The organism is Bacillus sp. FSL W8-0116, assembly GCF_038003825.1.
In the GTDB taxonomy this organism is placed as follows: Bacteria; Bacillota; Bacilli; order Bacillales; family DSM-4216; genus Bacillus_O; species Bacillus_O smithii.
This window is the reverse complement of sequence record NZ_JBBOPY010000001.1, coordinates 1,610,344-1,841,029: the sequence shown is the minus strand read 5'-3', so window position 1 is coordinate 1,841,029 and position 230,686 is coordinate 1,610,344. Positions and strand designations below refer to the sequence as shown.

201 protein-coding genes, 4 tRNA genes, 15 pseudogenes and 1 riboswitch (1 of these 221 cut by a window edge) are annotated in these 230,686 nt (G+C 41.2%); of the genes and pseudogenes, 166 read left to right on the top strand and 54 right to left on the bottom strand.

Annotated features, from left to right (window positions below):
• The 3 genes from N1I86_RS08690 to N1I86_RS08680 form a co-directional block, all read left to right on the top strand.
• Window positions 1-508: the 3' portion of a ParA family protein gene (locus N1I86_RS08690; protein WP_003353431.1), read on the top strand. Its footprint begins 254 nt before the window's first position; only the last 508 of its 762 coding nucleotides appear in the window; its start codon lies beyond the left edge, outside the window; it ends in the stop codon at window positions 506-508.
• Entirely contained in the window at window positions 501-1,358 is an 858-nt protein-coding gene (locus tag N1I86_RS08685) for a ParB/RepB/Spo0J family partition protein (RefSeq protein WP_341095952.1), read from the top strand. The genes N1I86_RS08690 and N1I86_RS08685 overlap by 8 nt, the downstream gene beginning before the upstream one ends.
• Before the next feature lie 148 nt (window positions 1,359-1,506).
• Entirely contained in the window at window positions 1,507-2,214 is a 708-nt protein-coding gene (locus tag N1I86_RS08680; RefSeq protein WP_048624332.1) for a DUF554 domain-containing protein, read from the top strand.
• 45 nt (window positions 2,215-2,259) lie between these two features.
• Here the strand turns inward: N1I86_RS08680 and yyaC are convergent, their stop codons facing one another.
• Window positions 2,260-2,874 (bottom strand): spore protease YyaC, encoded by a 615-nt coding sequence (gene yyaC, locus N1I86_RS08675; protein WP_270583195.1) that lies wholly within the window; start codon window positions 2,872-2,874, stop codon window positions 2,260-2,262.
• Between the two features lie 180 nt (window positions 2,875-3,054).
• On the opposite strand from yyaC, the gene N1I86_RS08670 reads away from it, so the two are divergent.
• A complete protein-coding gene (locus tag N1I86_RS08670; RefSeq protein ID WP_341095949.1) occupies window positions 3,055-3,954 on the top strand; it encodes a mechanosensitive ion channel family protein in 900 nt (299 codons plus the stop codon).
• Between the two features lie 14 nt (window positions 3,955-3,968).
• Window positions 3,969-4,172 carry a DUF951 domain-containing protein gene (locus N1I86_RS08665; RefSeq protein WP_003353436.1) on the top strand — a complete coding sequence of 68 codons (204 nt, stop codon included), beginning with the start codon at window positions 3,969-3,971 and terminating at the stop codon, window positions 4,170-4,172.
• Window positions 4,173-4,255: 83 nt separating this feature from the next.
• Here the strand turns inward: N1I86_RS08665 and N1I86_RS08660 are convergent, their stop codons facing one another.
• The gene (locus N1I86_RS08660) at window positions 4,256-4,567 is read right to left on the bottom strand and encodes a hypothetical protein (protein WP_040341065.1); all 312 of its coding nucleotides are present in this window, start codon (window positions 4,565-4,567) and stop codon (window positions 4,256-4,258) included.
• Window positions 4,568-4,655: 88 nt separating this feature from the next.
• Here N1I86_RS08660 and ychF point away from each other — a divergent pair, with 88 nt between their 5' ends.
• The 21 genes from ychF (at window position 4,656) to rlmH (ending at window position 23,314) form a co-directional block, all read left to right on the top strand.
• A complete protein-coding gene (gene ychF / locus N1I86_RS08655; RefSeq protein WP_048624328.1) occupies window positions 4,656-5,756 on the top strand; it encodes a redox-regulated ATPase YchF in 1,101 nt (366 codons plus the stop codon).
• Window positions 5,757-6,104: 348 nt separating this feature from the next.
• Entirely contained in the window at window positions 6,105-6,392 is a 288-nt protein-coding gene (gene rpsF / locus N1I86_RS08650) for a 30S ribosomal protein S6 (RefSeq protein WP_003353439.1), read from the top strand.
• Between the two features lie 72 nt (window positions 6,393-6,464).
• Window positions 6,465-6,971, top strand: a complete 507-nt coding sequence (gene ssb / locus N1I86_RS08645; RefSeq protein WP_270583192.1) for a single-stranded DNA-binding protein — start codon at window positions 6,465-6,467, stop codon at window positions 6,969-6,971.
• Between the two features lie 27 nt (window positions 6,972-6,998).
• Window positions 6,999-7,235, top strand: a complete 237-nt coding sequence (rpsR, locus tag N1I86_RS08640; protein WP_003353442.1) for a 30S ribosomal protein S18 — start codon at window positions 6,999-7,001, stop codon at window positions 7,233-7,235.
• Between the two features lie 223 nt (window positions 7,236-7,458).
• Entirely contained in the window at window positions 7,459-8,397 is a 939-nt protein-coding gene (locus N1I86_RS08635) for a YybS family protein (protein ID WP_341095946.1), read from the top strand.
• Between the two features lie 16 nt (window positions 8,398-8,413).
• Complete coding sequence (locus tag N1I86_RS08630; protein ID WP_341095943.1) at window positions 8,414-10,387, top strand: DHH family phosphoesterase; 1,974 nt, start codon at window positions 8,414-8,416, stop codon at window positions 10,385-10,387.
• Complete coding sequence (gene rplI, locus N1I86_RS08625; RefSeq protein WP_003353445.1) at window positions 10,384-10,833, top strand: 50S ribosomal protein L9; 450 nt, start codon at window positions 10,384-10,386, stop codon at window positions 10,831-10,833. The genes N1I86_RS08630 and rplI overlap by 4 nt, the downstream gene beginning before the upstream one ends.
• Before the next feature lie 210 nt (window positions 10,834-11,043).
• Window positions 11,044-12,408, top strand: coding sequence for a replicative DNA helicase (gene dnaB, locus N1I86_RS08620; protein ID WP_003353446.1), 1,365 nt, complete (start codon window positions 11,044-11,046; stop codon window positions 12,406-12,408).
• Between the two features lie 433 nt (window positions 12,409-12,841).
• The gene (locus N1I86_RS08615; RefSeq protein WP_003353447.1) at window positions 12,842-14,134 is read left to right on the top strand and encodes an adenylosuccinate synthase; all 1,293 of its coding nucleotides are present in this window, start codon (window positions 12,842-12,844) and stop codon (window positions 14,132-14,134) included.
• A gap of 427 nt (window positions 14,135-14,561) precedes the next feature.
• Window positions 14,562-14,637 (top strand) — tRNA-Lys (locus N1I86_RS08610).
• A gap of 4 nt (window positions 14,638-14,641) precedes the next feature.
• A tRNA-Glu gene (locus tag N1I86_RS08605) sits at window positions 14,642-14,713 on the top strand.
• Window positions 14,714-14,764: 51 nt separating this feature from the next.
• Window positions 14,765-14,840: transfer RNA gene (locus N1I86_RS08600), tRNA-Asp, on the top strand.
• Window positions 14,841-14,942: 102 nt separating this feature from the next.
• Window positions 14,943-15,015 (top strand) — tRNA-Phe (locus tag N1I86_RS08595).
• Between the two features lie 240 nt (window positions 15,016-15,255).
• On the top strand, window positions 15,256-15,966 hold the full coding sequence (gene yycF / locus N1I86_RS08590; protein WP_003353449.1) for a response regulator YycF: 711 nt from the start codon (window positions 15,256-15,258) through the stop codon (window positions 15,964-15,966).
• Window positions 15,967-15,972: 6 nt separating this feature from the next.
• Window positions 15,973-17,796, top strand: a complete 1,824-nt coding sequence (gene walK / locus N1I86_RS08585; protein ID WP_341095941.1) for a cell wall metabolism sensor histidine kinase WalK — start codon at window positions 15,973-15,975, stop codon at window positions 17,794-17,796.
• Complete coding sequence (locus N1I86_RS08580) at window positions 17,793-19,124, top strand: YycH family regulatory protein (RefSeq protein ID WP_341095938.1); 1,332 nt, start codon at window positions 17,793-17,795, stop codon at window positions 19,122-19,124. The genes walK and N1I86_RS08580 overlap by 4 nt, the downstream gene beginning before the upstream one ends.
• Window positions 19,111-19,893: a two-component system regulatory protein YycI gene (locus N1I86_RS08575; RefSeq protein ID WP_341095937.1), complete on the top strand. Its 783-nt coding sequence runs from the start codon at window positions 19,111-19,113 to the stop codon at window positions 19,891-19,893. Before N1I86_RS08580 ends, N1I86_RS08575 begins: the two co-directional genes overlap by 14 nt.
• Window positions 19,894-19,909: 16 nt before the next feature.
• On the top strand, window positions 19,910-20,704 hold the full coding sequence (locus tag N1I86_RS08570) for an MBL fold metallo-hydrolase (protein WP_341095935.1): 795 nt from the start codon (window positions 19,910-19,912) through the stop codon (window positions 20,702-20,704).
• 436 nt (window positions 20,705-21,140) lie between these two features.
• Window positions 21,141-22,346: a S1C family serine protease gene (locus N1I86_RS08565; protein WP_341095933.1), complete on the top strand. Its 1,206-nt coding sequence runs from the start codon at window positions 21,141-21,143 to the stop codon at window positions 22,344-22,346.
• Between the two features lie 246 nt (window positions 22,347-22,592).
• Window positions 22,593-22,751, top strand: a complete 159-nt coding sequence (locus N1I86_RS08560; protein ID WP_003353458.1) for a CxxH/CxxC protein — start codon at window positions 22,593-22,595, stop codon at window positions 22,749-22,751.
• Window positions 22,752-22,834: 83 nt separating this feature from the next.
• On the top strand, window positions 22,835-23,314 hold the full coding sequence (gene rlmH / locus N1I86_RS08555) for a 23S rRNA (pseudouridine(1915)-N(3))-methyltransferase RlmH (protein WP_341095930.1): 480 nt from the start codon (window positions 22,835-22,837) through the stop codon (window positions 23,312-23,314).
• A 364-nt stretch (window positions 23,315-23,678) separates the two neighbouring features.
• Here the strand turns inward: rlmH and ahpF are convergent, their stop codons facing one another.
• The 3 genes from ahpF to N1I86_RS08540 form a co-directional block, all read right to left on the bottom strand.
• Window positions 23,679-25,208, bottom strand: a complete 1,530-nt coding sequence (gene ahpF, locus N1I86_RS08550) for an alkyl hydroperoxide reductase subunit F (RefSeq protein WP_003353461.1) — start codon at window positions 25,206-25,208, stop codon at window positions 23,679-23,681.
• Window positions 25,209-25,224: 16 nt separating this feature from the next.
• Window positions 25,225-25,788 carry an alkyl hydroperoxide reductase subunit C gene (gene ahpC / locus N1I86_RS08545; protein WP_003353463.1) on the bottom strand — a complete coding sequence of 188 codons (564 nt, stop codon included), beginning with the start codon at window positions 25,786-25,788 and terminating at the stop codon, window positions 25,225-25,227.
• Window positions 25,789-26,182: 394 nt separating this feature from the next.
• Window positions 26,183-27,349: an IS256 family transposase gene (locus N1I86_RS08540; RefSeq protein ID WP_341095220.1), complete on the bottom strand. Its 1,167-nt coding sequence runs from the start codon at window positions 27,347-27,349 to the stop codon at window positions 26,183-26,185.
• A 74-nt stretch (window positions 27,350-27,423) separates the two neighbouring features.
• On the opposite strand from N1I86_RS08540, the gene N1I86_RS08535 reads away from it, so the two are divergent.
• Both N1I86_RS08535 and N1I86_RS08530 read left to right on the top strand, forming a co-directional pair.
• Complete coding sequence (locus N1I86_RS08535; protein WP_341095925.1) at window positions 27,424-27,882, top strand: SDR family NAD(P)-dependent oxidoreductase; 459 nt, start codon at window positions 27,424-27,426, stop codon at window positions 27,880-27,882.
• A gap of 58 nt (window positions 27,883-27,940) precedes the next feature.
• The gene (locus N1I86_RS08530) at window positions 27,941-28,174 is read left to right on the top strand and encodes an ArsR/SmtB family transcription factor (protein ID WP_445662278.1); all 234 of its coding nucleotides are present in this window, start codon (window positions 27,941-27,943) and stop codon (window positions 28,172-28,174) included.
• Window positions 28,175-28,722: 548 nt separating this feature from the next.
• On the opposite strand, the pseudogene N1I86_RS08525 reads toward N1I86_RS08530, so the two are convergent.
• A pseudogene (locus N1I86_RS08525) lies at window positions 28,723-28,950 on the bottom strand (transposase); the annotation flags it as partial.
• Between the two features lie 487 nt (window positions 28,951-29,437).
• Here N1I86_RS08525 and N1I86_RS08520 point away from each other — a divergent pair.
• Window positions 29,438-31,087 carry a lactate permease LctP family transporter gene (locus N1I86_RS08520; RefSeq protein WP_341095924.1) on the top strand — a complete coding sequence of 550 codons (1,650 nt, stop codon included), beginning with the start codon at window positions 29,438-29,440 and terminating at the stop codon, window positions 31,085-31,087.
• 1,116 nt (window positions 31,088-32,203) lie between these two features.
• Here the strand turns inward: N1I86_RS08520 and N1I86_RS08515 are convergent.
• Window positions 32,204-33,370 carry an IS256 family transposase gene (locus N1I86_RS08515; RefSeq protein ID WP_341094467.1) on the bottom strand — a complete coding sequence of 389 codons (1,167 nt, stop codon included), beginning with the start codon at window positions 33,368-33,370 and terminating at the stop codon, window positions 32,204-32,206.
• A gap of 800 nt (window positions 33,371-34,170) precedes the next feature.
• On the opposite strand from N1I86_RS08515, the gene N1I86_RS08510 reads away from it, so the two are divergent.
• On the top strand, window positions 34,171-34,770 hold the full coding sequence (locus N1I86_RS08510) for a deoxynucleoside kinase (RefSeq protein WP_341095922.1): 600 nt from the start codon (window positions 34,171-34,173) through the stop codon (window positions 34,768-34,770).
• 280 nt (window positions 34,771-35,050) lie between these two features.
• On the opposite strand, the pseudogene N1I86_RS16735 reads toward N1I86_RS08510, so the two are convergent.
• Both N1I86_RS16735 and N1I86_RS16730 read right to left on the bottom strand, forming a co-directional pair.
• Window positions 35,051-35,862, bottom strand: a pseudogene (locus N1I86_RS16735) (transposase).
• Between the two features lie 65 nt (window positions 35,863-35,927).
• A complete protein-coding gene (locus tag N1I86_RS16730; RefSeq protein WP_445662261.1) occupies window positions 35,928-36,089 on the bottom strand; it encodes a transposase in 162 nt (53 codons plus the stop codon).
• 105 nt (window positions 36,090-36,194) lie between these two features.
• On the opposite strand from N1I86_RS16730, the pseudogene N1I86_RS08500 reads away from it, so the two are divergent.
• From N1I86_RS08500 to N1I86_RS08450, 11 genes and pseudogenes are all read left to right on the top strand, one after another.
• Window positions 36,195-36,425, top strand: a pseudogene (locus tag N1I86_RS08500) (DUF2975 domain-containing protein); the annotation flags it as partial.
• Window positions 36,426-36,435: 10 nt separating this feature from the next.
• Window positions 36,436-36,633, top strand: a complete 198-nt coding sequence (locus N1I86_RS08495; RefSeq protein WP_341095920.1) for a helix-turn-helix domain-containing protein — start codon at window positions 36,436-36,438, stop codon at window positions 36,631-36,633.
• Window positions 36,587-37,018, top strand: a pseudogene (locus N1I86_RS08490) (DUF817 family protein); the annotation flags it as partial. The gene N1I86_RS08495 and the pseudogene N1I86_RS08490, both read left to right, overlap by 47 nt.
• A gap of 607 nt (window positions 37,019-37,625) precedes the next feature.
• Window positions 37,626-38,159: a VanZ family protein gene (locus N1I86_RS08485; protein WP_341095917.1), complete on the top strand. Its 534-nt coding sequence runs from the start codon at window positions 37,626-37,628 to the stop codon at window positions 38,157-38,159.
• Between the two features lie 10 nt (window positions 38,160-38,169).
• The gene (locus N1I86_RS08480) at window positions 38,170-38,274 is read left to right on the top strand and encodes a hypothetical protein (RefSeq protein WP_081473034.1); all 105 of its coding nucleotides are present in this window, start codon (window positions 38,170-38,172) and stop codon (window positions 38,272-38,274) included.
• A gap of 552 nt (window positions 38,275-38,826) precedes the next feature.
• Window positions 38,827-39,219: a hypothetical protein gene (locus N1I86_RS08475; protein WP_003353476.1), complete on the top strand. Its 393-nt coding sequence runs from the start codon at window positions 38,827-38,829 to the stop codon at window positions 39,217-39,219.
• Window positions 39,220-39,292: 73 nt separating this feature from the next.
• Window positions 39,293-40,309 (top strand): hypothetical protein, encoded by a 1,017-nt coding sequence (locus N1I86_RS08470; protein WP_341095914.1) that lies wholly within the window; start codon window positions 39,293-39,295, stop codon window positions 40,307-40,309.
• The gene (locus tag N1I86_RS08465; protein WP_341097297.1) at window positions 40,302-41,393 is read left to right on the top strand and encodes a hypothetical protein; all 1,092 of its coding nucleotides are present in this window, start codon (window positions 40,302-40,304) and stop codon (window positions 41,391-41,393) included. The genes N1I86_RS08470 and N1I86_RS08465 overlap by 8 nt, the downstream gene beginning before the upstream one ends.
• A gap of 2 nt (window positions 41,394-41,395) precedes the next feature.
• Window positions 41,396-42,121 carry an ABC transporter ATP-binding protein gene (locus tag N1I86_RS08460; protein ID WP_003353479.1) on the top strand — a complete coding sequence of 242 codons (726 nt, stop codon included), beginning with the start codon at window positions 41,396-41,398 and terminating at the stop codon, window positions 42,119-42,121.
• A gap of 97 nt (window positions 42,122-42,218) precedes the next feature.
• Window positions 42,219-42,479, top strand: a complete 261-nt coding sequence (locus N1I86_RS08455; protein WP_003353480.1) for a hypothetical protein — start codon at window positions 42,219-42,221, stop codon at window positions 42,477-42,479.
• 356 nt (window positions 42,480-42,835) lie between these two features.
• Window positions 42,836-43,599, top strand: a pseudogene (locus N1I86_RS08450) (class I SAM-dependent methyltransferase).
• On the opposite strand, the pseudogene N1I86_RS08445 reads toward N1I86_RS08450, so the two are convergent.
• Window positions 43,590-44,009, bottom strand: a pseudogene (locus N1I86_RS08445) (transposase); the annotation flags it as partial. The pseudogenes N1I86_RS08450 and N1I86_RS08445 sit on opposite strands and share 10 nt — an antisense overlap.
• A gap of 195 nt (window positions 44,010-44,204) precedes the next feature.
• Here N1I86_RS08445 and N1I86_RS08440 point away from each other — a divergent pair.
• From N1I86_RS08440 to N1I86_RS08395, 10 genes are all read left to right on the top strand, one after another.
• Window positions 44,205-44,798 (top strand): helix-turn-helix domain-containing protein, encoded by a 594-nt coding sequence (locus N1I86_RS08440; protein WP_017550648.1) that lies wholly within the window; start codon window positions 44,205-44,207, stop codon window positions 44,796-44,798.
• 18 nt (window positions 44,799-44,816) lie between these two features.
• Window positions 44,817-46,334 (top strand): class I SAM-dependent DNA methyltransferase, encoded by a 1,518-nt coding sequence (locus N1I86_RS08435; RefSeq protein ID WP_445662277.1) that lies wholly within the window; start codon window positions 44,817-44,819, stop codon window positions 46,332-46,334.
• 96 nt (window positions 46,335-46,430) lie between these two features.
• Window positions 46,431-47,476 (top strand): IS630-like element ISBs2 family transposase gene (locus N1I86_RS08430; RefSeq protein ID WP_076611651.1). Its coding sequence is split into 2 segments (ribosomal slippage): window positions 46,431-46,934 and window positions 46,937-47,476, totalling 1,044 coding nucleotides; the frame shifts between segments, so codons are not numbered across the junction.
• Entirely contained in the window at window positions 47,477-48,754 is a 1,278-nt protein-coding gene (locus N1I86_RS08425) for a restriction endonuclease subunit S (RefSeq protein ID WP_341097295.1), read from the top strand. It abuts the gene before it with no gap.
• Between the two features lie 36 nt (window positions 48,755-48,790).
• Window positions 48,791-52,039 carry a type I restriction endonuclease subunit R gene (locus tag N1I86_RS08420; RefSeq protein ID WP_341095908.1) on the top strand — a complete coding sequence of 1,083 codons (3,249 nt, stop codon included), beginning with the start codon at window positions 48,791-48,793 and terminating at the stop codon, window positions 52,037-52,039.
• A gap of 227 nt (window positions 52,040-52,266) precedes the next feature.
• Complete coding sequence (locus N1I86_RS08415; RefSeq protein ID WP_328219980.1) at window positions 52,267-52,650, top strand: TIR domain-containing protein; 384 nt, start codon at window positions 52,267-52,269, stop codon at window positions 52,648-52,650.
• 20 nt (window positions 52,651-52,670) lie between these two features.
• Window positions 52,671-53,639 (top strand): caspase family protein, encoded by a 969-nt coding sequence (locus N1I86_RS08410; protein ID WP_340404657.1) that lies wholly within the window; start codon window positions 52,671-52,673, stop codon window positions 53,637-53,639.
• Window positions 53,640-53,685: 46 nt separating this feature from the next.
• Entirely contained in the window at window positions 53,686-54,285 is a 600-nt protein-coding gene (locus N1I86_RS08405; RefSeq protein ID WP_341095906.1) for a DUF6338 family protein, read from the top strand.
• 16 nt (window positions 54,286-54,301) lie between these two features.
• Complete coding sequence (locus tag N1I86_RS08400; protein WP_328219983.1) at window positions 54,302-54,436, top strand: hypothetical protein; 135 nt, start codon at window positions 54,302-54,304, stop codon at window positions 54,434-54,436.
• Between the two features lie 452 nt (window positions 54,437-54,888).
• Complete coding sequence (locus N1I86_RS08395; RefSeq protein WP_341095902.1) at window positions 54,889-55,995, top strand: hypothetical protein; 1,107 nt, start codon at window positions 54,889-54,891, stop codon at window positions 55,993-55,995.
• 162 nt (window positions 55,996-56,157) lie between these two features.
• Here the strand turns inward: N1I86_RS08395 and N1I86_RS08390 are convergent, their stop codons facing one another.
• Window positions 56,158-56,430: a hypothetical protein gene (locus tag N1I86_RS08390; protein WP_341095900.1), complete on the bottom strand. Its 273-nt coding sequence runs from the start codon at window positions 56,428-56,430 to the stop codon at window positions 56,158-56,160.
• Window positions 56,431-56,671: 241 nt separating this feature from the next.
• Between N1I86_RS08390 and N1I86_RS08385 the strand changes: the two genes are divergently transcribed.
• A protein-coding gene (locus tag N1I86_RS08385) for an IS630-like element ISBs2 family transposase (RefSeq protein WP_076611651.1) occupies window positions 56,672-57,717 on the top strand; the annotation gives its coding sequence in 2 pieces (ribosomal slippage) (window positions 56,672-57,175 and window positions 57,178-57,717; 1,044 coding nt in all).
• Between the two features lie 196 nt (window positions 57,718-57,913).
• On the opposite strand, the gene N1I86_RS08380 is transcribed toward N1I86_RS08385, so the two are convergent.
• Window positions 57,914-59,083 (bottom strand): IS256 family transposase, encoded by a 1,170-nt coding sequence (locus N1I86_RS08380; protein WP_341095899.1) that lies wholly within the window; start codon window positions 59,081-59,083, stop codon window positions 57,914-57,916.
• A gap of 386 nt (window positions 59,084-59,469) precedes the next feature.
• On the opposite strand from N1I86_RS08380, the gene N1I86_RS08375 reads away from it, so the two are divergent.
• From N1I86_RS08375 to N1I86_RS08320, 12 genes are all read left to right on the top strand, one after another.
• Window positions 59,470-60,951, top strand: a complete 1,482-nt coding sequence (locus N1I86_RS08375) for an ArnT family glycosyltransferase (RefSeq protein WP_341095897.1) — start codon at window positions 59,470-59,472, stop codon at window positions 60,949-60,951.
• A 584-nt stretch (window positions 60,952-61,535) separates the two neighbouring features.
• Complete coding sequence (locus tag N1I86_RS08370; protein WP_270584767.1) at window positions 61,536-62,819, top strand: IS110 family transposase; 1,284 nt, start codon at window positions 61,536-61,538, stop codon at window positions 62,817-62,819.
• Between the two features lie 415 nt (window positions 62,820-63,234).
• Window positions 63,235-64,788 (top strand): sodium:solute symporter family protein, encoded by a 1,554-nt coding sequence (locus tag N1I86_RS08365; protein WP_003354875.1) that lies wholly within the window; start codon window positions 63,235-63,237, stop codon window positions 64,786-64,788.
• A complete protein-coding gene (locus N1I86_RS08360; protein WP_003354876.1) occupies window positions 64,766-64,993 on the top strand; it encodes a hypothetical protein in 228 nt (75 codons plus the stop codon). The genes N1I86_RS08365 and N1I86_RS08360 overlap by 23 nt, the downstream gene beginning before the upstream one ends.
• Before the next feature lie 192 nt (window positions 64,994-65,185).
• Window positions 65,186-65,488: an urease subunit gamma gene (locus N1I86_RS08355; RefSeq protein WP_341095891.1), complete on the top strand. Its 303-nt coding sequence runs from the start codon at window positions 65,186-65,188 to the stop codon at window positions 65,486-65,488.
• Between the two features lie 16 nt (window positions 65,489-65,504).
• Entirely contained in the window at window positions 65,505-65,828 is a 324-nt protein-coding gene (locus N1I86_RS08350; RefSeq protein ID WP_003354879.1) for an urease subunit beta, read from the top strand.
• Complete coding sequence (gene ureC / locus N1I86_RS08345; protein WP_341095889.1) at window positions 65,825-67,534, top strand: urease subunit alpha; 1,710 nt, start codon at window positions 65,825-65,827, stop codon at window positions 67,532-67,534. The genes N1I86_RS08350 and ureC overlap by 4 nt, the downstream gene beginning before the upstream one ends.
• 12 nt (window positions 67,535-67,546) lie before the next feature.
• The gene (gene ureE, locus N1I86_RS08340; RefSeq protein WP_003354882.1) at window positions 67,547-67,993 is read left to right on the top strand and encodes an urease accessory protein UreE; all 447 of its coding nucleotides are present in this window, start codon (window positions 67,547-67,549) and stop codon (window positions 67,991-67,993) included.
• Window positions 67,986-68,669: an urease accessory protein UreF gene (locus N1I86_RS08335; protein WP_341095887.1), complete on the top strand. Its 684-nt coding sequence runs from the start codon at window positions 67,986-67,988 to the stop codon at window positions 68,667-68,669. Before ureE ends, N1I86_RS08335 begins: the two co-directional genes overlap by 8 nt.
• A 26-nt stretch (window positions 68,670-68,695) precedes the next feature.
• Window positions 68,696-69,310 carry an urease accessory protein UreG gene (ureG, locus tag N1I86_RS08330; protein WP_341095885.1) on the top strand — a complete coding sequence of 205 codons (615 nt, stop codon included), beginning with the start codon at window positions 68,696-68,698 and terminating at the stop codon, window positions 69,308-69,310.
• Window positions 69,307-70,122 carry an urease accessory protein UreD gene (locus tag N1I86_RS08325; RefSeq protein WP_341095883.1) on the top strand — a complete coding sequence of 272 codons (816 nt, stop codon included), beginning with the start codon at window positions 69,307-69,309 and terminating at the stop codon, window positions 70,120-70,122. Before ureG ends, N1I86_RS08325 begins: the two co-directional genes overlap by 4 nt.
• Window positions 70,123-70,160: 38 nt before the next feature.
• A complete protein-coding gene (locus tag N1I86_RS08320; protein ID WP_048624304.1) occupies window positions 70,161-70,847 on the top strand; it encodes an urease accessory protein UreH domain-containing protein in 687 nt (228 codons plus the stop codon).
• Window positions 70,848-71,111: 264 nt separating this feature from the next.
• Here N1I86_RS08320 and gntK read toward each other — a convergent pair whose 3' ends face one another.
• The gene (gene gntK / locus N1I86_RS08315) at window positions 71,112-72,653 is read right to left on the bottom strand and encodes a gluconokinase (RefSeq protein WP_187118564.1); all 1,542 of its coding nucleotides are present in this window, start codon (window positions 72,651-72,653) and stop codon (window positions 71,112-71,114) included.
• A 317-nt stretch (window positions 72,654-72,970) separates the two neighbouring features.
• Window positions 72,971-73,084 (bottom strand): annotated as a pseudogene (locus N1I86_RS08310) (GntT/GntP/DsdX family permease); the annotation flags it as partial.
• A 93-nt stretch (window positions 73,085-73,177) separates the two neighbouring features.
• On the opposite strand from N1I86_RS08310, the gene N1I86_RS08305 reads away from it, so the two are divergent.
• Window positions 73,178-74,551 (top strand): IS1380-like element ISGsp2 family transposase, encoded by a 1,374-nt coding sequence (locus tag N1I86_RS08305; protein ID WP_044899598.1) that lies wholly within the window; start codon window positions 73,178-73,180, stop codon window positions 74,549-74,551.
• A 203-nt stretch (window positions 74,552-74,754) separates the two neighbouring features.
• Here the strand turns inward: N1I86_RS08305 and N1I86_RS08300 are convergent.
• Window positions 74,755-75,978: pseudogene (locus N1I86_RS08300) on the bottom strand (GntT/GntP/DsdX family permease); the annotation flags it as partial.
• A gap of 318 nt (window positions 75,979-76,296) precedes the next feature.
• Window positions 76,297-76,437, bottom strand: coding sequence for a ribbon-helix-helix protein, CopG family (locus N1I86_RS08295; protein WP_003352379.1), 141 nt, complete (start codon window positions 76,435-76,437; stop codon window positions 76,297-76,299).
• Between the two features lie 87 nt (window positions 76,438-76,524).
• On the opposite strand from N1I86_RS08295, the gene N1I86_RS08290 reads away from it, so the two are divergent.
• Window positions 76,525-77,637, top strand: coding sequence for an RNA-guided endonuclease TnpB family protein (locus N1I86_RS08290; RefSeq protein WP_003353982.1), 1,113 nt, complete (start codon window positions 76,525-76,527; stop codon window positions 77,635-77,637).
• Between the two features lie 429 nt (window positions 77,638-78,066).
• Here the strand turns inward: N1I86_RS08290 and N1I86_RS08285 are convergent, their stop codons facing one another.
• Window positions 78,067-79,689 carry an MDR family MFS transporter gene (locus N1I86_RS08285; protein ID WP_327797386.1) on the bottom strand — a complete coding sequence of 541 codons (1,623 nt, stop codon included), beginning with the start codon at window positions 79,687-79,689 and terminating at the stop codon, window positions 78,067-78,069.
• 90 nt (window positions 79,690-79,779) lie between these two features.
• Window positions 79,780-80,238, bottom strand: coding sequence for a MarR family winged helix-turn-helix transcriptional regulator (locus N1I86_RS08280; protein ID WP_003354890.1), 459 nt, complete (start codon window positions 80,236-80,238; stop codon window positions 79,780-79,782).
• Between the two features lie 397 nt (window positions 80,239-80,635).
• Here N1I86_RS08280 and N1I86_RS08275 point away from each other — a divergent pair, with 397 nt between their 5' ends.
• Window positions 80,636-81,271 (top strand): TetR/AcrR family transcriptional regulator, encoded by a 636-nt coding sequence (locus N1I86_RS08275; protein ID WP_327797384.1) that lies wholly within the window; start codon window positions 80,636-80,638, stop codon window positions 81,269-81,271.
• A gap of 35 nt (window positions 81,272-81,306) precedes the next feature.
• Window positions 81,307-81,762: pseudogene (locus tag N1I86_RS08270) on the top strand (ABC transporter ATP-binding protein); the annotation flags it as partial.
• 376 nt (window positions 81,763-82,138) lie between these two features.
• Here the strand turns inward: N1I86_RS08270 and N1I86_RS08265 are convergent.
• The 4 genes and pseudogenes from N1I86_RS08265 to pepT all read right to left on the bottom strand — a co-directional run bounded on the left by N1I86_RS08265 (window position 82,139) and on the right by pepT (window position 87,282).
• Window positions 82,139-83,329 (bottom strand): annotated as a pseudogene (locus tag N1I86_RS08265) (oxalate decarboxylase family bicupin).
• Between the two features lie 143 nt (window positions 83,330-83,472).
• On the bottom strand, window positions 83,473-84,369 hold the full coding sequence (locus N1I86_RS08260; RefSeq protein WP_341095881.1) for a DMT family transporter: 897 nt from the start codon (window positions 84,367-84,369) through the stop codon (window positions 83,473-83,475).
• 271 nt (window positions 84,370-84,640) lie between these two features.
• Window positions 84,641-85,762: a 5-methyltetrahydropteroyltriglutamate--homocysteine S-methyltransferase gene (locus tag N1I86_RS08255; protein ID WP_003354896.1), complete on the bottom strand. Its 1,122-nt coding sequence runs from the start codon at window positions 85,760-85,762 to the stop codon at window positions 84,641-84,643.
• 281 nt (window positions 85,763-86,043) lie between these two features.
• Window positions 86,044-87,282: a peptidase T gene (gene pepT / locus N1I86_RS08250; protein ID WP_003354897.1), complete on the bottom strand. Its 1,239-nt coding sequence runs from the start codon at window positions 87,280-87,282 to the stop codon at window positions 86,044-86,046.
• A gap of 1,013 nt (window positions 87,283-88,295) precedes the next feature.
• Between pepT and N1I86_RS08245 the strand changes: the two genes are divergently transcribed.
• On the top strand, window positions 88,296-88,871 hold the full coding sequence (locus N1I86_RS08245) for a polysaccharide deacetylase family protein (RefSeq protein WP_341095880.1): 576 nt from the start codon (window positions 88,296-88,298) through the stop codon (window positions 88,869-88,871).
• Window positions 88,872-89,440: 569 nt separating this feature from the next.
• Here the strand turns inward: N1I86_RS08245 and N1I86_RS08240 are convergent.
• The 4 genes from N1I86_RS08240 to N1I86_RS08225 form a co-directional block, all read right to left on the bottom strand.
• Window positions 89,441-90,244 (bottom strand): glycosyltransferase family 8 protein, encoded by an 804-nt coding sequence (locus tag N1I86_RS08240; RefSeq protein WP_003354899.1) that lies wholly within the window; start codon window positions 90,242-90,244, stop codon window positions 89,441-89,443.
• Window positions 90,245-90,633: 389 nt separating this feature from the next.
• Window positions 90,634-92,913: a 5-methyltetrahydropteroyltriglutamate--homocysteine S-methyltransferase gene (gene metE / locus N1I86_RS08235; protein WP_003354900.1), complete on the bottom strand. Its 2,280-nt coding sequence runs from the start codon at window positions 92,911-92,913 to the stop codon at window positions 90,634-90,636.
• Window positions 92,914-93,054: 141 nt separating this feature from the next.
• A riboswitch (cobalamin riboswitch) is annotated at window positions 93,055-93,250 on the bottom strand.
• A gap of 261 nt (window positions 93,251-93,511) precedes the next feature.
• The gene (locus N1I86_RS08230) at window positions 93,512-94,132 is read right to left on the bottom strand and encodes a CBO0543 family protein (RefSeq protein WP_341095878.1); all 621 of its coding nucleotides are present in this window, start codon (window positions 94,130-94,132) and stop codon (window positions 93,512-93,514) included.
• Between the two features lie 390 nt (window positions 94,133-94,522).
• Window positions 94,523-96,214, bottom strand: a complete 1,692-nt coding sequence (locus N1I86_RS08225) for a glycosyl hydrolase family 28-related protein (RefSeq protein WP_341095875.1) — start codon at window positions 96,212-96,214, stop codon at window positions 94,523-94,525.
• A 521-nt stretch (window positions 96,215-96,735) separates the two neighbouring features.
• On the opposite strand from N1I86_RS08225, the gene N1I86_RS08220 reads away from it, so the two are divergent.
• Both N1I86_RS08220 and N1I86_RS08215 read left to right on the top strand, forming a co-directional pair.
• Entirely contained in the window at window positions 96,736-97,614 is an 879-nt protein-coding gene (locus N1I86_RS08220; protein ID WP_004439648.1) for an IS982-like element ISGsp1 family transposase, read from the top strand.
• A 44-nt stretch (window positions 97,615-97,658) separates the two neighbouring features.
• Window positions 97,659-98,687, top strand: a complete 1,029-nt coding sequence (locus tag N1I86_RS08215; RefSeq protein ID WP_445662260.1) for a DUF3048 domain-containing protein — start codon at window positions 97,659-97,661, stop codon at window positions 98,685-98,687.
• A gap of 74 nt (window positions 98,688-98,761) precedes the next feature.
• On the opposite strand, the gene N1I86_RS08210 is transcribed toward N1I86_RS08215, so the two are convergent.
• The 5 genes from N1I86_RS08210 to N1I86_RS08185 all read right to left on the bottom strand — a co-directional run bounded on the left by N1I86_RS08210 (window position 98,762) and on the right by N1I86_RS08185 (window position 106,282).
• On the bottom strand, window positions 98,762-100,054 hold the full coding sequence (locus N1I86_RS08210) for a CitMHS family transporter (protein ID WP_003354904.1): 1,293 nt from the start codon (window positions 100,052-100,054) through the stop codon (window positions 98,762-98,764).
• Between the two features lie 175 nt (window positions 100,055-100,229).
• A complete protein-coding gene (locus tag N1I86_RS08205; protein ID WP_341095870.1) occupies window positions 100,230-100,916 on the bottom strand; it encodes a response regulator in 687 nt (228 codons plus the stop codon).
• Window positions 100,882-102,522, bottom strand: a complete 1,641-nt coding sequence (locus tag N1I86_RS08200) for a sensor histidine kinase (RefSeq protein ID WP_341095868.1) — start codon at window positions 102,520-102,522, stop codon at window positions 100,882-100,884. The genes N1I86_RS08205 and N1I86_RS08200 overlap by 35 nt, the downstream gene beginning before the upstream one ends.
• A gap of 375 nt (window positions 102,523-102,897) precedes the next feature.
• Complete coding sequence (locus N1I86_RS08195; RefSeq protein ID WP_445662259.1) at window positions 102,898-104,196, bottom strand: glycosyl hydrolase family 18 protein; 1,299 nt, start codon at window positions 104,194-104,196, stop codon at window positions 102,898-102,900.
• A gap of 1,333 nt (window positions 104,197-105,529) precedes the next feature.
• The gene (locus tag N1I86_RS08185) at window positions 105,530-106,282 is read right to left on the bottom strand and encodes a class I SAM-dependent methyltransferase (protein ID WP_341095866.1); all 753 of its coding nucleotides are present in this window, start codon (window positions 106,280-106,282) and stop codon (window positions 105,530-105,532) included.
• 362 nt (window positions 106,283-106,644) lie between these two features.
• Between N1I86_RS08185 and N1I86_RS08180 the strand changes: the two genes are divergently transcribed.
• Window positions 106,645-108,597, top strand: coding sequence for an LTA synthase family protein (locus N1I86_RS08180; protein ID WP_341097289.1), 1,953 nt, complete (start codon window positions 106,645-106,647; stop codon window positions 108,595-108,597).
• Between the two features lie 936 nt (window positions 108,598-109,533).
• Here N1I86_RS08180 and N1I86_RS08175 read toward each other — a convergent pair.
• Together N1I86_RS08175 and N1I86_RS08170 are read right to left on the bottom strand one after the other, a co-directional pair.
• Entirely contained in the window at window positions 109,534-111,054 is a 1,521-nt protein-coding gene (locus N1I86_RS08175; protein ID WP_341095864.1) for an acetyl-CoA hydrolase/transferase family protein, read from the bottom strand.
• Window positions 111,055-111,276: 222 nt separating this feature from the next.
• Entirely contained in the window at window positions 111,277-111,927 is a 651-nt protein-coding gene (locus tag N1I86_RS08170) for a LytTR family DNA-binding domain-containing protein (RefSeq protein WP_003354921.1), read from the bottom strand.
• Window positions 111,928-112,306: 379 nt separating this feature from the next.
• Between N1I86_RS08170 and ybaK the strand changes: the two genes are divergently transcribed.
• Entirely contained in the window at window positions 112,307-112,789 is a 483-nt protein-coding gene (ybaK, locus tag N1I86_RS08165) for a Cys-tRNA(Pro) deacylase (protein ID WP_003354922.1), read from the top strand.
• Between the two features lie 151 nt (window positions 112,790-112,940).
• On the opposite strand, the gene N1I86_RS08160 is transcribed toward ybaK, so the two are convergent.
• Window positions 112,941-114,272 carry an IS4 family transposase gene (locus N1I86_RS08160; protein ID WP_003354357.1) on the bottom strand — a complete coding sequence of 444 codons (1,332 nt, stop codon included), beginning with the start codon at window positions 114,270-114,272 and terminating at the stop codon, window positions 112,941-112,943.
• Between the two features lie 113 nt (window positions 114,273-114,385).
• Complete coding sequence (locus N1I86_RS08155) at window positions 114,386-115,228, bottom strand: alpha/beta fold hydrolase (protein ID WP_048624286.1); 843 nt, start codon at window positions 115,226-115,228, stop codon at window positions 114,386-114,388.
• A gap of 883 nt (window positions 115,229-116,111) precedes the next feature.
• Here N1I86_RS08155 and sda point away from each other — a divergent pair.
• Window positions 116,112-116,330, top strand: coding sequence for a sporulation histidine kinase inhibitor Sda (gene sda / locus N1I86_RS08150; RefSeq protein WP_003354355.1), 219 nt, complete (start codon window positions 116,112-116,114; stop codon window positions 116,328-116,330).
• A 136-nt stretch (window positions 116,331-116,466) separates the two neighbouring features.
• Here the strand turns inward: sda and N1I86_RS08145 are convergent, their stop codons facing one another.
• The gene (locus N1I86_RS08145) at window positions 116,467-117,828 is read right to left on the bottom strand and encodes an IS1182 family transposase (protein WP_341095862.1); all 1,362 of its coding nucleotides are present in this window, start codon (window positions 117,826-117,828) and stop codon (window positions 116,467-116,469) included.
• Window positions 117,829-118,075: 247 nt separating this feature from the next.
• Between N1I86_RS08145 and N1I86_RS08140 the strand changes: the two genes are divergently transcribed.
• The 4 genes and pseudogenes from N1I86_RS08140 (at window position 118,076) to N1I86_RS08125 (ending at window position 122,162) form a co-directional block, all read left to right on the top strand.
• On the top strand, window positions 118,076-118,930 hold the full coding sequence (locus tag N1I86_RS08140; RefSeq protein ID WP_003354352.1) for a Cof-type HAD-IIB family hydrolase: 855 nt from the start codon (window positions 118,076-118,078) through the stop codon (window positions 118,928-118,930).
• 282 nt (window positions 118,931-119,212) lie between these two features.
• Complete coding sequence (gene ilvA / locus N1I86_RS08135) at window positions 119,213-120,475, top strand: threonine ammonia-lyase IlvA (protein ID WP_003354351.1); 1,263 nt, start codon at window positions 119,213-119,215, stop codon at window positions 120,473-120,475.
• Window positions 120,476-120,629: 154 nt separating this feature from the next.
• Window positions 120,630-121,029: pseudogene (gene tnpA, locus N1I86_RS08130) on the top strand (IS200/IS605 family transposase).
• An 11-nt stretch (window positions 121,030-121,040) separates the two neighbouring features.
• Window positions 121,041-122,162, top strand: coding sequence for a transposase (locus N1I86_RS08125; protein WP_341095857.1), 1,122 nt, complete (start codon window positions 121,041-121,043; stop codon window positions 122,160-122,162).
• A gap of 420 nt (window positions 122,163-122,582) precedes the next feature.
• Here N1I86_RS08125 and N1I86_RS08120 read toward each other — a convergent pair whose 3' ends face one another.
• The 3 genes from N1I86_RS08120 to N1I86_RS08110 form a co-directional block, all read right to left on the bottom strand.
• Window positions 122,583-123,722 carry an IS110 family transposase gene (locus N1I86_RS08120; RefSeq protein ID WP_341097190.1) on the bottom strand — a complete coding sequence of 380 codons (1,140 nt, stop codon included), beginning with the start codon at window positions 123,720-123,722 and terminating at the stop codon, window positions 122,583-122,585.
• A gap of 390 nt (window positions 123,723-124,112) precedes the next feature.
• Window positions 124,113-124,793 carry a bacillithiol biosynthesis deacetylase BshB2 gene (bshB2, locus tag N1I86_RS08115; protein WP_040341533.1) on the bottom strand — a complete coding sequence of 227 codons (681 nt, stop codon included), beginning with the start codon at window positions 124,791-124,793 and terminating at the stop codon, window positions 124,113-124,115.
• Between the two features lie 30 nt (window positions 124,794-124,823).
• The gene (locus N1I86_RS08110) at window positions 124,824-125,171 is read right to left on the bottom strand and encodes a YojF family protein (RefSeq protein WP_003354347.1); all 348 of its coding nucleotides are present in this window, start codon (window positions 125,169-125,171) and stop codon (window positions 124,824-124,826) included.
• 550 nt (window positions 125,172-125,721) lie between these two features.
• Here N1I86_RS08110 and mobA point away from each other — a divergent pair.
• The 5 genes from mobA (at window position 125,722) to N1I86_RS08085 (ending at window position 129,111) form a co-directional block, all read left to right on the top strand.
• A complete protein-coding gene (gene mobA / locus N1I86_RS08105) occupies window positions 125,722-126,339 on the top strand; it encodes a molybdenum cofactor guanylyltransferase (protein WP_003354346.1) in 618 nt (205 codons plus the stop codon).
• On the top strand, window positions 126,332-126,784 hold the full coding sequence (locus tag N1I86_RS08100; RefSeq protein WP_003354345.1) for a molybdenum cofactor biosynthesis protein MoaE: 453 nt from the start codon (window positions 126,332-126,334) through the stop codon (window positions 126,782-126,784). Before mobA ends, N1I86_RS08100 begins: the two co-directional genes overlap by 8 nt.
• 71 nt (window positions 126,785-126,855) lie before the next feature.
• Window positions 126,856-127,089, top strand: coding sequence for a molybdopterin converting factor subunit 1 (moaD, locus tag N1I86_RS08095; RefSeq protein ID WP_003354344.1), 234 nt, complete (start codon window positions 126,856-126,858; stop codon window positions 127,087-127,089).
• A 43-nt stretch (window positions 127,090-127,132) separates the two neighbouring features.
• A complete protein-coding gene (locus N1I86_RS08090; RefSeq protein WP_003354343.1) occupies window positions 127,133-128,149 on the top strand; it encodes a ThiF family adenylyltransferase in 1,017 nt (338 codons plus the stop codon).
• 278 nt (window positions 128,150-128,427) lie between these two features.
• On the top strand, window positions 128,428-129,111 hold the full coding sequence (locus tag N1I86_RS08085; RefSeq protein ID WP_003354340.1) for a uracil-DNA glycosylase: 684 nt from the start codon (window positions 128,428-128,430) through the stop codon (window positions 129,109-129,111).
• A 150-nt stretch (window positions 129,112-129,261) separates the two neighbouring features.
• Here N1I86_RS08085 and speE (N1I86_RS08080) read toward each other — a convergent pair whose 3' ends face one another.
• On the bottom strand, window positions 129,262-130,122 hold the full coding sequence (speE, locus tag N1I86_RS08080; protein ID WP_327804606.1) for a polyamine aminopropyltransferase: 861 nt from the start codon (window positions 130,120-130,122) through the stop codon (window positions 129,262-129,264).
• A gap of 327 nt (window positions 130,123-130,449) precedes the next feature.
• On the opposite strand from speE (N1I86_RS08080), the gene N1I86_RS08075 reads away from it, so the two are divergent.
• Together N1I86_RS08075 and N1I86_RS08070 are read left to right on the top strand one after the other, a co-directional pair.
• Complete coding sequence (locus tag N1I86_RS08075) at window positions 130,450-130,719, top strand: YwdI family protein (protein ID WP_003354338.1); 270 nt, start codon at window positions 130,450-130,452, stop codon at window positions 130,717-130,719.
• 105 nt (window positions 130,720-130,824) lie between these two features.
• The gene (locus tag N1I86_RS08070) at window positions 130,825-131,196 is read left to right on the top strand and encodes a DUF423 domain-containing protein (RefSeq protein WP_003354337.1); all 372 of its coding nucleotides are present in this window, start codon (window positions 130,825-130,827) and stop codon (window positions 131,194-131,196) included.
• Between the two features lie 194 nt (window positions 131,197-131,390).
• On the opposite strand, the gene gerQ is transcribed toward N1I86_RS08070, so the two are convergent.
• Window positions 131,391-131,876 carry a spore coat protein GerQ gene (gene gerQ / locus N1I86_RS08065; protein ID WP_003354336.1) on the bottom strand — a complete coding sequence of 162 codons (486 nt, stop codon included), beginning with the start codon at window positions 131,874-131,876 and terminating at the stop codon, window positions 131,391-131,393.
• 550 nt (window positions 131,877-132,426) lie between these two features.
• Window positions 132,427-133,182, bottom strand: coding sequence for a hydrogen peroxide-dependent heme synthase (gene hemQ / locus N1I86_RS08060; protein ID WP_341095853.1), 756 nt, complete (start codon window positions 133,180-133,182; stop codon window positions 132,427-132,429).
• A 219-nt stretch (window positions 133,183-133,401) separates the two neighbouring features.
• Here hemQ and N1I86_RS08055 point away from each other — a divergent pair.
• From N1I86_RS08055 to N1I86_RS08040, 4 genes and pseudogenes are all read left to right on the top strand, one after another.
• Window positions 133,402-134,052 (top strand): annotated as a pseudogene (locus N1I86_RS08055) (IS607 family transposase).
• A gap of 102 nt (window positions 134,053-134,154) precedes the next feature.
• A protein-coding gene (locus N1I86_RS08050; RefSeq protein ID WP_076611651.1) for an IS630-like element ISBs2 family transposase occupies window positions 134,155-135,200 on the top strand; the annotation gives its coding sequence in 2 pieces (ribosomal slippage) (window positions 134,155-134,658 and window positions 134,661-135,200; 1,044 coding nt in all).
• Window positions 135,201-136,337: an RNA-guided endonuclease InsQ/TnpB family protein gene (locus tag N1I86_RS08045; RefSeq protein ID WP_341097281.1), complete on the top strand. Its 1,137-nt coding sequence runs from the start codon at window positions 135,201-135,203 to the stop codon at window positions 136,335-136,337.
• A gap of 322 nt (window positions 136,338-136,659) precedes the next feature.
• Complete coding sequence (locus N1I86_RS08040; protein WP_003353407.1) at window positions 136,660-137,505, top strand: lipoate--protein ligase family protein; 846 nt, start codon at window positions 136,660-136,662, stop codon at window positions 137,503-137,505.
• Between the two features lie 58 nt (window positions 137,506-137,563).
• Here N1I86_RS08040 and N1I86_RS08035 read toward each other — a convergent pair whose 3' ends face one another.
• Window positions 137,564-138,259 (bottom strand): RsfA family transcriptional regulator, encoded by a 696-nt coding sequence (locus N1I86_RS08035; RefSeq protein WP_003353406.1) that lies wholly within the window; start codon window positions 138,257-138,259, stop codon window positions 137,564-137,566.
• A 496-nt stretch (window positions 138,260-138,755) separates the two neighbouring features.
• Here N1I86_RS08035 and N1I86_RS08030 point away from each other — a divergent pair, with 496 nt between their 5' ends.
• From N1I86_RS08030 to N1I86_RS07990, 9 genes are all read left to right on the top strand, one after another.
• Entirely contained in the window at window positions 138,756-139,730 is a 975-nt protein-coding gene (locus N1I86_RS08030; protein ID WP_341095850.1) for a LacI family DNA-binding transcriptional regulator, read from the top strand.
• Window positions 139,730-140,614 carry a ribokinase gene (rbsK, locus tag N1I86_RS08025; RefSeq protein WP_341095847.1) on the top strand — a complete coding sequence of 295 codons (885 nt, stop codon included), beginning with the start codon at window positions 139,730-139,732 and terminating at the stop codon, window positions 140,612-140,614. The genes N1I86_RS08030 and rbsK overlap by 1 nt, the downstream gene beginning before the upstream one ends.
• Window positions 140,611-141,018, top strand: coding sequence for a D-ribose pyranase (rbsD, locus tag N1I86_RS08020; protein WP_048624270.1), 408 nt, complete (start codon window positions 140,611-140,613; stop codon window positions 141,016-141,018). Before rbsK ends, rbsD begins: the two co-directional genes overlap by 4 nt.
• Window positions 141,019-141,023: 5 nt before the next feature.
• Entirely contained in the window at window positions 141,024-142,526 is a 1,503-nt protein-coding gene (locus N1I86_RS08015; RefSeq protein ID WP_341095844.1) for a sugar ABC transporter ATP-binding protein, read from the top strand.
• Window positions 142,507-143,457, top strand: a complete 951-nt coding sequence (locus N1I86_RS08010) for an ABC transporter permease (RefSeq protein WP_341095842.1) — start codon at window positions 142,507-142,509, stop codon at window positions 143,455-143,457. Before N1I86_RS08015 ends, N1I86_RS08010 begins: the two co-directional genes overlap by 20 nt.
• A gap of 66 nt (window positions 143,458-143,523) precedes the next feature.
• On the top strand, window positions 143,524-144,459 hold the full coding sequence (gene rbsB / locus N1I86_RS08005) for a ribose ABC transporter substrate-binding protein RbsB (RefSeq protein ID WP_048624267.1): 936 nt from the start codon (window positions 143,524-143,526) through the stop codon (window positions 144,457-144,459).
• Between the two features lie 342 nt (window positions 144,460-144,801).
• On the top strand, window positions 144,802-145,023 hold the full coding sequence (locus N1I86_RS08000; protein ID WP_003353397.1) for a DUF1450 domain-containing protein: 222 nt from the start codon (window positions 144,802-144,804) through the stop codon (window positions 145,021-145,023).
• Between the two features lie 487 nt (window positions 145,024-145,510).
• On the top strand, window positions 145,511-146,809 hold the full coding sequence (locus N1I86_RS07995; RefSeq protein WP_040341056.1) for an HD domain-containing protein: 1,299 nt from the start codon (window positions 145,511-145,513) through the stop codon (window positions 146,807-146,809).
• A gap of 38 nt (window positions 146,810-146,847) precedes the next feature.
• A complete protein-coding gene (locus tag N1I86_RS07990) occupies window positions 146,848-147,357 on the top strand; it encodes a YwgA family protein (protein WP_327804612.1) in 510 nt (169 codons plus the stop codon).
• A 17-nt stretch (window positions 147,358-147,374) separates the two neighbouring features.
• Here the strand turns inward: N1I86_RS07990 and N1I86_RS07985 are convergent, their stop codons facing one another.
• On the bottom strand, window positions 147,375-147,563 hold the full coding sequence (locus N1I86_RS07985) for a 2-hydroxymuconate tautomerase (protein WP_003353394.1): 189 nt from the start codon (window positions 147,561-147,563) through the stop codon (window positions 147,375-147,377).
• 233 nt (window positions 147,564-147,796) lie between these two features.
• Between N1I86_RS07985 and N1I86_RS07980 the strand changes: the two genes are divergently transcribed.
• The 3 genes from N1I86_RS07980 to N1I86_RS07970 all read left to right on the top strand — a co-directional run bounded on the left by N1I86_RS07980 (window position 147,797) and on the right by N1I86_RS07970 (window position 149,443).
• The gene (locus N1I86_RS07980) at window positions 147,797-148,450 is read left to right on the top strand and encodes a site-2 protease family protein (protein WP_003353393.1); all 654 of its coding nucleotides are present in this window, start codon (window positions 147,797-147,799) and stop codon (window positions 148,448-148,450) included.
• A gap of 108 nt (window positions 148,451-148,558) precedes the next feature.
• Entirely contained in the window at window positions 148,559-148,771 is a 213-nt protein-coding gene (locus N1I86_RS07975) for a hypothetical protein (protein WP_341095838.1), read from the top strand.
• A gap of 171 nt (window positions 148,772-148,942) precedes the next feature.
• Complete coding sequence (locus N1I86_RS07970) at window positions 148,943-149,443, top strand: YwhD family protein (RefSeq protein ID WP_003353390.1); 501 nt, start codon at window positions 148,943-148,945, stop codon at window positions 149,441-149,443.
• A 151-nt stretch (window positions 149,444-149,594) separates the two neighbouring features.
• Here the strand turns inward: N1I86_RS07970 and N1I86_RS07965 are convergent, their stop codons facing one another.
• Window positions 149,595-151,652: a transglycosylase domain-containing protein gene (locus N1I86_RS07965; RefSeq protein ID WP_003353389.1), complete on the bottom strand. Its 2,058-nt coding sequence runs from the start codon at window positions 151,650-151,652 to the stop codon at window positions 149,595-149,597.
• Window positions 151,653-151,983: 331 nt separating this feature from the next.
• On the opposite strand from N1I86_RS07965, the gene speE (N1I86_RS07960) reads away from it, so the two are divergent.
• The 4 genes from speE (N1I86_RS07960) (at window position 151,984) to argS (ending at window position 156,240) form a co-directional block, all read left to right on the top strand.
• Window positions 151,984-152,814 (top strand): spermidine synthase, encoded by an 831-nt coding sequence (speE, locus tag N1I86_RS07960; protein WP_003353388.1) that lies wholly within the window; start codon window positions 151,984-151,986, stop codon window positions 152,812-152,814.
• 26 nt (window positions 152,815-152,840) lie between these two features.
• Entirely contained in the window at window positions 152,841-153,710 is an 870-nt protein-coding gene (gene speB / locus N1I86_RS07955; RefSeq protein ID WP_003353387.1) for an agmatinase, read from the top strand.
• Window positions 153,711-154,042: 332 nt separating this feature from the next.
• Complete coding sequence (locus N1I86_RS07950) at window positions 154,043-154,573, top strand: DUF1934 domain-containing protein (RefSeq protein ID WP_003353386.1); 531 nt, start codon at window positions 154,043-154,045, stop codon at window positions 154,571-154,573.
• The gene (argS, locus tag N1I86_RS07945; RefSeq protein ID WP_003353385.1) at window positions 154,570-156,240 is read left to right on the top strand and encodes an arginine--tRNA ligase; all 1,671 of its coding nucleotides are present in this window, start codon (window positions 154,570-154,572) and stop codon (window positions 156,238-156,240) included. Before N1I86_RS07950 ends, argS begins: the two co-directional genes overlap by 4 nt.
• Before the next feature lie 296 nt (window positions 156,241-156,536).
• On the opposite strand, the gene N1I86_RS07940 is transcribed toward argS, so the two are convergent.
• On the bottom strand, window positions 156,537-157,868 hold the full coding sequence (locus N1I86_RS07940) for an IS4 family transposase (protein ID WP_003354357.1): 1,332 nt from the start codon (window positions 157,866-157,868) through the stop codon (window positions 156,537-156,539).
• Window positions 157,869-158,010: 142 nt separating this feature from the next.
• Entirely contained in the window at window positions 158,011-159,213 is a 1,203-nt protein-coding gene (gene cls / locus N1I86_RS07935; RefSeq protein ID WP_341095835.1) for a cardiolipin synthase, read from the bottom strand.
• A gap of 317 nt (window positions 159,214-159,530) precedes the next feature.
• On the opposite strand from cls, the gene N1I86_RS07930 reads away from it, so the two are divergent.
• The 8 genes and pseudogenes from N1I86_RS07930 to N1I86_RS07895 form a co-directional block, all read left to right on the top strand.
• The gene (locus tag N1I86_RS07930; RefSeq protein WP_341095833.1) at window positions 159,531-161,657 is read left to right on the top strand and encodes a (Fe-S)-binding protein; all 2,127 of its coding nucleotides are present in this window, start codon (window positions 159,531-159,533) and stop codon (window positions 161,655-161,657) included.
• A gap of 185 nt (window positions 161,658-161,842) precedes the next feature.
• Window positions 161,843-163,030 carry an acetyl-CoA C-acetyltransferase gene (locus N1I86_RS07925; protein WP_327804611.1) on the top strand — a complete coding sequence of 396 codons (1,188 nt, stop codon included), beginning with the start codon at window positions 161,843-161,845 and terminating at the stop codon, window positions 163,028-163,030.
• Between the two features lie 284 nt (window positions 163,031-163,314).
• Window positions 163,315-164,166 carry a 3-hydroxybutyryl-CoA dehydrogenase gene (locus tag N1I86_RS07920; RefSeq protein WP_003353380.1) on the top strand — a complete coding sequence of 284 codons (852 nt, stop codon included), beginning with the start codon at window positions 163,315-163,317 and terminating at the stop codon, window positions 164,164-164,166.
• A gap of 91 nt (window positions 164,167-164,257) precedes the next feature.
• Complete coding sequence (locus tag N1I86_RS07915) at window positions 164,258-165,388, top strand: acyl-CoA dehydrogenase (protein ID WP_341095830.1); 1,131 nt, start codon at window positions 164,258-164,260, stop codon at window positions 165,386-165,388.
• 15 nt (window positions 165,389-165,403) lie between these two features.
• Complete coding sequence (locus N1I86_RS07910) at window positions 165,404-166,546, top strand: acyl-CoA dehydrogenase (protein ID WP_341095828.1); 1,143 nt, start codon at window positions 165,404-165,406, stop codon at window positions 166,544-166,546.
• 224 nt (window positions 166,547-166,770) lie between these two features.
• Window positions 166,771-166,916 (top strand): annotated as a pseudogene (locus N1I86_RS07905) (TetR/AcrR family transcriptional regulator); the annotation flags it as partial.
• 150 nt (window positions 166,917-167,066) lie between these two features.
• Window positions 167,067-167,466 (top strand): annotated as a pseudogene (gene tnpA, locus N1I86_RS07900) (IS200/IS605 family transposase).
• A gap of 11 nt (window positions 167,467-167,477) precedes the next feature.
• Window positions 167,478-168,245: pseudogene (locus N1I86_RS07895) on the top strand (RNA-guided endonuclease TnpB family protein); the annotation flags it as partial.
• Between the two features lie 16 nt (window positions 168,246-168,261).
• On the opposite strand, the gene N1I86_RS07890 reads toward N1I86_RS07895, so the two are convergent.
• Window positions 168,262-169,307, bottom strand: a protein-coding gene (locus N1I86_RS07890) for an IS630-like element ISBs2 family transposase (RefSeq protein WP_076611651.1) whose coding sequence is annotated in 2 segments (ribosomal slippage) — window positions 168,262-168,801 and window positions 168,804-169,307 — 1,044 coding nt in all. Because the reading frame shifts where the segments join, the coding sequence is not laid out codon by codon here.
• On the opposite strand from N1I86_RS07890, the gene N1I86_RS07885 reads away from it, so the two are divergent.
• From N1I86_RS07885 to N1I86_RS07640, 50 genes are all read left to right on the top strand, one after another.
• Entirely contained in the window at window positions 169,303-169,743 is a 441-nt protein-coding gene (locus N1I86_RS07885) for an RNA-guided endonuclease InsQ/TnpB family protein (RefSeq protein ID WP_341097277.1), read from the top strand. The two genes, N1I86_RS07890 and N1I86_RS07885, sit on opposite strands and share 5 nt — an antisense overlap.
• A gap of 545 nt (window positions 169,744-170,288) precedes the next feature.
• Entirely contained in the window at window positions 170,289-170,495 is a 207-nt protein-coding gene (locus N1I86_RS07880) for a hypothetical protein (protein WP_040341037.1), read from the top strand.
• A 218-nt stretch (window positions 170,496-170,713) separates the two neighbouring features.
• Window positions 170,714-171,262 (top strand): DNA-directed RNA polymerase subunit delta, encoded by a 549-nt coding sequence (rpoE, locus tag N1I86_RS07875; protein WP_003353372.1) that lies wholly within the window; start codon window positions 170,714-170,716, stop codon window positions 171,260-171,262.
• A gap of 202 nt (window positions 171,263-171,464) precedes the next feature.
• Complete coding sequence (locus N1I86_RS07870) at window positions 171,465-173,066, top strand: CTP synthase (protein WP_003353371.1); 1,602 nt, start codon at window positions 171,465-171,467, stop codon at window positions 173,064-173,066.
• A gap of 570 nt (window positions 173,067-173,636) precedes the next feature.
• Window positions 173,637-173,996, top strand: a complete 360-nt coding sequence (locus tag N1I86_RS07865; protein WP_341095825.1) for a response regulator — start codon at window positions 173,637-173,639, stop codon at window positions 173,994-173,996.
• A gap of 172 nt (window positions 173,997-174,168) precedes the next feature.
• Window positions 174,169-175,035: a class II fructose-bisphosphate aldolase gene (locus N1I86_RS07860; protein ID WP_003353369.1), complete on the top strand. Its 867-nt coding sequence runs from the start codon at window positions 174,169-174,171 to the stop codon at window positions 175,033-175,035.
• Between the two features lie 94 nt (window positions 175,036-175,129).
• On the top strand, window positions 175,130-175,777 hold the full coding sequence (fsa, locus tag N1I86_RS07855) for a fructose-6-phosphate aldolase (RefSeq protein ID WP_048624251.1): 648 nt from the start codon (window positions 175,130-175,132) through the stop codon (window positions 175,775-175,777).
• Between the two features lie 448 nt (window positions 175,778-176,225).
• Entirely contained in the window at window positions 176,226-177,512 is a 1,287-nt protein-coding gene (locus tag N1I86_RS07850) for a UDP-N-acetylglucosamine 1-carboxyvinyltransferase (RefSeq protein ID WP_003353367.1), read from the top strand.
• 90 nt (window positions 177,513-177,602) lie between these two features.
• Window positions 177,603-178,568, top strand: coding sequence for a class II fructose-bisphosphatase (gene glpX / locus N1I86_RS07845; RefSeq protein ID WP_003353366.1), 966 nt, complete (start codon window positions 177,603-177,605; stop codon window positions 178,566-178,568).
• A gap of 239 nt (window positions 178,569-178,807) precedes the next feature.
• Entirely contained in the window at window positions 178,808-180,094 is a 1,287-nt protein-coding gene (gene rho, locus N1I86_RS07840) for a transcription termination factor Rho (protein WP_003353365.1), read from the top strand.
• 201 nt (window positions 180,095-180,295) lie between these two features.
• Complete coding sequence (gene rpmE, locus N1I86_RS07835; protein ID WP_003353364.1) at window positions 180,296-180,496, top strand: 50S ribosomal protein L31; 201 nt, start codon at window positions 180,296-180,298, stop codon at window positions 180,494-180,496.
• A gap of 424 nt (window positions 180,497-180,920) precedes the next feature.
• Window positions 180,921-181,544 carry a thymidine kinase gene (locus tag N1I86_RS07830; RefSeq protein WP_003353363.1) on the top strand — a complete coding sequence of 208 codons (624 nt, stop codon included), beginning with the start codon at window positions 180,921-180,923 and terminating at the stop codon, window positions 181,542-181,544.
• Window positions 181,545-181,597: 53 nt separating this feature from the next.
• Window positions 181,598-182,032 (top strand): hypothetical protein, encoded by a 435-nt coding sequence (locus N1I86_RS07825; protein ID WP_003353362.1) that lies wholly within the window; start codon window positions 181,598-181,600, stop codon window positions 182,030-182,032.
• Between the two features lie 186 nt (window positions 182,033-182,218).
• Window positions 182,219-183,289 carry a peptide chain release factor 1 gene (prfA, locus tag N1I86_RS07820; RefSeq protein ID WP_003353360.1) on the top strand — a complete coding sequence of 357 codons (1,071 nt, stop codon included), beginning with the start codon at window positions 182,219-182,221 and terminating at the stop codon, window positions 183,287-183,289.
• Between the two features lie 2 nt (window positions 183,290-183,291).
• Window positions 183,292-184,164, top strand: coding sequence for a peptide chain release factor N(5)-glutamine methyltransferase (prmC, locus tag N1I86_RS07815; protein ID WP_341095822.1), 873 nt, complete (start codon window positions 183,292-183,294; stop codon window positions 184,162-184,164).
• A 315-nt stretch (window positions 184,165-184,479) separates the two neighbouring features.
• On the top strand, window positions 184,480-185,421 hold the full coding sequence (spoIIR, locus tag N1I86_RS07810) for a stage II sporulation protein R (RefSeq protein WP_270583762.1): 942 nt from the start codon (window positions 184,480-184,482) through the stop codon (window positions 185,419-185,421).
• 284 nt (window positions 185,422-185,705) lie between these two features.
• Entirely contained in the window at window positions 185,706-186,605 is a 900-nt protein-coding gene (locus N1I86_RS07805; RefSeq protein ID WP_341095820.1) for an ABC transporter ATP-binding protein, read from the top strand.
• Window positions 186,598-187,875: an ABC transporter permease gene (locus tag N1I86_RS07800; RefSeq protein WP_341095816.1), complete on the top strand. Its 1,278-nt coding sequence runs from the start codon at window positions 186,598-186,600 to the stop codon at window positions 187,873-187,875. Before N1I86_RS07805 ends, N1I86_RS07800 begins: the two co-directional genes overlap by 8 nt.
• Before the next feature lie 390 nt (window positions 187,876-188,265).
• A complete protein-coding gene (locus tag N1I86_RS07795; protein WP_003353354.1) occupies window positions 188,266-189,306 on the top strand; it encodes an L-threonylcarbamoyladenylate synthase in 1,041 nt (346 codons plus the stop codon).
• Between the two features lie 225 nt (window positions 189,307-189,531).
• Window positions 189,532-190,083, top strand: coding sequence for a manganese efflux pump MntP (locus N1I86_RS07790; RefSeq protein WP_003353352.1), 552 nt, complete (start codon window positions 189,532-189,534; stop codon window positions 190,081-190,083).
• Between the two features lie 194 nt (window positions 190,084-190,277).
• Window positions 190,278-190,703 (top strand): low molecular weight protein arginine phosphatase, encoded by a 426-nt coding sequence (locus N1I86_RS07785; protein WP_003353351.1) that lies wholly within the window; start codon window positions 190,278-190,280, stop codon window positions 190,701-190,703.
• An 18-nt stretch (window positions 190,704-190,721) separates the two neighbouring features.
• Window positions 190,722-192,020, top strand: a complete 1,299-nt coding sequence (locus N1I86_RS07780; RefSeq protein ID WP_341095811.1) for a methyl-accepting chemotaxis protein — start codon at window positions 190,722-190,724, stop codon at window positions 192,018-192,020.
• A 282-nt stretch (window positions 192,021-192,302) separates the two neighbouring features.
• The gene (rpiB, locus tag N1I86_RS07775) at window positions 192,303-192,776 is read left to right on the top strand and encodes a ribose 5-phosphate isomerase B (protein ID WP_003353348.1); all 474 of its coding nucleotides are present in this window, start codon (window positions 192,303-192,305) and stop codon (window positions 192,774-192,776) included.
• Between the two features lie 29 nt (window positions 192,777-192,805).
• Window positions 192,806-193,408, top strand: a complete 603-nt coding sequence (locus N1I86_RS07770) for a TIGR01440 family protein (RefSeq protein ID WP_040341048.1) — start codon at window positions 192,806-192,808, stop codon at window positions 193,406-193,408.
• A gap of 461 nt (window positions 193,409-193,869) precedes the next feature.
• A complete protein-coding gene (gene glyA / locus N1I86_RS07765; protein WP_003353345.1) occupies window positions 193,870-195,120 on the top strand; it encodes a serine hydroxymethyltransferase in 1,251 nt (416 codons plus the stop codon).
• A 415-nt stretch (window positions 195,121-195,535) separates the two neighbouring features.
• Entirely contained in the window at window positions 195,536-196,165 is a 630-nt protein-coding gene (gene upp, locus N1I86_RS07760; protein WP_003353343.1) for a uracil phosphoribosyltransferase, read from the top strand.
• Window positions 196,166-196,183: 18 nt separating this feature from the next.
• The gene (gene wecB / locus N1I86_RS07755; RefSeq protein WP_003353342.1) at window positions 196,184-197,326 is read left to right on the top strand and encodes a non-hydrolyzing UDP-N-acetylglucosamine 2-epimerase; all 1,143 of its coding nucleotides are present in this window, start codon (window positions 196,184-196,186) and stop codon (window positions 197,324-197,326) included.
• A 347-nt stretch (window positions 197,327-197,673) separates the two neighbouring features.
• Window positions 197,674-197,895 carry an AtpZ/AtpI family protein gene (locus N1I86_RS07750; RefSeq protein ID WP_048624236.1) on the top strand — a complete coding sequence of 74 codons (222 nt, stop codon included), beginning with the start codon at window positions 197,674-197,676 and terminating at the stop codon, window positions 197,893-197,895.
• A gap of 347 nt (window positions 197,896-198,242) precedes the next feature.
• A complete protein-coding gene (gene atpB / locus N1I86_RS07745; RefSeq protein WP_341095806.1) occupies window positions 198,243-198,953 on the top strand; it encodes a F0F1 ATP synthase subunit A in 711 nt (236 codons plus the stop codon).
• Between the two features lie 67 nt (window positions 198,954-199,020).
• Window positions 199,021-199,239, top strand: a complete 219-nt coding sequence (atpE, locus tag N1I86_RS07740) for a F0F1 ATP synthase subunit C (protein ID WP_003353338.1) — start codon at window positions 199,021-199,023, stop codon at window positions 199,237-199,239.
• A gap of 125 nt (window positions 199,240-199,364) precedes the next feature.
• Window positions 199,365-199,880: a F0F1 ATP synthase subunit B gene (locus N1I86_RS07735; RefSeq protein ID WP_048624235.1), complete on the top strand. Its 516-nt coding sequence runs from the start codon at window positions 199,365-199,367 to the stop codon at window positions 199,878-199,880.
• Window positions 199,877-200,410, top strand: a complete 534-nt coding sequence (locus N1I86_RS07730) for a F0F1 ATP synthase subunit delta (protein WP_003353336.1) — start codon at window positions 199,877-199,879, stop codon at window positions 200,408-200,410. The genes N1I86_RS07735 and N1I86_RS07730 overlap by 4 nt, the downstream gene beginning before the upstream one ends.
• A 156-nt stretch (window positions 200,411-200,566) precedes the next feature.
• Window positions 200,567-202,075 carry a F0F1 ATP synthase subunit alpha gene (gene atpA, locus N1I86_RS07725; protein ID WP_003353335.1) on the top strand — a complete coding sequence of 503 codons (1,509 nt, stop codon included), beginning with the start codon at window positions 200,567-200,569 and terminating at the stop codon, window positions 202,073-202,075.
• A gap of 39 nt (window positions 202,076-202,114) precedes the next feature.
• On the top strand, window positions 202,115-202,972 hold the full coding sequence (gene atpG, locus N1I86_RS07720) for an ATP synthase F1 subunit gamma (protein WP_003353334.1): 858 nt from the start codon (window positions 202,115-202,117) through the stop codon (window positions 202,970-202,972).
• An 84-nt stretch (window positions 202,973-203,056) separates the two neighbouring features.
• Window positions 203,057-204,478: a F0F1 ATP synthase subunit beta gene (gene atpD / locus N1I86_RS07715; protein WP_003353333.1), complete on the top strand. Its 1,422-nt coding sequence runs from the start codon at window positions 203,057-203,059 to the stop codon at window positions 204,476-204,478.
• Window positions 204,479-204,502: 24 nt separating this feature from the next.
• A complete protein-coding gene (locus N1I86_RS07710; protein WP_003353332.1) occupies window positions 204,503-204,898 on the top strand; it encodes a F0F1 ATP synthase subunit epsilon in 396 nt (131 codons plus the stop codon).
• Between the two features lie 507 nt (window positions 204,899-205,405).
• A complete protein-coding gene (locus N1I86_RS07705; RefSeq protein ID WP_003353330.1) occupies window positions 205,406-205,642 on the top strand; it encodes a DUF1146 family protein in 237 nt (78 codons plus the stop codon).
• Window positions 205,643-205,938: 296 nt separating this feature from the next.
• Window positions 205,939-206,664, top strand: a complete 726-nt coding sequence (locus tag N1I86_RS07700) for a YwmB family TATA-box binding protein (protein WP_003353329.1) — start codon at window positions 205,939-205,941, stop codon at window positions 206,662-206,664.
• A gap of 32 nt (window positions 206,665-206,696) precedes the next feature.
• Window positions 206,697-208,007: a UDP-N-acetylglucosamine 1-carboxyvinyltransferase gene (murA, locus tag N1I86_RS07695; RefSeq protein ID WP_003353328.1), complete on the top strand. Its 1,311-nt coding sequence runs from the start codon at window positions 206,697-206,699 to the stop codon at window positions 208,005-208,007.
• Window positions 208,008-208,237: 230 nt separating this feature from the next.
• Complete coding sequence (gene spoIID, locus N1I86_RS07690) at window positions 208,238-209,290, top strand: stage II sporulation protein D (protein WP_445662276.1); 1,053 nt, start codon at window positions 208,238-208,240, stop codon at window positions 209,288-209,290.
• Window positions 209,291-209,528: 238 nt separating this feature from the next.
• The gene (locus tag N1I86_RS07685) at window positions 209,529-210,710 is read left to right on the top strand and encodes an IS701 family transposase (protein WP_340397586.1); all 1,182 of its coding nucleotides are present in this window, start codon (window positions 209,529-209,531) and stop codon (window positions 210,708-210,710) included.
• A 208-nt stretch (window positions 210,711-210,918) separates the two neighbouring features.
• A complete protein-coding gene (locus tag N1I86_RS07680; RefSeq protein ID WP_003353324.1) occupies window positions 210,919-211,590 on the top strand; it encodes a M23 family metallopeptidase in 672 nt (223 codons plus the stop codon).
• Window positions 211,591-212,676: 1,086 nt separating this feature from the next.
• The gene (spoIIID, locus tag N1I86_RS07675; protein WP_003353321.1) at window positions 212,677-212,946 is read left to right on the top strand and encodes a sporulation transcriptional regulator SpoIIID; all 270 of its coding nucleotides are present in this window, start codon (window positions 212,677-212,679) and stop codon (window positions 212,944-212,946) included.
• Window positions 212,947-213,118: 172 nt separating this feature from the next.
• Window positions 213,119-214,120, top strand: a complete 1,002-nt coding sequence (locus N1I86_RS07670) for a rod shape-determining protein (protein ID WP_003353320.1) — start codon at window positions 213,119-213,121, stop codon at window positions 214,118-214,120.
• Window positions 214,121-214,254: 134 nt separating this feature from the next.
• Entirely contained in the window at window positions 214,255-215,076 is an 822-nt protein-coding gene (locus N1I86_RS07665; protein ID WP_003353319.1) for a flagellar hook-basal body protein, read from the top strand.
• Window positions 215,077-215,099: 23 nt separating this feature from the next.
• Window positions 215,100-215,924: a flagellar hook-basal body protein gene (locus N1I86_RS07660; protein ID WP_003353318.1), complete on the top strand. Its 825-nt coding sequence runs from the start codon at window positions 215,100-215,102 to the stop codon at window positions 215,922-215,924.
• A gap of 10 nt (window positions 215,925-215,934) precedes the next feature.
• Window positions 215,935-216,153 carry a DNA-directed RNA polymerase subunit beta gene (locus N1I86_RS07655; RefSeq protein ID WP_003353317.1) on the top strand — a complete coding sequence of 73 codons (219 nt, stop codon included), beginning with the start codon at window positions 215,935-215,937 and terminating at the stop codon, window positions 216,151-216,153.
• 5 nt (window positions 216,154-216,158) lie between these two features.
• Window positions 216,159-216,599, top strand: coding sequence for a 3-hydroxyacyl-ACP dehydratase FabZ (gene fabZ, locus N1I86_RS07650; protein WP_003353316.1), 441 nt, complete (start codon window positions 216,159-216,161; stop codon window positions 216,597-216,599).
• Between the two features lie 352 nt (window positions 216,600-216,951).
• A complete protein-coding gene (locus N1I86_RS07645; protein ID WP_003353315.1) occupies window positions 216,952-217,245 on the top strand; it encodes a hypothetical protein in 294 nt (97 codons plus the stop codon).
• A gap of 294 nt (window positions 217,246-217,539) precedes the next feature.
• Window positions 217,540-217,941, top strand: coding sequence for a hypothetical protein (locus tag N1I86_RS07640; protein ID WP_341095797.1), 402 nt, complete (start codon window positions 217,540-217,542; stop codon window positions 217,939-217,941).
• A 186-nt stretch (window positions 217,942-218,127) separates the two neighbouring features.
• On the opposite strand, the gene N1I86_RS07635 is transcribed toward N1I86_RS07640, so the two are convergent.
• Window positions 218,128-218,562, bottom strand: coding sequence for a YwpF family protein (locus tag N1I86_RS07635; protein ID WP_270583848.1), 435 nt, complete (start codon window positions 218,560-218,562; stop codon window positions 218,128-218,130).
• 272 nt (window positions 218,563-218,834) lie between these two features.
• Between N1I86_RS07635 and N1I86_RS07630 the strand changes: the two genes are divergently transcribed.
• Together N1I86_RS07630 and N1I86_RS07625 are read left to right on the top strand one after the other, a co-directional pair.
• Complete coding sequence (locus tag N1I86_RS07630) at window positions 218,835-219,191, top strand: single-stranded DNA-binding protein (RefSeq protein WP_341095795.1); 357 nt, start codon at window positions 218,835-218,837, stop codon at window positions 219,189-219,191.
• Window positions 219,188-219,412 (top strand): hypothetical protein, encoded by a 225-nt coding sequence (locus N1I86_RS07625; RefSeq protein ID WP_341095793.1) that lies wholly within the window; start codon window positions 219,188-219,190, stop codon window positions 219,410-219,412. Before N1I86_RS07630 ends, N1I86_RS07625 begins: the two co-directional genes overlap by 4 nt.
• Window positions 219,413-219,617: 205 nt before the next feature.
• Here the strand turns inward: N1I86_RS07625 and N1I86_RS07620 are convergent, their stop codons facing one another.
• The 3 genes from N1I86_RS07620 to N1I86_RS07610 form a co-directional block, all read right to left on the bottom strand.
• The gene (locus N1I86_RS07620) at window positions 219,618-222,428 is read right to left on the bottom strand and encodes a DEAD/DEAH box helicase (protein ID WP_341095792.1); all 2,811 of its coding nucleotides are present in this window, start codon (window positions 222,426-222,428) and stop codon (window positions 219,618-219,620) included.
• The gene (locus N1I86_RS07615) at window positions 222,421-224,037 is read right to left on the bottom strand and encodes a hypothetical protein (protein ID WP_341095790.1); all 1,617 of its coding nucleotides are present in this window, start codon (window positions 224,035-224,037) and stop codon (window positions 222,421-222,423) included. The genes N1I86_RS07620 and N1I86_RS07615 overlap by 8 nt, the downstream gene beginning before the upstream one ends.
• A 93-nt stretch (window positions 224,038-224,130) precedes the next feature.
• Window positions 224,131-225,711 carry an alkaline phosphatase gene (locus tag N1I86_RS07610; protein ID WP_341095788.1) on the bottom strand — a complete coding sequence of 527 codons (1,581 nt, stop codon included), beginning with the start codon at window positions 225,709-225,711 and terminating at the stop codon, window positions 224,131-224,133.
• Between the two features lie 180 nt (window positions 225,712-225,891).
• On the opposite strand from N1I86_RS07610, the gene N1I86_RS07605 reads away from it, so the two are divergent.
• Window positions 225,892-227,319 (top strand): N-acetylmuramoyl-L-alanine amidase, encoded by a 1,428-nt coding sequence (locus N1I86_RS07605; RefSeq protein ID WP_341095786.1) that lies wholly within the window; start codon window positions 225,892-225,894, stop codon window positions 227,317-227,319.
• A 93-nt stretch (window positions 227,320-227,412) separates the two neighbouring features.
• Here the strand turns inward: N1I86_RS07605 and N1I86_RS07600 are convergent, their stop codons facing one another.
• On the bottom strand, window positions 227,413-229,107 hold the full coding sequence (locus N1I86_RS07600) for a DUF4855 domain-containing protein (protein WP_341095784.1): 1,695 nt from the start codon (window positions 229,105-229,107) through the stop codon (window positions 227,413-227,415).
• A 356-nt stretch (window positions 229,108-229,463) separates the two neighbouring features.
• Window positions 229,464-230,645 (bottom strand): IS701 family transposase, encoded by a 1,182-nt coding sequence (locus N1I86_RS07595; RefSeq protein ID WP_003353085.1) that lies wholly within the window; start codon window positions 230,643-230,645, stop codon window positions 229,464-229,466.
• Window positions 230,646-230,686 lie beyond the last annotated feature (41 nt).

Sequence of the window (230,686 nt, the reverse complement as noted above, 5' to 3'; positions counted from 1 at the left end):
TCCGGCAACGATCAATCTTGCAGGTGCTGAGATTGAACTCGTCCCCACTATTTCCCGGGAAGTGCGATTGAAAAGCGCATTGGATAAAATCAAGCATGAATATGATTTCATTATTATAGATTGTCCCCCTTCATTAGGTTTGTTAACGATTAATGCATTGGCAGCAGCTGATTCCGTAATTATTCCCGTTCAATGCGAATATTATGCTCTCGAGGGGCTGAGCCAACTTTTAAATACCGTTCGTCTTGTCCAAAAACATTTAAACCATGATCTTACTATTGACGGCGTTCTTCTTACCATGCTGGATGCTCGGACGAATCTGGGTATTCAAGTCATTGAAGAAGTCAAAAAATATTTTCAGGATAAAGTCTATCGAACGATCATTCCCCGCAATGTCCGGCTGAGTGAAGCGCCTAGCCATGGAAAGCCTATTATACTTTATGATCCCAAATCAAGGGGAGCAGATGTTTATTTAGATTTTGCCAAGGAGGTGGCCATGAATGGCTAAGGGACTCGGGAAAGGAATAGACGCCCTATTTAAAAATTTGGAACCGGCCAATGAAGAAGTCATCAAAGAAGTAAAATTAAAAGAACTGCGCCCTAATCCTTATCAGCCACGGAAAATTTTCCATAAAGAAAAAATTAAAGAATTAGAGCAATCCATAGCAGAACATGGAGTGCTGCAGCCGTTGATTGTCAGAAAGAGTATAAAGGGATATGAGATTGTTGCAGGGGAAAGACGTTTTCGAGCGGCAAAAGAAGCGGGATTGGAAAAAGTCCCGGTGATTGTACGAGAAATGAAAGATGAGCAAATGATGGAACTGGCTGTTCTTGAAAACCTGCAGCGGGAGGATTTAACACCTATTGAAGAAGCAGCCGCCTATCAAATGCTAATGGATAAACTTGGTTTAACTCAGGAAGAATTAGCGAATAGATTAGGAAAAAGCCGTCCACATATAGCCAATCATCTTCGTCTTCTTTCTCTACCACCTGAAATTCAAGCTTATATTTCGGACGGGAAAATCTCCATGGGACATGGGAGAGCGTTGCTGGGGTTAAAGAAAAAAGAAAAGCTGCCTTATTTAGTCGGAAAAGTGATGAAAGAACATCTCAATGTCCGCCAGCTTGAAAAATTAATTCAGCAATTAAACGAAAATGTTTCACGTGAAACAAAAAAGAAAAAAGAAGAAAAAGATGTCTTTCTGAAAGAGCAAGAAAGCATTTTACGAGATCGACTGGGAACCAATGTGGTGATTCGCCAAGGAAAAAATAAAGAAAAGGGAAAAATCGAGATTGAATTTTTTTCAAAAGAGGATTTAAATCGAATCCTTCAGCTGCTCGATCAGCAAGAAAGATAAAGAAAACCATCCAACGATGGTTTATTTTTGGGGCTTTGTTTTAAATCGAGATTTCCTGCGAATTCTTATCGATATCATCGAAAACGCAAGATAATGACAATGCCGCTTCAAGATTGTAACAACTTCGGAAGTATTGGAGGAAATTGGAATGGTGCTTTTGGGCTCGTTGGTTAACGGATTGAGCATTTTAGCCGGCTCGATTATAGGGAAATTTTTACACAATATACCGGAAGGCATTAAAAATGCGGTAATGCATGCGATCGGATTGGCTGTATTAGTGCTTGGTCTGCAAATGGGATTGAAGAGCGAAAATTTTTTGGCCGTTGTGATCAGTTTAGTTGCCGGTGTTGTCATCGGAGAATGGATGGCGTTGGAAGACAAATTAAATCAATTAGGCATATGGATCGAAAGAAAAATAGGCAATCATTCAAACCGTAGTGGGAGCATTTCTGAAGGATTTGTGACCGCTACGCTCATTTTTGTTATTGGCGCCATGGGCATTGTGGGTGCTTTAGACAGCGGTATAAGGGGAAATCATCAAGTGCTGTTTACGAAGTCCATTCTGGATGGATTTACGGCGCTTATTTTAAGCTCCACTCTCGGAATGGGAGTTTTATTTTCGGCTATACCTGTTTTTCTATATGAAGGTTTGATCGCTTTGTTTGCCACACAAATTAACCATTTCGTCCCAAAAGAAATGATAGATTCCTTTATTACCGAAATGACATCGGTTGGAGGAATTATGATCTTCGCGATTGGCTTAAACGTTCTTGGGTTAACGAAAATCAAAGTGGCCAATTTTTTGCCAAGCCTTGTGGTGACGGTCATTCTTGTCATTTTTTACTATTTTGTTTGATAACTGCTAATGATATGATCATAGTAAAGTGGGCAGCCAGTATTTTTATGGGAGCTGTTGCCTTTCTTTCAGTTCCAATGGATAAAAAGATTTTTTGACGGGATAAAGGTAGGACGCCTCTAAAATGCCTCGCGATATGATTTTGGCCATTTTCATCACTAAATTTAGACGGGTATTTTGAAGAACAAAAAACTCCATGAATCCGCTGACGTTCACGATGCCAGTTAAATGGGCATCGCCTACAGGGGGCAGATCTTTTTGAACACCCGCTCCAGGTTTGACGGGCCCTAGATTGATTTGGATACATCCAATGCTTTTTAAGCGGCCCAGGCATGCGTCGATTCCAATAATAAACGGATTGTCAAAAGTGCTGTGTACTTTATGTAATTTTTCCTGTAAATTTACCGCATGAACCGGATCGTCCAACGTTCCCAAAACATGAAAAGAAGAAAGCTGTTTTTCTTCCAGCAATGTCCCAACTAAAGGCCCTAATGAATCGCCAGTAGACCGATCGGTTCCGATACATATGAATACGATCGGCCGATTTTGTTTAGGCAGAAGTGAGACAAGCTGTTTTGAAATGATTTGGACGGCGTTTTCATCTTCATAGTGAATTTTTACAGGCTCTATTTTCTTGTCCAGCCAATTTTTTATATTCATTTATACCGCTCCCTTCCGGATGTATTATAGTATACGGATAAACCAATTTTTCTATACGTGGGAATGCACAATCTTGCCAAAATATCTATCTGCAATATCCATTGTTGGATAAAAAAGGAATATTCGTTTCAAAAATAGATCAATGTTTTCGTTAAATGATAACCAAAAGGGGGGACCGACTTGAAAACTTGGGATAGATTGATTGAGCGGTTATGGGAAAGATTGACCAATGAAGATTTATGGCTGTCCATTGGTGAAGGAGCGCTGAAAATCATCGTAACGATATTGCTGGCAGCTATTGTGATTCGAATCGGAAAAGTGATGATCCGTAATATCTTTAAATTGCGTGCGAAATCTCTTTTAAACTTTTCGGAAAGAAGGGAAAACACCTTATTAAGGCTGCTGGAAAATGTTCTTACCTATGTGGTGTATTTTATCGCTTTTGTTAATATACTGTCGATTATGACATTTGATATAAAAGGTTTGATCGCGGGTGCTGGAGTAGTTGGTCTGGCTGTTGGTTTTGGAGCGCAAAGTTTAGTTAAAGATGTCATTACGGGATTTTTTATTATTTTCGAGGATCAATTTTCAGTAGGCGACTATATTCGCATTGGCAAATATGAAGGATATGTGGAAGAAATCGGGCTGCGGACGACAAAAATCAAAAGCTGGACAGGCGAGCTTCATATTTTGCCTAATGGCAGTATAACAGAAGTGACGAACTTTTCTTTGCACAACAGTTTAGCGATTGTCGACGTTACCGTTGCTTATGAAGAAAATATTGAGGAAGTGGAGCAAACGATTGAAGAGCTCTTAAAGACCCTTCCTGATAAATACGAAGAGTTAGTTGCTCCACCACAGCTGCTTGGCATCCAAAACATGGGGGCAACGGAAGTAGTATTGAGAATTGTTGCCGAAACAACGCCCATGAATCATATGTATATTGCCCGGATGATAAGAAAAGAAGTAAAATTGTGTCTAGATGAAAAAGGCATCGAAATCCCATTTCCGCATCTTGTCATGTATTCTCGTGAAGAAAAAGAAAGCATGATTGGAAAAAAAGACACGGAAAGGAGTTAGGAGGGTGATCGTGTATGGACACCAAAACTTTTCAGCTGCATGATATTGTAGAAATGAAAAAGCAGCATCCATGTGGAACGAACCGTTGGCAAATCATCCGAATGGGGATGGACATCCGTATAAAATGCCAGGGCTGCGGACATAGTGTGTTGATTCCAAGAAAAGAGTTTGTGAAAAAAATGAAAAGGGTATTGGAATCGGCTGATCAGGAAAACTAGACGAAAATGAGGCCATTTTCAGAGGGGCTGTCCCCTCTATTAAAATTGGCCTCTTATTTGTCCATTGAGAAAATGGAGAAATCTTACAATCTTTGATGAGAACCACTCAGGTCTTTTTCTTTGTCAAAAAAGTTTTCCTTTGCCACACAGCTGTTTTGTAATGTTTCCACGATATGACAATGGTTTGTCATTTGAGATGCTTCTTGAATCACAAAAAAGCCTATCTCTTGATGACAAAGACGTTCACTCTTTTTCATTGGAAGTATTCGGAACAGGATTAAAAGAGATGCCAAGACGCGGTTCTTGTCATTTTTCTTTCTTATCTCTATAATTGGAAAAGGTTTTATTGTAGACTGACAATTTTTTATTCTTTTTTCAAGAGGAAAGAGGCTCATTTATAAATATCTTTTTCTTTGTTGCAGCCGTTTTTAGAAAGCAGAACAATTATGGATGAAAGTTATATAAATAGAGGAGTGACTATTTATGGCTTTAACAGCCGGAATTGTCGGCTTGCCGAACGTTGGAAAATCTACCTTATTTAATGCGATTACAAAGGCGGGAGCTGAATCAGCGAACTATCCATTTTGTACGATTGATCCCAATGTAGGAATGGTGGAAGTTCCGGATCAACGTCTTAATCGATTGGCAGAGATCGTTCATCCCAAAAAAATCGTTCCGACCACTTTTGAATTCACAGATATTGCCGGAATTGTAAAAGGTGCCAGCAAAGGGGAAGGATTAGGAAATAAATTTCTTTCCCATATTCGCCAAGTGGATGCGATTTGTCATGTCGTAAGATGTTTTGCCGATGAAAATATTACCCATGTTGCTGGAAAAGTAGATCCGATTGCCGATATAGAAACGATCAATTTAGAATTAATTTTGGCGGACTTGGAAACAGTTGAAAAGCGAATTGGAAAAGTGGAAAAGATCGCGAAGCAAAAAGATAAAGCAGCTATGGCTGAATTTGAAGTGTTGAGCAAATTAAAAGAAGCCTTTGAAGCGGAAAAACCGGCTCGTACGGTAGAATTCACCGAAGAACAAGAAAAACTTGTGAAAGGTTTCCAATTGTTGACGATGAAACCGGTTCTTTATGTCGCCAATGTAGGAGAAGACGATGCAGCGGACGCCTCCAACAACCAATATGTACAGCAAGTACGTGAATTTGCAGAAAAAGACAATGCTGAAGTCATCGTGGTATGTGCAAAGATTGAGGAAGAGATCGCCGAATTGGAGGATGAAGAAAAAGCGATGTTCCTTCAAGAACTAGGCATCGAAGAATCAGGGCTTGATCAATTGATTCGCGCTGCTTATCATTTGCTCGGTTTGGCGACGTATTTTACGGCGGGTGAGCCGGAAGTGCGCGCTTGGACGTTTAAAAAAGGAATGAAAGCACCGGAATGCGCCGGTATTATCCATTCGGATTTTGAACGAGGATTTATCCGGGCGGAAGTAGTTTCTTATGAAGACTTAATCGAAGCAGGTTCTATGGTTGGGGCCCGCGAAGCCGGCAAAGTGCGACTGGAAGGAAAAGATTATGTCGTGCAGGATGGAGATGTCATTCATTTCCGTTTCAACGTATAATGAAGTTGATGGGAAAATCCGCTGTGTTTTTAGCGGATTTTTTCTTTTCAGTGTATATTAAGGAAACAAATTATTTTGTAACAGTTGAAAATACAAGATTCAGTTGAAAAGCGATCTTTTTTTCAGATTTTAAAAAATAATCAGGAACATTCGTTCTGTTTATGGTATAATAAACAAGACAATGATAGATACACATTACCATCGTTTTTTTATACTGCACAACATTTATGGGAAATTGCTTTTTCGTTAAAACTATGGTATACTATCAACTTGTGAGTAATGAAAGATTATTACTCCTTGCTCTTTTTACTAAAAGAGCCGTATAGACCATGAGGAGGTGAAAGAATGATGAGAAAGTACGAATTAATGTACATTATCCGCCCAAATGTTGATGATGAAACGAAAAAATCAATCGTAGAACGTTTTGACAACATTTTGTCTTCCAACGGAGCGGAAATCATCGATTCGAAAGAGTGGGGAAAACGTCGTTTAGCTTACGAAATTAACGACTTCCGCGAAGGAATTTACCACATTGTTCATGTAAATTCTAATCCGGAAGCTGTTCAAGAATTCGATCGCTTAGCTAAAATCAGCGACGATATCATTCGCCACATCGTTGTTAGAGAAGAAGAATAATCGGATGAATTTTTGTAATCTCGATCATATATGTTTCACGTGAAACACGTGTAAAAAAGGAGGTTGATTCTGATGATGAACCGTGTCGTTTTAGTCGGTCGGTTAACAAGGGATCCTGAGCTTCGGTATACACCGAATGGAGTGGCAGTTGCAACTTTTACTCTTGCTGTCAATCGTAATTATACGAATCAACAGGGTGAAAGAGAAGCGGATTTTATTAATTGTGTCGTATGGCGACGACCTGCTGAAAATGTGGCAAACTATTTGAAAAAAGGTAGCTTAGCTGGTGTGGATGGCCGTTTGCAAACACGAAACTATGAAGCGCAAGACGGAAGACGTGTATACGTGACGGAAGTGTTAGCCGAAAGCGTTCAATTTTTGGAACCACGCGGCGCTTCTTCTAATACAGCCGACCGCAGCGGTGAATTGGGAGTATATGGTGGCCAAAAACCTCAGGATTTTCCTTTTAGCCCTAATCAGAATCAACGTAGAAACGATGATTATACACGTGTGGATGAAGATCCGTTTGCCAATGACGGACAACAAATTGATATTTCTGATGATGATCTCCCATTTTAAAGAAATTTGGACAAAGGAGGGAATGACATGGCTGGACGCAGAGGCGGACGTAGACGTCGGAAAGTGTGCTATTTCACAGCAAATGGAATTACGCACATCGACTATAAAGATGTAGATCTTTTGAAAAAGTTCATTTCTGAACGTGGAAAAATCCTTCCACGTCGTGTAACGGGAACGAGTGCTAAATATCAACGGCAATTAACTCGTGCCATCAAACGGGCACGTCAAATGGCACTTCTGCCATATGTAGCGGAAGATAAATAAGGTTTTCTTAGTAAGCAGCAGGGAATGGAATCCTTGCTGCTTTTGCTTATTTGTAAAATAAGCGCCATCTGTTTAATAGGATGAAATCTGTGTTTCTTCTGCACATTCCATAAAACAGAGCGATTTCAACAGTCTGCCAAGAATATTGAATCATCGTGATATGAAAGCTAAAATGGTAAGTGATGAACTTAAGCAACTTACCATGACATAGAGAGGTGTTTTTGTGAAAAATACGCAAATATTAAAAGGAGTGATGATGCTCGCTCTCTATGCAGTCCTGTTACTCATCACTCTTTACATACCGGTACTTTGGATTGCATCAAGCTTTTTTCTTATATTGCCATTTTTCATATACAGCGCAAAATACCCTGCCAAAAACTCAGTCATGCTCATCATTGCAGCCATTATCATATCTATGATAACGGGAAATATTGTCGCTGTTTCGATTGGGTTTGCCTATGGAACAACAGGTGCGGCGATGGGTTATTTTCTTTATCGAAAAAAAGGGAAGTTCTCTGTTTATATGGCGGGAAGTTTGGTCTTTTTGGCCAATACGATCATTCAATACGTGGTCGCTGTTCTTTTCTTCCATTTTAATTTTATTGATGATTCCATGAAAATGTTGAGAGAATCGTTTGAGCGATCCGTTCATATGATGGATCAACTGGGAGAGCCCGTTCCTGACAAAGCAATGGAGCAATTCGAATTTGGCATGGACTATTTCCGTGCTCTTGTGCCAAGTATATTTGTCGTTTCTTCGTTTGTCATGGTTTTCCTGTTTACAGTCATCCATTTTCCGATTTTGAAAAGATTAGGGGTTGAGGTTCCCTCTTGGAAGCCTATCCGTGAATGGCAAATGCCGAAAAGCGTATTATGGTATTATATCATCGTTTTAATCGCAGCCATTATCTTTGTTCCTGAAAATGGGAGTATGTGGTATATGATTTATATAAATTTGTTATTTATGCTGCAAATCTGTCTCACCATTCAAGGGATTTCGTTTCTTTACTTTTTCGGGAACTTAAAAAATTGGCCGAAAGCGGTCCCAACAGCGCTGACAGTTCTTTCTTTTCTCTTTTTTCCGGTGCTTTATCTTGTTCGGATATTAGGTATAATGGATTTAGGTTTTGATTTAAAACAGCGCCTCCAACAAAAACCATGACTTAGGAGCTGAAGTTATGCTTTCTTATTATAACAGGCGGAACATAAGGTATCCGTTGATCGGATTAATCATTATGTCCATTGCTTTGTTATCTGTGCTAGCGCTATTTTACTGGTGGTTAAGCCTCGTTGGGTTTATCATTATAGCTGCTTTATTTTTTCAAATTTTCCGTTCAGAGCAATTGATTTCCCACGAAATTGAAGAGTATATCTCAACGCTTTCTTATCGTGTCAAACGAGTGGGAGAAGAAGCCTTGACGGAAATGCCGATTGGGATCTTGCTTTTTAACGAGGATCTCTACATTGAATGGACAAATCCTTTTTTTGCTTCTTATTTTAAGGAAGAAACGTTAATAGGACGGTCACTTTATGAAGTAGCGGAAGAACTCGTACCGATGATCAAACAGGAATCAAGGGAAGAGATTGTGACTTTACATGACAGGCAGTTTCGGGTGGTGTTTAAGCCGGAAGAACGGCTTATGTATCTGTTTGATGAAACGGACCATCAAGAAATGGTCAGGAAATTTAAAGACGCTAAAACGGTGATTGCAATTATATATTTGGATAATTATGATGATCTTACACAAGGAATGGATGATCAAACTCGAAGCAGCCTAAATAGTATGGTGACTTCTCTATTAAATAAGTGGGCAAAAGAGTTTGGAATTTTTCTGAAGAGAACTTCTACAGAAAGATTTGTTGCCGTTTTCAATGAGGGGATTTTAAAGAAACTTGAAAAAGAAAAATTTTCTGTATTAGATGAAGTACGGGAATTGACTTCTAAGCATAATGTTCCGCTAACTTTGAGTTTTGGAATTGGAACGGGCGCAATGTCTCTGCCGGAACTGGGGACGTTGGCACAATCCAGTTTGGACTTAGCCCTTGGGCGTGGAGGCGACCAAGTTGCCATTAAAGAATCGAGCGGAAAAGTCAAGTTTTACGGTGGAAAAACCAATCCAATGGAAAAAAGGACTAGAGTTCGCGCGCGAGTGATTTCTCACGCGTTAAAGGAATTGATGATTGCCAGCGATAAAGTAATGGTGATGGGCCATAAATTTCCGGATATGGACGCAATCGGCGCGGCAATTGGGATAAGCAAAATGGCTCGTATGAATCAGAAGGAAGGCTATATCGTATTAAATTTTTCTCAAATAGATAAGGGTGTGAAACGGCTGCTGGCGGAAGTGAAGAAAGACCCTGACCTCTATTCGCGCTTTATTACTCCGGATGAGGCGTTGGAAATGGTCACAGAAAAAACGTTGCTGGTAGTAGTGGATACTCATAAGCCTTCGCTCGTGATTGATGAGAAATTATTGAGTAAAATAGAGAAGATAGTGGTAGTCGATCATCATCGCCGAGGGGAGGATTTCGTCCAAAATCCGATGCTCGTCTATATGGAACCATACTCCTCCTCTACTTCAGAGTTGGTAACGGAATTACTAGAGTACCAGCCAAAAGAAGAAAAAATCTCCATGCTGGAGGCGACGGCTCTGCTTGCCGGAATTACGGTGGACACCAAAAGCTTCTCATTGAGAACCGGATCACGGACATTTGATGCAGCTTCCTACTTGAGGGCACAAGGAGCTGATACCGCTCTAGTTCAAAAATTTTTAAAAGAAAATATTGATACGTATATTCAGCGTTCGAAACTAATTGAAACTGTATCCATCCAGCCAAATGGAATTGCGGTTGCCGTGGGAAGCGAAGAAGAGGAATACGATCCCGTTTTGATCGCGCAGGCAGCCGACACGTTGCTTATGATGGACGGCGTGAGAGCCTCCTTTGTCATTGCCAAGCGGAAAGATAACAAAGTGGGAGTCAGCGCCCGTTCTCTTGGTGACGTCAATGTACAGCTAATTATGGAGGAATTGGAAGGCGGAGGACATTTGACCAACGCCGCAACACAACTGGAGGATACGACCATCGAGGAAGTCGAAGTTCGACTTTGGAAAGCTATTCAAAAATATGTAGAAGGGGGAATGGAATCATGAAAGTAATATTCCTTCAAGATGTAAAAGGCAAAGGAAAAAAAGGAGAAATTAAAAATGTGGCAGATGGATACGCCCACAATTTCTTATTCAAAAAGAATTTGGCGATCGAAGCGACGCCAGCCAATTTAAAAGCTTTGGAAGCACAAAAGAAAAAAGAAGCGGAATTGGCAAAGCAAGAACTGGAAAATGCTAAAAAATTAAAAGAAGTTCTTGAAAACACGACGGTGGAATTAAAAGCAAAAGCTGGAGAAGGCGGGCGATTGTTCGGCTCTGTCACAAGCAAACAAATCGCGGAAGAATTAAACAAAACCCATAAAATTAAACTGGATAAACGGAAAATTGAATTGGACGATGCCATTCGTTCATTGGGATATACGAACGTTCCGGTTAAGCTTCATCCTGACGTTACGGCCGTGTTAAAAGTTCATGTTTCAGAAGACAACTAATTTTACCAAACCGTTCGGCTTGTTTTCATGATAAAATAGTTAAAAAGAAAAGGGCTGATTCAGAGGGTTAAGATCCCTTTGACAATATATAGATAAACTATATCCATCATCCTTGTCTATATATTGTGAATTTGGAGGGCGAACTCTGTGAGTCGGCCTTCTTTTCATGAGGGACTCTGAATACCTTCTAACCATTTGGGAGTGGTTATGATGAGTGATCTATTGATGGATAGAATTCCCCCGCAAAATATAGAAGCGGAACAAGCCGTTTTAGGGGCTATTTTTTTAGAACCTTCTGCTTTGATCACCGCGTCGGAGATTTTAAGTCCTACTGATTTTTACCGAAGCGCCAACCAAAAAATTTTTAGTGTGATGCTGAAATTAAGTGATGAAGGAAAAGCGGTGGATGTGATTACCGTTACAGAAGAATTGGCTGCTTCCAACAATTTGGAGGATGTCGGCGGGGTAGCGTATTTGACTGAACTTGCCGGAAGCGTACCGACAGCCGCCAATATTGAATATTACGCTAAAATTGTTGAAGAAAAATCGTTGTTGAGAAGGTTAATTCGAACAGCGACAGAGATTGCCCAAGAAGGCTACACACGAGAAGACGATGTTGACGATCTGTTAAACGATGCGGAAAAAAGAATTATGGAAGTTGCCCAGAGAAAAAATACTTCTGGGTTTCACAATATAAAAGACGTACTCGTCCGGACGTATGACAATATTGAGATGCTTCATAATCGCAAAGGCGATGTAACCGGAATTCCGACTGGATTCGCTGAATTGGATCGGATGACCGCGGGATTCCAGCGCAGCGATTTAATTATTGTCGCCGCCCGTCCATCTGTCGGGAAAACGGCTTTTGCACTCAATATTGCCCAAAACGTCGCTACAAAGACCGATGAAAATGTAGCCATTTTCAGTTTGGAAATGGGGGCTGAGCAGCTCGTCATGCGGATGTTGTGTGCGGAAGGGAATATCAATGCCCAAAACTTGCGGACAGGGACATTGACGGAAGAAGATTGGCGAAAATTAACGATGGCAATGGGAAGCTTGTCCAATGCCGGCATTTTTATAGACGATACACCGGGCATTCGCATCAACGAAATTAGGGCCAAGTGCCGCCGTTTAAAACAAGAACATGGGCTTGGCATGATCGTCATTGATTATTTGCAGCTGATTCAAGGCAGCGGACGCTCTGGAGAAAACCGCCAGCAGGAAGTGTCGGAAATCTCCCGCTCGTTAAAAGCGTTGGCAAGAGAATTGGAAGTCCCTGTCATTGCTTTATCTCAGCTGTCTCGTGGAGTGGAACAGCGCCAGGATAAACGGCCGATGATGTCGGATATCCGTGAATCGGGAGCTATAGAGCAAGATGCCGATATTGTAGCTTTTTTGTATCGGGATGATTATTATGATAAAGAATCTGAGAATAAGAACATTATTGAAATCATCATTGCAAAGCAAAGAAACGGTCCTGTCGGCACTGTTCAACTGGCTTTTATAAAAGAATACAATAAATTTGTCAATTTGGAACGGCGGTATGATGAAGCTTCCATTCCGCCGGGAGCATAAGAGAGGCATATCTTCTGAAAAAATGCCTCTCTTTTTTTATGCAGTTAAATACTCTAATATTGAGATTTATTTTGGGTTTTAGAAAAAAAGTATTATTTGTGAATCATTAGGTATTGAAGGAATAAAACGAAATTAGCCAAATGGGGCCTTTTCGCTTGCTCTCTATTGTCATCACGGAATTTTTCTGCTCGTGAAAATGATTTTTACGAACGAAAACAATTTATATAAAAATAAATGTTCGGATTTTGAATTGACTAACAAGAGAAGATATTGGTAAAATAAAAAAGGTGCCAAAACTAAAAGTTCATCTTCCAAGTGATGGTGGTATCTTGAACATGGAAGTTGTTCAGACCGGGATCTCAAACATGACTTTTGAGTTTTCTGCCGGTTTAAACAATAGAAACGATAAAAGGACCTTGCGGAGGTGCGGAGAATGTCATCAGTAGTTGTGGTTGGAACCCAGTGGGGGGACGAAGGAAAAGGAAAAATAACGGACTTTTTGTCCGAGCATGCTGAAGTGGTTGCTCGCTACCAAGGAGGCAATAATGCCGGCCATACAGTCCGTGTGAATGGAGTGACATATAAACTTCATTTAATTCCCTCAGGGATTTTTTATAAAGAAAAAATATGCGTGATTGGAAACGGTGTGGTGATTGATCCAAAAGCGCTTGTTGAAGAGCTCAATTACTTGCGAGACCACGGTGTATCCACAGAAAACTTGCGTATTAGCGACCGGGCTCATGTGATCCTTCCTTATCATTTGAAGCTGGATGAAGTAGAAGAAGAGCGCAAAGGAGCCAACAAAATCGGTACGACGAAAAAAGGAATTGGTCCTGCTTACATGGATAAGGCGGCGCGAGTCGGCATTCGCATTGCGGATTTGCTGGATAGAGAAATATTTGAAGAAAAGCTTGCCCACAATTTGAAAGAAAAAAATCGTCTATTGGAACGTTTTTATGAAACAGAAGGCTTTAAATTGGAAGACATTTTAGATGAGTATTACGAATACGGACAGCAGATCAAAAAGTATGTGTGTGATACGTCCGTAGTATTAAACGATGCGATTGATGAAGGACGCCGTGTGCTTTTTGAAGGGGCTCAAGGAGTCATGCTCGATATCGACCAAGGTACATATCCGTTTGTGACATCTTCTAACCCGGTTGCTGGCGGTGTGACTATTGGATCTGGCGTAGGTCCGACTAAAATCAATCATGTTGTCGGTGTGTGCAAAGCCTATACATCCCGTGTTGGAGACGGTCCTTTTCCAACAGAACTGCATGATGAAATAGGCGACCATATTCGTGAAGTTGGCCGCGAGTATGGAACCACAACCGGCCGTCCGCGTCGTGTCGGCTGGTTTGATAGCGTAGTGGTACGTCATGCTCGCCGTGTCAGCGGCATAACGGATTTATCACTGAATTCGATCGATGTGCTGACAGGGTTAAAGACGGTAAAAATTTGCACTGCTTATCGGTATAAAGACCAAATATTGAGCCATTATCCTGCCAATTTGCGCGTGCTGTCAGAATGCGAACCGGTTTATGAAGAATTGCCAGGATGGACAGAAGATATTACCGGTTGTAAAACGTTGGATGAACTTCCGGAAAATGCTCGTCATTATGTGGAACGCATTTCGCAGTTGACCGGTATTCCTCTTTCCCTCTTTTCGGTCGGTCCAGATCGTTCGCAAACAAATGTGGTGCGCAGCGTCTGGTCGCAAAATTAAACAAAAATAGGCTGACTTCTAAAAGATTGGACTCCTCCGAAGTTTACGATATATGGAGATGATCAAAGCAGATTATCGAGTATATTGTGAAGGAGGAGTTCAAACTTTAGATGAGGTCAGCTTTTTTTTACATCCCATTCTTTTTTTCGACAAATCTTTTAAAAAGGTGTTGTCTAAATATCAAATGTTGTGTTATTATTAACAACGTCGCCGCTAATCATATCTTGAAAGATCATGCTCCCGGTGCGATTTCAGATACACAGTACAAACACCTATTGAAATTAGTCATTCGAGAGCGGGCGGCAAAAGGATGTTGGCAGCTTGAGCTGTTCATTGATGAAAAGACAGGACAAGCGGTTCTAGCCGTAATGATTAGGTTTCTTTGTCCAAACTTCTTTATACATAAGAAGCATTCACATTTAATAAAGAGCCATTAGCTCAGTCGGTAGAGCATCTGACTTTTAATCAGAGGGTCGGAGGTTCGAATCCTCCATGGCTCACCATTTCGGCCCGTTGGTCAAGTGGTTAAGACACCGCCCTTTCACGGCGGTAACACGGGTTCGAATCCCGTACGGGTCACTTGCCAGAAGAAAAGCTTCTTGCTGCCAACTTCCTTTCATGATGAATATTGGTCCCGTAGTGTAGCGGTTATCACGCCTGCCTGTCACGCAGGAGATCGCGGGTTCGATTCCCGTCGGGACCGCCATTTTCAAAAATTGAACTTTTGCTTTGTTTCGTCAAAATTTGGCGCGGCAATCGTTGAATGAATGCATGGACGAATGAATAAGCAGATCAAATTTTTTATTGCGGCTTGGTAGCTCAGTCGGTAGAGCAAAGGACTGAAAATCCTTGTGTCGGCGGTTCGATTCCGTCCCAAGCCACTCAAAGAAGCATTGCGATGACATATTGCTCTCGCAGTGCTTCTTTTTTCATATACCGCCGATGTCCATTTGACAACATTCAAATTCAGAAATGACGAATAGTGTTGATTTTTCCATCAACAGGTCGGATGAAAAGGTATCAAGAAAGTGTTAAAGTAATAAAAGACCTGTTCTATTTTACATTGAAATGATTTGATAATATATAAATTGTAGGATTCTCAATAAAAGAGGAGAGTAAGTATGCAAAAGAAAATTCTTGTTGTAGACGATGAAAAACCGATTGCAGATATATTGGAGTTTAATTTAAAAAAAGAAGGTTATGAAGTACATTGTGCTTATGATGGGGAAACAGCCATGCAAATGGTGGAGGATATCCAACCAGATATGATATTGCTTGATATTATGCTTCCGGGAAGAGACGGCATAGAAGTTTGCCGGGAAGTGCGGAAAAAATACGAAATGCCGATAATCATGTTGACGGCAAAGGATTCTGAGATTGACAAAGTTCTCGGTTTGGAATTGGGAGCCGACGACTATGTGACAAAACCATTCAGTACACGGGAATTATTAGCTCGTGTAAAAGCAAATCTGCGTCGCCATCAAAATGTGTCGACACAATCAAATGAAGAAGAGAATAACAGTGAGATTACGATTGGACCATTAGTCATTCATCCTGATGCATATGTTGTTTCAAAACGTGGAGAAACCATTGAATTGACGCATCGCGAGTTTGAACTGCTCCATTATTTGGCAAAACATATCGGCCAAGTTATGACCCGAGAGCATTTGCTTCAAACAGTTTGGGGATACGATTATTACGGGGATGTTCGGACAGTAGACGTCACCATCCGACGCTTGCGTGAAAAAATTGAAGATAATCCAAGCCACCCGACATGGATTGTCACACGTCGTGGAGTAGGTTATTATTTGCGTACTCCGGATCAGGAGTAGAATTCGATGAAAAAAGTTGGTTTTTTTCGCTCAATCCGGGTCAAATTTGTTGTGATCTATGTCCTCTTGATTTTGTTTGCCACGCAGGTGATCGGCGTTTATTTTGCCCGTGAACTGGAAACAAAACTTGTCACCAATTTTAAAAACTCATTGAAGGAACGAGTCGACTTACTAGAGTATAATTTGCGCGAAGAAATGCTCAAAGACCGGAATGAAAATTCGGCGATATTAGAAAAAGACATTCGCAAAATTTTGGGGGATTTTGCAGCTTCTGACGTGTCAGAAGTGCGAGTGATTGATAACCACAATCGGATTATCGGGACTTCTGATCCTAACAACCAAGGAATTGTCGGACAAAGAACAACAGAGCTGGCGGTCAAGAGAACGCTTGCTGTCGGTTCGGAAGAAGACAAGATATATTTGGATCAGCAGACCCACAACCGCATTTGGGTGTATACTTCCCCCATTGTCTCCAATAAAGAGGTAATCGGGGCCGTCTATCTGGTTGCCAAAATTGAAAATGTCTTTAAACAAATGAATGAAATTAAACAAATCTTTATATCAGGAACCATCATCGCTTTATTGATAACTGCTTTTCTCGGTATTTTGATTGCCAATACGATTACAAAACCGATTACTGAAATGAGGCGGCAGGCCCTTGCAATGGGAAAAGGGAATTTTTCGAGAAAAGTAAAAGTATATGGCAATGATGAAATCGGTCAGCTGGCGATAACGTTTAATAATATGACAAAACGTTTGCAAGAAGCCCAAGCTTCCACTGAAAGCGAGAGAAGAAAATTATCTTCCGTATTATCTTATATGACAGACGGTGTCATTGCGACCGACAGAAGAGGGCGCGTTATTTTAATCAACAAGCCGGCTACTGAAATGTTGAATGTTTCACGTGAAACAATAATGTCCGAATCGATTGTCACTCTGCTTCATTTAGAGGGCCAATATGAATTCGAGGACTTACTGAATATGAAAGATTCCATTAATCTCGATTTCAGCACGAAAGATCGTCCTTATATTTTAAGAGCCAATTTTTCGATTTTACAAAAAGAAACCGGGTTTTTAAACGGACTGATTGTCGTTCTGCATGATATTACAGAACAAGAAGAAATCGAAATGGAACGTAAAGAGTTTGTCGCCAATGTGTCTCATGAATTGAGAACTCCATTAACCACCATGCGAAGCTATTTAGAAGCGCTGGCAGATGGAGCGTGGAAAGATCCGGAAATTGCACCGCGTTTTTTAGAAGTCGCGCAAAATGAAACAGAACGAATGATTCGGCTTGTTAATGATCTTCTTCAGCTTTCAAAAATGGACAATACCGATTTTAAACTGGAAAAAGAAGAACTAGATTTTGTGAAGTTTTTCCATAGAATTATTGATCGTTTTGAAATGACGAAAGAGCAGCATGTCGTTTTTGAAAGAAAACTTCCAAACTATCCGTTATATGTCGAGTTTGATCCGGACAAATTGACTCAAGTGCTGGACAACATTATTTCCAACGCCTTGAAATATTCTCCGGAAGGCGGTCAAATTACTTTCAAGGCGGAAGAAAAGAATCATTATATTGAGGTCAGCATTAAAGACCAAGGAATGGGTATACCGAAAAAGAACTTGGATAAGATTTTTGAGCGTTTTTACCGGGTGGATAAAGCACGTTCTCGTAAAATGGGAGGAACAGGACTGGGACTGGCAATCGCTAAACAGTTGATCACTGCTCATGGCGGAAAAATTTGGGCGACCAGTGTGGAAGGAAAAGGTACGACTATTTATTTGACGTTGCCATATGAACCATCAGAAGAGGAAGATTGGTCATGAAGAAGTATGAAAACATCAAATCCGTCATTTTAGCAGTGTTGGTGGTTGCCAGCGCGATTTTAACGTGGAACATATGGACGTATCAGCCGGATTATGAGACGATTAACAATCACTATTTATATGAAGTGGAGATCAGCGAAAATCGCGATGCTTCCAGTTTAATTAAACCTGTCAAGATCATCTTCCATAAAGAGGGTGCACATTACGGCACTGTGAATGAGCGAGATATCGATACCATGATGAAGGAATTGATGAAGTGGAAATTTTATGATTTCCGCAATGTATCTCGCTATTTCAACCAGAAGGAACTGCAAAGGCTGGTCAATGGAAACGGCCGAGTGGATATTGAATATTCGGCACAAGTTCCGCTCAAAATGTATCAAAATGTACTGCACTTTGAAGATAAGAAATTGCCCAACGGCACTTTTGATCATATTATTTTGAACGATATGAACACGGCTGGAAGTGAGGCAACGGTCTATTTCGTATCTGTTCATAACAAAGCTGTTTATAAAACCACAATCGCTTCCAGTCAACTGAAAGAATGGAAAAAAATTTATCTAACCAAAGTCAATGACAAGAAGGAATACAGCGCCTATAAGTTTAAAACCGGCACCGTTTACTTGCCGAAAGAAAAAACAACGATGATTCGTTATAAATATATTCCCGATTTTATAGAAACCGAAAAATTTAAAGATGCCCTCTTTAGCGATCCCCATTTTGTGAAAAAGAATGTCAATTCCGAAGGGGAAGAATATACGGATGGTTCGAGTTTGATGAGGGTCAATTACACCAATAATATGATGTTTTATGTCAACCCTGCCCAGGAAGCGGAACTGGGCCATATATCCGATCTGAATGATTTAATAGGGAAAAGCATTCAATTTGTGAATGAACATGGCGGCTGGACAGATAAATATCGCTATTTTGACAGCGACTTGAAGGAGTCAAAGATTGTGTATCGGCTTTTCGTGAATGGGTATCCCGTTTTTAATGAAAATGGAATGGCGGAAATTCAGCAATATTGGGGAAAAGAGAAAATTTATAAATATGAGCGCCCTTACTTTACTCTTAATATTTCACTGCCATCGGAAACTGTGGAAATCACGTTGCCGTCTGCTCAGGAGGCGTTGGATTTTCTTTCCAAACAGCCGGATTTTAATCCGGATTTACTGGAGGATATGGAAATTGGCTACCAATTAATCCATAGTCCAAAAACCCCTAAAATATTGATCTTGGAGCCGGCTTGGTACTATAAGTACGGCGAGTCATGGTTCCCGCTCACGAATAAAAATTCGGGAGGAGGGAATCAAAGTGGATTGGAGTAAAACGAAAACCATTTTTATTTTTGTTTTTTTCATACTCGATATTTTTTTGCTGACGGTTTTTTTGAACAAACATTCGGCCAGCCAATTTGATATTATCGAAGAATCGTCTATTCAAGACAAACTAAAAAACGATGATATTAAATACGATAAGCTGCCGGGCGAGGTGGGGAAACCCCCTCTGATTACTGCCAAAGCCAAAACATTTACCAAAAAAGAAGTAGCCGGATTGAATAAACAAAAAGCAGCGTTGACGAGCGATCAAACGATGATCGTTTCCCATTTGGATAAATCGATTCCTTTAGATAAAGATTGGAAGGAAAATCTAAAGAAGTTTGTAAAAGAAGAAGTGTTGTATGGAGATCATTATGAATATTGGGGTTACGACAAGGATCAAAACCAAATCATTTTTTCTCAAGTATTCAAAGGAAATAAGCTTTTTAAAAACGGCAGCGGGCAGATATTGTTTGAAGTAAATGACAACAATGAAATTGATTCTTATGAACAGACCATGCTGGAAGAAATCGAAGAAAATAATAAAGAAAGCGTCCTTCCGGCAACGCAAGCAGTCAATAATTTATATAAAAATGGAATGCTGAAGCCGAACAGTACGATTAAAAAAGCCGAACTCGGCTATTATACGTTGGTTCAGCTAACGGAGTCTCAAGTTCTTTCCCCTACTTGGCATTTTGCCATCGAACATAGAGGAAAAGTGAACCATCTATTTGTCAACGCTTTTGATGGCTCTATTCAGCAAACAGATAAAGAATGAATTGGGAGAGGATACCATGGCCATTCAATTTAGTGTACTTGCCAGCGGAAGCACTGGAAATGCCATTTACGTAGAAACAGATAAGCATTCGTTTTTAGTCGATGCAGGTTTAAGCGGAAAGCAAATGGAAGGATTATTTTCGAAAATAGGCCGCAATATTCGCGATTTGACCGGTATTTTGGTCACGCATGAACACAGCGACCATATTAAAGGCTTGGGAGTGCTGGCCCGCAAATACCAGCTTCCGATTTATGCGAATGAAAAAACATGGAGAGCGTTGGAAGGGCTGGTCGGAGAAATCCCTACTGACCAAAAATTTGTGTTTGAAATGGAATCGGTTCAGACATTCGGAGACTGCGACATTGAGTCTTTTGGGGTATCCCACGACGCAGCGGAGCCGATGTTTTATATTTTCCATCATGAAGGAAAAAAACTAGCTTTAATTACCGATACCGGATATGTAAGCGACCGCATGAAAGGAACGATCCGGAATGCCGATGTGTTTGTTTTTGAAAGCAATCATGATGTGGAAATGCTGCGGATGGGGAAATATCCTTGGAACATTAAACGGAGAATTTTGAGCGATGTGGGACACGTATCCAACGAAGACGCCGCTTTGGCTATGAGTGAAGTCATCGGCGATCGGACAAAACAAATCTATCTTGCTCACCTCAGTCAAGACAATAACATGAAAGAACTGGCAAGAATGAGCGTTTCTCAAACACTGGAACAGCGCGGGATCGTTGTTGGAGAGCAAGTGAGGCTGATGGATACCGATCCTAAAATCCCGACGACTTTGACGGCAGTATAAAGCAACACTTTTCATAGCGCCAGATGTATTAGATTCTTTTTCACTTCCTTGTTTTGTACATTTTTCTTTATAACCGATGATAGGGTTCTGTCGGCAAAGAACTTTTTCATTGAAACGGTGCTTCGAGAAGCAAGCTTATTGCCTAGTGTGAACGGCTTCTTTATAGATTCCTGGTCAAGAAATAGATCTGGATCAGCTTATGAGCATATCATAAGCCGCAAAGATTCCGTTGCCTTTTTCGACAGCTAGAGCCTAATACATAACGACCCGTCCTATTTTTGGGATGGGAAAGGCAAATCGCTTTGTGAATATTCCGATATTGTTTAAAATAAAAGCGGATGTTTTCATCCTTTTTTCACTATGAGGGGTTATTCTTATAGGAAAAAAGGAAGAATAAACTAACAGGTGAAAGCGATAAGAGAAAGGATGATAGGCAATGGGCTTTTACGATGAGGACCCGGCTCAAAAAAAGACAGGCCGAGGAAAAGGAGGCTATTTTTTAGCCAGCCTAGCTGGGCTTATTGTGGGAGCGCTCTTGGTCCTTATAGCGCTGCCGAGATTAACGGATCAATCTATTTTGAACAGTGGCACGGGTACAGACAATACCGAAACGAATCAAACAGTCCGTCATAAAAAAGTATCGGTGAATGTGACAACGGATGTGACGAAAGCGGTCAGCAAGGCAAAGGATGCCGTTGTTGGAATTAGCAACATTCAATCAACCAGCTTTTGGGATACAGGAGAAACGAAATCAGAAGAAGCTGGATCTGGTTCAGGTGTGATTTATAAAAAAGTGGGAAACCGTGCTTTTATCGTCACCAACTATCACGTCATTGAAGGGGCTGAAAAATTGGAAGTCACCCTGGCAGACGGCACAAAAGTTCCAGCCAAAGTCCGCGGTGGGGATATATGGACGGATTTGGCCGTTCTTGAAATTGACGGTTCGCACGTGAAGAAAGTGGCGGAATTTGGCGATTCCAGTGCTTTAAAACAAGGAGAACCGGTTATCGCTATCGGAAACCCGCTTGGACTGGAATTTTCCGGTTCTGTTACCGAAGGAATTGTGTCTGGGCTTGAACGAACCGTTCCGGTCGATATCGATCAAGACGGCGTAGAAGATTGGCAAGCAGAAGTTATTCAAACGGATGCAGCCATCAACCCAGGAAACAGCGGCGGCGCTTTGATCAATCTAGCTGGTCAAGTGGTGGGAATCAATTCGATGAAAATTTCCCAAGAAGCAGTGGAAGGCATCGGATTTTCCATTCCAATCAATTACGCTGAGCCAATTATAAGCTCCCTTGAAAAGTACGGGAAAATACAACGTCCGGCAATGGGTGTAACCTTAAGGAATGTAAACGAAATTTCCGCCTACCATCAACAAGAAACATTGAAATTGCCGAGCAATGTGAAAGATGGCGTCATGATCGAACAAGTCTTGCCTAATTCACCGGCAGATAAAGCTGGATTAAAGGAATTAGATGTCATTGTTCAGCTGGATGATCAAAAGATCCATGACATTCTCGGACTACGCAAATACCTGTATAACAATAAGAAAACGGGAGACACCATCACAGTCAAATTTTATCGGGAAGGAAAACTGAAAACGACAACTGTAAAATTAACAAGTGAGAATTCCTTCTAAATTCTGAAGCAAAGGGGCGAAATCCATTTCCGCTCTTTTTTACTGATAATGGACTTTCCGGCACTTCATGAGTTTTGATCGGGTTATTAGAAGGGGGATACTATTGTTTCGCACAGCTTTTATTCGATAGGACGCTCATTCTTTTTTTCGTTTGTTGAAGTGAAAGGCCTGTCGAAAAAGGTTTTTGGACACGCCGGCAATGGTTTAAACTATGGACAAAAAGCATTTTTAGAGGAGGGGATTCAAATGATTTATTGTTGTGAAGAACATGTGGAATTGGCATTAGAAATTGCCATTGACGAGCATGGAACGGCTCCGAACATGGAGAAACTGCCGGAGGAGCAACAATTGTCAACAACCTGTGAATATTGTCAAAACCGGGCGATATATGTTGTGGCAAACTAATATTCCCCTACAATATGTGGATAAAAAATGTGGATATGTGGATAAGTGCTGTGAATAACTTGTTTGTAAAGTGAGGAGAAAGTGTGAATATCTCAATTGTCACGGTCGGTAAATTAAAGGAAAAGTATTTAAAACAAGGAATCGAAGAATATTTAAAACGGCTGTCCGCTTATGCAAAAGTGGAAATCATCGAAGTAGCGGACGAGAAAGCTCCGGAAACATTAAGTGAATCGGAAATGGAGCAAGTCAAACAAAAAGAAGGCGAACGCATCTTGGCAAAACTTCATCCGGACACTCATGTCATCGCTCTTGCCATCGAGGGGAAAATGTACACATCGGAACAATTTTCTGCCCACATCGATCAGCTCGCTACATACGGTAAAAGCAAAATTGCTTTTATCATCGGAGGCTCTCTTGGATTAAGTAGCCAAGTGCTAAAAAGAGCCGACGAAACCATCTCCTTTTCTAAAATGACCTTCCCTCATCAGCTCATGCGCCTCATTTTACTCGAACAAGTGTATCGAGCGTTTCGGATTATGAGAGGTGAACCGTACCATAAATAGTGGTAAATCCAAAGTATATAGGTAACTGTAAATAAGGAGAAATGGAAAAGGTTATTGGATAGGGTTATATTTATTTGGGAACTTCGGAGCAATAAAAGTTCTCTGCTTATTCAACTAAAGCTCCTTGTTACTTCAATAATTATTCATATATAAATAGTATTCGGAATTCGTCGTGATAATGGTTGCTTATTCAATATCGGTCAAGAAATCTATTACTAAGAATGAAAATTAGAAAGATCATTAATAAAAATCTTAAGAACATCCATTTCTTGCAAACAGGAAAATTTTAAAAGCGTGAATTGAAAAAACGCCAAAGAAATAATGATTCTTTGGCGTTTTAAAATGGTGTTGTGTCCCGACCATCTTAATTTCTGATAAGGTAATCGAATGCTCCTAAAGCTGCATTAGCTCCTGAACCCATTGAAATAATGATCTGTTTGTACGGGTTATTTGTACAATCTCCAGCAGCAAAGACTCCAGGGATATTTGTAGCTCCATGCTTATCTACAATAATTTCACCAAAGCGTGTACGTTCAACCGTTCCTTCTAACCAATCAGTATTTGGTACAAGTCCGATTTGCACAAATACACCTTGTAATTCGATGTGTTTCTCTACCCCTGTGTCACGCTCAACGTAGGTAATACCGTTGACATTGTCTATACCGGTAATTTCTTTTGTTTGAACGTTCTTTAAGACTGTTACATTTGGGAGGCTATATAGGCGTTTTTGTAATACGTCATCAGCTTTTAGTTCTGGCATAAACTCTAGTAGTGTTACATGCTTCACAATACCTGCGAGATCAATCGCTGCCTCAACACCAGAATTGCCTCCACCAATAACTGCTACATGTTTACCTTCGAACAATGGACCGTCACAATGAGGACAATAGGCTACACCTTTGTTTTTAAATTCTTGTTCACCAGGCACACCAAGATTGCGCCAACGAGCCCCTGTTGCAATGATAACACTTTTACTCTTTAGAATTGCACCATTTTCAAGTTCAACTTCGAAAAGGTCATTCTTTTCTAAGCGAATAGCACGCTGTAAATTCATCACATCAACATCATACTCTTTCACATGCTCTTCAAGACCTGCAACGAGCTTAGGCCCCTCAGTATGTTTGACACTGATAAAATTTTCAATGCTCATTGTGTCAAGGACCTGTCCGCCAAAACGTTCAGCAACAATACCTGTACGAATTCCCTTACGTGCTGCATAGATGGCTGCACTCGCTCCGGCTGGGCCGCCTCCAATGACAAGCACATCATATGGTTCTTTAGTCGACAGTTCTTCTGTACTTGGACCATTGCCTAACTTGGAAAGGATTTCTTCAAGAGTCATACGACCACCACTAAAGAACTCACCGTTTAAGAATACAGATGGAACTGCCATCACGTTTTTGCTTTCAGCCTCTTCTTTGAAGGCTGCTCCATCGATCATTGTGTGGGTAATACCAGGATTGAGAATACTCATAATGTTTAGTGCTTGAACGACATCTGGACAGTTGTGACAACTTAGGCTAACGAAGGTTTCAAAGTGATATTCGCCTTTAATGTTTTTGATTTTATCAATGAGACTTTGATCGATTTTTGGTGGTCTCCCACTAACTTGTAGTAAAGCTAGCACTAACGACGTAAATTCGTGGCCTAAAGGAACACCAGCAAAAATGACACCTGTGTCTTCGCCTAAACGGTTCACACTAAAGCTCGGTGTTCTCGTTAATTGAGTTTTCTCGATCGTAATTTTAGATGACATGGAAGCTAGCTCATTGACAAGAGCTAGCATATCCTTCGATACGTCATTAGAACCTGCACTTACTTTAATCACGATATCGTCTTCCATAAGTTGAAGGTACTGGTTTAACTGTGCTTTAATATCTGCTTCAAGGACCATTTCTCAATCGAACTCCTTAAATTTTTCCTACAAGATCTATGCTTGGTTTAAGGGTTTCTGCTCCTTCCTGCCATTTTGCAGGGCAAACTTCACCCGGATTATTGCGCACATATTGTGCAGCCTTAATTTTATTAATAAGAGTACTTGCATCACGACCGATGCCATCTGCGTTAATTTCAACAGCTTGAATAACTCCATCCGGATCGATGATAAAAGTACCACGATCAGCAAGACCTTCTTTTTCGTTTAGTACCTCAAAGTTGCGAGAGATAGTTTGTGAAGGGTCACCAATCATTGCGTACTGAATTTTTCCAATTGTTTCTGAGCTATCGTGCCACCCTTTGTGTGTATAGTGAGTATCCGTTGAGATGGAGTACACTTCAACACCAAGTTTCTTTAGTTCCTCGTAATGATTTTGAAGATCTTCAAGTTCTGTTGGGCACACAAATGAAAAGTCCGCAGGATAAAAGCAAAATACACTCCATTGACCTAATAGGCTTTCATCTGTAACATCAATAAACTCACCATTTTTATAAGCTTTTGCTTTGAATGGTTTTACTTTAGTTCCAATTAGTGACATAGTAAATATTCCTCCTTTATGACAGTAAATTAAAATTATTATAATTACAAATTTATTATTATATAATATTTCATTTTTGTAAAGAGAAAAGATTTTTTAATAGAAGTTATTGAAAAAGAAAATTAATTTGTGTTAACTTTATATCGATTTATTTACTATTGGGTAAGTTTGATGAGCTGGATATCCAGAAACAATTAGATATGATTCAATTAAACATAGCTGCCCTAACTGAATGGTACCGTCAAGAATTTTGTGTTATGTAAGATAGATAGGGTATCTCTGAAATGGATTTGGAATGGATAGGGGTTCGATTTCCTCCACACAGGAGACTGAATATTCAGTCTCCTGTGTGGAAAGGGAGAATCCCTTTATTTTGTTCGTTTACAATATTTGGTTAGTTATAACGTTTTTCAAACATTTGTTGAAGGGTTTCATAGGCTTCAGCAAATCCTCGTAATTTTCGTCCTGCCCATTTCTCATTAAAATCTTGGATGGTCAAATACACGACTTTTTCAGCGGCTTCTAAACTACTCAAACTGTTCATCGGCTTTAGACGTTTCCGAATCTCTTTGATCGTTCGTTCAATGGCATTGGTCGTGTAAATCACACTTCGAATACTGCTTGGATAATCCATAAATGTAAGGAGGACATCCAACTCATTGGCCCAAGATTGAACTTCTCTCGGATACTTGTTCGACCATTTCGACTCAAACTGTTGAAACATCTGTAACGCAATCTCCTTATTCGGTGCGCGATAAATCAGTTTGAGATCCTCTGCCACTTCAAATTGATCTTTTTTCCGAACACGATTTAGGGTGTTGCGGACTTTGTGAACGACACAGCGCTGCACATCGGCTTTCGGATACACCGCCTTAAAGGCTTCCTCCAGCCCCGGTAGTCCATCGAATACGCCCAGAAGCACTTCCTTGACGCCTCTTTTGTAGAGCTGTTGGAGAATCTCCCGCCATCCATAGGCGCTTTCTTGTCCTCCCACGAAGAAATCCAGAATTTCTCGATACCCTTCTTCATTCACTCCTAACACCACATAAATGACTTCTTTCTCTACCGTATCGCGGCGAAGTTTCACGTACAAGCCGTCCAAATATAAGACAGAATAACGTTTGGATAGTGGACGATGGTGCCATTTCTCGATGTCTTCCTTCACTACATCGGTCATACGGCTGATCGTTGCAGGAGAATAGGCATTGCCTAAAATTCGTTCAATAAACTTGCCAATTTCACGCGTACTCATGCCACTTTGATACATCCTGATGATGGCTTCCTCGAGCCAGCCCGTATGGCGTTGGTAAGGGGCAAACAGCTGCGTTTGAAATTCCCCGTTTCGGTCTCTTGGAACAGAAAGTCCTTCGATACGACCATACTGCGTGTCTAGGTTTCGATGGTAATAGCCGTTTCTTCTATTCGACGTTCCCTCTTGTTCCATTTCGAGGAAAGTCTGGATTTCTTCCTTCATGATCAGCTCTAATTTTTCCTTTACAAACTCACGAATAACGTTTTCCAGTTGATTCATCCAATCTATATTCGATATACTTTTAGACATAGGTAGGGTACTCCTTTCTCTAAGATTTTTGCCAAATCAGAGAATACCCTACCTTTTTCTTTTGGTCTAACTAAATGCTTGACACAAAATTTTATACATCATCAACTGAATTGACCTATTATTTTCTGCAACAAATGAAGCGAAGGGACAGTGGCAAAACTTTAAATGTAGCAAGCACCGCGGAATTCCAGCCTGGTCCATTGATGAGTGTATATTATGCGACGAAAGCTTATGTGCTCTCGTTTTCAGAAGCACTTGTTGAAGAGTTGTCCGATAGCTCCGTCACGGTTACAACCCTCTGTCCTGGTCCAACGAAAACCAATTTCGGTTCCGTTGCCAGTGTTGAGGATACGAAAATGTTCAGCCGGGCGATGGCCGCCGATATCGTTGCTAAAAAAGGGTATAAGGCAATGATGAGAGGGAAACGTGTAATTGTTACCGGAGTGTTGAATAAGGCAGGTGCACTTGGGGCTAAATTCGTGCCGAGAAGTCTGGCCGCTAAAATCGCCAAGTATGTCGTGGGAGAAAAGTAATTTTTCCTGATCTTGGTTTTGAAAGGAGAGGGATAAACGAGTTATGGCACAATAAGCTATTGATGTATTCAGGGCATGTATACCGTTATTTAACGCCTTAGGTGATCCGGCAAGGCAAGATATTATTTTTTTACTAGCTGAACAAGAGTCGTTAAGTGTAAATGAAATTGCCGAGCACTCGAATCTGTCTTGTCCGGCGATTTCCCATCATTTAAAAATCATGTGCGACAATCATCTCGTGAAAATAGAACAAAAGAAAAGGGTACATAGCGTTACTATTCGCTTTCATTAGATCACCGTGTACAGCAATTGAAACAACTGATAGATCTAGTTGAAAGAGAGTGTATTCTTTAGCTGATTTAGCCTGAATTATAATAACACACCCATCTTAAATTTCGAGAAACTGGTATTCAGAACGTCAGCTATAAACTCTATCAAGATGGAAGACATGAGATGTTAAATGGGATTAATCGCGAAGAAGTATGTCGTGATGTGATCAACTGGTTGAAGCAGTACAACAATGAAATCCGGAGAATTTTGATGAGTATAACTTCATTGTGAAAAGACAAGTTAGGCTCTTCCTTATGAAGAGTCTAAAAATTCGTCGTTTAAGGGGTTAAGGTGAAACGTATCATAAGTAAATGAGTTTTTTCTATAATAGGTTGTTTTTTTGTATAAAAGAATAAATGAATATGGAAGCAATGAAACGAGAAGGATACCGTTTTTCAAAAAACGGTATCCCAGAGTGTAGACAAAAGGCATCCGAATGTGTGTATTCGGATGCCTTTTGACATTTTTATACTTTAAAGGTTGGGATTAGACCCCTCTAAGGGTTCTATTTTATGCCATTATTGGACTTTTCCATGCCCAGCAGGCCATCTTTTTCAAATTCATTGCAGCAAAAGTTAGCATCGCCTGCATGAACAATTTTTTTAGACCTCTTAAGGTTGTCCAACGCATACCATGCTTTTCCTTTGCATCAGCAAAAACACGTTCAATGGTTTCTTTCCGTCTTGCATAAATGCTCTTATTCTCTTGTGTATGCCGAAGATGATCAGCTTCCTCTAATGTTTTTTTATGCCGTTTTCATTCAGAAGAATCAATTTATTGATATTGGACTGGTTGCCCAATCTTGATTCTTGAGTTTTCAATATGTTTGGTCATTCCAATTAAATTGAATCTTTTCATTTTCATTTTTTTGAGGGCTATTATCAAATTATACAAGTATACTTGTCATACTAGATTGAGATTTTCCATAATGGCTAATATCATTAGTCAAACGTCAGTTCCTTTATATGTAAGGGTTTTTGATTTAAAGGGAATTTTGTTGTTTTTTTTTTCGGCCCGTCTCTTTCAACATTTAAGTCTGAAGATGATAACTCTGCAAATAGAAAAAGTTCAAATTAAATTCACAAATAAATGCGAAATATTTCACAAAGTAATGGTATATTAACATTGTAGAATTGATTGTGAAATATTTCACAATAATATTCAGACTAAGTTTATTTTAAAAGGCAAGAATAAAACGGAATTACTAATTAGGAGTTGAACGATCATGAGTGTATGGGAGCAATTATACAATCCATTGAACAACATTTGGTTGTCAGCTGCTATAGCAGCCATTCCGATTATCCTTTTTATTGTTATGTTAGTCTTCATTAAGTTAAAAGGATATGTCGCAGGTGGCTTAAGTGTTCTGGCAGCAGGAGCTGTGGCTCTTTTCGTCTATAAAATGCCGGCTGCTATGGTTGCCGCATCTGCTGTATATGGTGTTCTTGCCGGGATATGGCCGGTGGCATCCATTGTATTAGCTGCTATCTTTTTATATAAAATAACGGTGAAAACGGGACAATTTACGATTATCAAGAATAGTATTTCATCTGTAACGGAAGACCAGCGAATTCAAGTGTTGCTTGTAGCTTTTTCATTTGGAGCCTTTTTGGAAGGAGCTGCAGGGTTTGGAGCGCCCGTAGCCATCACTGCTGCGATTCTTGTTGGTCTTGGATTTCGTCCTTTTTATGCCGCAGGACTTTGCTTGATAGCCAATATTGCAGGCGGGGCTTACGGTGCAATGGGAATACCGGTAACCATCCCTGCACTGCTTACCGGTTTAAATGGCCTTTCTGTTGCAAGATACACTGCTTTGGTTCTGCCTTTGGTGAGCTTTATGATTGCCTTTTTGCTTATCTTCATTGTGGATGGCTTTAAAGGAATACGCCAAACTTTCCCTGCTATACTGGTAAGCGGTGGCTCATTCAGTCTTACACAGGCTTTCGTATTGTATTTCTTGGGAGCTGAACTGGCAGATATTTTTTCTGCGATTGTTAGTTTACTTGCACTTATTCTTTTGTTAAGAGTATGGAAACCAAAAGAAATCTATCAGGTGAAACGCTCTGAAAACACCTCGGAAACAGCGACAGAAGAGACGGAAGCAACAGAAGCAAAGGAAGCATATCCTGTTAATAAAATTATATTTGCCTGGCTGCCATTCATATTATTAACTGTATTCGTAACGTTGTTTAATCTATCTTTCATAAAAAAATTGTTTGAAGCGGGCGGTCCGTTGAATAAACTTGTTCTTCTTTTTCCGATTCCTGGGCTAAATAACCTAGTGATTCGGCATGCGCCGGTGGTGCCTGAAAAAAGCCCGTATCCTGCTGTTTTTAAACTTGATTTATTCTCATCCACAACGACAGCTATTGTATTAGCGATCATTTTTACTTTGCTGATATTACACTGCGATTGGAAGTTGATAAAAGAAACGGCTGTCGAAACAGGAAAGGAACTCATTTCACCTATATTAACCATTTGCAGCGTACTGGCATTCGCCTATATTTGTATGTATTCAGGCATGTCATCGACGCTTGGTCTTGCTTTTGCTTCTAGCAGAAAGATTTTCCCGCTATTTTCACCCATTCTTGGTTGGTTAGGGGTATTTTTAACCGGTTCAGTCGTGAATAGTGGATCATTATTTGCTCCTCTTCAATCTGTAACGGCAACACAAATCGGAATTCCGCCAGAAACAATGGTTGCTGTTAACGTCATGGGGGGAACAATGGCGAAAATGATTTCTCCGCAGTCTATCGCTGTGGCTGCTGCGGCTGTAGGACTGGTAGGAAAAGACAACGAATTGTTCAAGTTTACAATAAAGTACAGTTTAGTTTTACTGATTTTAATTGGTTTCATTAGCTGGTTTATTTTCTAATCTTTCACACTTGAAAAGAGCAACATCATCATGATGAAAGAAAAAATAAATTAGGTTGGCAAGGAATAGTGATATAAAAAAGAATGTTTAGGTGATATTTTTGGTACAGCCTCACACTGATCCAATTAAGATATATGCGATTATATGAATAATATTTGAGGAATATTTATTCGAGAAATTTATATACGTTGCAGAAAACCGTATCATAAGCGAATGAGATGATTAGAAATGTTCGCTAGCGGAATGGTTAATAGAGCTGGATGATTCTCGTATCATCCAGCTCTTTTGTGCGCCTGGCATGGGTGCAGTCTATAGGGTGAAAGTCCTGAGCCACGAAGGCAGTAGTAGTGGTTAGCTTAACGCAAGGGTGTGCGTGGTGACACGGAATCCGAAGGAAGCGAGCGGCAAACTTAGGGTCTCTCGGAACACGAACTTCATAGAAGGCTAGGTAACATTGGATGAGTCTGCAAAACAAGATAAAGTCCATACTGCCGAAGATGTTACAGAGTAAATGGAGCAGATAGATGGAGAGAAAGACTGTACTCTTACCCAGGGAGGTCTGACGGACACGCCAACTGAGTTGGTAACCCATCTAGCGATGGATGGCTGAACCGTCAGAAGTCAGCAGACGTCATAGTACAAATAAGGTCGCTCCTTTGAGAGCTTCTGGTCAGCATCGGTTCCATCTGCTTCCGGCAACATCCAATCTGTTGTCAATAATGAACGGTTATTCTTTTGCTTCGAATATCCCCTCTTATCCGTTTTTGCCGTTACGTTTCAAATCCTTCTACATTCTAAAAAGGTTTCATTAATGCAATGACATTTTCTTCGTCATCCACAAGGACTATTATTCAGCATTCTATCAAATCTCCTTTAAAGTATTAGACTTATTTTTCATCAAAACCGTAATCTTTCGTCATAAGTTCACAACATTTTGTTAGTAATATGTATTTGAAGGTACCGTCAAGAATTTTGTGTTATGTAAGATAGATAGGATATCTCTGAAATGGATTTGGAATGGATAGGGGTTCGATTTCCTCCACACAGGAGACTGAATATTCAGTCTCCTGTGTGGAAAGGGAGAATCCCTTTATTTTGTTCGTTTACAATATTTGGTTAGTTATAACGTTTTTCAAACATTTGTTGAAGGGTTTCATAGGCTTCAGCAAATCCTCGTAATTTTCGTCCTGCCCATTTCTCATTAAAATCTTGGATGGTCAAATACACGACTTTTTCAGCGGCTTCTAAACTACTCAAACTGTTCATCGGCTTTAGACGTTTCCGAATCTCTTTGATCGTTCGTTCAATGGCATTGGTCGTGTAAATCACACTTCGAATACTGCTTGGATAATCCATAAATGTAAGGAGGACATCCAACTCATTGGCCCAAGATTGAACTTCTCTTGGATATTTGCTGGACCATTTCGACTCAAACTGTTGAAACATTTGTAACGCCATCTCCTTATTCGGCGCACGATAAATCAGCTTGAGATCCTCGGCCACTTCGAATTGGTCTTTTTTCCGAACACGATTTAGGGTGTTGCGGACTTTGTGAACGACACAGCGCTGCACATCGGCTTTCGGATACACCGCCTTAAAGGCTTCCTCCAGCCCCGGTAGTCCATCGAATACGCCCAGAAGCACTTCCTTGACGCCTCTTTTGTAGAGCTGTTGGAGAATCTCCCGCCATCCATAGGCGCTTTCTTGTCCTCCCACGAAGAAATCCAGAATTTCTCGATACCCTTCTTCATTCACTCCTAACACCACATAAATGACTTCTTTCTCTACCGTATCGCGGCGAAGTTTCACGTACAAGCCGTCCAAATATAAGACAGAATAACGTTTGGATAGTGGACGATGGTGCCATTTCTCGATGTCTTCCTTCACTACATCGGTCATACGGCTGATCGTTGCAGGAGAATAGGCATTGCCTAAAATTCGTTCAATAAACTTGCCAATTTCACGCGTACTCATGCCACTTTGATACATCCTGATGATGGCTTCCTCGAGCCAGCCCGTATGGCGTTGGTAAGGGGCAAACAGCTGCGTTTGAAATTCCCCGTTTCGGTCTCTTGGAACAGAAAGTCCTTCGATACGACCATACTGCGTGTCTAGGTTTCGATGGTAATAGCCGTTTCTTCTATTCGACGTTCCCTCTTGTTCCATTTCGAGGAAAGTCTGGATTTCTTCCTTCATGATCAGCTCTAATTTTTCCTTTACAAACTCACGAATAACGTTTTCCAGTTGATTCATCCAATCTATATTCGATATACTTTTAGACATAGGTAGGGTACTCCTTTCTCTAAGATTTTTGCCAAATCAGAGAATACCCTACCTTTTTCTTTTGGTCTAACTAAATGCTTGACACAAAATTTTATACATCATCTATTTGAATAACAAATGAAAATTCGGTAGCGAAGTGAGTAAACAGTCGTTTTTTTCGTTCGTTGGCAAATTTAATCAATACAGAAAAAGAGTGGTCTATAGGCAGTAAAGGTGTTTGAGAATTGAAAGAGCATATGGAGAAAAATGTGCATTTTTTTTAAGGAACTAGACAAACCTTATTCGAAAAGCAGAAAGAACCAGATTTTTATGAAAAATATGGTAGTACCATTACCCTATATGATTTACGTCATTTTTATCATACTTTTGCAATTACCCAATGGAGTTAGCTGGAAATTGATCCTCCACATCCATCAATAAAAAGAAGAAAAGAGAAGGCAAGTAACCCTCTAAAAAGTTCCACTGTACATTTAACAGCAGCGCTAATATAATAGAATCTTGCGTAACAATGAGATAAACCTTCCAACAACGACTCTTTCTTCTTACTGAAAAGTGTAACTGATTCGTCATTCATGGACGGATTTACCGAAAAGGGAGTTCCAATAAATAATATCAACAAAAAATAGCAAAAATTTTTCATTCATATCTCATGCTTATAAAAAGATAATGGGTATCGTTCGATTCAATTTAAGTGAAACCTATCTCATTCAAAGGTGCAAACTTAAGAAAAGTAGGTGACCTCTTTGTTTTACTACAACCAGTTGAAAATACTCAATCAAAAGAAGGGGGATTATGGGGACATGATCGTAATAGACGGAATGGTAGGTGTTGGAAAGAGTACATTGATGGAAATTCTGGAGAAAAACGGGTACATAGCTTTTAAAGAGCCTGTCACTAATAATCCCATTTTGGATAAATTTTATTATGACAGAGAAAGGTATAGCTTTCCTTTGCAAATTTATTTTTTAAATGAAAGGTTTAAACAAATTAAAAAAGCGTCTCAATATCCAAATTCGGTTTTAGACCGAAGTATATATGGCGACGTCATTTTTGCCAAAATGTTGCGCGACAATGGTGAAATGAGCGAGGTTGAATTTCAAATATACTTGGATTTATTCGGAAATATGATGGAGCATTTAAAAGCGCCTAAACTCTTGGTATACTTAGAAATTTCAACGGATGAAGCCATAAAGAGGATTAAAAAAAGAGGGAGAGAGTATGAACAAGTAGTAGAAAGAGAATATTGGGAAAGACTCAATCAAAATTATCGTGATTATTTTGAGCAATATTCGTTTTCTCCTGTTTTAAAAATCAATGTGGATCAAATCGATTTTGAAAATAATCTTGAAGATAGAGAATATGTATTGAATTTAATTGAGAAATCATTACATACTGAATGATTGAAGATACAGATAAAAATCGCCGGAACATGATTGCATCTTATATTGTATATGTATTTGGAAATACGTTTTGAGCCATGGATGTGCTCCTTCTCATTATTGTAAAAGGATTATTTTACAAAGAGGAAGCAGCATACGGCTCTTTTTTTATTACGTAATTATAAGGACAATGATGAATAAAATGAGGGAATTGCAAGCGGTTCTTATAGGGGAAGAAATATTATTTGCTTCCCTTTGTTTTTTATGTTATTTGCCTCGGGAGATGTTGCGGTGAATTGTATCATAAATAGAGGCAAAAATTGTTGAAGATAAGGTGGAATTTTATTGTCGGAAGCGTGTATTGGCTGTAGATAATCAGTTTTATTATCCGCTTCACGATACAACACGTGGATAAGTACAAAGGTTTTAGAATGTTGACTTCTGTAAAATCGAATTCAAGTTCAATGTTTTTAATGGTTCTTGATTTTCCTGTTTGTTTAATTGTAATTATATCGATCAATAATTGAAGTAATTGTTTTTGATTTTCTCTTGATGTCTGCTTATAAACGAATAGAAACTTTTCAAGTAACAATTCAATAAGCTCCGGTTGAATAACTTTTGAGTCAGAAGAACTCAAATGTAATGTAATCTCATTTTTCTTCTGTTCTAATTCTCTTTTTTCATTGGAAACCTTTTGTAATCTTTCTTGTAGGATATCTATCGGGAGTGTATTCTTTTCAAAAACTTCCGTATACTTGTCTTGCAATTGCTGGATTTCCAACAAGCGGTTTTCAATTTGTTCTAGTTCTTTATTCAGTTTGTTTAGAGAACTAGCAGAACTTGAATTTGCATCGACCAATACAAACGGATACACGTGTTCATGAAGGAAACGTTGATTCCAATTTTGGATCATCGGATCCAGTCCTTTGCACAACGAGGAGACCGTGGACTTGGAAAACGAAGTCCCGCACAATTCTTCTGTGATTTGGGCGATCTTGCGGGTAGACACTCCGTTTACGACCATTTCCATGAAGGCCAGTACCAGAGCTTGTTCGCCCGTTGATCGCGTTGAAAGAGTTCGGTGGAAAATTCCCCATCCCTTGTCTGCGGCACGCGCAAGGTCAACCGTCTCACCCGAGTCGTCAATTGGCGGGGATAAGACCCTTTCGATAGCCTTTTCACTCCTCTGTGCGCTCATAACGGCCGGCGCCAAGTTGATCCGTTAACTGAGCTTCAAGGATTTGATTCAAGACCTGTTCCAATAGTTTGGCCAGTCGTTGATCTTGCGACAGGAACCCATGCAGAATTTCATCGCTTAAAGTAATATTGTATTGCGCCATAGTTGCTTTCCTTTTTGTTTTTGTTTTGGTCAATGTTCATTCTATCAAAGGGAAAGCAACGTGGCTCTTTTTATATTTCCTTTTTACACAATTTTACGGACTCAACTAAAGGCTTTAAAGAATATAAAATACTGTGCCATCACGATCAGTACCTTGTACCTGCTAGGTATGCCACTCTACTATCTCATGGGAAAAAAAGTTGACCCTCCAAGTTTCATACCAATGGGATTGGTCATTATTTTCGCCTCTATGGTGATCGCCTTTTTTGCTGCTGTTCTCCAAAGACTTTTACAAGAAGCCATCGATATAAAATCGGAAAATGATTTAACGATCTGAGGTGAATCACTTGGCAATTATAATCAATCTTGATGTGATGTTGGCTAAAAGGAAAATGAGCCTTACAGAACTTTCGGAGAGGGTTGGAATCACGATGGCTAATCTTTCTATATTAAAAAATGGAAAGGCAAAAGCCATTCGGTTATCAACTTTAGATGCGATTTGTAAGTGTAGCGAGTTATCTTTGCCAGGCGTGGAGGAGGCTTAAGGTTGAACTGGTGAAGTGGCCCCCGTTTTTGGTAGTTGTAGCTCTTGCAGCTGCGATTTATTTGAATTTTTTCACCCACCATTATTGGATGGACGTTCGTTGGTGGTTATCCGGACTTGTATTTATCGTCTTTTGGCAATCATGGGTCACATTCGAGGTGGATGGAACTCGTTACCGTATGCCACTCGCACTTTCTTTTGTGCTCATCGGATTTTTCATATGGATAGCCGAAAATATCGCAACGTTCTTTGGAGCTTGGGAATATCCATACCAAACCGATGCATGGAGTCTCGTTCATCCAGGAAAGGTGAGTTCATGGTTCTTATTAGTGATTGTTAGCTTTCTTATCGTAGCGACGTTAAAGCAGGTTAAGGGAAAAATGTAACCGTCACGTACTTTTAAACCATTTTCTCTAAATAACTTTGAACACGATTTGCCCAAAATGGTCTGGCGGTACTTTAATCGATAGCTATCGCCGATTATCAGATAGTAGGAGTTGTTCTTCTATAATAAAAGCTCACTAAATTAGGTTTGATTTCATGCCTGATCACCTGTTCGGCTTCTTCGTTTTTAAGGTGATACATAAGACAGGGCGAGAGGGGAAAGGAAACACGTTTAAGGCGCGTGGCGGTACAAAGTGGATAAAGGAATTGGCACGAAAATCGTAAGGTGATGGATAAGTCCGCAGTAAATGGAATGGAATAGAGACTTCAGAAGGGTCACTTCCACAAGGAGTGGCTTTTTTTTCGGTGTGATTTGATCGCTTCCCCAAACAACAATTTCTATCGGTACCATGGCTTCTTCTGGGCAACACATAGAGGGTTCAGACCCTTCATTAGTTCTTATGTCTTATTTTTTAAAGGAAAAGCCAGTCTAAAAAAACAGGCGCTTGTCATTGGTTCGGGATTACTTTACCATTTATAGTGGTTGGATATTTTGATTATTATGTCAATTAAGTTGAATATTAAGCGGAAAAGAAGGATAAAAGAGTCATGAAAAAATATTTATTATTACTCATCCCTATTTTTTATTACAAGAATAGTATTCTCCATTTTTCTTTAGAGGATGTGCTGAACTTAATGGTGGTCGTGATTTGTTTAGATTTTCTTTTAAAACGCACAAACTTACAGCACGTCTTTCATTGGGGGATCGCGATCTGTTTCGTGTTTTATTTTTGTGTGTTATACGAAAAAACCATTTATTTTAGAGGTTTTTTAAATGTACCACATCATTACTATCCAAATGGTCTTCACTCTTTGTTCAACACATTTAATGGGATTCCTCTAAGAGGTATTATTGAGGAAATAAGCATTAATCCTTCACTTATTTCTGCACTCTATCAAATTTTTGGCAACGTTTTTTTACTCATGCCTTTCGCTTTTTCAATGCTTTATTTTAAATGGGTCAAAAGCTATCGGCGGGCTATTGGATATTCTATGATTTGTGCACTAACCATTGAAAGCATCCAATTTCTCCAAAACGTCTATTTATTGTTTGTTCTTTCTTGGATTAAGAAGAAGCGTTGATATCGATGACATGATTTTAAATACCATAGGGGCAATGATTGGCATAGGTTGTTACTTTCTATGGTCAAAATTTGAAAATCGTTTCCGAGATAGAGAGATAACCGTGGAAGGGTAGCACCTAAATTGTAAAGAAACGTAGGACAGGCCAGACTGACTGTTTGAATGGATGAACTGGGAAAAGACTGGATTCAACAAAATTCCATAGAATATGATATCGGCCAAAGTCCATTCGCAGTCGAACCAAAACCAGGACCATATCCTTGACCGGGTTTGGTTCTTTTCTTTTTCGTTCTGCTCTCAATCCCTTGCCTGCAAGGATTCCGGGGTCTCTCGATTGCCCATCAGCTCAAAAGCGGGCCCAAAGCCTTGGGGGAGTGAGGCTGTAGAAGGTCGGGGCGAGGGAAAGAAAGATTTATAATTGTAAAAAGAGTATGCTAACATCCGGAAATGATTCAATCCTAATAAGGAATACGGAAATAATGTGCTAGTTTTCACTGGTACGAAAGTCCTATAAGCAAATAGAGTGGTTGTACAAATAGTCAATTTATCCTGATTTTATCAAAAAAAGAGGATAATTATAACTTCGTGTCTAACGTCTACATAACAGCGATGATTTAGAAGCAGCAGAAGCACTTCTATTGAGAAGGGAGGGTAAAGGATAAGAGCAATGAGCGGAAGTGTCGAAACCAGTCGTCGCCATGTCGGTATTGGATTGGCATCAATTGTCGTCGGAATTTTGGTTGTCTTGAGCATCTCCGTGTCGGCGCATGCAAGTGGCATGAACTATGCCAAAGCATGGGAAACATTGTTTGGTGCACGATGGAACGGTCATGTTCAGATCCAAGCGTCCTACAATGATCATGGTCGTCACGCCAAGCGCGGTTATCACCGGTTTACACGGGAAGCGGGACCTTCGCTTGATACGGGTCGTCTCTATACGTCAACGGCAAGCTCACCATCGGACAGTAAAATCCGGTCCAGGGAGGACTCCGTATGGGATTCTCCGCTTTGGGGTGACAAGTACACGACCCACTATTACTACGACTTTTTTTGGTTCTAAGTTCGAATCTTTGGCTGAAAATTTTTATCACTGACTTTGTCTGGGAGCATGCCGCAGGAAGGAGTTTTTTCGCGTGAAGACAAAAAAAGAGTTGTTGATGAACTTAAGACTTGCGCTTAGCAGCCTCCTTCTCGGCATGCTGACCGCTTTCATGGTACAGGCCTTCCAGTGGACCCTTGAAGATCGCAAGGAAGTGACGTTCGGATTGCCGGGCGAGGTCACTATACTGACGATGTTCGAGGGTCCGCAGAAGGTTTCAGCGGCCGATGCTGCCTCTGCGCGAGAGGCGCTAAAGGCCTATCTTAATGTTCAGTCGCTGGCCTTGGTCTATGCCTCGGTAGGCGAAGGCCGTCCCGAGATGATTGTTTGCGATCCGCATCATATCCTCCCGTGGTTGCCCAGAGCCGGCAACGAAGGTCCCGACTCGACGACGGCCCGTGCCTACCTTTTTCGAGGCACGTACACGGCACATCGGTGGTCTGCCTTGGGCACAGCGCCCCTTTTGCCGAATGGAGTCGAGGTGGCCGGGGTGATTGACGCTCCCCCCGGAACAGATAACCTTCAATATGTACGGACCATCGGTCGGGAGCCACTGCCCTCTGGACGCTACACGATCAATACCACGGACCCGACCCAAGTAAAACATATCCTCGATCTGTTCTATCGGATGGGATTTGTCCCTCAGCAGAGCCAAAAGATTCCATTACTTACATATTTCCTTCAAAATCCGCTGTTGATGATCACCTTGCTTTTTCTGGCCATGGGCCACGTCTGCGCCATCTTGGACTGGGCTCTCTACATTCGCGGACGCGCGCGGGAGTTCGGCATTCGGTGGCGCCATGGCGCCTTGCCCACTGACCTCGTCCGGGAAAATCTGGTGGGTGGGCTACCCGGCTTGGGGGTGGGCAGCGTTGTGGGAGTGATCTTGTCGGATCTGCTGGTGGCGGGAATCGGCCAAACGAATCCGGAGCTAGGCAACTTCCGGACGCTTGCCAGTGCTGCTGTCTCGTTCCTCATCGTCATCGTGACGTGGTCGGCGACCCTTTATGGGGTCATTAAAACGCGTAAGGAGGTGAACATTGATGCGTGAGGTGTGGGATGGGGTGGTTATGGCTTGCCGGCGTTGGCCGGTAATGCTGGGACTTTCAGGGATGATCGCCTCCGCCTGCGTGGTGTTCGCGTTGGCCTTGGAGGACGTTGTGTCCCAGGTCGCCGTCCTGAAAGGGGCCGTGCATCTACGGGAGCGTCACGCCGTCATGTTCACTCCGTACTACCCGTCGGGTGAGGCGAGTCACGTCGGAAACGAGACCGTGCAATACGTGATGGACCTAATTAACCGCCAGAAGGCCTACGCTGCAATCATTTACAACATGGGTCTTAATCATCCTGATTTCGCCGGTGGGCATCCCACCTTGGTACTTTTCGGTGACGTGCTCCCGGATTTATTCCCGGAACTCCCGCTGTGCGAACCCGCGCCGTGCGCCATGCGCGGCTCGAAACTCGCCGATGATAAGATCCATGCCGTGAACATAGCAGGCGAAAGCATCCCGGTGGTCGGAACGCTGCCGCCGGGAGCGACCTTTTTTGATCCCAATGCCGCCGGCTTACCCTTGGATAACCGTCTCGTCATCCGGGCGCCGACGAAACTGCTGCCTTTGCTCAATGTACAGGAGCGAGAGGAGGCGTTGGTCCGGACGGTCCTGCTGGCTCCAGAAGCCAAGGTGGTGGACACATTCGTTGCCGGGAGTGCACATGGGGGATTGTTTCTCGTTCCCCATGACGTCGCCGTCGATCAGCCACAACGGTTCCGCGAGATCATGATGAGTTCCGCCATGTATATCGTGGGCATGCTGAGTTTTCTCGTGTTGGTCTTCGTTGCTTTCGTGTCCTCCGCCCGCTTGACGATTCGGCAGGAGCATCGAGCTTTCAAGATCAGAGCCATGTATGGGGCGACGCCCTTTCATCTCAGCCTTCGAATTGGCGGTTTTTTGGCAACCGTGATCCTGATCCCGCCGCTCACCTTGCTTTCACTGCTCCTTTGGTATCTACATGTGGCGGGTGCCCCCGCGCCGGGCGTGCCGCTTTGGGTCATGTTGGCGGTCTTGCTCACGTTCGTTTTGTTGTGGTTCTCGTCGGTGCGCAAGGTGCGCATCACGGAAAAGATAGGAGGGTGAAAATGAAAACGATCCTTGAAGCTCGCAACGTGTCAAAGATTTATGGGAGCGGTCGTACGCAAGTCACGGCGGTGCACAACGTTTCCCTGCGACTCTCCGCGGGCGAGTGCGTCGTGTTGATGGGAGCGTCTGGGAGCGGCAAATCGACATTGCTGAGTCTATTGGGTTTGATAAGCCGACCCACCGAGGGGCACATACTCATCCAAGGCAAAAATGCCGCGGAAAATGAGCGCGGCCGGGCCAGGCTGCGGAATGCGTTTTTTGGGTATGTCCATCAGGAATACGCGATTATTGAGAATGAGACCGTCGAAGCCAATGTGATGATTCCGCTGCAATATGCCAGACCCCGTCCTGGCCGTCAGGAGCGGCAAGCGAGGATACGGCAAGCGCTGGAACAAGTCGGTCTTGATTGGGCCTTAAAGAAGAAACCGTCGGAGCTGTCGGGGGGTGAACGACAACGTGTGGCGATTGCCCGGGCGTTGGTCAATGATCCGGTCGTCGTACTCGCCGATGAGCCGACAGCGGCCCTGGATAGCGAGACCGCCCATGCGGTGATGACTCTGATTCTATCTCTCAAAGAAAAGGGGGCGGCGGTGCTCGTGGCGACGCACGATGATCGGGTGGCCAAGCGAGGTGACCGCATCCTGCGGATCAACGACGGCCGCCTCATTACCAGTGAAATAGGTTCAGATTATCATTTTCATAAAGATATAATAGATGACAATTAAAAGGGAACTCAAGACTATTGTTGAACGTAGGTCAATATAGAACAGACGTGGAATAAATAACCTTATGATTGAGTCTTTAATAGAGGATTCCAAGAGGATGAAAAAGTTGAATATTGAAATTAAGAGCGAAGAAGAATTTAAGCACTATAAAGCGTACCGAGACGGCTATTTCGTCATAATCGACACAACCAGAAGAGTTATACATACAACAGGCTGTCCATATGTAAATATTTCAAACTTCCGAGAGAAAGTATTGAAAAATGCCAGCAAAAATGGTTGGTATTACTTTACTGATGGTCTTGTGGAAGGTAGAGAAATGTTTCGGGCTGAGAAATGTAAGCACTGTCGTCCTGAGTAGGGGCTGCTGAACAAATAGAATTTTCCCGATTTACAAGGATTTTCATCCCTTTTTGTCGAAACCAAATGCAAGGATTTTATCATCCATTCTTAAAAAACCTTGCGCTTGGAGGCTCCTGCTTTATATAAACGAACGGAAAGCCAACTCTTTTTGCTGGATGATTTTTTCTTGCCGTTTGGCGGCAAGTTAAAATCTCAAGTCGTGACGTAAATTTTAAATTGCTTTATTGACAAAAAGCCATCAAGTGTCCTCTACTAAAAGTGTCAAGCCGAACTACAGTATGAATATTGTGGTCCAGTTGTTTTTTGCATGTGTAGGAACCAAAAAAGAGAGACTTTTAGGAGATGTATTGATCGGTGAAACAAAATAAATATGATGATAAGAATTTTTTTCTGCGTATGAAAAAATGTCTAGGTCAGTCAAAGGACTTGAAGGTGCGGGAGAATGGCATGTTTTTAAATCTTTATTGCCAGATTTGCGAAACAAAAGGGTTCTTGATTTAGGGTGCGGTTTTGGCTGGCATTGCCGATATGCGCGCGAGCAACAAGCAAGTTCTGTGATCGGTGTAGATATTTCAGAAAAAATGCTTCAAAAGGCTCGCGAAATGACGGATGACCCATTTATTACGTATATAAAAATGGCCATTGAAGACGTTGATTTTCCTGACGCTCAATTTGATGTTGTGATCAGTTCATTGGCTTTTCATTACATTGAGCCGTTTGCATCCGTTTGCAAAAAGGTTTATGACTGGCTGAAGGCAGAGGGTACTTTTGTTTTTTCAGTAGAACATCCGATCTTTACTTGCCGAAACGAACAAGATTGGTATTACGATGACCAAGGGAATCGACTGCATTGGCCGGTTGACCACTATCAATCGGAAGGCATGCGTGTAACATCTTTCTTAACCGAGAATGTTGTAAAATACCATCGCACGATTTCAACCTATATTAATGATTTAATTCATGCTGGCTTTAGTATAAAAGCGGTCAAAGAACCTGTGCCTTGTGATGAGATGTTAAAAAATAAACCTGAAATGAAAGATGAAACACGCCGGCCTATGTTTTTAATCATCTCAGCAGAAAAAAGCCATGCGTTTCTCTTTAACATTTTTTCACAATAATATGAACTCAACGACTTGGAAAATGATGTTCCGCAAAATTTTTTTGTAAAACGGGGTGATCTTGCGGGGGAGGCACTCCGTTTACGACCATTTCCATGCGGGCCGGCACCGGAGCTTGTTCGCTTCGTTGATAGAGTTGAAAGAGTTCGGTGGAAAATTCCCCATCCCTTGTCCGCGGCACGCGCAAGGTCAACCGTCCCACCCGAGTCGTCAATTGGCGGGGATAATACCCTTTCGAAAGCCTTTTCGCTCCTCTGTGCGCTCATAACGGACGCCGCCAAGTTGATCCGTTAACTGAGCTTCAAGGATTTGATTCAAGACCTGTTCCAATAGTTTGGCCAGTCGTTGATCTTGCGACAGGAACCCATGCAGAATTTCATCGCTTATAGTAATATATTGTATTGAGCCATAGTTGCTTACCTCCCTTTTTGTTTTGGTCAATGTTCATTCTATCAAAGGGAAAGCAACGTGGCTCTTTTTATATTTCCTTTTTACACAATTTTACAGACTCAACTCTATAATAGTAAATGTTTGATTGACTGGAAGCTATTTACCTATTACAATATAACTATATTGACCCAGACAATATTTTGGTAGGTGATCAATTGATAGGTTTAGAATACATCCTTGAACTTTATGGAATGCAGCAAATTGAACTGGCCGAAAAGCTTGGAATTAAAAAGCAAAATATTAATCTTTGGATTAAAAGAAAGCAAAAGATCTCTAAAAAACATTTACCTACGTTGGAACAAATTTTTGGCATAGACGCTAAATACTTTTCGAAAGAATTAACTGATTTGGATAAACTGGAGATTCAAAAAGAAAAATTAAAACGGGATTTACAGCCTATTATCACGAAATATGAAGAACAGTTCCTCATTGGGGAAGAAAATGATCTTGTTGAAGTGCCAGTTTATGACAAAGAGGAATTGAATCAAATAGAACACGATATTGAAAAAGCCAAACTAATCGAAAAATTTCGGAACATGCTTAATCGTGCTGAACATCAACCTTATCTCGACACATTTAAATTGGTTCTTGAACTTTTAGATAAGGCACAGCATGAACCGGTTTTCCATAAAACAATAGAAGCTTTAGCACATTATTTAGAAGTGTTACCAGATTGGGTGTCAACAGGCCCAGAACAAGATGAATTTGAAAGCGAATTATTCGAAGTATTAGATGATTTTAATTACTAGATTAAAGGAGACTTCATGATGGAAACAGCAAAGATTGGATTTGAAGAAACACTTTGGAAAGCGGCTGACAAATTACGTGGAAGCATGGATGCATCCGAATATAAACACGTAGTCTTAGGACTGATTTTCTTAAAATACATTTCTGATAAGTTTGAAATGAAGTATAACGAGTTAGTTGAAGAGGGAGAAGGTTTTGAAGAAGACCGCGATGAATATACAGCAGAGAATATTTTCTGGGTTCCGAAGAAGTCACGATGGGATTTTATTAAAGACCATGCCAAAGATCCGAAAATCGGTCAATACATTGACGAAGCGATGATCGAAATTGAAAAAGAAAACCCGACACTGCGAGGCGTGTTAGATAAACGTTATGCCCGTCCTGAAATTGATAAACGCCGATTAGGAGAACTGATAGACCTCATTTCAACGATTAAATTGCACAGCAAACAAGAAAAAGACTTACTTGGTCGTGTTTATGAATATTTTTTAGGTAAGTTTGCCAGTGCGGAAGGAAAAGGCGGTGGCGAATTCTATACGCCACAAAGCGTTGTTAAAACATTGGTTGAAATGATTGAACCGTACGAAGGGCGAATTTATGACCCTTGTTGTGGCAGCGGCGGCATGTTTGTTCAAAGTGAAAAGTTTGTTGAACGCCATCAAGGAAAAATCGATAACCTCTCGATTTACGGTCAAGAATTGAATTCCACGACTTGGAAGCTTTGTAAAATGAATCTTGCTATCCGTGGAATTGAGGGGAATATCGGCGATCATCATGCGGATACGTTCCATAATGATTTACATAAAACGCTGAAAGCAGATTTCATCCTTGCCAATCCTCCATTTAACGTGAGTGACTGGGGCGGAAATGAATTAGTTGATGATGTTCGTTGGAAATTCGGTACACCTCCAGCGAGCAATGCCAACTATGCATGGTTACAGCATATGATTTATCACCTTGCACCAAATGGCGCAGCTGGTATTGTATTAGCAAATGGTTCGTTAAGTTCCAATACATCGAATGAAGGGGAAATCCGTAAAAACATACTTGAAGCGGATTTAGTCGATGCCATTGTTGCTTTGCCTGACAAATTATTCTATTCAACAGGAATACCAGTGAGCTTATGGATTTTAAACCGTAATAAAAAAAATCATCCAAAATACCGAAGCCGTGAACATGAAATTCTATTTATCGATGCCCGAAACATGGGTCAAATGGTTGACCGCCGCCTGCGTGAATTAACTGAGGAAGATATTCAAAAAATTGCTGGAACATACCGAAACTGGCGTAAACCAGATGGGAAATATGAAGACATCAAGGGATTCTGTAAATCAGCGACTTTAGAAGATGTCCGTCAAAATGACTATGTATTAACTCCCGGACGCTATGTTGGAATAAGTGATGTCGAGGATGATGGTATACCATTTGAAGAAAAAATGGAAACCCTCACCAGTGAATTAAGAGAACTATTTGAAAAATCCCACCGATTGGAAGAAGAGATTAGAAAGAATCTAGGGGGGATTGGGTATGACATCTAATTGGAAGGAATATTTATTATATAAATTAAAATAAAGGTTTTCTCCCGTTCCACGGCGAATAAATACAAAGAGAAAATAGGGGAACGGAGAGAAAATATGATGCCAAATCACAAAGACGAGATCGAAAAGTTGTCCACTGCCATGAAAGAAGCAAAAAGTAAACGAGCATATGAACGCTACCAAGCGATTTATCTTCATTTGCAGGGATATACCAAAGGAGAAATCGCAACGATTATTGGTCGATCCAAGAAAACTATTTATAACTATATTCATGCCTACGCCCAGCGCGGTCTTGATGGACTGGAGATGAAATACTCACCTGGCGCCCCACGTCGATTGACCCCTGAGCAGGAAAAAGAGCTGGCTTTGATCATTGAACATCAGCTCCCCGTAGATGTGGGATTCGAAGCAAAATATAATTGGACGCTTGCGATAATCGCTGAACTCATTCAACAAAAGTGGGGGCCAACATACACGCTTCGCGGAACAAGTGACATTCTGCATCGGTTAGGGCTAAGCTATACGAAACCGACCTATACACTAGCCAATGCCGATGAAGAGAAACAAAAAGAATTCGTCGAAATCACCTTCCCTGAAGTAAAAAAAAACTGGTAGATGGGAACATCGCCCATGTCCTCTTTCAAGATGAGTCGATGATTCGTGATTACCAAGCGATTCAAAAAACATGGTTTGTCAAAGGAAAACAACGAATCATTCCGACGTTTGGAAAACATCAAGGGCTGAAGCTGATTGGCACGTTGAACTACGAAACAGGGGAAGTGTTTTGCATCGAAGAAGAATGCTATGACGCGGAAACATTTCTTCGATTTCTTCAACTTGTGTTAGAACGCTATCCCACAGGCAAAATAGTGATGATTTTAGATAACGCTCGAATTCACCATGCCAAACTCATTCAGCCATTTTTAAAAGAACACGAAGATCGGTTAGAGCTCGTCTTTTTGCCACCATACAGTCCGCAATTGAACTTGATTGAAGGGCTATGGAAATGGCTGAAATCAGACGTGATTTACAACGTGTTCTATTCGAGTGTGCAAGAAATTAGAAAGAATGTCCAAGCCTTTATTCAGCGAATCAACCAGAAACCAGAACAAACGATCGATCGTTTGTGTGTTCAGTTGTAAATCTTTAATTCAACTTATATAGAAGATATAACTGAAAAAATATTTAGTGGTGGAACACCGTCAACGAAAAAAAATGAATATTGGAATGGTGAATTTCCTTGGCTATCATCAGGTGAAACAAGAAATGACTTTATATATAGTACTGAAAAGTCTATAACCGAAGAAGGGATAAAAAACTCCTCTACAAAACTTGCAAAAAAAAATGATATAGTAATTGCTTCTGCAGGTCAGGGGAATACAAGAGGTCAAGTTGCCTTCTGTAAAATTAATACTTATATAAACCAATCTGTAATAGCCGTAAGAACTAATGAAACATACTTGGATCCTTTATTTCTGTTTTATAACTTTAAAGGTAGATATAGGGAGTTAAGGAAAATATCTGACGGCCACAGTATTCGTGGTAGTTTAACAACAAAGATACTGAAAAGATTAAAAATAAAAGTACCAGCTATTAAAGAGCAAAAGAAAATTTCCTCACTTTTATATTCATTAGACCAAAGAATCGAAACAAACAACCGAATCAATGAAAAGCTTGAAGAAATGGCACAAGCATTGTTTAAACATTGGTTTGTTGACTTTGAATTTCCAAATGAAAATGGAGAGCCCTATAAATCAAGTGGCGGCGAAATGGTCGAAAGTGAGTTGGGGATGATACCTAAAGGATGGGAAGTTGGAACAATAAAAGATATTGGTGAAGTAGTTGGTGGTGGAACACCGTCTAAGAAAAAAAATGATTACTATACATCTAATGGTATTCCTTGGATTACTCCGAAAGATTTATCAGGTTTTAATAAGAGGTACATAAAAAAAGGATCTATTGATATAACTCATAAAGGTTATAAAAATAGTAGCGCCAAAATGTTACCAAAAGGTTCAGTTCTTTTTAGTTCAAGAGCGCCTATTGGTTACATTGCGATAGCTAGTAATGAAGTAACTACTAATCAAGGTTTTAAATCTGTTGTTCCGTTTGAAAATTTTGGAACCGAATTCGTCTTTCAAACTTTAAAAAATAATATAGAAACAATAAAAAATAGAGCTTCTGGTTCTACATTTAAAGAAATTTCAGGAGGAGAGTTAAAAAAAATAGAAGTAATTTTACCTCCTCAGAATGTAGTAGATAAGTTTAATCAAAGAACAAAAAAAATTGGGGAGTTAATTGCCACTTATGAAGAACAGAATGAGCGCTTAGAAAAACTTCGCGATACTCTCCTTCCTAAACTAATGTCCGGAGAAATTCGTGTACCGTTGGATGATGAAGTTTTGTCAGGACAAAGTTAAAGAATAGAATAAAATCCCGATTGAAAGGGGAGAGAGATGAATTTGTTAGAAAATTTTACGGAAGATAAGCTGGAAGAAGCTGCGATTGAGATTCTTCAGGAACTTGGCTATGACTATGTCTTTGGTCCGGACATTAGTTGTGATGGGGAAAGACCGGAACGCAAAGATTATCGTACAGTTATTTTAGAAGATCGTGTAAAAGATGCTTTGTTTAAACATAATCTCCATTTGCCACAGGAAGCAATAGAAGAAGCATTTCGGCAAATTATAGCTTTTAATAGTCCAAGCTTAGAAGAAAACAACCGTCATTTTCACAAATTAATCACTGAAGGCATTGATGTGTCGTTTCATCAAGATGGTCTTAGCCGTTCGGTGAAGGCATTCTTAATTGATTTTGAAGAACCAGCTAATAATGATTTTTTGGTAGTAAATCAGTTTACGGTCGTTGAAAAAGAAGAACGCCGCCCGGATTTAATTATTTTTATAAATGGCATCCCATTCGTCGTTATCGAATTAAAATCAGCATCTGATGAAAATGTGAGTATCGATAATGCCTATGCACAGATTCAAACGTATAAACGTGATATTCCATCTTTATTTTATTATAATGCGTTTTGTATTTTATCTGATGGAATTAATGCGAAAGCGGGAACGATTACTGCAAGTCAAGAACGTTTTATGAATTGGCGGACGGTGGATGGGGAAAACATTGAACCACTTGAAGTGCCGCAATATGAAGTGTTGTTAAGAGGGATGCTGGCAAAAGACCGGCTTATTGATATTATTGAAAACTTTATTCTCTTTCAGGAATCGAAAGAAGAAGAACGGGATGAAAATGGGAAGAAAATCGGCGAAAGAAAAACGATTGCCAAAATTCTCGCTGCCTACCACCAATATTTTGCGGTAAAAAAAGCGGTGGAAAAGACAAAAATAGCGACCAGTGAGAATGGAGACCGTAAAATCGGTGTTATATGGCATACACAAGGTTCGGGTAAAAGTTTTTCGATGGTTTTTTATACAGCACAGCTTGTCAAGCAGCTAAATAATCCAACCATTGTGGTGATTACCGACCGCAACGATTTAGATGACCAGCTATTTTCGACGTTTTTAAAATCAAAGGATATCTTAAGACAAACACCGAAACAAGCAGATGTCCGCAAATTGAATGAAGAACAGAAAAAACAACAAGCCAACGAAAAATCAAAAGAGATAAACGGATTATATGATCTTCTAAATGACCGGGAATCAGGCGGTATTATTTTTACAACGATTCAAAAATTCAAACCAGAAGAAGGCGAAATGCCGGTTTTAACCGATCGTAAAAATGTGATTGTTATTGCGGATGAAGCTCATCGCAGTCAATATGGTTTTTCTGCAAAGACAGATACGAAAACAGGCGAAGTGAAATATGGATATGCAAAATATCTTCGTGATGCACTTCCGAATGCTTCCTTTATCGGTTTTACAGGAACACCGATTGAGCTGGAAGATAAGTCAACACCGGCTGTTTTCGGTAATTATATTGACATTTATGATATGACGCGAGCGGTTGAAGACAAAGCAACGGTAAAAATTTATTATGAAAACCGTATTATCCGCTTAGAAGCAAATGAAGAAGAATTAGCGAAAATTGATGAGGAATTTGAAGAAATTACGGAAGATCAGGAAGAATCGGCACGTGAAAAATACAAGTCAAAATGGTCAAGGCTCGAAGCGATCGTTGGTTCACCTAACCGTATTAAACAATTAGCAAATGATATCGTCAGTCACTATGAAGAAAAAGCAAAAACCATTGATGGTAAAACAATGATTGTTTGCATGAGCCGTCGTATTTGTGTAGCACTCTATAACGAAATTGTAAAATTACGTCCAGATTGGCATTCTGATGATGATGACAAAGGAAAAATTAAAGTCGTTATGACAGGCAGTGCTGGAGATGATGATTTCCTACAGCCGCATATTGGCGGAAAGAAACGCCGGGACTTATTGGCAAAAAGAATGAAAGATAATAATGATGAACTAAAAATCGTCATTGTACGTGATATGTGGCTGACTGGATTTGACGTACCTTCCATGCATACGATGTATATCGATAAACCGATGAAGGGTCATAACCTCATGCAGGCAATCGCACGGGTAAACCGTGTATTTAAGGATAAATCGGGTGGTGTTGTTGTAGATTATATCGGTATTTTAGAAAGCTTAAAGAAAGCTTTAAATCAATATACCGAAAGTGATAAGAAAACAACAGGTATCGATACATCGGCTGCAATTGCTGTAATGAAAGAGAAACTTGAAATTTTGCAAGATATGATGCATGGGTTTGATTACTCTGCTTATATGGGTTCATCCCAAGCAGGACGTATTCGTGCCATCACGGGCGGAATGAATGTCATTTTTGGAAAGAGTGAAAAAGAACAAAAAGAATTCAAAAAGACGGCAACCGAGCTAGCGAAGGCGCATTCACTTTGTGCAGCGACGGATGAAGGAAAAGCAGCAGCTCTTGAAGTTAGTTATTTTAAAGCGGTTAAGGCAAGCCTAAATAAACTACAAGAAAAACAGCCGAAGCGGAAGACGAAAAAAGAAATCGAAGCACGCGTGAATCAATTACTCGAACGTTCCATTATTTCAGAAGAAGTAGTGGATGTCTTTGAAGTGATGGGATTGAAACATCCGGATGTATCTATATTGTCAGAAGAATTTCTCGAAGAAGTACGTTCATATGAATATAAAAATTTAGCCCTTGAAATGCTAAAAAAATTGCTGGAAGGCAACATCAAAACAATGGAAAGACGCAACCTTGTCAAATCCCAAAAATACTCGGAAAAACTGAAACAGTCGCTGAACAAATATAAAAACCAAGCCATTACAAACGCCGAAGTAATCGAAGAACTAATTCAAATGGCAAAGGACATGAAAAAAGAACGAGAAGAAGAAAAAGATCTCGGTTTAAATGAAGATGAAATTGCCTTTTACGATGCTTTAACATCTGAGTCTATAGTTAAAGAGTTAATGGAAGATGAAGTCTTACGCAAAATCGCCAATGAACTGACTCAAGCAATTAGACGGAACATGACCATTGACTGGCATGTTCGAAAAAGCGCCCGTGCAGGAATGAGGAGAATTATTAAGCGACTATTGAAGAAGTACGATTACCCACCAGAACAAGCGAAAAAAGCATTGGACACAGTTATGCGACAAGCAGAGTTGATGGCGGAGCATACGGAAGTAAGGGATTGGAATACGCTGCAGGCTGCGGAGTCTAAAGGTGAATATGAGGTTTAAGAGAAACTGTTCTCAGTTACTTCAAATGAAGAACTAAAGTGATAATTACTTCTGCCAAATTCTTTACTCTTCAATCCTTGATTTAAAAAAGAAAAGTGATTTAAATAAAGAATTGGGCTACTCAGATCATAACAACTAGATATACCAACAGAAGGCAGTTCCAGTAGATATAGGGGGCTGCCTTCTTATTATAAAAATTAATATTTAAAGAGAGGAGAATGTATTTTATGTCTAAAAAGAGAGTATTTATAAGTTTTGCCATTGAGGATAAAAGTTTAAGAGACTTTTTAGTAGGACAAGCTAAGAATGAAAATTCCCCATTTGAATTTGTTGATATGTCTGTCAAAAAACCATGGGATTCAGCTTGGAAAACAAATTGTAGAAAAAGAATAAAGGGATGTGATGGTGTTTTGGTTATAGTTACAAAAAACACTAAAAAGGCTGATGGACAATTATGGGAAATAAAGTGTGCCAAGGAAGAAGAAATTCCTCTTAGAGGGGTTTGGGGATATAAAGATGACCGTCCTACAAGTCTACCAAAAGAATTAGATGGTGTAAGAGTAGTGAATTGGACTTGGGATAATATTGCAAATTGGATTAATTCATTATAAATGGGAAGGAGCAATTTTAAATGAGGAAAGCACTAGTTGTTGGAATAAATGAATACCCATCATCCCCGCTTTATGGATGCGTTAATGATGCTTCGGCATTTGCTAGTATAATAGAAAATAATGGGGATGGCTCACCTAATTTTGATGTAAGGTTATTCACTAACGTTGCTACTAAGGCTGAATTGAAGGAGTTAATAATTGAATTATTCGAAGGCGATAGTGATACAGCTTTATTTTATTTTTCTGGACATGGTTATATAGATGATATTGGTGGTTATATTGTAACTCCCGATTTTAAAACCTATGATTTCGGGGTTTCAATGGATGAAATACTAACTATTGCAAATAATTCAAAAGCAAAGGATAAAATAATAATTCTCGATTGTTGTCATTCTGGGGCTTTAGGAACTCCTAAAGTAGATGGAGGAAATAAAACACAAATTGCAGAAGGAGTTACTATTTTAACTGCTAGTAGAGACTATGAAAGTTCACTTGAGGTTAATGGACAAGGTGTCTTTACTTCTCTATTATTAGATGCTTTAAGAGGTGGTGCGGCAGATTTAAGAGGACATATTACTCCAGGAAGTGTCTATGCTTATATTGATCAAGCACTAGGCCCATGGGATCAAAGGCCTGTTTTTAAAACAAATATTTCAAGATTTACATCTTTAAGAACAATTGCTCCACAGGTACCAATAACAATTATCAGAAACTTAGTTAAATATTTCCCAACCCCGGAAAGTGAATTTGATTTAGATCCATCATTCGAAGATACAAATTCACCAGATATTGAACATAAAGTAATAGAGCCTTATGCTAAACCAGAGAATGTAAAAATCCTCAAAGAATTACAGAAACTCGAAAGTGTAGGTTTAGTTATTCCTGTTGGGGAAGAACATATGTATTTTGCAGCAATGAATTCAAAATCTTGTAAATTAACTGCCTTAGGTTATCATTATTGGAGACTTGTAAAAGATAGAAGGATATAATTTATAGATTAAGTGACAAATTTAATAGATAGAAAGGGGACGTATATTGACAATAAACAATTTAGATATTCTTTTTTACACCTTAATTTTTGTGGTTCCGGGATTCATAATAGATTCCATTTATAGAAAGTGTGTTCCACAAAGAGATATTACATTTCATAGCGTTTTTCTAAGATTTTTATTATTTAGTGTTATAAATTATTCTATAGTATTTCCCATAATAAGTTGGTTGTCCAAAATTCCTTATATTCAAACCCATGAAACTGTCAGTTTTTATATAAGTATGGTAACGATATTCCTAATACCTGTGATAATCGCACTAATTATCTCTGTAATATCAAATAAAGGTTGGGTTCGTACTATTTTACAAAAAATAGGTATTCACACTATTCATGTTATTCCAACGGCTTGGGATTATCAGTTTAGGAAAGATGAACATAAGTATCTAATTGTATATTTAGAAGATGGCGGAATAGTGTTTGGATATTGGGGTTTCGCATCATTTGCCTCCTCAATTCGTGAAGATAAAGACCTCTACTTAGAGAAAATATTCAATGTAGATGATAACAATGAATGGATTGAAATTCCACAAAATAAAGGAATTTGGATTCCGGAAAAATCTATAAAGTATATAGAATTTTTGTGAAAGGAAGAGTGACCTTATGACCAAAAAATCAAAGCAACATTTTGGTTATCAGCCTAAAAAAATAAATGGCGGATATCAACCAAATAAAATGCAGGCGACACCCCCTCCCCCTAAGTCTGGACCAAATATAAAACCTCAAAAGGATAAGTAATATATCGTATTTAAGGAGCGCAGATATTTATTAATTTATATGGCTCCTAATTATTTATAAATATATTTTTTACCTCTTAAATTACTACGGTGAACCGTACCATAAATATATTAGCTTCTTGATAGAGTCTCGGATCCACATCGATTCATAGTTAATATTTGTTGAGTCAGAAAAACGTACAATCTTGTTTTTGTTCAATGCTGATTTATAGATGCAACGGGGGTTGCGGTGCTTTGCAACTACGGCTATCTTTACTTTTTAAATCTAATGTATTATTAAGTAAGGATTAGGAGAATTTATTTCTATCGTTGGATCTTCTGATTGTGGTAAGTCCGCTTTTGCTCAATTTAATAGAATGATGATTTTGAAAAAAGTAAGCATCAAGGTACTTTTTATAGTTTTCGATTTACATCATCATCTTATGACTGAGCTTTAGTAAGAGGGTGACCATCATGAACATTATTCAACTGTTGAATTGCTTTTATAGAGAAGATGTGGTTACGGATCTGATGGCAAATTTAATCAATACAGAAAAGAAGTTTGCGAACTGGTTTGTGGAACATGTATGTCAGGTTTCTGGTTCATATAAGATGGTGAACGCACATACGCGTGTGGGATTAGGAAAGGGCATTGGAACTCCGGATTTAATTATTGAATTGAAAAATGATTCAGCAGCTGAAAAGATTTTGGTTATTGAAAATAAACTAGGTGCTTTAGAAGGCTATGAGCAAACAAATCGGTATGCATCCGACCAGGGAAAGGAAAAGCTTTTTAAAGCTCTTAAGATTTCCCCGGTTCCTATTGAGTTTTTCTTTCTTACTTTAGATCCTTTTACGCTGCCAAAGAATACGCAATTTCATAAAAGAGATTATCAACATTTTGTTGACATGAAATGGGATACACTGATCCAAGATCCGACAGCTGTTCTAGTCATGAAAGATTTTTCTTCTTACTTAAAATCGTTTTACGCCCCTATTTTAAATGTAGACTTAAAAGATCATATTGAAAAAGCGACGACTGGCTTAGATTCTTTGCAAAGAAAACTTTTATGGATACAAGTTTTTCAACAAAGTCAAAGTCAGCTTCCTGAATCGTTAAAAATGCATTTCGGAGAAGTAGAAGGATATGGAAGGAATTCTGCTGTGTTTTTATTTCAAAAAGAAGAATGGAAGCAAAATGAATTTAACGGAAAAGAGCTCCAAGCAAACTCAATCAATATTCATTTCGAAGTTACGGTCAATTTGGTAGGAAGTTCGCCCGGTAAAGTATCTAGCTTTTCGGTCCATTATGAACCCAATCCATATAAATCGAAAAAGACGTATGAAGGTATTCCCGGTTATGAAAAATACGTCATGCTCCGCTCAAAACGTACAAAAGCTTTTCATCAATCCGTGTTGAATTCGGATTTTTCAAATGAAGTATCACTGCGAAATGGCAGTAATTCGATTTTATTTGTTCCTTTAAAGGACCATACGACGTTTGAAGGACTAATCGAAGAATTGCTGCAAAAAATGAAAAATATTGAACCATATATAGATCGTATGTTGCAAATAAACTGAAACAAGCAGAAACACTTTTCTTTTCTGCTTGTTTTATGCAAGTAGAACACGTTGAGATGGCTTGATACACCTGCTGATTAAATTTGCGGTGGATAGTGGTATAAAAAATGATTTTATTGGTAGACATTATAATTCATTAAAATACCTTTTTAGTTTGTCATTTTACAAATTTCGAGTTTGGATGAATTCTTCTAGTTCCTGTTTTAAACGATCTATATTTTCCTTCAGGTGAATTTCATCTTGCAGATTATAATGGCTGATGATCTTTCTTACGTCGGAATTCAATAAAAATAAAGGCCCATGGTGTTCTCGCAAGTTATGGAACCATAATTGTTGTTTCAGTATTTTTATATTCTGATTCGTTCTTCTTTGTTTTTTTGAAGGTATTGAAGTTATACATAACCAAACGACGATATCGAAGAATGCAGCAATCAAAAGAAAGCCCCCTTTTTTATTTTTCGCTTCAAAAGAAGAATTGGAAAAAAGCATATAAAAAGAAAGCACCGCACTCTTATGATTGAAAAAATTGGACATATCCGTAAAAATTCAGTACGTGACATGGCCTTATCTTAGTGCTAAAATTCATACGAAGGATGCTATATAAATTGAAATAAAGGTTTTCTCCCGTTCCACGGCGAATAAATACAAAGAGAAAATAGGGGAACGGAGAGAAAATATGATGCCAAATCACAAAGACGAGATCGAAAAGTTGTCCACTGCCATGAAAGAAGCAAAAAGTAAACGAGCATATGAACGCTACCAAGCGATTTATCTTCATTTGCAGGGATATACCAAAGGAGAAATCGCAACGATTATTGGTCGATCCAAGAAAACTATTTATAACTATATTCATGCCTACGCCCAGCGCGGTCTTGATGGACTGGAGATGAAATACTCACCTGGCGCCCCACGTCGATTGACCCCTGAGCAGGAAAAAGAGCTGGCTTTGATCATTGAACATCAGCTCCCCGTAGATGTGGGATTCGAAGCAAAATATAATTGGACGCTTGCGATAATCGCTGAACTCATTCAACAAAAGTGGGGGCCAACATACACGCTTCGCGGAACAAGTGACATTCTGCATCGGTTAGGGCTAAGCTATACGAAACCGACCTATACACTAGCCAATGCCGATGAAGAGAAACAAAAAGAATTCGTCGAAATCACCTTCCCTGAAGTAAAAAAAAACTGGTAGATGGGAACATCGCCCATGTCCTCTTTCAAGATGAGTCGATGATTCGTGATTACCAAGCGATTCAAAAAACATGGTTTGTCAAAGGAAAACAACGAATCATTCCGACGTTTGGAAAACATCAAGGGCTGAAGCTGATTGGCACGTTGAACTACGAAACAGGGGAAGTGTTTTGCATCGAAGAAGAATGCTATGACGCGGAAACATTTCTTCGATTTCTTCAACTTGTGTTAGAACGCTATCCCACAGGCAAAATAGTGATGATTTTAGATAACGCTCGAATTCACCATGCCAAACTCATTCAGCCATTTTTAAAAGAACACGAAGATCGGTTAGAGCTCGTCTTTTTGCCACCATACAGTCCGCAATTGAACTTGATTGAAGGGCTATGGAAATGGCTGAAATCAGACGTGATTTACAACGTGTTCTATTCGAGTGTGCAAGAAATTAGAAAGAATGTCCAAGCCTTTATTCAGCGAATCAACCAGAAACCAGAACAAACGATCGATCGTTTGTGTGTTCAGTTGTAAATCTTTAATTCAACTTATATAGCCAATCTCTGTACAGGGTACCGTCAAGAATTTTGTGTAATGTAAATGGGGTAGGGTTTCTCTGAAATGGATTTGAATTGATAGGGGACTGATTTTCTCCACACAAGAGACTGAATATTCAGTCTCTTGTGTGGAAAGGGAGAATCCCCTTATTTTGTTTATTTACAATATTTGGTTAACAATAACGTTCTTCAAACATTCGTTGAAGAGCTTCATGCGCTTCGGCAAATCCTCGTAACTTTCTTCCTGCCCATTTCTCGTTAAAATCTTGAATCGTCAAATACACGATTTTTTCAGCGGCTTCTAAACTACTCAAACTGTTCATCGGTCTTAGACGTTTACGAATCTCTTTGATCGTTCGTTCAATGGCATTGGTCGTGTAAATCACACTTCGAATACTGCTTGGATAATCCATAAATGTAAGGAGGACATCCAACTCATTGGCCCAAGATTGAACTTCTCTTGGATATTTGCTGGACCATTTCGACTCAAACTGTTGAAACATTTGTAACGCCATCTCCTTATTCGGCGCACGATAAATCAGCTTGAGATCCTCGGCCACTTCGAATTGGTCTTTTTTCCGAACACGATTTAGGGTGTTGCGGACTTTGTGCACGACACAGCGCTGCACATCGGCTTTCGGATACACCGCCTTAAAGGCTTCCTCCAGCCCCGGAAGGCCATCGAAGACACCAAGAAGCACTTCCTTGACGCCTCTTTGGTAGAGGTGTTGAAGAATTTCCTGCCATACATAGGCGCTTTCTTGTCCTCCCACAAAGAAATCAAGAATTTCGCGATATCCTTCTTCGTTCACCCCTAACACCACATAAACCACTTCTTTCTCCACGGTATCGCGACGAAGTTTTACATACAAGCCGTCTAAATATAAGACAGAATAACGTTTGTGCAGGGGACGTTTGTGCCATTTCTCAATGTCTTCTTTCACGATATCGGTCATACGACTGATCGTTGAAGGAGAATAGGCCTTGCCTAAAATTCGTTCAATAAACTTGCCAATTTCACGCGTACTCATACCACTTTGATACATCTTGATGATGGCTTCCTCGAGCCAGCCCGTATGGCGTTGGTAAGGAGCGAACAATTGGGTTTGAAATTCTCCGTTTCGGTCTCTAGGGACCAAAAGACCTTCAATCCGGCCATATTGCGTATCTAGATTTCGTTGATAGTAGCCGTTTCTCATATTCGATGTTCCGGCCTGCTCTATTTCGAGGAAATTCTTGATTTCTTCCCGCATGATCAGTTCTAATTTTTCCTTTACAAACTGACGAATGACACTTTCCAGTTGATTTGCCCAGTCGACATTCGGTATACTTCTTTTAGACATAGGTAGGGTACTCCTTTCTCTAAGATTTTTGGTCCAATCAGAGAATACCCTACCTTTTTTCTTTTGTTCTAGCAAAATGCTTTACACAAAATTTTATACATCATCCTGTACAGGATGATTTAATATAATGATATTGGAAGATTTAGCCTTGTTTTCATCTCTATGTAACGAGGCTTTTTCTTTTTTGAAGTTTTTGGAGTGCATCTTTGCAAAAAGTTTTAAGCGACAGTGTCAAAAGCGTAAAGGATTCCATAAAACTCCATGAGTAGGAGGAAAATTTGTTCTTCACAATAAACATGTGTTGGGAAATGGAGTTTCTTTATGGAATTTTTATAATGGGTTTTGAATTTTAGATTTTGAATTTATGACAACAAGGAGTTTGGCTTATGTACTGGTCAGATCGAAAAGGAAACGTCATTTATTTTTTGCTGGCTCTGATTTTGTTATCTGTTGCTTGCTATAATATCTTTTTCAATTTAGGTAAATTTCCTATTTATAGTTGGGATGAAGCGAGACACGGAGTAAATGCTTATGAGATGTTAAGACAAGGAAATTTTATCGTCAATACTTATCGTTATAAGATGGATTATTGGAATTTAAAACCGCCTCTTAGTTATTGGGCCATCATGCTTGGCTATAAAACGGCGGGATTCAATGCTTTAGGATTAAGATTAATCTCAGGCATTTGTGCTATGTTGACGATTATCATCGTGGGCATTTTTGTGAAAAAGAATTTCGGAAATGCAGCTTCCTTATTATCGATGCTAACATTGTCGACAAGCACTCAATTTTTAATCAATCATAGTGCACGAACCGGTGACGCAGATTCTCTTTATGTCTTTTTATTTACAGTGGCTATTCTGTCTTTGCTGCTTAGTGAGAAAAAGGATTATTGGCTGTATGTATCGGGACTAGCCTTTGCTTTGGCTTTTTTAACAAAAAGTTGGCATGCAGGGAATATAGCCGTCATTATGGGATTGTACCTCTTTATTACTGGAAAATACAAAAAATTATCCTTTAAAAAATGGATGATGTTATGTTTGTGCATGATCGTGCCCATTTTGATTTGGGCGGTTATGCGATATCAATATGACGGCTTTGCTTTTTTCCAAAATATGATTTCGTATGACTTGCTGCATAGATCAACGGTTCCCATTGAAGGTCATGTAGGCGATGAATCTTACTATGGAGTCATATTATCCCATTTTTACTTTTTGTGGTTCGCTGTTTTATTGGGAATGATTTTAGTCTATCTTTTTCATCCAAATGTATCGAACGATATGTCCGAATCTGATAAGCGATTTTATATAATAGGCCTTTGTTTATGGGTGGTCGTTCCTTTCATCCTGTATACTTTCGCTAAAACGAAGATAAGATGGTATATTTTGCCTGTTTATCCTCCGCTAGCCATCATGATAGGGATTTTGGCCAGCAGAATTTTGTTGAAAGGTAAATGGCTGGTCAAAATCGTTCTTTTATCGACCATTCTTTTTGTTGCTCATTATTATGAAGGGGAAATTCTAATGTATGTTAACAACCCCATACCGAATGATCAATTAAGTTTGATTGAAAAAACGAAGTCATTGGATGGAGTAAGGGGATACAGCTTATTTAAATACCATCCAAAAAGACATAAGGTGGTATGGGCTCAAAGTGCGGTTCTAACGGCTGAATTAGTGAATGATTTGAAAGTGCAAGGCGGAGATTTCCATGCATTTTTAAAAAATGATAAAGCCTTGCTTCTAGTGAAGAAAAGATTTTTTACAAAACAATTGGTCATTTCGCATCATTTAAACATCGTCGCCTCCAATCACTGGGGCTACATTCTTAGTAAAGAGAAGATTCGGATGAAACATCAATTGAATTGAATCAGAGAATGACACATGTGGGATTGGACACCATTTATCGAAGGAGCAGGCAAGAATTTATGGATTCATTCTTGCCTGCTCTTGTTCAATTCAAAAGTGATTGGTGACAAATATTTTCTATTCTTTAGGTCTTTAAAATGCCGAAATGCCCCATATATTGTTCGCATGTCCTTTTTCAATACTTATATCTGCACTCTCTAATCCCCAAATCTTCCATTTCAAACGTTGTGAAAAAAACAAAGTTCCATTATTTCCTCTATAATCCTATTCTTTATTCATTGTTAAAAAATTTAATATATCGTGTTAAGAACATAATGTCAAAACCATCGAAAATGGGAGAAATAATCTGAACTACAGATTTATATTTCGGAAAATTTAGCATTGACAAAAAATTAAGTTATATTTTATATTTATTTTGTGTTAAGTTATATAACATTTGTTTGGATTCTAACATTACCATCATATTAAAGGAGCTATTCCTGTAATGAAGAAATTTGAGGTTTGAAACAAAAAGAGCCCTCTTGGTATAGTACAGGGTGTCAATGCATTGACCCCGAATTAATAATTACCAAGGAGGACTCAAGATGAATTATACGCAAAATCGTAAAATCTCGCAAATTACACCATCAACATTAATTGTAGGCATTGATATCGCCAAAGACAAACACGTCGCTCGAGCTCAGGATGATCGAGGAATCGAATTTGGAAAAAGACTGATCTTTGAAAATCGCATACATGGCTATCAAAAACTGCTTGATTGGGTTTCGAGGCATCAAAAGGAACACCAAAAAACACATGTCATTTTTGGTGTTGAGCCGACCGGTCATTTCTGGCTGAGTCTAGCCTATTTCTTGACTGCTAAAGGTTATGACTTTGTCTTGGTCAATCCTATGCATGTCAAAAAAACTAAAGAGCTGGATGATAACTCTCCAACTAAAAACGATACGAAAGATGCACGTGTGATTGCACAGCTGATTAAAGATGGGCGATACTCCGTACCAAATCTCTTAGATGGCATCTATGCAGAGCTAAGAGAAGGCGTCAAATTAAGAGATCAGCTCATCCAGCAGCTTATGATCACAGAAGGTCGTATTCAAAATCACATCCAGCGTTACTTTCCGGAGTTTTTCGATGTATTTAAAGACTGGGAAGGAAAGGCAGCTCTTTGTACATTAAGAAACTTTCCATTCCCCTCTCAGATTAAAGAAATGACATCAGAAGAAGTTCTTGCGAAATGGAAACAAGAAGTAAACCGTGGTGTAGGAATCAAACGAGCTACAAAGTTAATAGAAGCAGCGAAAAAGAGCATTGGTATCCAAATTGGTATCAAGTTTGCTAAACGTGAATTGGATTATTTACTCGATCAATATGAGCTATACAAAGAGCAATTAGGACAGTTAGATAAGGATCTGGAAGCACTTGTAGTAACGATACCTGGAGCGAAGGAAATGATCAATATTCAAGGCTTAGGTCCTACAACAGTCGCGCTATTCTTCGCTGAGGTCGGGGATATAACAAAGTATAGTCATCCCCAGCAATTAGTAAATCTGGCAGGGCTGTCATTACGTGAACATAGTTCCGGGAAGTTTAAGGGGCAAACCAAGATCACAAAACGAGGACGAAGTCGATTGCGAAGAGCTTTATACTTGGCCATTCGTCCACTCGTTGCCCATAATCCAACGTTTAAAGCCCTGCATCAATACTACACAAAGCGTCCTGATCGACCTTTGAAGAAACAGCAGTCACTGATTGCCTTGTGTTGTAAATTACTACGTGTCTTATTTGTCATTGGTCAAAAACAGTGTGAATTTGATGGTTCAAAGTTATTGAGAGGTTTGCCTCAAATCGATTCATTACAGGCAGCTTAAGGCTTTATTAAGTTCATGAAATCATTTCAGAATACCGTAATTATCTCAAATGACAAACACCAATAGTGCAGAGTTGGAGCTTATTTATTCCATACGGGCATGTGACCCAGCAAAGGAGCATATCCAACCTCCACCTCATGGATACGCAGGACGAAGGAATGTATGGAATTCAATCCGGAGAGATGTGGGAGGGTTAGCGACCGTGAGTGATGTGGAGATGATGAAGCACGGTTATACCTTATTTTTACCAAATAAATACAATTTGGTTGATAGGATGCCCCCTACCATGTAAATTATTTAAAAAAATTCAACATATATCCATTAAATGAGGTGTGTATTCTATTAAGTGTCTATGAAATTTTGAGAAAAAGCGAGTATTCGGGAGAAAAATAAACTTTATTGAGGGAGGGATAGAATGTTATCATCGAGTGTCGGGTATCTTATATTGCTTATCTTTGGAATTGTTTTTACAGTGATTACAGTTTTGATCCAACGTCGTCAAGGAGAAGTCATGACGGCAGAACAATTTAGCACCGCAGGCAGGAGTGTCGGGGTGGGTTTAGCGAGTGCTTCCATTATTGCCGCTTGGACATGGGCAGCGACATTAATGATGTCTTCTTCTACCGGATACCAATATGGAATTAGTGGACCTTATTGGTATGCTGCTGGCGCTACTATTCAAATTTTACTATTTGCGATAGTGGCCATTCATTTGAAACGGAAAGCACCGAATGCTCATACATTTTTAGAATTTATCGCTCAGCGATTTGATAAGAAAAATCACCGATTGATGCTCGTATTCGCTTTAATGACCAATATCATCGTAACGGCAATGGTCATTTTGGGTGGAGCGGTTTCTTTACACTCTTTAACGGGAATGAATGTATATATTGCAGCGCTTTTAATTCCTATCACTTTCACGATTTTCACGGTGATCGGTGGATTAAAAGCTTCCTTTATTGCAGACTACTTAAATACAGTTATTATCTTTGCCATTCTTGCGATTTTTGCAGCGGCTGTTTATTACAAATTCGGTGTTACGGATATTTATGAAGGATTACGTAAAATCCCTGAATCCAAACAAATGATCACAATGGCTTCGATACCGGGACTGTTTTTTGGAATGATCAATATTATTGGTAATTTTGGAACCGTATTTGTGGATCAATCTTATTGGCAGCGCGCTATTGCAAGTACAGAAAGAGCGGCAGCGAAAGCCTATATTTATGGAGGGATTGCTTGGTTTTCAATTCCGTTTACCATAGCCACTTTTCTAGGTGTGGGTGCAGCCGGGTTAGGAATTTCTGTTGATTCACCGGATTCTGTTGCCCCTATTATGGCGGCCCACGTCATGGGGACTGTTGGATCTATCTTATTTTTAATTATGCTTTTTATGGCTGTGATGTCTACGGGTGTTGCGGAACTGACGGCTATTACAAACATCATCGTTACGGACATCTATCTTCACTCCATTCATCCACAAGCAAATAGTCAAAAAATATTAAGTGTTTCCCGCCAAGTAACCCTATGCGCCGGATTGGCAATGGGGCTATTGTCCATTTTGCTTTTTAAAGTAGGGATAAGCCTTAGTTTCGTTTATATGGCGATGGGAATTTTTATAAGCAGTGCTGTGATTCCTGTTACCCTTGGGTTGTTATGGAAACGGGCAACGAATGAAGGATCTTTTTATGGTGCTTTATTGGGAATGATCAGCGGACTCATCGCATGGGTTTCATCTGCCTATGCCACATCAGGAGAAATTACGATCGAATCGTTAGGCGGGCTTTATCCTATGTTGATTGGAAATTTAACGGTTTTTGTTGTTAGTGGTGCTATTTCCATTGGTCATGGATTGCTGTCCAGCCAGGAATTTGATTTTGATTCTTTAAAAGATAAGTTTAAAAGCTATGATGATGACTTATCTGAATATGGAAAGGAAGTTAGCTATGGAGAAACAGCCAATAAATAAAGACGCAAAGTTGTGTATACAGTGGGCTATTGGATTAACCGTTATTTTGATATTTGTGTGGCCCGGGATTATGTTTATCACAGATTATCAGTATAGTTTATCGTTTTTCAAAGGTTGGACGGTTCTTGCTTTCGTCTGGTTAATGGTAGCCGGTATTTTCATCACGATCAGACCGTTGATGGAGCTTTTTAAGAAAGATCAATAATATATCACAAAAAATTTTTTAAAAATCGCAGTTGCTGGCGGGTTTGTAAAATGAGTGAGAATCTATTGGATGTATTAGAAGGAAATTTGATATAATTTTAGATAGAAAATTATAAATATTCAATCTTATAAATGGGGATTTATAAGATCAATTTCATAGTTTGGAACAACCACTTAAAATAGGAGGTTATCCATGAAACTGACTTCACGTGAAATGGAAAAACTCATGATTGTTATGGCGGCTGACTTGGCCCGTCGTCGTAAAGAGCGGGGCTTAAAATTAAATTATCCTGAAGCTGTCGCGATGATTACATATGAAGTGCTGGAGGGGGCGCGGGATGGAAAAACGGTAGCTCAGTTAATGCAATACGGTGCAACGATTCTTACAAAAGAAGATGTAATGGAAGGGGTTGCCGAAATAATCCCGGATATTCAAATTGAGGCAACCTTTCCTGATGGAACAAAGCTTGTCACGGTTCATGACCCGATTCGTTAAATGAGGAGGACATACGTTGATACCAGGGGAGTATGTATTGAAAAAAGAACCTATTTTATGCAATCAAAATAAGCAGAGCATCAAGATTCGCGTGTTAAACCGGGGTGATCGACCTGTTCAGGTTGGTTCCCATTTTCACTTTTTTGAAGTGAATCAATCACTTCAATTTCATCGTGAAAAAGCATTTGGCATGCATTTGAATATTCCGGCTGGAACGGCGGTTCGCTTCGAGCCCGGTGATGTGAAAGAAGTAGAAATAATTCCGTTTTCAGGTGAACGAAAAGTGTATGGTTTAAATAATTTAACGAATGGATCAGTTGAAATGGGGAAAAGAAAATGAGTTTTTCGATGTCTCGAAAGCAATATACAGATATGTTTGGACCGACTGTCGGCGATGCTATTCGTTTGGCGGATTCAGAATTGTTTATCGAAATTGAAAAAGACTATACAACCTATGGAGATGAAGTAAAGTTTGGCGGCGGAAAGGTGATTCGAGACGGAATGGGGCAGCATCCTTTGGCGACAAGCGATGAATGCGTCGATCTCGTATTAACAAACGCGATTATTGTTGACTATACAGGTATTTACAAAGCGGATATCGGCATAAAAGATGGAATGATTGCCTCCATAGGCAAGGCGGGGAACCCGCTGTTAATGGATGGGGTCGATATGGTGATTGGAGCGGCAACGGAAGTCATAGCTGCAGAAGGGATGATTGTGACAGCCGGAGGAATAGATGCTCATATTCACTTTATTTGCCCTCAGCAAATCGAAACCGCTCTTGCATCGGGTGTGACCACCATGATTGGCGGAGGAACAGGACCCGCTACAGGCACAAATGCCACTACTTGTACACCAGGGCCTTGGAATATCCATCGTATGCTTCAAGCAGCCGAAGAGTTCCCGATGAACTTGGGTTTTTTAGGAAAGGGAAACTGTTCAGATGAGGCTCCTTTAAAGGAACAAATAGAAGCGGGAGCAGTTGGATTAAAGCTTCACGAAGATTGGGGATCGACAGCGGCGGCTATTGATACATGTTTGAAAGTGGCGGATCTATATGACGTGCAAGTAGCGATTCATACCGACACTTTAAATGAAGGTGGATTTGTCGAGGATACATTGAAAGCTATAGACGGTCGAGTGATTCATACCTATCATACAGAAGGAGCTGGAGGCGGGCATGCTCCGGATATTATAAAAGCGGCCGGCTTCCCGAATATTTTGCCTTCTTCCACGAATCCAACTCGACCTTATACTATCAATACTTTGGAAGAGCATTTAGATATGTTAATGGTTTGCCACCACCTAGACGCAAATATTCCGGAGGATATTGCCTTTGCCGATTCACGCATTCGGAAAGAAACCATCGCGGCGGAAGATATTTTACATGATTTAGGCGTATTCAGCATGATTTCGTCCGATTCACAAGCGATGGGGCGCGTAGGAGAAGTGATCATTCGTACGTGGCAAACGGCTGACAAGATGAAAAAGCAAAGAGGGAAATTAGAAGAAGACAAAGGTGTGGGAGACAACTTTCGCGTGAAACGTTATATTGCCAAATATACGATCAATCCAGCAATCGCTCATGGTATTGCAGATTATGTGGGTTCTGTTGAAGTGGGAAAATTAGCTGATTTAGTGGTGTGGAATCCTGCTTTTTTTGGTGTGAAACCTGAACTGGTCTTAAAAGGAGGAATGATTGCTTACAGCACTATGGGAGATCCCAATGCCAGCATTCCGACACCGCAGCCGATTTTATATCGTCCGATGTTTGCAGCGAAAGGAGATGCCAAATATCAAACGTCTATCACCTTTGTTTCAAAGGTAGCGTATGAAAAAGGCATTCATGAACAGTTGGGTTTGAAGAAAAAGGTGAAACCGGTCTATGGAATTCGAAAATTGACGAAAAAAGATTTAATTTTGAATGATAAAACCCCAAACATTGACGTCGATCCTCAAACATATGAAGTGAGGGTAGACGGTCAATTAGTGACATGTGAACCGGCAGAAATCGTCCCGATGGCACAACGGTATTTCTTATTTTGAGGTGAGAAAAACATGGTGATTGAAAAAGTAGTCGGAAACATCACGACGCTAGAGAAAAGAGTTCCACATATAGAACGGGTTTATATGCGAAGCGATGATTTAGTCAAACGGGTAAAACGAGTTGTGACAGATCATGGCAAAGAGATTGGCATTCGCTTAAAAGAACATCAGGAATTACGAGATGGAGATATTTTATACATGGACGATCACAATATGATTGTGATATCGGTCTTAGAAGATGATGTATTAACGATCAAACCAACATCCATGCAGCAAATGGGGGAAATTGCGCATCAACTTGGCAATCGACATCTGCCGGCGCAGTTTGAAGGAAATGAAATGATTGTGCAATATGACTATTTAGTAGAAGAACTGCTTCAGAAGCTATCGATTCCATTTACACGTGAAAACAGAAAGATGAAACAAGCATTTCGCCCTATAGGACACCGACATGAATAGATTATTTTCGCTTTTTCAGTTGTGTGATTCCAATTTTCCATCGGGATCGTTTTCTCACTCTTTTGGATTGGAAACATACATTCAAGAAAAAGTGATTACGGATAAAGAAAGCTTTAAGAAAGCTATTTCCGTTTATATTCGGAAACAGCTGTTTTTCACAGAAGGACTTGCTTGCAGACTGGCTTATGAAGCAATGGAACAAAATGAACCATCCGCGTTGGTAGAGCTTGATCATATTTTATTTGCATCGAACATTGCGCAAGAAACAAGAAGCGGGAATCAAAGGATGGGGGAACGGATGGCCAAGCTATGTGTGGATCTGTATCCATCTCCTATTTTAATAGAATATACAAACCGGATAAAAGAAAAGAAAGCGTATGGTCATTCTGCCATAGTGTTTGCGATTGTCGCTTACCACTTAAAGGTGACAAAGGAAACGGCAGTTGGAGCCTATTTATTTGCCAATGTATCTGCTCTTGTGCAAAATGCGGTGCGTGGAATTCCGATTGGTCAAACAGACGGTCAAAGGATCTTAGTTGAAATTCAACCTCTTTTAGAGGAAGGGGTAAGAACGATTTCACAATTGCCTAAAGAGGATTTAGGAGCGGTAAGTCCCGGGATGGAAATTGCTCAAATGCGCCATGAACGTTTAAATGTGCGCTTATTTATGTCTTAAAATTCGGAATATAAGGAGTGAGAAACGTGGAACCAATACGTATTGGAATCGGAGGGCCTGTTGGAGCGGGAAAAACGATGCTTGTGGAAAAATTGACGAGAGCCATGCATAAAGAATTGAGCATCGCCGTTGTGACAAATGATATCTATACGAAAGAAGATGCTCAATTTCTTCTGAAGCATGGTGTGCTGCCGGCAGATCGCGTCATTGGTGTGGAAACAGGAGGGTGTCCGCATACAGCTATTCGTGAAGATGCATCCATGAATTTTGCCGCCATTGATGAACTAAAAGAAAGGCATCCCGATCTTGAGTTGATATTTATCGAAAGCGGCGGGGATAATTTAGCCGCTACATTCAGCCCGGAACTAGTCGATTTCTCTATTTACATTATTGATGTAGCGCAAGGGGACAAAATTCCGCGTAAAGGTGGACAAGGGATGATTAAATCGGATCTTTTTATCATCAATAAAATTGATCTCGCTCCGTACGTTGGAGCCAGTTTAGAGGTTATGGAGCGCGATACTCTGGCAGCGAGAGGGGATAAGCCATATATTTTTACCAATTTAAAAGATGAAATCGGTCTTGCAGAAGTATTGGAATGGATTAAAACCAATGCACTTTTGTACGGATTGGAATCATGAAATATACAGGAGTATTACAAGTATCTGCCGCCAAAAAACGGCAAAAAACCATTATCTCATCTTGCTATCATGAAGGGGCCTTAAAAGTGAGCCGTCCCATTTATCTTGAAAAGGATCTACCTTTCTTATATCTCATTCATGTTGGCGGAGGCTATGTAGACGGGGATGTTTATTTAACCAATCTCAACGTGGAAGAAGAAGCTGAGCTGGCGGTTACAACGCAATCCGCCACAAAAGTATATAAAACACCAAAGAAGCCTGTTGTTCAGAAAACGAACATTCACTTAAAAAAAGGAAGCGTTCTTGAATACTTGCCGGATTCTTTAATTGCTTATAAAGAAGCACGTTTTATACAAGAAACGACCGTTCATATAGAAGAGGATGCCGGTTTTTTTTACAGCGATGTCATTACACCGGGTTGGGCGGAAGATGGGAGTTTGTTTCCTTATGATTGGATTCGTTCGAAATTAAAAGTATATAAAAAGGACCGGCTTGTGTTGTTTGATCATTTACGGCTTGAGCCGGATGAAGATATGTCCGGAATGCTGCAAATGGACGGATATACTCATATCGGCACTTTTTTGATCTTTCATCCAAAAGCAGATAAAACATTTCTTGACCGTTTATATGATGAAATGGAGGCTTTTGATTCCGACGTTCGATTTGGTATGACATCATTACCGGCTAGCGGCATTATTTTACGTATACTTGCACGTAGTACGGGTATCATTGAGAACATGATTTCTCGCGCTCATTCATTTGCCAGACGAGAGTTATTAGGCAAGAATGGTGTCACTTGGCGAAAGTATTGAGATAGGGTGAGGAATAAATGATATTAGGAGGCTTATAGATGGACCAAGTAGACTTGCTTTCTGTTTTAACTTTAGGATTCGTTCTTGGAATAAAACATGCTATGGAGCCGGATCATGTGATAGCTGTATCAACGATTGTTTGTCAAAGCAAAAAACTTTGGAGATCCTCTTTAGCCGGAGTCTTTTGGGGGATCGGGCATACATCCACATTACTTATATTTGGAATGACTATTATTTTGATGAAGAAAAAAATTTCACAAGAATGGTCGATGTCATTAGAGTTTTTAGTCGGAATCATACTCGTTTATTTTGGAATTTCAGCCATTCTTTCTCTTAAGAAAACGCATGAACATTCCCATTCACGTCTTCATCTTCATACAGATCATCCTATTTATACATATAAAGGGATTCCCTATGTTAAATCTCTTTTTATTGGGATCATTCATGGACTTGCCGGAAGTGCAGCCATGGTATTGTTGACAATGAGTACAGTAGAAAAGGCATGGGAAGGTCTTCTTTATATTCTGTTTTTTGGCGCCGGAACGGTTTTGGGCATGCTTTGCTTTACGACTTTAATTGGGATCCCATTTACACTGAGTGCCAAAAAGATTCGTATTCACAATGCCTTCATTCAAATAACAGGCTTTATCAGCACGGTATTCGGAATTCATTATATGTATAATTTAGGTGTAACCGAAGGCTTATTTAAACTTTGGATACGGTAAATGGGAACAAGAAAATGTTTTTTGCTGCATCATGATAAGATCATTCGTTCCATCATAATGGCGAACGGTATTAAAAACTATTGGCAGGATGATGGGCGGTTTGACAGATGCTTGGAGATCTTTTTTCTAAGCCAAAAGCAAGGGCGGGGTCTCTTTACCGTTTTTGGTTAGGAAATAAAAAACAAGGGAATCGTTATTTGACGAACGATTCCCCTTTTTTCATCTGTCAATGTCAATAGCCTTCATTTCTGCTAATAAGAGCCTTTAAACTCTTTTCTTTTGAAATGCTGCAATACTTTCATATTCTTCTTTTAACAGTCGAGAAAGACGAATGTAGATAGGAATTAATTCTTTATAGACGGATACATGTTCTGGATTCGGTACATGGTGGTGGGTGGCACCTACCATTTCAGATACTACGTGTAATGAATGAATTTCACCTAGACTATATAAGCCAAGGATGGCGGCTCCCAAACAAGAACTTTCAAAACTTTCCGGTATATATACCTCTTGATCGAAGATGTCCGCCATCATTTGACGCCAGAGTGGGGATCTGGCAAAGCCTCCGGTGGCTTGAATTTTTTTCGGTTCCCCTATTAATTCTTCTAAGGCAAGCAGAACGGTGTATAAATTGAAAATAACCCCTTCCAAAACAGCACGAATTAGATGTTCTTTTTTATGATGCAAACCTAATCCAAAGAAAGAGCCTCTTGCATTGGCATCCCACAATGGAGCCCGTTCTCCGGCTAAATACGGATGAAATAATAATCCGTCCGATCCGGGATTGACTTTTGCCGCTATCTCTGTCAACACTTCATATGGATCTTTCCCTAAACGCTTCGCTGTTTCGACCTCTGAAGAACCTAGTTGATCGCGAACCCATCGGAAAATCATGCCTCCGTTGTTGACCGGGCCTCCAATGACCCAATGGTTTTCAGTCAATGCATAACAAAAGATTCTTTCTTTAGGATCGGTTACAGGGCGGTTCGTTACGGTTCGGATAGCACCGCTTGTCCCAATGGTGACAGCCACAACTCCGGGATCTATTGCATTTACTCCTAAATTGGATAATACGCCATCACTGGCTCCTACCACAAAAGGAGTGGACGGGTGCAAATTCATTTCTTTTGCAAACGTTTCATCCAAACCTGTTAAACGATAAGTGGTTGGTACGGGACGTGACAACTGTTCTTCTGATATACCGGCGATACGTAGAGCCTCTTCATCCCATTTTAAGGAATTTAAATGAAACATTCCTGTTGCGGAGGCAATCGAATAATCTATCACATATTCCTTAAATAGCTTATAAAAGATATATTCTTTTATTGATATGAATTTATAGCTGCGTGCAAATATTTCGGGATGCTCATTTCGAAGCCATGTCAACTTAGAAAGAGGAGACATCGGATGGATAGGCGTTCCGGTCCGCCGATAAATCTCATGGCCATTCATTTCCTTTTTTATTTTTTCGGCCCATTTTGCGCTTCTGTTATCCGCCCAGGTGATGCAATTCGTTAAAGGCTTGCCTTCTTTGTCCACAGCAATGACGCTGTGCATGGCGGAACTAAAGGAAACGCAAAGAATATCAGATGGCTGAACATGGCTATCTTGTATCGTTCTCTTAATGGTGTTGACCACAGCGCGGAAAATTTCTTCCGGATCTTGTTCTGCCGTTTCCGGTGTAGGGGAGAATAAAGAATATTCAATTCCATGTCTTGAAATAACGGATCCTTCTGCGGAAAACAAAACGGATTTTGTACTGGTTGTTCCAATATCTACACCGATTACATATTTTGAACTCATGATTTTTTCCTCCTTACAAATACCTGACAACCTAAGTGCTCTCTTTTCCGATAAGCGCCTTTCTTTAGCAACAAACTATTATTAGTAAGGTCCAGTGCTGTTTTCAGCGGTTCTTTTCTTTACACAGGTTGATGACATGAACCGTTTAAAGCCACTCCATCTCTTAAGGATTAAAAATTTTTCCATCATTTCCTTTTTACAATCTTCTGCCATCGTTTGCATCATACCATATTCTGTCCTATTTTGTTTTCATCAGCTCATGTTGTTGAATTCTCAAAGAGATAAACTCCCTCTACGGATGTGTAGAAGGAGTTTTGTTTTTATACAAACATATTAAGCAGCAAAGCGCCTGCAAAAGCGGTAAATGAAAGGATTGTTTCCAATACGGTCCATGTTTTAAACGTTTCTTTCATGGATAATCCTAAATATTCCCTGAATCCGTGACAAAACATCTTTACAATGGTCGCAAACCGTTGATACGATAAGGAAAAACGACGTTGACGATTCTTCATCAAGTAGGTGATGTGATGAAAGATTTCCCGATTCGGTTTGTATTGACAGATGAAGCGATTACCCCAAGTGCTGGGCTTGCTCTCGTTGGCTACTTACTCCATCGAACGAAACTGGATAAACGGGTAAACGCACTTCGGCTTCCAACGGTTCGTCGAGAAGTGCACATTTCCCATAGCGATGTCATTCGCTCGATGATTGGCTTGCTTGCCACAGGAAAAACGGATTTCGATCATATCGAAGCGTATCGTCAGGACGATATCTTTTCGGCATCGATGGGGATTCAGCACGTGCCTTCCTCTCCAACCTTGCGACAACGACTCGATCAGCTCGCTTGTCTTCCGATGACCGAAACGATTCTTTGGGAGGAGTCCATACGTCTGTTGATTCAACGACATGCCACTTTGTCCCCTTGTTGGACCAAAGGAAAGACGACATGGCTTCCCCTTGATATAGATGGTTCCCCATTTGACAACTCCGATACGAAAAAAGAAGGAGTCAGTCGAACGTATAAAGGATTTGACGGTTTTACACCGTTGTTTGCGTATGCAGGGAAGGAAGGGTATCTCGTTCATGCCGAGTTGCGTCCAGGGAAACAACATGTGCAAGACAACATGCCCTCGTTTTTAGTCACCGCTATCCGTCGAGCTCGTCAACTGACTTCATCTCGTCTGCTTGTTCGCATGGATGCAGGAAACGATGCAGAAGCGAATGTGCACGTATGCCTAAAGGAAGACGTGGACTTTGTCATCAAGCGAAACTTACGCCGAGAATCGAAAGCGCTTTGGTTCCAGATCGCTTCGCAAAAGGGCAAACGTGTCGATGATGGACAAAGCGAAGGAGTACAAACCTATGAGCTATGCCTTCCACAGAAGGCAGCGATCGATGGAAACACGTATACGTACGTTCAAGTCACCCAAGTGACGGAACGGACGATGGAACGCAATGGACAGCTGATGCTCGTTCCTGATTATGAAGTGGAAAGCTATTGGGTGCGGCTCAAAGGATACGAGCATGTTCGAATGAGCGATGTGCTCGCGTTGTATCATGACCATGCGACATGCGAACAGTTTCATAGCGAACTGAAGAGCGACTTAGATTTAGAGCGGCTTCCATCTGGGAAGATGAAAACGAATGCGCTCGTGTTGGTCATGGGAGCCTTCGTTTACAATCTTCTTCGTCTGATTGGACAAGATCTATTAAGCGATCCGAGACATCCGTTGCACCACAAAGTGAAACGCCGCCGCATCAAGACGATTATTCAGACGGTGATCACGATGGCAGGGCGACTCGTCCGTCGATCACGACAGATCTGGATGAAACTGACGCGAAGGAGTGGCTATAGCGAGCCCCTACTGAACGTCTATCAGAAATGGAGAGAGGCAAGATAACGAACGAATGTTCGTGCACTAATGTCCAACGTCACTCCCTGTGCTTTTTTGTCTATTTTTTTGGTTCGTATACCTAAAAAAGAGATTTGTTCCATTTTCGGAAATAGAGATGACATAGGTCATAAGCATAAAAAGGGTTTTATGGATTATCAATCCATCAAAATTACAACAAAATCAAAGTCGATTTCAATTCATCACGGATTCAGGTATTCTTTTACCATCCAGAATCCGGCATCGTTTACGTGTGAGAACATTAAGGAACCTGCACCTGTTGCGATCACGAGCAATTCCAGATTGACACCGGACATATGTTCAATAATAGGTGAAACGATGCCAGCCGCTGTGGTTAAGGCGACGGTTGCTGAACCTGTAGCAATACGAATTAATCCTGATATCATAAAGGCTAAAACAAGGGGAGACAGAGATAGATGTTGGGACATATGACCAATGGTCGTACCAACACCGCTATCGATAAGGATTTGTTTAAATCCACCGCCGGCTCCAATGATTAAAATGATGGAACCAACAGGCAGCAAGCATTGATCTGTTAATTTCTTAATGTCTTTTTTACTCATTCCTTGACGAATTCCAAGGAAGTAGAATGCTGCGAAACAAGCGATCAGAAGCGAAATGATAGGGCTTCCAATGAATTCGAAAAATTTCATGAAGCCTTTAGGCAGTGGCAAATATGGTGCAACGGCCGATAAAATCATTAACAATACAGGCAATAAAATGATGAAGAACGAAAGTCCTGTACTAGGTAATGTTTTCGCTGTCATATTGACGCGAATTAACTCCGGTTCGCTTTCAGGAATGACGCGTTTATGAACCCATTTGGCAAATAATGGTCCTGCGATAATGGCTGCAGGAAGCGCAATAATCAAGGAATAAAGAAGCACTTTTCCAAGATTGGCATTGTAAATCTGGATCGCGGCAATCGCTCCCGGATGCGGCGGCACAAGACCGTGTACGATCGATAAACCGGCAATGACAGGCAAAGCGATTAATAAAATGTTTTGTTTCGTCGTTTTATGAATAGAAATGACTAATGGCAATACAATCAAAATTCCGACTTCAAAGAACACAGGAATTCCAATAATAAACCCTGAAAGAAGCATGGCCCAGGGCAATTTCTTTACACCGAAAAGCCGAACGAAGAAATTGGCCACTTGCATTCCAGCGCCTGATTCTGACATCATCTGTCCTAAAATGATGCCTAATGCCAAAATTCCGACTAAATGGCCTAATACACCCCCAACTCCGGTTTCATAGGCAGTTACGATTTTATCCAAGGACATTCCGGACATGATCGCTAAGAACAAACTGGCGACAAGCAAGCTGATAAACGCATGCCATTTCCACCATGATACTCCTAAAATAACAATGAGAATGGCCAAAAATGTAATGGTCAACAAATATAGATCCATACTTCATTTCACCTTCCTTTTATACGGTAATCGTTTTCAAAAAAATTGAAAACGATATACTGTCATGTTCTTGTTGTGTTAGGGGGTCACAAATTTCCTTTTCGGATGGGACCGAATGTGATCACTGCAGCACAACTAATAATTGAAAGCATTTTCATTTTGTAAGTAAATTATATGAAAAAATTTTTCGTAAATCAATAGAATTTTATTTAAATTTAACGTCTTTCCGAAAGAAGTCTCCCATCCTCTAGGAATGTGAAGGTGCGAATAGCACCAATGAGTAGGTGGGAGATGAATTTCGGTTGGCTTTAGCCAAAGTTATTTTTCCAATCCTTTTCTCAACAATTCTAAGATTGCGGCTGTTCTAGTTGGAATCCCATTTTCTTTTTGATATTGCTCCAATTTTTCTAATATCGTCTTAGGCATACGAATTTCTACACGTTCTTTCTCTTCTCTCATGATTATCACCTCATATTGATTGTACGGATTTTTTACGGTATAATCAATATATACGAAATTTTTCCGCACAAAGTGAGGTGAATTGATATGGCCAAGCAAAACAAAGCTTTCAAGTTTCGTTTGTTACCAAACAAAGAACAATCCGCATTATTAGCTAAGACATTTGGTTGTGTTCGCTTTGTCTACAATAAGATGTTAGCTGAACGCAAAGAAACGTATGAAAAGTTCAAGGATGATAAAGAATTGCTTAAAAAGCAAAAGTTTCCGACCCCTGCAAAATATAAAAGTGAATTTCCATTCCTAAAAGAAGTGGATTCTTTAGCTTTGGCAAATGCACAAATGAACTTACAGACTGCTTATAAGAATTTCTTTGAAGGAAATGCGGATTTTCCAAAGTTCAAAAATCGTAAAGCAAAACAATCCTATACAACTAATATGGTCAACGGAAATATTAAGCTAGAAAATGGTCATATCAAACTGCCAAAAATCAAAAAGCCAATAAAAATGAAACAGCATAGAGAGATACCTGCTGATTATAAAATCAAATCTTGCACTATTTCTAAAACAAAGACAGGCAAATACTACATTTCAATTTTGACAGAATATGAGAAAGATATTCGTCCAGTTAAAATACAGAAAGTTGTTGGTTTGGATTTTGCTATGGATGGTCTATATGTCGAGAGTGAACAGGGTAAGAAAGCCAATTACCCACGTTACTATCGGCAAGCCTTAGATAAATTAGCAAAAGCACAACGAATTCTTTCTCGAAGAAAGAAAGGTTCTGCAAGATGGGAAAAACAACACCTGAAAGTGGCTAAGCTACATGAAAAGACAGCGAATCAGCGCAGAAACTTTCTTCATCATAAGTCAAAAGAATTAGCAACAAACTATGACGCTGTGATTATTGAGGACTTAGACATGAAAGGCATGTCTCAAGCCCTCAACTTTGGAAAAAGCGTTCATGATAACGGCTGGGGGATGTTCACTACTTTCTTAGCGTATAAGCTAAAAGAACAGGGGAAACAACTTGTGAAAATTGATAAGTGGTTTCCCTCCACTAAGAAGTGTTCATGTTGCGGCAAGGAAAAAGAAATGCCATTATCTGAACGTGTATATAAATGTTCTTGCGGCTTTGTATTAGATCGCGATCACAATTCAGCAATCAATATCAAAAATGAGGGATTACGCTTATTAGCATAAAGAATAATAACTTTCGGAACGAGAGGGTTAGCTCGGTCAATTTTCTGTCATTAGACGGGACTACCCGAGAAGCCCCCACTTCAATCAAACCGTAAGGTTGATAAGTGGAGGGTAGTTCACATGAAATCATTCAGCTCAGCTTTTGAAAAAGAAGGATTTTTTCAAGTGGTTTCCCATAACTGTTCCAATTTTAGGGAGATAGGAGGCATTATTTGATAAGTTTCTTGGGAGTGTTTTATTAGACGGCGTTGATTACACAAGAGCAGTTGTTTTTGCAAAAAAAATAAGTGAACTATTACTTCGCCAAACGAAAAAAGAAGCTATCCAAATGGACGGCTTCTTTTCGCATGGCTGTTGCTAAGAAAAGATGGAACTTGTTATATTGAAATCATTGCAAACAGCCCTTTGATGAATGATATTTTCGTTCATTTAATTCGAATTGGTAGCAACGACTTTTTTTCTATTTTTCAGTTTCGATTCTTTTTCACCTTTTTTGTTCGACAAGTGGATTTGTTTTAAGAAAAGGGTGCACGCTGCTCCAGCTACGACAAACCATAAACCTACAAAAAACACGCTATGCAAGGAATCCATTAAGGATGTTTTTAAAATCGGCACCATTTGATTGGACAATTCAGGAGGCATCTGTTTCAACGTTTTTGGATTAAAGAGCATTTGGAACAAACCTTCTGGATTGTCTGCTATCATCTGTTTAAATTTTGATACGATAGGTCCCGCCTGTGCAGGCAATGTATTTAAAAATGGAACTAGTTTGTCTGTCAATAATGTACCGGATGTGCTATTCATGACAGCTCCTAAAACGGTAATGCCAAAGGTACCTCCAATAGAACGGAAAAATTGGCTGGAAGAGGTGACAACCCCCAGTTCTTGCTTTGAAAAACTTTCTTGAAGAGCCAAAGTAATTGTTGGCATCACGAACCCTAACCCTAAACCTATCACAACCATATAAGATGTTGCGACTAACTTGCTTGTATCCATATCTAAAGTAGTTAATAAAAAGAGTCCACCGGCCATAATGAACATCCCTATCATGATTTGCAGTTTGATGCCCATCTTGTAAACGAGCTGGCCGCCGATAATGCTTGTAATAATCATGGAAATCATCATCGGTGTCATGATCGTTCCGGATTGAGTAGCACTGACTCCAATAATGCCTTGCATAAAAAACGGAACAAACGTAACGGCTCCAAACATTCCAATCGTCATAAAGAATCCAATTAAATTCAAGAAAACGAATGTTCTATTTCTGAACAAATGCAAAGGAAGAATCGGTTCTTTCGCTTTCCTTTCCACGATCACGAAACTCACTAAACCGATGGCTGCCAATGCAAACAGACCGATAATTTGCCATGAATTCCAATCGTAGTCTTTTCCGCCTAAACTAAGCGCCAGAAGCAAGCTGACGGTTCCGACCATCATCGTAAACATACCGGCAATGTCAAAGTGAATAGGGCCTGTATGTTTGTGTTTTTGTAATCCTAAGGCGATAAAGATGGTGGCTAAAATTCCAACAGGGAGGTTGATATAAAATACCCATTTCCAGTTTAATGAGTCGACAATCCATCCGCCGATTTGCGGACCAATGACAGAAGCGAGGCCATAAATTCCGCCAAAAATTCCTTGGAATTTGGCGCGCTGCTCTCCTGTAAATGTATCCCCGATGACAATCATAGCCATCGGCATCATGATTCCGCCGCCAATTCCTTGTATTCCACGATAGATAATTAGCTCTGTCATGTTATGGGCCATTCCGCAAAGTGCTGATGCCCCCATAAAAATAATCAGTCCTGCAACATATACCACTCTGCGGCCTAATAAATCCGATAATTTTCCTGCGATCGGAACAATAGTAGTAGAAGTAAGCAAATAAGCGGTAGTAAGCCATGTCATCATACTTAATCCGCCTAGGTCTCCTACGATTTTTGGCATAGCGGTTCCCACAATGGTTCCGTCAAGCGCAGAAAAGAACATCGCAATAATAAGACCAATCAATAATATCGTACGATTATGATTTGTATCCATCGTTTTATCCATATCCATAGCTCCTTTTTTCTTTTGTATCATCTATAAACGGGATGTTTCGTTATCTTAAGTTAACGAAACAACATGTTGATCCTTTATCTTTCAGTCTGTACGTTCTTCTATTTGTTCTTTTTCTGTGTAATTTGCAAGTTTTTCGGCAGTCTCCGCCATAAACGAAAGTTCATCTTCTGTCAAATAGGAAAGGTATTTGGTTATGATGGCTTTTCTGTTTTCCAAAATGGTTTCCAACATATTTTCTCCTTGTTTGGTCAGTCTAATATTGACCACTCTTCTATCCTTTTGATCATGCTCGCGCATAATGAGTTTGTTCTGTTCAAGGCGATCCATCATAAATGTTACGGCACTTGGTTTTACACCCAGGTGGTCGGCTAATTGAGAAATGTTACATCTTCCTTGCGTTTTTAATAAAGACAGAACAAACAGTTGTGTAGGTGTTATTCCATGATCATGTAGACTTTCCGACATTTCCGGATGTATTTTTTGGTAAACAAGATGACTGGCCGATTGGATTCGTGCAATGTAGTCACAAATATCCCCCATAATCGGATTCTCCTTACTAATTATTGGAGGTAAATTTACATTTTATAAATATTTACTGTATATAAAATTCCATGCCATTAAATATAAAGGCTATTGAAATAAAAATCAACGATTTTTTTAAATACTAACGAGTTATATTCACTCATTTATGGAAACATCCTCTACTTTTCGTTCTTTTTTCATGTCAAAAAAATCTGCAGGATGAACCTTTTCATACAAACGGTATTTTTTCCACAAAACTTTATATGATATTCCGATCAAGTTTTGAACATTCCTCTTGAGGATAGGATGAATCAGGAAATTTCATTTTATATTCTATTGACCTAATTGGTCAATAGAATTATGATGAAATTGACCAAATCGGTCAATAACGGTAAATAAATGGGGGGATCATCATTTGTTTTCCAATTTCTTTCAAATAAATCCAGAAAAGCAAGAACGAATTTTAAATGCGGCACTAAAAGAATTTGCCAAACATGGTTATGAAAAAGCGTCCACTAATGAGATTGTAAAAGAAGCCAATATCTCAAAAGGGCTGCTTTTTCACTATTTCAAAAATAAAAAGGAATTGTTTTTATTTTTGTATGACTATTTTGTAGAGATGATCATGGATGAGTTTTACGCGAAAATCGATTGGAATGAAAAAGACTTGTTCATGAGATGGCGAGAATGCGCAGTCCTGGAATTTGAATTAATGAAGAAATATCCCGATATCTTCAATTTCTTTATAGCCGCCTCTCAAGAAGAATCCGACGAGGTAAAAAAAGAGTTAGAGCAAAGGAATAACGAAATATTGGTCAGCAGCTATCAAAAATTATTTACCGATATTGATACTTCAAAATTTAAACAAGGCCTTGATATAAACAGAGCTATCAAAATTATCATGTGGACGATGGAAGGATTATCAAATGAACAGCAAAAAAAGATGAAGCAATTCTCTTTGAAGCATTTCGATATGGATGAAATATTATCGGAAATGGATCATTATTTAAATCTGCTTAAGGAATCTTTTTATGATGAAACCGAAGATTGAGAAAGTCTGCATTATTAAAAAAGGGGGTTCAAAGAATGAATGTCATTGAAATCAACCACTTGACGAAAACCTATGGAAAGGCAAGAGGAATTACGGATATTAGTTTTACGGTTGAACAAGGGGAGATTTTTGGATTCATCGGACCAAATGGTGCGGGAAAGTCGACGACTATAAGAACGTTATTGTCTCTCATTTATCCGACAAGCGGAAATGCCAAGATTTTCGGAAAAGACTGTATAAAATATGCTCCTGAAATCAAAAAAGACATCGGCTATTTGCCTTCAGAAGTTTTTTATTATGACAATATGAAGGTGATAGATTTGCTGAAATATTCAGCTAGCTTTTATAAAAAAGATTGCAGCAAGAGAATGAAAGAATTAGCTGAAATAATGGATTTGGATCTGAATAAAAAAATAGATGATTTATCTTTGGGGAACAAAAAGAAGGTTGGGATCGTTCAAGCGCTGCTCCATGAGCCAAAGCTGATGATTTTTTGATATAAAAAATAAATTGATAATCAGTTATTGACAAAAAGAGCGAAAACCATGACTAAAAAGTCATGGTTTAAACTTGTCTTTTATAACCGGATAAAATGCGTTGTGCTTGTTGGTTCAATAGGATAAAGTTGCGAAATCTTTGTGTAACAGTGAATGATTCAAATAAAGTGAAATGAATCATGGATAACCATTTGCGGAGGCAAGATCTGCTCACTGGGAGATTGAAGATGGGGGGCAAGGAGTGAGACTTAGCGAATACACAGGATTTATCAATCTTTCCTTTTGTTTGTGATGTAAAAAATCATTATAAGCGACAGCTGATTTTGGAGTCGGCAGACAGCTCACAGAAATGATCAACGGTTTGGTCGTATTAAACTTGTCGTTGTTGATAGGAGTATTTAACAACCGGCCATTTTTCTTTACGTAGTGCGTTCATCAATTCTGGTCCTGCATGCAAGTTGTCCGCTACCAGCTCCCGAGGAGTAAGCGCCATCTACTGATTTAGTGACACATCGGCAAAACGGTCACTCTTGAACATCTCCAGAAACCATAGGCTTTGGTCACCGGTGTTCTGGATGTAGTGTCCGAAGGCGAACGGCACATATCCTACATCGCCGGCCCGGTAATTGAAAGTTCGCGCCTTGCCATTTGCTGCGAATACGGTCATGCGTCCCGTGCCCGATAGGTAATACTGCCATTCATCGTTATTCGGGTGCCAATGCATTTCCCTCATAGCGCCTGGCTTGATTTCTACCAATGCCGCCGCAACGGTAGTTGAAATGGGGAAGTTGGTGGAATCGACTATACGCACTGTCCCGCCCGGAGTGACGAGCGGTTCCTGCGCAAGCAACCGGTGTGTGAAGCTTTTGGGCACCGTTCCATAAGGGTCCGGTATCTTTTGGCTCTCCAAAGGACCGGGAACTTTTGATTGGTAAATGTATCGTTGTTTTTTGGGTATATGAGAAAAGGCGTTTTCTGATACGCCGAAATTTGCGGACAGTACGTCTTTCGGTGTGTGCGCGAACCAATCTGAGATGGAGAAGGTGTCGAAGTCGGAGAAGTTGCCGTCATCGAAAACAAGCAGAAACTCGCAGCCTTCTTCAAGCCCTTGGATGGAGTGTGGAATGCCGGGGGGAAAGTACCATAGATCCCCGTGGCCGACGTCCGCAATAAAGTTCCGACCGTTCTGATCGACGGCGGTGATGCGCGCCCGGCCCATAATCATGAAGGCCCATTCCGCTTGTTTATGCCAATGCAGCTCACGAACACCCCCAGGGGTCAGACGCATGTTCACGCCTGCCAGTGTGGTTGCGATCGGCAGCTGTCTTACCGTTACTTCTCGTGACCAACCACCATGATTTAACTGCATATTGGTGTCGGAAAAAGAGAACTTCAAGTTAGGGATCGTTCCGGCATCGGTGGCAGGCGGAACCAGCATGTCGGGGTTCTCCAGGTCCCTCATGATGACCCGCGGACCGAAATCGGTTGCACCGGCGCCATCATCTCTTATAGGATGAGGCACATGGCCATAATAATGCTGATTCCGAGTTCGATTGTCCATGAAACACGCTCCCCTTCCTCAGATCATGCAATAAGTCACTTATCTCCATTCTATGATCGCTTTGTTGTGTGTATGTTTTATTCTTTATGGCTTGCATTTAGTTGGTGAAATCTATTTATGTGTCGCTATTTCGTACTTATTTTTTATTGGTTTAACAGGGCGGCCTGTTCTTGCCTTCTTTTTTGGCTGGACAGATAGACGCCGATAAAGACGAGGAGTCCTCCTAAAATCTGCACGAAAGTAATAGGGTTCCCCATGAGCAGGCTTAGAAGAGCGGTAAATACCGTGATCAAATTCAAATAAATTCCCGCTCGGCTGGGGCCAATTTCCCGAATGGACGCATTCCAGAAAACAAAAGATCCGACGGAGGGAAAAATTCCAATATATAAGATTCCTATCGCGGCTTCTTTGCTAAGAGGAAAGTGGACGCCGGAAACAAGAATAAAAGGAAGAAGCATCACTAATCCCAATAGAACGGATACCGCAGTAGCAGAAATGGGGGGAACGTTTTGAATCTTTTTCCCTAAAATGGAATAAAACGTCCAAACGAGGATGTCCAAGAGCATGAGGAGATCGCCTCGGTTATAGTCAATGAGAAAAATTTGCTCCAAGTGTCCTTTCGTTAAAACAAGAAGAACCCCCAGAAGGGAAATGACGAGGCCGAAGCCGTTCACCAGCGAAATTCTTTCATTTAAAAGAATGGCGGAAAAAAGGACGATGACTGCCGGATTGATCGAATTGACCAGCGCTGCATTTAAGGAGGTCGTAAACCGCAAGGCCTCATATAAAAGAAGGTTATACCCTAAAATCCCCAACAGCGACAGAACGATGAGAATTTTCCACTGGTTCCAAACGTTTTTCCAATCCGGACGTTCAATCCAATGAGCGAGAGGGAATAAAAGAAAGATCGCAATCACCCAACGGGAAAATGTCATTTGTAAAGGAGACATTTCGGCCACTACATATTTTCCGAACACATAATTACCTGCCCAAAATAAATTGGCTAGGACTAGAAACAAAAAGACTTGGTATTTTTTCATCGCTATTCCTCGCTTTTCTTTCCGTATTTCAATGAATCTATACAATAGTTCCTAAAGATTCATTGAGTGCATTCACAAAAATAAAAAAACAATTTCCGTTCATGATCCTTTTGAAATGTTTTAAATCATTTTGTGTTGATGGGAAATCGATCCGTTACAGAGTGGGGGGCGGTGTTGTTTAGAGAACATAAAATCGACGTTTCGGTTTCATTGATAAAAAGACATATCACCCGTGAATGCCGGAATGATATGTCTTTATAAATTCATTTTATTATTTCCATATATCTTGGGCAATTTGAACGACATGGCGCAGTTTCGCCCATTGCTGTTCTTCCGTTAACAAGTTGCCTTCTTCTGTTGAAGCAAAACCGCACTGTGTGCTTAAACATAATTGGTTTAAATCAACATAATGGGAGGCTTCATCAATGCGCCGTTTAATATCGTCTGGATTTTCCAGTTCTCCCGCTTTTGATGTGATTAAGCCGAGCACAATTTTCAAATCGGATCGATTCACGAATCGGAGCGGTTCAAAGCCGCCGGCTCGGTCGCTGTCATATTCGAGGAAAAAGGCGTCTATATTCAATCCGTTAAACAGGACTTCTGCTACCGGCTCATAGCCGCCGGAAGAAAACCATGTCGAGCGATAATTGCCACGGCAAATGTGCATGGTAATCGTCATATCATCCGGACGGACCGCCACAGCTTCGTTTATTAACTTCATGTATGTAGTGCTCAATTGATCGGGGTCTACTCCTTGAGCCAGCATTTCTTCTCTTTTCTCGGTTGAACACAGGGCGCCCCAAGACGTATCATCGAGCTGCAAGTAGCGACAGCCCGCATCATAAAAAGCTTGTATCGCCTTTTGATAAGTTTTAGCTAAATCATGGAAAAATTCTTCTTCGTCCCCGTAAGCGGTTTTTTCGATTTTGCCTCTTAAATGAAGCATACTTGGACTTGGAATGGTCATTTTAGCAATATGGCTGCCGGCGATGCTATGGAGATATCGGTAATCTTCCAGCATAGGGTGGTCTGTGAAATCCAATTTTCCTGTCACCTTAATTCCATGAGACTTTGTTTGCATTTGATGAAATGAGAGACCGCTTTCTGTTTCATAGCCTTCCACACCGTCAAGGTTTTCAAGGAAATCAAAGTGCCACCATGCTCGGCGAAATTCACCATCTGTCACGGCTTGAAGTCCGATTTCTTTTTGTTTTTCAACGATCCGTGCGATTTCTTCATTTTCAATCAGCCGCAATTGGTCAGCTGTTATTTCGCCTGCTGCTCTTTGAGAACGAGCTTTTTGAATCCGTTTTGATCTTAACAAGCTGCCCACTTGATCCGCACGAAACGGCGGTTTTTTGGTTTGCAGTGATTGAATTGTGTGTTGTTCCAAAGTTGTTCCCTTCCTTCCTTTAAATAATTAAATTAAATGGTATCAAATATTCAGATAGAAGTAAATATTTTGAAACATAAAACAGGCCTGTCATATCGATCGTTTCTGCATACTTGATTCTATTTCTCGGAAATGAGGCCCTATTTCAAAAAGAAATTGAAGGATCTTAGCTTCTTTTCTACCAAAATTCTGTTTTCTGATTGTCTGTAAAAAGAAAAACGAACCCAGATGTAAGATGGGTTCGTTTGATGTGTTTTTTAGCCAAAACATAACGGTAAGGATCATGCATTGGCCTTTTGTTCAAACAGTTTGATGATTTCAATAATCACGTTCGTTGCTTTTACCATATTGTCGGCGGAAATGTATTCATATTTGCCGTGGAAGTTTTCTCCGCCTGCAAAAAGATTAGGTGTCGGGAGGCCCATGTACGATAGCTGTGCGCCGTCGGTACCTCCTCGGATCGGTGTAACTTTCGGTTCAATGTCTAAATTTTTCATCGCTTCGTACGCAATGTCGACAATTTCTTTGACCGGTTCGATTTTTTCTTTCATATTATAATATTGATCTTTGAGTTCCAACAAAATATTATCTTTCCCGTATATATTTCTGAATTCTTCTACAATCTTTTCTAATTGGGCTTTTCGGGCGTTGAATTGTTCTCGATCAAAATCCCTGATGATGTAGTGCAAAGTTGTTTGTTCGACATCACCGTTGATCGCAAGCAAATGATAGAATCCTTCGTATCCTTCCGTATATTCAGGTGATTCCTTTTCCGGCAGTTTACGATGGAGTTCCATGGCAATCTTTGTCGAGTTCACCATTTTCCCTTTCGCTGTTCCGGGATGTACGTTGTTGCCTTTGATCGTAATTTTGGCAGCGGCAGCGTTAAAGTTTTCATACTCCAGTTCGCCGAGCGGGCCACCGTCCACTGTGTAAGCATATTTTGCATCAAAAGCGTCTACATTGAATTTATGAGGACCTCTTCCAATTTCTTCATCCGGTGTAAACGCCACTCTTACTTTTCCGTGCTTAATTTCTGGATGATCCAATAAATAAGCCATAGCCGTCATGATCTCGGCAATCCCTGCTTTATCATCGGCGCCGAGAAGAGTGGTGCCGTCAGTGGTAATCAACGTGTGGCCTTTATAGTTGGCCAGTTCAGGAAAATCTTTTGGCGAAAGTACGACATTTAGAGATTTATTTAAGATAATGTCACCGCCGTCATAGTTTTCGACAATTTGCGGTTGAACGCCGGCACCGGTAAAATCAGTCGCTGTATCCAGATGGGCCAAAAATCCAATGGTCGGGACATTTTTTTCCGTATTGGCCGGAAGGGTGGCCATCACATAGCCGTTTTCATCCACTGTCACATCTTCCATGCCGATCGCTTTTAATTCGTCCACAAGCATGCGGGCAAGCGTCCACTGGCCGGGAGTAGATGGACAAGTGTTGCTGTTTTCATCAGATTGAGTGTCCACTTTGACATAAGAAATAAATCTTTCCATTACTTCCTTTTTCATTTTCGTTCATCTCCTCACGTTTTATTTTATATTATACTCTTCCGAGAGGATACATACTTTCTCGGATGTTTTCTACAATCGAGAAAACCAACAATTTTTTATTTTCCTTTTTTTCACGCGAACACCTTCTTTTTTGCTGACAAAGATCGTTTTCAATGAAACTCGTAAGCCGATTGAGATTTTGATCCAAAATGCAAGAAAAATTTTATTTTAAGTCCAACAATGGTTTTTAGCACTCGCTTCTTTATGTGCGCCCGGCATGTACATGAACTATAGGGTGTAAGTCCCGAACCCCGAAGACAGAAGTAGAGGTTAGCCAAGAGCAAGGGTGTCCGTGGTGACGCGGAATCTGAAGGAAGCTGGAGGCAAAACACCGGTCCGAGGAACAAACCTCATATAAGGCTAGGTATGATGGAGTGAGTTTGCATAACAAAACAAAGCTCTTTCTGTCGAAGGTCATATCGAGTAAATGAGGCGGATAGATGGTGTGAAAGTGCATGTACTTACCCGGGGAGGTCTGGCGGATAGGTGAAGTACTCTTCATAACCTACTTAGTGATAAGTAGCTGAACCGTCAGAAGTCAGCAGAGGTCATAGTATTAGTTGGTCTAGAACAACTAAGAAGGACCGAACAATTAAGAGAGAATAGCCCTTGGTATTCAGTGAGTCATGATGAACACAGAAAACGTAGTACCTCACTTGAGGGAGGAAGCGGTGAATCCCGTGGGAGACCTCTTGGAGGGTGGAGTGACCACTGGCATAAAGAGAACAGCTATTCACGGAAGTTATAAAGACTAGCGTCAATTATCTTAATTGAACCGCCGTATACGGAACCGTACGTACGGTGGTGTGAGAGGACGGGAGTTCATCGCTCCCTCCTACTCGATTTTCAAGGCTTTGAATCGACCGAATGTTTAGGCTTTCTCAATTAAAATCTATGCCATACGATTTTTGATATAATAATATGATCTTTAAACATTTCATTAAAACTAAATAAGAAGTAGAGGTAAATGTATGAAAAAAAGAATTTTTGTAGTCGATGATGGGCCTACAAAGAATGTCGATCAACTGTTGCCTCTTTTGGATAAATACAATGCGAAAGCCACTTTTTTTGTCATTGGGCATGAGTTGGAAAAGAATCTGGAGGAAGGAAAGAAAATAGCACAAGCAGGACATCAAATTGGCAATCATAGCTATTCTCATAAGCGAATGGTCTTTAAAACCCCTTCCTTTATTCAACAGGAAATTGAAAAAACCAATACGTTAATCAGAAAAACAGGTTATAAAGAGCCCATCGATTTTCGACCACCTAATGGCAAAAAACTGGTGGGATTACCGTATTACTTAAATAAACATTACATGGATACCATTACTTGGAATCTTGAACCAGACACCTATTATACTTCCGTTTCTGACAAAGTCGATTATGTAAAGAAAAACGTGAAACCCGGGTCTATTATTTTGATGCATCCAATGTATGACGATACGGGAAAAGAGTTAAAAGCCATTGAAGGAATATTAGCGGACTTGTCCAAAGAAGGCTACAAATTCGTCACGGTGAATCAGTTGCAAAAATGGAAAAACAATTAGTCTGAAAATGGGTGGACATTCATACTATATGTAAACTATTGAGGTTTACATCACTTCATTGGTGATTTTAGGAAAAAAAGAAAATATTAGCAGATTCCTGTTATCATGTTAGCGACTTTGCCAATATATTGAATAAGCGTGTTCATATAACCATATAAAATTTTCCATAAGTTCTACGAGGTATTCAAAATAAAGACAAGGACTGTAATCGGGTTAATAAGTTCTCTTATTGTATGCGTTTATGGGGTGTATCGCTTGTTTCTTGAAACACCGTCATTTCATTCTACCTGTAATTCCTTTCACTTTTGCTATTTCTGGTCTTATTGGCATCATTGGATTTAGTGTCGAATTACGGAAAAGACATTCCAATTAAACGAATTTTAATAAACAAAATTCGAGTAGAGATGGGGCGTTTCTAACCCTTTTCACCACAGAACGAAAGAGCTGTACGCGTAGATCTTCGCATACAGCTCTTACTTTTTTATCTTGAAAGTCTTGGAATGAGAGACATTAAAATAATATTGTCTGTAGTGTTAACAATGTTTTATGGTTCCGTTATTCTGAAATCTTCATTCCTTATATTGATCGTAAAAACACTTGAGTTCATTTTTGTACTGTTTATGCCAAGGTTTGTCTTTTCCGCAATAATGGATTAAAACGGTGTTGCGGCGAATCCAGTCGATAGAGTGTTTTCGCTTAGGGATCAGTTTCGAAAGTTCATAATAGCGGGCATCATAATTGTATTTCAGGCTGTCTGCCGGCTTGATTTTATCCCAATATAAAGCATTCAATACATCTTGGTCTGGGAGAACGAGTTTTAATTTGTTTTTTTCGATAAACTGGTAGATCTCTTCGATATTCACTTCTTTTCGGATAGACGCCATGTTCATCAACAACACACCTGTATTAAAATAGCCCTTCGCATTTGGTGTACGCAAACGCAATTTGTTGATTGCCCGCGCCATTTTAGCGGAATGTTCGTGCTCGGCAGCGACAAATAAGCAATTTTCAAAATCGGTCCAATAAAAATCTGTGATCGGATTAATACAAACAATATCCGGATCAAGATACAATATTCGATCGACATCCTCCGGCAAAAATTGATAAGCGGCCAGCCGATAATACATTTCGGATGTGTAGTGCCGAAATACAGGTGCATCTTGAAACCATTTCGAATCTACGAATATAGGAGTGAAACGATGTCCTTTTGAGATTATGTATTGTTCCAAAGCTTTTATGTCTTGATCCGGTATGTCGGAATATAGAAGATAGATGGAAAATGACTCGTCTTTGTTGTTGCAGAACAGTGAATGTAATAGTACTTTCAGCGGGGGTAAGTAATTGGCATTCAGTGTCACAAGAATGTTCATCATGTGCATACACCCTTACGAATTTACCTTTATTAAGAAAAACAAAACAGTCTTATATCATTTTATTATAAAATGAAAATTTTTTCATAGATGAGAACTAATCTAATATGGGAAAATCGTTTGTTTTGAACGAGAAAAGGGGAGTATAGACAAGGGGATCCGGGGGCATTTTATTTCTTTGGTTTCTAAATTATTTTGGAAAATTGAAAAGGTTCTTTTTAACCGTTCATAGATTGATAGAAGATTGTGAGATTTGTTCATTCATAAGGGGTCATAAGTACCCCTTCATCAACAGCGATAACATAGTGTTTTTCATGATATGGAGAAGATTTATTAGATTCATAATGAAAGAAAAGGGGCAAGCCGCGCCCCTTTCTTTTCAGCGTATAAAGTTAGCGTATGGTTTCCTTTAGTTTGCTTCTGATTTCGTCGGCTGCAGCCGTCATGTTTTTTAAAGAGTCAATCGCTTCTTTTTCACTTCTTGTTTTTAAACCGCAGTCAGGGTTAATCCAAAATTGGCCGGGATCCAACACTTGTAATGACTTTTCAATAATAGCGGCCATCTCTTCTACAGTTGGTATTCGAGGGCTGTGGATGTCATAAACGCCTAGTCCGATTCCTTTGTCGTACGTTTGTTTTTCAAAGACAGGGATAATTTCGCCATGGCTTCTGGATGTTTCAATTGAAATCACATCCGCATCCATTTTGCTGATGTCTTCTAAATAAGAAGCAAAATCGCAATAGCACATATGAGTATGAATTTGCGTTGTATCTTGGACTGTTGAGGTGGTGATTCGGAATGCCCGCACGGCCCAATTCAAATAGTTTTGCTTGTCATGATCCTTCAAAGGCAATCCTTCCAGCAAAGCGGGTTCATCCACTTGGATCATCGCAATGCCTGCTGATTCCAAAGCTTCCACTTCTTTTCTTAAAGCGAGCGCAATTTGTTCGCATACTTCTTGACGAGGTTTATCATCGCGAACAAACGACCAGTTTAAAATCGTCACCGGTCCCGTAAGCATCCCTTTTACAGGCTTGTCCGTTAATGATTGTGCATAGACGCTTTCTTTCACGGTCATCGGTTGCAAAAATTCTACATCGCCGTAAATAATAGGGGGACGGACACAGCGTGAGCCATAGGATTGGACCCAACCATTTTCGGTAAAAGCGAATCCCCCCAGTTTTTCCCCGAAAAATTCCACCATATCGGTTCTTTCAAATTCACCATGAACCAATACATCCAGTCCTATCTCTTCTTGTAGACAAATCCATTTTTCAATTTGCTGCTGAATAAACTGTTCGTACTGCTGTTCATTCCATTCGCCTTTTTTCCATTTTTGCCTTGCCTTGCGGATATCAGCTGTTTGCGGAAAACTGCCGATAGTCGTTGTCGGAAGAATGGGGAGGTCGAACGCTTCTTTTTGGACGGATTGGCGAATGGAATAAGGCGATTTTCTTTTCGCTGATACATGTTGTAAGTTTTTTTGAGCTTGCTGTACACTTTGGCGATGTCTTTCCGAATGGTTTTTCCATGTATGGATGATTTGTTGGTTTTCTTGAAAATAAGCGTCATCCACCCCATGTTGATCTCTTGCCAGGAACACAATTTCGGTTAATTTTTCATCCGCAAAGGCCAGTGATTGTTTGATGATTTTGTCTAATTTTGTTTCTTTTTTCGTCGTTACCGGTACATGAATTAAGCTGCAAGAGGGTTGAATCCACAGCTTCGATTCCGGAACAACAGAAGTGATCGTTTCAATGAGATGACGTTTTTCCGCCAAATCAGACCGCCAGATGTTCCGTCCGTCAATGATGCCAGCCGCGAGCACTTTATTGGCGGGAAAGCCATGAGTAAGCAGTGATTCTAAGTTGTTTTCGCCGCCATGGACAAAATCGAGTCCGACTCCTTGAACCGGCAATTCTATTAGTTCTTGATACCAATCGACGGAATCAAAGTATGTTTGCAGCATAATTTTTAAGTTTGGTGCCGCCTCATGCAATTGATGATAAATGAACTGGATCGTTTTCATTTCCTCTTTGGAAATAGAAGTAACGAGAATAGGTTCATCGATTTGCAGCCATTCTACCTTTTCATTTTGCAATTCCTGTAAAATTTGTTCATAAAGAGGAAGAAGCTGCAAAATAAGGGCAGGGAGCTCTTTTTCCTTATATCCTTTGGACAGTTTGATGAAGGTATATGGCCCGATCAGTACAGGTTTTCCTAAGATTCCAAGCTTCCTTTTTGCTTCTTGGTACGCTTTCAGCGGCTTGTTTTCAATGAGTCTTGGTTGGGCGTTGTTCCATTCAGGCACAATATAATGGTAGTTTGTATTGAACCATTTCGTCATTTCGCAAGCATGCGCAGTGTCGCTGCCGCGCGCCATGGCAAAATAAACAGAAAGGGGAATGTCATTTCCTTTCCAATTAAATCGTTCCGGTACTAATCCAAACATAGTTGCCGTGTCCAACATTTGATCGTAAAACGTAAAATCGCCGACGGGGATAAGGTCAATCCCGATTTCATGCTGTTTTTTCAAGTGTTGATGCCGAATGGATTCCATCGTCTGTAGAAACTGGCTTTCATCCACTTGGCCTTTCCAAAATTGTTCCAATGCTTTTTTCCATTCTCGATTTTCACCAATACGTGGATAACCAAGATTGCTTGATTTCATGTGTTTTTTCACTCCCTAATTAATTTCCCCAAATAAAAAGGCATTTCTAACGTTTGATAAGGAGTTAGAAATGCCAAAAAAAGGGTGTAAAATACCCTGTTTTTTCCATTCATAACACCTCCCTATCTCCCGTAGGTAAAAGCAGTGTTGTCAGAACAGGCAGGTCTCCTGACTTAAGGGTCATCGCTTTTTGCCGACCTTCCCAGCCTTTTCGGCCAGTGGCTGCATCGGCATTGCTCGCCTCTTACAGTGGCGGGACCGTGCCGGATTTGCACCGGGCTTCCCTTTTCATCCAAGGACAAAAATCGTCTTTGGAACCTGTTCCCACAATATTAAATTGTAAAAAAATAATTTATATTATAAATTATAAAAAAACAGTAACGTCAAGATATCATGATCGGTGGTAATTGTCAAGGGAGCAAAAAATAGGAGAGTGAGGGTTCACTCTCCATCGAAAGTAGGATCTGTTAAGCATTTTTTTAATCGATTTCAGAATGGATCGTTAAAGTTCAAATGGTTTGGAAAGCATGAAATCTTCATTGGCCATTTTGGTGTGAACGAATCGCTGATGACTTGGAAGTAAGAAAAGAAAGTGGACTTATGGCTGAAAATGATTTTTGACGGCGTTCCTCAAAAAAGAGATCGTTGGTTTAATGAGCCGGTTTTTTTCACCCAATAAAAAGATCTTTGTCACAATCCGAGAAATTAAGAATGTGATCAAGTAGACGATCAAAATGTGAAAATAGTTCACCCCGTCAAATACGACTAATAAACCAAGGCTGGCTAAAAGAGGTTTCACGATAAAAGCGAATACACAGGCGGTAAGAAAGGAATAGAGATAAAAATTTTTATTGTGATTCAACGTCCATTGATAGACGAGCATAAAGACGACCGGAACAAGGGAGGCATCCAATGAAAAACTGGGAAAGTAAGGAATGGCTTCATAGGGATATCCCCATAATCTTGTCCTTACGCCGTATGTATCGATATAGGCGAACCAAGCATGTATATTAAAGCCATAAAATCCAATTAAAAAAATTTTCTCTCTGTCTATCGTAAAAGCTAAAACAATTAAGGGAACGATGAGCATTAACACAACCACCCAAAATTGCCATGTATGAAAACTGGAATATTGAGCCCAATATTCTGTATGTAACGTGCTTACTTTTTGCTGTAATTTGGTTATATAATCAAATAATTGCTGTTGATGTTGGTTCATCAAATCTTACCCTCCTATTCATTTCTCTATATTTATGGTGACCTAAACGACGAAAAATAAACGACATGCACTGAGGAAATCATTAGATTCATTAGATCTTTGATCCCACATGAATCATCTTTTTTTCTCGTTGCAGATGATGGAAAAGTAGAATTGGGAATAAGAAATAAAAGGAAAAATTACCACCGCAAAGAGAAGATTTCGAAGGTTGAAATGAACTCTCCGCTTCCCTATCCGGATTGAACAGATCAGGAAAAGATGTTATATGGTCGTTATGGGAATGAAGATCAACTACGGATGACTTGGCGTAAGAACAACGGCCCCAAAGTACCGATTAGTTCCACTAACCATCGGGGAGGATGAAAAAACTCCCCTGATGGAATTTTTATTTTATACAAATCGGCATTTTATAGCCCACAGCTTGAAAATTGGAAATGGAGGGGGGAACTCTACGGTTTTCAGCCCGCATTTGCCGTTTTGATTAAAGGCTTTCAAGTGATGAACGTGGATATTTTGAACTCCGGCACCAATCTGAATGGCCAGAGGAGCGGACTGGCGGATGGTTGAATGGCGAATGGTGACATCATCTGCCCGCTGTGGGCCGCCAAAGATCTTAATATCAGCACCTGCTGTATGAAAATTCCGTATCGACACATGATTCAACACGATATTACGCGCCCGATACTGAATGGCGATCACAGGATTTCCCTTGTAGTCATAATCCGGGTCGCCTATTAACGTAAAATGGTTGATGACTACGTTCCGATAGGCAGAAACAACCAGTCCTCTAGGGGAAGAATGCTGATATAAATCTGTATAGATCGGCGCGATTGACACCATCATTGTCGCCTTTATGTTATAAGCCGTCTTTGATTCGGGATCCGAGATTTTATGGTGTCCGATATGACGGAAGTTATAAGAACGGTTATCGTGGACGGATAAATGTCCGATGATGTAGATGTTGGATGCTGCCGAAGCATTGTGGTGGGCTTTAATTTCTACGCCGCCGAAGCATCTTGACGTCGAGTTATGGACGAGCCATATGTTTCTGGATCCATCATCTACTTCGATGCCGTTGGAATTGGATATCCCTTTTGGATGGGCTCTTCCGCTTGGATCGCACATGTGGCTGTTGGAAATAAAAACGTAGTCGCTGTGATGAGTGGTGATTCCATCATCGCCAAACCCATATCCGTTTAATTGGTCAAGCCAAATGTACCGGCTTCGGCCTCGGGCGCGTTTTCCGTCTCCTGCGTAATGATAGCGGGTTGAGGACACATCAAAACAATGCAGGCCGGGGTTAATGGCTTCCACCTGTTTGACCCATCCATATTTGACATTGGCGAATGTGAAGCAGCTGGAACTATGCCCGCCCGCGCTCGTACGCTCCATGTTCCCGAGCCGTTCTATATTCCAGTCTAAACTCATCCCTTTTACTAAAATATGGTGATTCCCTTTCCGATGGTTGGCATTCGTCACTAATCTTGTCGCGATGGGAGCATCGGGATGAAGCTTGATGATTGTGAGCCCTTTTCCTTTTCCAATTAAACATGTCCAAGAAGGCAGTTTGATTCCTCTTATTAAAAAATTACCTTCCGGCACGTACACTATTACCCGCCCGTTCCCAATCGCTTTTTGAAACGCTTTGGTATTGTCGGTTTTTCCGTCTCCTATAGCTCCGTAATCTAACACATTTACGATCCTATCAATCTTGGACATTAAATGGATGTATTCTTGATCTAAAAGGTTTTTCCATGTTGGATAAACAAAACCGTTCTCATCAAGATCTGTCTCCCATGAAATATCGTTCCTTTTTTGGACAGGTAAAAAGTTTGTTGTTTTTTTGATGACAGAAAGCACAGAAGCGGTGAAAGGATTTCGTTGCTTTCTCTTGTTGCTATATCGATCAAAAAGTTCATCGGTCTCCTTGATGACATTTTTCAAATCTGTTTTCGTATCCAAAAGGTTTGCAATCAAATCTTTATTTTTGATAGGATCGTGATTCTTATCTAAGCAAAGCAATATTTTCACTCCCTTGAAAAACTTGGCGACAAGGTTCATGTTTTTTGTAGTATTCTCCATTTGGGCTTATATAACCTTGTAACAAGAAGAAGGATTATTTTGTTTTCAAGTTGTATTCATCCTTTAAAATACTTTCTTCTTGTTTTAGAAGAAAATCAATCCATAAGCTTTTATCCGTTTTCTGCCGGAAACATATATTGACAAAGGCGGTTCATTTGCGGACATTTGCTTTTTTTCTCGAACAAACCGATTGCAAGACAGTTCCATAGTTTAAGAATCGACGTGTACACGGTTGCTGACAGAGAAATTTGACAAGAATGATCAATAGGGAATGTACGTTTTTTAGCGAGCTGTTTTCAAATGTAAATTTATTTCATTTTATATGCCTTATGAGAGGGAGAGTTCAACCAGCAGCGATCAAGAAAAGAATCATCGCCGTTTCAAAAAGATGGTGGGAAGAAGTCCATATTATAAGAACCCGTGGTGCTAGATAAAACTCAGACAAGCATAAAAATAGCCCTTGCTGGCGGATCTCCAGTAGAATGAAAGTGTCACCCAACATTCGAAAGGAGAGATCCCCCATGCAAGAGCACTTTCATTTTACTACAGATCCAGCCAAACTTCAAAAACAATATGCCGCTATTTTCTGTTTTGTTTCTGCCCAACTGTCGTTGATTCAAATGTATCTTCATCGCCGCAACCGTCACTTGGTCAAGCAAGAAGACGAAGTGGTCATGGCGGTTCACCTTTTGGGGAAGCTGCTGGGCTTTTCTTCCGAACGAGCCTGGCATCGTTTTGTCACGGGAAATTTGTTCACAAACGGCTCGTTTCTTGAACGCTCCCGATACAACCGCCGCTGCCGGGCGCTTGGTTTCGCCATCAAATGGATCCGTCATGAGCTGGCGAAACGTGGCCAACACCATGCTTATGCGGTCGTCGACAGCTTGCCTCTTCCGTTGTGCCATCCCGCAAGAATGCAGCGCGTCAAGCGGTTTCGAGGGATCGCGGATATGGGGTATTGTGCTTCCAAAAAGCAATGGTACTACGGTTTCAAGCTGCATCTTCAAGTGACCAATCAAGGGCTGGCCATGGGCTATGTCGTGACGGAAGCGTCCTGCCACGACGTCAAAGCCGCTGAAACGGTGATGACTCAAATCCCTCATCCCTACAACTTTGGGGACAAAGGGTACATCAGCCACGCTCTTCGAGAAAAGCTGTACGAAGAACACCAAGCCGCGTTCTGGACACCGTCTCGACACAATCAAAAGCACGGCCCATCCAAGGCATGGGAAGAATGGATCAGGAAAAAACGCAAAGTCATCGAGACGGTGTTTTCGATTCTCGTAGACCAATACCGGATCACCGACATTCGAGCGAATTCCATGGCCGGGTTTGAAGTGGCACTCGATGGCATCTTGTTGGCTTATTCCTTGGTCACACTAGGGCTGGTTGAGCGCTGACACTCAACTAGCACCACGGGTTATAAGAATAGGGGATTATGTTTATGTTGAAAAAATGGTTAGCAACAGCTTGTATCATGATTTTGACATTATCGGGATGTGCCGGCAGCGGCAAAGAAAATTCACGGAATGATCGAGACCGAATTCAAGAAAAAGTTTCCGACACGGACAAACACGAAGTACGATATCGTTACCCGTTGACTGGGATCTGGACCAATCAAAAGCCTAGTGATCGCGCAGTGGCTGTGGTCATAAATAATCATCCGAAAGCTCGGCCGCAATCAGGGCTTCAATCAGCTGATATTGTGTATGAAGTGCTGGCCGAAGGTGATATTACTCGGTTTCTGGCCATTTTTCAAAGCCAAAAGCCCGATAAAATAGGGCCTGTCCGCAGCGCGAGAGATTACATGATTGATTTGGCGAAGGGCTACGATAGCCTGTTTATCGCTCACGGCTATAGCCCGGAGGCGAAACAAATGCTCCAATCGGGCTTGATTGATAATCTGAATGGCATTCAGTATGATGGCACTTTATTTAAACGGTCAAAGGACAGAAAGGCGCCCCACAATTCCTACATCACCTTTGAAAACATTCAAAAAGGAGCTGCCGAAAAGCAATTCAAAATGACTCCTGCGCCCAGGCCGCTCCCTTTTTATACGGATAACGAATCGAAGCATCTTTCCGGACGTAAGGTAGAGAACGTTCATATTGCTTATTCCAAATATTCATTTTTTAATGCAGATTATCGGTTCGATGCTAAATCGAAAAAAATGGAACGCTATTCCGGTGGAGAGCCAACAATGGATGCAGAAACGAAAAAACCTGTTTTAGTGGATAATCTGTTGATTATCGAAACGATCCATCGTGTTATTGACAGCAAAGGGCGGAGAGAGATTGATTTAACTTCGGGTGGAAAAGCCTATTGGATTCAACGGGGCGTGTGCCGAGAAGTGGAATGGAGAAACGAAAACGGCAGGATTTTGCCGTACGAAAACGGGCACTCTCTTCCATTTGTTCCCGGAAAAACATGGATCAATATTGTCAAAAGCCTCGATTCTGTTTCCTTTTCATAGGCAGCATTGAGCTTCATTTTTAGGGGAGGCTTTCTTTGGAAAAAGAAAGCCTCGGCAACCTTTTTAAATAAAGCTTAAAACGGAATCACTTGGATGATGACGGCTACGATAATCATGACAATGGTGGAACCACATGCCCATTTTAAGAAGGCTCGCTGCAAATCGCCGAATTCTTCGCCGACCATTCCAACCAGTAAATAGGTGGAGGGCACCAGAGGACTTAATAAATGAACGGGCAGGCCTAAAAGCGAGGCTCTTCCAATAGCTTCAGGATCAATTCCATAGGCGGAGGCTGCCTTTGAAATTAACGGAAGGACTCCAAAATAAAACGCATCATTGGACATAATGAACGTAAAAGGAGCGCTTAAAATCGCTGTTATAATCGCAAAGTGGGGGCCCAAAGCTTCCGGGACGTGGGATATCAATGCATTTGCCATCGCATCAATCATTTTCGTTCCCGATAAAATACCTGTGAAAATTCCGGCTGCAAAAATCATGGACACAACCGATAATGCGTTTCCTGCGTAAGCAGCAATTCGCTCCTTTTGATCTTCTAAACGAGGATAATTTACGATAGCGGCAATCGCAAAACCCGCCATAAACAAAATCGGAGTTGGAAGAATTTCCAGAATTAATCCAATCAAAAGAGCAACCGTTAACAAAGCGTTGAACCACAGCAGATGTGGACGTTTATTGGAATCTTCTTCTAAAGCTGCTGCTTGCTCGACTAGAGTGCTTTGATCGATCTCCATAATACCGATTCGTTTTCGTTCTTTTTTTCCAAGCCAATAAGCCATCAATAAAACAAATATTACTCCTCCTATCATAGAAGGGACGATCGGTGTAAAGAGATCAGAAGTTTCCAGATTTAATGCACTCATTGCCCTGGCTGTCGGTCCACCCCAAGGGAGCAGATTCATTACGCCTGATCCGGAAACCGCAATGCCCGCCAAAATAAGCGGCTTCATGCCAATTCGTTTATAAAGCGGCAGCATAGCGGAAATCGTAATCATATAAGTGGTTGTGCCGTCTCCGTCCAGCGAAACAAGAAGTGTCAATACAGCTGTCCCGATGGCGATTTTTAATGGATCGCCTTTTACGACTTTCAGGATTTTGGCAATGATGGGATCAAATACTCCGGCGTCGATCATGAGTCCAAAATAAAGAATGGCGAATAAAATCATAATTCCGGTTGGAGCGACACTTTTAACCCCGTCAAGCGCCATCGTTCCAATGTCTTTTCCAAATCCGCCTATGAGAGCAAAAAGGATCGGGATGATCATCAAGGCGATCATGGCTGAAAGCCGTTTTGTCATAATGAGAAACATAAAGACAATGATCATGAGGAAACCTAGTACAGCAAGCATCTTATCACCTCAAACAATGTTTTTTATTAAGTATATTAAATGGAAAGAGGTTTAGTAAGCGCTTACAATTTAAAAAAATTAAATTATTTTATGAATATTTTGTTTATTTTGTTCACAACTCAAAAAAAGTGATCATGACTCGTAGTAAAAATATCACTTTTTTGATAAGCCATTTTTATGGTGAAATTTTGTAATATTTCCGTTCCGGCCTGCCGACAATGCCATAGACAGCTTCTGCTTTGCATTCTCCAATTGATATTAAAAATTCAAGATAACGTCGGGCAGTTGTCCTAGATGCCCCGATGAGACGACCGACTTGTTCGGCAGAAAGACCTTCGTCGTCCTTAAGCACGCTTTTTACTTTTTCTAAAGTAAGTTCATCGATCCCCTTTGGCAAAACGGTTTCTTTTGTTGCTTTTTGCAAAAAACCTCTGCGAAAAAGACGATCCGCAATTGTTTGATTAATAGCGGCATTCGATTGCAAAAGCTTCCTGTTTTTTAAATAGTCCTCGATCACGCGGCAGAAATGCTCCATAGTGACGGGTTTTATGAAATAATGATCAACACCAAAATGAAGCGCTTTTTCAATAAAGGTTTTATCGGTAGCGGCTGTAATGATCATGATATCTATATGGGGGCATAATTGCCGTATATCTGGGAGCATTTCCGTTCCCATTTTGTCAGGCATATAAATGTCTAGAATCAATAAATCCGGCTGTTTTTCACTTAAGATTTTCATGGTTTCTTTTGCATTTAACGCTTTCGCAATTACTTCGATTTCATTAAATTGAGATAAAAATTTTTCATGAATATGAGCTACTCGGAAATCATCTTCCGCAATAACAGCTTTTATGATGTCCAACTTGATCAGCTCCTTCCTGTTTCTTAGGAAGATAGACAGTAAAGACAGAACCTTTATTTGGAGTGCTTTGGACTTCCATGATTCCGCCTAGATCTTTTACTGCTTTTTCAACATTGTTCAGTCCAAAGCCGCGAGGTTCTTTTCCGCCTTTCGTCGTGAATCCTCGTTCCAAAACATGCATGATGTCATTTTCAGGAATTCCTCTACCGTTGTCGATGATTTCAAAGATGATATCGTCTCCCAAGTCAGTGGCAAAAAAGGTAACTCGGGGATCAGGAGTTTCGGCAACGGCTTCAAAAGCGTTGTCCATTAAATTGCCTAGAATGACGATAAGATGGGAAAGTTTAATCGTGTCTGGCAGCGTTTGCAAATCACTGTTTGGATCTATTTCAAATCGAATTTTTTTCTCTGATGCTTTACCGATTTTCCCCAATAAGATCGCTTGGACTTTCGTATCTTTAATATGGTCAAAGATGATTTTATTTTGATTCTGCAATACAGCTGTTTCTTCTTGAATCATTTGAACGGCTTGGCTGTATTCGCCCAGTTGAATCAAGCCCGACAAAACGTATAATTTGTTCGTAAATTCATGGGTTTGTGCTCGCAAATCTTCCGAGTATCTTTTTACTTCTGAAAGGGTGTTGACCATCTGTTCTACATCTGTTTTATCGCGAAAGGAAGCAACAGCTCCGGCTGTTCCTTGTTCATTCAAGATAGGCGTGATACTAACAATGATTGTTTTGTCTTTCCAAGATATTTCTTGATCCATTTTTGCCATACCGGTCTCCATAACTTCATATAGGGGAGCGCAGGGGAAAAATGGATCGACTTTTCTGTGGCGCACCGATCCAGTTATATGGAGCAGCTTTTTCGCTTGTTGATTCATCGCTGTGATAAAGCCGTTTTGGTCAACGGCGATAATTCCTTCTTTTACGGATTGAAGGATAGCATTCTTTTCTTTATATAGTGCAGCAATTTCATATGGTTCTAGTCCCATCGTTTCTTTGCGGATATTGCGGGCTAACAAAAAACTCCCCAAAAATGAAATAACTAAAGCGATGAATGAAACAATCCCCACTTTAAGCGTATCTCTAGCAATTTGTTGTTTCACATCTTCCAGAAGGTAACCAACAGAAACCAGTCCGATGATTTCTCCTTTTTCATTAAAAATAGGGGCTTTTCCTCGCAAAGAAGGTCCTAGAGAGCCTTTCGCCTTTGAAATATAGGCTTCTCCTTTTTTTATGGCCCGGTAGTTGTCTCCGCCGACCATTTTTTGACCGATCCGGCTCGTGATGGGATGGGAATAACGAATGCCTTGTTTATTACCGATGACAATAAATTCTGCTTTCGTTTCTTTACGGATTTTCTCGGCCAAAGGCTGAATGATTTTAGAAGGATTTTTTGTTTTAAATGCGTTTTTAATCGTAGGCATGTTAGATATGGTGATAGCCATATCCAAGGCTAGTTGTCCTTTTTGTTCTTGGATTTGCCGGTTTTCCATCACGGTAAAACATCCGGTAAGCAGGGCAATGAGAAACAAGTTAAGTGTTAAAACGAGCCCGAGAATTTTCGTTTGCAATGAAACATGGATTCTTTTCAACCGCATTCCTTTGCCTAATCTCCTTCTTTTACTATTAGTTTATAATAGTTTTTGTAATTTTTCACGAATTAAAAATATTTAGGTCGGATTCGATCAGAATGTGAGGGAGTGGAATGCATAAGCTTCGGAAAAAAAGGACTTGGCATATTTCCGAAAGGTCTGCACTATAGCCTTTCACATCAGAAAATGAATAGCAATGGGGACAAAGAAAGCGGCATAGCGTGGAAAGCAGGATGAGCGGAAATGGCGCTTTGCCGATATGGCAATGAATTTTAGAGGGAAGCTTGCCGCTGTATTAACCTTTTAAGCAATAGAAGAGTTATAGAAGGATTTTAAGTAATCAGCCCCCCATCCGTTGGAAAACGGTGGGGAACTGGACCGCTACAGTACTTTCTGGACATCAAACAATTCACTGACAATAAATCCGGACTGAGGAAAATGCAATCCAAGCTGCCATGCTCCGACTCCTCTTAATCGATACCTAGGGACTAATAAAAGCTTCGCTACGCGTGCTCGGGCATCTTCATACCAGACAATATGCCTTCTCCCATTTTCATCGCGGAACGTAAAATGGGGCTGTTGGTATTCATTTGAATACTGGATGGGCACTTGGTGAGAAGAGGCTAGTTGTATGGCCATGTCAACCGAAACAGCACGGGCGCTTTGGACGCTTCCGTTTGACATAGTCCATTCATATCCGTAACGCGGAAAACCTAGAATGATTTTGTTTGAAGGCATTTGGTTGATGGCATATTCTATGGTTCTTCGCACTTCTTGAATAGGGGCAACAGGTCCTGGAGGAGAATCAGGAGTATGCCAATCGTAAGCCATGATAAACGTGAAATCAACAACTGATCCAATCCCTCCGTAGTCGTATCCTCTCAACCAAGGAATTTGATCGTCCGTTTTTGCTGGAAGGGCGACGGAAAGATAATAACGGCCGCGATTTTTCAAACGTTGATTTAAAATCCGAAGAAATCCTGTAAATAAGTCTCTTTCTGTTTCAGCCACTCTTTCAAAGTCGATGGTCACCCCTGAATAATTTTTTTGTGTTACAAGCGTGACAATTTCATTCACAACCCTGTTTCGGATCTGCGGGTTTGACAATACTTGGCGGATCAATGCTGAGCTGAATCCTTCTGAAGTTAAATTCGTAATGGTGGCAAGCGGGGCTACCCGAAACGAGCGAGATGTTTGAATGGTATAACGATCATTTAAGGTGCTTAAAGCGACTCCGGGAAAAATGTGATATTCAAACATGGCAAAATACGTACTGATGGGAGAAAAAGACCTGATCAGCTGTTCATCTTCCGTAGGTGTACCAGGATAAATAAAACTTAAATCTTCAGTTGAATATTTGGGGTGCGATGGTAAATAGAGGCGCATTCCCGGATAAATGACATCGGAAGTTAATCGATTGGCAGCTCGGATCGTTTGAACAGATAAAAATGCTTTTTGAGCGATGGTATAGAGAGAATTTCCCGGTTGAACAATGTAGGTGGAACTTGGAACAACTATATCTTGGCCGGGACTAAACCTCCCGGATATACCCCGTTTATTTCTTGCAGCCTTTGAAAAGAAACCCCGTAATTTTGAGAAATCGAATAAAGTGAATCTCCGGGCTTCACGACATGGATAAAAAACATGGCCTCTTCTCCTTTCATTGTATAATTTTGGCAAAAGCAATGATTCTTCTTGTATTGTCAAATGAATGCGAATTCAAGGAGAGCGGTATGACAAACATGATTTTTTAGAGACTTTTTAATCTCATGTCTTCGTGTTTACGTTCATGGAAGGCTAACATGTTGAAGAGTTTTACGTACAATCTTTCTTTAGTTTGCTGAAGCAATTTAGGCGAATCCAAACCGATGACTTTATAGGAGAGATCTTTTGTTTGTGGAAATTTAGTCATATTTTTACTGTTTTTATATGTTTTTTACATAATAGATATTTGAATTTTACAAATCGTCTTTAATCTATTAATAGATTTTTTTCGTGAAAAAGATCGAAAGTTTTACTTGATTTTATTTCATGCAACAGTTGGATTTAAAAGGTTCACTTCTGATATTCAGCGCCGGGAAGGAAACGAATGATATGCGGCAAGCATGCGGTCTTGCCATAAAGCAAACCGATATCATGCTTGTCCGACAGTGGCTATTATCGGTTTTCAACAAGATTTCACTGCTGTAGAAATATGTCTTTTGCTGCAATTTTTAACAAGGTAGTTGCTTGACCTTTAATGATATGGAACATGATGTTGGCAACAGCTACGAACGCTCCAGGCATTGTGAAAGAAGAGAGGAAAAAAATCGTTTCATTCCCAGTGCGTTCATCCATTCAAAATGAAAGGCTGGCACATAAAGTTTCAGCCTCTTCTAATGTTTTGGCAAGATCGCTTTCGTTTTAGGTGCCGCTTTTTCTTTCTACTGTAGGTGATGAAATAGGGGATTATAAAGGGCTGCTTTCATTATAATCGTGGAAGCGAGTATGTTGGATTTTCCGTTTTTCTACTATTATATATGTCATGATTTGAATTTCCTGTTGTGATAAGATTTTTGGATGAGAATAGGTATTTTAGCCCTGTCCGATTATCGAAAGCAACAAAGGAAGGTTAGTTGTATTGTCCTAATGGTCATATCGATGGAATGCCTAGTGTCATTGGTGCTGCTTCGTAGCACAAACGTTAGCTTATTCAAAAATGATGTTGAAAAAAATCAAAACAAAAAATCTTGGCAACAGATGTCGAAACGTCTGTTTACAGCACATTTTGATCACTAAGAGGATACGTCTCTATTTTTTTCTAATCCGTATTTTTGTAGGGGAATCGATTAGGTGATTTTTAGAGTTGAATGACAAGAAAAATTCGTCTTGAATAACTATCCTCCCGTTAGTGGCGTTCACGCAGCAAACTAAAGCCAGAGACAAAGGTTCTGTTCTAAGACCGAAACAAATTTTTTCTGTACTTATGAGGGATGGCGAAAGGGATAATCCACAGGTATCAGGTTTTGATCTTTTATTCTTGATTTCTTGCTAAAGATGGACGAACAGCACGGTAGACACGGTATCCTAAAATGTTTTGATACAAACGGGAAAGATTCATATGTTCATGAAGCAATTCTTCCACTTGGGGATCCACGGGGTCAGAGATTTGATACTCCGGGTAGTCATCTTTTTCTGGAGAGTTTTTTTGAAGTTCCGATTGAACGGTGTTGGAAAAGATAACGGCAGCTTCGACAAATCCGGAACGATGCAAGTGTTGGATCCATTCGGTCTCTAAAAATACGTTGGATATTCCGTAAACTTTTTTCATGTCCTTCAATTCCAACGGCTGGAAAGGTTTTTCTGCTGTCATTTCAATCATCAATAAAACTCCGCCTGGTTTTAACACTCTACAGTATTCTTTTAGAGAATCTGCAATGTTTGTAAAAGCCGTAACGGATTCGGAAAGCACAAAATCAAAGGAGGCATCTGAAAAAGGAAGGCTTTCTACGTTCCCTTGAATCGCATGAACGGGAAGTCGTTCATCGGAAAACCTTTGTTTGGCTTTTTGAATCATTGTCGGATGATTGTCTAAAGCCGTGACCGAACATCGAAAAGATTTCGAAAGAAAGGCGGCCGTTTGGCCCGTCCCGCAGCCCACATCCAAAATTTTGGACCTCCGGCTGATGTTCTCCTTCTTCAGAATCTTTCTCGTTAACGAAAGCCCCCCCGGATGAGCACCGCCAATTCCATAAGCGGCAAGAGCGTCCTGATATGTTGGTTTCACTATTTTTCACCTCGTTAGCGCAAAATATATCATCATGCTATGAAGAACAGCCGCTTAGAGTGATACGTTTTGCGGATGATCATTTAAAAGGGCCGTAATATTGGTTTGCAGTTTTCAGCCATAACGTCCGCTGTATGGCTGAATTTCGAAAAGGAAAAATTATCTAAAGGTTTTTGTTTGCATAATGGCTGTAAACGTTGTATAAATGAGATTAAAAGAAGTAATTACATACAATGCTTCCTATTTGTAAAATTGCAAGCACAGTTTGTAAATTTTGTCTAAAAATATAATTTCAATTTCTTAAACAATGTATTATAATGGTCATTAGAGTTTTAATCCGAAGGAGTGAAACAAAGTTGAATATGGAAAAGGTAGGAAAAAGAGGGTTGTTTAATATGAAACTCTCGTTTTTCTTTTTAGCTGTGATTTTGTTCTGGATTAAGACGTATATTGCTTACAAAGTAGAATTCAACCTTGGCATTAACAATAAAATACAAGAATTTTTGCTTTTTATAAACCCCATTAGCTCCGCTATCTTGTTTCTTGCCTTTGGATTGTTTTTTAAAGGGAAAGGAAGAAATATTGCGATTATAGTTATCAATTTTCTTCTTTCCTTTTTACTTTATGCAAACATTGTCTATTACCGGTTTTTCAATGACTTTATTACAGTGCCGGTTTTGACGCAGGCAAAAACGAATAGCATCGGAAATTTGGGAGACAGCGCATTTGCGTTGATGAAGCCGTATGATGTTCTTTATTTCTTGGACACTATCATTTTGATTTTACTGGTTGTCTTCAAAGTGGTAAAACCACAAGGGAAAATTGGATGGCGCCCGGTTGTTGGTGTTTTTATGTCCGGTTTTATCATCTTTATGGTCAACTTGGGACTGGCGGAATCAGATCGTCCTGAGCTTCTGCAGCGTACGTTTGACCGCAACTATATTGTGAAATACTTAGGTATGTACAACTACGCTGTGTATGACATGATTCAAAACGTCCGTTCTTCTGCACAAAGAGCACTGGCGGACAGCTCGGATATTGCGGATATTGAGAATTACGTAAAATCCAATTATGCAGAGCCGAACCCGCAATATTTCGGTAAAGCAAAAGGAAAGAATGTCATTTTCGTTTCTCTGGAATCGTTCCAGAACTTTATGATTGACTATAAATTAAATGGACGAGAAGTAACACCGTTTTTAAATTCGTTGGCTCACGACAACAATACATTTTATTTTGATAATTTCTTCCATCAAACTGGACAAGGGAAAACGTCTGATGCAGAATTTATGATGGAAAACTCGCTGTTCCCGTTACCTCAAGGGTCAGTTTTCACGAATAAAGCTTTGAATACGTACCAAGCCACTCCGGCCATTTTAAAAACGCATGGGTACACTTCTGCGGCATTCCATGGCAATACAAAGACGTTCTGGAACCGCGATGAAATGTATAAATCGTTAGGGTACGATTATTTCTTTGACTCTGCCTATTATGATATGAATGATAAAGACGTACTAAACTATGGTTTGAAAGATAAGCCGTTCTTTAGAGAGTCCATGCCTCTGTTAAAGAGCTTGAAACAACCGTTTTATGCGAAATTCATCACGCTTTCGAACCATTTTCCGTTCCCGTTGGATGAGGGGGATACGGATTTTCCAGCAGGAGATTTTGGAGACTCGATTGTCAACCATTATTTCCAAACAGCTCATTACATGGATGAAGCGTTAAAGCAATTCTTTGACGATCTGAAGAAATCGGGTCTTTACGATAATTCCATCATTGTGTTGTATGGTGACCATTATGGAATTTCCGAAAACCATAACGATGCAATGGCTAAAGTAATGGGTAAAGAAATTACTCCTTTCGAAAATGCCCAATTGCAACGTGTGCCATTGTTCATTCACGTGCCGGGTGTTAAAGGTGGAGTAATGCATGAATATGCCGGTGATGTTGACGTTCGTCCAACGATTCTTCATTTGTTGGGAATTGATACGAAAGATTACATCGAGTTTGGAACGGACTTGCTTTCTAAACAACATCGCCAAATCGTTCCGTTCCGAAACGGCGACTTTGTAACACCTCAATATACGTATGTAAGCGGAAAATGCTACAGCAATGCTACTGGAAAACAAGTGCCAAACAAAAATGCATGTTCGCGTCCAAACAAACAAGTAAAAGCTATGCTGGATTTTTCCGACCGAGTAGTATACGGAGACTTGCTACGTTTCCACCATCCAAAAGGATTTAAACCCGTAAATCGTGCAGATTATGATTACTCTGTCAAAAAGACAGAACAAAATATAAAAGAAAATAAATAAATAAAGGATTAAAACTTTCATCAGATGAGAAATCACCTTGCTGATGATGTGTTGAATATGTCTCCCTCCCTTGTAACAATTCAAGTTGTTAAGGGAGGGAGATTTTGTTTTTCCGTATCCGTGATCATAATCATCTTATAGGAATCGGCTTTTGTTTCATTTGTTTTGCAAAAGCAGAATGAAACAAAAGCCATTTTTTTGCCTCTGTACTGAATGAAGTAGAGGTTTTATTTATCCTTAAGTTAAATATCCAACTCGCTTTTTAATATTTTTGACTTGCGATAAGGAGAAGGGGAAGAGTGTGGGTTATTTATGATGGAACGCTAAAGGAATAACAGAGAGGCAGAATCGAGGGATCATCCGTTGGCGGGAGGAAGAATACCGTGTTTGCGGGCGGAGAAAACGGAATAACAAAGGCGTATTTGGCAATTAGAAAATGTAGTAAAATGGCAAATGAGTGTATTCATCAAACTAAATATATTTCACTACTTCAATGATTGACATGGAGCCTCCGCAGTCATGATTTTTGGCAAAGGACAGCGTCTTAGAAGTTTTGCAGGCACTCGAGAGCCTTATGCTTCCGCTCCATGAAAGCAGCGGTTATGCAGTATTTTGTGCATGCTCTTAATTGCCAAACGATGCACTTTTTATGGTTATCGACACAATAAAAGCGTTCCCATGCATCCCTAAATAATAAGATCTTTTATAAAAACGATGGATGACTGGCGGTTTTGACGGGCTTTATAAGATAGATTCTACCAATCTGTAAAAGGAGGGATTTTGTTTTTAGATATTCGGTGGGAAGGTTTGCGGGTGATCATAAGCGCCAATCGTCGCCACCCACATAGCAGGTGGTTTATTGCTTCGCACGCTGCCGCTAGTTCAACTGACTAAAGTCAAAATGAAAAACTCCCGTCTGGAAACGGGAGTTTAAAATTAAGAATTGATATATTGGTGATCAAACAGCATGGTTCCGTGTTTTAAATAATTGGCATGCCAAGAAAATGCCTTTTCTAAAACATGAGGTGTCTGTCCACCTACTTTTAAGGCTTCTTCATAGTACGCAAGCAGTTGTTTTTTATACATTGGATGAGCGCAGTTTTCGATGATCAAGCGTGGGCGTTCTTGAGGAGCGAGTCCTCTTAAATCAGCGTATCCTTGTTCGGTTACGATAATGTCCACATCATGTTCGGTATGATCTACATGGGAGACAAAAGGCACGATACTAGAGATTTTGCCGTCTTTGGCGATGGACTTAGTCACAAAAATAGAAAGACGGGCATTTCTTGCAAAATCACCGGAGCCTCCAATGCCGTTCATCATTTTTGTTCCTGTCACGTGTGTCGAGTTGACATTGCCATAAATATCAACTTCCAACGCAGTATTAATAGAAATTAATCCGAGGCGGCGGATAACTTCTGGATGGTTGGAAATTTCCTGTGGCCGCAAAATGAGCTTGTCTTTATAGCGATCCAAATTTGAAAAAACGGCTTTCATTTTTTCATCGGACAACGTGATGGAGCAGCCTGAAGCAAAACGTACTTTACCGCTGTCAATTAGATCAAATACGGCGTCTTGAAGAACTTCAGAATATACTTCCAAATTTTCGAATTCGGAAACTAGCAAGCCGTGCAGCACCGCATTGGCTACGGATCCGATCCCTGATTGAATAGGAGCTAAAGTGTTATCCAGCCGACCGGCTTTAATTTCTTTTCTGAGGAAATCAATTAAATGATTGGCCATAACAGCGGTCTCTTCATCCGGCGGCACGATGGTTGAAGGAGAATCAGAAGCGTCTGTAATCACAATGCCTTTTACTTTTTCCGGATCAAGAGGAATGCCGATTTGACCAATTCTTGAATCCACTTTTGTCAACGGAATAGGTTCGCGTTTTCCTTGTGGAGCCAGATCATAAACATCATGAAGCCCTTCTAATTCTGCAGGTTGGGCTAAATTAATTTCTACAATAACGGCATCTGCTTTTTCAATAAAAATAGAATTATTTCCAACTGATGTAGTTGGAATGAGAAGTCCGTCTTCGGTAATCGCTGTAGCTTCAATAATGGCAAAGTCAATTTTGCTTAGCACATCATTGCGGACATATTCGGCTACGTGAGAAAGGTGTTGATCTACAAACAGCATTTCTCCTTGATTTATTTTTTTACGCATTACCGGATCTGCTTGGAAAGGAAGGCGTTTATGGATAATGCCTGCTTCGGCCATTAGTTTATCAATATCAAATCCGAGAGAAGCTCCTGTGAAAACGTTTACTTTGAATTTCTCGGTTTTAGCACGATCCACTAAAGCTAGAGGAACAGCTTTTGCATCCCCAGCGCGGGTAAAACCGCTCAACCCCAATGTCATCCCATCTTGAATCCATGAAGCAGCCTCGTGAGCTGGAACAATTCGATCAGCTAATCTAGGATCACGTAAGCGTTCTGCAATACGTTTCTCCACCAAAAATCCCCCCCTTTGATTGTTTAAAACATTCTACCAATTTAAGGGGGAAATCTCATTATTTTTTGTATGAAAAGCCTTAATTTTGTTGTAAAGCAGAAAAAAATTTCACAAAAAAGAATTTTAGATACTTTAATGCTAGATGCATTTTTAAAAAGGCTTCCCTTTTGACATCGCAAGAGGGTCATATAAAAGAAAATGGAAAAAATTTTCATTGTTCTTTTAAAAGTTAAGGGATCTGCGAAAAATGCTAGCGTACGTTTGGCTGACAGGAATCTTTACGTTATTTTTCATAATCAGCAAAAAAGTGGAATGGGAATCAGGATGAATTTCTTTAATAAAATGAACATTAATAATATAAGAACGGTGAACTCTAATAAACAAGTTATTTGGCAATAGATATTCGAGTTCCGTTAAATTCAGTTTATGAGTTCCTTCCAATGTTTCCGATTGGACTTTCGTTTTGCGATTTTGCGCTTCTAAATAGACAATTTGCTCATAAGGAATAGGATACCATCTCTCATTAAACTTAATGGTTAAGAAATTCGCAGAAATGGGTGAAGGTTTAGCCGGCAGAATGGTTGTAATCGCTCCAGCAGGACGATCTTTTTCAAAAATAGGGATGCTCATGCCGAAATAAGGAACGCCGAACACTTCTTCATCAATATAGAGAGAAACTTTTTGGCCTGTTGACAGTGCTTTGTAGGCAGCGGTCCCTTGTTTTACGGGGTCCCCGGGCTTTATTTTTAAATCAACTGTTTTACTTGGTTTATAATAAATATATTGTTTGTGGTCGGAAATCGCGATTGAAGTGTTTTTAGGCAAGTATTCAGAAAGAATTCCCATTACAGAAGCGACGGTAAATTTGTCCACTAGGTGTCAACTCCTCCAACTTTGTACTTCTGTATGAACGATGTCGAAATATTAGGTTTTTTCGAAAATCGTAAAACCTTTACCATTTATTATACCAACTTGATTCCGTGCTTAAAAGAACGTTTACATTAAAATTGATCTATTTTTGATATATATGATGGTCTTCCACCGGTTGAAGGTTCAAAAAATTGAAGATGCTCGAAATTTGTCGGATAATAAAGAGTGAAGAAATCAACGAAGAAGCGGTTTCCCAGGGGAACAGGAGATATGAAAACAGCGATATGTATTAGACGGCGTATGGAAGAATGGAATCTCTCGTTGCTTTTATGAGTGGCTGACGCGCCGGCGGAGTAAGCAACTAGACGGAAAGGTGATTAGGATGTCAAAAGCAAAAACGAACGCCATAAGGATGCTGGATACTAAAAAGATTCCCTATAAGGTTTATACGTATGAACCACATGGCGGAAAAATAGATGGTGTTTCGGTAGCGGAAAACCTCGGCAAAGATCCTCATTGTGTGTTTAAAACGCTGGTGGTTCAAAGTGGAACAAAGCAGCTGTATGTGTTTGTCATTCCGGTGGCGTCTGAACTGGACTTGAAAAAGGCTGCTAAAGTAGCAGGAGAAAAAAAGGTAGAGATGCTCCCTGTCAACGAGCTGCAAAAGTGGACGGGTTATGTTCGTGGAGGCTGTTCGCCCATCGGCATGAAAAAGCATTACCCCGTTTTTATCGATAAGCAGGCGTTAAACTGTCATGAAATTATAGTAAGCGGAGGAAAAATTGGAGTTCAAATAGAATTGTCACCCGCAGACTTGCAAAAAGTCGTCAACGCCAAAATAGAAGATCTAGTTAAAGGGGCCTGACCCCCTACCCGTCAAGTTAGCGGTATAAAATTTTTTAGGATGATACGCATGTTCGAAAAATCAATCAAAGGATGAAGAGAAAACCAAATGCTGGGCATGCCAAATAACCCTCAAGAAGAGGGTTATTTGGCATTTATATCCATGACCCACACTACCATATCCCCAATTTCTTTAAAAGATCCGATACCGTTTCCTCTCCTTTCCTTCGGTCTTTCCTCGCGTGTTTCCTTAACAGAGACAGGAGAGATGGAAGGGCGGTTTCCATCGCTTGGGGATGCAAAAGAAACCGATGCCAATACGATTGGAGGATATTAAGCGCTTTCCATTCACTGATCTCGATTCCCTCCCGTTGATGCCAATACCTTCGGGCTTGGAACAGAAGAGTCTGCGTGACTAAAATGGCAATCAATGTCCCATATAAGTGGCATTCGAATCGTTCCTTCTTCATCTTTTTGACACGGTCAAGATCAAATAAGGATTTCCAGCCCTTAAATAACAGCTCCACTTGCCAGCGCAGCGAATACAGCTCATAAACTTGTTGCGCATCAAACGATTCTTGTGGTAAATTGGTCAGTAAGATGTGATATTTCTTTTGTTCAAGGGTTTGGCGTGACAGCGCCTTCCCTTTCTTTTTTTCCTTTTTCCGCACGTACGCCAGCCGTTTTTCCCATTCTTCCGCCGTGAGACGGCGAAAAATCAGACGCGGAACATACAGGCGTTGGTGTCCGATATACACGTGTTCCACTTCCACGGCTTCCCCCTCGCCCAATCGATTTCCTATCGATTCCCAATCCCATTCGTGCCACTCCCCGTCCTGCTTGATATAGACTTTGATATCGGAACGCAACCGGGTAATATAATAAGCACCTCGAGCATCAATCTCCGCCAGCGTGGCGAGTGAAAAAAACCCCAGATCCCGAATGCAAAGGTCATTCGGTAAAATCGTGTGCTGGGTATGATAAGCAAAACGGGCATCGGAATCATTGGCCTGTTGGACGCACAGCTGAAGACAGGTTCCCGATAACAGCTCATACTCAAATTGGATTTTGGCGCCAGATGAAACCGAACCTTGATAGTCCTCACCATAGTCGGTCGGAAGTAAAAAACTGGTAGAGTCTAAGATCCGCAGACGGGTGAAACAAGCGCGATACGTTTCGGTGATGGAAGAGAGTGCCGGACGTTGATGCATCAGGAGAGTAAAAAAGACCTCTTTTAAAAACGCCACGGCACGAGGCGTAAACCGCTGATTCAGTCCTTCATTCGAGAGAGAGCAATCATGCCAGAGCGCCAAATCGGCACACAACCGCTGAAGCGACTGACAGGCGAGCGATCCGTCTCCCCAAGCACATAGCGTCAGAAAGGCTTCCGCTGTTAATGAACGCTGCCGCTGAATGAATCCGACTTTCCGTGCCAGACGAGTCAGTTCTTCATAGGAGAAGAGTTGACGAATCGTTTTTATCCATGCCTTCATCTTTTTTGCCATCAAAAAATAATCCTTTCCAACGATGATTTTCGTTAGAAAGGATACCATGTTTTTGGCGCTGAAAAAGATCAAATTCTTAACTTGATGGCTATGGGCCTGACCCCCTTCACACTTTAATGTGTGAAAGGGGTCAGGCCCCATAAAAATGTTCCGATAAAATGGTCGACTTCGGTGCTTTCGTGCAGGCCGCTATGTGTCACTTGTACATTCTGGACGATTTTGTCTTGATAATTGTGGCGAGGGACCATTCTTCGGATAGATAAGGCGCTTGAAATATTGACTACTTGGTCGCCTTTTCCGGCAATAGCGAGTACTTTGACGTCTGGTGGGAAATGGTTCGATTTTCTCCATAGGTCTTGTAGAGCTTTAGATCCAGGTTTTAAATCGAGAGCGGCTGGTCCGCTATTCACTTTAAAGTAAGAGGATTGGTCAATCCCCAAAAAAGGGCTGCCAATGGTGACCAATTTTTCTACTTTAGGATAGCGAAGCTGGTTGCCGTGATCCAGGAGAAACTTGGTTGAAATAATTCCCCCCATGGAATGGCCGACAATATTCACATTTTCAATCCCGTATCGTTCTTTTAACAAAAGCATCACTTCAGAAAGCCAATGGGAAGTGTCCTGAAAACTGGCTCGGTTGTTTTCAAAAACGACTTGAATGAACATTCTATGGCTGTCATTTGGGATATGTCCGTTCACGAAAAGATGTCCGTTTTTTGCCACTTTGCAAATCAGCACACGATGACCCCAATGATAGTTATATTCAAAGCGGTTCAGCATTCCGTTAAAAGAGTTGTAAGTTCCTTTATAGCCATGAACAAAAATGGTCGGTGGATCGATATAGGTTTGATTTTGCGAATTGACCGGTTCGGACCGATTCAATAATTGAAAACTGATATAAGCTAATAACAGTAAAAGTGACAATAAAAAAGGTATATTTTTACCGCTTTTACTCATTTTTGACCCTCCAATGCGTGTGCATTGTATCATATCTATATAAAATTGAAAATAAGATGTACATTCGAACATTTCATTTTTGGTATAAAACACCGTCAGGCATTGATCTTTTCAAAATTTATTTTGCCCAGCAGCATTCGATTGGATCATGTGTTTTTGGTGGCAATAATAGACAGAAGATGGTGAATGAGGGAGTTTTTTTGGAAATGGCGCAAAGAATTCTGTTTTTTGGGTGGATCTTTAAAAGGTGTCTGGGGAGGAGAAAGGCTTTATTGTTTTGATGGCAAAATAAATATAGAAGTGATATATCGATTAAGAAGGAGATTTGCGTTTTTTGCAAACTTTTCTTGTAAGAAACGATGGTGGTCAGACAAACAAACAGATGCTTGATCGTGAATGGCTATTCAAATCAAAAGGAAGGATGTTGAAAATTCCTTCGACCATGGAATGCTTTTTTACCTGATAATATGCAGTCTTGTTCGTTAATGAAAAATCGCTTCTCATTCCATACAGAGGGAACATCAATTGAACATAAGCTGCTAAATGATGAAGACGCATTTCGGCAAAAAATGTGACAGCCCGATGAACTCTGACTAAATAGAAGGTGAAAATTTGAAATTAATGGATCGATGGATGTCAAGAATACGAGTGGAACAGTGAATGCTGGCTAAACGGTAATAAAGTCGAAAGAAAATTTTGTTGAATTTTTTGAAAACCCTTTATTTCTATCAAATATCGATGTTAAAATGAGGATCAGGCCAGAAAAAACGATCATCACCCAGAAATTTTGAATTATTTCTTAAATGGTGAATACTTGATCAAAACGGGAATGTTGCCATATTTTTAAGGATCGGGTCCCCTTTTTTGTTTTGAGGAACTTTTCATGATTCAAAAGAAATTAAAAAGGGAAAAGAGGTTGGGAAAGGTGAATCCATCGCTTGTTTTGCTGAGGGATGAACAGTTGATGGAAGTATATGAACGAGCTAAAACGGAAAATCTCTCTAAAGATTTTATTCAATTGCTGGAAATGGAAATCGAAAGAAGAAAAATCAAAAGTAAAACTGATAAACAATATGAAAAATTAAGGCAGATTATTCATTAATGATTTCACAAAAACGTATGTATAGGGACATACGTTTCAGAGTGTAGACAAAAGGCATCCGAATGTGTGTATTCGGATGCCTTTTGTCACTTTTATGCTTTCAAATGTTTGGAATAGACCCCTCCAGGGGTCTATTTTATGTTATTGCTGGACTTTTCCATGTCCAGCAAGCCATCTTTTTCAAATTCATTGCAGCAAAAGTTAGCATCGCCTGCATGGACAATTTTTTTAGACCTCTTAAGGTTGTCCAACGCATACCATGCTTTTCCTTTGCATCAGCAAAAACACGTTCAATGGTTTCTTTCCGTCTTGCATAAATGCTCTTATTCTCTTGTATATGCCGAAGATGATCAGCTTCCTCTAAATAAAATTCCCATACATGTCGCTGAATTAGTTTTTTATGCTCCTTACTTTGGGTGCACTTCGAGAGGAATGGACAATCTTTACACTGGACTGGATCAGAAAAATATTGACGATAGCCTTCCTTCGTCGTAGTTGCATATTTTAACACTTGTCCTTGCGGACAAAGATAACAATCGTAGTATTCATCGTAAACATACTCATGTTTTTTGAAATAACCATCCTTTGTACGAGGGCGAGTATAAGGTAAAGCAGGGGTCATATCATTTTCAAATATGTATTGGGCAACGGCGGGAGTTTTATATCCAGCGTCAGCAGCAACTACAACCGGTTTTCCATGTTTTTCTATGACTTTTTCAAGAAGCGGCTCCAATACGGAACTGTCATGAATATTCCCTGGCGTTACAATAGCCCCCAAAACAAAGCCATTTCGATCCGCAGCAGCATGGAATGAGTAAGCAAACTGTTTTGTTCGCTCGTCTTTTACGTAGTAACCACTTTCCGGATCAGTGGTACTTTCTTTTATTTCTTTATATTCTTCTTTCCCAAATTTATCTGGAGGAAATGGCTTTTTTCCATGTGCTTCTCGATCAGCATTTATCTCATCTTGTAGACGTGCTTGATAGGCTTTCGTTTCTTTTCGAACCACTTTCTTCACAAATTTATGCTTATTCGCACTCGCTTTGACATGAGTAGAATCAATAAAGACATGCTCACTGCTTATCAGCTTCTTATCTGCAGCTTCTTTCAAAATGCGATAGAATATCTGTTCAAATAAGTCTGTATCCTTAAAGCGTCGCTCGTAGTTTTTCCCAAACGTTGAAAAGTGAGGTACCTTATCATAAAAACCAAATCCAAGAAACCAACGGTAAGCCAGATTCGTTTCGATTTCCTCTATAGTTTTTCGCATGGAACGAATACCGAAGGTATATTGGATGAAAGCCATTTTAATCAATACAACTGGATCAATACTTGGTCGACCTCTTTCCGATGAATACATGTCTTGAACAAGCGAATAGATAAATGAAAAATCAATCGCAGCGTCGATTTTACGAACCAAATGATCTGCAGGTACAAGTTGGTCTAAAGCTATCATTTCTATTTGATCACGATTCATCTGTGTATTTTTTGTTAGCACTTCATCCACCTCAATTCATTACGGTATCTTAATTATACAAAAAAAGACTGTCGGCAAATCCGGTTTTTTCGGATTTGTCGACAGCCTGAAACGTATGTATAGGGACATACGTTTTTTTATGGACTGAAGTTTCGACAGCCTTTAAACGGGTGCGGAAAACTGATTTTGTCCTTAAAAAATGGTAAGATAGAAACGATAGAAATGAATTGCTGAAAGTGTAATGAGGAAATAGATAAGGGTGAAATGCATGATTAAATGTATTGCTACAGACATGGATGGAACACTGTTAAATAGCCGGCAGATGATTAGCGAGGGTAACCGTACAGCCATCAAAAAAGCCCAAGAAAAGGGAATAGAAGTCGTGATTGCCACAGGGCGTTCGTACGATGAAGCCCAAACAGTATTGGCGGAAGCTGGCTTACAGTGCCCAATTATTTGTGTGAATGGGGCAGAAGTGAGAACAAAAGAAGGCGAAATCATTCATACAAATGAATTATCGGCCAAACAATCCCTCGATATTTATGAAATTCTTCATCATTCGGATACTTATTACGAAGTGTTTACTAACAAAGGGATATATACGGATCATTATGAAAAAGGCGTTCAGACGTTAATGAACATCTTTCAAACGGCAAATCCAGATATGCCGGAGGATCAAATTTATGAAATGGCCAAAAACCGATACTCCAAAGGACATATTCAGATTGTAGAAAACTATGAACACGTTATCGAAAGCAATGATCAGCTTGTTTATAAATTCCTTGTTGTTTCAAAAAATCCTAGTGAATTGATGAGGGTCAAAGAGAAATTAGAAGCGCTTCCGGAAATTTCGGTAAGTTCATCTGGAAGCGAGAATTTGGAAGTGACGCATAATAAAGCCCAAAAAGGAATCGCATTGACGTGGTTTACTGAAAGAATGGGCATCTCTATGCAAGAAACAATGGCGATCGGCGATAACTTGAACGATCTCTCTATGTTTGAGAGAGTGGGGCGCTCTGTTGCGATGGGAAATGGCCATCCGGATATCAAAAAAATTTGCAGTCATGAGACAGCGGTGAATGACGAAGATGGGGTTGGAAAAGCAATACTGGAAGTTCTTTAAAAGTTCCCAAGACCGAATGATACGAATAAATTCAATAGAGACAATAAGCTATCCAAAAACAGCTTATCGAACTTACCGTCAGTAGGGAATGTAAATTCTTAGCTGGTGGTAAGTTTTCTTTTATCATCAGTGGCATTGGCTAAGATGATGTTATGTTTATTTTCGCGCTTGATTCAAAGGTGAGCTATCATAAAAATCATCATTTCAAGAAAATTTGTTCATCTATTTGACCGAAAATGTGTTAGAATTACTTTTAAAATTCAAATATTGAGAAGGGGCGTTATGATGAGCAAAGCTTTGACAAAAATCAGTGTAGAAGACATCGTAGTAGCCAATCAAATGCTGAAGGATGTAGTGGAAAAAACACCTCTACAAAAAAATGAACGATTATCCGAACGTTATCAATGCAATATTTATATAAAAAGGGAAGATTTGCAAATCGTCCGTTCTTTCAAAATACGCGGTGCCTACCACTTCATCCAGAGCTTGACAGAAGAAGAAAGGAAAAAAGGAGTCGTATGCGCCAGTGCCGGCAATCACGCTCAAGGGGTGGCTTATTCGTGCAAAAATTTGGGAATCTACGGAAAAATTTTTATGCCGACGACGACTCCACGGCAAAAGATTTCCCAAGTTCAATTATTTGGCGGCTCTTATGTAGAAGTGATTTTAACAGGAGATACATTTGATGATTCCTATATGAAAGCAAGAGAATGTTGTGCTAAAGAAGATATGATATTTGTGCATCCGTTTGATGATTCTCGCATTATTGCGGGACAAGGAACGGTTGGGGTAGAGATTATGAATGACAGTGCTGAACCGGTGGATTTTGTTTTCGCTGCGATTGGTGGGGGAGGATTAGTTTCCGGCGTCGGCTCTTATATAAAGAGCATCAGCCCGGAAACAAAAATTATTGGCGTTGAACCGGAGGGGGCGCCAAGTATGAAAAAATCATTGGAAAACGGAAAAGTGATGAACTTAAAAAATATTGATCCGTTTGTTGACGGCGCCGCGGTCAAGCAAGTAGGAGATTTAACAATGGAAATCTGCAAAGAAGTTGTGGACGACATCGTGGTGGTGCCGGAAGGAAAAGTTTGTACGACGATTTTGAATTTATACAATGAAAATGCGATTGTGGCCGAACCTGCAGGGGCTCTTCCTATCGCCGCTTTGGATTTTTACAAAGATCAAATAAAAGGAAAAAATGTTGTCTGCGTTTTAAGCGGAGGAAACAATGATATCTCGCGAATGCAGGAAATCAAAGAGCGGTCTCTTATTTATGAAGGATTAAAGCATTATTTTATCGTCAATTTCCCGCAGCGAGCTGGTGCATTAAGGGAATTTATGTCTGATGTGCTAGGCGAGCATGATGATATTACAAGATTCGAATACACGAAAAAGAATAGCCGCGATGAAGGACCGGTGCTTGTAGGCATTGAATTGAAAAAACGGGAAGACTATTACCCGCTGATTGAGCGTATGAATCGCAAAGGCTTCCCGTATATGGAAATTAACAATGACCCGCTTTTATTTAATTTTTTAATTTAACTTCCCTCCGAAAGAAGTCTCCTACTTCTAAACGTGAAAGTGCGGAAGCACCAGTGAAAGTGGGAGATGAATTTCGGTTAGGTGTAGCCTAAAGTTGTCTCTTTTTTGCGCTATGATAGAATCAGTGTTATATAAATGAAAGGCTGTTATATCAATGAAATTAGATAATAATAATCATTCGGTATTCCGTTTGTATTATCATCTTGTTCTGGTCGTAAAATATCGCAGACATGTGATTGATGACCCCATATCTGACTATGCAAAAGATATGTTTATTCGACTTGGTGAACATTACAATATTTCCTTGGGCGAATGGAATCACGATCTTGACCATGTGCATATTTTGTTCAAGGCACATCCGAATAGTGAACTATCAAAGTTCATCAATGCCTATAAAAGTGCAAGTTCTAAGACTTATCAAAAAGCATTATCCACAAGTGAAAAGAAAACTTTGGAAAGAGTATTTTTGGTCAAGAAGCTTTTGCTTACTTACAACAGGTGGTGCGCCCATTGAAGTGATAAAGCAGTATATAGAAAATCAAGGGAGGAAGTGAGGTGATTCGATATGGCAAACAAAGCATATAAATTTCGTCTGTACCCAACACAAGAACAAGAGCAACTTCTTACAAAAACCTTCGGCTGCGTTCGTTTCGTCTACAACAAAATGTTGGCTGAACGAATGGAAACATATGAACCATTCAAGGACGACAAAGAAGCCTTGAAAAAGCAAAAAAAATTCCCGACTCCTGCAAAGTACAAAAAGGAATTTCCATGGCTCAAAGAAGTAGACAGCCTTGCGTTGGCAAACGCTCAACTGAATTTGCAGAAGGCATACCAAAACTTCTTATCTGGTCGTGCTGAATTTCCGAAGTTCAAAAGCCGAAAGGCAAGACAGTCCTACACAACCAACGTGGTCAACGGAAACATTATGCTTTTGGATGGTTATATCAAATTACCGAAACTGAAACTTGTAAAAATCAAACAACATCAAGAAATTCCGTCACATCATATCATCAAGTCTTGTACGGTTTCTCGAACAAAAACAGGAAAATACTATGTTTCTATTCTCACTGAATACGAACATCAATCTGTACAAAAAGAAGTACAAGCTGTGATTGGCTTAGATTTTTCCATGAACGGTTTATTGGTCGATAGTGAAGAAGGTAAGACAGCCAATTACCCTCGTTTCTATCGCCAAGCCTTGGGAAAATTAGCGAAAGAACAGCGTGTTCTATCACGCAGAAAGAAAGGTTCTAATCGTTGGCACAAGCAACGACTAAAAGTGGCGAAGCTACATGAAAGAATTGCGAACCAACGAAAAGACTTTCTACATAAGGAATCGTACAAATTAGCGAAACTATATGATTGCGTGGTTATCGAAGACCTCAACATGAAGAGAATGTCCCAAGCACTCAATTTCGGCAAAAGCGTTGCTGATCATGCATGGGGCATGTTCACGAAATTTCTCCAATACAAGTTAGAAGAGCAAGGGAAAAAGCTTATCAAAATAGATAAGTGGTTTCCATCATCCAAAACTTGTTCATGTTGCGGTCAAGCAAAGGAGTCTCTATCTCTTTCTGAGCGCATATTCCATTGTGATTGTGGTTTTGTAGCAGATAGAGATTGGAATGCTTCTATCAATATCAAGCGTGAAGGATTGCGACTGTTGGCATTAACATCATCATAAATAGAGCATGGAACAGGCTCGATAGCTAAGTAAATTTCGTACCGTTAGGTGCGATTACCTTAGAAGCCCTCACCTCTAAGCGAAGCGTAGGTGGCGGGTAGTTCACTATCTTCATCCAGCTCATGGCGCCTCATTAAAGGATGATGATCAAAGTCAAAGAGAAGACGCTCCAAAGAGTTTACATAGGATCGGTTCTTTCCTGTTTTGATTCAGGCGATGAGTGGATAAGAAAAATAATAAAAGCCAGTACCAACGTGAAAGAAGTGGGCTGGCTTTTTTCTGTGAAAATAATTTCCTAGGTTTCCTCGTATATTACGGGCGGAAGCAGGCAAACCTAAACAAAGACCGAAAAAAGTCAATAAGAAAGCAGAGCTACCTGTGGTAGGTAACTTTGTATAGATCTTTTTGACTTTGGTTATACTAGTTAATTTGCTTTTCTTTAAAAGCCTCCTTGTTGATAAGCATGGAGTAAATGATCCGAAGCATTCGATGCGATGTGGCAACGAGTGCTTTTTTCTTTCCTCTTCGTGCTGCCAATGACCAATATTTTGCTGCTAACCATCTGTTTCGGCATCTTGACACTGCCCAAGCCGCCTCGCACATGGCGGATTTGATAGGTGGATTCCCTTTTACCGTCCTTGTACTATACCGTTTTCCTGCACTTTCTTTGTTCCCTGGACACACTCCCGCCCATGATGCTAAATGTTGTGATGTTGGAAACTGACTCATATCTACACCCATTTCGGCGATAATGACGGCTGCTGTGTCTTTCTTAATGCCGGGTATCGTTAGAAGTAATTGAAGTTCTTCCTGATATTTCTGTAATAAAACATCAATTCTTTGTTCAATTTCGGTGATGAGGGATTCCAAATATTCAATGTGCTGCCAGGACTGACGAATCAGAAAAAGCTGATGCTCGTTTATTGTTCCAAATAAGGAATCCGCAATCCTCTGCTTTTTCGAAGCCATTTTCCCATGAATTCTTTCTTCAACATCCTTTACATCTACATATCCTTTTTCGATGAGGCGATTGAGCAGCTTTCTTCCTGAAACCCCAAACACATCTGAAATGACCGTACTTAATTTAACATTTGAGGCTTCCAATACTTTCTGAATCCTGTTCTTCTCAGAAGTTACGTGGCCAATCCATTTCTTTCTCAGCCTTGTTAAATCACGCAGCTCCCGAATATCTACCGGAGGGACAAAACTCTTTTCAATTAATCCATGGCGCAATAATTTTGCAATCCATTCAGCGTCAGAAACATCCGTCTTCCTTCCAGGTACGTTTTTAATCCTCTGGGCGTTCGCCAGGGTTATATCGAAGAAGTCCTCTAAGATATTGAACACGGGTTTCCAGTAGACTCCCGTACTTTCCATCGCAATGTGGGTCACATCATGGTCTTCGAGCCATTGTAACAACCGGAATAAATCTTTGGTCAAAGTCGGAAAGGTTTCTGTTTCCTTAATTAGTTCATCATCCTTTGAACCAATCAGAACACAAGCCACTATGGTTTCTGAATGAACATCCAATCCTGCACATCTTTCAATAAATACTTCCATCCAATCACTCCATAAAGATAGGATCACAAACAGTGAGTGAATTTGAAAATAAGCATTTTTCTGTACGTAGTCATCCTTCCATTTGGAAAGAGCTAACAAAGGGTTGAACACCAAATTCACTCAAACAGTTTTGTGTTCAGGGTCGAACCACCAAAAAAAGCCACGTATTATGAACTGTTTGTGTCTTTACCAATATGGACGGGAAGGAACTATTTTCATGCACGGGTTGGGAGAGAGACGATCATGAATGTTTTGTGTAGAATTGGTTTGATAGGTATTGGTTGCGATCGAACTCTTTCTTGCGATCATTGCCTTTTTAAAATAAAACAATCGCTTAGAGATGAAAGGCAAAGTGCTACTCTTTGACGAGCGTTTATGACAAAGATAGGATCAATCTACTTCGTCACGATCCCATTGATAGCTCCATAAACGTTCTGTTGTTAACCGTTCGCTGATCGGATTGTTTTGAGCTATGCTTTCCTCCAATCCCTTCAGCATCCAAGCGGTTTGGGAGATATGCGCTTTTAAAGCAGCGATCTTGATATCCTGTACTTCACGAATATCATTTACAATATCGGGTTCACCTAGATTTCTTTCGCAGTCTTTGGAAAAGGCTGTGCAGTATAGCTTCGGCCGTTTTTCCACTGGAATTCGGCGCACCGCTCTTACAACCGCACGTCCGGTAGCTTCATGGTCCGGGTGGACGGAGTAGCCGGGATAGAAAGTAATAATTAACGATGGATTCAGTTCTTCGATTAAATCAGTCACCAGTTTGACCATTTTTTCATCATCTTCAAATTCCACCGTTTTATCGCGAAGCCCCATCATTCGCAAATCTTGAATGCCGATCACTTCAGCTGCTTTCTCGAGTTCCTTTTTACGGACTTTGGGCAATGTTTCTCGAGTAGCAAACGGCGGATTGCCTAAATTTCTTCCCATTTCGCCCAATGTCAGACACGCATAGGTGATAGGAACGTTGTTTTTCGCATAAATGGCAAGTGTTCCTGAAACCCCCAGTGCTTCATCATCCGGATGTGGATAAATAACCAGCACATGACGCTCTTGTTCGATTTTGTTCATGTTCTTAAATCGCTCCTTTCCTTAGTCGAACGGTGTGTGGCTGATTTCCAAAGCAGCCGCTAATTTTCCGTCATGGCCATGCCCCGAAAGAAGCAGTCTTCCTTGGTCATCCAGTTCAAAATGGGTGAGGCCTTCTACGTAAATCCACCCGAGATCCAACTTCAAACCGATCCGATATGGACCTGTTCCTGCGATTTTGCCATGTTCATAGTTTACTTTGGCATTCCGGATAAAACAACCGGCCGAAAAAAAGCCTTCGTTAAAATGAGAAGCATAAGCGCCGTTCGTCGTTTCCACATGGATATACACGTCTTTGCCGGCAAATTGATTGATATATTCTTGGACCTTGTCAGCGAGAATCGGCTCCATTTTCTTCACCTCTATACAAAAATATATAGATTCATTGTACTAGAAAACAGATAGAATTGCGAAAAGAGTTGGGCAATGAAAGACTCTCTGCAAAATGTTCGTAACGGTCGATGGTCCCCTTCTAAATTTCTTTTCTTTCACACTAATTGTTTGAACTTCTTTTCAAACGGTGCTTACTATAGAAGCGTTGCTGACGAGTGAACAGAGTCCGAAATTCGGCGGCTGACCGCAAAGGCTTTCGCTTATACAAGTTCTGATCGTTCCATATGCCGCTGTGGGAGAAAATACTTTTGGACGTTTTGACGCTGTCGGAAAAATAAAGCGTTTTCTGTCAAAAGGTTTGTTCGTTGTTTAACGATATAGTAAAATCAAGGAAAAAGAACAACTGAAAGATGTTCATGTAACTTTTAACGGATGCAACGCTACATTACACTATTGGGAAGAATGTTTATTTGTCAAAGAGGCAAAAACCATCGGAATAAATTTTAATCTGTGATTTTCATTTTGTGAATCTTCAATGTAAGCAGCGCAATAGAGGGGAACGAGACAAGTGGAAACAACGGTGTTTTTGTTGGCTGGCGGTCAATCGACCAGAATGGGGATGAATAAAGCACTTTTGGAAGTCGATGGGAAAACCATGTTGGAGCGATTAAAGGATGAGTTTCAACCGTTGACTTCTAAAATGGTGTTGCTGACGGGCAGTCATTCTTATTCTATGGATCTTCCCCAGCTGCCAGACGATGCCTCTTTTCGAGGATGCGGGCCGCTTGCAGGAATTTATACGGGTCTTCTTCATTCGGATACGGAGATGAACTTGTTTGTGGCTTGTGATATGCCGTTCGCTTCCAGACGTATCGGGAAATGGATGATAGACGAATTGGCAAAGACCGATCAAGATGCCATTATCCCTATGACGGATGGGATTCTTCATCCTTTATTCGCTGTTTATAAGACATCAGCGAAAGAAGCGGCCAAAATTCAGCTTAAGCGCAAGCAATATCGTTTGAAAGAATTCCTCCGCTTGTTGGATATGAAGATCGTGGCGGAACACGATGTTCCTGATGCTTTAAAAGCAGAATATGCGAATGCTTTTTGGAATATGAATGATCCCGAATCGTTCAAAGTGGTGAAAACGAAAATAAAAGGAATGAAAAGCAACGATGTTTAAGATTACAAAACAGCCAATCAAAATGGAAGAGGTAGTCCAGCAGGTGATCCGGCCTGAAGCAGGTGCGGTTGTGACGTTTTTAGGTACGGTAAGAGAATTGACAAACGGGAAAAAGACCCTTTATTTGCAATATGAAGCCTATGAATCCATGGCAGAAAAGAAATTGAGACAAATTGGAGAGGAAATTGAAAAAAGATGGCCAGGGGCTAAAACGGCGATCGTGCATCGAATCGGCCGGCTGGACATTTCTGATATTGCGGTAGCGATTGCTGTTTCCACTCCGCATCGGAAGGACGCCTATGAGGCAAACCGCTATGCTATTGAAAGAATAAAAGAAATGGTGCCGATTTGGAAAAAAGAGCATTGGGAAGACGGAGAAGAGTGGATTGGAAATCAGCAAGGCACGATTGCTTATTCCGATGGGAAACCACCGCAGGAATCATAATGTCCCTGGTGAAATGGATGAAGTAAACGTGCAAGCAATTCGGGCATGAAGGAAGAAATGGAGGATGTGGGATGATTCGTATTTTATTTTTTGCTCATCTTCGTGAAGAAACAGGGCAATCCGAAGCAGAAATAGAAGGAGCCGGAAAAACGATCAAACAAATAAAAAAAGAAGTGGTGGAACAGTTTCACGCCAGCCGGCTCGATTCCGCTATGACAGCTGTCAATGAAGAATTCGTTCCGGAAGACTACAGAGTAAAAGAGGGAGATGTCGTTGCCTTTATTCCACCTGTTAGCGGGGGATAACAAGCGCCACAGGATGCTATTTTAACGGAAAGAAGGTGCAGCAATGGAACGGTATTCCCGTCAAATATTGTTTGAACCAATTGGGAGAGAAGGACAGAAGAAGCTTTCCCAAAAGCATGTTTTGATCGTGGGGACCGGAGCTTTAGGTTCTGCAACAGCCGAAATATTGGCTAGAGCGGGAGTAGGCCGGATGACCGTCATTGATCGCGATTACGTGGAAGAAAGCAACTTGCAACGGCAGCATTTATATAGTGAGGAAGATGCTCGCATGCGCTGGCCAAAAGCGGCCGCGGCAGAAAAAAGGCTTGGAGAGATCAATGGTCTCATTGATGTAAATTCCATTGTCGGCGAGGCAGATGCTGCATTGCTGGAAGAGTTGGCGCAGGAAGTCGATCTCATATTGGACGGTACGGATAACTTTGAAACTCGTTTTTTAATCAATGACATTTCCCAAAAATATCGAATTCCTTGGATTTTTGGCGCTTGTGTGGGAAGTTTTGGAATGACTTATACGATTGTTCCCGGAAAAACTCCCTGTCTTCAATGCTTATTAAAGCAAATGCCGATGCAAGGATTGACTTGCGACACGGTGGGAGTGATCGGACCGGCTGTTCAAATGGTGGCTGCTTATCAGTCGGCGGAAGCGTTGAAGATTTTAACCGACCATCAAGAAGATTTGCGTCCGTCTTTTGTAAGCTTTGATCTTTGGAAAAACGATCATTTGGAAATCAAAGCGGGGGCATTAAAGGATGAAAGCTGCTTATCTTGCGGGGCACAGCCTGCTTATCCTTTCTTGTCGCGGGAAGCACGCACAAAAACAACCGTTCTTTGTGGAAGGGACACAGTGCAGGTAAGGCCGGGGAAAAAACGAGACATGGAGCTATCTGCACTCGCTCTTCAATGGAGAAGAGCAGGTTGGAATGTAGAGGGGAATCCTTATTTATTATCCATTGAAAAAGAGGATCTTCGCATCGTTTTATTTCAAGATGGCAGAGCTTTGATTCACGGCACGAAAGATGAAGCCACGGCCAAAAAAATCTATCAAACTCTTTTAGGATAGCTGTTAATGAACATAAACAATGGCGGCCCGTTTCAACATCCGGCCGCTCTTTTACTTTTGTATTTTTTCTTAAACGAATGTTTGAAAAATTTTTTGAAATCTTTATTTTTCTGATGATGCGCTTTCTGTTGTGTATACAGCAACTTCGAAAATTTTTTGATGGCGAAGATAACGGAATCCTTCTTTGCTCGTTAGAAGTAGCGCATTTCGACAAAAATTGATAAGGTATAGTTGAATCAAGAATAAACATTTCATGGAAAAGGCAAAGGTGGGAACGAATGAAAAAGAAAATTCTATCCAATGACTGGGCTCCGTTATTGGAGGAAGAATTTGAAAAAGAATATTATCTACGCTTGCGTGAATTTTTAAAAAAAGAATATCAAACAAGAATTGTTTATCCGGACATGTATGATATTTTCAATGCCCTTCATTTTACTCCCTACAAGAACGTAAAAGTAGTGCTTTTAGGGCAAGATCCTTATCATGGACCTAATCAGGCCCACGGTTTAAGTTTTTCAGTCAAACCGAATGTTCCAATCCCTCCTTCTTTAAAAAATATTTTTCAAGAATTGCATGATGATCTAGGCTGTTATATTCCTGATAACGGCTGTTTGATCCCTTGGGCGCGCCAAGGCGTTTTGCTGTTAAATACAGTTTTAACGGTTCGTCAAGGAGAAGCCCATTCTCACCGCGGAAAAGGATGGGAGCAATTTACCGATCGGGTGATTTCGCTCATCAATAATCGAGAAAAACCGGCGGTATTTATTTTGTGGGGGCGTCCGGCTCAAAGCAAATTGCCGCTGATTGATCAGACGAAGCATTTTATCATCCGCTCGCCGCATCCTAGTCCATTGTCCGCAAACCGAGGATTTTTTGGCAGCCGTCCGTTTTCAAAAGCAAATCGCTTTTTGCGGGAAATAGGTGAGACAGAAATTGACTGGCAAATTCCCAATCTTTCATAAACCATCTTTCATTCTTTTGACAAATAACAACAAAAGTCGAAATGTTTCACGTGAAACATTTCGACAAAATGCTTGAAGGATTTTTTATCATCCAAACGAATCTATTGTGAATTTCCAGCTTTTCTTGCATGCATGGATATAAAAAGAAGTTTATTTCAGCAGGTTTTTCATTTGCTGAGGGAGAAGAAAACAGCTTTGGAAAATTTCGGCGTTGAAATATTTGGTATCAAGGTTAGGTACTTGTTTGCTGTTAGTATCAATCGGATAGACTTTTGATCCTAGTGTGAAACTCCACATTCCTCCTGGATAGGTTGGAACAACAGCTTTATAGACACCGGCATAAGGGAATAAATTTTGAATATGATCAAACGTTTGTTTAAGAATCTCCTGATGGAACAAAGGAGATTGACTTTGACATACTATAATGCCGTCTTTTTTTAATACTTTTTCTACGCTTGCATAAAAGTCATGTGTAAATAATGCTTCTGCGGGCCCGACAGGATCGGAGGAGTCAATGATGACCACATCATATTCGTCTTGGCGATTTTTCACGAATTCAATCCCGTCTTCAAAAATAAATTGAACGCGGGGATCGGATAAGTTCCCTGAAACATCCGGTAAATATTGTTTACAAGCTTTCACTACCAGTTCGTCAATTTCCACCATATCGATTTGTTCGATGCCGGGATGTTTGGCTGCCTCTCTTGCTGCGCCGCAGTCGCCGCCTCCGATAATGAGCACTTTTTTAGGATGGGGATGAAGCAGAATAGGAACATGGGTAATCATTTCATTATAAATGTGTCCATCCAAGGAAGTCGTTTGTACAACCCCGTCTAAAACCAGCATTCTTCCGAAATCATACGAATCTACAATCATGACATGCTGATAGGGGGATTGTTCTGAGAAAAGAATCTCTTTTAGTTTATAACTGATTTTCAGCGTATTTCGGTCATTTTCTGTCAGCCATAGGCTCCCGTCTATTTCTTGCAGCCATTCGAGATTAGTGTTCATCATGATCGTCTCCTTTCTTTTTTGATTCCCATACAAATGTAAAAATTAGACCTGTTTTGATAGAATAGATCTATACGACCCATATTGTAGCAAAACAAAGCACACTGTGAAAATACTCGGTTTTCGGGCCTTTTTTTACGGATTATTTGAAAAAGTGGCCACAATTTACAGAAGAGTTTTTTTTCGCTTGAATTACATATTTCAGAACGATCATAATGGAATTATGATGTCCTTTTCATTTTGAAAGCATACCGTTAAAGCCAATAGAGGACTTTTAATCCGTGAAACAGAGAAGGGTTTAAAAATGAGCTTAGGGAGGTGGAGATTTTGCAGATCAGCCATTATCAACTTTTAAAGAAAATTGAAGAGGAAACGAAAAAGGCGCGCCAAGAAGAAAATAGCGATGCATTATATCAGCATCTTTATACCATAAAAACTCTGTGTGAAGTGGTGCTCGATTCACAATTGAACCATGCGGCATTTTTGGAAGAGAACAGCACGCCTGTCAGTCCTGCTGAAGGAAGGGCTTTGCCTTTGCAAGGAAACAAGCTGGAAACGGATGATGGAGCCAACGGAGATTCCATTTTTGATTTTTAACGAATTTTTTGCCGCTGGACCCGGAGATGGAAACACTAAAATGCTTTTTAAGCAGATGGCTGTATAGATAGGTGGCAGCAAAACCTTGAAGGGAGAGGGAACAGGATGAAAATTTTTGTCATAATAGGGGCTATTAATGCACTGCTGGCTGTGGCGTTGGGGGCGTTTGGCGCACATGGACTGGAAGGAAAATTGGAACAAAAGTATATGGATATTTGGAAAACCGGCGTCCAATATCAAATGTTTCATGCACTTGGGCTGTTGATTGTCGCCATTTTAGCGGGAAAATATCCGGCTAGTTCACTTATTTCTTGGTCGGGATGGCTTTTGTTTATTGGAATTGTGCTCTTTTCGGGAAGTTTGTATGTACTCAGTTTGACGAAAGTTCATATTTTGGGGGCCATTACTCCTTTAGGCGGGATCTCGTTTTTAATAGGTTGGTTTTTGCTTGTTTTGGCAGCAACCAAGTGGATGTAAAAAGATTGGATTGTCAATACAATCAAATATTAAAAGGAAGAGGCGATCCCATCCGCTTTTGTAGGGGCCTCTTCTTTTTTTGATTGTTTCTGTTTTGTGCTTGTGATATCCGCGAAGCTAGGGATAGAAATCATGCATTTGAATCGTTAAACGAGCAGGATCATCACGCTTAAAACACCCCAATAAAGGGCCCGTTATCTTGGCTGGTACGATCCGCCTGGTCCGCCGCCTCCGCCTGCAAACGGATATTCATACTCAATCGGTTCTTCAAATGTAATGTAGTCCACGTATACCATAGGAAGCAAATAGCGTGTGCCTGTTTGCGGGTCGCTTATAATAAGATGATCGCGGCCGGCTGCCTCGATAACTCCTTTGAAGATTTTGGCATTCCATTCTCGATTGTTTTCAAATGTCGTATATACGGTGACGAGTTTCCCTTTATTCAGCCGTAAAATATTTTCAATATACGATTGCTCTAGGGGCAGCATTCCCGGAATATATTGAGCGACGCTGGTTGGAGTTTGTTGGCTTGGAGCAGCACCTCCTACTTGCTGCTGTTGCTGGCTCGCTCCAGGGTAAAAGGGTACATGAGGATATGGGCTTGGCTGGACCGCTTGAGCCGGATATCCTTGCGGATAAGTATAATACACTTGTTGGTTACCACTTGGTTGTTGCCTCATTCGAGATCCTCCTTATTCTAATATTTATACACCTTGGGCAAGAGGTTTAATAGAAAGTAAAAGGAATAGACCTGCCTGGTTCTATTCAGGAAACTGTTAAAGAAACAACCGCTTTAATTTGACGGCGTGAAATGGTTCTTTTGCCAACCATTTTCTATTTCTGGCTCTTCTGATATGTCTTCGGAGGTTGGAAGCATGGCGCTGCCAATAGGTCTTATCAGTTGCAAACAGGAAAGCAATGGCATTGGAACATCCATCTTTTATGGATTATAGGCTTACCTTTCCTATAAAATAGACAGAAAAAGCACCATCTTCGCTATAGGCAGTTTTTCTGTATTTCACCTCACTTTTTGAAGAGCGTCTTTATGTTTTTTAATGAAATAGCCCATTTTCATACTTATGCAAGCATCTTCAAAAAATGAACAGCTTTCTTAATGAATTGTACAAATTTTGCGACAAAGTTTTTTTAGGGGGAAAGAATACAGGTTTTCATAAACGGAGAGAAAGAAAACGGTCCTTAAGAGTTTGGCTCTTAAGGACCTATCTCGATTTATTCATTGATATGAAAAAATTGAGGAAGTTTTTCTTTTTCCAACAACGGACCGACGAAGAAAGAACCGAATTCGCCGTAGCGGGCGCTTACTTCATCAAAACGCATTTCATAGACCAATTTTTTAAATTGGAGAACATCGTCGGCAAATAAGGTAACTCCCCATTCGTAATCGTCAAAACCGACCGAACCGGAAATAATTTGTTTGACTTTGCCGGCATATTTACGTCCGATTAATCCGTGGCTTCTCATCAATTCACGGCGTTCTTCCATTGGAAGCATATACCAGTTGTCGTTTCCTTGCCGGCGTTTGTCCATTGGATAAAAGCAAATGTATTTCGATTTTGGCAGAATGGGATAAAGCCGAGAACGCACATATGGATTTTCATATGGATCTTCATCGGAATCAGAAGGGAGATAGTTGCTTAGTTCCACGACGGATACATATGAGTAGCTCGGGATCGTAAACTCCGCGATTGTTAGTTTATTAAATTCATTTTCCAGCTCGTTCAATTCTTCCATTGTTGGGCGCAATGTCATAAGCATTATATCGGCTTTTTGCCCCACGATGGAGTAGAGCGCATGGCTGCCTTTTTGTTCAGCTTGTGTTTTTTCTAATTTTTCTAAGAAACGGTTAAGTTCAGCCAGAGCTAATTGACGTTCTTCGCTGGAAAGAGCTTTCCACAGGGCCCAATCGATGGTTCGAAAATCATGAAGGACGTACCAGCCGTCCAGTGTTTGCGCAGCTTCACTCAACGATATCAACTCCTATTCAAAATGCTTCAACTTTCTCTTTTTTTAATATACCATAGTTTGTCCCTATTCATCTGAAAAGAAACCTGTGCAGTTGTGACTAATTCTTGAAGCTTCATTTAGAAAGAGGGCTTAAACAGTTTTAAATAACTTATAAAAAGTTATAAAATTTTATTTACTTTAATTTTTTCATGCTATATTTAATTTAAGGAGGAATATAGCATGAGATATTATAGCATTCATGAATTTTCCAAATTAATCAATCGAACGCCACAAACTTTAAGAAATTGAGACAAAAGTGGAAAATTAAAACCACATCATACTGGCTCAAACGGCTATAGATATTATTCTCACGATCAACTTAAAGAGGTACTTGGTATTAAAGAAACTAGTCAAAAAGTGGTTGGTTATTGCAGAGTTTCTTCTAATAAACAAAAAGATGATTTGCAAAGACAAGTTGAAAATATGAAAAAATATTTAGAATCGTTAAATGTTGAATATGAAATCATTCAAGACATTGGTAGTGGGATTAATTACAAGAAAAAAGGTTTGCGTCAACTAATCAAAATGATAAATAACAAAGAAGTAGATAAAATAGTAGTATTCTATAAAGATAGGCTTCTTAGATTTGGTTTTGAATTGGTTGAGTATATGGCAAACCTTAATGGGTGTGAGATTGAAGTTTTAGATAGCACTGAAAAAACAGATGAACAAGAACTTGTAGAAGATTTAATACAGATTGTTACAGTATTTAGTTGTAGATTACAAGGAAAACGTGCTAATAAAACTAGAAAGTTAGTAGATGAATTAATTGAGGAAAATGAGGAGTTGCTAAATGATAAAGTCAATAAAAGGGATGTTGAAACCAAATAATAAGCAAAAAACTAAATTATTTCTATATAAATTGAAATAAAGGTTTTCTCCCGTTCCACGGCGAATAAATACAAAGAGAAAATAGGGGAACGGAGAGAAAATATGATGCCAAATCACAAAGACGAGATCGAAAAGTTGTCCACTGCCATGAAAGAAGCAAAAAGTAAACGAGCATATGAACGCTACCAAGCGATTTATCTTCATTTGCAGGGATATACCAAAGGAGAAATCGCAACGATTATTGGTCGATCCAAGAAAACTATTTATAACTATATTCATGCCTACGCCCAGCGCGGTCTTGATGGACTGGAGATGAAATACTCACCTGGCGCCCCACGTCGATTGACCCCTGAGCAGGAAAAAGAGCTGGCTTTGATCATTGAACATCAGCTCCCCGTAGATGTGGGATTCGAAGCAAAATATAATTGGACGCTTGCGATAATCGCTGAACTCATTCAACAAAAGTGGGGGCCAACATACACGCTTCGCGGAACAAGTGACATTCTGCATCGGTTAGGGCTAAGCTATACGAAACCGACCTATACACTAGCCAATGCCGATGAAGAGAAACAAAAAGAATTCGTCGAAATCACCTTCCCTGAAGTAAAAAAAAACTGGTAGATGGGAACATCGCCCATGTCCTCTTTCAAGATGAGTCGATGATTCGTGATTACCAAGCGATTCAAAAAACATGGTTTGTCAAAGGAAAACAACGAATCATTCCGACGTTTGGAAAACATCAAGGGCTGAAGCTGATTGGCACGTTGAACTACGAAACAGGGGAAGTGTTTTGCATCGAAGAAGAATGCTATGACGCGGAAACATTTCTTCGATTTCTTCAACTTGTGTTAGAACGCTATCCCACAGGCAAAATAGTGATGATTTTAGATAACGCTCGAATTCACCATGCCAAACTCATTCAGCCATTTTTAAAAGAACACGAAGATCGGTTAGAGCTCGTCTTTTTGCCACCATACAGTCCGCAATTGAACTTGATTGAAGGGCTATGGAAATGGCTGAAATCAGACGTGATTTACAACGTGTTCTATTCGAGTGTGCAAGAAATTAGAAAGAATGTCCAAGCCTTTATTCAGCGAATCAACCAGAAACCAGAACAAACGATCGATCGTTTGTGTGTTCAGTTGTAAATCTTTAATTCAACTTATATATATGCGAATACAGCTAGATTTGCTTATAATTGGACAATTGCAAAGCAACAAGAAAATTATCAAAATAGTGGTAAATTCATCAATGATTCAACTTTGAGAAAACAGTTTACTCAAATGAAAAATCTTGATGAATTTAATTGGCTGAATAATGTAAGTAATAATGTAACGAAACAAGCTATTAAAGATGCTTGTGATGCTTACAAACGATTTTTTAAAGGACTATCAAAATATCCAAAATTTAAAAGGAAAAAGAAATCTATACCTAGTTTTTATCAGGATAATGTGAAAATCAAATTCACAAAAACACATGTTAAAGTAGAGGGATTTGCTTCAAGTAAAAAGTCGAATAAACAAAAGATAAATTGGATTCGATTAGCAGAAAAAGGACGTATTCCATTTGGTGAAAATGTTAAGTATATGAATCCTCGATTTACATTTGATGGTTTGAATTGGTGGGTATCTGTTGGAATAGAAACAGATAGTGATTATTCTCCTTCAAAAACAGAAGGGATAGGTATTGACTTAGGAATAAAAGATTTAGCTGTTTGTTCTGATGGTAAAGTTTATGGAAATATTAATAAAACAAAAAGAATTAGGCAATTAGAAAAGAAAAAGCGCAGGTTGCAACGTAAAATTTCAAGAAAATATGAAAAAGGAAGGGAGGGAAACCGTTACAGGAAAACCAACAACATTATAAAAAGTGAAAAGCAACTTTTAAAAGTTTCACGAAGACTAACGAATATTCGTCATAACTACATACATCAAATCACTTCTGAAATCGTAAACAGAAAACCAATGTTTATTGTTTTAGAAGATTTGAATGTAAAAGGTATGATGAAAAATAAACATTTAGCTGAATCTGTTCAACAACAGTGTTTCCATGAATTTAGAAGACAAATTGAATACAAGTCAAATTGGAATAATATTCGCTTCATTTTGGCGGATAGATGGTTTCCAAGTTCTAAGTTGTGTTCTTGTTGCGGAAAAGTTAAAAAAGACTTGAAGTTATCCGATAGAACTTTTGAATGCGAATGTGGAAATATTGTTGATCGAGATTATCAAGCGTCTATAAATCTTAAAAAATATGGTGAAAATGTTTTAGAATCTGCATCTTAACAATGCAAGTTAATGCAGACATGTACCGATTCGTTAGTCGGGAATTTACGACTTTGGAGTGTTACACCAAATGCAAGTAGCGATCTGTTTAATAGATAGACGTGAAAGCAGACACGATGAAGAAGTAATGAAACATAAAAGTTGTAGGAAATTATAACTTTTTATAAGTTTTCTGTAACGGATTACAATGAGAGAAACCGAAAATTTCCTAGAAGTGGACCTTTATTTTAGGCAGGCGAACAATCGCTTTCTATTCTTTCCATCCGTGAAATAGCGGTGATATAATAGGATCACGAAACGATGACTGAAGGAGAATTTTTTGATGAGTAATGCTTTGGCTCTATTACAACAGAAAGCGTGGAGGATTATCGACCAATCGAGTTTAGGGCCGATGTTTGACGCTTTGCAATCGTTTGCGGCTGATGATACGCTTTGCACTTCCGTTGGGGCAGGTGCTTCCCCTGCGACTGCAAGAGCGTGGGTTCACCATCAGACGGTAGTTCTTGGCACCCAAGATACGAAACTTCCTTTTCTTCAAGATGGTTTAAGAGTCTTAGAAAATGCGGGCTACCGCTATATTGTCCGAAACTCAGGCGGACTGGCTGTATTGCTTGATGAAGGAGTTTTAAATCTTTCTTTAATATTTCCGGATACGGAAAAAGGCATCGATATTGATAGAGGGTATGATGCCGTGTGGAAGCTGGTTCAATTAATGTTTCACGATTATCCTGAAGAAATCGAAGCGAGAGAAATCATAGGTTCTTACTGCCCCGGAAGCTATGATTTGAGCATTCGCGGAAAAAAGTTTGCCGGGATATCGCAAAGACGAATAAAAAATGGCGTTGCCGTCCAAATTTATATAGGCGTTACCGGAAGCGGGGCAGAACGAGCGGAGTTGATTCGAAAATTTTACCAAGCTGGGAAAAAAGACATTGTAACCAAGTGGGAGTACCCCGAAATTCGGCCGGAAGTGATGGCCTCCCTCGCTGAGTTAATCGACCCAGCTTTATCGATGACGAAAGTGATGACTCGATTTTTCACGGCATTAAAAACGGTCAGTGAAACCCTTTATATGAGCCAATTGGAAGGGGAAGAAATAGAGCTTTATCAGTACTACCTGAAGCGGGTAACGGAACGCAACGAAAAGCTCTTGGCTGCCTCCTGCTAATGCAAAAAAGATCCGTCCTCAACGCCAAAGCATCGGCGGAGGACAGATCTTTCTATAATCATTCAGCCACTTTTTCTAAATTTCCGTTTCGATCCATTTTAAAAGTAGTCGGAGCCGGTTCCTCGTCTTCAAACAAGACTAGTTTGCGGGCGCGGTTCATAATCTTTATTAAAGTTTCGTAATCTTCTTGCATAATCATAGAATTTTTTTCTAGTTCTTTCACTTTCTTTTCCAATTCTTCTTTTTCTTGCTTTAAGGTTGCAATTTCCTGCTTCAATCTGGCATTCTCGCTTTTTAAAATATCTGCGTGGTAGTTGGAATGGGTCATGTTTTGCAAGAATGCAATGACTTTTTCCAGCGTAATTTCACCGCTTGGTGCGATAACGGCAGGCAATGCCGCTTCTTGTTCTCTGGTTTTTAGATTGTCGTTTACCACGGGCAGGGACATCGCTTCCACTTCCTCTATGGAAGGCACAGGCGGCTGATAAAGAAGTTTCTTTTTGCCTCCTTGGTCTTTGCCTAACAGCCTTTGCCGCTGTTTTCGCTGCTTTTTCGCAAGCTGAAGAGCTTTTTCATATTGATGGCGGACGACAGCGTTCCAGCGAAAGCCGCAAGCAGCAGACGTCCGGTTTAACTTGTCCCCAACTTCCTCAAAAGCGTTTAATTGAGTGCTTCCTTCTCTTACATGACGCAGTACAGTTTCTGCTAAAAGCAGATCATTTTCTTCAGTCCAGGCATCCTGGCGTGTTTTCATGGTTCTCAACTCCCTTTTGTAAAAATGTTTTTTTCTTATTTACATCTTGGTCAATAACGAATAGTTTTATACATTTGCAAAAAAATATTTTGAGTAATAGTTTGATATGGAATTTTGGACGGCAAAAAAAGGAGAGTAAATGACCGTTTCGGCGATAATCATCACTCTGCGGATTTTGGGAATGAAGGATTAATGGCAAAATTTTTCTTTGTTTTATTGGTGATCAAAAAGAAATCACTCTGCTAAGAAGAAGGCATTCATGAGACCGGGAAGATCAACCTTATCAACCTTCCAAAAGAACGAGGCTATTTCGAGTTCATTAAAAAATTCTGAGCAAGCAAAGCCGTTTTAAGAGAGAATGTATTCGTTCAACTTGGAGAAAGAGAACAAACTAATTTATCATAATTTTTTTTACAAAAAATTAAGGATTGCACTTTTTAGCATGAAAGAGTAAGATATATGTAAACGGTTACAGTTTTCGTAGAGGTGAAACCAATTGGTGACGATTAGAGACGTTGCGAGAGAGGCGGGGGTCTCTGTAGCAACGGTTTCCCGTGTTTTAAACAAGAGCGGATATGTACAGGAGGATACGAAAAAATTAGTTCTGGAAGTCATTCAAAAGCTTAACTACAAGCCGAATGAAGTGGCTAGATCTTTATACAAGCGGGAATCCAAACTAATCGGTCTTTTGCTTCCAGATATCACGAATCCTTTTTTTCCCGAATTAGCCCGTGGTGTGGAAGATGCTGTTCAAAATGAGGGATATCGTTTGATCGTTGGCAACAGCGATGAAGATATGGAAAAGGAGTTTCGTTATATTGAAACGTTTCTTCAAAATCATGTAATGGGCATCATTGCATCTACGATCCATTCAGATCGTTTTTTGAATTTAAAAATTCCTGTCGTGCTGCTCGATCGAACGACAGATCAATTTCCTTCTGTTTACTCCAATCATCAGCAAGGAGGGAGATTGGCAGCTAGAACATTATTGGAACGCGGGAGCAGAGAGATTACGGTGTTAAGAGGACCGCAGCATATACGTCCTGCACAAGAACGTTTTCTAGCCGCTCTTGACGTTTTAAGCCAATCCAGTGCTTGCTTCTACGTCATGGATACGTCCTTTACTTTTAATGGAGCAAAAGCCAGTGCAAAGGAAGTTTTTCAAAAGTATCCTAAAACAGACGGAATATTGGCATGTAATGATGTGGTGGCAACCGCTGTCCTTCATGAGGCGTTGAGAATCGGCAAAAGAATACCGGAAGATCTGCAAATAATCGGATACGATGATGTCCCCATTAGTGAACTAGTTTTTCCGCCCTTAACCACCATTCATCAACCAGCCTATAAAATGGGCGAAGAAGCAGCCAAGCTTTTGTTGGCTATTTTAAGAAAAGAAAAATGTATGGATACTCAGATAAAACTGCCCGTAAAATTAATAGAAAGAGAAACGACAAGAAAGGTGGAGTCTTAATGGTTAAAATAGTGGTAGTCGGAAGTTCGTCCATGGATTTAGTGGTCACTTCACCAAGAAGACCAGAAGCAGGAGAAACCATTATTGGTACTTCTTTTAAAACCGTGCCGGGCGGTAAAGGAGCAAACCAGGCCGTGGCAGCGGCAAGACTTGGCGCCGAAGTGACATTGATTGGTTGTGTCGGTGATGATCATTATGGAAGTTTGATCGTCGATAATTTACAAAAAAATGGTGTTTCAACCGATTTTGTGAAACCGGTTACAGGTGTGGAGTCAGGCACAGCCCACATTACTTTGGCGGATGGAAACAACAGCATTATTGTCGTAAAAGGGGCGAATGATTTCATTACTCCAGACTATGTAGAGAAAGCCTTAGAGTCCATCAAGAAAGCGGATGTAGTGTTGATTCAACAAGAAATTCCGGAAGAAACAGTAGAATATGTGACAGACGTTTGTGCTTCGAATGAAGTGAAGCTTGTCTTAAATCCGGCGCCTGCCAGAAAAATTAATCCAGAAGTGATATCAAAAGCAACGTTTTTAACGCCAAACGAACATGAATATCAAGTTTTATTTGACGGGAAAGAACGATCTGAGATGCTTGCCGCTTTACCGAATAAATTAATCATTACGGAAGGAGAGCATGGGGTGCGTTATCATAACGGAACAGAGGAAGTCGCCATTCCGTCTTACAAAGTCGATGTGGTCGATACGACAGGAGCCGGGGACACGTTTAATGCCGCATTTGCAGTCGCTTTGGCAGAAAGAAAATCGATAACAGAAAGCTTGCGATTTGCGAATTGCGCTGCTTCCCTATCGGTTACCAAGTTTGGGGCACAAGGTGGAATGCCGACGCGGGAAGAAGTGGAAAGGGTGGTTGCAAAATGAAACGACATGGAATCGTGAACAGTTCTATTGCAAAAGTCCTTGCGGATCTCGGCCATACCGATTGGATCGTCATCGGTGATTTAGGCCTTCCGGTGCCAAAAGATATTCCCAAAATTGATTTAGCCATAAAAATCGGAACTCCTACCTTTCAAGAGGTTGTGAAGGTCATACATGATGATATGGTCGTCGAAAAAGCCATTGCAGCTGAAGAAATCAAAACGAATAATCCCGCTCAGTTTCAATTTTTAGAATCTGAATTTAGCGGAATGGTGGATTTTATCTCCCATGAACAATTGAAACAGTTCATGAAACAAGCAAAAGCGGTCATCCGAACAGGAGAAGCAACTCCTTATTCCAACTGTATATTGCAAGCAGGCGTCATTTTTTCAACAGGAAAGGAGTGAAAAAAGTGCGGATTGAAATGAAAAATATTCATAAATCATTTGGTGCTAATAAAGTACTTGATGGTGTTTATTTTACGCTAGAACCCGGCGAAGTACATGCACTGATGGGGGAAAACGGAGCCGGAAAATCAACATTAATGAACATCTTGACAGGTCTTCATAAAGAAGATAACGGCAAGATTGTCATCGATGGAAAAGAAACAGATTTTCAAAGTCCAAAAGAGGCAGAAGATGCCGGAATCATGTTTATTCACCAAGAATTAAATATTTGGCCGGAAATGACCGTGCTAGAAAACTTGTTTATTGGGAAAGAAGCAACGAATAAACTCGGAATTTTAAATACGAAAAAAATGAAAGCGTTAGCAAAAGATATTTTTAAACGCCTTGGGATGACTCTTCCCTTGGAACAAGAAGCGGGTCTTTGTTCTGTTGGAGAACAACAGATGATCGAGATTGCCAAAGCCTTGATGACCGATGCCAAAGTGATCATAATGGATGAACCTACCTCTGCTTTAACAGACAGGGAAATTCAAAGACTTTTTCAGTTGATGGAATCTTTGAAAAAAGACGGCGTATCGATTGTGTACATTTCTCACCGTATGGAGGAAATTTTTACGATTTGCGACCGCATTACCATTATGCGCGACGGGAAAACCGTCCATACTTCCCCGATAAAAGAAACGAACTTTGATGAAGTAGTGAAAAAAATGGTGGGGCGTGAACTAAAAGATCGTTTTCCGGAGAGACGACCTAAACCGGGGAAGATCGTGTTTGAAGTCAAAAATTTAACAAGAAAAGGCTACTTCGAAAACATTCATTTTTCGCTTCGTTCAGGGGAAATTTTGGGTATTTCCGGTTTGATGGGTGCGGGCCGCACAGAGATCATGCGCAGCCTATTCGGCATCGATCCGCTGGATGAAGGGGAAATATTCATAGACGGCCAAAAAGTAACGATTAAAAATCCATATGATGCTGTGCGAAAACATATGGCTTTTGCAACGGAAAACCGAAAAGAGGAAGGATTAATTTTAGACTTTTCGATTAGAGAAAACATTTCCCTTCCTAACTTATTTAGCTTGGCACCTAAAGGAATCGTTCAAAGTGACGAAGAGGAAAAGTTCGTCGACATGATGAGCAAGCGTTTAAAAATTAAAACATCTTCAATAGAAGAAGCTGCAGGAAATTTATCAGGCGGTAATCAACAAAAAGTGGTCATTGCGAAATGGATTGGCATTGGCCCGAAAGTTTTAATTTTGGACGAACCGACAAGAGGAATTGATGTTGGCGCCAAACGTGAAATTTACCAGCTCATGAATGAATTAACCGATCGTGGAATGGGGATTATTATGATTTCCTCGGAACTTCCTGAAATATTAGGGATGAGCGACCGCATTCTAGTCATTCATGAAGGGAAAATCGCAGGTGAACTTCAAGGAAAAGAAGCTGACCAAGAAACGATTATGACGTTAGCGACTGGAGGAAAATTACATGAACACACAAACAACTAAACGCCCATTGTCGCAAGTGTTCTCAAAATTGGGTCCGTTGATTGCACTTGTTCTATTGTTCGTAGTTGTAGCCATTTTAAATCCATCTTTTCTAGCACCATTAAATATACTCAATCTACTGCGACAAGTATCTATTAATGCATTAATTGCTTTTGGAATGACGTTTGTGATTTTGACCGGTGGAATTGACTTATCGGTTGGATCGATGTTAGCGCTTTCCAGTGCTTTAATGGCGGGAATGATTGTATCAGGCATGGATCCTATTCTGGCTATCATCGTTAGTGCTTTACTCGGTACGCTCATGGGGATGTTTAATGGATTGCTTATTACGAAAGGAAAAATGGCGCCCTTTATTGCCACTTTAGCAACGATGACGATTTATCGAGGACTTACGCTCGTTTACACAGACGGCAACCCTATCACAGGATTAGGGAACCATTACACCTTTCAATTATTTGGGCAAGGATACTTTCTGGGAATCCCTGTTCCTGCGATTACGATGATCATTACCTTCGCCATTTTATGGTTTGTTCTTCATAAGACGTCATTCGGTCGCAAAACATATGCCATTGGCGGTAATGAAAAAGCGGCCATTATTTCTGGTATTCAAGTCAATCGTGTAAAATGGATGATTTATGGATTAGCAGGTACGATGTCTGCTTTGGCCGGTGCGATTTTAACGTCTCGATTAAATTCAGCAGAGCCGACAGCGGGAACGGCTTATGAAATGGATGCGATCGCCGCTGTTGTTTTAGGTGGAACCAGTTTATCCGGGGGAAGAGGTAGAATTTTTGGAACTTTAATTGGAGCACTCATAATTGGAACATTAAACAACGGGTTAAACTTATTGGGTGTTTCCTCCTTTTACCAACAAGTTGTAAAAGGTGTCGTCATATTAATAGCGGTTTTAATTGATCGGAGAAAAGCATAAGGAAACAATCTTTTGAAAACCTATCAAGTTTTGAAAATAACATCGTAATTGAAGGAGAAAATCAAAATGAAAAAATTAGCAGGCATAATGATGATGTGTATCGTTCTCTTGTTAAGCGCATGTTCACTTGAGCCTCCTAATTGGGCCAAACCAGCCAAAAAAGACCATTTAAAAGACATGAAAATTGGCGTCAGTATTTCCACTTTAAATAACCCATTCTTTGTCACGTTAAAAAATGGCATTTTAAAAGAAGCCAAGAAAAAAGGAATGGATGTCATAGTCGTAGATGCCCAAAATGATTCCACCAAACAAGTCAATAATATCGAAGATTTAATTCAACAAGGAGTTGACGTTTTACTCATTAACCCAACGGACTCAGCAGCCATTTCGACTGCTGTGAAATCGGCTAATAAAATGGGGATACCTGTTATTACGATCGACCGTTCAGCTGACGAGGGAAATGTCGCAACATTTGTAGCTTCTGATAATATAAAAGGCGGCAAAATGGCAGCAAACTATATCATCGATCAAGTAGGGGAAAAGGCAAAAGTGGTTGAACTTGAAGGTCAGCCAGGTGCTTCTGCTACACGTGAACGCGGTGCAGGATTCCATAGTATTGCAGATAAAAAACTGGATATTGTCGCGCGGCAAGCTGCCGATTTCGACCGATCCAAAGGCTTAAATGTAATGGAAAATATTTTACAAGCTCAAAAAAATATTCAAGCGGTATTTGCGCATAATGATGAAATGGCATTAGGCGCTATCGAGGCGATCAAAAGTTCAGGCCGCGATATTGTAGTCATTGGATTCGATGGAAATGACGATGCGATCAAAGCCATCAAAAAAGGGAAATTATCTGCTACCGTGGCTCAACAGCCGGAACTGATTGGTCAAAAGTCCGTACAGGCGGCCATTGATGTTTTACAAGGAAAGAAAGTAGAAAAGAAAATTGCTGTACCGTTAAAGCTCGTTACAAAAGAGAACGTATCAAAAATGAAATAAATATTTGCTTTTCAGGTCCCCATATAAATGGGGATTTTTTTATTGTTGACGATGCCGACAGCCGGGGAACAGGACGATAAAACGAATTCGTAAAGCAAATACGATTTTTTATGGATGAAAAAGAGAAAGCACGTTCATTTCAGACAAAGGAGCCCGGCATGTTTTTCGAGAGGGAATCAAAGTCCTTTTCATATGTCTATCATCCCGTCTCCCATTCGCAGAACATGATAAGAAATCACGATTTTTCCAACGAGACAGGCTGCCCGTTGAACTTGCAAACTGCTAAATTAAGGGGTAAAATACCGATAGCTTTAAGAGACAAAACAGAAGGGATTGTATGGAATGGCAAACGAATTTCGTGTTTGCGATGACTGTCAGGCTGTCAATTTGAAAACGTTGCTGCCTAAGCTAAAAGCCTTGGATCCCGATGCAGAGATTAAAATCGGCTGCCAATCCTACTGCGGTCCAGGCCGCAAAAAAACGTTCACCTTTGTGAATAACCGCCCGGTTGCAGCATTAACGGAAGATGAATTGATAGAAAAAGTAAAGAAAAGACTAAAATAGATGAAACGTGTCACCTCATTCCAAACGGAAAAGGTGATTTTTCATTATCTGGGATGGAAGACGGGGGATTCGCAAAAGTCTGTTTGCTGATACAATAGAAATAGGTTTGATGAGGAAAGAGAATTCCTTGCGTTTCGTTCAAATGACGTGGGTGTTGGCATAAGAAAAGCTTTTGATGCAAACATCCTGATGTCCCGCAATAGGACATTTTGTATATAAAAGGATCTTTGCAAAGTCTTTTCGTTTTTTTGGGATTATAAAGGATGTTTTTCCATTTTTGGTTGCAGGACAACTAGTGCTGCTCCCGTTTATCTAATGAACGGATCATACGTCATTGTTCAATCCGTTTTTATTTCACCATATTTTAATTTGAAAGGAGGAAGTACAGGAGTGTTTTGCCATTGCACAACACTCATTCCTCCCCCTGCTTTTACGGAGCTTTATCCTGGCTATTATGGAACAGTGGGGGTCTTCTGTGCGCAGTGAGATGGACTATTCCAAAAAAAAGTTAGATGAAGAAAAAGTGTTTAAAGACCCGGTTCATCGGTATATTCACGTAAGAGACCAAATGATTTGGGATTTGATCGGAACGAAAGAATTTCAAAGACTGCGGAGGGTTCGCCAGCTTGGTACAACGTTTTTGACATTTCACGGCGGAGAACACAGCCGTTTCAGCCATTCACTTGGTGTTTATGAAATCGTCCGCAGAATTGTCGATGATGTGTTTGATGGCCGACCTGAGTGGAATAAAGAAGAACGTCTACTTTCGCTTTGCGCCGCCTTGCTCCATGATGTCGGACATGGACCTTTTTCTCATTCGTTTGAAAAAGTCTTTGATTTGGATCATGAACAATTTACGAGAGAAATCATTCTCGGCGATACGGAAATCCATCAAGTCCTCTCAAGAGGGGGAAGCGATTTTCCTGAAAAAGTGGCGGAAGTGATAGCCAAAACATACCATAATAAGTTGGTTATCAGTTTGATTTCCAGTCAGATTGATGCGGATCGCATGGATTATTTGCAAAGAGATGCGTATTTTACCGGCGTCAGCTACGGTCATTTTGACATGGAGCGGATACTGCGGGTTATGCGGCCTCGGGAAGATCAAGTGGTGTTTAAATACAGCGGCATGCATGCGGTAGAAGATTACATAATGAGCCGGTATCAAATGTATTGGCAAATTTATTTTCATCCTGTGACTCGAAGTGCGGAAGTGGTGTTGACGAAAATTCTTCACCGCGCAAAAGAACTGTATCGAAATGGTTATTCTTTTAAACAGGATCCCGTTCACTTCTATTCTTTGTTTCAAGGCGATATTACCCTTGAAGATTATTTGAAGCTGGATGAATCCATTATCCTTTATTATTTCCAAATATGGCAGGAAGAGGAAGATCCAATTTTAAAGGATCTCGCCAATCGCTTTGTCAACAGGAATCTTTTCAAATATATCGAGTTTGATCCGGCTAAAGAATATAAGAAATACAGTGAATTAGAGTCGTTGTTTCGAAAGGCCGGAATCAATCCTGATTATTACTTGGTGTTGGATTCGTCATCAGATCTTCCTTACGATTTTTATCGCCCAGGTGAAGAAGAGGAACGTTTGCCCATTCATTTGCTGATGAGGAACGGGGAATTAAGAGAACTGTCAAGAGAATCGGATATTGTGGACGCGATATCTGGAAAGAGGAGGACGGATCATAAACTCTATTATCCTGCCGACTTCCTCAAAGATGACCGTTCAAAACCGTCGATCAAACGAAAAATTCGCGAGATACTGGACATTTAAATGGTAAGTAAGGAATTTTGGAGTAGGAGATGACCACGTTGTTAAAAGAACATGTCAAATTGATGAGTGCCTTTTCCGCCTGTGGGGAAATTATCGGTCGAAAAAAATTGCAAAAAATGATTTACATTGCCAAAAAAATATCCTTTCCTTTTCAAGAAAAGTTTCAGTTCCATTTTTATGGACCCTATTCAGAAGAGCTGACGTTGAGAGTGGAAGAATTATGCAATATGGGATTTGTTCATGAAGAAAAGGAAAAGAAAGGCGGCTATTACCAATATCGCTACACCGTTACAAAAGAAGGAATGGATTTTTTAAAGCTTTATGAAGAGGAGATACCTAAATTAAAAGAATGCGTGCTCCATATGAATGAGCAAAGCGCCCGATTTCTGGAGCTGGTATCTACCGTTTTGTATTTCGATCATTTGTCCGAGGAAGAAGTAAAGGAGAAAATTTTCACCTTAAAAAAGAAGCAAAACTATACGGAAGAAGAAATTGAAAAAGCGTACCAGTATATTGAAGAATTAAAAGGAATCGCCAAGCCCCATTGAGGCTTGGCGTTCCGGGATCAGTTTTCATCGCTCAGGCGTTTGCCGGCGACGGCATAATGGTTTTTGGACATTTCTTCAATAAAAACAGTCACTTTTTCTTTCGGAGCTCCTGTCGTTTCTGAAACTGCTTCCGTGACTTTTTCCACCAGCGCTTTTTTCTGTTCATCTGTACGACCTTCCAGCATTTTTACGGTTACATAAGGCATATGTATCACTCCTTTATACTTTCTTATCTCAGATTTTATGCTTTTCTTTTGGAAACAGCAAGAAAAGAACAATCTGTGATAAAATTTTCAAAGTTTTAGTATAAGATGTTGATAAAGGAAAGTTTTTCAAAAGGCAGGAAAACAAAAGATGCACGTTGAATAGGGGAAGCATCCGTCATTTTTCCTAATAGTTTGGCTGTCTAAAAATAACATCAAATAAAGGAGTCGATAGTTTGGATCGTTTTTTTGCTTATTCGTTTCAGGAACTTCCGTTTGTCATTATCTCTTTAGTGGTGGCTTTTACGGTGCATGAATTTGCACATGCTGCTGTTGCTTATAAATTTGGTGATTCTACGGCCAAAGATGAAGGAAGATTAACATTAAACCCGGTATCGCACTTGGACCCGATCGGAACGTTGTTTCTTTTGATTGCTGGTTTCGGATGGGCGCGTCCCGTACCTGTCAACCGCAGCCGCTTTCATAACCCGAGGCTGGCCGGTGTTCTCGTATCGATTGCCGGACCTTTGAGCAATTTTTTGATTGCGTTTCTCTCTTATGTGATCATGTTTTTTTTCATCCGTTCCGGAAGTGGTTCCGCATTGCCGCAGTTTTTCGTGGATTTATTAAATATGATGTTGTGGCTGAATCTTGTTCTTTTTGTCTTTAATTTGCTGCCGTTTCCGCCACTGGATGGATATCGCATTATTGAAGATCTTGTAACACCGTCTTTTCGGGTCAAAATGAGCCAGTATGAGCAATATGGGGCGCTGATCTTTTTAATTTTAGTCATTACTCCGCTTGACCGTTATACGATTCATCCCCTCTTCAATATGGTAGTGCCGGCGATTTTGCAAGGGTTTAGTTCGTTGTTTTCTCCGTTTTTTTAAAATGTGCGAATAACAAGTACATAGTCGTTGCTAATTGTAGATGCCATTGCAAGGCTATGGCTTGATTGCCGCTATTATGTTCATTGACTGAAAAAGGGCGGTTATGGAATGAGGAAAATTTATGAATATCTGTCCATCGAAGAGAAAAAAGAAGCAGTCGAAAAATTGAGAGAAGATCTTAGAAAACTAAAAAAAGAAATCGATCAAAATCAAGATTCTTTTTCTAGTTTCATCCTTGAAATATTGTATAGTACACGAGATAAATGGAATTTAGAAATGGAAGAATTAGAAGCTGAAATAAAAGATAAAAATAATGAATGATCTTGAAAGATGAAGATTCGATGGAGAAGGCATGGTTGACAAATCACAGCTTGGATGGCGCAGCCGCTTGATTCAACTGTAAATTCAAAATGAAAAAAAATCTCTGTTTGGATATGGAAAGCGTTTGCGATATATTGAGAATAAAATCTTGTTCAAGGAGAGGTTGGATACATGGAGAAAAAGAAAAATATCGGGTTTCATATTATCAAAAATGATCCACTGGATGGCCATAGAGGATTCGGAAAAGGAGCGGTAAGCCTAGACAATGTTTCACCGGTCATCATTGACGTGGAGGCGGGTGAAGCGTTTGTCGATTTAGGCGCCATGCATGCGCGCAGTGAAGTAGAGAAGAGAATCAAATTTACTCCTCATAAGGAAGAAGTGCCGGATGGGAAACCGTACTGGATCGTTTGGGTGACCGTCCAGCAAGGAGAAGAAGGACCTTATTATTACGGGGCGACCGCTTGCGAAATGACCGTCAATCAAGAAACAAGAAGAGGCTACAAATCTTTGCCCGAACATGTGAACCGATTGGATAAATCGTTAAAGGGACATTTTATATTGGATCATATGGATGCCAAATCCAAAAAAGTGTTAAAAGACTTTTTGGAAAGCCATGATAAAGGCATGTGGGAGCGATCCAGCGAACAATTGAAAAATGGCTTGCAATAATTTTTTTGTGTGGAACGACGATTATTTTATAAATCTAAGATAGTTGTTAGAAAAAACAAGGATGTTCGAACCGTTTGCCACTAAGAATAATGAAGACACGAAAAAACCCGGTAGACAGATTCCGGGCTTTTTCTGTTGGCAGGCCGTTTGGTTACAAGCCAAACAACCTTTGAAACCAATTTTTTTCTTCTTTCTTTTTGGTTGGATTTGAATGATCTTTTTTCTTCAAGTGTTCCGTACAATATTCGGTCGGCTCGGTTCCGGCAACAAAATAAGTCTTTACGGAAACGGGGCAGTCTTTGGTTGCCAGTTTTCCGTTCAGCGGATTGATGGCGACCGCTTTCACTCCTTTTGGTGGTTTGAATGATTTCTTAGGCTGCCCTTTTAACGATTTTTCCATAAAAGCGGCCCAAATTTTTTTCGCAAGTTTCTTGTCCTCTGTTAATGTTATTTCCTTTCCGTTATCGTATCCCGTCCATATCCCTGTTGTCAGCTGAGGGGAGAAGCCGATCATCCAATGATCGGCGGAAGTCGAGCCTGATTTGCCGGCATAAGGTCTTGTCAGATCTTTCAGCATTGATGCTCCTGTGACCGTTGCGTAGCCGTTTAATTTTTTATCGAACATGCCCGTCATCATATGGGTCATCACAAAAGCGAGACGTTTATCCAATATTTGCTTTTGCAAAGGGTGATTATCATAAATCACATTTCCGTGGGAGTCTTCTACTCTTTTGATAAAAACGGGCTCGATTTGTTTCCCTCCGTTGGCAAACATCGAGTAGGCGTTCACCATTTCGATTAATTTGACCCCGGAAGTCCCAAGTGCCAAAGAAGGGACATTTTCCAATGGGGTTGTAATTCCGAATTTTTTGGCCGTTTCGATCAATGTTTTCGGTTTAAGAAAAATATTGGTTTTGACGGCGTAAATATTGTCCGATACAGCTAAAGCTTGTGCCATCGTAATTTCACGGTTGGCATACTGGTCGTTAAAATTATGCGGTGTGTAGGTGTTTTGACCATGGTTGTAATGAAAAACAGTATATTCGCTTCTTAACGTTGTGGCAGGTGTAAAGCCGTGCTCCAAAGCAGCATAGTAGAGAAAGGGCTTCATAGTGGAACCCGGCTGCCGGATGGCTTGCACAGCACGATTGAAAGGGCTTTGTTCATAATTGCGCCCTCCGACAAGCGCGGTGACGTAACCGGTTTTCGGTTCCATTGCCACGAGCCCTACCTGTATTTGAGAGTTTGGAGAGACTTGATTTTGGATTACTTTTTCTGCCAGTTTTTGTTGTTTTAAATTTAAGGTTGTATAGACTCGAAGCCCTCCGAATTCAATCGTTCGATCGTCCAAGCCCAAATCCGTTTTCAGCTTTTGTTTGACGACATCTTGAAAATAAGGGGCTATATTGTTTTTCGGATCCGATTGTTTTCCGACAATCGTTAGTTTCTCTTTTTCTGCCTGTTGGCGTTGTTTGGCAGTAATATAGCCGTCTTTCTCCATTTTGCGCAATATTAATAATTGACGTTCTTTCGCTTTTTGAAAAGAAATAAGCGGCGAGTAGATGCTGGGGCCTTTAGGAATGCCGGCCAGCATACTGGCTTCCGCGAGAGAAAGGTCTTTCGCATCTTTATTGAAATAAAATTTGCTGGCTGCTTCAATCCCATATGCGCCGTGGCCATAATAGATGGTGTTCACATATCCTTCTAAAATCTGTTTTTTTGTGTAATTCATTTCCAAGCGGATCGTATAAAATGCTTCCAACAATTTTCGGTTCCACGTTTTGTCGTGATGAAGAAATAAATTGCGGGCATACTGCTGGGAAATGGTGCTGGCTCCCTGAACTTTGGACATCGCTTTTACATCAGCCAAAGCGGCTCCGGCAATTCTTTTTAAATCAAACCCATGATGTTCGTAAAACTTTTGGTCTTCTATCGAAACGGTGGCATCGAGGAGGTAAGGAGAAATGTCCTCTATTTTCACCCAATATCGTTTTTCTCCGCGGTTGGATTCTCCTATTAACGTTCCGTCGTCCGCATACAGAAGAGTAGATTGAGGAACTGACAGCGGCGGAGGTCCTAAAAGTTTTGCATAGGAGAATATGGCGAGAACTCCGGCCGAAAATAATATCAATAAAAGCAGGGAAATAAAGAAGAAAGCTCGAAAGTATTTCACGGTTTTACTGGATCTTGAATTTGTGATAATTTCCATATTTTCACCCCGCTTGTATATAAAAGCAGTTTTCTCTCATTTTTTAGTATGAAAAAAAAGTCAGCTTTTTAAACATCGGCAGGTGAAAGGAGCGCATAGGCAGAAAAAAACTCTTGAAATTTTGGCAGTTTCCAATATACTGATTGACATGTTTGGTTTTTTCTTTTAGGATTTATTGTTTTTCCACTCTTTTAATCAGAAAACTCCCATCTTGTAAATTTGATAAGAATGGGGAATTCTAATAAGCTAAACGATGGATAAAATCTATCGTTTCATGAGAAAAATGGCTGAAAATGTTTAGAACAAATTTAAAATGAAAGGAAGCAGGTTAATGGCTGGACTTTGGTTTACTGAAAAGCAGACGGAAAACTTTGGAATTACGATGAAGGTCAAACGGACTTTACATACAGAGAAAACGGACTTCCAATACTTGGAAATGGTTGAAACGGAAGAGTGGGGAAACATGCTTCTTCTCGACGGAATGGTGATGACCACTCAACGAGACGAATTTGTGTACCATGAAATGGTGGCGCATGTTCCGTTGTTTACTCATCCAAACCCGGAAAACGTTCTGGTCGTGGGTGGAGGAGACGGCGGTGTAATCCGTGAAGTGCTCAAGCATCCGAATGTGAAAAAAGCGACTTTAGTCGATATCGATGGCAAGGTCATTGAGTATTCCAAGAAATACTTGCCGGAGATTGCATCCGGGTTGGAAGATGAACGAGTGGAAGTAAAAGTCGACGACGGTTTTATGCATATCGCACAAAGTGAAAATGAATACGATGTCATCATGGTTGATTCAACGGAACCGGTTGGACCGGCAGTCAATTTATTTACAAAAGGCTTTTACGCCGGAATTTCCAAAGCGCTGAAAGAGGACGGCATTTTTGTCGCACAAACCGATAACCCTTGGTTCAAAGCCGATTTAATCCGCAAAGTTCAGAAGGATGTAAAGGAAATCTTCCCGATTACGAGATTGTATCTTGCCAATATCCCGACGTATCCAAGCGGTTTATGGTCATTTACCATCGGTTCGAAAAAATATGACCCGCTTGCGGTGCCTGATGAACAATTTCTTGATATTGAAACAAAATACTATACGAAAGAAATTCATAAAGCAGCATTTGTTTTGCCGAAATTTGTGCAAGATTTGACAAAATAAGAGGTGCCACAGGGAGGTCTGGAAACATGCGCTTTGACGAAGCTTACTCGGGAAATGTGTTTATTGGCAGCCATCCAAATTACGAGGAAAGTTCAGTCGTCATATACGGTATGCCGATGGATTGGACGGTCAGTTACCGGCCAGGTTCCCGGTTCGGGCCGGCCCGGATTCGGGAAGTGTCGATTGGACTTGAGGAATACAGCCCTTATTTGGACAGAGAACTAAAGGAAATCCGCTATTTTGATGCCGGCGATATCCCCCTTCCTTTCGGGAATGCAGAAAGAAGCTTAAAAATAATCGAAGAGTATATTGACCAATTGCTGGCAGACGGGAAATCTCCTCTGGGAATGGGGGGAGAGCATCTCGTGTCGTGGCCGGTCATTAAATCCGTCTATAAGCGCTATCCAAATTTGGCGGTGATTCATATGGATGCCCATACGGATTTGCGGACGGATTATGAAGGAGAGCCTTTATCCCATGCGACTCCGATTCGAAAAGTGGCTGAATTGATCGGTCCTGAGAATGTATTTTCGTTTGGCATACGCTCTGGAATGAAAGAAGAATTTCAATGGGCGAAAGAAAACGGTATGTACATTGCCAAATTTGAAGTTCTTGAACCTTTAAAAGAGATTTTGCCACGATTAAAAGGCCGGCCGGTTTATGTGACGATTGATATCGATGTGCTGGATCCGGCTCACGCCCCGGGAACCGGAACGGTAGATTGCGGCGGGATTACTTCAAAAGAATTGCTCGCATCCATTTTGGAAATCAGCCGTTCCGAAGTTCAAGTGGTGGGAGCCGACCTTGTCGAGGTGGCGCCTGTGTACGACCACTCTGAGCAAACGGCTAATACAGCCAGCAAATTGATTCGCGAAATGCTATTGGGCTGGTTTTAATCATCATTTTGGCTTATATATAAAAGGATCTGCTCAAGACGGCTGGGAGAAGGACAACTTTCCGGCTAAGCCGTTTTAGGGCAGGTCTTTTTTTTATAAAATTTGATTCCGTTAAGCAAGCTTTTAGTTAGAAAAGGTGTGGAAAAATTTTTTAAAGACTCCCTACATTGCCTTTTGTAGAAATCCCTCTTATAATGATAAAGTTATAGTGAACGAAAAACGGAACGGTTTTTTTAGTTTGATTGAACAGGAATGAAAACATTGGGCATGGCACCGCAAAAGTGAAAACGAGTCATTGCACTTTCCAGAATATTGTCCCAAGAGGATTAAAAGTGCCGCTCGACATGACTGTTGACATTGATTTAAAGATGCAAATAAATGGAATGAGTCTTTTTGAAAGGGATGTGGAGGGTTTGGCGGATTCGATCGACCAAAAAAGAACAGTCAAAATTCATCTGTCTACAGTGATTACGAACGATGAGGAAAAGGAAGAATTTGAACTGGTTTTATTTGGGGAATACTTTGAAAAAGGCGGATCCGTTTACTTAAAATATACGGAAGTCCAAGAAGAAGGGACCGTTAGAACGATTGTAAAGATGTCAGGTGAAGAAGCCGTCATTTTAAGAAATGGAGCGGTAAAATCCAGGCTTGTTTTCGATAAAAATCACCCGATGAGCGGTTCTTACGACAGCCCTTATGGTACACTGTTATTAAATACGATCACCCGGAACATGGATCGATATACATACAGCGAGAAGCCGTTGAACGGCCGTTTGGCTTTGACATACGATTTATTTATGCAAGGAAAGTTCCTCGGAATATATTCCTTGACCATCACGTTTAAGGAGGTAAAGAATGTATGAATATCGTAGGAAAGATTCAGGAACAGTTGAAATCGGAAATTAAAGCGGCTGTGTTAAAAGCGGGGCTGGCAGCGGAGGAAGAGTTGCCGGCTATTGTGTTAGAAACTCCAAAAGATAAAGCGCACGGCGACTATTCGACCAATATTGCGATGCAGTTGGCTCGAATCGCAAAAAAGCCGCCTCGCCAAATTGCGGATGAAATTAAGAATCAATTCGATCGTTCCCAGGCATCGGTAAAAGAAATCGAAATTGCCGGACCGGGTTTTATTAATTTTTTTATGGATCATCATTATTTAACAAAGTTAATTCCGGCCATTTTAGAGGCGAAAGACCGCTACGGCGAGTCCAACGCGGGAGCTGGACAAAAAATTCAAGTGGAATTTGTATCGGCTAACCCAACAGGCGATTTACATCTTGGACATGCCCGCGGGGCGGCAGTCGGCGATTCATTGTGCAACGTAATGGAAAAAGCCGGTTATGAAGTGACGCGCGAGTATTATATTAATGATGCCGGAAACCAAATCCATAATCTTGCCCTTTCCGTGGAGGCTCGTTATTTTCAGGCGCTCGGAAAAGATAAAGATTTGCCGGAAGACGGCTATTATGGAGAAGATATCGTCCAGATCGGGAAACGTTTAGCAGAAGAGTTCGGGGATCGATATCTTCATGTAGACGAGCAAGAACGCTATCAATTTTTCAGAGAATACGGCTTGAAATATGAAATGGAAAAACTGAAAAAAGATTTAGAAAACTTCCGTGTATCTTTCGATGTTTGGTATTCGGAAACATCCCTTTATAAAAATGGAAAAATCGATGAAGCGTTGGAAGTATTGCGCAAAAGCGGCTACACATATGAAAAAGACGGTGCTCTTTGGTTTCGCTCTACCGCTTTTGGCGATGACAAAGATCGTGTACTCATTAAAAGCGACGGTTCTTACACATATTTAACACCGGATATCGCGTATCACCGCGATAAATTCGAACGCGGGTTTGATAAAGTGATCAATATTTGGGGAGCGGACCACCACGGCTATATTCCGAGAATGAAGGCAGCAATCTCGGCGCTTGGCTTTAATGCAGAGAATCTGGAAGTAGAAATCATTCAGCTTGTTCATTTATACAAAAACGGCGAAAAGATGAAAATGAGCAAACGTACCGGAAAAGCGGTCACGATGCGTGAACTGATTGAAGAAGTGGGTTTGGATGCGGTTCGTTACTTTTTTGCGATGAGAAGCGGGGACACTCATATGGATTTTGATTTGGATCTTGCCGTTTCTCAGTCTAATGAAAACCCGGTTTATTATGCACAATACGCTCATGCGCGAATTTGCAGCATTTTGCGGCAAGCGGAAGAACAGCAAATTTCTATTGATGATCAAGTAGATTTATCGTTGCTTGGAACGGAAAAAGAAATTGATTTATTGAAAAAACTAGGAGATTTTCCACTAGTTATCGCTGACGCAGCAGAAAAGCGGACACCACACCGGGTAGCTAATTACATTCAAGAGTTGGCTTCTGCTTTCCACAGCTTTTACAATGCCAATAAAGTTTTGGATCAAGATCATCTTCCTTTATCCAAGGCTCGACTTTCTTTAGTGAAAGCCGTTCAAATAACGCTTAAAAATGCATTAAGCTTGATCGGTGTTTCTGCACCGGAAAAAATGTAAGAAAAAACCGATTCAAGAACATTTTTTGCTTTTTCATTCGGCTTGCCCATTCCTCGAGGCGTTTTTTCGGAAGAAACAGATTTCGTCCAAAAAACGGGCCAAAACTGGAGGAATAGAGGGAGCCTTTCATGCAATAGGGGGGGGATCCCATACCCGTCAAGTTAGCGGTATAAAATTTTTTAGGATGATACGCATGTTCGAAAAATCAATCAAAGGATGAAGAGAAAACCAAATGCTGGGCATGCCAAATAACCCTCAAGAAGAGGGTTATTTGGCAATTATATCCATGACCCACACTACCATATCCCCAATTTCTTTAAAAGATCCGATACCGTTTCCTCTCCTTTCCTTCGGTCTTTCCTCGCGTGTTTCCTTAACAGAGACAGGAGAGATGGAAGGGCGGTTTCCATCGCTTGGGGATGCAAAAGAAACCGATGCCAATACGATTGGAGGATATTAAGCGCTTTCCATTCACTGATCTCGATTCCCTCCCGTTGATGCCAATACCTTCGGGCTTGGAACAGAAGAGTCTGCGTGACTAAAATGGCAATCAATGTCCCATATAAGTGGCATTCGAATCGTTCCTTCTTCATCTTTTTGACACGGTCAAGATCAAATAAGGATTTCCAGCCCTTAAATAACAGCTCCACTTGCCAGCGCAGCGAATACAGCTCATAAACTTGTTGCGCATCAAACGATTCTTGTGGTAAATTGGTCAGTAAGATGTGATATTTCTTTTGTTCAAGGGTTTGGCGTGACAGCGCCTTCCCTTTCTTTTTTTCCTTTTTCCGCACGTACGCCAGCCGTTTTTCCCATTCTTCCGCCGTGAGACGGCGAAAAATCAGACGCGGAACATACAGGCGTTGGTGTCCGATATACACGTGTTCCACTTCCACGGCTTCCCCCTCGCCCAATCGATTTCCTATCGATTCCCAATCCCATTCGTGCCACTCCCCGTCCTGCTTGATATAGACTTTGATATCGGAACGCAACCGGGTAATATAATAAGCACCTCGAGCATCAATCTCCGCCAGCGTGGCGAGTGAAAAAAACCCCAGATCCCGAATGCAAAGGTCATTCGGTAAAATCGTGTGCTGGGTATGATAAGCAAAACGGGCATCGGAATCATTGGCCTGTTGGACGCACAGCTGAAGACAGGTTCCCGATAACAGCTCATACTCAAATTGGATTTTGGCGCCAGATGAAACCGAACCTTGATAGTCCTCACCATAGTCGGTCGGAAGTAAAAAACTGGTAGAGTCTAAGATCCGCAGACGGGTGAAACAAGCGCGATACGTTTCGGTGATGGAAGAGAGTGCCGGACGTTGATGCATCAGGAGAGTAAAAAAGACCTCTTTTAAAAACGCCACGGCACGAGGCGTAAACCGCTGATTCAGTCCTTCATTCGAGAGAGAGCAATCATGCCAGAGCGCCAAATCGGCACACAACCGCTGAAGCGACTGACAGGCGAGCGATCCGTCTCCCCAAGCACATAGCGTCAGAAAGGCTTCCGCTGTTAATGAACGCTGCCGCTGAATGAATCCGACTTTCCGTGCCAGACGAGTCAGTTCTTCATAGGAGAAGAGTTGACGAATCGTTTTTATCCATGCCTTCATCTTTTTTGCCATCAAAAAATAATCCTTTCCAACGATGATTTTCGTTAGAAAGGATACCATGTTTTTGGCGCTGAAAAAAGATCAAATTCTTAACTTGATGGCTATGGGGGGGATCCCCCTTTTTTCATGGAAAGAAGAAGCTGAACGCCTCATTTTATAGCAAAGGAAGCAGCGTTTTAGCCAATGTGGCTTTTGCATAGGTTGCCGGATCCATTTTTTTGGCTTCTTTATACGTCATGATTTTCGATTGACGTATGTCTTCTTGAATCTCTTTCATGATCACGTTTTGGATAAAAGAAGGGTTGTAAATAAAGCAATTGCACTCAAAATTCAGGCTGACGCTTCTTTGGTCAAAGTTCGTCGTTCCGATAATGGCTTTCTCATGATCAATGATGATCGCTTTTGCGTGGTAGAAACCGGCTTGAAATTGGTAAACGTTTGCTCCTGCTTTCAATATTTGTTGAAGAAAAGGATAGGCGGCTTCCCGAACAAGCGGATGGTCTTTTTTACAAGGGATGATAACGGAGACATGGACGCCTCGTTTGAGAGCTTTTAATAAAGCATCTAAAAGGCGTTTCGTTGGAATAAAGTAAGGGCTGCCGATCAATATAGACTTTTTTGCTTTCAACAGCTCATTTTCTAATTGTTCATCAAGGCCGACTCCGTCCGAAAAGGTAAATTGATGCATGATTCCGCCATTTCCTGCATTTGGAACAGACGAGTCTGCAGGTTCCGTATTTTTTTCACCAGCCGCCTGCCAATCCATCCTAAATTCTTTTAGGAGATCTGAGACGCCAGGGCCTGTCAAGCGAAGATGGTAGTCGCGCCAGGGGGATAAACGCAGCTTTCTCCCGATGTATTCGCCGCCGATATTAAAGCCGCCGATATAAGCAATTTTTTGATCAATGATGGTGATTTTGCGGTGGTTCCGCTGCTGAAAAGTAAAAAAGAAAAAAGGGGGTTTCGGGCGGTTAGAAAAAGCAAACTGAACGCCATTGGCTTTTAATTGTTTGATCCTTTTTCTTTTTAAACCGAAGCTTCCGACCCAATCGCATAGAAGACGGACTTGTATTCCTTCTTTCGCTTTTTGCTCTAAAAGCTTTAAAAAATGTTCGCTAAGGGCGTCGTTTTTTACGATATAAAAGAGGATATCAATAGAACTGGTCGAATCGTTTATATCTTTAAACAAACGTTTGAAAAAATCCTGTCCATCCGTAATGAATTCAAGATCTCCTGTCTGTATAGGATAATTTCGCAGCGCGACGCGTTTTCTAAACCATTTTTTTCCGAAGTAAAAATCGATGGTCAACCAAATAATGAGAACGATAACCAATCCAACAGCCCACATCCATATCATAAAGCCATCCCCTTTCCATATGTCGTCATCTTTTTTTAGTCTGTCCCATTCCTAGCCATTTTATGTGCGAGAATGAAAGGATCTTGTTGCTTCAAGAAGCATTTAGCCTGTTATTGAAGATAAAATTCCAGGAATGATAGCCTCGATCCGCTGTCCGTTTTTGGTTGATTGAAAAAGTTTGTTCGAGAAAAAGATTGACTGAACATTCATTCATTATATAATAGAAATAAGTAAATTCAGAAAATTATATATTTTTACTCTAATATAATTGAAAAGAAGAGCTGTTCAAAGTTAGGGGAAGGGAGTGCTGAAGAAGTATGAATGGATTATTATGGGTAAATTTGATTGCGGCCATTCTTGTCACTGCTTACGCTGTGTATTTGTTTGCCTATGTGGTCAAAACGCGAATAGAATACATCAAACTGGGAAAAAAAACAGAGTTTGACCACCGTGTTAAAGAGCGTTTGAACAAGATTTGGGTCTATGTTTTCGGCCAGCAAAAATTATTGAAAGACAAGAAAAGCGGAATATACCATGTGATTTTTTTCTACGGATTTATTCTTGTGCAGTTTGGGGCGGTCGATTTTATTTGGAAAGGAATTGCCCCGGGGTCCCATTTGCCGCTTGGCCCGGTGTATCCAGGTTTTACTTTTTTTCAGGAAATCGTCAGTTTGCTGATTTTATTTGCGGTAGGTTGGGCGTTTTATCGCCGATATATTGAAAAGCTTGTTCGTTTAAAACGAAATTTTAAAGCGGGACTCGTACTTCTCTTTATTGGATCGCTCATGATATCCGTATTGGCGGGTAACGGCATGGACATCATTTGGCACGAACCATCCATTAGCTGGACTTGGAACGAGCCGGTAGCTTCCGCCATAGCGGTGGCTCTAATGGGGATCAGCAAGACCGCTGCTGTGACCGTATTCTATATTTTCTGGTGGATTCACTTGCTCGTTCTGCTGACATTCCTTGTTTATGTGCCTCAATCTAAACATGCTCACTTGATCGCCGGTCCCGCAAATGTGTATTTAAATCGGCTGGACCATAAAGGAAAACTCCACCCTATCAATTTTGAAGATGAATCTCAACAATCGTTCGGGGTCGGCAAAATTGAAGATTTCACACAACTTCAGCTTGTTGATCTTTATGCTTGCGTGGAATGCGGAAGATGCACAAATATGTGTCCGGCGACAGGGACAGGAAAAATGTTGTCACCGATGGATTTGATCGTCAAACTTCGGGATCATTTAACGAATTACGGAGCCTCGGTCACCTCCAAACAGCCTTGGGTGCCGGCGTTCGCTTTTCAAAATACGAAAGGAAATCAGCTTGCTTTGGCCGCGAAAAACGAAGGGTCCATAGAAGCCGCAGCCGCTGTAGACTATAACCCTTCTTTAATAGGCGATGTCATCACGGAAGAAGAAATTTGGGCATGCACCACTTGCCGCAATTGTGAAGACCAATGCCCGGTGATGAATGAGCATGTCGACAAGATTATTGATTTGCGCCGCTATCTTGTTTTGACAGAAGGGAAAGTGGCGCCTGATGCCCAAAGAGTTATGCAGAACATAGAAAGGCAAGGAAATCCGTGGGGATTAAACAGAAAAGATAGAGAAAATTGGCGGGATGCTCGAGAAGATGTTCATGTTCCGACTGTAAAAGAAATGAAGAAAGCGGGAGAGGAATTCGAGTATTTATTCTGGGTTGGATCGATGGGTTCATTTGACAACCGCAGCCAAAAAATCGCTTTGTCTTTTGCAAAATTGCTAAATGAAGCGGGCGTTAAGTTTGCCATTCTCGGAAATAAAGAAAAAAATTCCGGCGATACACCACGCCGCCTTGGAAATGAATTTTTATTCCAAGAGCTGGCTCAACAAAATATCGCGGAATTTGAAAAGATTGGAGTGCGGAAAATCGTCACTATTGACCCGCACGCTTACAATGTATTCAAAAATGAGTATCCGGATTTTGGATTCAAAGCGGAAGTCTATCATCACACTGAACTTCTGGCCAAGCTGGTAAGGGAAGGGAAACTCCGGCCGAAATATGAAGTGAATGAAACGATCACATTCCATGATTCTTGTTATTTGGGCCGTTACAATGATGTTTTTGACCCGCCGCGGGATATTTTGAAGTCCATTAAAGGGGTAAAATTGGTGGAAATGGAGCGCAATCGTGAAACAGGAATGTGTTGCGGGGCAGGCGGAGGATTGATGTGGACAGAAGAAGACACAGGTCAACGTATCAACGTGGCTCGCACTGAACAAGCGTTAGCTGTCCGGCCGACAATGATTAGTTCAGGATGTCCCTATTGTTTGACGATGTTGTCTGATGGTACAAAGGCTAAAGAAGTGGAAGAGACAGTGTCTACACTGGATATTGCTGAAATTCTGGAAAGAGCAGTGTTTGGTACGAAAGAAGCAGAAATGCCAATTTCATCTTGATCAAAAGCCGATATAATGCATTAAATTTTGAATTTTCAAAAATATATTTACCTTTCATCCGAATTTCATTTAAGATAAAGAAAAGATGATAAGGGGCACTTGTCCCTTTCTCCTTATTCCATACATTGAGCGAATGTTCATTTGTATGTAAGCGTTTCCTGAAGAAGGGAAAGGAGATGGAAAAAATGGTGAAAACAGTGATTGTTGAGGGAGCGAGGACGCCGATCGGAAAACTTGGCGGGAGTTTACGTTCCTTAACGGCTCCCGAACTTGGAGCGGTCGCGATGAAAGAAGCGATGCTTCGAGCAAATGTTCAACCGGCGGAAGTCGATGAGGTGATCATCGGGACCGTTCTTCAAGGGGGACAGGGGCAGCTTCCGTCCAGACAGGCCGCGAGAAAAGCGGGAATTCCTTGGAACGTCAAAACGGAAACGATCAATAAAGTCTGCGCATCAGGAATAAGAAGCATCACATTGGCGGACCAAATCATTCGTGCGGGAGACGGAGAAGTAGTGGTAGCAGGCGGAATGGAGTCGATGTCCAATGCTCCTTACGTTTTGCAAAACGTCCGTTCCGGCTTGAGAATGGGCGATGACAAATTGGTGGATTTAATGATCTATGATGGCTTAACGTGCGCCTTTTCAGGAGTCCATATGGGTACGTTCGGAAACAAGACAGGAAAAGAACTGGGCATTTCCCGCGAAGAACAAGATCGATGGGCTTATCGCAGCCATCAGTTGGCCATTAAGGCAATGGAGGAAGGAAAGTTCGCCGAGGAAATTGTTCCTGTCGAAGTCCCGCAGCCAAAGGGCGATCCGGTGGTGGTGTCCGATGATGAAGCGCCGCGTAAAGATACGTCCATTGAGAAGCTGGCCAAATTAAAGCCGGCTTTTGATCGAGACGGAGCGATCACAGCGGGAAATGCTCCGGGTGTCAATGATGGAGCGGCGGCTCTGGTTCTGATGAGCGAAGAACGCGCCGAAAAAGAAGGCAAAAACATCCTTGCTCGGATTGTTGCTCATGAGGCTGTGGCGGTAGAGGCGGAAAATTTTCCGAAAACTCCCGGATTGGTCATTAATGAGCTTTTGAAAAAAACCGGAAAATCAATTGATGACATCGATTTATTTGAGATTAATGAAGCTTTTGCCGTAGTGGCGCTGGCAAGCAGTCAAATAGCCGGGATCGATCTTGATAGAATCAATGTCAACGGCGGAGCGGTCGCTCTCGGCCACCCGATCGGGGCAAGCGGAGCACGGATAGTTCTCACGTTGGCATACGAGTTAAGAAGAAGAGGCGGTGGAATAGGAGTGGCGGCCATTTGCAGCGGCGGGGGTCAAGGTGATGCCGTTATGATTGACGTTCCCAAACAATAAAGCGTGGTTTTACCTGTTTGGTTGATGGACCTTTCGTCAGGACAGATGCGGCTCAGATATCGTTTTCACTTTAAAAGCGAGGGATTCAAATTCTATAGAAAAGATTACACGAATTCAATGGGGATACCGTTTTGACAACCGGAGAAGGAAGCCTCCGGCAGCTGCTCCTTTTTGCGCCTTTTTAGCTGGCGTGAAGGAGACGGAGGCTGTCTTCCTAATGAAAAAGAAGATTTGGCAGTGTCTTGCATCAAATGGTTCCCGAATGAATGGTTGAGGTGAAATGAATGGATATCAAAACGGTCATGGTTGTCGGCGCCGGCCAAATGGGGTCTGGAATCGCACAAGTTTGTGCGCAATCCGGCTATCAAGTTATCGTAAACGACATTAAGGAAGGATTTTTAGACAAGGGTTTCGCAGTCATTGCCCGAAATTTAGCCCGGCAAGCGGAAAAGGGAAAGATAACAAATGAGAAGAGAGATCAAACGCTTTCCCGATTAAGGAAATCGATTGATATTCGAGATGCTGGTGATGTGGATTTAGTCATTGAAGCGGCAGTAGAAAATATGGAAGTCAAAAAAAGCATTTTTGCCGAATTAGACAAATATGCGCCGGAGCACGCCATTTTGGCCTCCAATACTTCATCCTTGCCGATCACGGAAATCGCTGCGGCCACGAATAGGCCGGAAAAAGTAATCGGCATGCATTTTATGAATCCGGTGCCGGTAATGAGGCTTGTGGAGATTATTCGCGGATTGCAAACATCAGAGGAAGTGTATCAATCCATTGAGTCCATGACCAAATCTCTTCAAAAAGTGCCGATTGAAGTAAATGACTTCCCTGGATTTATTTCGAACCGAGTGCTGATGCCGATGATCAATGAAGCCATTTATGCATTATATGAAGGGGTCGCAACAAAAGAAGCAATCGATGAAGTGATGAAATTGGGAATGAATCATCCAATGGGACCGCTTACGTTGGCCGATTTTATCGGACTTGATACTTGCTTGTATATTATGGAAACCCTTCATGAAGGGTTCGGCGATGATAAATATCGTCCATGTCCGCTTTTAAGAAAATATGTAAAAGCTGGGTGGCTAGGCAAAAAAACGGGAAAAGGATTTTATGAATATTCTTAAATATTGTTTGAATAAGGACAAAGGGGTTTAAAACAGGGACAGGAGGAAGAGCTGTTTAGGCTGTCATCACTACTTTCTTGGAGGGGCAGCGATGAAGCTTCACTTCACGGAAGAACAGGAAATGTTTCGAAAAGCGGTTCATGATTTTGCCAAGGAAGAAATAGAGCCGTATTTGGACCGAATGGAGCAAGGGGAGTTTCCGAGGCTTATTGTAGACAAAATGGCAAAAAAGGGGCTAATGGGCATTCCTATTCCGGAAGAATATGGAGGCCGCGGACTGGATTTTATTTCTTATATTTTGGCAATTCAGGAGCTGTCCAAAGTCAGCGCAACCATTGGAGTTATTTTATCCGTTCATACGTCCGTTGGCACGAATCCCATTTTGCATTTTGGAACTCCTCAACAAAAACATAAGTATATTCCGAAGTTGGCAAAGGGAGAGTATTTGGGAGCTTTTTGCCTGACCGAGCCAGGTTCCGGTTCAGATGCGGCTAGTTTAAGGACGAGAGCGGTCAAACGAGGGGATCACTATATTATAAACGGTTCAAAGATATTCATTACGAACGGAGGGGAGGCGAATACATACATTGTGTTTGCCTCCACTAATCCTGAAGCGGGAAGAAAAGGGATTTCCGCTTTTATCGTTGAAAGGGAGACTCCCGGTTTTCATATAGGAAAAGACGAACGGAAAATGGGGCTTCACGGCTCTCGAACCGTTCAATTGACGTTCGAAGACATGAAAGTGTTAGCGGAAAACTTACTTGGAAAGGAAGGCGAGGGATTTAAGGTGGCAATCACCAATCTCAATGCCGGACGCATCGGCATTGCGGCCCAAGCGTTGGGAATTGCGGAAGCTGCCTTGGAAAAAGCGGTCTCCTATGTCAAAGAGCAGCGGTCAACAGGTGAATCGTCCATCTCCGAGCAAGGCGTGGACTTTCGATTGGCGGATATGGCAACGAATGTGGAAGCGGCAAAATTGTTAGTATACCGGGCGGCGTTTTTGCATTCCCGGGGGCTTCCATGCGAGAAGGAAGCATCCATGGCAAAACTATTCGCATCCAATATCGCCATGGAAGTCACAACAGAGGCGATCCAAGTCTTCGGGAGAGACGGCTATTCGAAAGACCATCCCGTTGAGCGCTATTTCCGAGATGCCAAAATCACCCAAATCTATGAAGGAACAAATGAAATACAAAGAATCGTCATTAGTAAACGGTTGTGAGAAGAGGTGCTGAAAATGAATTTTCAATTATCGGAAGAGCATGAAATGATTCGAAAAACAGTACGTGATTTCGCCCAAAAGGAAGTAGAGCCGACTGCAAGTGAACGGGACGAAGAAGAACGTTTTGATCGGACTTTATTTGAAAAAATGGCAGAATTAGGCCTTACTGGAATCCCGTGGCCGGAAGAATACGGCGGGATCGGCAGTGATTATCTTGCGTACTGTATTGCGATAGAAGAGCTGTCAAGAGTAGACGCTTCTATTGGCGTTACCCTTTCGGCTCATACATCTCTTGCCGGTTGGCCGATTTATAAATTCGGCAGTGAAGAGCAGAAACAAAAATATTTAAGACCAATGGCGGAAGGAAGAAAGATCGGAGCATACGGTTTGACGGAACCGGGATCTGGATCGGATGCCAGTGCAATGAAAACCACTGCGTGGCGGGATGGAGATGACTACATCTTAAATGGGTCGAAAATTTTTATCACGAACGGCGGTGAAGCGGATATATATGTCGTCTTTGCCATGATGGAACCGGAAAAGAAGCACCGTGGCATTAGTGCGTTTATTGTGGAAAGCGGATTTGAGGGATTTTCCGTTGGCAAAAAAGAAAAAAAGCTGGGAATCCGCTCTTCGCCTACGACGGAAATTATTTTTGAAGATTGCCGGGTTCCAAAAGAAAATCTTCTTGGAAATGAGGGAGATGGCTTTAAGATTGCCATGATGACGTTGGATGGAGGGAGAAATGGGATTGCCGCTCAGGCGGTTGGTATTGCTCAAGGCGCTTTGGATGCCGCAATAGCCTACGCGAAAGAGCGTCATCAATTTGGCAAGCCGATCATCGCCAACCAAGGAATTTCTTTTAAATTAGCGGATATGGCAACCGGTGTAGAAGCAGCCAGATTATTAACCTATCAAGCTGCTTGGCTTGAATCGCAAGGTCTTCCATACGGAAAGGCTTCCGCCATGTCGAAGCTTTTTGCCGGAGATACAGCGATGAAAGTCACAATCGAAGCCGTTCAAGTTTTTGGAGGCTACGGGTTTACAAAAGATTATCCGGTGGAACGCTTTATGCGTGATGCCAAAATCACCCAAATCTATGAAGGAACACAAGAAATTCAAAAACTGGTTATCTCCAGAATGTTAACAAAGGAATAAAAAGCGAAAAAATATCAACGGCAAGAGCTTGCCCGTAAAATGACCATGATCCCAATTGGACGAGAAGTCGGAAGTCTGACTCCTCTGCGTTCGTAAAGAGTAAATGGGTCTCCGTTAAGGATGGCACTGGAATACGCAAAGGAGCCCAGACTTTTTTTACCGCAAATGGTCAAAAGCAGCCAAGACTAGAACAAACTATGCCTGATGAAAAGGCGGTCGATCGTATGAAAGGAAGAAAAGTTCATGCTTCTGTAAAAGATGAACAACTGATTCAAAAAAGGCGAAATGAGATGATTAGAGGGACGGTCCTTTTTTTAAAAAAGAGTTTCATCGCACAACTACTAAAGAAATGGCAAGTGAATTTAACTTCCCTCCGAAAGAAGTCTCCTACTTCTAAACGTGAAAGTGCGGAAGCACCAGTGAAAGTGGGAGATGAATTTCGGTTAGGCGTAGCCTAAAGTTGTTTCTTTTTTGCGCTATGATAGAATCAGTGTTATATAAATGAAAGGCTGTTATATCAATGAAATTAGATAATAATAATCATTCGGTATTCCGTTTGTATTATCATCTTGTTCTGGTCGTAAAATATCGCAGACATGTGATTGATGACCCCATATCTGACTATGCAAAAGATATGTTTATTCGACTTGGTGAACATTACAATATTTCCTTGGGCGAATGGAATCACGATCTTGACCATGTGCATATTTTGTTCAAGGCACATCCGAATAGTGAACTATCAAAGTTCATCAATGCCTATAAAAGTGCAAGTTCTAAGACTTATCAAAAAGCATTATCCACAAGTGAAAAGAAAACTTTGGAAAGAGTATTTTTGGTCAAGAAGCTTTTGCTTACTTACAACAGGTGGTGCGCCCATTGAAGTGATAAAGCAGTATAGAGAAAATCAAGGGAGGAAGTGAGGTGATTCGATATGGCAAACAAAGCATATAAATTTCGTCTGTACCCAACACAAGAACAAGAGCAACTTCTTACAAAAACCTTCGGCTGCGTTCGTTTCGTCTACAACAAAATGTTGGCTGAACGAATGGAAACATATGAACCATTCAAGGACGACAAAGAAGCCTTGAAAAAGCAAAAAAAATTCCCGACTCCTGCAAAGTACAAAAAGGAATTTCCATGGCTCAAAGAAGTAGACAGCCTTGCGTTGGCAAACGCTCAACTGAATTTGCAGAAGGCATACCAAAACTTCTTATCTGGTCGTGCTGAATTTCCGAAGTTCAAAAGCCGAAAGGCAAGACAGTCCTACACAACCAACGTGGTCAACGGAAACATTATGCTTTTGGATGGTTATATCAAATTACCGAAACTGAAACTTGTAAAAATCAAACAACATCAAGAAATTCCGTCACATCATATCATCAAGTCTTGTACGGTTTCTCGAACAAAAACAGGAAAATACTATGTTTCTATTCTCACTGAATACGAACATCAATCTGTACAAAAAGAAGTACAAGCTGTGATTGGCTTAGATTTTTCCATGAACGGTTTATTGGTCGATAGTGAAGAAGGTAAGACAGCCAATTACCCTCGTTTCTATCGCCAAGCCTTGGGAAAATTAGCGAAAGAACAGCGTGTTCTATCACGCAGAAAGAAAGGTTCTAATCGTTGGCACAAGCAACGACTAAAAGTGGCGAAGCTACATGAAAGAATTGCGAACCAACGAAAAGACTTTCTATATAAGTTGAATTAAAGATTTACAACTGAACACACAAACGATCGATCGTTTGTTCTGGTTTCTGGTTGATTCGCTGAATAAAGGCTTGGACATTCTTTCTAATTTCTTGCACACTCGAATAGAACACGTTGTAAATCACGTCTGATTTCAGCCATTTCCATAGCCCTTCAATCAAGTTCAATTGCGGACTGTATGGTGGCAAAAAGACGAGCTCTAACCGATCTTCGTGTTCTTTTAAAAATGGCTGAATGAGTTTGGCATGGTGAATTCGAGCGTTATCTAAAATCATCACTATTTTGCCTGTGGGATAGCGTTCTAACACAAGTTGAAGAAATCGAAGAAATGTTTCCGCGTCATAGCATTCTTCTTCGATGCAAAACACTTCCCCTGTTTCGTAGTTCAACGTGCCAATCAGCTTCAGCCCTTGATGTTTTCCAAACGTCGGAATGATTCGTTGTTTTCCTTTGACAAACCATGTTTTTTGAATCGCTTGGTAATCACGAATCATCGACTCATCTTGAAAGAGGACATGGGCGATGTTCCCATCTACCAGTTTTTTTTTACTTCAGGGAAGGTGATTTCGACGAATTCTTTTTGTTTCTCTTCATCGGCATTGGCTAGTGTATAGGTCGGTTTCGTATAGCTTAGCCCTAACCGATGCAGAATGTCACTTGTTCCGCGAAGCGTGTATGTTGGCCCCCACTTTTGTTGAATGAGTTCAGCGATTATCGCAAGCGTCCAATTATATTTTGCTTCGAATCCCACATCTACGGGGAGCTGATGTTCAATGATCAAAGCCAGCTCTTTTTCCTGCTCAGGGGTCAATCGACGTGGGGCGCCAGGTGAGTATTTCATCTCCAGTCCATCAAGACCGCGCTGGGCGTAGGCATGAATATAGTTATAAATAGTTTTCTTGGATCGACCAATAATCGTTGCGATTTCTCCTTTGGTATATCCCTGCAAATGAAGATAAATCGCTTGGTAGCGTTCATATGCTCGTTTACTTTTTGCTTCTTTCATGGCAGTGGACAACTTTTCGATCTCGTCTTTGTGATTTGGCATCATATTTTCTCTCCGTTCCCCTATTTTCTCTTTGTATTTATTCGCCGTGGAACGGGAGAAAACCTTTATTTTAATTTATATACATAAGGAATCGTACAAATTAGCGAAACTATATGATTGCGTGGTTATCGAAGACCTCAACATGAAGAGAATGTCCCAAGCACTCAATTTCGGCAAAAGCGTTGCTGATCATGCATGGGGCATGTTCACGAAATTTCTCCAATACAAGTTAGAGGAGCAAGGGAAAAAGCTTATCAAAATAGATAAGTGGTTTCCATCATCCAAAACTTGTTCATGTTGCAATCGAGCAAAGGAGTCTCTATCTCTTTCTGAGCGCATATTCCATTGTGATTGTGGTTTTGTAGCAGATAGAGATTGGAATGCTTCTATCAATATCAAGCGTGAAGGATTGCGACTGTTGGCATTAACATCATCATAAATAGAGCATGGAACAGGCTCGATAGCTAAGTAAATTTCGTACCGTTAGGTGCGATTACCATAGAAGCCCTCACCTCTAAGCGAAGCGAAGGTGGCGGGTAGTTCACAGTACATAAAATGGATTTAAAAAATGTTGGAACCAGGAAAGGGTAAAAAGATTCGGCAGATTTCTGTGTCTGTTTTCCGATAAAAAACTGCGTTTTGATAAAAAAACAAATCGACTCCGTCTATTCAAGACACAAACATAAATTGTGAATATCTGTCTTTTTTACAAACCACCCTTTCATTTGGAACGAAAGGGTGTTAAAAGAAGAAGAGGAAAGGATGAAATCAATTTTGTCGTACGGATGGAAAGGCCGGTCGGTTTCTGATCATTCATAAGACATTTCAATATTTTGCTCATCTCTTCGAAAGACGGGACCAAGCACGTCAAGTGATGATCAAAAGAGGGGTCCCTCTCTTTTGCTGAAGCTGCAGTAGGGAGTAGTATATGAAGAATATTCGCGCTATAATAATACAGCGAAAGATAACTTGGGGCGTGGAGCGATGAAAATTTTGCGAAGATGGGTCGCAATCGGTTCCTTTGTAGCTGTCTCCTCCTTTCTTTATGAAAAACAATTGGGAGCTGTTCCTTTTTTGTTTTTATCTATTTTTTTCCTGACGGCTGCTTATCGAGTGAAGACAAAAGATCGGAAGAAAATGAATGTGAGCATCTGGGGAACTTCTTATAAGAGTGAAAAAATGAGTGAATAAGCGGATTATATATGGCATAAACAAAGCATTATTGTTTATAATGGAAAATATGTATTCTAGTGTTCAATAATGTACAGAGCGTAATTTCAGCATAAGAAAAGGCCGGGTTTTAATCCGTGTTCTTTATGTGCTCTTGAGCAGGAAGCACCCGAATGGATCAACACTTTGTTTTTTTCGCTCCTTAAAGAGTGTGGAAATAGAGAAAGGAAGTGCGAACAGTGAATCTTGAACAGTTGTCGAAAGATGAGTTAAATGAAATGTCTTTTATTGAGCTGGCCTTTGCCATTCTAGAAAACAAAAAACAAGCCATTCCATTCCAACAATTACTGAACGAAATTCAAAAAATATTAGAGTTGTCCGATGAAGAAATTCAGGATAAAATGGTTCAGTTTTATACGGATTTAAATATTGACGGTCGTTTTCTTGCCTTAGGTGAAAACCAATGGGGGTTAAGAGCGTGGTATCCAATTGATCAAATTGAAGAAGAAACCGCTCCGACGGTGAAAGTACGAAAGAAAAAGGCGAAAAAAGCGGTGGAAGATGAACTCGAAGATTACGATGATACGGTGGAGGATGATGATTTCGAAGATCTGGATGATTTTGATGACAGCCTCGACGAAGTAGAAGATCTGGATGACGAAGAGGATTTTGACGATTTGGATGAAGAAGAAGATTTTGATGACGATCTTCTGGATGAAGACTATGATTTGGACGAAGACGAATTGGACGAGGATTTAGACACTATTGACAAAGAAAAGGAATTATAATTCTGCGCTTGACTTCTTTTAATGAGAATTGTAGTATGTTATTTGGGCTCTATAAAAACTTTTTTGTATATAAAGAAGAAAGAACGCTCCCTTACTGTTCATAGGTAAGAGGGGCGTTTTTGTATTTTACCCAAAAAACTAAGGAACATTATATACAACAGTTGTTTCAGATATCAGCGAACATTATGAAGGGGGAACTAAATTGACAAAATATATATTTGTAACTGGCGGTGTGGTTTCTTCTTTGGGAAAAGGAATTACGGCTGCATCTTTAGGCAGGCTTTTAAAAAACCGAGGATTAAATGTGACGATTCAAAAATTTGATCCGTATATCAATGTGGACCCAGGTACAATGAGTCCATATCAGCATGGAGAAGTGTTTGTTACGGATGATGGAGCGGAAACGGATCTTGACCTTGGGCATTATGAACGTTTTATTGATATTAATTTAAATAAATACAGCAACGTTACAACCGGGAAAGTGTATTCGGCTGTATTAAGAAAAGAAAGACGCGGTGAATACTTAGGCGGAACGGTGCAAGTTATCCCCCATGTAACGAATGAAATTAAAGATCGGGTATTTCGGGCAGGAAAAACGACGAACGCGGATGTGGTGATCACAGAAATCGGCGGAACAGTCGGCGATATCGAGTCGCTGCCATTTTTAGAGGCAATCCGTCAAATTAAAAATGATGTTGGGCGTGACAATGTGATGTACATCCATTGTACGTTGATTCCTTATATAAAAGCAGCTGGTGAAATGAAAACGAAGCCGACCCAACATAGCGTAAAAGAATTGCGCAGCCTCGGCATTCAGCCAAATGTGATTGTCGTGCGTACAGAAATGCCGATATCGCAAGAAATGAAAGATAAAATTGCTTTGTTTTGCGATATAGATCCAAAAGCTGTCATTGAGTCAAGAGATGCCGATACATTGTATGCCGTTCCGCTCGCTCTTCAAGAACAAAAACTAGATGAAATTGTTTGCCAACATTTGAAATTGCAATGTCATGAAGCGGATATGACGGAATGGAAAGAACTTGTCGACCGCGTGAGAAACTTATCGCGGAAAACAAAGATAGCTTTGGTCGGAAAATATGTGGAACTTCAAGACGCTTATATTTCCGTTGTTGAGGCCTTAAGACATGCTGGGTACGCTTTTGATTCAGAAATTGAAATTCAATGGGTCAATTCGGAACATGTGAACTCGGAAAATGTATCCGATTTGCTCAAAGAAGCAGATGGAATTTTAGTTCCGGGCGGATTTGGCGATCGGGGAATTGAAGGAAAGATCGTTGCCATCCAATATGCCCGAGAGAATCGGGTTCCATTCTTGGGCATCTGCCTTGGCATGCAGCTGGCGTCGGTGGAATTTGCTAGAAATGTACTGGGATTGGAAGGAGCTCATTCTTCTGAAATTCGTCCTGATACAAAATATCCGATTATTGATTTGCTTCCGGAACAAAAGGATGTAGTGGATCTTGGCGGAACTTTGCGGCTTGGATTGTATCCTTGCAAGCTTTCGGAAGGGACAAAAGCGTATGAAGCGTATAAAGAAGAAGTCATTTATGAGCGTCATCGCCATCGATATGAATTTAATAACGAATATCGGGAACAAATGGAAAAACATGGTTTTGTTTTTTCCGGTACAAGTCCGGATGGACGTTTGGTTGAAATCATCGAATTAAAAGATCATCCTTGGTTTGTCGCCAGCCAATTCCATCCTGAATTTACTTCAAGACCTACTCGTCCGCAGCCGTTGTTCCGTGACTTTGTAAAAGCCGCTATAGAAAATCAAGCATAAGAAAGTATCTTATTCAGATATAGATCAAATGAATGTGTGGAAAAACACATCTATCATTTGACATGAAATCGTTGAAAGAGGACAAGGCTTTTTAAAAAGATCAATAGAATGATGGTCAATCGAACTTCTGTGCAGAAATTGGTTAGCCGCTTCTGCACAGAAGTTTTGTTTTTTTGGATCGTTTTCAAACAGTCAATCAGCACGATTATGGATTATGTTTCCTTTTTGAGTGAATGGGCCATTCATCCTTTCAGAAGGTCGCAGACAAACGGATGGAATGAATGGAAAATGAAACGTGAAAAAGGGCCTTAATTTTGTGGAGGATATTTTTTTGTTTAAAATCTACTTTTATAATACAATATGGCAAAATTATGGTTTTAAACATCTCCAGAAAGAAGGAATTTAATCGTAAAAAAGAGAAGTATAGTTTTGATTTAGATAGATAGATGTGGTTCAGGATAGGAGGAGGTACCTCTTTCGCTGTTCATGTTTCATTGTTTATTTAGTTGGGATGGGGCATCAATATACATACCGGTACGAATTCAAACCATTGTAAGGGGTGGGATCCATATGGCAGAGAAAATATTAATCGTCGACGATCAATTTGGGATTAGAATTTTGTTGAACGAAGTCTTGCAAAAAGAAGGGTATGAAACGTACCAAGCCTCCAATGGCGCACAAGCTCTTGAAATTGTCGACCGGTATTCTCCTGATTTAGTGTTGTTGGATATGAAAATTCCCGGAATGGATGGCATTGAAATACTCAAAAGAATGAAACAAAAAGACCCGGATATGAGGGTGATTATTATGACCGCTTATGGAGAACTGGATATGATTCAAGAGGCAAAAGAATTGGGAGTTCTCACACATTTCGCAAAGCCGTTTGACATTGATGATATACGCAATGCCGTTAAGCAATATATTTCTTAATTTCGGGGTATATTTGAACAAGTGGAGAATTTTTTTTGTGAAAACGTACCCATGTTGGTAAAAAAGATATGAATTTGGTATCATAATCAATGTAAATTCCATCCGTTGGTTTAGGTAAGGGAGGGTCCTTTGCCGATTAAACTTCCAGGGAATGAGTTAAGGAGGAAAAATTATGCCTTTAGTTTCCATGACTGAAATGCTTAACAAAGCTAAAGATGAAGGATATGCTGTGGGTCAATTCAATATTAACAACTTAGAATTCACCCAAGCGATTCTACAAGCAGCTGAAGAAGAAAAATCTCCTGTTATTCTTGGAGTTTCTGAAGGCGCAGCTCGCTACATGGGCGGTTTTAAATTGGTTGTAAACATGGTTAAAGCATTGATGGAAGAATATCAAATTACGGTACCAGTGGCTATCCATCTTGACCATGGTTCCAGCTTTGAAACATGCGCAAAAGCGATTCATGCTGGTTTCACTTCCGTTATGTTTGACGGTTCCCACTACCCTCTTGAAGAAAACATTGCTCTGACGAAAAAAGTAGTGGAACTTGCCCATCTTTTTGGTGTATCCGTTGAAGCGGAACTTGGCCGCATTGGTGGACAAGAAGATGACCTTGTTGTTGAAGAGGCAGAAGCAATGTACGCTATTCCTTCTGAATGCGATCGTCTTGTGAAAGAAACGGGTGTAGACTGCTTTGCTCCTGCACTGGGATCTGTTCATGGTCCGTACAAAGGAGAGCCGAAACTTGGTTTTGACCGTATGAAAGAAATAAGAGATTTAACAGGAGTTCCGCTCGTGCTTCATGGTGGTACAGGAATTCCAACAAAAGATATTCAAAAAGCCATTTCTCTTGGCACTGCTAAAATTAACGTAAATACAGAAAACCAAATAGCTTCTGCAAAAACTGTTCGCCAAGTTCTTGCAGAAAAACCGGATTTGTACGATCCACGTAAATACTTGGGACCGGCCCGCGATACCATTAAAGAAACGGTTATCGGCAAAATCCGCGAATTTGGTTCTTCAGGAAAAGCATTTTAAAATCATGAATAGTCAGTTTGAAACCGCCTTATCTTAATAGGGCGGTTTCCGTACATTACTCAATTGAAAATAATGGAAGAGGTGTGGTGGCGTCATGAAATTTTTTATTGATACAGCTAATATAGAAGAGATTAGAGAAGCCCATTCGTGGGGGATTCTATCAGGTGTGACAACCAATCCTTCTTTAGTAGCAAAAGAAAATGTTTCTTTTCAAGATCGCCTTCGTGAGATTACATCCCTTGTGGATGGATCTGTCAGTGCAGAAGTGATTGCGACGGATGCGGAAGGAATGATTCGGGAAGGACGGGAATTGGCTCAAATTTCTCCTAATATTACGATTAAAGTACCTATGACTCCCGATGGATTAAAAGCCGTTTCCACTTTTAAAAAAGAAGGCATTAAAACAAACGTAACCCTTATTTTTAACGCCAATCAAGCCCTTTTAGCCGCTCGTGCCGGAGCTTCCTATGTTTCTCCGTTTTTGGGACGACTGGACGATATTGGGCATGATGGTTTGGAATTGGTCGAAAAAATTGCTAATATTTTTGCGATCCATGATATTGAAACCGAAATCATTGCTGCTTCTATTCGCCATCCTCAGCATGTCACCGAAGCTGCCTTAAAAGGCGCTCATATCGCCACTGTTCCGTTTAAAGTATTGAAGCAAATGTTCCATCATCCGCTTACTGACAAAGGTATTGCTGCTTTTCTTGCCGATTGGGGCGGAAGATCGCTGAAATAAAATAAATTTTTCATCAGCGGGGCGCTTCCCTTGCTGATGTATAAGTTTTTGGAAAGTCTGACTTTCCTTGATTTGCTTAGCCGGAGCACCTTCTAGCGGAATAGCGGTAATCCCAAAAAACGCATCAGAAGACAAAAACCTATGATTTGAAAAAAATCCCAATATTTATACATGAAAAAAGATATTTTGTTTAAACTAAAAAAGAATCCATGAAATCCTCTGTTTGGATGGATAAAAATAAGTTCTTAAAAGTAGTGAAATCGTTATCTTTTGTTTTAGCAGGAAGGCAGCGAACTGTGGCACCAGAACAGTTGTGTTGCAAGATGATAGAGCCATCCTATGAAATAAAAATCCCGATCAATCACACTTGTCATCAATGAATGATGAACGATAATGTGATGGAGTTTCGTTTAATTTTTTCAACAAGGTAATCGGAAGGGAGTCTGCCATGGAAAAGCTAAAAATCGCAGGAGGATATCCACTAAAGGGAACGGTAAAAATTGACGGAGCAAAAAACAGCGCTGTGGCTCTTATACCGGCAACGATTTTAGCAGAGTCTCCGGTAACCATTGAAGGATTGCCTGATATTTCTGATGTCCAAATTTTAAAACATTTATTGATGGAAATTGGCGGTAAGGTTACCTTTGAAAAAAATGAGATGACAGTTGATCCAACAGAAATGGTTTCCATGCCGCTCCCCAACGGCAGGGTGAAAAAGCTGCGTGCTTCCTACTATTTAATGGGTGCGATGTTGGGCAGGTTTAAAAAAGCCGTTGTTGGACTCCCTGGAGGCTGTCATCTTGGACCACGCCCTATCGACCAACATATTAAAGGTTTTGAAGCGCTTGGTGCTGAGGTAACAAACGAGCAAGGAGCCATTTACTTGCGTGCGAAAGAGTTGCGGGGGGCGAGGGTGTATTTGGATGTGGTCAGTGTAGGCGCCACGATCAATATCATGCTGGCAGCAGTGAAAGCGAAAGGGCGGACAGTGATCGAAAATGCGGCGAAAGAGCCGGAAATTATTGATGTAGCCACCTTGCTGAATAATATGGGAGCCAAAATCAAAGGAGCCGGGACAGACGTGATTCGAATTGATGGAGTGGAACATTTGCACGGGTGTCGGCATACCATTATTCCTGATCGAATTGAAGCAGGCACATACATGATTTTGGCTGCGGCGATTGGAGAAGGAATTCTCATCGACAATGTCATTCCCCCTCATTTAGAGTCCGTCACAGCCAAACTTCGGGAAATGAATGTACCCATTGATATCGGAGATGACCAAATATTTGTCGGGAAAAGCGGCGAAATCAAAGCAGTTGATATTAAAACTCTTGTTTATCCAGGATTCCCAACAGATCTGCAGCAGCCATTTACCACCCTTCTTACTCAAGCTAAGGGCACATCAATTGTGACAGATACCATCTATTCCGCACGCCTCAAACATATAGATGAACTGAGAAGAATGAACGCCAAAATTAAAGTCGAGGGCAGTTCCGCCATCATTGACGGTCCGGTTAAGCTTCAAGGGGCGAAAGTAAAAGCGAGCGATTTACGCGCCGGTGCTGCACTTGTGATCGCAGGCTTGCTCGCGGAAGGCATTACGGAAGTGACAGGTGTCGAACATATTGATAGAGGATACAGCCATATAGTGGAAAAATTAAACGGCCTCGGTGCGACAGTTTGGCGTGAAAAATTATCAGAAGAAGAATTAGAACAAATAAAAAGTTCCTGATTCACTCTATTTTCCTCCTAAATGTGTTACAATAAATCTGTAATTATGTTATACAAATTCTAGTTATGTGTAATACAGGAGGAACCCATTATGGAGAGAAGCTTATCGATGGAACTTGTCCGCGTGACGGAAGCGGCTGCTCTTGCTTCAGCGCGGTGGATGGGGCGAGGAAAAAAGGACGAAGCGGATGACGCTGCTACAACGGCAATGAGAGATGTGTTTGACACGGTTCCAATGAAAGGCACCGTGGTTATTGGCGAAGGCGAAATGGACGAAGCACCGATGCTTTATATAGGAGAAAAATTAGGGACAGGCTATGGCCCTCGAGTGGATGTAGCAGTAGATCCGCTGGAAGGAACGAATATTGTCGCATCCGGCGGCTGGAACGCTTTAGCGGTCATTGCCGTTGCGGATCATGGCAACCTATTGCACGCTCCCGATATGTATATGGATAAAATTGCGGTCGGTCCGGAAGCTGTTGGACAAATTGACATCAACGCTCCGATCATCGACAATTTAAAAGCAGTAGCAAAAGCAAAAAACAAAGACATTGAAGATATCGTGGCAACGGTTTTGAACCGCCCGCGTCATGAGCATATCATCGCCGAGCTTCGTGAAGCAGGAGCTCGCATTAAATTAATCAACGATGGAGATGTAGCAGCTGCCATCAATACAGCTTTTGACCATACAGGCGTTGATATTCTTTTCGGAATTGGAGGGGCGCCTGAGGGAGTAATTGCAGCCGTAGCCTTAAAGTGTTTAGGCGGAGAAATTCAAGGAAAACTTATGCCGCAAAATGATCAAGAATTGAATCGGTGCAAAAGCATGGGAGTCGATGTCAATCAAGTTCTCCGCATGGAAGATTTGGTGCGGGGCGATGACGCCATCTTTGCTGCTACCGGCGTCACGGATGGAGAATTATTACGAGGAGTTCAATTTAAAGGCACTTATGGTTCAACACACTCTGTGGTCATGAGAGCAAAATCAGGCACGGTTCGTTTTATTGAAGGACGCCATAGTTTAAACAAAAAGCCGAACCTCGTCATAAAACCTTAAGGAACCGCCCAGAGAATTGAACAGTTCTTCCTTTTGATCGTACAGGCTCCCGGCTTGTACGATTTATTCCTTCCTTTTTTGTTCTCTTATTGATACATCCCTATGAACCAGTTAAAATAGATATGGCTTTCGCGAATTTTCCGTTCTATCTCTTCCTCATATATTTGATTAAAACTATTGCCATTTGATGAAGAATAAAATGTTGTGAAAAACTGAATAATAAAAAGTGTGGTGTCAAAATGGAAGAACTAACAATCTCATGCTTAGAAAACATGAAACTGAAAGAATTATATGAGTTAGCCAAAACGTATAAAATTTCCTACTACAGCAAATTAACCAAAAAAGAATTAATTTTTGCCATACTGAAAGCAAGGGCAGAACAAGAGGGCTTTTTCTTCATGGAAGGCGTTCTTGAAATCATCCAGTCAGAAGGGTTTGGTTTTCTCCGTCCCATTAATTATTCGCCAAGCTCTGAAGATATTTATATATCGGCATCCCAAATTCGACGATTTGATCTCCGAAATGGTGATAAAGTTTCCGGAAAGGTTCGTCCTCCAAAGGAAAATGAACGTTATTACGGCTTGCTTCATGTAGAGGCCGTCAACGGGGATGATCCTGAATCAGCAAAAGAAAGGGTGCACTTTCCGGCTTTAACACCGCTCTATCCTGACCGACAAATAGAACTTGAAACTTCACCATCCAATCTATCCACCAGAATCATGGACATCATCACTCCAGTGGGATTTGGCCAACGCGGACTCATTGTGGCTCCGCCAAAGGCAGGTAAAACCATGCTTCTAAAAGAAATTGCCAACGCTATCACAACCAACCACCCTGAGGCAGAATTAATCGTTCTGTTGATAGATGAAAGACCTGAAGAAGTGACTGATATTGAACGGTCCGTTCAAGCAGAAGTCGTCAGTTCTACATTTGATGAAGTTCCGGAAAATCACATAAAAGTAGCTGAACTTGTTTTGGAAAGAGCCATGCGTCTTGTAGAGCATAAAAGAGACGTTGTGATTTTAATGGACAGCATCACCCGGCTTGCCAGAGCTTATAACTTAGTCATTCCGCCAAGCGGAAGAACGTTGTCCGGAGGAATTGATCCGGCTGCTTTCCATCGTCCGAAGAGATTTTTTGGAGCTGCCCGCAATATTGAAGAAGGCGGGAGCTTGACGATTTTGGCAACTGCTCTTGTGGATACGGGTTCACGCATGGACGACGTGATTTATGAAGAATTCAAAGGAACCGGCAACATGGAACTTCATCTCGATCGGAATCTTGCTGAGAGAAGAATTTTTCCGGCGATTGATATTCGTCGTTCCGGAACGCGTAAAGAAGAATTGTTGATTGATAAAGAACGGCTGGATGTTTTATGGGCGATTCGAAAAACGATGTCAGATTCTCCGGATTTGGCAGAGAAATTTTTGCGCAAGCTTAAACAAACCAAAACCAATAGTGAATTTTTTGAGCAAATTGCTGAGGAAATGAAAACGAATGGGATGTCTAAACGGATTTTGATGTAAAAGCATTGAAAATGAACACGTGATCTGGGGAAAGATTTGGTGGCTTTTTTCACCAGAAGAGGCAAACACTTTTGTTGCAATGAAATACATTTTCTGCTATAATCCTACTAGTGTTTTTTGAAAAAAGAAGTATGCGGTTGTTTCCGCACTTTCATAGAACTCTGTTTCAGATGACTCAGGGCATAAAAGGAGATGAAAAGAATGAAACCAGGTATTCATCCTGAATACAAAAAAGTAAAAGTAAAATGCGCTTGCGGAAATGAATTCGAAAGTGGTTCCGTGAAGGATGAGCTTCGCGTTGAAATTTGTTCTGAATGCCATCCTTTCTACACAGGACGTCAAAAATTCGCTTCTGCAGCCGGTCGTGTTGATAAATTTAATAAAAAATACGGTCTTAAATAAGAATCGAAAGAGTGACAGGCGAGTTATATCAACTGCTTGCCTGTTTTTTGTTCCCGGCGGAAGCAGCTATAATAGTCTCTTGTTCGTGGAAACAATGGTATAGGGGCAATGAACGATATTGCCTCTATTTTTTTGCAGCTGCTTTGCCCGGAGAAGGATCTGCTTTCCGGGGCCGGGAAAATGGATGGGGCTGCATCCTGGACATGCATGACGGCAGTACGGGTATAAAAGGATCATTGCCGTTTGCAATCGTTTTTTACTTATTTAGATCGGACTTCGTGTCTAAAACGCAAAATCGTTTTTTACGGGAAATGATCCGTAAAAGCTTATGGAAATCTTGAGAGGGCAGTGCGGGATGCAGGCCCCGGCTGCTCATTGGTTTCTTAAATTCTTGAACGGAATTTCGGAAAGTGAGGCTCTTTCTATGTATGTCATGGAACATTCCGGTTGGGTGGAAGTCATATGCGGCAGCATGTTTTCCGGGAAATCGGAAGAGTTGATTCGTCGTGTTCGCAGAGCAGAATTTGCAAAACAAAACATCCTTGTATTTAAACCAAAATTGGACAATCGTTACAGCGAAGAAGCGGTTGTCTCTCATAACGGAATTTCTTTTGAGGCAATCCCGGTAGAATCTTCTCAAGAGATTGTGGAATTGGTCACGGAAGACATTGATGTTGTAGCGATCGACGAGACCCAGTTTTTTGACGAAGGCATTGTTGAAGCCGTAAAACATTTAGCGGATCGAGGACACCGTGTAATCGTGGCGGGATTAGATCTCGATTTTCGCGGAGAGCCTTTTGGACCCATGCCTGCTTTAATGGCGACGGCAGAAATGGTCACAAAACTACAAGCAGTGTGCACGGTTTGCGGCTCGCCTGCAAGCCGGACACAACGGCTTATAAACGGTTCACCCGCCAGTTATGATGATCCGATCATCTTGGTGGGAGCGTCTGAAAGTTACGAGCCGAGGTGCCGCCATCATCACGTCGTTCCTGGATCAGAGAAAGAACAACAAAAGAAAAGCTTAGCTTCCTCTCAGGAAATATAAAGCAATAGTACCCTCCTTTTTATTGGTTATCCTAAGAAAAGGAGGTGTTTTTTATGCGTTTTTTCCTAATGGCCGCTGTGGTGTTTTTGTTGCTGAACGGCTGTGGAATGATTGAAAGGGATTCGACCTATGGAGAACGGGAAGACCGTCATGGAGTGCAATTTGTAAGCCATCGAGATCGTCTCGGCAGCCAAGAGCGCAGGGAGCGTGACGACCCGACGAACACAAACCAAAATCCTAATTTTATTGATCGTGCGCCCGATCAGCCGAATTTAGGCACTGATATTGAGAAAGCAAAGCAAGTGATTCGCAATGATACAAATCGTTATGAGATTGATTCCGTTTGGATCAACGGACGGACGATGTGGGTAAAAGTCAATACCCACAGAAAACTGTCCGATGAAGACAAAGCGGAAGCAAGATTGCATAGAAAGCTCATCCAAGCCCTTCCGCGTTACCGGATCGAGGTGGATATCAAGCAGCGATAAGCTCCCTTGCGTTAGGGAGTCCTTTTTATATGTATAAGAAAAAGGTCCAACCGCCCCTAACTGCTCGATAAGTTCAACTAACAAAATCCCCGCTTATGAAAGTTTCACTTATTTTTTTGGTGTTGTGGCTGGCCATCCTGTATACTATAATAAGAACGTTTAAGACTGAACGTAGAGGTGACATGAATGTTTGATCGTTTGCAGGCAGTGGAAGACAGGTACGAGAAATTAAATGAACTGCTGAGTGATCCCGATATTGTGAACGACCCGAAAAAGCTTCGGGATTATTCAAAAGAGCAGTCGGATATAGCCGAAACCGTGCAAACGTACCGTGAATATAAAAAGAAAAAGCAGCAATACCAAGAAGCGAAAGAAATGCTGGAGGAAAAGCTTGATCCGGAAATGCGCGAAATGGTAAAAGAAGAACTGCATGATCTCGAGGGTCAACTGGAGGATTTGGAAGAGCAATTAAAAATCCTGCTGCTTCCGAAAGATCCGAATGATGATAAAAACGTTATCATGGAAATCCGCGGAGCGGCAGGGGGAGAAGAGGCAGCCCTTTTTGCGGGGGATCTGTACCGCATGTACAGCCGCTATGCTGAGTCAAAAGGTTGGAAAACAGAAGTAATCGAAGCGAATCCAACAGGACTTGGAGGATATAAAGAAATCATTTTTATGATTCAAGGTAAAGGAGCTTTTTCTCGGTTAAAATATGAAAACGGCGCTCACAGGGTTCAGCGTGTTCCGGAAACAGAATCGGGTGGCCGGATTCATACATCCACTGCGACGGTTGCTTGTCTGCCGGAAGCGGAAGAAGTAGAAGTGGAAATCAATGAAAAGGATATTCGCGTCGATACGTTTGCTTCCAGCGGTCCGGGCGGGCAAAGTGTAAACACAACCATGTCGGCAGTCCGTTTAACTCATATTCCAACCGGAATTGTTGTGTCTTGCCAAGATGAAAAGTCGCAAATCAAAAATAAAGAAAAAGCCATGAAAGTATTGCGCGCCCGCATTTATGACAAATATCAGCAGGAAGCGCAGGCAGAGTACGATGAAAAACGCAAATCCGCTGTCGGCACAGGAGATCGTTCTGAACGCATTCGCACGTATAACTTTCCGCAAAATCGCGTTACCGATCACCGAATCGGTTTGACGATCCAGAAGCTAGATCAAGTGCTGGAAGGAAAACTGGATGAGGTGATTGATGCTCTCATCTTGGAAGAACAATCGAAAAAACTGGAAAATTTAGAGGACTAGACATGGCGGGATGGAAATTATACGAAGCCCTTAATTGGGCTTCTTCTTTTTTAAAAGAGCATAAACGCGATCAAAATGCGGGAGAAATTTTGCTTATGCATGTCATGAAAATGGATCGAGCCAAACTGTTGGCTAATTTACGAACAGATTTAAGCCGAAAAGAACAAGAACAGTTTGTTGACTGGGTGCATCGTCATAGCGAGGGCGTCCCCGTCCAATATTTAGTAGGTTCTGAAGAATTTTTCGGCCGAACTTTTGCAGTGAATGAAAACGTGTTGATTCCGAGGCCGGAGACGGAAGAGTTGGTTTATTACGCTTTAAAAAGAATGTCTGTTTTATTTGACGGCAAAAAGGGATTGACGATTGCGGATATCGGTACCGGGAGCGGAGCCATCGCTGTTACCGTCAAATTGGAACGGCCGGACTGTATCGTTTATGGTGTGGATATTTCCCGTCCGTCGCTCGATGTGGCTATCCAAAACGGAAACCGTTTAGGAGCTGATGTTCAATGGGTGGAAGGAGATTTGTTAACGCCATTCATTGATAAAGGAATAAAATTGGACGTCATTCTTTCGAATCCTCCTTATATTCCTCTGGCCGAAAAGGATTTGTTAGCCGATGTCGTGAAAGATCATGAGCCGGAATTGGCTTTATTTGGAGGGCAAGACGGATTGGATCTATATCGCCGGTTTTGCACCCAGCTTCCGCTTGTATTAAAAGAACAGGCTCTTGTCGGTTTCGAAGTCGGTGCCGGCCAAGGGCAAGCTGTAGCGGATATGCTGAAAAAAGTGTTTCCTAAAGGGGACATACAGGTTGTGTTTGATATAAACGGCAAAGACCGCATGGTATTTATGGAGATGAAGAATCATCAGTGATTGCAGCTGGCGAAAGGGTTTCTTAAACGGAAACAAACAGAGGCTCTGAAGTTGACAGAATAAAGAGATCCTATTTGAATTTCTCATCAAAAAAGAAACCGCCTTATGCGCCATGCTTTTTGATTTTCGTTAGACCATTTAAGTGAATAAGCCTGTAGGAAGCCACTTGGGGAGGAAGATCGACGACCCGGGTGGCTTTTTCGTTTTGTCTGATAAGGCTTGTACTGAAAATAGGTTTCTATGAAATTTTATTTTCCGTGTTTAATTGCCGGTGATTATGTCCACACTGCTTTTTAGAGGGGAGAGGTGGATAAAATGAAAAAGTATACGGCAGTATTCTATTTATTGATTCTTTCAATGGGAACCATTTTCAGTTTATATATACCGAAGCAGGAAACAGCCGCGGAGGAAACAGTGGTTATCCCGGATCAGGCGATTCGATTAAGGATTTTGGCCAACAGTGATAAGCCGGAGGACCAAGCAGTGAAAAGAAAAATACGCGATGAAGTGAATGCCCATATTCAGTTGTGGGTGAAAGATCTTACTTCTATCAGCCAAGCAAGAAAAGTGATCAAAAGCAAACTTCCGGAAATACAACGTATTGCTTCCCGCGTCATGGACGAGGAAGGAATTCATCAATCGGTGAAAGTTGAATATGGGAAGCACATCCAGTTTCCAACCAAACTGTACGGTCAATATTTATATCCGGCGGGAGACTATGAAGCGGTTTTAATTACATTAGGAGAAGGGAAAGGAGCCAACTGGTGGTGTGTTCTCTATCCTCCGCTTTGTTTTCTTGACTTTTCTAACAGTGTGGCCGTTCGCAATGAAGCGGAGGCAAATCCGGGTGTGAACGAGAAAAAAGAAAAGACCGAAAAAAGAGAAACGAATAAGAAAGAAGAGGTCGAGTCGGCACCATCGACAGTGGACAAAGAGGACGATTCAACGGTGACTGAAAAGAATCCAATCGAGGCCCCGAGAAAAAAAGATGAAACAGAAACAAGTTCAACGGGAGAAGGTATCGAACAGCCTTCTTTATCTGCCGCGGGCGCAGACGGCCAAACGGAAAATAAAAGCGAGTTGTCGAGAGATCATTCGGCAAACGTAAAGGAGACAAAAAAGAAAAAGGAAGAAGAGCCCATCAAGAATAACAGCGTCTCTAAGAAAAAAAGCAGCAAACCCCCTGTTTATGTCGGCGATGAAGAGAAAGTAAAGGTTCATTTTTTAATCGTGGATGTCATGAAAAAGTTCTTTTAACCGGAAACACCTCGAATGAGTTGTCGAGGTGTTTTTTCATGTGCCATTTTGGGAGCATCGGCAGGAAATAGAGAAAAAATTGGGAATTATAAAAAAACAAGAAACTTATTTTCTGCTTAAACGTAAATGTAATTTGGAGGAATAATTTTCCGAGTCTAGGTCCTTTTCCCTAAGAAAGAGGTGCTGAAACCAGCTTCCAGCCATTACTCAGCTAAGAGATTTTCACTCTTCTTCGCTGGAGGAAGGATCTAAATAGACGGTTTGTTTTCAAAAGGAGTGATTTCATGTCTTTGAAACTGGAAAATGTGACAAAACGGTTTGGCTCTTTGACAGCAGTGAATCAATTATCGTTAGAAATCCCGTCCAATGAAATTTTCGGATTTCTCGGAGCGAATGGTGCAGGAAAAACGACCACATTTCGAATGATTTTGGGGCTGTTGGATTTGTCGAATGGCTCCATTCTGTGGGACGGGCGGCCGATCAACTACGAAACCAGTCCTTACATCGGATATTTGCCCGAAGAGAGAGGGCTGTATCCGAAATTAAAGGTGAAAGACCAGGTGGTATACTTGGCGCGGTTAAGAGGCATGGACAAACAAAACGCCGAGAAGGAATTAAAAAAATGGCTGGACCGCTTTCAAGTACCTCAATATGAAATGAAAAAAGTGGAAGAACTTTCGAAAGGAAATCAGCAAAAAATTCAATTTATCACAGCCGTTCTTCATAAACCGAAACTGTTAATTCTCGATGAACCGTTCAGCGGTCTTGATCCGGTCAATGTCGAACTATTAAAAGAGGCCGTTCTGGATTTAAAAAACAGCGGGACAACCATTGTGTTCTCCAGCCATCGTATGGAGCATGTGGAAGAACTATGCGAACATGTATGCATCATGCAAAAAGGCAGTCCGGTTTTATCAGGGTCTCTTCGTGAAATCAAGCGTTCATTCGGGAAAAAGAACATTTCCATTGCGGCCGATTTTTCGCTTGATTATTTAAAGGAGTTCCCGGGGGTATTGAAATGGAAAAAAACAAGTGAAGGAGCTCTTCTTCAAGTAGAAACGGAAGAAGTCGGACAGCCGATTTTGGAAAGTCTGATCGGAAAAGGATTTGTTCGCAAATTTTCAATAGACGAGTCTTCTTTGAATGATATTTTTATAGAGAAAGTGGGGCTTTCTTATGAATAAGTTTTGGATGATGCTCGTACATACTTATGGAACTAAATTAAAAACAAAATCGTTTATCGTGACAACGATCATTTTGGTGGCGGCCATTTTTTTGATGGCCAACATTAATAAAATCATTTCTTATTTTGACGGCCATGAAGTCAAACACATTGCTGTACTTGATAAAAGCAATGGCGCCATCTTTGCGCCTTTAAAAACGAGCTTGGCAGCCGTAGACAAAGACATAAAACTTGAAAAATCCGGCGATGACGAAACCGCTTTGAAGAAACAAGTTAGTGAAGGAAAATTAGATGGTTATTTGGTCTTGTCGCTTGATGAGCGACAATTGCCGAAAGCCGTTTACCGATCGGAATCCTCTGACTCCAATACGGCCGATCGGTTGAAAAATGCTTTGCAAACGGTGAAGGGGCAAATGGTCGCCGGAAAACTTCAGCTTACCTCTGATAAGCTGGCTCTTTTAAACTCCCCTGTTTCATTTGAAAAGGTGCCTCTTGATCGAAAGGCCCAATCAAAAGAACAGCAGGGAGCGGCGAGTGCGCTCGTATACGTTCTGTTAATAGCGATTTACATGTCTGTGCTTATGTATGCCAACATGATTGCCACAGAAGTGGCCGTTGAGAAATCCTCTCGAGTGATGGAAATTTTGATTTCCAGTGTGTCGCCAATCAAGCAGATGTTTGCCAAAATTTTGGGTGTAGGGCTGTTGGGGTTGACGCAAATCATAATCGCAATCGCAGCCGGTGTTCTGGCACTTCAAACAAATTCGGAAGTATTGTCATTTATTAAACATTTTCATATTTCCAGCATGGCTGCTTCCACGATTGGATACGCGATCGTGTTTTTCCTGCTTGGATATTTTCTTTATGCTACATTGGCTGCTTTGTTGGGATCGCTTGTCAGCCGGGTGGAAGATATTCAACAAATGGTGCTCCCGATGACGTTTTTAGTAGTGATTGGCTTTATGGTGTCCATGTATGGGATGAATCAGCCGGACGCAGCCTTCGTTACCTTTGCATCTTATATTCCGTTTTTCACCCCGATGATTATGTTTATGAGGTATGGACTATTGGGGATTCCCACTTGGGAAGTTTTAGTCGGCATTGCGATTATGATCGTTTCCATCATTATTCTGGCCGTCTTGGGCGCTCGAATTTATCGAGGGGGAGTGCTGATGTACGGGACTTCTTCTTCTCTGAAAAATATAAAAACCGCCTTCCTGTTGACAAAAAAAGAACCAATGTCCGAAAGAAAGAAAAACATTCCTTTTTAATGCGGCTGTGGATTGAAAAAGCGGCGAAAAAGTTTGAATATCCACTTTTCTCGTGGCATGCTTTGAATTCAATTGGAAGCCCAAACATCAAAATTATATCGTCATAAAGAACCGGACCCGCTCAAGGGTTCGGTTCTTTAATATAAATAGGACAATATTAAACTTTTGATGCGGATGAAATAGTAAAAAAAGCGTAAATTCTGAAATTTATCCACTTTATCCACATAGTTATCCACTGATTAAACATTATATTATCCACATATGTGGATAATAATGGGGAATTTGTGAATATGCGTTTTTATGATAAAATAAAGGAACGCCATAATATAATTAGGACAAAGAGCGGTTGAAAACGAAAAAGAACTTTGTGAAATTGTAAGGTGAATAAGGATGGAAACAAAATGTTGGATTGTGGATAAAGAAGTGGACAACAAAACTCGTTATCCACAAATTGAAGAAGCAGCACAAGCTCTTCGGTTAAATGAAGTGGTGGCCTTTCCGACCGAAACGGTCTATGGATTAGGGGCCAATGCTTTGAGCGATGAGGCGATTGCCAAAATTTATGAAGCGAAAGGGCGGCCAAGCGATAATCCGCTTATTGTTCATATCGCCGATACATCCCAATTGGAACCACTTATTGTGGACATTCCTGAAAAAGCGAAACGGCTGATGGAAGCTTTTTGGCCTGGTCCGTTAACCATTATTTTTAAGAAAATGCCAGGACGCCTATCCGAGAAGGCTACAGCCGGTATGGATACGGTGGGCATTCGCATGCCTGACCATCCGGTTGCGCTTAAATTGATTTCGGCGTGCGGCCTCCCCATTGCTGCCCCAAGCGCCAATCGGTCCGGAAAGCCGAGTCCGACTTCTGCTAAACATGTTTGGGACGATTTAGCAGGGAAAATTGCCGGTGTCGTGGACGGTGGAGAAACGGGGGTCGGGGTAGAATCCACTGTGCTTGATTGCACTGTAGAGCCGCCCGTCATTTTACGTCCCGGCGGCCTTTCAAAGGAAGAAATAGAAGATGTCATTGGACATGTAGAATTTGACCCGGCTCTAAAAAATAAAGACAGCAAGCCGAAAGCTCCGGGCATGAAATATACTCATTATGCTCCGAACGCACCTTTGTATTTAGTGGAAGGACCGATCGAAAAAATTCAGCAGCTGGCGGATGCTCAAAGAAGTGCGGGAAAAAAGGTCGGAATCTTAACGACAGAGGAGAACTCTTCCAGCTATGATGCCGATATTGTTCTCTCCTGTGGAAAAAGATCCGAATTGTCCACGGTCGCTCATGAACTTTATGGCGTGTTGCGCCAATTTAACGAGACGGAAGTGGACATTATCTATTCAGAAGTTTTTCCAAACACGGGTATTGGTGCAGCGGTGATGAACCGTCTGGAAAAAGCGGCGGGACATAAATGGATTCGATGACGGATGAATGTTGTCAACGTTTTGACGATCCTCCTTTGGTAAACGATTGGGCAAACATTCGGAATCTCAAAAAAGAAGGACGTAATGACGACCTGGCCATTCAATTAAATAAGAGATAAGGGGATTGGTCTATTTTCAGCCTCTTTTCTTACCAGTGGCTTATCATTCTAAAACCTTTCGGACATGCATAATCATGAATAGGGGATGTCCGAAGGGGGATGCAGAATGACAAGCTATATGGGGGAAATCATAACATTAGTATTAATGGCGTTTGCGCTCAGTATGGATGCGTTTTCTGTTGGTTTGGGAATGGGAATGTTTGCGCTCCGCTCTAAACAAATTTTTTACATAGGAATGATGGTTGGGATCTTCCATGTTTGGATGCCGCTGATGGGAATGATAGCGGGCCATTTTTTATCGCACACATTCGGAAAGGTTGCCGGATATGCCGGAGGGATTCTATTGATTCTGTTAGGAATCTCCATGTTCCTATCTTGCTTTAAAAAAGAGGAATCGTTTGTGACGCCTGTTGGTTTTGGGTTGATTTTATTTGCTTTAAGCGTCAGCCTCGACAGCTTTTCTGTCGGTTTGACGCTAGGGATATTAGGCGCAAAAACGGTCGTTTCTCTTGTTTGTTTTGGGGTTACAGCGGCATTATTAACTTGGTTTGGTCTTTTGATTGGCAGTAAAGCGAAGAGTGTAATCGGCGTTTACAGTGAAGCGATCGGCGGGAGCATACTATTGGCGATAGGGCTTAAACTGATTCTCCCTTTTTAGGCAGGGAGCAGATAGGGTAAGCTTACGTGGAGAGATGGCAGAAGATGATCGGGATAAAGGGAGTAGGACTTTTGTTTGGTTCCGCTTCCTTTTTCTTTTAAAAAAAGGAGGAAAATTAGGAAAATTTATGAATTCAATCTGTATGAAAAAAGTAGGATTCGATATAATAAGAGTAAGAGAGGGAGGCATAAAAAGTGAAGGTTCTCTTTGTTTGCACAGGTAATACTTGCAGAAGTCCGATGGCCGAGGCCATTTTAAAAAAGATCAACGAACAGATTGAGGTGAAATCTGCGGGTATCTTTGCAGCAGATGGCGCCGGCATGTCCGTGAATGCCCAAACGGTTTTAAAAGAAAAGAATATTCCTTGCAGCCACCAAAGCCGGACGCTGACAAAAGAGGATATTGAATGGGCTGACTATATTTTCACGATGACAACCAGCCATAAAAATTATATTATGCAAATGTTTCCAAAAGCAGCGGATAAAACGTTTTCTATTAAAGAGTTTGTATTGGGCCGACATGAAGATGTTATCGATCCTTATGGAGGTCCCGTTGAATTATATAGGAAGACGTACAACGAATTGGAAAGCTTAATTCGTCAATTGGCTGCTAAACTATAAGGGTAGGGAGAGAAAACAATGAAAAAACGGTCTAAATTCGGGCTGAGAAAAAAGTTGGTTTTGTTTACCTATTTAGTAGCACTTATCACATATTCCTGCTCCGCCTTTTTCATTTACGTAATACGGCCCATATTTTTCTCAAGTGCCGACGACAGGGTCTTCACGATTGTCACGCTTCTGTTGGGAATTATTTGGTCAGGCATCCTGGCGTTTTTTGCCGCTCGGATCATTGTGAAGCCTTTGCAGCTGTTGGAACAAGCGGCTCTTGAGGCGGCTGAGGGAAATATTGTCCATGATGTAAAAGTGCCAAAGAGTGATGATGAAATCCGTTCACTGGCTTTGGCGTTTAACGGTATGCTGCAAAATTTACGGGAAATGGTACGGCAAATCGAGACTACCTTTACTTTAACGAACACGAAAGTGCTTGAAATTTTAACAGAAGTCGAAAGAGCGTCCAAACATGCGGAAGACATTGCCCAAACGATTGACGAAATTTCTGCGGGTGCAGAAAGTTCCGCCGGAGCGATCCAAGCCACGGCCGAATCGATGGAGGATGTCACCAAAATTGCCCATGAAGTTCAAACTCAGGCAAAATCTTCGGAACAAAAAGCAGAGGAAATGGTCAAAGAACTGCAAAACAGCAAGGAAGCGATGCAATCTCTTATCGATGGAATTCAACAGCTTGCATTGGATAACAGGCAGTCTTTGCAAGCGGTAAAGCGCTTGGAAGAAAATGCGGTAAAAGTGGGTCAAATCATACAGTTGGTCGGGGACATCGCCGCACAGACCAATCTGTTGGCTCTCAATGCTTCTATTGAAGCTGCGCGGGCAGGGGAACACGGAAAAGGATTTGCGGTCGTTGCCGAAGAGGTTCGGAAGCTCGCGGATGGAAGCGCTAAAGCTGTTCAAGGAATTTCTGAATTGATAAAAGACATTCAAAAAGAAGTGGAGCATGTGGTCGGCCAAATTACAAGACAGGTGGAATCAGCTAACGAAGAAGCGGAAAAGGGCAGCCTCACCAACTCCGCGATAGAAGAAATGACATTGGTCATTAACGAAGTGGCGAATGCTGTTCATACGATTTCAACATTAGTGGATGGACAAATGGAAGGAATTCAAAAAACTTCCCAACAATCTCAGGAAGTAGCAGCGATAGCGGAAGAGACGTCGGCAGGAGCTCAGCAAGTGACAGAGTCGACAAAAGAGCAGGCGGCAGATATGGAAAAGGTTGAACAAGTTGCCAGGGAGTTGAAAGAACAGGCAAAACAGCTTCAATCTACGATTACAAGATTCCGTATTGAAGAGGAGCAGGGCTGATTTCAACAAAGCCGGCTGCTTTTCTCTTCTTTTTATTTTGTTCAAACGGCGTCATCTGCCATCTAAAGTGCGACATTCGGCAGATTTTGTGGAAAGAAAGGACACATCTGTGTGTATACTGCCACTGTCGGTTTTCTGTCTTTGAAAACAGCCGGCATCTGGGACGGAAGAGATCTCAGAGCGAATATACTTTATATTTTTTGTAGGGTGTGCCAAAATAAAGTTAAAAGAAAAAATTTCTGCGAAAGTGGTTTCGGCTTTGGCCGAGAAGGAGGAACAAACATGAAAGTAGCGATTGCGTCCGATCACGGCGGAATTCATATAAGAGCAGAAATAAAAAAATTACTGGAAGAACTAGGAATAGATTATGAGGATTTTGGCTGCAATTGTGAAACGGAAACTTCTGTCGATTATCCGGATTATGCTTTGCCTGTTGCTGAAAAAGTGGCGAACGGAGAGTTTGACCGCGCCATTCTCATTTGCGGAACTGGAGTTGGAATGAGTATTTCGGCCAATAAAGTAAAGGGAATCCGCTGTGCTCTTGTACATGATGTTTATACGGCAAAATTAACCCGCAAACACAACGACAGCAATATTCTCGCCATGGGCGAACGCGTCATCGGACCGGGTCTTGCCAGGGAAATTGCCGAAGTGTGGCTGACCACGGAGTTTGAAGGCGGCCGCCATGAACGTCGAATTGGAAAAATTAAAGAATATGAAGAAAAACATTTGACAGATAAAAATGACCGCTCATAACAGCAGAAGAACAGGTTTTGGAAAAACGAATAGAAGGACGGTGGAAAGCTACGGAAGAAGAAAGATTTGAATGGGAAAAACAACTTTCGCTCATTTTGCGGGAGTTTCAAGAACAAGCGCAGTTGAAAAAGGGCCAAATTTTTGTAGTAGGCTGTTCCACTTCCGAAGTGGCGGGAAAGAAAATTGGCACATCAGGTACAATCTCCATAGCGGAAGCCATTTTTAACAAGCTTCAATCCTTTGCGAAACAGAACGGAATCTTTTTGGCATTTCAGTGCTGCGAACATTTAAATCGTGCGCTCGTCGTTGAAAAAGAGCTGGCCATTCGGGAGCGTTTGGAGGAAGTATCCGTTGTTCCCGTGCCGAAAGCGGGCGGTGCTATGGCAGCTTTTGCATACCGATATTTACAAGACCCTACGGTTGTAGAGTTTATAAAAGCGGATGCAGGGATAGATATCGGCGATACGTTCATTGGAATGCATTTGAAACATGTGGCTGTACCGGTTCGGGTATCCGTCAAAACGTTGGGAGAAGCACATGTTACGCTTGCCAAGACACGTCCGAAGCTGATCGGTGGTCCGCGGGCCGTGTATGATACCGTTGAAACAAGCGAAAACGGCACCTGCCGTTGAAAATTTCGCCGTATCGTATCGGTTCAAAAAGGCATTTCACTTTGTTTTATACTCGATGGATGGCAGTCCATCCATTGTTAAAAAGATATTTTATTGGAAAAGGCTGTTCCAAAGGGCTCTTATTGGACTTTTGGAACAGCCTTTTCTTTAAAGAATTTGTTCTCTTTAGAGTTTGATAAAATGAGTAGGGCAAATGTGGAAACGTATGAAGACCTTTGATACAGGCACGATTTTATCAAAAAGTCCATTTTGCTTAACACTTTCAAACGGTGAGGTGAAATGGAAGGACTAGGATGTCCCGTTTCATTTAAGGGAAAAATAACATCCGGTAAACCAGGATTTGGATAAAGCAAAAAATCAAAAACCGCCTTTAATAACCCGAAAAAATCGTGTTAAAATAAAAAAGAATTTGAAAAATGAGAAAAGGCTTTGTGTTGCTATAACTTAAAGGAGGAACAAGAATGGGTAAACTTGCTGAACAAGATCAAGCTGTATATGAAGCTATCCAGAAAGAATTGAACAGGCAAAGAGCGAAAATTGAATTAATCGCTTCAGAAAACTTTGTCAGCCAAGCTGTGATGGAGGCACAAGGATCCGTATTAACGAATAAATATGCAGAAGGTTATCCAGGAAAACGATATTACGGCGGCTGCGAATATGTCGATATTGTAGAAAACATCGCACGCGAACGGGCAAAGGAAATCTTTGGAGCAGAACATGTGAATGTTCAACCGCATTCCGGGGCTCAAGCAAATATGGCGGTTTATTTCAGTGTTTTGGAACATGGCGATACGGTTCTAGGGATGAATTTATCCCACGGCGGCCATTTAACACATGGAAGTCCGGTAAACTTTAGCGGGGTGCAATATCAATTCGTGGAATATGGCGTGGACAAAGAAACGCATCGAATTGACTACGAAGATGTTCGCAACAAAGCATTGAAACACAAACCAAAGCTTATTGTGGCCGGTGCCAGCGCCTACCCGCGTATTATTGATTTTGCAAAATTCCGGGAAATTGCTGATGAAGTTGGCGCATATTTAATGGTCGATATGGCTCATATCGCTGGTCTTGTAGCAGCTGGTTTACACCCAAATCCGGTTCCGTATGCTCATTTTGTGACCACCACTACGCATAAAACGTTGCGGGGGCCGCGTGGTGGAATGATTTTGTGCAAAGAAGAGTTTGCCAAGAAGATCGATAAAGCCATTTTCCCTGGCATTCAAGGCGGTCCGCTCATGCATGTGATTGCAGCGAAAGCGGTTGCTCTTGGGGAAGTCATGCAAGATTCTTTCAAAGTGTATGCACAAAATATCATTGATAATGCAAAACGGCTGGCGGAAGGGCTGCAAAAAGAAGGATTGAAATTAGTTTCAGACGGTACGGATAATCATTTGCTTCTTGTTGATGTCCGTTCATTAGGGCTGACAGGAAAAGAAGCAGAAAAAGTGTTAGATGATATCGGCATTACTGTCAATAAAAATACGATTCCGTATGATCCGGAAAGCCCGTTTGTGACAAGCGGCATTCGAATTGGAACGGCTGCGGTCACTACTCGTGGATTTGGTTTGGCGGAAATGGATGAAGTGGCGTCCATTATTGGCTTCGCTCTGAAAAATCGCGATAACGAAGCGAAATTGAACGAGGCAAAAGCAAGAGTGGCTGCGTTGACAGAAAAATTCCCGCTTTACGAAGGGGCTTCTGTACGCTAAAAGTTTTCCCGTTTTACGGACGATGGTCTCCGCCTCAAACGGAGGAGAGCGTCAAGATGCGGAATGGCTAAAATCTTGTGGACCAAAAAAATGCTTGAGCCGGAAGGAATTTTTAATCCGGTAAAAATCGATTAAATCGATTAAAAAGAGTTTTGAAATAAATGGACAAGGAGGGGGCTTAAGTCTCTTCCTTTTCTTGTCCAACCGGCCGTTGAACAGAATGGCTTTCTCATTTTGAAAGAAAAAGAGTGCGCTTCCTCCTGAACAAATGGTTTTCTCTCCCGTCGGTGATCACGTTTTTATGATCCTTTCTTGATGATCCTTATGTTTTTTTGTAAAATAAGCAGAAGTATGTAGAACTTTGTCATGGCTAGATGAAAGTTACATAGTGAAAATCATCAAAGGGGCGAGATTCGTGGCGAAAGTATATGTATTTGATCACCCGTTAATCCAGCATAAGTTGACTTTTATAAGGGATAAAAATACCGGGACAAAGGAGTTTCGGGAACTGGTCGATGAAGTGGCCACTCTAATGGCGTTTGAGATTACCCGTGACATGCCTTTGGAAGAAATTGAAGTGGAAACGCCTGTTGGAAAAGCAAACGCAAAGATTTTATCAGGCAAGAAGATAGGGGTCGTTCCGATATTGCGTGCCGGTATTGGAATGGTTGACGGCATCTTAAAGCTTATTCCTGCTGCTAAAGTAGGTCATATCGGATTATACAGGGATCCCGAAACGTTAAAGCCAGTTGAGTATTACGTGAAGCTTCCATCCGATGTGGAGGAAAGGGATTTTATATTAGTGGACCCGATGCTGGCAACGGGCGGATCTGCCGTTGAAGCGGTTAATTCCTTGAAGAAACGCGGCGCCAAAAGTATTAAATTTATGTGCCTGATCGCTGCTCCGGAAGGGGTTGAAACACTAAAAAAAGCCCATCCAGATGTTGACATTTATATCGCTGCTTTAGATGAAAAACTAAACGAAAAAGGATATATTGTTCCGGGTCTCGGAGACGCGGGAGACCGATTATTTGGTACAAAATAAGGTAGAGTAGGTGCGAATATGAGTGCTCCAATTAAAGTGATGACCATTTTCGGCACCCGGCCGGAAGCCATTAAGATGGCTCCGCTTGTGCTTGAATTAGAAAAGTATCCGGAAGACTTTGAAACGATTGTGACAGTAACCGCCCAGCATCGTCAAATGTTGGATCAAGTGCTGGATATATTCGGAATTGAACCTCATTATGACCTCAATATCATGAAAGATCGGCAAACATTGACAGATGTGACGACAAAAGGCTTGGAAGGTCTTGATAAAGTAATGAAAGAAGTCAAGCCTGACATTGTTTTGGTGCATGGAGATACGACGACAACGTTTATTGCGAGTCTCGCGGCGTTTTACAACCAAATTGCAGTTGGACATGTCGAAGCGGGGCTCAGAACATGGAATAAGTATTCTCCGTTTCCTGAAGAAATGAATCGGCAGCTGACGGGTGTTCTTGCTGATATTCATTTTGCACCGACGGCCAAAGCGGAAGCCAATTTGATTCAGGAGAACAAAAAGAAAGACACTATTTTCGTTACGGGAAACACAGCCATCGATGCGTTAAAAACAACGGTCAAAAGCGACTATCAGCATGAGATTTTAACGAAGGTCGGAAATGACCGGCTGATCTTATTGACTGCCCATAGGAGAGAAAATTTGGGCGAACCTATGCGCAATATGTTTCGGGCTATTAAGAGAATTGTAGAGGAATTGAAGGATGTTCAAGTGGTTTATCCGGTTCATTTGAATCCCGCTGTACGGGAAATAGCCGGGGAGATTCTCGGAGATAATGAAAGAATCCATTTAATTGAACCGCTTGATGTGATTGATTTTCATAATTTTGCAGCCCGTGCCCACCTCATCTTAACGGATTCAGGAGGAGTGCAGGAAGAAGCCCCTTCCCTTGGTGTGCCGGTCTTGGTTCTTCGGGATACAACCGAACGGCCCGAGGGGATTGAAGCGGGTACACTGAAACTTGCCGGGGTGGAAGAAGAGCGTATTTATCGATTGACTAAAGAACTTTTAACGGACCCGCATGAATATGAGAAAATGGCAAAAGCCGTCAACCCTTATGGGGATGGAGAAGCATCCCGCCGAATTGTGGAAGCGGTGCGCTATTATTTCAAAAGAACGAGCCAAAAACCGGATCGTTTTTCATAGAGCCTTCACGTGCGGGAGGCTCTTCATGAACACCTGTTCATCACGAGCGAGAAGAGCAAAAAGGGGACGAGAGTTCAGACTTCTTGGATGCTGAAATGGAAGGGGTTTGATTAATCGTTCTCTTCAGATTAAATAATTCAAAAAAAGTTCACTGTATTTGTGAAAACTTTGTGAAAATTTAAGGAATACATGTTGTCTTTTCACTCTAAACACATTGACATTGCAAGGTCTCTATTGTATGCTTACAAAGGGAATAATAGAAGTTATTTGAATAAACTGAGCGTGGTGAAAACGCTTGTATTTTTTTGGAGTTCGGGTCAGCTCCCGCTTGAATGTGAGGGTGATGAATGGCTCAAAAACATAAAAGTCCATTTCGGGCAATGGCTCTCTACAGCACCATCTTATCTCAGCTGGCAGGATCTGTTTTGATCGGGATATTTCTCGGTAGATGGATCGATGGCAAATGCCAAACAGAACCTCTGTTTTTAGTGATTGGGCTTTTATCGGGATTAGCGGCCGGAATACTGGCGATGCTGCGTACAATACGCCGTTTCAATTCAGGGGATTAGTGCGTTAAAATATTTGAAAGCTATGAATGGCATTATTACTGTGAATTCTGCCAGTTCTCCATTTATCTGCTCCGCAAGGCATTTTCTATAGCTTGTATACAAGCATAGCCTGCCAATGGACAAGCCTGGAATTTATCGGGGGTTCGGTGAGCCTGTCCGATATTGTCAAAAAGCTGAGGTCTTGACGTTTTACCTAACAGGCAAAACAGCCTCATTGCTGCCCTTCGCTTTCCGGGTTGAATTCTTCTCCTTATATTTCAATATAGAAATAATGACAGTAAATGTCATTATGATAGATTTAATGAATCCATTCTAATTTAAGTAACGTGGAAGAGAGGTGATAAGAATTGGAACATGAAGCTCCAATAGTGGAATTTATGGGTCTTACTTTTAACCTGTCCAATGTTTTAATGATCACAGTGGCAAGTGTAATTGTATTCTTAATTGCGGTCATCTCCACACGGAAGCTTGCTTTGAAACCGACAGGAATGCAAAATTTCATGGAATGGATCATGGATTTCGTAAAGAATATCATTCAAAGCAACATGGATTGGAAAACGGGCGGGCGTTTTCATATTCTCGGCCTTACTTTGATTATGTATATTTTTGTATCCAATATGCTAGGTCTTCCATTTTCCGTTGTGGTAGATCACAAGTTATGGTGGAAGTCGCCGACATCCGACCCTGCCATTACACTTACGCTTGCAGTTATGATTGTAGTATTAACTCATTATTACGGCGTAAAGATGAAAGGGTTTGGCGGATATGTACGGGGATACTTTGAACCGATGAAACTTTTATTCCCTTTAAAAATAATCGAAGAATTCGCCAATACATTGACTCTGGGGCTCCGGCTTTACGGAAACATCTACGCGGGGGAAATCTTGCTTTCGCTGTTGGCTGGTGGTTTGGCGTCAAGTGTCGGTGGCACTATTGCGGCCATTATTCCGACAATTGCATGGCAAGCTTTCAGTATTTTTGTCGGTTCAATCCAAGCATTTATTTTCACGATGTTAACAATGGTTTACATGGCTCATAAAATCAGCCAAGACCATTAAACATAAATTCATTATATCATTATTTGAAAGAAGAACTTTTTATATATTTTAAAGGAGGAACTTAATCATGAGTTTAGGTGTAATAGCAGCAGCAATTGCAATAGGGTTGGCAGCAATTGGGGCAGGTGTCGGTAACGGTTTAATCGTATCTCGTACGGTACAAGGTATTTCTCGTCAACCAGAACTACGCGGGATGCTTCAAACGGTTATGTTCATTGGGGTAGCGTTAGTTGAAGCGATTCCGATTATTGCCGTAGTTATCGCATTCATGGTTTTGAATCGATAATCACTGGAATTAAGTTGCAAATGGCGAAGATCATTCCACGCGAACCTTCGCCATTCCTTTATGTACCGTATTCTTGCTGGATTGTTATGGTTAGGGAGCTGACTCTTGAAGGGAGTGAATAATACGTGTTGACAAACGCGCTTGTATTGGGAGAAGCACACATCAACAGTGGAGATATCATCTTCCAATTATTGATGTTTATTATTTTATTGGCGTTGTTAAAGAAATATGCATGGGGCCCGCTCGTGGGAATCATGAAACAGCGCGAAGATCATATTGCGAATGAAATTGAAGCGGCGGAAAAGAGCCGTGTTGAAGCGAATAAATTTTTAGAAGAAACTCGTCAAGAACTGAAAAAAGCGAGAGAAGATGCCCAAGCTCTAATCGAAAATGCCAAAAAACAAGGTGAACGGCAAAAAGATGAGATTATTGCCGCAGCTAGACAAGAAGCAGAACGCTTGAAAGAGTCCGCAAAAGCTGAAATCAATCGTCAAAAAGAACAAGCAGTGGCAGAATTGCGTGATCAAGTGGCCTCTTTATCTGTATTGATTGCTTCGAAAGTCATTGAAAAAGAATTGAGCGAACAAGATCAAGAAAAATTAATCCAAGATTTTATTAAAGAGGCAGGAGAAGGGCGATGAGTAATTCTATAGTAGCCAATCGCTATGCGGCAGCTCTTTTCCAAGTTGCAAAAGAGAACGATCAAGTAGCTCTGATTGGGGAACAGATGAGTGTAGTAAAAGAGGTTTTACAGCAAACACCGGAATTGCTGTTCTTCTTGAAACTGCCGAAAGTGGACATGTCCAAAAAGAAAGAATTAGTTAAACAGGCGTTTTCAACTGCTTCTCCGTTTATTGTCAATACATTGCTTCTTATGATGGAAAACCACCGCGAAGATCACCTGTTGGAAATGGCTGAAGAATACATAGCCTTGGCCAATAACGAGCGTGGAATTGCAGAAGCGACGGTGACGAGTGTACGCCCATTAAATGAAGAAGAAAAATCTTCACTGTCAGCTGTATTGGCTGAAAAAGTCGGGAAGCAAACTTTGAAAATTGAAAATGTTGTGGATCCGAAGCTTTTAGGAGGCTTGAAAGTCAGAATCGGGAATCGCATTATTGACGGCAGCCTTCGCGGAAAGCTTGATCGGTTAAAACAATTGATTAGCTAGACTATACAACGTATACGTATAAATCATTAAACGGCGAGCAGCACTCGTTGCAGAGTCTCTCGCTTATTCGTTGAATGAATGGCGTGAAATAGCGGGACGACAACTATAACGCTATTTCCTTTCATTCTGCTCTATAAATAAGAAGGGGTGAAACGCATGAGCATCAAAGCTGAAGAAATCAGCGCGCTGATAAGAAAGCAAATCGAAAATTATCAGGCGGATATGGAAGTAAATGATGTAGGCACTGTCATCCAGGTCGGTGACGGTATTGCTCGTGCCCACGGCCTTGATCATGTCATGGCTGGCGAGCTTTTGGAGTTTTCAAATGGCGTTATGGGATTGGCGCAGAACTTGGAAGAAAATAACGTAGGGATCGTCATTTTAGGACCATATACGGATATTCGTGAAGGAGACGAAGTTCGTCGTACAGGACGTATTATGGAAGTTCCGGTTGGAGAAGAACTCATTGGTCGTGTTGTAAATCCTCTCGGACAACCGGTTGATGGTCTTGGACCGATTAATACGAAAAAAACTCGTCCAATTGAAAGTCCTGCTCCAGGGGTAATGGATCGTAAATCTGTTCATGAACCTCTTCAAACAGGTATTAAAGTCATTGACGCTCTTGTACCGATCGGAAGAGGACAACGGGAGTTAATTATCGGGGACCGTCAAACAGGTAAAACATCCATCGCGATTGACACGATTATCAACCAAAAAGACCAAAACATGATTTGTATTTATGTGGCAATCGGCCAAAAAGAATCGACGGTTCGGACAACGGTTGAAACGCTGCGCAAAAATGGCGCATTAGATTATACGATCGTGGTGACAGCTTCTGCATCACAACCAGCACCGTTATTGTATTTGGCACCTTATGCCGGCGTTGCGATGGGCGAAGAATTCATGTACAACGGCAAGCATGTGTTGGTCGTTTATGACGATTTATCCAAGCAAGCTGCTGCATACCGTGAACTTTCCTTGCTGCTCCGTCGTCCACCAGGCCGTGAAGCATATCCGGGGGATGTATTCTATCTTCACTCTCGTTTACTTGAACGTGCTGCAAAACTTAGCGATGCGAAAGGCGCTGGTTCGTTGACAGCATTGCCGTTTGTTGAAACACAAGCAGGGGATATTTCTGCCTATATCCCAACAAACGTTATTTCCATCACAGATGGACAAATTTTCTTGCAATCGGATTTATTCTTCTCCGGTGTACGCCCGGCTATTAACGCTGGTTTGTCTGTATCCCGTGTAGGGGGAGCCGCTCAAATTAAAGCCATGAAAAAAGTGGCCGGTACTTTGCGTTTGGACTTGGCATCCTATCGTGAATTGGAATCATTTGCTCAATTTGGTTCTGATCTTGATAAAGCGACTCAAGCAAAATTGGCTCGTGGTGCCCGTACCGTAGAAGTATTAAAGCAAGATTTAAATAAACCAATCAAAGTAGAAAAACAAGTCATGATTCTTTATGCGTTGACTCGCGGATTTTTAGATGACATCCCGGTAGAAGATATCCGCCGCTTTGAAGAAGAATTTTACGCTTGGTTGGATGAAAACGGACAAGCGGTGCTTGATCAAATCCGTTCCACAGGAAACTTGCCGAGCGACGAAGAGATGGCAGGGGCCATTAACGGCTTTAAGAAAACCTTTGCGAAATCCGAGTAACAAAATGGAATTCATTAAGTATAAGGGTGGTGAGAACGGATGGCATCGTTACGCGATATAAAAACTCGTATTAATACTACAAAGAAAACAAGCCAAATCACCAAGGCAATGCAATTGGTTTCCGCTTCGAAATTCAGCCGCGCGGAACTAAATGCCAAAGCATTTGTTCCGTATATGGAAAAAATGCAGGACGTCGTTGCCAGCATTGCGGCCGGAAGCAAAGATATCAAACATCCGATGCTGGTCTCCCGCCCCGTTAAAAAGACCGGGTATTTGGTGATCACCGCAGACCGGGGTTTGGCGGGAGCATATAACAGCAACGTTCTTCGCCTCGTTTACAACACCATTAAAGAACGCCACAAATCAGAAGATGAGTACGCGATTATTGTACTTGGACGAGTGGGCAGAGACTTCTTTGTAAATAGAGGAATGAATGTCGTCTATGATATGGTGGGAGTGCCCGATCATCCGAGTTTTACGGATATTCGGAGCATCGCGAATAAAACGGTGAACTTATATATAGACGGAACGTTCGATGAGCTTCATATGTACTACACTCATTATGTCAGCGCCATCGAACATGAAGTGACAGAGAAGCAACTTTTGCCTTTGACGGATGTTGCACCGGCGAATAAGCTTACTTCTTATGAATACGAACCTTCGGCGGAAGAAATATTGGATGTGCTGCTTCCGCAATACGCAGAAAGCCTGATATTTGGCGCCATTTTAGATTCTAAAGCGAGCGAACATTCATCACGGATGACAGCCATGAAAAATGCAACAGATAATGCTTTGGAACTGATCGACACTTTAACGCTGTCATACAACCGTGCACGCCAAGCTTCTATTACCCAAGAGATCACGGAAATTGTCAGCGGAGCATCTGCATTGGAGTAACTCTAGTTCGTTGCGGAAACAAGCGATAGAATTTTTGAATGTGGCAGTCTTTGATCTGCTAAAAGCTAGTTAGGAGGGAACATAATGAGCAAAGGACACGTTCTTCAAGTAATGGGTCCGGTAGTTGACGTGAAGTTCGAGAGCGGCCAGCTTCCCGATATATACAACGCGTTAAAAGTACAATACGAAGCAAAAACGGAATCAGAAGTAAGCATTGATCTCGTATTGGAAGTAGCGCTTCACTTAGGCGATGATACGGTTCGTACGATTGCCATGGCTTCCACAGACGGTCTGCAACGCGGAATGGAAGTAATCGATACAGGAAAACCGATCTCCGTTCCTGTCGGAGACGTAACATTAGGACGGGTATTTAACGTATTAGGGGAAACCATCGATTTAGATGAACCAATTCCTGAAGATGCACGCCGCGACCCTATTCATCGTCCAGCGCCAAAATTTGAACAACTTTCTACCGAAGTGGAAATATTGGAAACCGGAATTAAAGTAGTCGACTTGTTGGCGCCTTATATTAAAGGTGGTAAAATCGGTTTGTTCGGCGGTGCAGGAGTAGGAAAAACGGTTTTAATTCAAGAATTGATTAACAACATCGCACAAGAACACGGCGGTATTTCCGTATTTTCCGGTGTAGGAGAACGGACTCGTGAAGGTAATGACCTTTATCATGAAATGAAAGATTCCGGGGTTATCAGCAAAACGGCGATGGTGTTCGGTCAAATGAATGAGCCGCCTGGTGCCCGTATGCGTGTGGCCCTTACCGGTCTTACCATGGCTGAATATTTCCGTGATGAACAAGGACAAGACGTGCTTCTCTTCATTGACAATATTTTCCGGTTTACGCAAGCTGGTTCTGAGGTTTCCGCATTGTTGGGACGTATGCCTTCTGCGGTAGGTTATCAACCTACGTTGGCAACGGAAATGGGACAGCTTCAAGAACGGATTACATCTACAAATGTTGGTTCGGTTACATCGATTCAAGCGATTTATGTGCCTGCCGATGACTACACTGACCCGGCTCCAGCGACTACTTTCGCTCACTTGGATGCAACCACCAACCTTGAACGGAAACTTTCTGAAATGGGGATCTATCCGGCAGTAGACCCGCTTGCTTCTACGTCTCGAGCGTTGACACCTGAAATCGTCGGCGAAGAGCATTATAAAGTGGCTCGCCAAGTTCAGCAAACGCTGCAACGCTACAGAGAATTGCAAGATATCATCGCCATTTTAGGGATGGATGAATTAAGCGACGAAGATAAACTTGTTGTACATCGCGCTCGCCGCATTCAATTCTTCTTATCTCAAAACTTCCACGTGGCGGAACAATTTACGGGACAACCTGGTTCCTATGTGCCTGTAAAAGAAACGGTAAGAGGGTTCAAAGAAATTCTGGAAGGAAAATATGACCATCTTCCGGAAGATGCATTCCGTCTTGTAGGTCCGATCGAAGATGTAATCGAAAAAGCGAAAGAAATGGGAGTAGAAGTATAATAAAAGGGTTCAGGAGGTATTCATATGAAAACAATGAAAGTCACTGTCGTCACTCCTGATGGCCCGGTTCATGAATCAGAAGCGGAAATGGTAAGTACCAGAGCGACCAGTGGGGAGCTCGGTATCTTACCCGGACATATTCCGTTGGTTGCTCCTTTAGAAATCGGTGCTGTTCGTTTAAAAAATGGCAATAAAACACAATGGATTGCTGTCAGTGGAGGCTTTTTGGAAGTACGTCCTGATCGAGTGACGATTTTGGCGCAAGCTGCTGAAAGGGCGGAAGATATTGATATTGAACGTGCTCAAGCAGCAAAAGAACGAGCAGAGCGCCGTCTGCGGCAAGAAAACATGGATAATAAGAGGGCAGAATTGGCATTAAAACGGGCTGTGAACCGCATCAATATATACAAACATAAATAATTGGAATGACCAACCTGGGCTGATCTGAACAGGAAATTTCCGCTTTCTTGTTTGGATCAGCTTTTTTATCGGACTAATGAAATGATCATTCTGCTTTTCGTTTATCTATTGCTCACCGTAAAAAAGAATGGTTGCTGACTTTTTCCGTTTATTTTTAGGTAAGACGTTAAACGGAATAAAGGCTGATTTTATGGAAAAAATGGTCATATCAGCGGGAGTTTGGAACGAAAAATATGGAAGCAGGAAAGAGAAGGCATGGTCTTTAGAGTGAGAGGAAGGTTGACCTGTTGATTTTTGATTGAATTGAAAGAATAGGAATCATTCATGGGGGAATTAAATCTCTTTTTTCAAAAGAATGAAACCATCATTCTCAAGAAGAGACTATGTTGTTCGGCCAATCATCGGTAAGGATGGATCACCGATTAGAAAGTGGAATGACAGTCGTTCTCTATGTAAGATTTATGCTACAATAGCTGGCAGGTGGAAAACCTGGAAGGAGAGGTCAGGATGGTTGCACAATTTGGACAACAAGCGCTCCTCAGCATTCTTTCCCATTTGGTGTTTATTGCGATTACATTTTGGGCTTTGCAAGCGCTAAGGTTTGAGAAGCTGATTAAACCCAATAGAGTCTTTCAAGCCAGGCTGTTATACGTCTTGTTGACAATTGCTATTGGTTCAGTGGTCAGCCAATTTTTCTTGGATTATTTGCTATGGTCGCAGCAGCTGCCAATGATGTTTCAATAATTTCTGTTTTTTTGGATCGGAAAAGCGGCCGGAAAGATGACGATTCCTCTTGATCATAGGGAAAATGAATCGATTTTCAATTTTGGATGGTCCTGAGAATTTAGTTCGTTCTTCACACTTGAATTTTTAAAAATTTTATTTATTATTTTCTTTGGATGCAGTTTTTTTAAACTGCTTTTTGTTTGCTTGATTAGCAAGTGAAAATGTACACAAGACTCATTGTTGAAAGATGACGATTATTCCCACGTATTTCTCCCAGGTAACCGGAAACACTGTTACCAAAGGGGAGAAGATGTATGAAAGGAAATTATATCATTTTCGTCATTATTATTGGCATAATGGGTTTTTCAATCGTACTTTTGGGGAAAAACACGATAGCGGTGAATCCGAAACCGGAAATCGAAACACTTGCTAATCTGGCGGAAAGTATGAATGGAACGATTTCTTCATGGTCTTTACACACGAGGGAACCGATTCAAAGTGAAAAAATTGGACAAACTGTACGGAAGCTTCAGGCGGAGTTTTCACACTGGGCTTGGTCCAAAAATACAAATAGTAATGAGAGTTCATACTCTGCTGTATCAACCAAAGGAAATATCCGCCAAACCATTCAAATTGTTTCCAATGAAAACGAACAATCGTATGTCCTTTATACAGTTGAAGGAAGTGACCTGAAAAAAGAAAATCTTTCTTTTATTCATGGAGGGTTTGAAGAAAATTACTCGAAAATTTTTAGTCACCACCCTCTGGTTTTCTCTTGTATAAAGGGGAAGTTCAATGGTAAACTTAAGGAAGTTTTGTCAAATCAAGTTTCCTCTATGATGACGGCATTAAATGCAAAAGAAACGGAAGCACTGAAAGAAGACAATCTCTATTCCATTTCAGCTTATTCAAAACAATTCAGTCAGAGCTTACCTCTGAAAGAAAAACGGATGAATTTGCAAATTGGATTGAGAGAAGAACAATTGGACGCCAATACATCCTTTGTCATTGGCACACCAATCATTACAGTTGAATATTAATATAGAGAATTAGGACGCGGAGGGGAATACTCTTGGAAAAAATCATCGTCCGCGGCGGAAAAAGGCTGAACGGCACAGTGAAAGTGGAAGGCGCAAAAAACGCCGTTCTCCCTGTTATCGCTGCAACAATATTAGCAAGTAAAGGAAAAAGTATCATTCGTGATGTACCTGCTCTCTCCGATGTGTATACCATTAACGAAGTGCTGCGTCATTTAAACTGTGACGTGAACTTTGAAGACAATACAATCATAGTAGACGCATCTAGAGAGGTTTTTGTAGAGGCCCCGTTTGAATATGTACGAAAAATGAGGGCGTCTGTATTAGTCATGGGCTCGTTGCTTGCCCGTACAGGTAAAGCGCGGGTAGCCCTTCCAGGTGGCTGTGCAATTGGATCCAGACCGATCGATCAGCATTTAAAAGGCTTTGAAGCAATGGGGGCTGTTGTCAAAGTTGGCAACGGTTTTATAGAAGCGGAAGTTCCCGGCCGATTGAAAGGTGCGAAAATTTACCTTGATTTTCCTAGTGTAGGAGCGACCGAAAATATATTGATGGCTGCTGTATTGGCAGAAGGAACAACGATCATTGAAAACTGCGCCAAAGAACCGGAAATTGTCGATCTAGCGAATTTTCTCAATAAAATGGGAGCAAATGTTAGAGGAGCAGGTACAGGTACGATTCGTGTAGAAGGCGTTGATTATTTAACTGGGGCGGAACATGCCATTATTCCAGACCGAATCGAAGCCGGCACTTTTATGACAGCTGCGGCTATTACGGGAGGAAATGTACTGGTTCAAGGAGCTGTTCCTGAGCATCTTACCTCTCTTATTGCCAAATTGGAAGAAATGGGCGTGACTGTCATTGAAGAAGCGAACGGCATCCGAGTCATCGGTCCGGAAAAGTTAAAAGCTGTGGACATTAAAACGATGCCGCATCCCGGTTTCCCGACAGACATGCAATCACAAATGATGGCTCTTTTGCTGAAAGCAGAAGGTACCAGTGTGATTACGGAAACAGTATTTGAAAACCGGTTTATGCATGTGGAAGAATTCCGACGCATGAATGCGAACATTAAAATTGAAGGACGTTCCGTTATTATTAACGGTCCATGCAAACTTCAGGGAGCTGAAGTAACGGCTACCGATTTGCGTGCAGCAGCTGCGTTGATACTTGCAGGCTTAGTCGCTGACGGCTATACCCGTGTAACGGAATTAAAGCATTTGGACCGGGGATATGTGAATTTCCATGGTAAGCTGGCCTCGCTGGGAGCCGATATCATCCGCGTTGACGAAGAAGACCAAGAAACCTTGACGGAAAAAGTTGCCATCACAGATGTGAAAGCGTGATGGTCGGCCCGCTTGTGATAGAAAGCGGGCTTTTTTCATGTTTTCCACCAACGGGCGGCCTCTTTTATTTCCCCGTTCGAAAAAGAATCCATCCACCATTATGCCCCGATGATCCGGACTCTATTCATCAAATTTCTGACATAAAAGCTTGTCCTCCGCCATATGTTGGAGATGAGAAAAGCTATTGCCTTTTCTGTCTCAAAAAACGTTACTGGAGGACGTAATACATGATGAAGAACTGGAACCCACTGTTTATTTTATTAGCTATTCTGACTACATCAGCGATGATTATACCGGCCTTGCTTGTCATTCCGTTTTCCGATCAAGGGACGAGCGGAAAAATGACTGAAAAGATTTCAGCGAATAAGAGCCAATCTCAGTTGGAAAAACAATCAAGCGTAGAAGTGGCGGTATATAGATCCCAACTTCATAAAACGGAAAAAGAGCCGTTGGAAAAATATGTGGCTGGTGTGGTGGCCTCGGAAATGCCGGCGGATTTTGAAATGGAAGCATTAAAAGCGCAAGCCTTAACGGCTAGAACGTTTATTGTCAAAAAATTAATGAAAGGTTCTGATGCGCCGGACGGAGCGGATGTTACCGATACGGTGAAAGATCAAGTGTACAAAAGCCCTGAGGAATTAAAACAAATATGGGGAAAAGATTATCAGTGGAAGATGAAAAAAATAGAAGAAGCGGTGGGTCAAACGGCTGGAAAAATTTTAACTTATAATGGAGAACCTATCTTAGCTTCGTTTTTTTCGACAAGCAACGGTTATACAGAAAACTCGGAGGATTATTGGAAACAGCCGATACCGTATTTAAAAAGCGTCAAAAGCCCATGGGATAAAAAATCTCCGCAATATTACTCCAAGACGGTCATCCCCGTAAAAGAGTTTGAAAAAAAATTAGGGGTTCATTTAAAAAATAAAAAAGATGCCGGTACTGTCATCCAACGGACAGCTGGCAATCGAGTCGGGAAAGTCTTGATTGCTGGGAAAGAATTTACGGGAAGGGAGATAAGGGAAAAGCTTGGGCTGAAGTCTGCAGATTTTTCCTGGGGGATAAAAGGCGATCATATGACGATTACGACAAAAGGATACGGCCACGGGGTTGGTATGAGCCAATACGGTGCTAATGGAATGGCAAAAGAAGGGGAAAATTACATACAGATTTTACAATATTATTATCAACATGTGCAAATTGCCTCTTCAGACGATTATTTGAAAAACCGGATCACCGCGCAAAAATCAAGTGAAAACGGAAAGAAAACGGCGATTCCTTAAAAGGTGAGGGATCTTCGCCTTTTTCATAATGAGACTCACTTCTTTGGAAGACAAGACAGGCAGCATTTTCTGGATGGGACCATTATTCGGGAAATGCTGCCTTTTTTTAACCTTATAACTGTAGATGAGCAAATTCGCTAACATAAATTTACAACCAAACAAAAAAAGAGACATGAACCCGATTCCTTGATTAGAATAGATGTGTCACCAAAACTATTCACAAGGAGGTTCATGTCTCATGAATAGATTAGCACATCATCAAGGAATCCACAAGTTTTTCACGATGTTGGGGTTGGCACTTTATTTTTCAAAACCTGTCATGAAGCATCTCGTTCATATCGTGGATGCGCTGACCACCAAAGGATTTGCGGGAACATTGACCGATCTTCATCATTGGAGCTTTCATCCGAACCACCGCACGACACTCAGCCATTTTTTCACGAAAAGCCCTTGGGATGAAGAGACGCTGCTTCGCAAACTTCAACAGTGGATGCTTCGTCGTGTCGAACGCATCGCCAAACAGGAGAATCAACCCCTTTTTGTTTCGATCGATGATACGATTTGCCAAAAAACCAAGCCTTCGTCACAGGCAACGCACGCCATTCAAGGGTGTGATTGGCACTATTCTCACACAGAGAAAAAGTCGATCTGGGGACATTCTCTCGTTTGGCTCATGGTTCATACGATGACCCAGGCTTTTCCCTTTGCGTTCCGCCTCTACGACAAGGCGGCTGGGAAAAGCAAGGGGGAACTCGCGATCGAGATGCTTTCTTCTTTGGATGTACACCGTCCTGTTTATGTGCTGATGGACTCTTGGTATCCATCGCAAACGCTCGTGGAAGCTTGTCTGAAAAAGGGATTCCACGTAATCGCAATGCTCAAGGCCAATCGGCTTCTTTATCCAAAAGGCATTGCGGTTCAGGTGAGGGAGTTTGCCCGCTACATCGAACCGAAAGACACTCACCTCGTCACGGTGGGAGAAGAGTGTTATCGGGTTTATCGCTACGAAGGCTCTCTCAAAGGTCTCGATGATGCCGTGGTGCTGCTCGCTTGGAAAGCCGATCAGCCGATGACATCGGAACATCTTCACTGCGTCTTGAGCACCGACCGGGATCTAAGCGATGAAGAGATCTTGCGCTACTATGCCCAGCGTTGGTCGATCGAATGTTTTTTCCGTCAAGCGAAAGACCAGCTGAAACTCGATGGATACCGCGTTCGCGGACGTCGGGCGGTGAAACGCTACTGGATCTTGGTGCAGCTTGCTTACGTGTACAGCATGTTCGAGTCGAACAGCGATTTTTCTGATGGGCTCGATCTTCTGCGCAAGAGAAAAGGACATAGCCTCGTGGAGTTCATTTACCGTGCAGCGAAACAAAATATTCCCATTGATACCGTGAAAAAACAGCTCCACGTGGCATAAGGGGTACCCTGTTTGTCTCTTTTACATGGTAATTATTGTAATTAAAATTGCTCAACTACAGCTTATAATATAAAACCCCAGAATATGGTGTCGCGATTACGTGAATAATTTTAAATGGATTATCGAAAAATAAAAAGTAAAAAAATTTTTTGAAAAAAGGTATAGAATTCACCCGACCTGTTCAAAATGGTAGCTGAGGTGATGAAAAGTGAGAGAGGAAGAAAAGAAACGAATTTCTCTAAGGATGAAAACTTTCTTTAAAAAACGTTGGGTATTTCCGAGCTTATATCTTGTCATTGCTGCCCTTTTAATAGCCGGTATTGTATGGTATCAAACAACTGAAGATAACAATGCGACGAAAGATCAGGGCCAACAACAATCCGCTGACAACAGCAGCCGTGAGCCTTCGGTGGAAGTCAATACGGCGCTGGAAACCGTGAAGCTTCCATTGGAAAATCCGGATGAAGCCGTTATTAAGCAAAAATTTTATGACAAAAACGTTTCCCAAAAGGAACAAGAAGCCGCACTAGTAGTTTATAACAATACGTATTATCCCAATACAGGAATTGATATTGGTGTGAAAGATGGAAAAAGCTTCGATGTAACGGCGGCGTTGAGCGGAAAAGTAACGAACATTCAAGAAGATGCTTTGCTTGGCAATGTCATTGAAATTGAACATGAAAAAGGAATTGTCACACAATATCAATCTGTGAAAGACATACAAGTCAAAGAAGGCGAAAATGTAAAACAGGGGCAAGTGATCGGAAAAGCAGGAAACAGTGTGTTTAACGAAAAAGCGGGTGTTCATGTCCATTTTGAAATTCGCAAAAACAACACTCCTTTAAATCCTGAACAATATCTCAACAAAACCGTCCAGTAATTTATAGATGCACAGAGAGTGAAAGGAATAAACTCTCTGTTTTTTTATGTGCGCCCGGCATGTACATGAACTATAGGGTGTAAGTCCCGAACCCCGAAGACAGAAGTAGAGGTTAGCCAAGAGCAAGGGTGTCCGTGGTGACGCGGAATCTGAAGGAAGCTGGAGGCAAAACACCGGTCCGAGGAACACGAACCTCATATAAGGCTAGGTATGATGGAGTGAGTTTGCATAACAAAACAAAGCTCTTTCTGTCGAAGGTCATATCGAGTAAATGAGGCGGATAGATGGTGTGAAAGTGCATGTACTTACCCGGGGAGGTCTGGCGGATAGGTGAAGTACTCTTCATAACCTACTTAGTGATAAGTAGCTGAACCGTCAGAAGTCAGCAGAGGTCATAGTATTAGTTGGTCTAGAACAACTAAGAAGGACCGAACAATGAAGAGAGAATAGCCCTTGGTATTCAGTGAGTCATGATGAACACAGAAAACGTAGTACCTCACTTGAGGGAGGAAGCGGTGAATCCCGTGGGAGACCTCTTGGAGGGTGGAGTGACCACTGGCATAAAGAGAACAGCTATTCACGGAAGTTATAAAGACTTGCGTCAATTATCTTAATTGAACCGCCGTATACGGAACCGTACGTACGGTGGTGTGAGAGGACGGGAGTTAATCGCTCCCTCCTACTCGATTTTCATTTGAACTTGGAACAAAGGAATCCATCCGTTTTTTGAGCTGCTGCCATGCTGATTTTCACGACTGATTCTGTATCCGCCCGTAAAAAAGTCCCTTCATGCCTTGTCCTTAATACTGATTTCGTGCATATATTTTTAACCAAGCTAATAAAATGATTACAAACCTGCACAAAAATTAGAGAGAGTGTTTGAGGTGAGGAATCGTTAAAAAAGCAAATATCCAAAGGCAAAAAGACTTGATCAGTCGTGGTAAAGATAGAAAGCGATCTCGCTTTCTGCCGCATGCGCGGGGGAGGACCACCAATTTATTTTCATGCGGGAATACAGTACTTAAATGAAGTGAAAGCGAGTCTCATTTCACACTTCTCACATCCAATTTAGGGAGGGCGAGTGGTGTGCACGATTACATCAAAGAGAGAACGATCAAGATTGGAAAGTATATCGTGGAGACGAGAAAAACGGTTCGCGTGATCGCGAAGGAGTTTGGCGTATCCAAAAGTACTGTCCACAAAGATTTAACGGAACGATTGCCTGAAATAAATCCTGAACTAGCTAATGAAGTGAAAGCCATATTAGATTACCATAAATCGATCCGCCACCTGCGGGGTGGAGAAGCGACAAAGAAAAAGTACCGCGGGCATAATCCTGCCGCTTTGAAGCGGTAAGGAGAAAGAGGTGACCTGTTGCTGCAAAGGTCACCTCTTTTTCAGTTTCATGTCTTTTTCGCTCTCCTTTTGGAAAAACATTTATGATAAAATAGATAATTGGGGATATAGAACTTCATTTCAAAAAATTGTACATAAATGGAAGAAAAGAGGAAAGGAGCCCTTATACAACATGTTTTCAAAGGATATCGGGATTGACCTGGGGACGGCCAATGTGCTTATTCATGTAAAAGGACAAGGAATTGTGTTAAATGAACCGTCAGTCGTTGCGATTGACCGAAATTCAGGAAAAGTGCTGGCAGTCGGAGAAGAAGCAAGGCGCATGGTCGGAAGGACTCCGGGCAATATTGTCGCCATTCGGCCATTAAAAGACGGAGTGATTGCAGATTTTGACATTACAGAATCCATGCTAAGACATTTCTTAAATAAGTTAAACGTAAGCGGATTTATTTCCAAACCGCGAATTTTAATCTGCTGCCCGACGAATATTACGAGCGTGGAACAAAAAGCGATCCGAGAAGCAGCTGAAAAGAGCGGCGGGAAAAAAGTCTATTTAGAAGAAGAACCAAAAGTAGCTGCCATCGGGGCAGGAATGGATATCTTTCAGCCGAGCGGCAACATGGTGGTGGATATCGGCGGAGGAACGACCGACATTGCGGTGCTTTCGATGGGGGACATTGTTACTTCCGAGTCCATTAAAATAGCAGGCGACAACTTTGATATGGAAATTTTAAATTACATAAAAAAAGAGTATAAGCTGCTGATTGGAGAGCGTACGGCAGAACAAATTAAAATGACCATCGGAACGGTATACCCGGATGGTCATAATGAAGAAATGGATATCCGCGGCCGCGATATGGTCACTGGCCTTCCACGAACTTTAACGATTAACTCGAAAGAAATTGAAGGGGTTTTAAGAGAGTCCGTTGTATCCATTGTCCAAGCAGCCAAAAACGTGTTAGAAAAAACGCCGCCGGAGCTTTCTGCTGATATCATTGACCGCGGAGTGATGCTGACGGGAGGAGGAGCGCTGCTTCACGGCATTGACCAGCTGCTTTCGGATGAATTAAAAGTGCCGGTGCTCATTGCTGAAAATCCGATGAGTTGTGTAGCGGTAGGTACGGGAGTCATTTTGGATCATATTGATAAAATATCCAATCGGAAATTCATTTAAGGATGCAAGCCATATGGCGGGCATGGACTTCTACTACAGTTGGCAGGGATGAATTTTTTTCTAAAAAAGAGAAAGCATTGCCAAATGGTTTCCTGTATAATAAAACCAGCAATCCATTGCAGAGGTGAATCAATATGTTCAGAGGGTTTTATACAGCGGCTTCGGGCATGATCGCTCAACAAAGAAGAACAGAGCTGCTGACGAATAATATGGCTAATGCTAATACTCCCGGTTATAAAACGGATAAATCCTCGCTTCGGGCTTTTCCGGAAATGCTGTTAAGCCGCTTGGACGAATATGGCAAGCTGGCGAAAATCCCTTCTTATACAACGGTTGGGAGCTTAAATACGGGTGTCTATATGCAAGAAACCATTCCCAACTTTGTTCAAGGAGACTTGCAGGAAACAGGAAACAAAACCGATTTGGCGCTGTTGGATATATTCGTGCCGGGAAATCAAGGGGCTAATTCAAAGGGAACGGTCTTTTTTGCTGTCCAAGGGGCAAATGGCATACGGTATACACGCAATGGGAATTTTACTGTCAATGGACTTGGCTATTTGACAACGGCTGACGGTTTGAATGTTCTCGATACGAACGGAAATCCAATCAGGGTTCAAACAGATAATTTGAAAATTGACGAACAAGGGCGAATTTTTGATAATGGAGAGTATGTGTCGCAATTAGGCGTGTCTTATGCGGCCAATCCCGACTCTTTAGTCAAAGAAGGGGATGGGCTTTATCGTTTGGATAACGGGACGCTTCCAAACGCTTTTCAAGTGAATAATATCCGCTTTCGAATTCAGCAAGGATTTACGGAACGATCCAACGTGGATGCCGCTCAAACCATGACCGATATGTTAGCCGCTTATCGTGCGTATGAGTCGAATCAGAAGGTGTTGCAGGCTTATGACCGCAGCATGGACAAAGCCGTCAATGAAGTGGGGAGAATCAATTAGTCGCCTGAAGAGGAGGAGCAGCAGTGAACCGCATAATGATCAATGCTACTAATACATTGGGCCAATTGCAAAAACAGCTGGACGTCATTAGCAACAATTTAGCGAATGCGGACACGAATGGCTTTAAAAGCCGTGAAGCCACTTTTTCCGACCTGCTGGTCCAACAGTTTCAGAATCAGCTTCACCCAAACAGTGAAATGGGAAGAATGACACCGGAAGGGATTCGATTAGGAACGGGAGCCAAACTGGCCCAAACCAAAATGAATACGAAATTGGGACCTATTCAAACAACGGGACGTTCCTTGGATTTGGCATTGACAAATGAAAATCAATACTTTAAAGTTTTGGTTCAGGAAAATGGACGGGAAGAGATTCGTTTTACGAGAAACGGTGCTTTTTATCTTTCCCCTGTGAACGGCAATCAAGTCATGCTTGTCACAGCCGAAGGATATCCTGTGTTAGATGAACAAAATCGGCCTGTTCAATTGAACCGGCAAGCGGGTCAAAACATAACAGTGGATAAAACGGGAAGGCTTTCGGTCGGAGGAGGACAAGCAGTGAATTTGGGAATCGTGTCCGTTGAGAGACCTCAATATTTAGAACAAAAAGGAAATAACTTGCTTGGTCTGCCTGCTGACAGCACAGTAGCCATTGGGGAAGTCGCACGCGATTTAACGGGGGCTCTTCGCAGTGAAATCAGCGTTCAACAAGGAGCGCTTGAGAAGTCCAATGTCGATATTTCCAAAGAAATGACGGATATGATCAACGTCCAGCGTTCTTATCAATTTCAATCCCGGTCGGTTACTCTTGGCGATCAAATGATGGGGCTTGTGAATAGTCTTCGCTAAAGGTGATCTTATGACAGAACAGCAGAGAAAAGTTAGAAAGAAAAAGAAATTAACGCCCCTGGGACGATTTATAGTGAATCTTTTCTTAGTTGCATTCACAGCGTTTGTCGGGGCGGTCATCGGCTATAGCGTCATTGGACATGGGAAGCCGATGGATGTTTTAAAGCCATCGATGTGGATGAATTTATTTTCGACGATAAAGGACTTGTTATTGTCTAAGGAGGCATAAGGTGCATGTTGGATTTGCAACAGATCAAAGACATTATCCCGCACCGCTATCCGTTTTTGCTGATTGATCGGATCGAAGAATTGGAAGACGGCAAAAGAGCGGTGGGAATTAAAAACGTAACGGGCAATGAAGAATTTTTTAACGGCCATTTTCCCGATTACCCTGTCATGCCGGGAGTACTTATTGTAGAGGCGCTGGCTCAAGTAGGAGCAGTGGCGGTTTTGAATAAGGAAGAAAACCGGGGAAAGCTCGCTTTTTTTGCCGGAATCGACAAATGCCGTTTTAAAAAGCAAGTAAAACCTGGAGATCAGCTTCGCCTTGAAGTGGAACTTGTGCGGGTTAGAGGAAGCATCGGCAAAGGCCAAGCGACGGCTACAGTGAACGGGGAAATCGTTTGTGAAGCGGAAATTACGTTTGCACTGGGGGATCGTTCGCAATCGAAATAAAGCCATCCCGATCATGCTTAGCCGCTTGGATCAAGTTTTGCTGAAATGGTTTAACAGGCTTCGTTTTTGGGAGTCTTTCATATAGTCGACTGAATGAGTCGCCATATGAAAGATTTTCAAATAACGGAGTCTTTTTTTATGAAATTTTTTCGGGCGAAAGGAAAAAATAAGCGAAAGCTTTGTAAAAAAGTGGTTTTCGCGCTTGGTTTACACATTTTCTGATGCCGACAGGTCGGCTTTTGCAATCTTCTTTTCAAATCGGAATAGATTTCATGAAACTGGCGCAAGATAACAACCGACCCGTAATATCCGGTCTACCAATGGATGGAATAATGAAAGGAGAAGGATAGAAATGAGCAAGTTTTTGCAATTAATGGGAGGCTCGCTGTTAGCTATTTTGCTTTTAGCCGGCTGTAACACCAATCAAAATCCTCCGCCGCCTGCCAACGACAACGACAACGGTGTAATAGACGATAACCGCCGCGATCTTAATGACAACAATCGCCGCTTTAACAACAATAACCGAAGAACCAATGATAAGAACACCAATAATGATTGGGATATGACGAAAGACAGAAATACTCCGGGAGAAGAGCCAATCGAAGATAAACGTGATGTAAGAGATAAAGACAATAAAGACGAATGATGGCGAAAAAGGAACATCAACGGTTGAATTCTTTCGTTGAGCCCCTCTTTTACAGGAGGCGCTTGGTGCATCCGACGAAAAGATGGAGGAGTGCCGGCTGCTGAAAAGAGGCGCTAGGAATGAATCGGAAGCCTCCATTCCAATGGAGGCTGCCAACCGCAAGGATTCACAAACTCACCGTTCTAAACGGTGGGTTTGTTGCATTTTAATGAAAAAAAGAAAAAATTTGTCAACAACTTCCTAATTATGATAAAGTAGATACGATGTATGTATTATGTAGGAGGTACTTATTCCATGTTGCAAAGTTTACCGCACGGCGTAAAAATAAGTATCACTCGCTCAATTGCGACTGCGTTTGAACAATATATGGCTAAGATTCAATGGAAGGATCATCGTTTTTCTTTTGAAGAGTTTATGCAAGAATGGAAAGAATATATTCAATCCAATTCGTCTTGGTATCATAAAGTGAGCAATGATATTAAAAGCAGCCCTGAATTTCACGAAGAAATAGCGTCCAAAATGAATGAAATCATCGAAAAAATCATCTCGGAAGAACCGACTCCTGAGCAAATTGAAACGGTGGATGCCCTGCAAAAACAATTGGGAACCGACTACGATTATTCCTGTAAAATGGAGGCAAAGTTTTACATAGATTTTCTTTCGAAACAGTTGAAAGAAAACGCCGCCTATAAATAAAGCAGGAGAAAGAACCGGTTTTCAGCTGGTTCACTCCCGCTTTTGACAGTCAAGAAAAATCAAAAGTCAAAAAACGGAAAAAGCGAGCCGAAAAGCCATAAAAACGAAAACCCGATCATTTGAAGTCGTGACCGGGTTTTTTATTTACGGATTGAAATGTTTCAGACGGACAGCGATGGGTGGATATTAACGAATCTTGGCAACGGGATGGCCGGGTCTTTTTTTTAAGTTGCCGGAAAATTCTCGAACAAGCTGTTCACCGCTCAATCCCATTTGGACCAAATCCGTAAGAAGACGTTCGGCAAATTCGTTTTGTCTGTTGGTTAAACGTCCTTGCAACAAGACGCTTACGTTGGATTCCATTTTTTTGATGCAATGGATATGTCCGAAAAAGTAAGCCGGGCTGTTTTCAGGGCGGGATATGATGACTTGAATTTCCAAGTCTTTATCTCTTTGTTGAACGTCACGGAAATAATCGTAATAGGATAGATCCGTAAAAAGCTCAATCAGCCACGTCCGCTTTTCATCTTCTTTATTAATAATTAATCCATCAATGAAATCAATGTCTTTAGCGTCTTGATCCTCGATAAATTGAAGACTGACTAATTTAAAGGTTTTCATTTAGAAGACGGCCTCCATTGATTCGCTTTTCTTCCATTATAACATAGCCGAATTGACAGCACCTAGAAAGCGTGGGGAGATAAAAATGGAAAGAAAAGCAAAAAAGGTTGATTGCCTCCGAAGTTGTCGAAAATATTCGCTTTTTTCCTTGACAATAACAGCGAAAACAAAAGATCGTGTCGAAAAAGCGGAAAGTAGCGATTTTACGAAAGCGTCTTTTCCCGATAAGATGAAAATGCCTCCCGAAAAAAGAAGAAGGAGTTGATAAATCATTGATCAATCAAGTGACGTTAGTCGGGAGACTGACAAAAGATCCGGAGCTGCGTTACACGACGGAAGGGAAAATGTTTCTTCCCGTCATATTGGCGGTTCAGCGTCCTTATCGCAGCCAAGAAGGAGGGGGAAAAGCAGATTTTGTTCTGTGTACATTTTGGAACAAGATGGCGGAAAATACGGCCAAATATTGCAGCAAAGGATCTTTGATCGGGGTGCTGGGCAGTATTCAGACAAGAAATTATGAAAATAAAGAAGGAAAGAAGGTGTATATCACGGAAGTCGTGGCCAAATCGGTGCAGTTTTTAAGTTCAAAGCCCCAAGAAGAAACGTTTCCATTAATGGAGCTTGAATGAAAAGAGGTGAATGTTTTCTGGATCCAAACGTTTATGCCAAAATGGAAAAAATGGAACGGTTGATGGAAAAAGTGGTTTACTTGCTTGGAAATTGTCATTCCTCCATACACCTTCTCGAACAGCGCATCCGCCGGCTGGAAACCAGTCAATCGCTTTCCGATCCAATCGTTTTTCTGTCTAGTAAGAATGAAAGCAAAATGGAAAGAAGTTTAAAAAAATAAACTACTTTCCGTTCTTCCTTTTAAAAAAACGGGTTTCATGCCCGCATTGCCCTCTTATTATCCTCAAAATGGCCTTTCTGATTTTCCTCTAGAGATAAAAGATATTGAAACCTTCCATCTTTCCCTCAAATAAAAAGAGCCGGCGGGAGTACCGGCTCTGATTTTGTTTGGTTCAAATAAAATACAAGACATAGTGAAAAAGGGTTTATCCTTGCGGTTCCAATTTGAGCAGTTGTTCCAGCTCTTGGTTGGAGAGCTTCGTGATCCATTGCTCGCTTTGGATGATTTTCTCGTTCAGTTCTTGTTTTTCTTCAATCATTTTATCAATTTTTTCTTCCAACGTACCAGTGGCAATCAATTTATGAACATGGACAAAGCGGTGTTGGCCAATGCGATACGCACGATCGGTTGCCTGGTTTTCAACAGCCGGGTTCCACCAGCGGTCATAGTGGATGACGTGGTTGGCGGCCGTTAAATTCAATCCGGTTCCGCCGGCTTTCAAGGATAAGATAAATACCGGAAATTCTCCGTCCTGAAACTGGCTGACAAGGCGATCACGCTGCAGCTTCGGCATGCTCCCGTTTAGAAACGGTGCTTTGATTTGAAATCGGCTCTCGATTTCCTGCTGAATCATCTCTCCCATCGTGATATATTGGGTGAAAATCAAACAAGCTTCCTTTTGTTCCAAAATTTCTTGAACCAACTCCAGCAGTTTGGCCAACTTGTGCGAACGTTCAGCAGCGCGACTCGGACGGGTTTCTTTTAAATATAAGGCCGGATGGTCGCAAAGTTGTTTCAGCTTATTTAACATTTGCAAGACAACCCCTCGGCGTTCAAAAGCGGACAATTGTTCAATCCGGTTTAACGTTTCTTGCACGTATTCTTCATATAAAGCGGCTTGTTCCGCTGTCAAAGGACAATATTGCTTTTGTTCCAGCTTATCCGGCAAATTTAATTCCACTTCCGGGTCTTTCTTGGTCCGCCGCAGCAAAAACGGACGAATTCTTGCCTGCAGGAGGCGGATTTTTTTCTCCGAACGCTCTTTTTCAATCGGGATGATATAATTCTTTTGAAATTTTTGGTAGCTTCCTAAGTAGCCATGGTTCGTGAAATCAAAAATCGACCATAGTTCCGATAAGCGGTTTTCCATCGGTGTACCGGTTAAGGCGATATGATGATTTCCCGTTAATTTTCGGATGGCCCGAGACTGCTTTGTATGGGCGTTTTTAATGTTTTGGGCTTCATCGAGGGCGATGGTGCTCCAATGAACGGCTGAAAGGGTCTCAAAGTCCAAATGGGACAGACCGTAAGAAGTGAGCACGACATCTTTATTTTGAATACATTCGGCAAAGTCTTCGCCTTGTAGCCGGTTCTGGCCGTAATGGAGAAGAACCCGCAAGTCGGGAGAGAAGTGCTCAAGCTCTTTTTGCCAGTTTCCAAGTACAGATGTCGGACAAATGATCAAAGCCGGCATGTCCGGCTTTTCTTTTTCTTTCACATGCAATAAATAAGCGATCAGCTGAATCGTTTTTCCAAGCCCCATATCGTCGGCAAGAATGGCGCCAAAACGAAACGACCGCAAAAACAAGAGCCAGCTCATTCCTATTTGCTGGTAGGGACGCAGAGCTCCTTGCAAGGAAGCCGGAGCCTGTTGCAAAGGAATTTGTTCGATATGCTGAAGCTTGTCGATCATTTGCTGCAATGAACGGTTTAATTGAATTTGGACCGAAGAGAGTTCGTACAAGTTTGACGGTTCTTCTTGATTTTCTTCTGAATCGCCGGTGAACTCTTGGGTCAAAACGTCCTGCATTCTGATCCCTTTTTTCTTCGCTTCTTCCATTAACTGTTGGATTTTTTGAATCATTTTCGGATCAAGCGGCACCCACTGGCCGTTCACCTTGACAAGCCGGCGTTTTTCCGACACCAATTTTTGAAATTCTTCTTCTGCCAGTTCTTCTCCATTCAGAGAAATCCGCCAGTCGAAATCAAGGATCGTATTCAATCCGACAAATGTCCGCTGATAATGTGATTGAGAGCGGACTCGGGCAGAAAGGGAAAAGGACGCTTGACGTATCGATTCCCACCATGAAGGAAGAAGAATGGCAATACCCAGGGCGATCAGTTTTTCGCTTGTTTCTGTCAGAAAAGTCCAAGCTTCTTCTTCGGTCAACGCTGTTTTCATTTTTCCGTTTTCCTGCAGTTCAGGCAATAAACGCAGCCAGCGCGTTTGTTCTGCAAGCACAGCAGGAAGATGCACTTTCCAAGTAGGAGGAATTCTGCCATTTAAGCTGTAAATTTTTTCTGGATTTTTTTTGTTTTGCAGAACCGTTTCTAATAGCCATGAATCTTGATCGTTTTCAGGTTCTGACAGACGCAAGCCTATAGAGAACGGAACAGGATCTTCCACGAAACCGGCCCATTGGCGAAAGTGGCCGTCTGCCCAATAAGATTGGAGATCGTCGGCTGACAATTTCCCGTTTTGAAGATAATCGGCGATCTCATGAAGCTTTTGAAAAACAGGAGAATGGGACAAAAAATCGTGTACGCATCTTTGAAACAGGTCGATGGTCATTTTTCTGGCTGATATTCCTTTCCATACGTCCTGCTCCCAAAAATCAGGATTGAACTCCTCCCAGACGGCGGCCGGAGGTTCCCAGTAAATGTCTGTTTCATGAAAAACGGGCGAAAATTCGCCATTCACCACTGCTTCATAAAGAACGGGCGCCACGGACAATCCATATTGAGTGAGCGGGTCAAAATGCCATTGGATAAACGAATGAAAACGGTCGTTTTTTAACAGACTAATCCATTGCCAAGCGGAAAGCATAAACCCTTTCATACCATCCGCTTCCTTTACTTCCAGTTCCGTGCCGAAAAAGCTTTCTTGATGCCAAAGGAACAGCTGTTTTCCTAAGGAATAGTCAACTGCTTTTCCGCTGTCAGAAGTAAGAAAAACAAAGAAACGATCATTTTCAAATGGCATCGTATGAACAGTCAACGTTTTTAATTTAAGCATCGATCAGTTTACCCTTTCTGCATTCTTCGTGAAAAGCGCGAAGACGTTTCGTTTTTTCTTGCAAACCGGCCCAGTATCGTTCCCAGTCTTGCTCCCGTTTCAATTTTTTATAGAGGCGTCGAAGCTTCTTTAAATATTTCACCGCTCGCTGGTAGCTGGAACGATTTTTGCGCTCGATCAGCTCGGAAATTCCCCAATGGTAAAGGGGGAGAGCACATTCGGGAGAAGCTTTTTCGAGTTTCTTTAATCCCATTTGCTCAAGCTCTTCCAATTCCGCCCCCATCAATAGCTGCAATTCCGTCCATTTTTGATAATGTTCGGTGATGATATAAAATTCATGAAGGACGGAATAACTGTAGGGAAAAAGCTGAAAAAGCACATCTTCCAATAGATGCGGCCGATTTTCCGCCAGCCAAGAGGCATCAATCAATCGCAAAAAATCTGCGACAAATATGCGTTTATGATAAGGGCTTGAAAGGCTATCTAAAAAGGCGGGCAGCTTCTCTTTCACAAGTTCGAGCAAAAAGCAGGCTTTTTGATAAGGCGGTTCGGAAAAAAAGTAATCCAACCATACTAACGAAGCATCGACAATCGATTCGTCAAGACGTTGAAAAAGAGCGGAAAACTCCTCCTTTTTATTCAAAAAGAGAAGTTGATGCAATAAGGCGGTGGCCTTCCCGTATGAAATGGGGCTCTCGCTTTCCAGACGATTCCATTCTTGTTTTCGCCAGTCTTCTTTTTTCAAAAGAACGGTCCAAAGACGCATGTACAGCAACATACAAGTATTTGAAAACAACCGGCTATCGCGGTCGATGAGTCTTAAGAGATCGTCTTTTAAATAAAGAAGATAGCGGTCAAAAGCAAAGGGAATGGCATGAACAGAAAGCTCTCTGGCCGCATGTTCGCATTCCTTGGCAAAAAAGTAGACAGTGGAGGAACAGGCCCGGTCAATCAAATTCCAATCTTCCCCCAATGTTCTGCATAATTCCACCACTTTTTGAAAGAGAAAGTAGCTGCAAAATAATTGGTAGAGCGGTTTCCATTCTCTTTCAAACGGACCTTGTGTCATCAATTGTCGATAGAGACTTTGGGCTTTCATATCCAATAAGTAGGGATTCTTTTTTACCGGAGACCAATCCGTTTGTAAAAAGGCGCGATCGACCATTTTTCCCCACTCTTCAGGGCCGTCATTGGCCGCCCGTTTTTTTAGCAGATCGCTGGCATAATATACTCCCGGAATATCAAGAGGCGGTTGTTTCTTTGACGGAACGCTTGTGAGCGTGCGCCATTGTTCCATCCAATCTTGGAGATTTCCCGTTTGGCTGTATAATGCAAAAAAAACGGCCATTTGATGAGAACAGGTTTTTTGGCGGCAAGAACAAAAGCTGAGTGACGGAAAGGTTAAATCGAGGTTGACCTCCCATCGGCCGTTATCATGGACAAAAGCATGAATGATCTCGTTTTCTATATGAAAGCTATCCACGTTTTCGTGGCGGAATAGCCGCAATCCTTCCTCGATAGCGGAAGAGTTTAGATCAGCGGGGTGCTGCAATAATTCTTCTGAATAATACAATATGGCGTCTCGCCATTCCAAAGCGTTTTGTGGCATTTTTTCATCTCCCCCATAAGATGTCTGGGAAATATCTTATCCTTTAATTATAACAGGGATCGATGAGAAAAAAAACGCTCCATCCAAGAAGCGTTAACGATTCGGAAGTCCAATATAAAAATGTGTTCCGTTAAAGAGGTTGACGGCGGAAAACGTTTCTTCTTTGCCGTCGACAAAACGGATATTTTTATTGACAGGGTAGCGGATCGTTTGCCCGCCCTTTTGCACCACTAATTCCGGATTTCCCTCTTTTTTTCGATAAATGGTTGTCTTAAATCCCCGCTTTTTATAAAACTGAATCCCATCTTGATAGGACGATTGGAGTTTCAGACCGAGTGTTTGGCAAACAGATTTCGGCAAATCTGTATTTTCGACAAGTCCAGTCGGTTTGCCGGGGCCGTAAGCGAATAAAAAGACATCTTCGCCGGTATGACCGGTGGTTGTAAAACCAATTTTTGCGCGTTTAGAAAGCAAAGCGGCCATTTCTTTTTCCGGATGTTTCGATTTTTTGACGAGATTGTATTCTTTATGGCTTAAAGAATTTAATCCATATGATTTCAGCACTTCTTTCAAGTTGGAGCGGTCTTTTCGCAATTGAGAAACGGCTCCGGTTACCGTTAAATGGGCTTTTTTAAGCGGTTCAATAAAATGTTCTTTCGGTTCGCTCGCATAGGAATGATTGGTGGAGCGGTTTCCCATTGTTAACCCGCTGTTGCCGTGGTCCGCAACCGCAATGACCAATGTTTGCCGATCTTTTTTGGCAAATTGGAGCGCCTTTTGAACAGCTTCGTCAAAACTTAGCACTTCGCTGATCATTCCTACCGGATCGTTTTTATGGGCGGCCCAATCGACTTTGCTTCCCTCCACCAGCAAAAAAAAGCCTTTGTCGTTTTTGGACAGAGTTTGAATGGCTTTTTCGGTCATTTCGGCAAGAGAAGGCTGGTTCGGATTCAGCTTTTTTCGGTCGAGCTCATAAGCGATATCTTCCCGGGCAAAACTTCCCCAAATTTTTTCTCCGCTGCTTTGAAGAAGTTCTTTTCTTGTAGTCACGTATTCATAGCCTTTCTTTTGAATGACGGAAATCAAGTTTTCGCCGTCAGGACGGGATTTGACTTTGTCATCCCGTTTTAGCCACGCTTTTCCTCCTCCCAATACAACCTCCATCCCTTGATAAACTTGCTGTTCCGCAATGTCGTCGAATTGATTGCGATGGTTCACATGCGCAGAAAAAGCAGCCGGTGTGGCATGTTGTACAGGGGAAGTCGACACGATTCCGGTCGAAAACCCTTTTTTTTCCGCGGCTTCCAAAATATTAGGAACGGGATAAGCGGTGTAAGGCTTTCCTTCTTCAGGAAAAATCGGAATCATTCCTATATGATCCACCAACGTTTTTCTGCCGGTGGCCAGAGCGGTTCCGGCGGCGGCCGAATCGGTAATGGCAGACCGCAGCGAATAGGTGCGTACTCCTCCGGTCATCATTTCATCAAGGGCAAGTGCTGAACCTTTATACCAACGCGACAAGGCGAGGACATCGGAATTGGTGCCGTCCATGATCATAAAAATGACATTTTTGGCTTTTGAGCGAGAATCGTAAGCCGCAGTCGGCGAACTTCCATTGGCCAATAGCAGCAAGAGCACAAAAAACGCTGATAAGTGTCGAAAAATGTTTGTCATATTCTAAATCACCTCATGATTATGCTTTGAAAAAAAAATGAAAATATGCGGATAATCGCGAAATGTTCCATTAATTAGTTGAAAAATCATAAATTAGCAGAAAAATAGTCAGTGAGAATGGTTTAGGCTTGTCAATGAATATGTTAAAATGTAGAAAACTGTGGAAAGGAGGGAATATTAGTGAAAAAGGCCCATTTTTTACCGGCAATTGCCTTTTTGCTTTTCATCCCTTTATTTGGCGTGAAGCAGGCAGTGGCCGCTACATATTTTACAGATGTGGGAACGACCCACAGAGCCGCTGAAGAAATTAATTATTTAGCCGAAAAAGGGATTGTGACAGGAACAGCCGACCATCGTTTTCTGCCTGAAAAGACAGTGACTCGCGCAGAGGCTGCCGCCATGATCGGACGGGCTTTAAAACTGGATGGCACACAGCGTTCGACTTCGTTCCGCGATGTACCGGCAAGCTCATTTGCATCGGGGTATATTCAATCGGCTGTGGAAAAAGGATATTTGTCCGGTTACAGCGATGGCACGTTCCATCCAGAGAAGACGTTGAAGCGTGGCGAAATGGCGCTTATGATCAATAAAGCGTTCCGTTTCTCCAGTGAAACGACGACGGGAGGAGCAGCCGAAACATTGATGAAGCTCGGCATTGCCGAAGGAAAAGGAGACGGCACGTTCGGCCTCGATGACCCTATCATTCGTGCGGATTTCGCTGTTTTTTTAGCAAGAGCGATGAATCCTGATTTTCGGGTAGATCCGTCCAATACAAATACCGCCCAATTCACCCAACCGTTCTATGTCAATGTGGCCAGCAACGATGTATTGAATGTCCGCAAAGGACCGTCGACGAATTATGCGGTCATCGGCACGTTGACCCGCGGTACGAAAGTGTATGCGGCAAATAAAGTGAACGGCTGGTATTACATAAAATCCGGCAGCTTGATCGGATATGTCAATGGTGCTTATCTTCAATCCACACCGCCGTCCTCTACCGGACAGTACGACAGCCGTCTGAGTAGCCAAGTGATTATTATCGATCCGGGACACGGCGGAACGGATCCGGGGGCAATCGGCTATGGATTGAAAGAAAAAGATGTTGTTTTGGATACGGGATTAAGGCTGAAAAATATTTTGGCCAAAAGTCCGTTCCAAGTAAAAATGACGAGAAGCACGGATACCTTTATTAGTTTGCAAGGCCGCGTTGATTTCGCGATCAAGAATAAAGGGAACGTATTCTTGAGCATCCACGCCAATTCCGGCGGCGGAACGGGTTCGGAAACCTATTATTGGGGCGGTTCCGGAAAAAACCCGTACAAGGCTGACAGCCAATTGTTAGCGTCGAAAATAGAAAACCGTCTCCACAGCGCGATGGGTATACCGGACCGCGGCGTTAAAAATGGAGATTTGCATGTGTTAAGAGAAAATAACATGCCTGCCATGCTGGCAGAGCTAGGGTTTATCGATAATCCGTCTGATAACGCGAAGCTGGCTTCGGCTACTTGGCGTCAAAAGGCAGCCAATGCTATTTATCTAGGCTTGCTTGATTATTACCAAGCTAAAGGATACAATGTTTCGAGCTTGTATAATCTTGTGAATCAATAGGTTGGCAGATGAGAGGAACGGGATCACCGTTCCTCTCATTCTATAAAAACAAGGGTTCAGACATTTCGTCTGAACCCTGTTTTAAGTATGTAGCTATTTATTTTTTAAAAAATGATAGAGCTCTGTATACATTTCTTGATAACGCGGGTCGGTATAGGTGGCTAGACGGTTCACCATGGAGGCGCCTTGATAGATGATCAAGCTTTGAGATCTTGCCCCGTATAGATCGGCAAAGTGCAAATATTGGCGAAACTTTTCCAATCCAATGTCTACCGTCGCGTATCCGTGATTTTCAATTTCTAAATTCACACCGCTGTTTCTCGTTTGCGCTTCAATCAAACTGTTATGTAATTTGGCTTTTGTTTCTTCTTCGCTCAAATTCGTAAAATGAGCGTTGCTTTGCAAATAAGCCCCATCAAATCCGTATGATTGCCAGTTTTCAAAATTAGTGGACTGCGCATGCGGCGAATAGATGAATTTTCCTTTCTGTTGGTGAATATAATCGCTGACCATGAGAAGAAGCTGTTCATCTTCCGGGTTCGTGACCGTTTCGTTTAACCAATAAAAGCCTTTTAAGATTAACCCGTTGTGTTGGGTGTTCTCCCATTGGTCATACACTTGATCGATGTACCATTTAACCAGTTGGAATCGTTCGTCCAATGTGTTGGGGTGCGTTTGACCGTTTAGATCGACAATCGGATCTTTCCGCTGTGGATAAGGAATGGCGATAAAAATGTTCACATGATCAACGACCGGAATCTCTTTCATGCTTTGGTCGATGATGGAAATCGTTCCGTTTTCGCCGAACAATTTATTCAAATACCACAGCCATTCGCTATATCCTGCTTTATTTTGGCTGGATTCGGTGAATTCGCCCCCTGGATATTCCCTTCCTAGCAGAATAAGAGAATCGAACATGGAATCTACATATTGGCCATTTTCTTTGTAGGCCAAATACGGCTTGAAAAATTCTTTATTCTGAAGACTATTGTATAAAGGATTTTTCTCAATCTCGTATCCGTTGTACAGTAAAACGCCGTTTTTTACGCCTGATTTCTCCGGTGACAGAAATTCATTGGAAAAGGTTTGATATTGGTTGCTGACAGGTCGGATGACGGCATTGTCGTAAGGCTCTGCAAATAGAATGGCTTCTTGCTTGGAACGAAAGGTCGTTTTTTTCTTTCCGTCAATCAACACTTCATATTCGCGGGGATTGAACAGCGTTCGAGCGATAAAAGCGGCAAATTGAGCACGATTGACTGCACCTTTCGGCTGAAAGGAATGGTCAGTATAACCGGTCGTGATGTCATTAGCGGCCAAAGCATCAATGTAGCGATAATAAGGGCTGGTTTGAGGAACATCGGTGAATGCGCTCATTTGGTCCCCTTTTAACCGAAAGCCAATGGCGAGAGCTTTAGCCATGTCTTCTCTTGTCAGGGGTTCGTCAGGTTGAAACAGACCGTCTTTCAGGCTAAATAAACCTGCTGATACCGCGGCCTCTATCTCCTGGTAGCCATAGGTGTTTTCGGTCACATCTTTGATCGCGATCGTTTGATCGGAGGATAAAGAAAGGGTGCGGACTAGCATAATGGCAGCCTGTTTTCTTGTAATAACGGCTCCTGGTTTAAATCTTCCATCGGAATATCCCGAAATGATCTGTTTTCCGCTCAACTGCTCAATCGAATGGTAGGCCCAATATGTAATAGGCACATCTGTATAAGCAGCGAAAGAATGGGACGGAAACAGGCAAGCAAGCGCCATAGCGACGGGGGCTATTTTTTTGTACACAAATAGGATTCTCCTTTCTTTTTGCGACTTTTGGAATGAACCCTTTCTATCAGATTACCAAACTCGACTAGCAAATTTAAGGATTTTATTGAAATTTTTTAGCGAAAAGGGAATTTTTTTATATATACTTTTTTCATATGTTCTTCTTTTTCATGAACTGATAGACTAATGAACATAGGACAAAACCGATGACAGGGCAAACCGTGGCTGTTGATTTTTGGCTGAAACAAGAACATATCGGCGAATGGGGAAAAAATATTCATTTAACAGCTGGAAACATTCCAGTATAATAACTGTAGATGAGCATTTTTATTAACAATGATTACCATACGAAAAAGAGACAAACGGGGTACCCCTTATGCCACGTGGAGCTGTTTTTTCACGGCATCAATGGGAATATTTTGTTTTGCTGCACGATAAATGAACTCCACGAGGCTATGTCCTTTTCTCTTGCGCAGGAGATCGAGCCCATCCGAAACATCACTGTTCGACTCGAACATGCTGTACACATACGCAAGTTGCACCAAGATCCAATACCGTTTCACCGCCCGACGCCCGCGAACGCGGTATCCATCGAGTTTCAGCTGGTCTTTCGCTTGACGGAAAAAACATTCGATCGACCAACGCTCGGCATAGTAGCACAAGATGTCTTCATCGCTTAGCTCGCGATCGGTGCTCAAGACGCAATGAAGATGTTTCGGTGTCATCGGCTGATCGGCTTTCCATGCGAGCAGCACCACGGCATCCTTGAGACCGTTCAGAGCACCTTCGTAGCGATACACCCGATAACGCTCTTTTCCCACCGTGACGAGGCGGGTATCCCGTGGCTCCATAGATTTGGCAAATTCCTTTGCTTGAATGGCCGTCCCTTTTGGATAGAGAATCCGATTCGTCTTGAGCATCGCGATGACGTGGAACCCTTTTTTCAAGCAGGCTCCCACGAGGGTTTTCGATGGATACCAAGAGTCCATGAGCACATAAACGGGTCGACTCACATCCAACGAAGAAAGCATCTCGATCGCGAGTTCCCCTTTGCTTTTCCCCGCCGTCTTGTCGTAGAGGCGAAAGGCAAAAGGAAACGCTTGGGTCATCGTATGAACCATGAGCCAAACGAGAGAATGTCCCCAGATCGACTTTTTCTCTGCGTGAGAATAGTGCCAATCACACCCTTGAATGGCGTGTGTTGCCCGTGACGAGGGCTTCGTTTTTTGGCAAATCGTATCATCGATCGAAACAAAAATGGGTTGATTCTCTCGTTTCGAGCTGCGTTCGACACGATGAAGCACCCACTGCTGGAGTTTGCGAAGCAACGTCTCTTCTTCCCATGGGCTTTTCGTGAAAAAATGGCTGAGTGTCGTGCGATGGTTCGGATGAAAACTCCCGTGATGTAGATCGGTCAGTGTTCCCGAAAAGCCCTTTGTAATCATCGCATCCACGATATGAACGAGATGCTTCATGACAGGTTTTGAGAAATAAAGTGCCAACCCCAACATCGTCAAAAACTTGTGGATTCCTAGGTGATGTGCTAATCTATTCATGAGACATGAACCCCCTTGTGAGTAGTTGTGGCACATCTATT

Bases quoted from the DNA above. Each gene is read 5' to 3' on its own strand.
- fsa (WP_048624251.1), top strand. From the start codon at position 175,130: ATGAAATTTTTTATTGATACAGCTAATATAGAAGAGATTAGAGAAGCC.
- N1I86_RS08510 (WP_341095922.1), top strand. From the start codon at position 34,171: ATGATCGTAATAGACGGAATGGTAGGTGTTGGAAAGAGTACATTGATG.
- N1I86_RS08295 (WP_003352379.1), bottom strand. From the start codon at position 76,437: ATGAGAGAAGAGAAAGAACGTGTAGAAATTCGTATGCCTAAGACGATA.
- N1I86_RS07995 (WP_040341056.1), top strand. From the start codon at position 145,511: ATGGACTATTCCAAAAAAAAGTTAGATGAAGAAAAAGTGTTTAAAGAC.
- wecB (WP_003353342.1), top strand. From the start codon at position 196,184: ATGAGTGCTCCAATTAAAGTGATGACCATTTTCGGCACCCGGCCGGAA.
- metE (WP_003354900.1), bottom strand. From the start codon at position 92,913: ATGAAATCAAGCAATCTTGGTTATCCACGTATTGGTGAAAATCGAGAA.
- ychF (WP_048624328.1), top strand. From the start codon at position 4,656: ATGGCTTTAACAGCCGGAATTGTCGGCTTGCCGAACGTTGGAAAATCT.
- N1I86_RS08155 (WP_048624286.1), bottom strand. From the start codon at position 115,228: ATGAGTAAAAGCGGTAAAAATATACCTTTTTTATTGTCACTTTTACTG.
- N1I86_RS07780 (WP_341095811.1), top strand. From the start codon at position 190,722: ATGAAAAAACGGTCTAAATTCGGGCTGAGAAAAAAGTTGGTTTTGTTT.
- rplI (WP_003353445.1), top strand. From the start codon at position 10,384: ATGAAAGTAATATTCCTTCAAGATGTAAAAGGCAAAGGAAAAAAAGGA.
- N1I86_RS08210 (WP_003354904.1), bottom strand. From the start codon at position 100,054: ATGCTTGCTGTACTAGGTTTCCTCATGATCATTGTCTTTATGTTTCTC.
- N1I86_RS08290 (WP_003353982.1), top strand. From the start codon at position 76,525: ATGGCCAAGCAAAACAAAGCTTTCAAGTTTCGTTTGTTACCAAACAAA.
- speE (WP_003353388.1), top strand. From the start codon at position 151,984: ATGGCTGGACTTTGGTTTACTGAAAAGCAGACGGAAAACTTTGGAATT.
- N1I86_RS08120 (WP_341097190.1), bottom strand. From the start codon at position 123,722: ATGGAAGTATTTATTGAAAGATGTGCAGGATTGGATGTTCATTCAGAA.
- N1I86_RS07620 (WP_341095792.1), bottom strand. From the start codon at position 222,428: ATGCTTAAATTAAAAACGTTGACTGTTCATACGATGCCATTTGAAAAT.
- N1I86_RS07730 (WP_003353336.1), top strand. From the start codon at position 199,877: ATGAGTAATTCTATAGTAGCCAATCGCTATGCGGCAGCTCTTTTCCAA.
- walK (WP_341095941.1), top strand. From the start codon at position 15,973: ATGAAAAAAGTTGGTTTTTTTCGCTCAATCCGGGTCAAATTTGTTGTG.
- rpsF (WP_003353439.1), top strand. From the start codon at position 6,105: ATGAGAAAGTACGAATTAATGTACATTATCCGCCCAAATGTTGATGAT.
- N1I86_RS16730 (WP_445662261.1), bottom strand. From the start codon at position 36,089: ATGGCGCAATACAATATTACTTTAAGCGATGAAATTCTGCATGGGTTC.
- N1I86_RS08100 (WP_003354345.1), top strand. From the start codon at position 126,332: ATGTTTAAGATTACAAAACAGCCAATCAAAATGGAAGAGGTAGTCCAG.
- N1I86_RS08070 (WP_003354337.1), top strand. From the start codon at position 130,825: ATGAAAATTTTTGTCATAATAGGGGCTATTAATGCACTGCTGGCTGTG.
- N1I86_RS08400 (WP_328219983.1), top strand. From the start codon at position 54,302: ATGACCAAAAAATCAAAGCAACATTTTGGTTATCAGCCTAAAAAAATA.
- N1I86_RS08125 (WP_341095857.1), top strand. From the start codon at position 121,041: ATGGCAAACAAAGCATATAAATTTCGTCTGTACCCAACACAAGAACAA.
- N1I86_RS08680 (WP_048624332.1), top strand. From the start codon at position 1,507: ATGGTGCTTTTGGGCTCGTTGGTTAACGGATTGAGCATTTTAGCCGGC.
- ilvA (WP_003354351.1), top strand. From the start codon at position 119,213: ATGATGAGCAAAGCTTTGACAAAAATCAGTGTAGAAGACATCGTAGTA.
- N1I86_RS07800 (WP_341095816.1), top strand. From the start codon at position 186,598: ATGAATAAGTTTTGGATGATGCTCGTACATACTTATGGAACTAAATTA.
- pepT (WP_003354897.1), bottom strand. From the start codon at position 87,282: ATGAAAAAGGAAGTAATGGAAAGATTTATTTCTTATGTCAAAGTGGAC.
- N1I86_RS08395 (WP_341095902.1), top strand. From the start codon at position 54,889: ATGAACATTATTCAACTGTTGAATTGCTTTTATAGAGAAGATGTGGTT.
- N1I86_RS08615 (WP_003353447.1), top strand. From the start codon at position 12,842: ATGTCATCAGTAGTTGTGGTTGGAACCCAGTGGGGGGACGAAGGAAAA.
- N1I86_RS07610 (WP_341095788.1), bottom strand. From the start codon at position 225,711: ATGACAAACATTTTTCGACACTTATCAGCGTTTTTTGTGCTCTTGCTG.
- ureE (WP_003354882.1), top strand. From the start codon at position 67,547: ATGGTGATTGAAAAAGTAGTCGGAAACATCACGACGCTAGAGAAAAGA.
- N1I86_RS08570 (WP_341095935.1), top strand. From the start codon at position 19,910: ATGGCCATTCAATTTAGTGTACTTGCCAGCGGAAGCACTGGAAATGCC.
- N1I86_RS08685 (WP_341095952.1), top strand. From the start codon at position 501: ATGGCTAAGGGACTCGGGAAAGGAATAGACGCCCTATTTAAAAATTTG.
- N1I86_RS08215 (WP_445662260.1), top strand. From the start codon at position 97,659: ATGTTGAAAAAATGGTTAGCAACAGCTTGTATCATGATTTTGACATTA.
- N1I86_RS07595 (WP_003353085.1), bottom strand. From the start codon at position 230,645: ATGAATAGATTAGCACATCACCTAGGAATCCACAAGTTTTTGACGATG.
- N1I86_RS07910 (WP_341095828.1), top strand. From the start codon at position 165,404: ATGAATTTTCAATTATCGGAAGAGCATGAAATGATTCGAAAAACAGTA.
- N1I86_RS08280 (WP_003354890.1), bottom strand. From the start codon at position 80,238: ATGGGGGATATTTGTGACTACATTGCACGAATCCAATCGGCCAGTCAT.
- N1I86_RS07920 (WP_003353380.1), top strand. From the start codon at position 163,315: ATGGATATCAAAACGGTCATGGTTGTCGGCGCCGGCCAAATGGGGTCT.
- prfA (WP_003353360.1), top strand. From the start codon at position 182,219: ATGTTTGATCGTTTGCAGGCAGTGGAAGACAGGTACGAGAAATTAAAT.
- ybaK (WP_003354922.1), top strand. From the start codon at position 112,307: ATGTCAAAAGCAAAAACGAACGCCATAAGGATGCTGGATACTAAAAAG.
- N1I86_RS08375 (WP_341095897.1), top strand. From the start codon at position 59,470: ATGTACTGGTCAGATCGAAAAGGAAACGTCATTTATTTTTTGCTGGCT.
- N1I86_RS08010 (WP_341095842.1), top strand. From the start codon at position 142,507: ATGAACACACAAACAACTAAACGCCCATTGTCGCAAGTGTTCTCAAAA.
- ahpC (WP_003353463.1), bottom strand. From the start codon at position 25,788: ATGTCACTAATTGGAACTAAAGTAAAACCATTCAAAGCAAAAGCTTAT.
- N1I86_RS07645 (WP_003353315.1), top strand. From the start codon at position 216,952: ATGAGCAAGTTTTTGCAATTAATGGGAGGCTCGCTGTTAGCTATTTTG.
- rpsR (WP_003353442.1), top strand. From the start codon at position 6,999: ATGGCTGGACGCAGAGGCGGACGTAGACGTCGGAAAGTGTGCTATTTC.
- N1I86_RS07880 (WP_040341037.1), top strand. From the start codon at position 170,289: ATGAAAATTTTGCGAAGATGGGTCGCAATCGGTTCCTTTGTAGCTGTC.
- ureC (WP_341095889.1), top strand. From the start codon at position 65,825: ATGAGTTTTTCGATGTCTCGAAAGCAATATACAGATATGTTTGGACCG.
- N1I86_RS08370 (WP_270584767.1), top strand. From the start codon at position 61,536: ATGAATTATACGCAAAATCGTAAAATCTCGCAAATTACACCATCAACA.
- N1I86_RS07615 (WP_341095790.1), bottom strand. From the start codon at position 224,037: ATGCCACAAAACGCTTTGGAATGGCGAGACGCCATATTGTATTATTCA.
- speE (WP_327804606.1), bottom strand. From the start codon at position 130,122: ATGAACACTAATCTCGAATGGCTGCAAGAAATAGACGGGAGCCTATGG.
- fabZ (WP_003353316.1), top strand. From the start codon at position 216,159: ATGTTGGATTTGCAACAGATCAAAGACATTATCCCGCACCGCTATCCG.
- N1I86_RS08480 (WP_081473034.1), top strand. From the start codon at position 38,170: ATGATTTTAAATACCATAGGGGCAATGATTGGCATAGGTTGTTACTTT.
- N1I86_RS08420 (WP_341095908.1), top strand. From the start codon at position 48,791: ATGAATTTGTTAGAAAATTTTACGGAAGATAAGCTGGAAGAAGCTGCG.
- N1I86_RS08035 (WP_003353406.1), bottom strand. From the start codon at position 138,259: ATGAAAACACGCCAGGATGCCTGGACTGAAGAAAATGATCTGCTTTTA.
- N1I86_RS08415 (WP_328219980.1), top strand. From the start codon at position 52,267: ATGTCTAAAAAGAGAGTATTTATAAGTTTTGCCATTGAGGATAAAAGT.
- N1I86_RS08435 (WP_445662277.1), top strand. From the start codon at position 44,817: ATGGAAACAGCAAAGATTGGATTTGAAGAAACACTTTGGAAAGCGGCT.
- N1I86_RS08245 (WP_341095880.1), top strand. From the start codon at position 88,296: ATGAAAAAAAGAATTTTTGTAGTCGATGATGGGCCTACAAAGAATGTC.
- N1I86_RS08410 (WP_340404657.1), top strand. From the start codon at position 52,671: ATGAGGAAAGCACTAGTTGTTGGAATAAATGAATACCCATCATCCCCG.
- N1I86_RS07970 (WP_003353390.1), top strand. From the start codon at position 148,943: ATGGAGAAAAAGAAAAATATCGGGTTTCATATTATCAAAAATGATCCA.
- rbsB (WP_048624267.1), top strand. From the start codon at position 143,524: ATGAAAAAATTAGCAGGCATAATGATGATGTGTATCGTTCTCTTGTTA.
- N1I86_RS08090 (WP_003354343.1), top strand. From the start codon at position 127,133: ATGGAACGGTATTCCCGTCAAATATTGTTTGAACCAATTGGGAGAGAA.
- N1I86_RS07750 (WP_048624236.1), top strand. From the start codon at position 197,674: ATGGCTCAAAAACATAAAAGTCCATTTCGGGCAATGGCTCTCTACAGC.
- N1I86_RS08465 (WP_341097297.1), top strand. From the start codon at position 40,302: ATGCGTGAGGTGTGGGATGGGGTGGTTATGGCTTGCCGGCGTTGGCCG.
- N1I86_RS07705 (WP_003353330.1), top strand. From the start codon at position 205,406: ATGGTTGCACAATTTGGACAACAAGCGCTCCTCAGCATTCTTTCCCAT.
- N1I86_RS08520 (WP_341095924.1), top strand. From the start codon at position 29,438: ATGAGTGTATGGGAGCAATTATACAATCCATTGAACAACATTTGGTTG.
- argS (WP_003353385.1), top strand. From the start codon at position 154,570: ATGAATATCGTAGGAAAGATTCAGGAACAGTTGAAATCGGAAATTAAA.
- N1I86_RS08240 (WP_003354899.1), bottom strand. From the start codon at position 90,244: ATGATGAACATTCTTGTGACACTGAATGCCAATTACTTACCCCCGCTG.
- N1I86_RS08380 (WP_341095899.1), bottom strand. From the start codon at position 59,083: ATGTCTAAAAGAAGTATACCGAATGTCGACTGGGCAAATCAACTGGAA.
- glpX (WP_003353366.1), top strand. From the start codon at position 177,603: ATGGAGAGAAGCTTATCGATGGAACTTGTCCGCGTGACGGAAGCGGCT.
- N1I86_RS07925 (WP_327804611.1), top strand. From the start codon at position 161,843: ATGGTGAAAACAGTGATTGTTGAGGGAGCGAGGACGCCGATCGGAAAA.
- N1I86_RS07640 (WP_341095797.1), top strand. From the start codon at position 217,540: ATGTTGCAAAGTTTACCGCACGGCGTAAAAATAAGTATCACTCGCTCA.
- N1I86_RS08040 (WP_003353407.1), top strand. From the start codon at position 136,660: ATGAGTAATGCTTTGGCTCTATTACAACAGAAAGCGTGGAGGATTATC.
- N1I86_RS07850 (WP_003353367.1), top strand. From the start codon at position 176,226: ATGGAAAAGCTAAAAATCGCAGGAGGATATCCACTAAAGGGAACGGTA.
- N1I86_RS08485 (WP_341095917.1), top strand. From the start codon at position 37,626: ATGAAAAAATATTTATTATTACTCATCCCTATTTTTTATTACAAGAAT.
- rbsD (WP_048624270.1), top strand. From the start codon at position 140,611: ATGAAACGACATGGAATCGTGAACAGTTCTATTGCAAAAGTCCTTGCG.
- N1I86_RS07795 (WP_003353354.1), top strand. From the start codon at position 188,266: ATGGAAACAAAATGTTGGATTGTGGATAAAGAAGTGGACAACAAAACT.
- N1I86_RS08460 (WP_003353479.1), top strand. From the start codon at position 41,396: ATGAAAACGATCCTTGAAGCTCGCAACGTGTCAAAGATTTATGGGAGC.
- N1I86_RS08355 (WP_341095891.1), top strand. From the start codon at position 65,186: ATGAAACTGACTTCACGTGAAATGGAAAAACTCATGATTGTTATGGCG.
- moaD (WP_003354344.1), top strand. From the start codon at position 126,856: ATGATTCGTATTTTATTTTTTGCTCATCTTCGTGAAGAAACAGGGCAA.
- rbsK (WP_341095847.1), top strand. From the start codon at position 139,730: ATGGTTAAAATAGTGGTAGTCGGAAGTTCGTCCATGGATTTAGTGGTC.
- N1I86_RS07625 (WP_341095793.1), top strand. From the start codon at position 219,188: ATGAAAAGAGGTGAATGTTTTCTGGATCCAAACGTTTATGCCAAAATG.
- N1I86_RS07685 (WP_340397586.1), top strand. From the start codon at position 209,529: ATGAATAGATTAGCACATCATCAAGGAATCCACAAGTTTTTCACGATG.
- N1I86_RS08160 (WP_003354357.1), bottom strand. From the start codon at position 114,272: ATGGCAAAAAAGATGAAGGCATGGATAAAAACGATTCGTCAACTCTTC.
- yycF (WP_003353449.1), top strand. From the start codon at position 15,256: ATGCAAAAGAAAATTCTTGTTGTAGACGATGAAAAACCGATTGCAGAT.
- N1I86_RS07930 (WP_341095833.1), top strand. From the start codon at position 159,531: ATGAATGGATTATTATGGGTAAATTTGATTGCGGCCATTCTTGTCACT.
- ahpF (WP_003353461.1), bottom strand. From the start codon at position 25,208: ATGGTCCTTGAAGCAGATATTAAAGCACAGTTAAACCAGTACCTTCAA.
- N1I86_RS07965 (WP_003353389.1), bottom strand. From the start codon at position 151,652: ATGGAAATTATCACAAATTCAAGATCCAGTAAAACCGTGAAATACTTT.
- N1I86_RS07940 (WP_003354357.1), bottom strand. From the start codon at position 157,868: ATGGCAAAAAAGATGAAGGCATGGATAAAAACGATTCGTCAACTCTTC.
- N1I86_RS08220 (WP_004439648.1), top strand. From the start codon at position 96,736: ATGCAAGAGCACTTTCATTTTACTACAGATCCAGCCAAACTTCAAAAA.
- N1I86_RS07985 (WP_003353394.1), bottom strand. From the start codon at position 147,563: ATGCCTTATGTAACCGTAAAAATGCTGGAAGGTCGTACAGATGAACAG.
- N1I86_RS08085 (WP_003354340.1), top strand. From the start codon at position 128,428: ATGAAAAAGAAAATTCTATCCAATGACTGGGCTCCGTTATTGGAGGAA.
- N1I86_RS08515 (WP_341094467.1), bottom strand. From the start codon at position 33,370: ATGTCTAAAAGTATATCGAATATAGATTGGATGAATCAACTGGAAAAC.
- speB (WP_003353387.1), top strand. From the start codon at position 152,841: ATGCGCTTTGACGAAGCTTACTCGGGAAATGTGTTTATTGGCAGCCAT.
- N1I86_RS07825 (WP_003353362.1), top strand. From the start codon at position 181,598: ATGCGTTTTTTCCTAATGGCCGCTGTGGTGTTTTTGTTGCTGAACGGC.
- gerQ (WP_003354336.1), bottom strand. From the start codon at position 131,876: ATGAGGCAACAACCAAGTGGTAACCAACAAGTGTATTATACTTATCCG.
- N1I86_RS07655 (WP_003353317.1), top strand. From the start codon at position 215,935: ATGACAGAACAGCAGAGAAAAGTTAGAAAGAAAAAGAAATTAACGCCC.
- glyA (WP_003353345.1), top strand. From the start codon at position 193,870: ATGGGTAAACTTGCTGAACAAGATCAAGCTGTATATGAAGCTATCCAG.
- atpE (WP_003353338.1), top strand. From the start codon at position 199,021: ATGAGTTTAGGTGTAATAGCAGCAGCAATTGCAATAGGGTTGGCAGCA.
- N1I86_RS08260 (WP_341095881.1), bottom strand. From the start codon at position 84,369: ATGAAAAAATACCAAGTCTTTTTGTTTCTAGTCCTAGCCAATTTATTT.
- N1I86_RS07700 (WP_003353329.1), top strand. From the start codon at position 205,939: ATGAAAGGAAATTATATCATTTTCGTCATTATTATTGGCATAATGGGT.
- N1I86_RS07790 (WP_003353352.1), top strand. From the start codon at position 189,532: ATGACAAGCTATATGGGGGAAATCATAACATTAGTATTAATGGCGTTT.
- N1I86_RS08455 (WP_003353480.1), top strand. From the start codon at position 42,219: ATGAAAAAGTTGAATATTGAAATTAAGAGCGAAGAAGAATTTAAGCAC.
- N1I86_RS08660 (WP_040341065.1), bottom strand. From the start codon at position 4,567: ATGAGCCTCTTTCCTCTTGAAAAAAGAATAAAAAATTGTCAGTCTACA.
- N1I86_RS08305 (WP_044899598.1), top strand. From the start codon at position 73,178: ATGAAAGATTTCCCGATTCGGTTTGTATTGACAGATGAAGCGATTACC.
- N1I86_RS08475 (WP_003353476.1), top strand. From the start codon at position 38,827: ATGAGCGGAAGTGTCGAAACCAGTCGTCGCCATGTCGGTATTGGATTG.
- N1I86_RS08110 (WP_003354347.1), bottom strand. From the start codon at position 125,171: ATGGAGCCGATTCTCGCTGACAAGGTCCAAGAATATATCAATCAATTT.
- N1I86_RS08540 (WP_341095220.1), bottom strand. From the start codon at position 27,349: ATGTCTAAAAGTATATCGAATATAGATTGGATGAATCAACTGGAAAAC.
- N1I86_RS07805 (WP_341095820.1), top strand. From the start codon at position 185,706: ATGTCTTTGAAACTGGAAAATGTGACAAAACGGTTTGGCTCTTTGACA.
- N1I86_RS08565 (WP_341095933.1), top strand. From the start codon at position 21,141: ATGGGCTTTTACGATGAGGACCCGGCTCAAAAAAAGACAGGCCGAGGA.
- N1I86_RS07860 (WP_003353369.1), top strand. From the start codon at position 174,169: ATGCCTTTAGTTTCCATGACTGAAATGCTTAACAAAGCTAAAGATGAA.
- sda (WP_003354355.1), top strand. From the start codon at position 116,112: ATGATTCAAAAGAAATTAAAAAGGGAAAAGAGGTTGGGAAAGGTGAAT.
- N1I86_RS07865 (WP_341095825.1), top strand. From the start codon at position 173,637: ATGGCAGAGAAAATATTAATCGTCGACGATCAATTTGGGATTAGAATT.
- N1I86_RS08580 (WP_341095938.1), top strand. From the start codon at position 17,793: ATGAAGAAGTATGAAAACATCAAATCCGTCATTTTAGCAGTGTTGGTG.
- N1I86_RS08325 (WP_341095883.1), top strand. From the start codon at position 69,307: ATGAAATATACAGGAGTATTACAAGTATCTGCCGCCAAAAAACGGCAA.
- N1I86_RS07635 (WP_270583848.1), bottom strand. From the start codon at position 218,562: ATGAAAACCTTTAAATTAGTCAGTCTTCAATTTATCGAGGATCAAGAC.
- atpA (WP_003353335.1), top strand. From the start codon at position 200,567: ATGAGCATCAAAGCTGAAGAAATCAGCGCGCTGATAAGAAAGCAAATC.
- atpD (WP_003353333.1), top strand. From the start codon at position 203,057: ATGAGCAAAGGACACGTTCTTCAAGTAATGGGTCCGGTAGTTGACGTG.
- N1I86_RS07710 (WP_003353332.1), top strand. From the start codon at position 204,503: ATGAAAACAATGAAAGTCACTGTCGTCACTCCTGATGGCCCGGTTCAT.
- N1I86_RS08335 (WP_341095887.1), top strand. From the start codon at position 67,986: ATGAATAGATTATTTTCGCTTTTTCAGTTGTGTGATTCCAATTTTCCA.
- N1I86_RS08180 (WP_341097289.1), top strand. From the start codon at position 106,645: ATGGAAAAGGTAGGAAAAAGAGGGTTGTTTAATATGAAACTCTCGTTT.
- yyaC (WP_270583195.1), bottom strand. From the start codon at position 2,874: ATGAATATAAAAAATTGGCTGGACAAGAAAATAGAGCCTGTAAAAATT.
- N1I86_RS08285 (WP_327797386.1), bottom strand. From the start codon at position 79,689: ATGGATAAAACGATGGATACAAATCATAATCGTACGATATTATTGATT.
- N1I86_RS08535 (WP_341095925.1), top strand. From the start codon at position 27,424: ATGCTTGACACAAAATTTTATACATCATCAACTGAATTGACCTATTAT.
- N1I86_RS08365 (WP_003354875.1), top strand. From the start codon at position 63,235: ATGTTATCATCGAGTGTCGGGTATCTTATATTGCTTATCTTTGGAATT.
- N1I86_RS08225 (WP_341095875.1), bottom strand. From the start codon at position 96,214: ATGGAGAATACTACAAAAAACATGAACCTTGTCGCCAAGTTTTTCAAG.
- rpiB (WP_003353348.1), top strand. From the start codon at position 192,303: ATGAAAGTAGCGATTGCGTCCGATCACGGCGGAATTCATATAAGAGCA.
- cls (WP_341095835.1), bottom strand. From the start codon at position 159,213: ATGATATGGATGTGGGCTGTTGGATTGGTTATCGTTCTCATTATTTGG.
- dnaB (WP_003353446.1), top strand. From the start codon at position 11,044: ATGAGTGATCTATTGATGGATAGAATTCCCCCGCAAAATATAGAAGCG.
- ssb (WP_270583192.1), top strand. From the start codon at position 6,465: ATGATGAACCGTGTCGTTTTAGTCGGTCGGTTAACAAGGGATCCTGAG.
- N1I86_RS07670 (WP_003353320.1), top strand. From the start codon at position 213,119: ATGTTTTCAAAGGATATCGGGATTGACCTGGGGACGGCCAATGTGCTT.
- N1I86_RS08320 (WP_048624304.1), top strand. From the start codon at position 70,161: ATGGACCAAGTAGACTTGCTTTCTGTTTTAACTTTAGGATTCGTTCTT.
- N1I86_RS07830 (WP_003353363.1), top strand. From the start codon at position 180,921: ATGTATGTCATGGAACATTCCGGTTGGGTGGAAGTCATATGCGGCAGC.
- N1I86_RS08665 (WP_003353436.1), top strand. From the start codon at position 3,969: ATGGACACCAAAACTTTTCAGCTGCATGATATTGTAGAAATGAAAAAG.
- spoIIR (WP_270583762.1), top strand. From the start codon at position 184,480: ATGAAAAAGTATACGGCAGTATTCTATTTATTGATTCTTTCAATGGGA.
- N1I86_RS07975 (WP_341095838.1), top strand. From the start codon at position 148,559: ATGAGGAAAATTTATGAATATCTGTCCATCGAAGAGAAAAAAGAAGCA.
- N1I86_RS07915 (WP_341095830.1), top strand. From the start codon at position 164,258: ATGAAGCTTCACTTCACGGAAGAACAGGAAATGTTTCGAAAAGCGGTT.
- N1I86_RS07665 (WP_003353319.1), top strand. From the start codon at position 214,255: ATGTTCAGAGGGTTTTATACAGCGGCTTCGGGCATGATCGCTCAACAA.
- rpmE (WP_003353364.1), top strand. From the start codon at position 180,296: ATGAAACCAGGTATTCATCCTGAATACAAAAAAGTAAAAGTAAAATGC.
- rho (WP_003353365.1), top strand. From the start codon at position 178,808: ATGGAAGAACTAACAATCTCATGCTTAGAAAACATGAAACTGAAAGAA.
- N1I86_RS08000 (WP_003353397.1), top strand. From the start codon at position 144,802: ATGGCAAACGAATTTCGTGTTTGCGATGACTGTCAGGCTGTCAATTTG.
- prmC (WP_341095822.1), top strand. From the start codon at position 183,292: ATGGCGGGATGGAAATTATACGAAGCCCTTAATTGGGCTTCTTCTTTT.
- spoIID (WP_445662276.1), top strand. From the start codon at position 208,238: ATGAAGAACTGGAACCCACTGTTTATTTTATTAGCTATTCTGACTACA.
- N1I86_RS08630 (WP_341095943.1), top strand. From the start codon at position 8,414: ATGCTTTCTTATTATAACAGGCGGAACATAAGGTATCCGTTGATCGGA.
- N1I86_RS08360 (WP_003354876.1), top strand. From the start codon at position 64,766: ATGGAGAAACAGCCAATAAATAAAGACGCAAAGTTGTGTATACAGTGG.
- N1I86_RS08230 (WP_341095878.1), bottom strand. From the start codon at position 94,132: ATGAACCAACATCAACAGCAATTATTTGATTATATAACCAAATTACAG.
- atpG (WP_003353334.1), top strand. From the start codon at position 202,115: ATGGCATCGTTACGCGATATAAAAACTCGTATTAATACTACAAAGAAA.
- N1I86_RS08200 (WP_341095868.1), bottom strand. From the start codon at position 102,522: ATGCGGTTGAAAAGAATCCATGTTTCATTGCAAACGAAAATTCTCGGG.
- N1I86_RS08560 (WP_003353458.1), top strand. From the start codon at position 22,593: ATGATTTATTGTTGTGAAGAACATGTGGAATTGGCATTAGAAATTGCC.
- N1I86_RS08140 (WP_003354352.1), top strand. From the start codon at position 118,076: ATGATTAAATGTATTGCTACAGACATGGATGGAACACTGTTAAATAGC.